Raw genomic sequence first — 230686 nt, forward strand, 5'->3', positions numbered from 1 at the left:
TAATCATCTGTTCAAATTGTTCGCGTGTTTTAAAAAAATAATCTACACCGTCCTTCTCACCCTCCCGTGGGGTTCTCGTCGTCACTGAGATCGAATATTGAAAATTGACGTCTTTTTGTGCAAACAACGCTTTGCGAACAGTGCCTTTTCCCACTCCGGACGGTCCAGACAAAACAATTAACAAACCTTTTTTCTTTAATTGCATTTCAAATTTACCCTACCCTTCATCAGACAGCTCATCTTTATTGGAAAGCCTTTGAGCAACTGTTTCCGGTTGGACGGCAGACAATATAATATGGTCAGAATCCATTATAACAACTGCTCTCGTCCTTCTTCCATATGTCGCATCAATAAGCATTCCTCGTTCTCTTGCATCTTGAATCATCCGCTTTATCGGAGCCGATTCGGGGCTTACAATGGAAATGATGCGGCTTGCTGAAACGATGTTGCCAAAGCCAATATTAATTAATTTAATTCCCATGATTTTTCCCCCTAAAAAGCCTTTATTCAATATTTTGAACTTGCTCTTTTAATTTTTCAATAACAGTTTTCAATTCCACAACGAAAGCAGAAATGGCCGAATCATTCCCTTTAGCTCCGATCGTATTGGCTTCCCGGCTCATCTCTTGTACGATAAAATCAAGCTTCCGCCCTATCGGTTCATCTTTTTCGATCGTTTTTCGAAACTGGCTCAAATGGCTTTCTAATCTTGTCAATTCTTCCGTAATATCCGATTTGTCAGCGAAAATTGCCACTTCCAACAATATTCTATTCTCATCAATATTCCCTGTTATAAACTCGGATAAACGCTTTTGCAATTTATCTCTGTAGTTGCTTGCGACAATACTGGCTCTTGATTGAATATGTTCTATGATTTGCTCTAACGCTTCCAAATGCTTCAGCAAGTCTTCTTTTAGCTTGCTTCCTTCTGCAGCCCGCATTTCCAGAAGTTGATTGGCCGCTTCATGAACAGCTTCTAACATCATACATTCAAGCTCTTCATTTTCATTCGCAACCTCTTGAATTTCAAAAATATGTTCATCATGCAAAAGGTGCATGAAACGAATGGAATCATCTATATGAAAACGGCGTTTCATTTCGTTCAAAGCGTCTATGTATTGAGCGGCAAGGGACCAGTCAACGTTTAGGGTTCTGGAAAAAAGACCCTCTCCGCTGACCGTGATGTACAATTCCACACGTCCTCGATTTATATAAGATTGTACGGCTTTCTTTATTTTTTCTTCAAGCGAAAAAAAATTTTTAGGCATCCGCACGCTGATTTCACAAAACCGGTGATTGACCGATCTCATCTCAACTGTTATTTGCATCTGCTGCACCGTTTTTACCGAGCGGCCAAATCCCGTCATGCTTAATACCATTGTATCACATCCGTTCTTTCGTCGCCTTCAAAACAAAAGAAAAAAAGAAAGGTCATAGAATAGCATCTATCACCTGAAAAAATTATAACATAACTTATCGTTTTTTTCTTGTTAAAATTGATCCTGCCAGCAAAAATGTCGGCAGAGCGGACATGACGAAAATAAACAGCCAATCTCGAGCCATGATAGGCGTTGTATGGAAAATCGGTTGAAGCGGCTCATAATAAATGACAACAAGCATTAAGATTATGGATGAAAAGACTGCCAGCAGCAAATAAATGTTGTTAAAAGGATTCCGGTCAAAAATCGTTTTTTCCGTTCTTGAATCAAACACTAAAATCAATTGCGACAAAACAAGTGTTGCAAAAGCAGCTGTTTGCGCGTAGGCAAGCTGTTCTGTATTCCGTTCATAAATGAAGTAAAAGACAAGTAGTGTGGACAGCCCGATTAAAAACCCACGAGATAAAATTTTCCAGCCAAGCCCTCTCGAAAAAATCCCTTCTTTCGGATCGCGAGGCTTTCTTTTTAACACATCTTCTTCTGCGGGATCAAGGCCAAGCGCCATAGCCGGCAGGCCATCTGTTACAAGATTCACCCACAAAATTTGAATCGGAACAAGCGGCAGTGGCAATGCTAAAATCATGGCAAATAACATAACTAGTATCTCTCCTACATTTGATGCCAATAAATAGCGAATAAATTTCCTGATATTGTCATAAATATTGCGCCCTTCTTGAATCGCTGCTTTAATGGTGGCAAAGTTATCATCAACGAGAATAAGAGAGGAAGCTTCTTTTGCCACATCGGTGCCGCTCATTCCCATCGAAATGCCTATGTCTGCCGCTTTGATTGCCGGGGCATCATTTACGCCGTCTCCAGTCATTGCAACGATATGTCCTTTGTTTTGCAATGCTTTCACAATTTTCAATTTATGCTCCGGAGAAACTCTGGCAAATACGTAAATATCATCAACTACTTCTTCCAATTCTTCAATCGTGAGCTTGGACAAAGATGATCCGTCCATTACTTTACCGTTGGGCGGCAATATTTCTAGTTCTTTTGCGATAGCTTGTGCGGTAATAACATGATCGCCTGTTATCATGACAGTTTTAATGCCTGCTTCACCGCATTCCTTCACCGCTTGTTTCACTTCTGGTCTTGGCGGGTCAATCATTCCTTGTATGCCAATGAAAATAAGAGAAGATTCCGCTTCAGCTTGGGGTAGAGATCCTGTATGAAGCGGTTTGTATGCAACTGCTATCGTTCTTAATGCTTCGTTTGCCTGATGAAAAATCGCCTTTTGAATGTCATTTTTTCGCTGTTCCGTTAAACGTTCTTTTCTATCGTGCCAAAGAACATGTGTCGAACGTTCTAATATAACATCTGGAGCTCCTTTTGCAACTGCAAAGCATTTTCCGTCTTTATCTTGAACAATGACGGACATCATTTTTCGGTCGGAGTCAAAAGGAAATTCTCGCATAATATGAAATTGCTTCAATAATTTTGATTTTGATAGCCCCGCTTTCATGCCAGCCACGATCAACGCGCCTTCCGTCGGGTCGCCATCAAGGGAATATTCTCCATTTGTTTCAATAATATCAGATGTTGAAGCAAGCATTCCAAACATTAACATTTGCTTCAACGGTTTATGAGCAGCCGGATCAATTTTTTTTCCGTTTTCAAAAAACTCCCCAGCAGGCTGATAGCCCGCACCTGTTACCTTCCATGATTTATTGCTTATCCAAATGTCTGTCACAGTCATTTGGTTTTGAGTCATTGTTCCTGTTTTATCTGAACAAATGACGGTTGCACATCCGAGTGTTTCAACAGCTGGAAGCTTTCGGACAATTGAATTTTTCTTGATCATCCGCTGGACGCCCAATGCCAATGCAACCGTAACAATCGCCGGCAAGCCTTCAGGAATCGCCGCCACTGCCAGCGAGACCCCCGCCAAAAACATTTCATAAACAGCATGTCCTTGCATGACTCCGATTCCTGCTACTAATACCGTCAAGAGAAGAGCTACAACAATTAAAACTTTGCCCAGCTCTTCTAATTTTCTCTGCATCGGTGTCAATTGCTGCTCCTGGGTTTGCAGCAAATCTGCAATTTGCCCCATTGCCGTTTTCATGCCTGTAGCCACGACAACGCCGACTCCGCTTCCTCTTGTTACAAGCGTGCCCATAAAGGCCATATTTTGCATATCGCCAACGGATCCTTGATTCCCTTTTAATGGGCGTGTATGTTTTCCAACAGGGACGGATTCGCCAGTTAGTGCCGACTCCTCGACTTCAAGGCTTGATACTTGAATGAGACGCACATCAGCTCCGATTCGATCGCCGCTTTTAAATTTAATGCAGTCCCCTACGACAATTTCTCTCGAAGGGATCTTCATCCACTTCCCGCTGCGCAATACAGTAGTCTGCGGGCTTGACAGTTCTTTTAATGCAGCAAGAGACTTCTCTGCCTTTTTCTCTTGAATAAATCCAAGAACTCCGTTCAAAATCACAATCGCAATAATGGCAACTGCATCAATATACTCTCCTAAAAGGCCGGAAATGACGGTTGCCGCAATTAAAACAAGAACCATGAAATCTTTAAACTGGCCGAAAAATAACAAAAGATTTGATTGCCGTTTTCCTTCTGCAAGCTCATTGTATCCTAATTTTTTTCTGCGGTTTTCTGCTTCTTTTTCTGATAATCCTTTTTTTATATCGACATTCAATGATTGAATTGCTTCTTCTTCTGTCAATTCATGCCATTTCATGAATTTCTGTTTCACCCCTTTTCACCTTTTGATACACGCTCTAAGAACAACATATTCAGCCTTGTCCTAAAACATGTTATAATTTAGTAAGTTTTTTCTTGGACTTCATGGAAAAAGGGTGAGCAAATATGTCTTTTGACGGCATTTTTACATATTGTGTTCAAAGAGAATTGAAACAAGAGCTTGAAGGCGGAAAAATCACAAAAATTCATCAGCCTTCTAAGCACGATCTTATCTTGCAAATTCGTCAGAAAGGTAAAAATTATCGTCTGCTTATATCCAATCATCCCAATTTTGCGCGCATTCATCTTACAGCCTCCAACTATGATAATCCGCAAGAACCGCCGATGTTCTGTATGGTTTTAAGAAAGCATTTGGAAGGAAGCATCATTGAGGAAATCAGCCAGGTCGGACTTGATCGAATCGTCATGCTGCAAATGAGATCCCGCAATGAATTAGGGGATATCACCAGGAAACAATTATTTGTCGAGATCATGGGAAAACATAGCAACATCATCTTAGTCGATCAAGAAAAGAAGATGATCATTGACAGCATCAAACATGTATCAGCTGCAGTCAATCGCCATCGCTCTGTTTTGCCCGGACACGCATATGTTTTTCCTCCAGACCAAGGCAAATTGAATCCTTTTCATGCTTCAGAAGAAACGGTTTTGAAAAAAATTGATCTGTTTTCAGGAAAATTGGAAAAACAAATTGTCGACCAATTTGCTGGCATCTCGCCTCTGTTGGCAAAAGAAATCGTCTACCGCTCTGGAATCGCCAATAAGGAATCGGTTGCCAGAACGCTTATGTCCGTTTTAAATCAAATAAAAAGCGGAAGCATTGTTCCGCAAATGACAAAAACTTTAAATAAAGAATATTTTTATATTTTGCCTTTAGAGCATGTAAAAGGAGAAAGGAAAACATTTTCTACCATAAGCGAATTGCTAGACCGATATTTTTACTCGAAAGCGGAACGCGATCGAGTGAAGCAGCAAGGACAGGATTTAGAACGCTTCATCATCAACGAGCGAAAAAAGAATGAAACGAAAATCCAAAAGCTAAAACACACGCTCAAAGAGGCTGAAAAAGCAAATACGCTACAGCTTTACGGCGAACTATTGACAGCGAACATGCATGCAGTGAAAAAAGGGGATAAAGAAGTCGAAGTTATCAACTATTATGACGAGGATGGACAAAAGATCAAAATTCCGCTTGATCCTTTGAAAACTCCTTCTGAAAACGCCCAAAGTTATTTCCAAAAATATCAAAAAGCCAAAAATTCCGTTTTAGTTGTCAAATCGCAAATCGAAAAAGCAGAACAAGAAATCGAATATTTTGACCGGCTTCTCCAGCAGCTTGAAACAGCTTCTCCTAAAGACTTAGAGGAAATTCGAGAAGAATTGATTGAAGGGGGATATTTGAAAAAAAGAGCGAACATCCAGAAGAAAAAAAATGCTAAACCTGTTTTAGAAGCTTATCTGTCCAGCGACGGAGCTGAAATATTAGTCGGCAAAAACAACAAGCAAAACGAATACTTGACGAACCGGGTTGCTGCTAGAGACGATATTTGGCTTCATACAAAGGACATACCGGGCTCCCATGTTGTCATCCGGAAAAAAGATCCGTCTGAACAGACCATTTTAGAGGCAGCGAATCTGGCAGCTTATTTCAGCAAAGCGCGCCAATCAAGCTCCGTACCTGTCGATTATACAAAAGTGCGCTATGTAAAAAAACCGAATGGCGCCAAGCCTGGGTTTGTCATATATGAAAATCAGCAAACGGTCTATGTGACGCCTGATGAAGAGCTCGTGCTGAAGTTGAAAAAACAATAGACGTTTTTTCTGCTTCTCCTTCTGCTTTTATAAGCTTCTTTTATGAAACTCTTACTCCATTAACAACGTTGATCATCTGGAATGTCGCCTTCACTAGCTCTAATCATGAAAAATTATGTACGCCTCATTTCAGTACAGAGAAAAAGGAAACCATTCATAACACGGTTTCCTTTTTCAAATATTTATCCTCTGCTCTTGCTGCAAAGCCTCTTCAACTCTGACGCGAAGCAGCTCTTTAACAGCTGAATGGTTTCCGATATGATCAGTTAACATAATCTTTTTATTTGTTACTCTTTGCAATTGCTCGATTTCCTTTTGAACTCCTTTTAACAATAGACCTGTAAACAATAAATAAGGCACAAAAATTATTTCTTCTTCCGGCATTTTTGGAACGGATTGAACAACATCTTGAAAAAGAGGAGAAGCTGCGGTTAAATAGCAGCACGTCACCGGTACTTCCAATCGCTCTTCAAGCATGCGGCCAATCGTTAAAAAATCTTGCTTCATTTCCACATCCCGGCTTCCTCGACCGATCAAAATCATTCTAGACTTTTTCGGTCTATTCAAAACGCGTTTAATTCTGTCTTCCACTGCCTCTAGCATCAATTCATCAACGCCAAAAGGCATGCCATAGGAGATCATTGCTTCCGGATAATTTGTCTGCAATGTCGAAAGAATAGCTGGTATATCTTGTTTGGCATGGCCGGCAGCTAGTAACAGCACTGGGATTACCGCAATATGAGCAGCTCCTTTTGCGAAACAGGATGCAAATCCTTCCTCAATGGTAGGCTTTGCAAGCTCAAGGAAAGAGATTTCTTGAATCTCGTATGGCAGGCTCGCCTTCACTTCATTGAAAAAATGAATCGCCTCTTCTCTAGAATCTCGCAACCGACTGCCGTGAAAGATATACAGAACCCCTTTTTTCATAACGAAACCCCTGTTGTAAAATCGATGTTGCTCATCTGCTTCTCAAACCAGTTCAACTGGTCATGAAAACGAACGACTTCGCCGATAATAATCATGCATGGATTGGAAATACAATTTTCTTCTGCCGATTTCGCCATTTCCTTCACGGTTGTCGTTACTGTGCGTTGTTCTTCCGTAGTCGCCCATTCAATAAAGGCAACAGGCGTATTTTGATCCTTCCCGCTTCGTATAATCATGTCTTGGATTTCCGCAATATTTTTCACACCCATATAGACGGCAACGGTGTCCGCTGCTTTCATTAAACGAATCGTTTCCTCTTTAATTGTCCAATCCCCTGCTCTATGTCCGGTAATAAATGCACACGAAGCGCTGATGTTGCGATGCGTAAGCGGGATGCCAGCATAGGCGGAAGCGGCGGAAGCAGCCGTAACCCCGGGGATCACTTCAAAAGGAATTCGTTTTTGCACCAATACTTCCGCTTCCTCCCCCCCTCTGCCAAACAGATAGGGGTCGCCTCCTTTTAACCGCGTTACGATTTTGCCCGCCTGGGCATACTTCACTAAAAACTTATTGATCGTCTCTTGGCGCATCGTATGGTAATTTGGCAATTTGCCGCAATAAATGAGATCCGCTTCTTTTTTTGCATAAGCAAGGAGCTCTTTGTTGACAAGCCTGTCATATAAAATCACATCCGCCTTCTGAATCGCCTTCATCGCTTTTATTGTGATTAATTCTGGATCTCCTGGGCCTGCTCCGACAATATACACTTTTCCCACGCTGATCTCCCCCACTACGTACAGAGCGTCACGTCGCTTTCATCAATCACAAACCCTGCACTTTTTCGTATTTTTTTCTTTTCGTACAACGTAACATCTTCAATATCAAGAACCTTTAAATAAAATTTTTCAAGCTCAACATCTACTTGCTCGAATGCTTTCAAATCATTTTCGGCCGCGATGATTACTGGAATTTCCTTCTCCTTCGTTTTTACAAGAAAGCGATACAAATACATGCTGACACCCCATTTAAGCTCCGAGAGGTTCCAAAATCTCATCGAGCTTCGCCTGCAAAGGTTCAATGCCGACGCGATCATAATATTCTAAAAAGGTTTCGCCGGCCAGCTTCGTTTCTTTGAAATATTGCAGAAAATCTTTCAACACTAAATGAAGCTTCTCTGCCTCAATTTTTCCTTTCAATTTTTCATTAAATCGACCGCCGTCAAGAAGCGTTCCGCCAACATGAATTTCGTAGGCATCGACCATTTTTTTATCTTTTGTTCTCATCAAAACGCCTTGCAGACCGATGTCCGCGATTTGCCGCTGACCGCATGAATTCGGGCAGCCTGTGATGTGCATCCGAACAGGTACATCCAATTCTAATTCTTGATCCAAATATTCGACAATTGTTTTCATCCGCTGTTTCGTTTCAACAAGCGCAAGGTTGCAAAATTCCGTTCCAGTGCAGGAAACGGCATAACCAATGAATGATTTCGGCTTGATGGTAATTCTGCCCTTTTGAAAAATTTCTTCTGCCAGCAAAGCTTCAACTTGATCATCCGGAACGTTCGGAATCACAATATTTTGTGTATTGCAAGTTCGGATTTGTCCATTTCCGTATTTTTTGGAAATTCTGGCGATCTCCAGCACTTCCTCGGAATAAAGTCTTCCGAGCGGAACATTAAAGCCGATGTAATTCAAGCCTTTTTGCTTTTGCGGATGAACGCCGTAAAAATATCCTGCATTCCAGCCTTTTGTTTCATCGTTTCCTCTCTCCGGAAGCGGACCTGTCAGTTCAAGCAGTTTTTCTTGGAATTTTTCTACACCCCAATCGGCAACTAAAAATTTTAGACGGGCGCGGTGTCTTTTCTCACGATAGCCGTAATCACGGAAGATGGTTGTGACCGCAATGGCAACATCCTTCACTTTATCCGGGGTTACGAAAATGTTCAATGGTTGGGCCAAATGCGGTTTTGATGATAGTCCGCCACCGACCTTTACATGAAAGCCTTTCACAAGCTTTCCGTCAATCTCTTTTGTAGCTGGTATGAAAGCTAAATCATTGATTTCGGCATGTCCGGAATTGTAGTAGCTTGCACTAATCGAAATTTTATATTTTCTTGGCAAATTGGAAAAATCTCTATTTTTATGGAAAAATTGATGAATTTCTCGCACAATCGGCTCTGTGTCCAAAAGCTCCTCCGGGTCAATGCCCGCAAGAGGATTTCCAATCACGTTGCGGGCGATGTCGCCACAGGCGCCTACCGTTGTTAGACCGACTTCATCCAAGCGTCTAAATATTTCCGGAATGTTCTCGATTTCCAGCCAATGGAATTGAATGGCTTGACGAGTTGTAATATCAAATAGATCCCGGCCAAAATCTCTGCAAATCCCTGCGAGTGCAACGACTTGTTCATAGTTTAATATTCCCGTCGGTACTTTGATCCGCATCATAAAATAACCGTCTTTTTTAGGCCGTTGAAGATACAGCCCCGCCCATTTGAGCAAATCCCAATCTTCTTCCGGAATGGAAGCAAAGCCGTTTTTCGCAAAGGTGTCGATTTCTTCCAAAATATCCAATCCGTCTTTTTCAAGCTTTTTTAATTCAAACTTATTTAAATTTTCATTGTTAGCCCATACTTTTTCATGTGCCATTGCAACTCCCCCAATGTTTAAAATTATAGGAACTTTCGATTTTTTAAATATTGAAAAATATGTTCAACACTTTCTTCTACTGACCATTCCTCAGAATGAACAATGATTTCAGGATTTTCAGGCTCTTCATATGGATCGTCGATACCTGTAAAATGTTTTATTTCACCGTTTCTCGCTTTTTTGTACAGCCCTTTCGGATCTCGTTTTTCACATTCTGATAATGAGCATTTAACATATATTTCAATGAACTCATCATGCTCGAGCAAATTTCTTACTAACTCCCGATCTTCTTTATATGGAGAAATAAAGGCTGTCAAAACAACTTGACCGCTGTCTACAAATAATTTTGCAACTTCTCCAATGCGCCGAATGTTTTCTTTTCGGTCCAATTCCGAAAATCCTAAATCTTTGTTCAACCCATGGCGAACGTTGTCTCCATCTAGTACGTAAGACGAAATATTTTCATTGAACAGCTTTTGGTTTAATGCATTGGCTAACGTTGATTTGCCGGAACCGGACAATCCGGTAAACCATAGAACAAAGCTGTGATGCCCCGACTTTTTCCTCCGCTCTTCTTTTGTGACGGAATGATGATGCCATACAATATTTTTGCTTGTCACGTTAATTCCACCTCATTTTTGCAATGCTTCTTGGCGCAGACCTTTTACAAGCACTTCCACAACTTCCGGACGGCTGAAAGTGTTTGGCAGCGGCTCACCGTTTCGAAGTTTTTCCCTTACTTTTGTGCCTGATAAAATGACACGGTCGTCATCAGAATGCGGGCATGTTTTATGGGAAGCCATGCCGTCGCATTTTTTACAATAAAAGCTGTGTTCAAAAAACAGCAGCGTAATGTCTAATTCCTCTTTTGTAAAGTTGAAAAAGATTTTCTGCGCATCATATGTTCCATAATAATTTCCAACCCCTGCATGGTCTCTTCCAACGATGAAATGCGTACACCCATAATTTTTTCGAACGATAGCATGGAATATCGCTTCCCTTGGTCCGGCATAGCGCATGGCGGCTGGAAAAATTCCTAACAGAACACGATCTTTTGGATAGTAATTTTCCAACAGAACTCGATAGCTTTCCATGCGAATATCCGCAGGAATATCATCCTTTTTTGTTTCGCCGACAAGCGGCTGCAGAAATAATCCGTCTACGGTTTCAAGAGCTGTTTTTTGAATGTATTCATGCGCCCGGTGAACAGGATTTCTCGTTTGAAACCCTACGACTGTATTCCAGCCGAAACGTTCAAAAGCAGCTCGAGATTCCGCTGGTTCAAATGTTTCGTTTGGAAACGGCTTTTCCGTTTTCTTTACTAACACGACATCCCCGCCAAGATAGACAGGTGGACGCTCATACAATTTAGCAACTCCTGGGTGCTCTTCATCTTTTGTCCGATAAACATATTCCGCTTCTTTTTGTTTATCCGGCTTATATTTATCTTCCACTTTGATCACACCGTATACTTCTCCGTTAAATGTCAGCTTAACTTCATCTCCAATGTCGAAGCGATCAGCTTGTTCTTCTTCAACAGGAAGTGTAATTGGAATGCTCCAAACTATACCATTGGCAAGACGCATGTTTTCGACAACACTATCATAATCTTTTTTAGTTAAAAAACCCGTTAATGGACTAAATGCTCCAATACCGATTAACTCTAAGTCAGAGAGCCCGATATTATCCAATTCAATTGCTTCTTGAATATGAGAATAATTGTATTCTGGATTATAGCGATTGATTAATGTTCCTCCGTGCGGTGCAATCCCCATTTGATCTCCTCCTTGCTACGCCATATATTCCTATATTCATATTTATTTACTAGGCTTTTATTGAAAAAATTTTTAGCCTTAGCCGCTAAATAAATCTAAATCGTTGCGATACGCCATCATCAAAAACGAGAAAAAAAGCTTGAACAATTGGAATCATTTCATGAAACGAGTCTTCAAAACTTTATTTTTTATGACGAGTTTTTATAAAGCATTATCTGCGGAAAAAGGCCTGCTGTAGATCAAACTGTCACTTTACTTGTAAGTGATATTCATATTTTGATTGAACAAACACCAAATATAAAATGATTGAATCAATTATCGATGAAGCCGAAGCAGACGGTTTAGCAACCTTCACCTCCACCGACCAAATTCCAGCAGTCCGAATGGAGGAAAAAGCGATATGTTTTTACCGCTCCTGTACGACAGGCAGCACCCGCTGCCGCCGCACCGCTTCCTCTAATGGTTATAGGCTTCCATTATTTTGTCACACTTGTACTCTCATGTAATCCGCATTCAAGCTTTTGATGGCCGACCCATCTTCCAGAACGCAGATCATCCATGTTAATGGCTGGCTGAGTACAAGGCTGGCAGCCAATGGAAGGATAACCTTGATCATGTAAGACGATATAAGGCAAATCATGTTTATAAACATATCGCCAAACTTCCTTCCAGGTCCAGTGGATGAGAGGGCAAATTTTCACCTTTTGGAATTTCTCATCTTTATTAATATAGTTTACATGTTTTCTTGTCGGCGATTGTTCTCTTCTTAATCCTGAAATCCATGCTTTTACTGGTTCAAGCGTCTCCCTTAATGGAACCACTTTCCGGATGTGACAGCAAAGATTCGGATCTTTCTCCCAAAGCTTATCTCCATATTGCTCTTTTTGCTCTTCTAATGTGATCTCTGGTTTTTTTAATTCTATATTTAAATCTGGATATCGATTTTTTACTTTTTCTATGCAATCATAGGTTTCTTTAAAATGCAGCCCTGTGTCCAAAAAGACAATCCGTGCGGTCGGATTGACCTTCGATATTAAATCAATGAGTACAATCCCTTCAATTCCAAAGCTGCACGAATACACAATATCATCTTTATATGTTGAATATGCCCATTCCAACACCTCTAGGGCACCTTTTGTGTCCGATGTCTCATCAAACACGAGATCAGGTTCCGCCCAGGTTTCGTACGTAAGCATTCGCCTTTCCCCCTTATTAGAAAAGGAATAGAGCGCGTTCAATAAAAGGATTGAAAACCGCCTCTAGTCGTCTAGTCAGCGGTTTATTGAGACAGCTTTTTATATAATCCTTCTTTTCTTTCATTTGTACAAATGACATTTTGTACTTAAAAAATTAGGTTAGAAGATTCACAGTGTTCCTTTCAAGAACGTGCTATATGCTATCAAATTTTATCATAATTTTCCTAAAAGTCAACCCGAGTTTTTTGATTGGAATTAAATATTATATGAAAGGTTAAACTTTTTCGAGCCAACTGTCGTTTTCAGGATTTTTTCGCCATAATGACAAGCGGTCGAGATCCTCTTTTGAAATCATTTGCACATCCAAAGCCACTTGGATTAAAGTGTCATAATCACTTAATGCGATCGCCGGAATGCCAGCATTGGCAAAGTTTTGCTTTCCTTGAGGAAGACCGTAGGTAAAAATTGCGGCGACACCTAGTACTTGACAGCCAGCATTTCTTAGTGCTTCAACAGCTTTTAAGGAGCTTGCCCCTGTTGAAATCAAGTCTTCGATTACAACAGCTTTTTGTCCTTCCCTCACTTTTCCTTCTATTTGGTTTCCCTTCCCATGCTTTTTCGGTGTGCTGCGCACATAACACATAGGCAATCCCAGCTCTTCAGCAACTAATGCCGCATGGGGAATACCGGCTGTTGCAGTTCCAGCAATTAATTCAGCATCGGAAAAATGCTCACTGATTAGTTGAGCTAGTCCTTTATAAATGATTTTGCGGAGCTTCGGATACGATAGAGTCAAACGATTGTCGCAATAAATGGGCGATTTTATTCCGCTTGCCCACGTAAACGGTTCATTTGGTCTGAGAGTAACTGCTTCAATTTCTAGCAAATGTTTGGCGATTTCCTTTTTCATTCCACCTTACCCTCCCATTCTTTTTTTACCTCATTGTAGGCTGCAATAGGATCCTCTGCTTTTGTAATTGTCCTGCCGACAACAATGGCTGATGCGCCTTGTTCCTTTGCAAATTTTGGCGTCGCAATGCGGACTTGATCCTGTGCTCTATCTTTTGCTAAACGAATTCCAGGCGTAACAGTCAGAAAAGATGGACCGCACGTTTTTCTTATTTCGCTTACTTCATGGACAGAACAAACAACACCGCTCATCCCGCTTTTTTTTGCATTTTCCGCATAATGTAAAACCGTCTCAAGCAGCGGCTTTTCAATGAGAAGTTCATTTTTTAGCATCTCGCTGGAAGTGCTTGTCAGCTGGGTGACAGCGACAACATGTGGACGCTTATTTCCGCACTGAGCTCCCGCCTCCAGCCCTTCTATCGCTGCTTCCATCATGTCTCTACCTCCCGCAGCGTGAATAGTGATCAAATCGACTCCGAGCTTGGCAAGTCCTTTCATCGTTTGTTTCACGGTATTTGGTATATCATGCAGCTTCAAATCAAGAAATATTTGATGACCGCTTCGCTGTAATTCTTCGATGATAGAAGGGCCTTCTTGATAAAAAAGTTCCATCCCCACTTTAACAAATAAAGGCTCCTCAAATATTTGCACAAACTGCAATGCTTTTTCTCTCGTATCAAAATCAAGGGCAAGAATTAGAGGACGATTTTTCATCTTTCCAGCTCCTTCCGACACATTCATTCACATGATCAAAGCCTAATTCTTTCAGCCGATTCGGCAACGCATCAATAAGTTCAACACAGACGTAAGGATTGACAAAATTCGCTGTACCAATTGCGACTGCCTTTGCTCCTGCCTGCAAAAATTCTATGCAATCATCGACATTCATAATTCCTCCCATGCCGATGACCGGGATTTCTACACTTTGGGAAACCTGATAGATCATACGAACGGCAATCGGCTTGACAGCAGGTCCAGAAAGCCCGCCTGTTCCATTAGCAATAATCGACCGGCCTGTTTTCACATCGATCCGCATGCCGAGGAGCGTGTTGATCATCGTAATTCCGTCTGCTCCCGCTTTTTCCACCGCTTTTGCCATGGCGACAATGTCAGTTACATTTGGAGAAAGCTTGACATAAACCGGTACTGAAGAAACGTTTTTCACAGCTTCTGTTAAATGTCCGGCTACTTCAGGAACTGTTCCGAACATGATCCCCCCTTGTTTAACATTCGGACAAGAAATGTTTAGTTCAAGTGCTTTTACGTTAGGCGCTTTACTGATTTCTTTTGCCACTTCCACATATTCTTCAACAGTCGAGCCGGCAATGTTCGCAATGATCGGAACATCAAATTGAGAAAGCCAAGGAAGCTCTTCCTCCATCACTTTTTTTAATCCGGGATTTTGCAACCCGATGGCATTGAGCATTCCCGACGGCGTTTCCGCCACCCTTGGTGTTGGATTTCCGAATCTAGGCTCAAGCGTTGTTGCTTTGATCATGATCGCGCCAAGCTTGGATAAATCGTACAGCTTAGCAAATTCGCGGCCAAAGCCGAAGCATCCTGATGCGGGCATGATCGGATTTTTTAACTCAAGACCAGGAAGCTTAACAGTTAACATTCCAACATCACCTCCCCGATTCGAAAAACAGGCCCGTCGGTACAGATTTTCTTATAGCCCGAATCATTTGCATCGGTTTTCGTACGGCGGACACAGGCAAAGCAAGCGCCGATTCCGCAGCCCATTCTTTCTTCCAGGGACAAAAACACTTTTTTATGCGGAAATGCTTCTTCTATCGCTTTTAACATCGGAGTTGGTCCGCATGTATAGAGCGTTTCAAATGTGAAGCGTTGTTCATTGATGATATCCATAACGGTTCCTTTTGCGCCGAATGTGCCGTCAACTGTCGCCACAAACGTTTCGCCCAGCTCCTTAAACTCTTGTTCGTAAAACACCGCCGCCTTTGTTGAAAATCCTAATACATGGACAACTTCCACTCCATTTTGAACAAGCTGCTTCGACAATTCATAAAGAGGGGGAACGCCAATGCCGCCACCGACAAGCAATGCTTTTTCCTTCGTTTCTTCAACCGGAAAACCGTTTCCGAGCGGTCCGAAAACATCGACAAGCTCACTTGCTTTTTTTCTGGACAATCTTTTCGTTCCGGCGCCTTCTGCCCGATAAATTAATGTCATCGTGTTTTTTTCGGCATTGTATTCGGCAATGCTGATCGGTCTTCTTAATAACAGATCAAAACTGTCATCCACTTTTATTTGAACAAATTGTCCCGGACGAGTAATGCGTTGAACGAGCTCTCCTTTTAATTCCATTTTATAAATGTTTTTCGCAATTGGCCTGTTGCTGATGATTTCCATCCAAGCTTTGATCATTGGATCACCTTCTTTACCTATTATGTTCGGAGAGATTTTCAACCGTAAAAGCCATCGATTCAAGCACGCGTAAAATTGCCCTTGCAGTGTCTAAAGAAGTGAGGCACGGCACACCGTTTTCAACCGATTCCCTTCTGATTCTGAAGCCGTCGCGCTCAGGCTGCTTTCCTTTCGTCAGCGTGTTGATGACAAATTGCGCTTTTCCATTGCGTATCACATCCAAAATGTTGTCGCCGCGTGATCCGATTTTGCTGACAACCTTTGCTTTTATGCCGTTCTCTTCTAGAAACTTTGCGGTTCCTTCCGTCGCCAGCAGTTGATAGCCGATATTGCGAAATCTGCCCGCAATTTCTAAAGCCTCGTTTTTGTCCTTATCAGCAATCGTAAGCAGCACTGATCCGTGCTCGTAAATATTCGTACCGGCTGCAACAAAGCCTTTATAAAGAGCCTTTTCAAAGGTGGCATCCTTTCCGATTACTTCCCCAGTTGATTTCATTTCTGGTCCAAGCGTAATGTCTACACGGCGCAACTTCGCAAATGAAAATACCGGCACCTTCACAAATACACCTTTCGGCTCTTTTGCAAGCCCTGTTTTCACACCGAGTTCCGGCAAGCTAGCACCGAGTATCACCTTTGTCGCAAGCTTAGCCATCGGAATTCCGGTAATTTTACTTAGAAACGGAACTGTTCTGCTTGATCTTGGGTTCACTTCCAATACGTATACCCGCCCGTCAGCAATTACAAATTGAATGTTTAGCAGTCCGACAATATTCAGCCCTTTTGCCAAACGAATCGTATAATCAACAAGTTCTGTTTTCAACTGATCAGATAACGTTTGCGGCGGGTAAACCGCTATCGAGTCCCCTGAGTGCACGCCTGCCCGCTCAATATGCTCCATAATGCCCGGAATGAGCACATGTTTACCGTCTGAAATCGCATCAACTTCCACTTCTATTCCGGTTAAATATTGATCAATTAAAACGGGATGTTCCGGATTAATTTTTACTGCATGTTCCATATAATGGAGCAATTCTTCTTTATGGTAGACAATTTCCATCGCCCGGCCGCCAAGCACATAGGAAGGACGGACAAGCACCGGATAGCCGATTTCTTCCGCAATTTCCACCGCTTCAGCGACGGATAGAGCCGTTTTCCCTACAGGCTGTGGTATTTCCAAAGCTTCAAGCACTTGTTCGAACTTGTCGCGGTCTTCCGCCCGATCTAAATTTTCCAGGCTTGTTCCTAATATTTTGACACCTCGTTTTGCCAGCTTGCCTGCCAAATTGATTGCCGTTTGCCCGCCGAATTGGACGACAACGCCAATCGGTTTCTCCAAGTCGATAATATGCATGACATCTTCGATCGTCAGCGGTTCAAAATACAGCTTGTCGGAAATGCTGAAATCCGTTGACACCGTTTCTGGATTGTTATTGATAATGATTGCTTCATATCCTGCTTCGCGAATCGCCCAAACAGAGTGAACTGTTGCATAATCGAACTCAATACCCTGCCCGATTCGAATCGGCCCTGAACCTAACACGACAACACTTTTTCGTTCAGTCACAATCGATTCATTTTCTTCTTCATATGTGCCGTAAAAGTAAGGCGTCTCGGATTCAAACTCGCTTGCGCACGTATCAACCATTTTGTAAACTGGAACAATTCCTTGTTTTTTCCGAAACTCATAAACTTCCGATTCATCTGTATTCCATAACGAAGCGATAAAGTGATCAGAAAATCCGAGTTGCTTTGCTTTTCTCAACACGTTTACATCAAATGGAGATTTTTTCAGTTCTCGTTCATATTCGATAATGTTGTTTATCTTATTCAAGAAAAAGCGGTCGATTTTGCTCCATTGATGAATTTGCTCAACGGAAAAACCCCTTCTCAGCGCTTCGCCGATGTAAAAGATTCGTTCATCCCCTGCTTTCTTGATTCGCTTTTCAATCATTTCATCTGAGACATCGTTTTCTTTCAATGTTAAATGGTAGACGCTTGCTTCGAGAGAACGAACAGCTTTTAACAACGATTCTTCAAACGTGCGGCCGATCGCCATGACTTCACCGGTTGCTTTCATTTGAGTGCCAAGCACACGGTTGGCTGATTCAAATTTATCAAACGGCCATCGCGGTATTTTCGTGACAACATAATCAAGCGCCGGTTCAAAGCAAGCAAATGTTTTCCCTGTCACTGGATTGATGATTTCATCTAACGTCAAACCGACGGCAATTTTCGCTGCGAGTTTCGCAATCGGATATCCTGTCGCTTTTGATGCAAGGGCAGATGAGCGGCTAACCCGCGGGTTCACTTCGATAACGTAATATTGAAAACTATCCGGATCAAGAGCAAGCTGAACATTGCAGCCGCCTTCGATGCCAAGAGCTCCGATAATTTTTAATGACACGTTTCTGAGCAACTGGTATTCTCTGTCTGAAATCGTTTGGCTGGGCGCCACAACGATCGAATCGCCTGTATGAATGCCGACGGGGTCAATATTTTCCATGTTGCAGACAACGATTTTATTGTCTTTTGAGTCCCGCATCACTTCATATTCGATTTCTTTGTAGCCGGCAATGCTTTTTTCGAGCAGACATTGATGAACAGGGCTGAGCTTTAAACCGTTTGTGACAATTTCAATCAGTTCTTCCTCATCGTGACAAATGCCGCCTCCGGTCCCGCCAAGTGTATATGCAGGCCGGACGATCACCGGATAGCCGACTTGCTCCACAAAATGAAACGCTTCTTCAAGCTCATGAATTATGGCGCTTTCCGGCACCGGTTCATTCAGCTCCTTCATAAGCTCGCGGAACAGTTCACGGTCTTCAGCTTTTTGAATGGCTGAAAGCTTAGTTCCTAAAATTTCAACGCCGCACTCTTCTAAAACACCCATTTTATGAAGCTCGACCGCCAAGTTTAGTCCAGTCTGTCCGCCGAGAGTCGGCAGGATCGCATCCGGCCTTTCCTTGCGGATGATTTTGGCAACAAAGCTCGGAGTGAGCGGCTCCATATACACTTTGTCGGCAATTTCCGTATCCGTCATAATTGTCGCTGGGTTCGAGTTGACAAGAACAACCTCATATCCTTCCTCTTTCAATGCTAAGCACGCCTGTGTTCCCGAATAGTCAAACTCCGCCGCTTGTCCGATAATAATCGGTCCTGATCCGATAACTAAAATTTTCTGAATATCTTTCCGCTTAGGCATTGAGATTCCCCCTTTGAGCAGTCTTTTCCATCAGCTCGATAAATTGATTAAACAATGGATTGGCATCCTCAGGTCCCGGCGATGCTTCCGGATGGTATTGAACAGCGAAAGCAGGATGCACGCGATGTCTCAATCCTTCAACTGTTCCGTCGTTCAGTGCAACATGTGTTACTTCAAGCTCTGTATTCCTAATGGATTCGATGCTTACAGCATAGCCGTGATTTTGGGAAGTCATATACACTTTCCCAGTTTTTAAATCCTTCACTGGATGGTTTGAGCCGCGGTGGCCGAATTTTAATTTTTCTGTTTTCGCACCGCATGCTAAAGCGAGCAGCTGATGCCCTAAACATATTCCAAAGATAGGGGTTTTCCCGATAAGATCGCGCAGCATTTCAATTGCTTCTGGAACGTTTTGCGGATCTCCAGGTCCGTTTGTAAGCAAAACGCCGTCAGGCTTCAATCGCAATATTTCCTCCGCAGATGTATCATATGGAACGACGATCGAGTCGCAATTTCGGCTGTTTAATTCTCTTAAGATTCCATGCTTCATGCCAAAATCTACAACAACCACTCTTTTTCCTCTTCCTGGACTTTGATATGGTCTTTTCGTCGATACAATTTCCACCTGATTGCGCGGCAGCTCCGTTTCTCTTAATTTCTCAGCCACTTGCTTTGGATCCGCCTCAGCTGAACAGATTGCACCTTTTAACGTTCCGTAGTTGCGGATAATTCTAGTCAGCCTTCTTGTATCGATTCCACTGATGCCAGGAATATCGTTTTCTATGAGAAAATCATTGATTGAATATAAACTTCTCCAGTTGGAGGGTGCTTCACAGGCTTCCTTCACAATCATCCCGTTCACGAACGGGCGGATCGTCTCAAAATCGTCGCGGTTGATGCCGTAATTGCCGATCAATGGATAAGTAAACGTTACGATTTGTCCGCAATATGAAGGATCTGAAAGTGTTTCTTGATAGCCTGTCATTCCGGTTGTGAACACAACCTCTCCGATGATGTCACGATCGCTTCCAAAGCCATCGCCGATGAAAACATCGCCGTTTTCAAGCACTAATTGCCGTTTCATATTACTCTCCCCTTTTCCAAACGATTTTGCCGTCCACCATTGTTAAAACAGGCCAGCCTTTTGCAAGCCAGCCGTTAAACGGCGTATTTTTTCCTTTTGATGCAAATGTTGAGGCATCTATTCTTTTTTCTTCCTGTAAATCAATGAGCGTCAAATCTGCAGAAATGCCTTCTTTTAATTCCCCCATATCCAAGTTAAAAGCTCTAGCAGGCTTTACCGTCAGCCAATCAACAAGTTGTTTCAATGTAAAAATGCCCCGTTCGACAAAATATGTGTACAAAAGAGGAAAGGCAGTTTCCAACCCGACGATCCCAAACGGCGCCTTATCGACCTCTAAAGATTTCTCCTCCATCGTATGAGGCGCATGATCCGTAGCAATAAAATCGATTGTTCCATCCAACAGCCCTTCGATTAATGCTTTCTTGTCTTCTCTGCCTCTAAGCGGCGGATTCATTTTAAAGTTCGGATTAAGCTCCGGAATATCTTCATCACATAAAAGAAGATGATGCGGGGTCACTTCGCATGTCACGCGGATGCCTGCTTTTTTGGCGTCTCTGACGGCTCTGACGGATTCTTTTGAACTAATATGGCACACGTGGTAATGGCAGCCGCTAGCTTCTGCCAGCAGAACATCTCTTGCAATTTGAACGGATTCACATACAGATGGAATGCCGGATATACCGTGATTTTTTGCAAAAACTCCATCATGGAAGGATCCGCCGTTGATAAGGGTATTGTCTTCACAATGCGCGACAATTGAATATCCTTTCTCCGCCGCTTTTTTCATTGCCTGAAACATCATGCCGGCCGACTGGACACCTACGCCATCGTCCGTAAAGGCAAAAGCACCTTCCTCTTTTAATGCATCAAAATCCGTTAATTCGCTTCCGCTTTGCCCAAGTGTGATCGCTGCATAAGGAAGAACGCGAACCTTTGCTGTTTCTTTAATTCGCTTTTGTAAATTGATCATTTTTTCTTTCGTATCAATAGGCGGCTTCGTATTAGGCATGGAGGCAACGGTTGTAAAGCCGCCCTTCGCTGCAGCCAGCGTGCCGGTGGCAATCGTCTCTTTCGCTTCTCCACCCGGTTCACGCAGATGAACGTGAAGATCGATGAATCCATGGGAAAGAAGCTTTCCGTTGCAATCGATCACGTCTCCCGCTCCATCAGCTATCTCTTCCGATATTTGTTTGACTATTCCGTTTTCCACAAGAACATCCCGTTTTGTCAATTCGCCTTCCTCTGTTAACAATTGCGCATTTTTAAATAGAATGGACATGTTTCTTCTCTCCCCCTTGTGCTTTACTTTCAATCGCCTGTTTTATAACTGCCATGCGGACAAATACACCGTTTTCCATCTGTTTAAAAATTCGCGATCGGCTGCACTCTACTAAATCTCCGTCGATTTCAACTCCTCTGTTGACCGGTGCAGGGTGCATAATAATCGCATGGTCCTTCATCATTTTTTCCCGTTCCTTTGTCAATCCGTACTGCTCCAAATATTGATCAGCTGTCCATTTTTCGCTGTGGCGTTCATGCTGGATTCTTAAGAGCATCACAACATCTGACATTTCGATTGCTTCATTGATCGATACGTATGTACCGTATGGATTGGTGTCGTCCCGAAATTTTTCAGGTCCAGAGAACAATACGGTTGCCCCGAGCCTTGTCAGCACTTCTGCATCAGATCTTGCTACACGGCTGTGGCGAATGTCACCGATGATGGAAACCGTCAATCCGTTAAAACTCCCAAACTCTTCACGAATTGTCATCAAATCGAGCAAACATTGCGTTGGATGGTGTCCGCACCCATCGCCAGCATTTAATATGGATACTTGGACACGGCCGATAAGCTCGTCAAAATACCGGTCCTCGGGATGTCGGATGACGACCGCCTCGACACCGATTGATTCTAAAGTTTTTACAGTATCGTACAACGATTCTCCTTTTTGAATGCTTGAAGAAGCTCCATCCACATTTAAAATGTCAAGTCCAAGTTTTTTTTCAGCAGCTTCAAAACTAAACCTCGTCCTCGTACTCGGCTCAAAAAACAAGTTGGCGATAAATGTTTGTTCTCCGACTTTCCATCGTTTTCCCATTTTAAAGCGTTCCGCTTCATCCAAAATGGCAATAATCTCTTCAGTTGACAGCGTGCTCATTGTCACTAAATGTTTCATCGCTTTCTTCCCCTTTCCTTTAAATAAAAGCGATTGACGTTTGAATTTTAAAAAAACACCCTGCCAAGGCATGACAGGGTGTAAGCAAATGACGAAGCATGATTTGTCCCACACACCCTTGAAAGCCTCTCTGGACTTTTTTAAAAGGTGATTGCTACGCTACTGAATCTTCTTCATTTGTGTCAAAAATATGTTCTTCTTTTTTACCTGGGAGCACAAAGTTTAAAATGACGCCAATGATTGCAGCTAATGCCATTCCGTGTAACTCAAAGCTTTCCCCGAACTTAATCATCGCTTCGCCAATTCCTATTACTAAAATGACGGAAGTGATGATTAAGTTTCTTTTTTCGTTCAGATCAACTTTATGCTCAATCATCATTCTTAATCCTGAAGATGCGATGATCCCGAAGAGCAGTATTGAAACGCCACCCATTACTGGAGTTGGAATCGAACTGATCAAGGCGGAAATTTTTCCAATAAAGCCAAACAAGATTGCAAATAGAGCTGCACCGGCAATGACATAAACGCTGTAAATCCTTGTAATCGCCAATACGCCGATATTTTCGCCATATGTCGTGTTCGGCGGTCCACCGATAAAAGATGCAATCATGGTTGCCGCTCCGTCGCCGAGAATGGAACGGGCAAGTCCAGGGTCTTTGATTAAATCTTTTCCGATTACTTGGCTTAGCAGCATTTGGTGACCGATATGCTCGGATAATGTCACCACTGCGACTGGAACCATCAGCAGAATGATTTCAGATGTAATGTGAGGTGTATAATCAACAAATGGAATGATAAAGTTCGGGAGCTGAAACCATTTGGCTTCCGCCACTTTTTGAAAGTCGACAATACCGATTATAAGCGAGTATACATATCCGCCGAAAATTCCGATTAATACAGGGATTAGGTTAAAAAATCCTTTAAAAAATGCCATTGTTATAATGGTGATCAGAAGCGTAACAAGGCCTGCTGAAAAGTGAAGCAAGCTGTAATGTCCTTTAGGATCGTTCATGGCCATACTCACAGCTGTTGATGCAAGGCCAAGTCCGATTACCATAATTACTGGACCGACGACAACAGTTGGAAGTAATTTCATAATCCATTTATATCCTGTCTGTTTGATGATAAGCGCGACAACCCCGTAAACTAGGCCTGCCAAAAAGCTGCCGATCATCGCCGCTCCTACACCGCCGGCAGCTTTAGCCGCAATTAACGGTGTGATGAAGGCAAAGGAGGAGCCGACATATGCCGGCACTTTTCCTTTTGTTATCAAAATAAATGCGAGTGTGCCGAGACCGCTGGAAATCAAAGCAACAGAAGGATCAATTTTGACTAAAAACGGTACGAGAATCGTTGCTCCAAACATGGCAAATAAATGTTGGAAGCTTAAGGCGAGCCATGTGATAAAATCAGGTTTATCATGAACATCTAGTATAATATTTCTTTTCATGTTTTTTCCTCCTTATGGAATTTGCACAAAAAAACCTCTTTGGCCGATGAGGCACAAAGAGGTTTTGCCAAAGTGCATACAAATAGCGTATACACCTTTCGGACCCCTTTGCAGCCTCACGGGACTGCTATTAAAAGGGACATCTATTCATTTTCATAAATGGATACTTTTTCTTTTTCATCTACTTCCAAAAGCTGTACAACAATTTTTTCTGATTTTGAAGTAGGTATGTTTTTCCCGACATAATCCGCTCGGATCGGCAGTTCGCGATGGCCGCGGTCAACAAGTACAGCTAGCTGGATTTGCGCTGGCCTGCCGTAGTCAACAATGGCATCCATCGCTGCCCGTACCGTTCTTCCCGTGTAAAGGACATCGTCTACTAAAATGACTTTTCGATTGTTAATATCGATCGGGATATCTGAACCTTTAACGAGCGGTTCACCGCTTTCTGTTTTTTGTGTTAAATCATCCCGGTAAAAAGTAATGTCAAGGTTGCCGACAGGTATCTCTTTTCCTTCAATGTCCTCTATTCTTTTTGCAAGACGTTTGGCTAGATAAATTCCCCTTGTCTTGATTCCGACCAAAACACAATTGTCTATACCTTTATTGTGTTCGATAATTTCGTGGGCTATTCTAGTTAGCGCCCTTCTGATCGCCTGCTCATCTAAAACAACCGCTTTTTCCGGCATGCTCATCACCTCAAATTTCGGTTAAAAAAACCTCTCATCCTGAGGATGAGAGGTTTTGTGCATAGCTCACCTATTGCCATACGATTCCTTCTCAGCCTCACGGGACTGCAGTTAAAGGATGCTGTATTGTCTAAACGTATTATGACAGAGCAGCTCGTAAATGTCAACGATCATTTCTTAACATTTGCAAAATCTTTTCGAATTCTTCCGGGAGCGATGCTTCAAACTTCAAAAACTCTTTTGTTCTTGGATGCTCAAAACCAAGTACGCCTGCATGAAGAGCCTGTCCATGAATCGGAAGTGTTTTTTTCGGTCCATATTTTGGATCGCCGGCTAGCGGAAAACCGATATATTTCATATGCACGCGGATTTGATGCGTTCTTCCGGTTTCCAGTCGACATTCAATATATGTATAATCCGAAAATCGTTCCAGCACATGAAAATGGGTGACAGCTTCTTTACTGTTTGTTTTTGTTACCGTCATTTTTTGCCGATCCTTTGGATCCCTGCCGATCGGAGCATCAATTGTGGCATGATCGTGCGGAATTACCCCGTGTACAATCGCCTTATATCTCCTTTCAACCCTCTTTTCCATTAATTGATTTGCTAATGATTCATGAGCGTAATCATTTTTGGCAACCATTAATAAACCTGAAGTATCTTTATCAATCCGGTGAACAATTCCCGGACGAAGGACTCCGTTAATTCCGGACAAATCTTTACAATGATATAAAAGACCGTTCACAAGTGTTCCTGAAGTGTGTCCCGGCGCTGGATGGACGACCATCCCACGCGGTTTATTGACAACGATGACATCTTCATCCTCATAGTATATATCAAGCTCCATCGGCTCAGGCTTGACATCCAGCTCTTCCGGTTCTGGAACAGATACAATGATGACATCACCAATTTGGCACTTGTAATTGGCCTTCACCGATTTTTCATTTACTGAAACAACCCCGTCCTTGATCCAATTTTGGACCAACGTTCTTGACCAATTCTCATCTTTATTGGCCAAAAATTTATCTATTCGTTCATTTTCCTCTTTTTCCGTCACAACAAAAGTAAATTGCTCCATTTTCTACTCCTTTTGCTTCTTTTCTTCAAAAAATAGAAAATATATGAAAAGTAAAATAACACCGATTGTTAAAGATGAATCGGCAATATTAAAAATTGGAAAATTATAACCGAAAATATATGTATGGATAAAGTCCACCACCTCTTTGCGGAAAAGGCGGTCAATAAAATTCCCAATCGCTCCGCCAAGCATTAAGCTGAGAGCAACCCCCAGCATTGCATTTTGTTTCGCATATTTTTGCATATAATAAATAATCGCTACGACAACAATAATGGTAATCACATAAAAGAACACCATCTGGTTTTGCAATATTCCCCAAGCCGCTCCTTTATTGCGGTGAGACGTTATGTATAAAAATCCGTTGATAATTTCAATGCTTTCGCCAATTTCCATATTTTTTACGATCAGCCATTTTGTCCATTGGTCGAGAGCGATGACAAATAATGCAATCAAATATTTAAGCACACTGCGTTCCTCCACTCACTGGCAAGTTTCCATCAAATTTTAGCACATTTTTTGACAAACAGTAAAGAAGGGGAACAAGCAAAAAAGTGAAGCTTGTTCACTTCACTTCTTAATGATATTCTAGTGTTTTTTTTAAATATGATTTCATATTGAGAAAATCATGAATCGTTCTGGCTGTCGGAATTTGTGCCAATTGTTCGAGCGGCAATTTTTGCAATGTTTCTTCACATATGCCATAAAGTCCATATTCCATTTTTTCCAATGCAAGCTCAACATCGTTGAGCTCATTTTTTACATCCCGGATAAAAATCGGGTCATCCAATTGACTTTTGGCGAGCCGCGCATTAAGTTCGTCCTTCATTAACGTTAATTCGTCTTTGATTTGATCGAGCGGATTCATTATTAAAACCCCCTCGTCTGTTTTGTATTTATATTGTAACCGCCGCACTGCCTCCTATCACATTCAAGTTTTTCCACACACGTAAATAGCGGCTTGGAAATAATTCACACTTTAAAAGCTAAAAAGCTGAATTCTTCTTTCAATTTTGAGCAAAGTATTCATTTTTGAAAAAGCATCCGAGAAAACTTTTCCAATTGACTATGACGGATTTCAATGAAAGATCGTTCTTTTTATGACACTTCTTTATGAGGAAGCATTGCTAAATGAAAAAACTCCCTGTTTGCACAGGGAGCTGATAAAACTATGCTAAATGGCTGTAGTGATCTTTCACAATGCTTGCACATCTTTTGCACAATGTCGGATGGTCTTGATCAGTGCCTATATCTGTTGAAACAACCCAACATCTTTCACAAGTCTCACCATCCGCTTGCTTCACAATTATTTTGATGCTATCAAATGTTTGCGCTTCTTCTGGAGCATCTTTGTAATCACCGGCAATTTCTAACTGGGAAACAATAAACAGCTGTTTTAAGTCCTCTTGTATTGAATTGAACAATTCTTTTATTTCTTCGTTCGGATAAAGGATGAGAGCAGCATTTAACGATTTGCCGATCACTTTTTCATTTCGGGCGATTTCCAGGGCCTTTAATACATCATCGCGAACTGACATAAACTGATCCCATTTCGCTTCAATCTCTTTGCTGCCTTCAATCTCTACAGCTTCCGGCATATCGACAAGCTGTACGCTCTTTTCTTCAACTGATTCAATATGTCCCCATACTTCTTCTGTTGTATGCGGCAAAATCGGTGTCATCAGCTTTACAAGAGCAAGAAGCGCTTCATATAAAACCGTTTGGATAGAGCGTCGATTATGGCTGTCAGCAGCCTCAATATACAGAATGTCTTTTGCAAAATCAAGATAAAATGAGCTTAGCTCAATCGTACAGAAATTGTGAACGTCATGATAGATGGATGCAAAATCATATTCTTCATATGCTTTTCGCACTTTGGCAATTAGTTTATTCAGTTTAATGAGAATATAGCGATCCACTTCTCTTAATTTTTCTACAGAAACACGATGCTGATTTGGATCAAAATCAAACAAATTTCCTAACAAGAAACGGTACGTGTTGCGAATTTTCCGATATACTTCAGATACTTGTTTTAAGATTGCATCAGAGACGCGAACGTCCGATTGATAATCAACTGATGCTACCCATAGACGAAGAATATCTGCTCCAAACTGTTCCGTCACTTTGGCAGGAACAACAACATTTCCTAGCGATTTGCTCATTTTCCGTCCTTCGCCGTCCAGCGCAAATCCATGGCTTAAAACGCCTTTATATGGAGCTTTTCCAGTGACAGCAACTGCTGTAGACAGCGATGAATTAAACCAGCCGCGATATTGGTCAGAGCCTTCTAAATAAAGATCAGCAGGACGCTGCAAATCTTCCCGTTCAACTAAAACTGCTTGATGAGAAGAGCCTGAATCGAACCAAACGTCCATAATGTCTGTTTCTTTTGTAAAAATGCCGTTCGGGCTTGAAGGGTGTGTAAATCCTTCTGGAAGCAGGTCTTTTGCTTCGCGTTCAAACCAAACGTTCGAGCCGTGCTCGCGGAACAGTTTTGCCACATGTTCAATCGTTTCATCTGTTATGATCGGCTCCCCATTTTCACCATAAAACACTGGAATTGGCACGCCCCATGCCCGCTGACGGGAAATACACCAATCGCTTCGATCGCGGATCATGTTATGAATGCGAATTTCTCCCCAATTAGGGATCCATTTCGTTTCTTTAATTGCTTGCAGCAATTCATCTCGAAAATCTTTAATGGACGCAAACCATTGCGCTGTTGCTCTGAAAATCGTTGGTTTCTTTGTCCGCCAGTCATGTGGATAGGAGTGAGTAATAAATGAAAGCTTTAGCAATGCCCCTACTTCTTCTAATTTTTCCGTTATTTTTTTATTTGCGTCATCATAAAACAATCCTTCGAACCCTGGAGCTTCTTCTGTCATGTACCCTCTTTCGTCGACAGGACATAATACGCCTAGGTTATATTTTTGTCCGACGACAAAATCGTCTTCCCCATGGCCTGGCGCTGTATGGACGCATCCTGTACCAGCGTCGGTCGTTACATGTTCGCCAAGGATCACTAATGAATCGCGGTCATAGAACGGGTGTTTCGCAACCACATATTCCAGCTCTTTGCCTTTAAACGATTTCACTACTTCATATTCTGTCCAGTCCAGCTCTTTTGCCACTTCTTCGAGCAGGGCAGATGCGATCACAAACTTGTCAGCTCCAACCTTCACTACAGAATATTCCAAATCAGGATGAACAGCAATTCCTAAGTTTGCAGGGATAGTCCACGGAGTAGTCGTCCAAATGACGATTTTTTCTCCATCTGTTAATACATTTTTTCCGTCCTTTATTTCAAATGCAACATAAATAGAAGGCGAGCGTTTGTCATAATATTCAATTTCCGCCTCTGCCAAGGCAGATTCGCTCGATGGAGACCAATAAACCGGCTTCAAGCCTTTATAAATATATCCCTTTTTCGCCATTTCTCCAAAGACGCGAATTTGCTGAGCTTCATATTCTGGTTTCAAGGTGACATATGGATTTTTCCAGTCGCCTCGAATTCCAAGGCGTTTAAATTGCACGCGCTGCCGCTCAATTTGCTCCCATGCATATTGCTCGCAATGTTTTCGAAACTGCGCGACATCCATCTCTTTTCGATTGATTTTTTGTTTCTTCAAAAGTGCTGTTTCAATTGGCAGACCGTGTGTATCCCATCCTGGAACATAGGGTGCGCAATATCCGCTCATGGATTTATAACGGACAATAATGTCTTTTAAAATTTTGTTTAAGGCATGCCCCATATGAATATCCCCGTTTGCGAACGGCGGACCATCATGTAATATGAAAAGAGGCCGTCCTTTCGTGCGCTCCTGCACTTTTTCATAAATATCCATCTCTTCCCATTTTTTCTGGATCTCAGGTTCTTTTTTCGGAAGGTTTCCTCTCATTGGAAAGTCTGTTTTCGGCATTCGTAACGTCTCTTTATAATCCATTCTCATTCCTCCACATAATATTTGTTCACTAAAATAAAAAAACTCCTCATCCCTAAGGGACGAGGAGGAATCTCGCGGTACCACCCTTTTAGATGCGCACAAATCATGCACATCCACTCATAAACATAACGGACTTGGCCGCCACAGCCTACTAGCATGTTTCAGCTATGGACTCAAGGGTGATGTTCATCCTTTCGCCTTTACCCGGGCTTCCACCGTCCCCGGTTCGCTGTCATAAAGGGCTTGAAAGGACTACTGTCCCTCTCATTGTTTTGTCATATTCCGTTTTATTTTCGTATTATATGAAATCACGAACAAAAAAGTCAAGTTATACTTTCGGTTCTTCCGCTTCTTCTCCTAAGATTGGCTCGACATTGTATTCCATTAAGTGATCCCAATCATCATTTTTTAGCAGATCAAGCTGTGCTTCGATGAGCATTTGAAAACGGGTGCGGAATACTTTTGACTGCTTTTTCATCTCTTCGATTTCCATTGCAATTTTATGCGATTTAGCAAGTGCTTCATTGATGATTCTGTCAGCATTTTTTTCCGCTTCTTTAATGATCAGCTTCGCTTCCTTTTGAGCGTTTCTTTTCACATCTTCCGCAGCTTCCTGCGCAACTAAAATCGATTTATTTAACGTTTCTTCTATATTTGTAAAGTGATTCAGCTTCTCGGTTAATTCCTTCACCTTTAATTCCAATTCTTTCTTTTCGCGGATGACCATTTCATAATCTTTAATCACTTGATCTAAAAACTCATTTACTTCATCTTCATCATAGCCGCGAAAGCCTTTTGTAAATTCCTTGTTATGAATATCCAGCGGGGTTAAAGGCACAAATTCCACCTCCATATGTATGTTTTTCGCAAAACACTAATCCAATTATAAACGATTTTTCGACAGAATGGGCAAAAATCTTTCCATTTGTAATATTATTTTTGTATTCCGATCTTAATGCGCCACTTATCTTTTCTTGTTTTCCCTTCAATTGCCAAAACTTTGCTTCTTCCGAATCCTCGGACAGATAACACATCATCTTCCGCAATTTCAAAATGAGCATCCTCAACAATTTTCCAATTGACTTTGACGAGACTATTTTCAATAAGCGATTTTATTTTTTGCCGAGATTGGTGATAAACATTTGCTAGAACAGCATCGAGCCGAAGCGAAGAAACGGTGATCAAAGAAATATCCATTTCTTCTTCATGAGAAAACACATCTTCGAATGGGATCTGTTTCAAACGAACGGAAATCTTTCCAATTTTATTCCAGTTCAGCTGCAGGAAATTGGCAATTTCTTGCGCAACCATGACTTGCACCGTTTCATCATGAATGATAATGTCGCCGAACTTGCTCCGTTTTAAGCCGAGCGACATAAGCGATCCAAGCACTTCGCGATGTGATAATGTCACGAATTTTTTCGGGAACATGATTTCAAATGCGAACATTGAAAAATCATCTAATGTCGGTTGAATATAGTCAGGGTAAAAAAAAGCCCGCTTTCTTTCAGCATTTTTATAGCCTCCGAAAAATTGCACGTGAACATCCGGATTTTCACCGATCAATGTCTTAATGATTTTCTGTTCCCGCGGATCTAAAAAATCGGTCAATTTTGGCCGATATTGCTCAGTCACAATTTGTTTCCATCCAAAGACTTTGTCAATGAACTCCCTTTCTTCTTTGCGAAAATGCTGATAAACACTCTCCATAAGAGACAACTCCAATTATGATATGAAAAGAGCCGATTGGCATACAAAACAATTCGAATGTCAATCGGCGAATGAATTTTATGAAATCATACTAAAAAGAGCATACAGCCCATAATCTGCAAAATGCAGGGCAATCAATGCAACAATAGGAGATACATCAATCATCCCTAATGGAGGAATGATTCTTCTAAACGGTTCTAAATAAGGCTCACATATAGCCGCTAAAAATTGTCCAATGGACGTTTCCCTTGCATTCGGAAACCAAGACATCAAAATATAAATGATAATCGCATAGGAATAAATATCGAGCAAAAAACTTAATATGTTATATATTGTCCCCATCAATCATTTCTACCACCTTTTATTTTCATCATCTGCCATGAAATCGGAAATGGAGCCGGCGACATCTACGTTATCTGGGGTACATAAAAATATGTTTGTTCCAACACGCTGGATGTCTCCGCCAATCGCATAAACAGTGCCGCTTAAAAAATCAACAATTCTTTTTGCCTGATCATGCCCGATCCGCTGCAAATTGACAATGCATGAACGGCGGTTTTTCAGATGATCAGCAATTTCTTGCGCCTCTGAATACGTTCTTGGCTCACATAATATTACTTTAGTGGATTTTTGGGCGCTTTGCAAACTTACAACATTTTGTTTTCCGAAAGCGGCATTTTTTTCAACGCTGCTGTTGTGATTGAACATAATCGGTTCATGTTGGTGTTTCTCTTCCGGAGCTTCCATATCTTCAATCTCATAATCTTCATCATCGAGGGCAAAAAAGCTTTTAAATTTATTCTTTAAGCTCATCTGATTTACCTCCAGTTTCGTTTTATGTACCTACTAGCGAGGAGCCGATGCGAAGATAAGTAGCCCCTTCTTCAACCGCGATTTTGTAGTCGTTGGACATCCCCATTGATAGCTCTGTACATGGTGCATTCGCTATATTTAGTGCTTTCACTTGTTCCTGCAGTTGCTTTAAACTTCGGAAGCATCTTCTGATTTCATCTTCATCTTCTGTAAATGGAGCCATTGTCATTAATCCGACAACTTCGATATGGCGATACTCCTTCAACTGTTGAATAAAATCAATGCATTGTTCAGGAGCCACACCATGCTTTGACTGTTCGCCAGATGTATTTACTTGCACAAAGCATTTGATCGTTCGATCTGCTCTTTTTTCAATTTCGTTTGCTAGCGATATTCTATCCAACGAATGAATATAATCCACCTTGTCTATAATATTTTTCACTTTTCGAGTTTGAAGTGTGCCGATGAAATGCCAGACAGCTTTTGACCCAATGCTGTTATATTTCGATAAAAAACCGTCATCCCTGTTTTCGCCTAAGTGTAAAATGCCTGAATTTATCGCCTCTATAGCCCGTTCTACCGTTACATATTTCGTCACTGCAATAATTTGGATATCATCTATTTTTCGATTTGATTTTTTGCATGCTTGTTCGATTTCCTGTTGGATTCGTGCTAAATTTTCTTTCACTGACAAGGCTTAGTATCCCTCCTTCAAACCGATAAATCCCATCATTCGTCCTGTTTTCCCTTGATCTCTTCGATGGGAAAAAAACAAATCTTGATCGCAGCTTGTACAATATGAGGTCAATAGGATTTGATGTTCCGGCACTCCTTTTTTCATTAACAATCTTTTGTTGATTTCTGCAAGATGAATAGAATAAAGGCCGTTCTCAAGCTGTTTATAAAATGTCGTCTCATTGTCAAAAAGAGGTTTGATCGCATCGATCACATCGTCATTGACGACATAACAGCATTCGCCGATTGAAGGACCTATGGCTGCAAATATATTTTGAGCTTGCACACCTTCGTGCAAAACCCAACTGTCGATCATTTCACCTGCTATATTTTTCGCAGTCCCTCTCCAGCCCGCATGTGCGATGCCAATCAGTGAGTCTTTTGGAGAAAAAAAGAAAATCGGAACACAATCAGCAAAAAAAAGGGAAAGTAATATATTTTTTTCCGATGTGTATAGGCCGTCCGTTTGAGTGATGCATTGACGATATGTAAAAACCCCTGATCCTTTATGTTTATTTACTACCTTGACAATTTGTTTGTCATGGACTTGATCGGCACATACCCAGTTTGGTAGATCAAAACGAATTTTGTCCCCAATGATTTTTCGATTTTTGATCACCGTTTCCTTTTCATCATTCACATGAAGACCTAAATTTAATGAAGCAAAACCATTCTTGGAAAATCCTCCTTTTCTCGTCGTAAAACCTGCTGTAATCTGAGAATGAAGCTTCACCCAAGCAGGTATGGAGAAAAAAGATTCATCTGTTAATTGAAACGGTTCATGTTTCATTGTACCATTCCTCTTCGACAATTCTCTTATTTTTATTTTAACATATCTTTAAGCCAACATTTAACCAAAATTCGTGCGATTCTTATTCTGTTTCAACATTTTTCGAAACTCTTACTAAAATAACATCTTTTCCGATTTTTACGATGTTCCTCCAAGGAATGACAATTTCTTCCCCTTTTCCAAAAAAACCTAAAACCTTCCCTTGACTAGTGATCATGATCGCTTGAATTTTACCAGTTTTTAAGTCGATGTCAACGTCTTCAATGCTTCCTAATTTTTTTCCGTCATGGACATTCACAACATCTTTTATTTGCAAATCGGAAATATGGATCATGCCGGCTTCTCCCCTCAAGTATTTTTACAATCAGTATATGAGTTTTTTTTTGAATGATGATAAAGGGCCACATTCAAAAGAATGTGGCCCAATGATTATTGAATATTTTTGGTCATTTGTTTAATGGCAGCTTTTTCAAGCCGAGAAACTTGAGCTTGGGAAATGCCGATTTCTTCTGCTACCTCCATTTGTGTTTTGCCTTGAAAAAACCTTTTTTTCAATATCAGCTTCTCCCGATCATTCAATCTTCTGATCCCCTCTTTTAGAACAATTTCTTCAATCCACTTGGAATCGCGATTTCGCTCGTCGCTTAACTGATCCATGACAAAGATCGGATCACCGCCGTCGTTATAAATCGGTTCAAATAATGAAACTGGATCTTGAATGGCGTCTAAAGCAAAAACGATTTCTTCATGCGGCACATTCAGCTCTTTAGCAATTTCTTCTGCCTTCGGCTCACGTGACGTTTCGCTCATGAGTTTTTCACGCACCTGCAAAGCTTTATAGGCAATATCACGCAATGATCTTGAAACACGTATCGGATTGTTGTCTCGCAAATATCGACGAATTTCACCGATGATCATCGGTACAGCATAAGTAGAAAATTTTACGTTTTGGCTCAGATCAAAATTATCTATAGATTTCATCAACCCAATACATCCTACTTGAAAAAGATCATCGACAAACTCGCCTCTGTTATTAAATCTTTGGATGACGCTTAAAACGAGTCGCAAATTTCCGTTGACAAGCTTTTCTCTGGCTGATAAATCACCGCTTTGCATTTGTTTAAATAATTCTCGCATTTCTTCATTTTTTAAAACAGGAAGCTTCGAAGTATCAACACCGCAAATTTCAACTTTATTTCTTGTCATTTCGTTTCCCCCTTACAGGAGTTCTTGCTGTCTTAAGTTAAGTATCTCCCTGAAGGGGAAAAATATGCACAAGCTTTTCAGAGTGAACACGCTGTTGATTTTTCGCTATACATGCGACTAGCAAGCAAAAATTACACCATTTTATTAAATTCTTTTCGAAGACGCTTAATAATTCTTTTTTCCAATCTTGATATGTAAGATTGAGAAATCCCGAGCATGTCAGCCACATCTTTTTGCGTTTTTTCTTCTCCGCCATGCAATCCAAACCTAAGCTCCATTATTTGTTTTTCTCGTTCATTTAATTGCTGCAGCGCCCGCATTAATAGCTTTCGGTCAACATTAGCCTCCAAATCCTTTGTAATAATATCGTCTTCTGTTCCGAGAACATCCGAAAGAAGCAGTTCATTTCCATCCCAATCAATGTTCAACGGTTCATCAAAAGAAACTTCAGATCTTGTTTTATTATTTCTGCGCAAATACATTAATATTTCATTTTCTATACATCTAGATGCATATGTCGCAAGCTTGATCTTTTTTTCGGGATTAAAGGTGTTGACTGCTTTAATTAGCCCGATCGTCCCAATGCTGATCAAATCTTCAATATTGATGCCGGTGTTTTCAAATTTTCGGGCAATATACACGACAAGGCGCAAATTTCGTTCAATCAAAATCGAACGGGCAGCCTTATCGCCGCTCGGAAGTTTTTTTAACAGTATTTCTTCCTCTTCCTTCGAAAGCGGAGGCGGCAGCGCTTCGCTTCCGCCAATATAATAAATTTCATCTGTTTTGATCCCTAATTTTGTTAAAAACTTGTACCATATATACGTGAGATAAAGCTTAATTTTTTTCATGTTGTTCCCCCTTCTAAACAAATTGGTTTATGAGTATGCTATGAATAAAGGCTAAGAAGCATCTTTTTGTTTACCCGTCTGGATCATTTTTGGATGAATAATGCATTGATAATCGTCTTCGCTTGAAAGCCGCGAATGATTTAGTCCAATAAGCGGGCGGGACAGCATTAATGATTCTTCTTTTGTATGAATCACCACTTCGTCTGCTATTACGGCTAATAATAACTGAAGATCCTGGCCAACAGACCGATACGGAATAATTTTCAGCCTGCCGATCCATTCTTTCTGTTCTATCGCTGTCACAGCCTCCATAGGATTTCGATTTGAAATGACTTGGTGCATACTTTCAGGAAACACGGTCATTAATTTTTCCGCTTCGGCAATCATGACTGGCTTCTTAGTGATGGGATCATACAATTGATTGCCGCTGTCAATCAATCCTTTTACTGTTACTTTTTTCTCCATCATCGTGATCGAAACATCGACAATTTGATCATAGTGGATTTTTTTTGCTTCAACCTGTTCAAGCCGCAAGCGGGAAAAATACCAAATAATCGGAAAGCCGACCACGATAAATAACCAGCTGACAGGATTTCCGAAGCCATTTCCATTTGTTAAAATCATGTTATTTTGAAATGAAAAGCCTACTTGAAAAAAATAATAAGTGCCAAGCATACCTCCCCCAACTGCAAAAGTGACAAAATAGAAAGTCAATAAATTTTCTATAAAGTAGCGAAACTTCTTAAAGCCAAAAGCATAAAGAACCATCACACATGAGAGGATTAGTTTTGATTCCGGACGGCTCGCCAGCTGTGCGAAAGGCGAAAAAAGCAATATCACAATAGCGGAGCCGATGAGCGAAGCAATCATTATTTTTTTCCATACAATGTTTCTCTTTAAGATGATTGCTGTAAGAAAAAGGAGCATGATATCAAAGCAAAAATTCATCAGCCAAATAGCATCCAAATAAATGGTCAACCGCCTCTTCCTCTCCCACCATTCAATTTTCTAGGCTTCTGACTTGCTATTAATAGGTAGTATAAACGCTATTCATTCCAAATTGTGTCAAATAGTGGCGAGTACAGCATACAATTTTTGACGGATTCCTAATGTTTTCGTCGAATGGAAAAATGGTTAAAGAAAAAAAAACGGTACAAGCCTTTTAGAGGAAGAAAGCTAAATTGCTGAAGTTGTAAACACTTTCGTTAAGAGACGATGGGGAAATTACAGGAGATCTTTTCTTAAAAAAGCTGTGTAAATGTTTATACTTTTTCAGAACGAGGAAAAAGCCTGGCTAAAAAGCCAGGTCCTTTCGCGTATATATCTGCAATTTATATTCCACAAAAAATATTAGAACTTACCATATACATGGCATTAAATTTTCAGCAAGGATCCGCATTTTTTTCAAATGGCATGTCGTATTTTTTCATAAAGTTTTGATTCATTCGTTTTGCTATTTTCGGGAACGCGTGCAAATCTGTTTATCTATTTTTACATAATTTTTTGATTCTTTCCGCCGTAATACGATTTTTGAACAAATCATGCCTAATAGGAATCTCTGAATCCTGCAAATATTTATGTTCCAGTCCAATATTTAAACTGTTTTACGCATGCAAATAATAAAAACCTTCCATTTTGCCCGCTTGATGAGCTTTAAGAAAAAAGCATGGATGACGTCTATTGTCACCCATGCTTTTTTTAGCGGCGCTTTCTGTTTCTTAAAAATGTCGGGATGTCAAGCGTATCTTCTGCCTGCTGCAATGCACGGCTCGTAATGTCGTGAGTCGGCTCTTCCTTTTTCACTTCACGCTTAGTTGCAACATTTGGCTTCTTATTAGGAGCAAATGGTCTCGCTTCTTGCTTGCTAGGATTTATTTCAGTTTCTCTAAATCCAGTTGCAATCACTGTTACAACAATTTCATCCTTCAAATCTTCATTAATAACAGATCCAAAGATCATGTTGACATCTTGGTCCGAGGCTGATGCAACAATATCGGCTGCTTCTTGAACCTCATATAGGCTTAAATTTGTTCCGCCGGTAATGTTCATCAATACTCCTTGCGCCCCGTCAATTGAAGTTTCAAGAAGCGGACTTGAGATTGCTTTTTTGGCAGCTTCAGCCGCTCTGTTCTCTCCCGTTGCTACTCCGATTCCCATCAATGCAGAACCTTTGTTCGACATAATCGTTTTCACGTCCGCAAAGTCTAGATTGATGAGTCCCGGCACAGCAATTAAATCAGAAATACCTTGCACTCCTTGACGAAGAACGTTATCCGCTTCACGGAAAGCTTCAAGCATCGGCGTATTTTTATCAACAATTTCAAGAAGTCTGTCATTCGGAATCACAATAAGAGTGTCAACGGCTTCTTTCATGGCTGCAATTCCACCAGCCGCCTGCATAGCGCGTTTTCTTCCTTCAAACGTGAACGGCCTCGTGACAACGCCGACCGTCAGTGCTCCTAAATCTTTGGCAATTTGCGCAATGACAGGTGCTGCACCAGTTCCGGTGCCTCCTCCCATTCCAGCCGTTACAAACACCATGTCTGCACCTTTTACAGCTTCTTCAATTTGTTCCTTGTTTTCTTCAGCAGCTTTTTTTCCGACCTCTGGATTTGCTCCTGCACCAAGGCCCCTTGTCAATTTTGCGCCAATTTGCATTTTTGTTTCTGCTTTTGAAAGGTTTAATGCTTGTGCATCAGTGTTGACAGCAATGAACTCTACACCTTGCACACCATGTTCAATCATCCGGTTGACGGCATTATTTCCGCCGCCTCCTACTCCAATAACTTTAATTGTTGCAAAGCCGTCAATATTCGTATCGAACTCCAACATGCAAAATCCTCCCTAATCCATCAATGCTCTATTGACGAAATTTATTCGAAAAAGTACCCAAAAAATTTCTTCACTCTGCTCATTTTTTCTTCATTTTGACGCTTCGTTTTTTGCTTTAAAGTCACTTCATTCGCTTCACTCGGAACAGTTTGCTTAATCTGTTCCACCTCCACCTTCGATCCAATCCGTCTCCCTTGAATTTTTGCATTTTTGTAGGCAAACTGGATGAGACCGACACCTGTCATGTATTGAGGATTTCTAACACCTATGTAGTCGGGGCTAGCAATCCGAACATTGTGGGCGAGTACAGTTTGAGCAAGTTCAAGCACACCAGGAATGTTTGCACTTCCGCCAGTTAACACGAAACCTCCGGGCAATTCCCTGAAGCCCAGTTTTGCAATTTCTTGAGCTACAAGCAGAAAAATTTCCTCCATTCTAGCCTCAATAATATCAGCTATTTGAAGCTGATTGAATTTTTGCATTTTATCGCTGCCTATAATCGGAACATCAAACACCTCGTCTTCAGATGCATGATCATAAAAGGCATGTCCATGTTTAATTTTAATTTTTTCAGCATTTTCTGTGGAAGTTCTAAGACCAATTGATAAATCGTTGGTAATGTGTTCTCCCCCAACCGGTAGAACGGAAGTTGTTTTTAACTCTCCGTTTTCAAAAACTGCAATGGTAGTGGATCCCCCGCCAATATCGATAAGAGCTACGCCTAAATTTTTTTCGTCTTTGGATAAAGCAACTGAACCACATGCGAGAGGCTGAAGTGCAATATCCGTAATTTCAAGGCCTGCACGTTCAACGCAGCGCAGTAAATTATGTAGAATAGTTTTTGATCCGGTGATGAGCAGCCCTTCCATTTCCAGCCTTACTCCCAACATTCCCCTTGGATCATGTATCCCGTCAAGACCGTCTACAATAAACTGCTTCGGAATGCAATCTATAATTTCCCGATCTGGGGGAATGGATAAAACTTGTGCAGCTTCAATGACACGCCTTACATCTTCATTTTGAATTTCTCGGTTTTCACTTGAAACTGCCACTACTCCTTGACAATCTTGAAGTTTTACATGAGAGCCGCTCACACCGACAACAACTTTATGGAGGGGCATGCCGATCATTCTTTCCGCTTGTTCCACAGCCTTTTTAATAGAATGAACGGTTTCATCTATATCAACAATTGATCCTTTTTTTAAGCCTTTTGATTTCACATTACCAACACCAATAACGTTTAACGATTCATCCATCATTTCGCCAATGATTACTTTTACATTGGATGTACCGATGTCAAGACTGACAAATATTTCATTGCTGTTCAATGCTTTTGGCACCTCCTTATCCAATACTACTATTCTATTACGTCCAATAGAACAATACAATGAAACGAACGTTACATATTTGTTTCAATTTGTATATGTGTAAATTCAACACTTGATCTATTTTCCCTTTTAAAAGTTGGATTTTTTTTTGTGCGTATTTCTGCCGCTGTTCCATTTTGCGATTAAAATTCTGCGAATAACCGCTATATTTTGGAAAAGCCGAACTCCAAAAGCAAACATTGCTACTAAATACAAGTCTACACCAAGATGAACGCCGAGAAAAGCTAAACTTGCAGCTAAAAGTATATTAAAAAAGAATCCGGAAACAAACACAAGCTCATCATAAGAATTTTGCAAGTATGCCCGGAATCCCCCGAACAGAGTATCAAGCGCAGCAAGTATGGCTATTGATAAATAGTTGGAATATTCATCTGGAATTTGAATGTTGCTGTACAGACCTAAGATGATACCTAAAAGAATTCCGATAACCGGGAGCCACATAACTAATTCCCTTCCTTTTCATCTTTAAGAGGTGCCATATTTTGAATGCGGATCGATTTTTCATAAGGCGGTATAATTAGCTGTTTCTGCGGTGCAGATACGGTCAATTTCAAATTATCAATCGCAAAATCGTCTTTCAATGCAGATCCATTTATTTTACTGTAAAGTTTTTCAGCGTCGTTTGATAAAATTTTGATTTCAATCGGGTAAGTGTTCAGACTGTTTCCGTCAATTTTCGTTATTCCGTTAATATCGCGGATAACGGTTGTGTTGACAACTCTGTATCCGTTTATTGAAATTTCTTTTGCTTCATAAGAGTTCACTTCATTGATCAGACGCTTTAAAAGCTCTGGCGAAATCGGCTGAATAGGTTTTCCGAGCAGGTTGCTGTCAAACAAAGGCTCAACTGTGAGAACGACACCCTCACCTTTTACTTCGGTTAAACCCGCTTTCGCCTTCAGCTCTTCTAAAGTATCTTTCAACGCTTTTTCAGGACTTTCGTTTTTTTCCATTTCCCTTTGCATTTGGTCATATTTGCGGATTTCTTCTAACAATTCCACTTGAAGCTTTTGTTCTCTTTTTAAATCTTCACGGAGCTCCCACATATCCCTCGTATCACGCTCGTCCGGTTCTTCTATGGATCGATATTGCACGCCAAGCATAAACCCAAAAATTGTTGTAATGATGGAAAATGTAAAGGCAAATTTCCATTTTGGTTTAATCAATCGTCCATCACCTTTCTTTTTTCTAGAGCTAGGTTAGCTAGGGTTTCCGCTAATCATCCAGTTCATTTGACAAATAGGGCCCCATTTTAATTTCTTTTTTCTTTTCCACCTTTACAACAATATTTTCATAGGCAAGCTGATCCAAAACGCCTCCTGCAATGTTTAGCGCCTGCGTCAATACCTCAGCATCTCCGATGGCAGAAATAACAAATGGAGCGGGAAATTGGTTTCCATCTACCGTTACGACGGGGCCGTTACAGATGATATAAGAATGATGGAATATTCTTTGTCCGTTGATCGCTACAGCGGTCGCACCTGAAATGAGCAATTCATTCACAACTTTAAAGATGTGGCTTTCATGAACAATATAATTGTTCACATTTTCCCCTTCTGGAACATAAGAAGAGTCTTCGAGCGTCACTTCAATCCCTTCGCCGACAACCCCTACCTCTCCTACAAACATCCTCAATTTTTCAACATCTTCAACTAAGTTATAATAAAGCTCTTTCTCTTTTTTCAATTGCTCTTCAATTTCTGTAACTTTTTTTTGTTTTTGAAAAAGCTCCTCCTGGAGCTTCCGGTTTGTTTCTTCTTGATTGATCAGCAGCTTTCTTGTTTCATATTCTTTTTCCCACTGTTCTGGTGATACATTCAAATCTTTTCTTTCTTTTGTCCATTGAAAAGAATATGAAATTAAGAAACCGACGACGAGCATAATAAAAAATAACATGACATGGCTGGCATTAGCTTTCCTCATCGGCTTTGTCCCCTTTATTCTTCTGTGATCCTTTCTTGCTGTAAGGCTCAAAATAAGAACCGACTTCTAAGTGGATAATCCCTTTTACTTTCGGGTTGAGTTCTTTTACAATCATTGGATATGAACGCATTTTTTCAGCAAAAGTTTTCATAGAAGCTCTCACTTCATAGCCGTTGTTCATAAATAATGTAATTATGTACGGATCCATTTTTTCCGGCGTATAGTGAACCTCAGAAATGGAATTGGAAATGGAATGCGGAAGGTTTGTCAATTGTTCAGTCATGAGATGAGCAAATTCAGCATCGTCAAAACCGAATAAGATCGGAGCATCAGGCACTTTTACGCTTTTTTGTCCATCTAAAGTTTCCCCGTTTTCCAAAACCGGGTAAAAGGATGATCCATTGGACACGTAGGCTACTCGTTTCATTTCTTCAATTTCAATCCGAATGGTGTGAGGGAAAATTTTGACTATGTTCGCACCTTTCACTTCTTTATGTTTTTTCAAGGCTTTGATCGTTTTTTCTTTATTAACACTCCAAAAATTCGTCTGTTGATCGATACCGGAAAGCGAAATGATTTCATCGCTGGGAACATTGACATTTCCGCTCACTTCTACGTTTTTCACTTTGCTTAACGGCGTTTCTAAATAAATAATTAATAAAATAAGCAAGGAGAAGGTGAGAATAAATAGTATAAATCTCCTATTTGCCTTTTGTTTGCGCTGCTGCTTGAGCTTCGGTATCCGATCCTCGATTGAAACGATTTTTTCTTTTTCCAAGTCTATGTTCACCCCATCCTAGATTCATTGAATCCAGGTTTAATATATAAGCTTGTCCAAAAGGAGCAAAAAATGTTTAAAGGTGAAAAAACGGCAATAGCATGCCGTTTTAAAAAAATCTTGTTGAAATATTATAACATAATGTACAAGCTGAAAGGGAGAAAGATTTTTCCTATTTATTCCTTCCAACAATTTCAACTTCCGTTTCCATTTTGATTTGGAATTGCTCGTAAATCGTCTTTTTTACAAAATCGATGAGGGCCAGAACATCTGAAGCTGTTGCATTGTCTTCATTGACAATAAAATTCCCGTGCATCTCCGATATTTTTGCGCCTCCGATTTTGTAGCCTTTTAAGCCGGCTTTTTCAATGAGCTGACCAGCATAATGAGGAAGGGGGTTTCGGAAAATGCTTCCTGCGCAAGGATGGTTCCAAGGTTGTGTTTCACGGCGATATTCTTTATTTTTTTGCATCGTGGATACGATGCTGTCTCTATCTCCTTTTTTTAATTGAAATACCGCTTCTAAACATATTCCCGGGCGCTTTTTTTGCAAGATGGAGCTGCGGTATGAAAATTCCATTTCTTTATTGGAAAGCCATTCTAATGTCCCATCTGCAAACAAAATATGCGCCTTTTTGAGAACATTTGAAATATCCGAGCCGTGCGCACCCGCATTCATATAGACCGCACCGCCTACAGATCCGGGAATGCCGCTGGCAAATTCTAAACCAGACAATCCTTTTCTGCTGATCAATGTTGACAGGCTGACTAATGAATAGCCTCCCCCTACTGTGATCTCCTCATCTTGAATGGTTAAATGGCTGATGCCGTTTCCTAATTTAATTACGACCCCGGCAATTCCTTCATCTAAAACAAGTAAATTGGATCCTCTCCCTATTACGCGCCAATCTGCATGATGCTTTTTGATGATTTCCATTGTTTTCATTAAGCCTTCAATGCTTTTTGGCTCGACAAACACATCTGCCGGTCCGCCGACTTTCATCGTTGTATGTTTTTTTAACGGCTCATTCTCAAGCACTTTTCCTACATCAGCTCGAATTAACTCTTCCAACAGCTGCTTCACATGTATCCCCCCATTTTCAAATCTTGTTATTAGCAGCGGCAAGTTCGTTCATGACTTGATAAAGCCTTTTGGCTGCATCACGAACTCCCAGTTCAAAAGAAGCTTCGCTCATGCTCTTCAACGTTTCCGGATTCAGTAAAATTTGATCGATCAACGTTAACAAACGATGCCCTGTTAAATTTTGTTCAAGCAATAAAACGGCAGCGTTTCTTTCACTGAGTGTGCGGGCATTTGCTTCTTGATGATTGGCTGTAACATACGGGCTTGGAATTAATATGCTTGGAAGACCAAGCGCTGTTATTTCCGCTAAAGTCGTAGCACCTGCTCTTGATACGATTAAATCAACTGCTGCCAGCACATCCGGCATTTGGTGGATAAACGGTTTGATAATAATATTTTTCAGCCGGCCGCAATCACCTATTTGTTCCATTATTTGCTTGTAATGAACCTCACCGGTGACATAAACAATTTGATACGGCTTTTTCGATAATTCGTCAAGGATGCTGAGGACAGATTCATTAATCGGTCTTGCCCCGCGGCTTCCTCCAAAGATGAGCACGGATTTTACATTCTCTGTTAAATTTAAAGATGATTTACCTTTTGCCCGATCGCCGCCAATCACTTCCTGCGCGCGAGGATTTCCTGTTAGAACAACTTTTTCTTCCGGAAAAAATTTTTTGGAGCTTTCAAAAGAAATGGCGACTTTATCAACATATTTTGCTAAAAATTTATTAGTCAAACCAGGCACGCTGTTTTGTTCGTGGATGATTGTCGGTATTCCGAGTCTGCTGGCTGCATAAACGACTGGTCCCGAAACATATCCTCCAGTCCCAACTACAACATCCGCCTGAAACTCTTTTAGCAGCTTTTTGCAGATGGCGAAGCTGTTGAAAAATCGATAAACTGTTTTAACATTATCAAACGACAGCTTTCGTTTAAAACCGCTAATTTTAATCGCTTTAAACGGGATCCCTTCCCGTGCCACAATCTCTTTTTCCAGTCCATTTTCCGTCCCTATATATAAAAAATTGGCATGAGGGTCATATTTTTTCACTTCTTTTATGAAAGCAAGCGCAGGATAAATATGACCGCCGGTTCCTCCTCCACTTACGACAATGTTCATTCAAAAAGCCCCCCTGAAATGTTAGAAACTTTTTATAAAACAGTTAAAAGAGGCTGAGCAAACAAGCCGAAAAGCCCCTTTTTTTTCCATATTTATCCGGATTGGAAAGCTTAATATTTTGCATATCGGCTAATATTTAAAAGCACCCCGATTGCCATCAGCATTAACGTCAGTGACGATCCTCCATAGCTTAAAAACGGAAGGGTGATGCCCGTTACAGGCATTAATCCTGTGACAACCCCGATATTGATCATCACTTGAATCGCAACCATTGCAACAATGCCGACAGCTAGCAAGCTGCCGAATAAATCAGGCGCGTTCAACGCGATTAAAATTCCCCGCCAAAGCAAAAGAGAGAATAATAAAAGCACAAGAGAACCGCCTATAAACCCCAATTCTTCCGCAACGATCGCAAAAATAAAATCTGTTTGTGGCTCGGGCAAATAAAAAAACTTTTGTCTGCTTTGACCCAATCCTAATCCGAAAAGGCCTCCAGGGCCAATTGCATAAAGCGATTGAATAATTTGAAACCCGCTCCCAAGCGGATCCTCCCATGGATTGAGGAACGAAGTGATCCTTTTCATACGATAAGGAGCTGATAACACAAGAGCGGTAAAACCGAGTGCACCTATCAATCCCAGTCCGATAAAATGGCTAATTTTCGCTCCTGCTGCAAAGATCATGACGACACATGCTCCCATCATCACCGTTGCTGTTCCTAAATCCGGCTGAAGCATAATGATCCCAAATGCTAAAAAGACTAATCCTAAGGACGGGAAAAGCCCTTTTTTAATGGTTGTTACAAATTTTTGATTTTCGGACAAAAATTTAGCCAGAAAGGCGATCATCGCTAGCTTCATAAACTCAGAAGGCTGTATGGAAAATGCCCCGACACCGATCCAGCTTCTGGAGCCATTTCGTACAACGCCAATTCCAGGAATCAACACGGCAATCAGCAAAACGAAGCATACGATTAAAAGCACCTTTGCCCACGTTCTCCATGTCCAATAGTCTATATTCATAAAAAAGAACATGGCAACAATGCCCAAGGCGGCGAACAGCAGCTGCCGCTTTGCAAAAAAGAATGCATCGTCAAATTTATACGTTGCCCATATGGCGCTTGCGCTATATACCATGATTAAACCGATCGAAAGCAGCAAAAATGTGATCAAAATTAAAATGAAATCTGGAGATTTGCTTTTTGTCGACACGCCGAACACCCCATCTTTTTTAAGCTTAAGGGTACGAGCCCTTATTTTAGCTTATGCACGGCGTTTATGAAAATGTCTCCTCTCTCTTCGAATGTTTTATATTGATCCCAGCTTGCACAGGCCGGAGAGAGCAAAATGACATCACCTATATCCGATATGCGAAACGCCGCAAAGACTGCTTGTTCCACATTATCGACATGTTCTATCAGTTCTATTCCAGCCTTCTTTGCAGCCTTCTTTATTTTTGGGGCAGTTTGTCCAAAGGTGATGACTGCTTTCACATGTTTGAAATACGGGATTAATTCATCAAATTCATTCCCCCGGTCAAGCCCTCCGGCCAGCAATACAACAGGGGATGAAAAAGCTTCGAGAGCCTTTGTTGTTGCCAAAATATTCGTGGCCTTCGAATCGTTATAAAATTTTCTTCCTGAAACTTCGCCAACATATTGCAGGCGATGCTTTACACCTGAAAACGATGCCAGCACCTTTTGAATCGCTTTGTTTCCAACATTTTTCGCCTTTACTGCACAAATAGCGGCCAAAATATTTTCTAAGTTATGCTTGCCGACAAGAGCGATATCTTTTATATCAATAATTTTTTCACCATCATACCAAATGGATTCATTTTGGATATAAGCACCATTTGATACTTCCTTATTGGTTGAAAAATAAATTTTCTTTCCGTTTGACAGTTCAGACAGACGCACAACATCTTGATCATCCGAATTGATAACCGCAACCGATTGGTCATCTTGGTTTGAAAAAATTTTCCCTTTCGCTTGCATATAATTTTCGCGAGTTCCATGATAGTCTAGATGGGCATTAAAAATATTTAACAAGACCGCGACTGAAGGTTTAAAATGAATGGTTCCTAAAAGCTGAAACGAGGATACCTCCATAACTACAATTTGTTCCTTTGTCGCTTCCTGTACAACTTCACAAGCCACATTTCCGATATTTCCTGCCAGCAGCGGCTGTTTTCCATCTGCCTTCAGCATTTCGTATATTAAAGTTGTCGTCGTCGTTTTTCCATTCGATCCAGTTATCGCAATAATTTCCGCTTCAGAAATTTGATACGCAAGCTCGACTTCGGTTATAACGGGAATATTTTGGCTCGCTGCTTTTTGTACGATCGGGTTTGTGTATGGAATGCCTGGATTTTTTACAACAATATCAATATTATGCTCCTCGAGCAATTGTTCCGGATGTTCTCCTAAAATAAGTTTGATCCCTAAACTTTCAAGTTCTTTTACATCATCATTTGCTTCGTATGGTTTCATGTCGTTTACGGTAACACGAGCACCTAGTTTATGCAATAATTTAGCGGCTCTCAAGCCGCTTTTCGCCAAACCTAATACGAGAACGTTTTGATCGACATACATTTGTACATTTTTCAATTATAACCACACCTCGATGATAATTCCTAGTATTGCAAAAAGCAAACCCATCGCCCAGAATGTCACGACGACTTTCCATTCCGACCATCCGTTTAATTCATAGTGATGGTGGAGCGGGCTCATTTTAAACACTCTTTTTCCAGTCATTTTAAAGGAAATTACTTGAATAATGACTGATAATGTTTCAATAACAAACACGCCGCCAATCACTATAAGCAAAATTTCTAATTTTGTCAAAATGGCTACAGCGACAATCGCTCCGCCTAAAGCCAATGAGCCAGTATCTCCCATGAACACTTTTGCAGGGTGAGCGTTGAACACTAAAAAGCCTAATACGGAACCGACCACTGCAACACTAAAGATGGCGATATCATATTGACTATTGTTCCATGCCAATACAGCAAATGCTCCGAAAGCAATTGCAGCGCAGCCGGATAACAATCCATCGAGACCGTCGGTCAAATTGACGGCATTTGAGCCACCTACAAGCATAAACAAAATAAGAACCGGGTAGAGCCAGCCAAGATCAAAAGAAAGTTCCGTCCCCGGCAATCGAATTTCTGTAGAGAACTCAAATTGATTTAAAACAAAATAAAAAATAACCGCAACAATGATTTGACCGATTAATTTTTGTTTTGAAGTCAGACCGAGATTTCTTTTTAACACCACTTTAATCATATCGTCTAAAAATCCAAGGAGTCCGTAACCGATTGTTACAAACAACAGCAAAAACGTTTCGATCCCCGGTTTCGAAAATTTATTGGTCATGACAATAGTGGTGATAATGATGGATAACATAATCATGACTCCGCCCATCGTCGGAGTTCCGGATTTTTTTTGGTGGGATTTTGGTCCTTCATCCCGAATACTTTGGCCAAATTTCAGCCTTCTTAAAAATGGAATAAAAATGGGAGAAAGTAATACACTGATTAAAAAGCCCATTAAGATGGTAAAAAGCACGACTTGTTCTAGCATTGATACTTCCTCCTCCCACCAAAACCAACATTTGCCTTTATATCCATATGATTATTGATGTTAAACCATTCCAATTTCATAACAAATCCTCTTCCTGCTTGATTATTTATTCTCTTTCAATTGAATAGCGCGAATAGCCACTTTTCGATCATCGAAGTCAAATTTTTTGTCCCCGATTTGTTGATATGTTTCATGGCCTTTTCCTGCAATGACGACGACATCTCCTTCTTCTGCATTGCTGATTGCAAATTGGATGGCTTCCTCTCGATCGACAATTGAATGAAAAGGTTCTCCGTCGACACCAGCTGTCATATCTTTTAATATTTGATGTGGATCTTCATTTCTAGGGTTGTCGGAAGTAAAAATTGGAATGTCCGCCCACTGAACAGCAATTTTCGCCATAAGCGGACGCTTCGTTCGATCGCGGTCTCCTCCGCAGCCAACGACTAAAATGACTTTCTTTTTGGCAAGCTCCTTCACCGTTTTCAATAAATTGTCCAAGCTGTCTGGTGTGTGTGCATAGTCAATAATGACGGAAAAATTTTGTCCGCAATCTACTAACTCAAATCGGCCGCGCACACCTTCCATCGATTCGACCGCTTCGATGATCTTTTCGATCTCAACTCCTGAAACTAAAGAAGCCGCAATAGCAGCAAGAACATTATAAACGCTGAATTTCCCGACTAAATTCATTTGTACAGGAAATGTACCTTCAGGAGTAACGAGGAGAAAAGAAGTCCCGCTTGCATTCATTTTCAATTCTTTCGCCATAATCTCACATTCGTTTTCAATTCCATATGTAACGATATGGGAAGAAGTCATATGTCTGTAATAGTCAGAGGCTGGATCATCACCATTCAATATAGAAAATTTTGGATGATCATGATCATATTTATTTCCGAGCTGAGCAAACAATAATCCTTTCGCATTTCGATATTCTTCCATTGTTTGGTGATAGTCTAAATGGTCTTGGGTGAGATTCGTAAATACTGCAACATCAAAATCACAGCCGTGGACTCGTCCCATATGCAGCGCATGAGAGGAAACCTCCATACTGGCGTGGGTCACGTTCTCCTCGATCATCTTTTTAAATGTTTTTTGCAGGGTTAAGCTGTCAGGCGTTGTATTTTTTACTTCGTATTGTTGATCATTTATTTTTGTATACATTGTTCCGATTAAACCGGTTTTATAGCCGGCATTGCGAAAAATATGATCAATCAGATGAGTCGTAGTCGTTTTTCCGTTCGTGCCCGTGACACCGATGAGGTGAAGCTTATGTGTTGGCTGGTCATAAAAATAATCAGCAAGCACAGCCATTGCCCGTTTTGTATCATTTACGACAATTACCGGGATATCACCCGGCAGATGATTCAGCGGTTTTTCTGATAACAGAGCGGCCGCGCCTTTTTTTACAGCTTCTAAAGCAAACTCATGACCGTCTACCGTAAAGCCTTTGATGCAAATAAATAAGCTTCCTTCCTTCACAGCACGCGAATCCATTTCCAATGAAGTAATCTCAGGATTCCCATTACCATAACGTTTATAATGATGTAGAGCAGTGAGAATTGCATCTAATTTCATAACGATAATCCTTTCTCAAAAAAACATTCTCCATTATTTTATCTTAGCTTAAAATGAGCGACAAGGGCTTTTCAAAAGCAGTTGTTTCAAAAAGCCCTTTTTTAGAAAATTATTCGTCTGCTGCCGCCTCGTCTCCTAATAAAATTCGTACAGTAGATCCTTCTTTTACCTTTACGCCTGCTTTTGGCGATTGTTGAACGACTACCTTGCCGTCGCCGTTTACATCAAGTTTTAAATTCACAAGCTGTTCAGCGAGCTCTTGTTTTGAGAGTCCTAAAACGTCCGGTACTGTGACGAACTTTTCATCCAGCCAAGTTTCCTTTTTTTCCATTTGCTTCGTTCTAGGCTTCACACCGAGCTGTCGGAGACTGTCTTTTATGATTGTTCCTACAATTGGCGCGGCAACAACACCGCCAAATTGCACCGTTCCCTTTGGATTATCAACGGCGACATAAACAACTATTTGAGGGTTGTCTGCAGGTGCAAAACCAATAAACGATACAATATGATTATTTGTCAAATATCCTCCGCCGGGAGCAGCTTTTTGCGCAGTCCCCGTTTTTCCTCCGACCCGATACCCTTCAACAAACGCTCCTCTTCCTGTACCTTTTGCAACAACACTTTCAAGAGCAGCGCGAATTTGTTTGGATGTTTCCTCGGAAATAACGCGTCTTTTCGCCTCAGGAGTCTTTCTTGATACAACATCTCCCGTATCCGGGTCAATCCATTCTTTTGCGATATTCGGTGTATATAAAACACCGCCGTTGATCGCGGCTGAAACAGCGGCCACTTGCTGGATCGGCGTTACAGAGACCCCTTGGCCGAACGCTGTGGTCGCAAGCTCGACAGGTCCAACCTGACTTTCTTGAAATAGAATGCCGCTTCCTTCACCTGCTAAATCAATCCCCGTTTTTTCACCAAAGCCAAATTTTTTAATATATTCAAACAAAGTCGATGTTCCCAGCCTTTGTCCAAGTTCAACAAATCCCGGGTTGCATGAATTTTGAACAACTTCAAGAAACGTCTGATCCCCATGTCCGCCTTTTTTCCAACATCTTAATGTCGCACCGGCAACTTTTACATAACCCGGGTCGTAAAAATGCTCTCTATAAAGATCAACCTTCTTTTCTTCAAGAGCGGCTGCTAACGTGATAATTTTAAATGTTGATCCAGGTTCATACGTGCTCCAGATCGGCAAATTTCGGTTATAAACTTTCGGATCGACATGCTGATATTTTGTCGGATCAAATGTCGGTCTTGATGCCATGCCTAAAATTTCTCCGTTGTTCGGATTCATGGCAATGGCAATTATTCCGTCCGGATTGTATTTCGATTCGGCAATGTCCAATTCCCTTTCGATGATCGATTGAATTTTTGCATCAATCGTCAACTTTAAATTCAAGCCGTCCACAGGAGGCATATATTCCTCCACTTCATTTGGCATTCTTTTTCCTTTAGCATCAGAATAAAATTTAACATATCCTTTTTGGCCTTTCAATTGCCGATCATAATATAATTCAAGTCCGCTTAGCCCTTGATTGTCTATCCCTGTAAAGCCCAAAACGTGCGCTAAAAGGCTGTTAAACGGATAATATCTTTTAGAATCTTCGGCAATGTAAACGCCTTTTAAATTTAAACTGCGTATTTCTTGCGCTTTTTCGTCAGATATTTTCCGCCCTTCAGGATGAACACGGACAATCATTTCTTTTTTCGTTACGTATTGATAAGCTTTTTCCGTCGGCATATTTAAGACAGAAGCAAGCTTTTGAGCCGTTTCAGCTGGATTTTCGACCTGACGGGGAATGATAAAAACGCTCGGAGCACTGACATTTGTCGCAAGCTTCTCCCCATTTCTGTCCACGATTTCTCCCCGCTTTGGTTCAAAAGGGATATTTCTGCTCCATAAATCCTTGGCAAGAGAAGTTAATTGCCCGCCTAACACAAATTGGACATATCCTAGTCTTACTTCGATCACGGCGAAAATCAAAAAACCTGCCAATAGAACGAAAACGAGCCGTTTTCTTACTGTTACATTTGAAACGCGCATATATATGATAACTCCCCTCATGTAGGTTCGCTATCAAAATATATGCCTCGTCCATTTAATATAGAACAAGCTTCAAGCGGAAGCAGGCGCCCGCTTGCCAAACCGTTCCCAGATACATTTTTTTTAAAAGCGGGCTCCTATTGTGGTACTACTTAGGCTTTTTTAATTTAATAGTTAATTGATCTCCTTTTCTAATTTCAGTGCCTGGTTTAATATTTTGTGCGTTAACATATCCGCTTCCTTCATATTTCAGCTCAAGCTCCATGATGGAACACAGCTTCATCACATCCCGCAACGACCATCCGGAAATGTTCGGCATTTTCACAGCTCCGTCCGTTAGAAGAAACACTTTTTCTCTTTGGATCACCCGTGAAGTCGCGCTTGGATATTGGGAGGTGACGGTGGCTCCGCCGCCTAGAACAATTGGTTGAATTTGCTGTTTTTCGAGCTGTTGAACGGCTTGTTGAACCTGCTGGCCTTTATATTCAGGCAGTGAAACTCCGACTTCTTTTTCATTTTTAACATTTTTTTCTTCCTTCGCAGCAGCAGTTGTCGGTTCAATTTTTAAATATTCAAGACTATTTTTCATCACTGATTTAAAAATCATGGAAACAGGAGCTGAACCGGTTTCTGTCGGCTTCAACTTCGGCTGCTGAACAGCAACGTAGACAATGAGCTCTGGATTTTCTTTTGGAGCCATTCCTAAAAAGGAAAATACATAATTTTCCCGACCCGTTAAATAACGTCCTCCTTCTCCTGCTATTTGAGCTGTCCCAGTCTTCCCGGCGATGTGGTACCCCGGTATTTGAAAAGGTTTCCCTGTTCCATGTTCAGATGTCACAACAGTTTCTAAAATATCAAGCGTTTTCGCAGCAGTTTCTTTTGTGATTGGTTCGCCTTCTACCGATGGTTCCGTCTTCTTTAGCACTCGATTTGTGTCAGGGTCTACAATTTTATCGATGACATAAGGCTTCATCATCTTCCCATCGTTGGCAATAGCTGTTGCAGCTTGTACGAGCTGGATTGGTGTGAAAGCTGACGCTTGTCCAAATGCAGTCGAAATTTTATCCCTCTCCCATTTGTAATTTAATTTGCTGTTCTCTTCGTTCGGCAAATCAATACCCGTTTTTTCTAAAAACCCAAAACGATTTAAATATTGATAAAACCGCTCAAGCCCAATCTTTTTATGCGCTAATATGGCAAAACCGACATTGGATGACCGCTGAACAGCTTCATCAAACGTAATGGTGCCCCATCCGACATTGTTATGATCGTATATAGGACTTGCGCCTTTTACTTTATACATCCCGGACTTATATTTTTCGTTGCCGTTATAAACCCCTTCATTAACCGCAGCAGCTAATGTAAAAATTTTCATTGTCGAACCAGGCTCAAAACGGTAAGAAACAGCGTCATTGTAAAAATTTTGAATATCACGCTCGTTTGGATCAAAGCTTGGCCGCTGAGACATCGCTAAAATTTTCCCCGTTTTTGGGTCTGCGACAATTCCGATCATTTTCGTCGGCTGATATTGTTTTTCAGCTTCATTTAACGCATCTTCCAAAAACGTTTGAATTTTTTGGTCAATTGTTAAATAAACGTCGGCTCCGTTATTCGGCGTAACAATTTTGTCTTTGCTGCCCGGCAGCTTGTAGCCGCTTCGGTCGCTTTCATATATCACATATCCGTCTGTTTCCTGCAAATATTTATCTAAGCTTTTTTCTATCCCCAGCTGCCCGGTTGTTTTTCCCGTCTTTTCATCTCGCTTGGCGTAGCCAATCACATATGATGCAAATTTTCCGTTTGGATAAAAACGTTTTGTATCGCGAATAAAACCGATGCCGGGCAATTTAAGCTTTTCAATTTGCTGTTTTTTCGCAAAGCTGATGTTTCTTCCTTTTTCTCCGAATTCGACCTGAAACTTGTCTTTTTTCAAAATAGTTTCGATTTCTTTCTGTTTCATTCCAAGAATGGGAGCTAATTTTTCTGCCGTTTCTTCAGGATCGACAACATGATTCGGATGGTCGGGATCCGTTGTCATTTTTTCATCCAATACAGCTACTAATGTATAGGTAACAGTATCTTCAGCGAGCACGTTTCCTTTTTGATCCAATATTTGGCCGCGGCGGGCTTCAAGCATGCGCTTTTTTTCATATTTTTCTTTTGCCTTAACAGCTAGCACTTGACCATCGACAGTTCCTGTCGCTTGAATGTAGAAAAACCTCCCAAATAAGATAAAAAAGAGCAGAACAAATATTACGGATAATATTGCTGCTCCCCGATTCATATTTTTGCTTTTCTTCATCCCAATCAGTCCTGTATGCCTTTTACTTTGCTTGGATCTAATGTGAAGCCTAAGTCTTTAGCAATTTTATAAATTCTTTCAGGTCTTTTCAATTCATCGACCTGAAGGTTTAAATCACTGTTGATTTTTTCCTGATTTTCAATTTCAGCTTCGATTTTCTGCATTTCTATATTTGCTTGATACAATTTCACACTATTTGAGATAATCCAAATGGAGCATACCAGCATCAAAAATAAAAAAACAACAAATAACAGTTTCTCGCCTAATGTAATGGAGGATCTTTTTCGTTTAACAACGAGGGTTTGTTTTGCATGCTTCTTTTCTTCTTGTCGCCTTTCTTGAATTTTGACAGCTAAATTGCTCATAGAAAACCTCCTATTTTTTAATCTTTTCTGCTATACGAAGTTTAGCGGATCTCGCCCTTCGATTTTCTTCAATTTCATTTTCCGACGGCACGATCGGTTTTTTTGTTATAATTTTGATTTCTGGCAGCATTTCGTTGGGAATTATCGGTATGTTGCGCGGAATTTCTGCTTGGCTGGCAGCTTTTCTAAACGCCAGTTTGCAAATTCGATCTTCTAAAGAATGGAACGTAATAACACATATCCGCCCTTCTGGAGCTAACAGTTCAATTGCCTGACTAACCGCGCTTTCAAAAGCGGAAAGCTCGTCATTGACGGCAATTCTAATTGCTTGAAAGATGCGTTTGGCAGGATGCCCACCTTTTCTTCTAGCGGCGGAAGGAATGGCCTCTTTTATAATTTCCGTCAGCTCGCCAGTTGTTTGAATGGCCTTTTTTTTGCGGGCAAGTTCAATTTTTCGAGCAATTTGCTTTGAAAATTTTTCTTCTCCGTATTGAAAAAAAATTTTTACAAGCTTTTCATAAGGCCAGGTGTTGACAATGGTAAAAGCGGAAAGCTCTTGGTTTTGATCCATTCTCATATCAAGTGGAGCGTCATATTGATAGCTGAAGCCTCGTTCCGGTGTGTCCAGCTGAGGCGAAGATACTCCCAAATCAAACAAAATCCCGTCTACTTGATGAACACCCCTAGAGAAAAGCTCTTCTTTTAAATGTTTAAAATTGCTTTTGATGATGGTTACTTTATCTTGGAAGGGCGCGAGTTTTTCCTTCGCAAAAGCAATTGCAGCTTCATCTTGGTCAAAGGCGTATAAATGTCCAGTTGTCAGCCTTTTAGCAATTTGTTCGCTATGGCCTGCCCCTCCTAATGTGCAATCAACATAAATTCCGTCCTCTTTTATTCGTAAACCTTCAATCGCTTCATCCAGCAAAACTGTCTTATGTACAAACAATATCCAGCACCTCGTTTCCAACGGAAGAAGTTTTGATCATGGATAGGATGAACATCAAATATCAAAATCAATCATGTTTTCTGCAATTTCTTCAAATGATTCTTCTTGTTCAGCCACGTATTGCTCCCAATTTTGTTTGCTCCAAATTTCTATCCGACTGGAAACGCCGATGACGACGCATTCTTTTTCCAATTTCGCGTAGGCAAGAAGTGGAGCCGCAATGTTAATCCGTCCTTGCTTGTCCATTTCACATTCAATAGCGCCGGAAAAGAAAAATCGTGTAAAAGCTCGGGCATCTTTTTTTGTTAATGGGAGAGCTTTCAGTTTCTCTTCAATCACTTTCCATTCGCTGAGGGGATATCCAAACAAGCATTGATCAAGACCTCTCGTGAGAACAAACTTCTCGCCAAGGCCTTCCCTGAATTTTGCGGGTACGATCAATCTTCCTTTTGAATCGATCGTATGTTGGTATTCTCCCATAAACATCACGTTGGCCCCACTTTCATTTCTTTTCCACCACTTCCCCCCACTTTTCACCACAAATTTATTGTACTATTAATGGACATAAAAAAAAACCCTGTATGACACAGGATTTTTCAAAAAATAGTTTTATAATTTGACAATTTTATGTTTTCCATTGAAAGTATATGTCAACTGCTGCAAATCTTTTACAAAATTCGGCCCATATTTGTTTAAATAGTAATAAATATTCCATACTCTTTCTTGCCATTGATTATTCGGTTTCAGTGAATACTCAATACGCCTGAACTTTTGCAGCTCTGCTTCATATTTTGCATGTATCTTTTTTTGAACGATCCTTTCCACAAAATCTATCTGCTGTTCGATAAATTGTGCGTTTTTTCGCAATACGGGCGCTAAGCTTTGGTCGAAATCCTCTATTTTTTCTCGCAATGACCGATGAATGTCCTCAATCTCTTCTTTTGCTTTCGACACATATGCGCTGACATCAAAAGGCTCCTTTTGTTTAAACCACCTATGTTTTAACGGTTCAACCCCCTGCTTAAGAACCTCTTCTAACGGCAGGTCTAATTCTAGCAAGTCCGACTCTATGTTTCTTTCTAAAATCGTCAAATGAATTCTCGGAATAACTGGCGGCACATTCATCGAGAATAAATGAAATACCCCTTTTAATTCTGCCCAATATGCAATTTCTCCTGGTCCGGCGATAAAAGCCAAAGTCGGAAGCAAATATTCCTGCATGACCGGTCTTGTCACTACATTATTGCTGAACTTCCATGGATTCATTCTGACTTCTTCTAAAAGATCAGACAACGAAGACGTCCAATTGATTTCAGGGATCGAAAATAGATTCTTCTCTTTTTCTATGAGCAAATAGCGCTCATCTTCTATTTGATAAAACAGATTGGCGCAGTTTTCTCTCATTGTAATTGCTTGATATGGATATCCTTCTTCTTTTAAAATTTGCTGCTGCTTGACGACTTGATGATAAATGCTGTCAGTTGCCATGAGCATTTGTTCGAAATAAGATTTTTCCAATTCCCGCAATTCTTTTGATCCAGAGTTGATAAGTACAATTCCTTCATCTCCGAACATGGAGATGAGTAATCGTTCAAAAAATTCAACATAAGTGGCAGATTGGTCAAGCTCATGATACAAAGAAGCAAGCAAATGTTTCGTATATTTCGTTTCGCCAAATGCCGCAAAAACTTCTTCCAGCCAAATGCGACAAGCGTTTTTATCAATTGATAACTCCGATATCATTGTTTTTTTACGTTGTGTTTGCATGATCGTTTTCTTTTTCAAACGTCCTCTGTCTGTCACATAGAGATGATTAATTTCGTCAAAGTCATGATCCTCCCCCGCGATCCAAAAAACGGGAACAACAGGTATGTTCAGCTTTTTCTCTTGCTCTTTCGCCAATGCCAATATGGAAATGATTTTATGTATTGTATATAAAGGTCCTGTTAAGAGTCCAGCTTGCTGACCGCCCACAACGACGACACTATTCGGATTTTTTAATTTTAAAATATTCTCCATTATCTGTTCTGTTGCGTTCAGCCGCTTATGATATTGGATTAAAACATCCGCCAGCTCATCCCTCTTATAAGTCCTTGATAAAATATCGTCATATCTTTTTTGAAATACATCTTCTTGAAATGGATCATAATCAAAATATTTTTCAACCTCTAATCGCCGATTTATATAATTGTTCACAAAAGGATTGGATTGAGGAAGGAAGAGTTCAAACGCCTCCATATCTATTAACTTCCTTTCTTCGTTCATTATCATTACCCCGACAAGAGTATAGCATGTAATATTTTCAAACAAAAAAAATTTGCTTTTATTTATTCACATTTGATTCATTATGTACATAAACACCCCGATGATCGCCATGCTCTCAGACAGCAGAAAAAATATTAAAAAAGAGCTTCTCCACATCATTTTCAATGCTTTCATCCATTTGATCTCGTCAGTGAATACGAATTGAAGTCCAGCTGTCGCCAAAAAAAGCAACAAATATAAACAAAGCAGCCATAAAAACGATTGATGATGCCAAATAACAGAAAGCTTGATCCAAAATGAAACGGCAAAAAATACAGCAGCCACATCCACGCTCAAAAGGAAAGATTTTTTCTTACTCTTTAATAAAACACGAAAAAGAACCAAAAACAGCAGCCACGCGGCCAATGGAAACGTCACAAAAAAGGCGATGATTCCTATAACAATTCCCATCAACGTTCCTCCCGGTTTTCCAACCCTTTAATCGCATTGTACAAAAATTCCATTGTACAAGTATGAGCACCCTTTTCTTTCCCTTTTTGAATGAGATCCCCTAATATTGAATCAATTTCTGTTTTTTTATGATGTTCAATATCCGACAGCATTGATGAACGATTGTTTTTTGTCTTTATTGCAATACTTTCAATATATTCCCATAAATCATCCTTATCATTTATTTCAAGAACATCACATACTTCGTGAAATAGCTTTTTGGCAAGCTTTGCAACATAAGGATTGCTGACGATGTGGCCATTCGGCATTCGAAATAAGGCAGTTAATGGATTAATAACTGCATTTGCGGCCAATTTTTTCAATACAACCGGCTCCCAATCCTCTTCATATTGTATCAAAAATAAAGGATCAGACGTATTTAACTGATCAATAAATTCCCGCGCCCCACCGCCGTCATACGGGCTGATGCGAATTTTCCCAATACCAGTATGGTGAACGGTATTGGGGGATTTTTTTAAGGCGCCGTGCTCTACAACACCTATATACAATTCATGTTGGGCAAGCTCTTTCATTCTGCCGATATGAGTTATGCCGTTTTGAACAAATACAATCTTTTTCGGCGGCAATTGCTTTAGATTTCCAAATAATGACGGCAGACTATATTGCTTGACAGCAATAATTAATATTTCTTCTTTATATAATACATCTGCACGTGATTTTACATATGCAGTCCAAGGGTTCGGGCCTATGACATGTATCCCTTCTGTCCTTACCGAAATTGCCTGCTCTTCCGTCTTTGTATAAAGGGTAATGTCATGTTTTCGGCTAAGGTATGCCGATATTAACAAGCCTACAGCTCCTCCGCCAATTACACCGATCTTCAAGTTCTCCACCTCTCTCATATGTATCATAACAAACAAAAACTAAAAATTCTTCTTTTTCCTGAATATAATTAAAAATTTGATTATATTTGCTTTTTTATTATTTTTTCAATGTTATTTTCTCTTTATGTTTAGTATAATGTGAGTGAAAAGGCGTCTATCATTATAGCGGCAATTGGGGGAGATTCGCCATGGTAAAAGTGGAAAAATTATTAGTCAATTATAAAACTTTAGAGGAATTTAAAAAATTTAAAGAATACGGTTTACAAGAATTATCCATGCTGGAGGATTTAGAAGCAAATATTATCGAAAATAACAGCGATTCGCCCTTTTACGGGATTTACTACGGAGACAAATTAATTGCCCGGATGAGTTTATATCGGGTGGATAAAAAATATGATCAATATTTTGAGCCAAAACAGGACTATCTTGAGTTATGGAAATTGGAAGTGCTTCCTGAATACCAAAGAAAAGGGTATGGAAAAGCGCTAGTTGATTTTGCCAAATCGTTCGGCTTGCCTATAAAAACAAATCCGCGTATGAAATCGGCTGGCTTTTGGGAAAAGATGGGCTTTGTCCCTGTAAAGTATGATATGAAACGAGATCGTGGAGAAAATCCTCTCGTTTGGTATCCTAACGGTGTCACTGTCAAAGAAAAGGGAGCTCATTAAAAAAAGACGCTGCCAGCGTCTTTTTCAAAGTCAGAAGTCGATAGTTGATGAAACCGACACGCTTTGTCGGTTTCATCTATTTTTAGAATCTCCCTTTTTTCATTCCTGACCGAACTGAAACGGTCTTTTTTTATGTTTCATTTTTTCTTCCTCCGCCTCTTCTTTCAATCCTGCTCGTTCCCTCACTTTTTCCATCATTTTAATAAAAGCGTAAAATTCATTTTCAATCTTCTTCAATTGTTCATGTAATTGTTCATTTTCGTTTTTAAATTCTTCTACTTTTTGTTCTAGAAAAGAGATTTTTTCACGCAAGCTTTTATTTTCTTCTTCCAACCGATTGTTCACCGGTTGGTGCTGTGTAGACTTTAAAAAAGCAATCACATCATCGATAGTGATTTCCGATCTTCCACCTGCTTCCTCATAATGAAGCAGCTTTTTTTCGGAATTTTTCTTTTCTTTTTGCTGTCTAAATTTTTTACGTTCCTGTTTCGCAAGTTCAATGTCTGTTTCATATTTTTTTCGCAAATATGAATTCCAGCGAAAACCGCATGCAGCAGCCGTTCTTGAAAGTTTCTCCGCAACGATCTCAAAAGCCTTTAGTTGTGTTCCGCCTTCGCGAATATGCTGCAAAACAATTTCTTTCAAGAGCAGATCTTCATCCTCTGTCCATGCATCTTGCCGTGTCACCGCCATTTGTTCATCCCTCCGTTTTGATTTGACTTTTTCTTAAAAATGATTTTTTAAAAATAGAATGAGATGTAACAAATCAATTGTTGCTTCCATTCTCTTTTCTAAATTTTGTGATGCGAGCTTTTTGCCTCATCTCAACTATTTCATGCAATTTTTAATAATATATATGCCTGTAATAGAAACGATAGAAGCACAGTTTTAGTTGAAAGGAAAAAGAATGTGCTTCTTTCATTGACATTTCTTCTGCTTCCTAAAAAGTTTTTTTTGAAAATCGAGGGAGAATTGAGAGATGCATTAGTAAATTTGGAAGAAGCGGTTGTTCTAATTCGGCATTCGACATTTTCTTCACATCTTTTCCCATTCCGCCAGCAGGCTGGCTGTCAAAAAAGAGGATATTTTTTAGAGTCTAGCTTGGAGGAGATTTATGCTAAAAGGACAAATCTTCTACTCATATTCGTGAAGTCGTTCGCTTAACATTAGAGGAAGGATCGTTTTCTCGGCAGCTTCATGGAGCCTTAGGAATAAAGAGGATGCACAGATTGCAGAATGGATTAAGAAATTTTCAAAGATTCAAGGAAGCCTTTGTGCCAGGAGAAAAAATATGTATGTATTGAAAAGCTTTTTCTCGCGCTTTAATACAGAAAGTCCAAAACGATCAAGCCGTTCAAGCAGATCTTAAGCCGCATTTGCTTTCACAAAATGTAACGGCCTTTCCCCGACTGAATATCGAGAAAAGGCCGCAGCTAAATTGTCTACTTGACACGGGTATGGTCACTTTTCATTATTTGTTTACTACTTCTCTGCCTTTGTATGTTCCGCAAGATTTGCATACGCGGTGCGCCAGCTTCATTTCTCCGCAGTTTGGACATTCTACCATACCTGGAACTTGTAATTTAAAATGTGTACGGCGCAATCTTTTTTTCGTTTTGGATGTTCTTCTAAAAGGTACTGCCATTTTTCCCACCTCCTTACAGAGCAAAGCTTTAAGAATCATTTTCTTTCTTATCCAATAACTTAGCTAAGCTAGCTAATCTTGGGTCAATTTTGTTTTGTTGTTCTTCCTTTTTTATTAACTTCCAAAACTTTCCTTCTTGAGGTGCTGCTTCCTGCTTGTTTTCCTCTTCATCACTAAACACTTGAAGCGGAATTTCTAAAAGGACAAGCTCATGAATGATTGGCATTAAATCAATGACTTCTCCTTGAACAACATGTGTTTGCTCACTCGTTTCATACTCGTCGGAGCTAAACAAAAACGTTTCCGATGTGCGGATTTCAAATGGATATTTAACATCAACAAGTGTTCTTGCGCAAGGAAGCGTCATTTCGCCAGTAATTGTTAAATGAAAGATGACTTTCATAGAGCTTATATCTGCATGTCCTTGAACATGAACAGGAGTTATCTCCCGCAAATCAGGATGATTTTGGACAAGATCATATAGATCGACATCTTCATTGATTTGTAAGCCTTTTTTCTGCAGTTTATACAATTGATGAACAGACCATTTCAACATATATCACCTCAAGACAACAAAGGTTATTATAGCTTTCAAATAAGTATTTGTCAATATTTTTCCTTTACACTATAATATAGGCATTATTGCACAAATATATTGATGAATTGAAAAAGAAGGTGATGGAGTTGAAGGCGGTCGGAATTGTTGTAGAATATAACCCATTTCATAACGGTCATTTACACCATCTAGCCGAATCAAAGAAGAAAGCAAATGCTGATATTGTCATTGCAGTGATGAGCGGTCATTTCTTGCAAAGGGGAGAGCCGGCACTCGTCTCAAAATGGGCGAGAACAGAAATGGCTCTAGCAGGCGGCGCAGATTTAGTTTTTGAACTTCCGTTTGCCTTTTCAACGCAAAGCGCAGAAATTTTCGCCAGCGGCGCCGTGTCGATTTTAGATGCGCTTGGCTGTGATTCACTATGTTTCGGAAGCGAGGTCGGAAAAATTGACGCTTTTCTTGAAACATATGAACTGCTGGAGAAAAGAAGCGATGATTTCGTTCATCTTTTGAAAACAGCGCTTTCGAAAGGCAACAGTTATCCAAAGGCCGTTTCCATTGCTTTTCAAAAAATTGCTTCCGGGGAAAAAACGCTATTAGATTTAAGCAAACCGAACAATATATTAGGATTTCAATATGTCAAAGCCATTGTTCAACAAAAAAGCTCGATGAAGCCTCTTACAATCGAGAGAATTGGCGCCGGCTACCATGATGAATCATACCATCACCCGAGCATTGCCAGCGCAACAAGCATCCGAAAAAACATTGTTCATGAACAAAACTTGTCTTCCATGAAACATTATGTTCCGGAAAGTTCGTTTCGCATTTTACTGAATTATAAACAAACTTATTCAGCCTTTCACGATTGGGAGCTTTACTTTCCATTTTTAAAATATTCTATATTGTCCAAAACTTTAACAGAATTAAAAGAAATATATGAAATGGACGAAGGCTTGGAACACCGCGTTGTTCACCATATTAAAAGGGCTGCATCATTCCACCAGTTTCTATCTCTCTTGAAAACGAAAAGATACACATGGACAAGATTGCAAAGATTATGCACCTATCTTTTGACCAATACGAAAAAAGAAGAAATGGCGAGCATATTAAAAACGAAAAAAGCCCCGTATATTCGTTTGCTCGGAATGTCAGGGCGGGGGCAAAGCTATTTGCAAGCTGTTAAAAAACAGTTGGAGCTGCCGCTTATTTCTAAAGTTTCGTCCTATTCTTCAGATGTATTGGAAATGGATCTCAGAGCGACAAATGTTTATGCGCTCATCCTCAACGAACCTGCCGCAACCGAGTTTATGAAGCTCGAGTATACAATGCCTCCTATACGTTACGGGCTTCCTTAACCGGAAGTCCTCATTGTTTCTAAATAATGGACGGCATCATCAAATGTATCCACCGGTATGATTTTCATATCAGAATGAATGGAGTCTCGTGTCTTCAGCGCTTCTTCATAATCGGAGCCTCTCTTGCCGTTTTCGTTAGGGGCAAAAAATATATCAATCCCAGCACGGTCTGCTGCTATCACTTTTTGTGAAATGCCGCCGATCGGACCTATCTCCCCTTTTTCATTAATCGTTCCTGTTCCAGCAATTTCTAATCCTTTTGTTAAATCCGTTTCCGTCAGCTGATCGTAAATTTCAAGAGCCATCATCAGACCTGCTGAAGGACCGCCGATATCTTTTGTATTGATAGTAATACCTGGTGAAGTCGTCAATTTTTTATCCGTCACGACGCCAACACCGAGACCCGTTTTATTAGGATAACCAGGAATTTGGACAAGTTCTACTGATGTATCAATTATTTTTCCATCTCTGTTTATTTTTAGTGATATATGATCGCCTTTTTTCTTCCCTTTTAAATAATCAGTGAATTGCTCTGAAGTTTTTATTTTCATTCCATCGGCTTCGACGATTCGGTCGCCAACTTTTAATTTTTCCCTTGCCGGTACTTCTTTCATAACCTCCAATACTGTAACGCCATTATTTGTAATAGTAATTTTTTTGCCGGCTTCTTTATAGGCGATGGTAATCGCAGCTTTTTGTGAAGCTTCCATTATATGTATTTGACGTTTTATATATTCCTCATCAGATTCATCTTCTTGGCGGACATGTTGAATCGGCATAATCTCATAATCATTCTGCATTTTCGCCCATAAATACGTAAATAATGTTGCTCTCCCGAAACGGACTGTTGTTAACGAAAAGCTGCCCTCTTCCTTATATCCGTTTTCAACATGAATCATATTGGATAAATCATTGACCAATCCCGGTTTTGTAATATAATAAGGGAGCTTGATGAAGGAACCGGAGAGTGCGACAATGATGCTGATGATAAGAGAAATAATAATGCGTTTACTTTTCATGATTGGTCTCCTTCCATTGGTTGATCTTATTCTTGATCTCATCAATATGTTTCGTTGCTTCCTCTTCACCGAGTTTAATAATTTCATCAATTTTCGTAAACGCTCCGCTGTGAAAATGTTCAACACGCGGGCAGATCACTACATCTGATGTTATTCGATGCTGCGCTAACTCATTTTGCATAATGTCTAAACTCCGCATAATGACATCAAAAATGGACTGAATGCGAGCTTCTTTTTTGACATGTGATACATCGACCGCTATTACGATATCAGCCCCCATTTCTTTCACCGCTGAAACGGGAACCCGTTCAATCACTCCTCCGTCAACTAATAACGAGCCGTTATAAGAAAAAGGAACAAAAATTCCCGGAATCGAAATGCTTGCCCGAACGGCATCCGCAACAGGACCTTTTCGAAAAACAACTTTTTTCCCTTCATTTAAATCGGTTGCAACGACCGCTAAAGGAATCGGCAAATCTTCTATATTTTGATTTCGGGTAAAAATTCGAATTAACTGTTTAATGCGGTCTCCTTGAATAAACCCCATTTTTGGAACGGTTACATCGATAAAATATTTTCGTTTAAATGCTGCCGCCAATTTATACATTTGTTCAACAGTTAAACCTGAGGCATAAAAGCTTCCTACAAGGGCCCCCATGCTCGAACCGGAAATCATATCAATCGGTATTTCATGCTGCTTCAACACTTTCAAAACACCCAGATGAGCAAAGCCTCTAGCTCCCCCGGAACCTAACGCCACACCAATTGTTGGATGTTTCGGCATAAACGGAGCCCCCTTTCATGAATTTGTTATTCATCATATGGTCTAAAATGCCACCCTATTCACGTATATTGAATTATAGGTTGTACGAAAACCTCTTATTCATTCTATCATGTCAGCTTATACGTGTGCAGTTTTCAATAGGGGGCATAACAATTGAAAGAGGCAAAAATTAAAACTGCTTTATACGCAACCGTTATTTTCTTTATCACCTGCGCGATTATTTTTTTTCCTGACGCCTCACTTGAGGCATCAAAACGGGGATTACATATGTGGTGGAACATTGTTTTTCCTTCCTTGCTGCCTTTTTTTATTGTCTCGGAAATTCTTATATCAATCGGTGTGGTCCGTTTTATCGGTGTGTTTTTAGAACCGCTTATGCGGCCCGTTTTTAAAGTTCCAGGAGCAGGGGGATTCGTTTGGGCAATGGGGATGGCTTCCGGATTCCCCGCCGGGGCAAAATTAACTGCAAGATTAAGACAAGAAAACCAGATCTCAAGACATGAAGCGGAAAGGCTTGTGTCTTTTTCCAACTCTTCAAATCCGCTATTTATTTTCGGAGCTGTGTCAATAGGTTTTTTTCAAGATAAAAATCTCGGATTGCTGCTGGCCGTTTCGCATTATTTAGGAAATGTTTTCGTCGGGCTAACGATGAGATTTTGGGGAAAAGATGAAAAAAAGCCGCAAAAAGAAACAGTACATTCGAAGCCATCATTTAAAAAAGCGTTTCAGCTTATGCACGAAATGAGAATGCAAAATGAAAAACCTCTTGGAAAAATGCTCGGGGATGCCGTTCTCAATTCTGTCCAAACGCTGCTCGTCATCGGGGGCTTTATCATTTTGTTTTCGGTATTAAATCAAATTTTAAGCATCGTTCATGTGGCGGACATAGCAGCAACTTTCATATCGTCTTTGTTTATTCTTGTTCATATACCGACTGAGCTTTCCGTTCCGTTTTTTTCCGGACTGTTTGAAATAACATTAGGCAGCCAGCTTACAAGCCAGGCACAAGCCGCCATGCTGGATAAGGTGATCATCACAAGCTTTATATTGGCATTCAGCGGCTTCTCCGTTCAAGCACAAGTGGCAAGCATTTTAGCAGAAACAGACATCCGCTTTAAGCCTTTTTTCTTCGCCCGCATTATGCAAGGGATTTTTTCAAGCCTTTCTGCTTTGATCTTATTCAAGCCTTTATATATCGATCTATTGTCAAAGAATGAAGGTTATGCACCGGCATTTATATTTGAAAAAACGCCAAGCTTTCTCACGGAGTATTGGCTGCTCCTTTCCAAAGTCGGCCCCGTTATCACGATTTGCACGCTCATTGTGTATATTTTGATTTACTACTTTCGTTTAAGAAATAAAAGTGGCACATAAGAAAAGGTTCGGAAACCAAAATTTTCCGAACCTCAAAAAATTATTTTTTATACATATGCTCATATTTTTTCTTTAATGCTTCTTCCACTTCATACGGTACAAGCTCAGAAACTTTTCCGCCGTATTTAGCGACTTCTTTAACAATACTTGAACTTAAAAACGAATACTGATTGTTTGTCATCATAAAAAAAGTTTCTATATTTTCATCCAGCACTCTGTTCACTGAAGTGATTTGCATTTCATATTCAAAATCAGAAACAGCCCGAAGGCCTCTCAATATAGCGTTCGCATTTTTGCTTCTCGCATAATCAACGAGCAGCCCTTGAAAGGATTCAATGTATACGTTCGGTAAGTTGCCCGTTACCTTTCTCAGCAGCTCACATCTTTCTTCTACAGTAAATAGCGGCTTTTTTGAAGAATTGTTTAAAACGCAAACATACACTTTTTCAAATACATTTGCCCCCCGCTTTATGATGTCTAAATGTCCATATGTAACGGGATCAAAGCTTCCCGGACAGACTGCAATGCTTGCCAAAATAAATACCCCCATCCGACTTCAAACATTTTGATACAAAGATACACTTGTTATACCATATCTCTCAGACTTCGTTTTTGCAAGTGATAAAACTTGGTCTGGCAATGTTACTTCATAGCTATGCTCGCACACAACGACACCATCCGTTGACAATAAAGACTGCTCATGAATTACCTTTAGAATAGATTCTAATTTTTGTTTTTTATAAGGCGGATCCAGAAATATGATCCGAAACTTCAGCCCGCGTTTGCTGACAGCTTTTAACGCTTGATCAGCGCTGGTGCGATATACTTCAGAACAGTCGTTTAACTTTAAATTTTCTAAATTCTCTCGAATCGTTTGAATCGCTTTCATATCTTTATCAATAAAAATAGAGCATTCTATCCCTCTTGATAAAGCTTCTATTCCAAGACTGCCGCTGCCGGCAAACAAATCTAAAGCAAGTCCCCCTTCAAAATATGGTCCGATCATGTTAAATATTGCTTCTTTTACTTTATCTGTCGTCGGTCTTGTCGTCTTTCCAGGAACCGATTTTAATGCTCGTCCTTTTAATGCACCGGAAACCACTCTCATACCATTCACCACAACTTGACAAAATTCTCTTTTGGCTCGGAATAATATTAACATAGAAAATGTAAGATCATCAATTAAATTTGACAGCTGTTTTTTTGCAGAAGCGAGTATAATTTTTTGCCAATTGACCATAATGAAAGTGACAACATCAGTTGTGATGGTGTTGTTGCCAACCGCGGAGAAGACTTACGTTTCCCCATAAGTTCTTCCTCCGGTTTCTCCTCTCCCTTTCCCTTCTGCTTTGAAGATTTTGCTTCAAAGCTAGGAAGGATCCTGCAGATCCAATCTGCAGGCTTTTTTTTTATTCTTTCAATTCTTCCATTTTCATGATACATTTATTTACGGACAAAAGCGCAATACATTTAGCTTATGAATTTAGCAACCAAATACCCATTGGAGGAAGGATAAAAATGATCCAGCGATTTATTGAACTAGGAGAAGGATATTCAGATATATACGAATTATTGGAAATCGCAAAAAGAAATCAAGACCGGATTTCGCACTTTCTAGTCCTTTATACAGTAAAAAATGGAAAAGAAGTTTGTTCGCTCGTCATTGTGTTAAAACCGACGGAGATAGGTGATTTCCAACCTCTTTATATTTGCCGGGAAGGCATCCCAAATCCGCAGAAAAAAACGAACAAACGATTTGAACTTTTTCAACAGGCTGCCGAAACATATGGTCATGAGCTGATCGAGCTTGTTGTAAAGCCCTCAGACCAATTTTCTGATGTTGAATTGTATTACCAGCATTTAATCGGCATATTGCGGATGAACCGATACATACCTTCTTTACAATAGTAGGACAGCCTAAATTCTCGGCTGTCCTATTTATAATCCAATTTTATAATCATATTCTTTCGCTTTATCCACTTTTGATTCAAATTCAATTTTTAAAAGCGGCCTGTAAGAAGGTTCGACCCTTTTTACGAAAGAAAATGATGCAATGGTGTCCATTATTTCGTCTATTTGTTCTCTATCACAATAAAGAACTACATATTTCATTTTTTTTGAAACATAATGAATGTTTCCAAATTTCCGCAAACTTTTTACATATTTTAAAGAATGCAGCCAAACAATAATTCCCTGTCTTTTTTCAAACATCCCGATTCTCCTTTTCCTTTGCTTCTAAACCCGTTTAAGCTGAACAGCCGCATGCTCCGCCTGATGCGCATCCACAGCTAGGCATCATTTCAAAATAAGGGTTTCCAGTCGGAACTTTAATGGCTGTTGAAACAGCTCGTCCGATATACATGCTGATTTCATCGAGAAGTTTTTGAATTTCTTTTTCCGCTTTTTTAAATGCAGCGACTTTATCATTTAAATCAAGTTCTCTTTTAATTTCCCTCATTTCGCTTTTAATTCGATTATAATCAGGATGATATTTGCCAAATCTCATGACATCCTCGTATTGCTCTTTTATTTTGACAAATTTTTGAATGATTGTTTGAGCTTCTTGATCATTTTGCAAATTATATAATGAACGCCGATATTCGATCGCAAGTTCTGATTCTGTTATCATTTTTGCTAAAGCTTCCGCTTCATCTAAAAGCAGAACGCTTTCCATTGACGTAACCATTAAGATCACACCTCCAATATTGATTGTAGCACGAACATCATCTTATTTACAACGCCTGCGTTTCTCATATATTTACAATCCATTCTTTTTTCAATTGATAGCTGGTTGAATCATTATATACTAATTCCAGGTTGATTGTGTGCCGCCCTTTAGACAATCCTTTTATAATAAATGCAGCAGAATAAATATCACTTTTTTTCTTTCCATCAATATATAATACGATATGACCTTCTCCTTCTTTTTTCGTGTTCCGTTCACCGTTAAATGTAAAATCAGGCACATAGCATTCTACATAAACGTTGTTTCCTTCTACATGATGACGAACTTGAAATTTTCTTATTTGGCTGTTCATCGTTTCAATGGCATTTCTGTCGGATTCATGAATTTCTGTCGGAACGATGCTGTCTTTTTTATTTCCTTCCGGTACCGGTTTTTCTGGGGAACAAGCCGCCATAACCGTGAGAAGCGTCAGCATTGCGAGCCATTTCATTTGCATAATCATTGATGCCTCCTTTTTCATATATTTTCAACACTTTATGTAAAAACATGTGCTTAAAAATAAAAAAGACGCTGACGCGTCATTCACAAATTCGGAAGCTGCTGAGTGCGGAATACAAACAAAAGCCCGTTTTTTTCATTCCATTAGGAAAAATGATTGCTTTCGTACAAACACATTTGAACCGTTAATTTTCGCGAAATGCTTGTAGCATCGCCAGCATCATCGACATCATTTGAATAGAATTCGAAAATTTTTCTATTTTATGCGGCAGAGTTAGATAATAGTCATTTGCCATGCTAATTTCCATTTTCTCAAGAAATTCAGGATGTCTAGTCAAGGTGCGGTACCAATATGGCTTTTCGCGAATGTATTGCTTTAAAAGGGGATTTTGTTGAATATATAAATACAAGTCCTTTCTCATTGTTATTAATCCTTTCTAAACGATAAGGGATGCGAATGATTTGGATCTGATTTGCGGCTGCTCTCGATCTCTTTTAAAAGATTTTGAATGGTTGAAATCGCATCATTCATTTTATATAAATGTTCGTTTACCGTCTCCACATCTAAATGCTGAAAAGTTTGTAAAATATTTTTCAGAAAGTCACCTTGTTGATGTTTACGGCTTTTCATACTGTTTGATCGGTATTTATTCCACAAAGGATCTTCCTCACCTAAAAGCTGCCAATCTTCATAAATCTCCTTCCATGTTTTCTTTTCTTTGCGGACTTCTTCTATTAATTTTGGATGTTTTTTAATAAATTGTTTAAACAATTCGAGTTTTGATAACGATTTTGTTTTCATGCGATCACCTCATAAACGTTTTTCTTATATTTAATATATCGATAACGGAAAAATTGGTGATAAAATGAAAAAGCGAGCCTCTTCATTTGGCCCGCTTTGCAATAAAATTTTGCGTATAAAATTTTTCATACACTCCTACCCCTATATGTGTGAACCGTTCATCAAGAAGCGTTTTTCGGTGTCCTTCACTATTCAGCCAGCCTTCGACCACGTCAATTCCATCCATATATCCATGCGCAATATTTTCACCAGCCATTTCAAAATGAACCCCAGCCGATGTCAAACGATCGGAAAGAGAGCCTCTCTCAGGCGACACATGAGAAAAATATCCTTTTTCACTCATTTCCTTGCTGTGGGAATAAGCGACTTTCGCTGTGCTTTCTTCCTGCTTAAGAGGACTTAAACCATTTATTGTTCGAATTACATTTGTTATGTCAACAATTTGTTGTTCTTCCCCGTATTCAATTTTCCGCTGCTCTTCCTCTGTTATAGGCTCTGCCTCTAAAAGCTCGCCTCTATATACAACTTCATATGGACGCTGTTTTACTAATGTTTGAACATCAAAAGCTCTAATGCTCGATAACGTTCCAGTGAATTTATCCATATACAACTGAACATAAAGATCATCATTCAAACGGACTGTCGGCCTGACATTCAGATCATCCTCCGACAGCTCGAACCGGTATGAGTTTAAACCAATATCTGCTGTGACAAATGAATTGGGAGCGACAATATGAAATACTTGGGTAGACGGCTGGCCAATTTGAAACGGATCTACATTTACTTCTTTTCCAATAGCAAAAACTGTAACGACCTTTCCGTTTAAAACACCGAATTGCTTGTATTGCTGCAAATCATCTCGGTATATCCACCATTCATAATCATATCTTGATGGATCAATCCGATCAGGTTTGCCAAAAGTTTTTAGTACTTCTTTGGAAGATCTTCCGACAAATGAGATAACTCCTTCCCCCACTTTTATTTCTTTGTCCGTTTTCTCTTGAAAATTTTGCTGTTCCGGAGGCAGTACTGGTTCCTTTTGAAAGGTGACATATACGATATATGTTAATGTAATAATTACAAATATCAATATAATTCTTGTAACTCTTTTCAGTTCAATTCCCCTCTTCTTTCTTTGTTTCTTATATATTCTGTTTTAAGTCATTTTAATCAAAAATGGGGAAATTTTGCAAACATTTCATGAAAAATTCACTTCTTTCATTTAAATGGTGTAGTTTTTGTCTTCTCATCATGTAAAACAACGTTCTGTTATAATGCCAACAACCTTTCCATCCTCAACAACCGGCAAATGATGAATATGATGAGCTGCAAGCATCTCAGCTGCGTCTTCTGCTGATGCATCAGGAGTGATCGTAACAACATCGTCGTTCATTACATCCGTAATTTTCGTAGAACCAGGACGTTTTTCTGCAATTCCTTTTGTCACAAGATCACGATCGGTTAAGATTCCTGCTAATTGATCATTTTCAACGATTAAAACGGCATCAGCATTTGACTCTTTCATTTTCACAGCCGCTTCAAACACATTATCTAACGGTGTGCAAAAAATACAATTTGTTGACATAATTTCCTTTACCTTTTTCAATGAGGACACCTCTTATGCTTTTTGATCTATTATGGGAAATTTCGATTTTCTTTATTCGCTCTCCATTTGAATACCGAATTTTATTTGAACATTGTGTAAATGCTATATATAACATTGCATGTTTTAATTATTCATACTATTATTAAACAGTAGAGAGAAATCAATTTTTTGTTCGAAGCGCTTAGGAGGGAAATACATATGAAATTTGAACAAATCGGCCTGGAAGGGCTGACGGTGGAATTGTCTCACCTTAAGGATGCGTTGTCAGAATTAGGTTTTATCCTTGCCGGCCAATGGGATTATGACCGTGTGACGTTTGACAAGAAATTTGAGCATAAGGGCGATGTTTTTTATTTAAGAGTACAAGGATATTGTATTGAAGGCGATGTGGGAGGCCGCTACGCACTTATTAAATTGCTAACTCCAATATTAGGGAAACATTATTATCCTCATGGTGTCGAATATGGAGAGGATGAACATTTTCCAGCTGTCATCGTTGAGTCGAGCGAAAAACTGTTAAAGCGGGCAAAAGAAGCGATTGAAAGCTTAACTGTTTGAAAAACTGCAGGCAAATAACCTGCAGTTTTTTTTTTATTTATTTGGTTCAGGAGACAAATTTTGCACATCGATGTCGTCTTTTTCTCTTTCTTTTTTCGCCCATTCAAAAAATACATGAGCTAAAAATGTTCCGTACACAAGCTCTTGGATCACTTTCATAATAATGCCGCCAAGCTGCTGATCCTCAAGCAGCGGCATTCCGCTAAACATTTGCGGGCCTGACAAAGACAACCCAGCCAACGTATCAGAAGGAACACATAAGCTTAAAGTCTTTACCCACGCCTCCGGATTCGAATATGTTTCAAACAGCGGCGCACCTGCAAAAATGATTAAACCGCAGGCTGGTGTGATTAAAACGCTGTTTCCTAAAATGTAGGCAATTTTTTTCAGACCCCCAATTGGATGCCAATTTGGACTTTTTCCAATCAATGGCCAATACATAAAAAAGGCAAAAACGAAAATAAAAGTAGTAGCCGCCTCATGATAAATATAATTTGATTTTAATGTATCGAAAATAAACGGCACGTGATACAAGGAAAAAAATAAATTAAACAAAATCATAGCCAATATCGGTTTAGTGAAAAATTTTACAACAGGTTTTATGACCGGCTTTTCCATAACAGCCTTCCATAACCATTCAGGAACGCCGATAATCAAAAGCGGTGCTACAATTAGAAACAAAATCGCCATTGAAGCCATATGACCTGTAAATGTAATGTGCCCGAGCAAATCAAGCGGGCTGCCTTTGCTGACATAAAGGAGAACGATTGCCAATATAAACACTAATTTTTGCTTTAAGCTGACCGGTTCAGAATTTTTAAAATAGTGACGAAGCGAATCGGTTAATAATAAGTAAAGCACAATTAAAATAACACAAAATATAAAAAACAGCGGACTCCACATAGCGCGAAAGCCAAATATATCTAAACTCAACTGAATCAATCCTTTCAATCATCGATCTAGTCGATTCCATTTCATTATACATGCTTTCCTTTTCTTTTTCCAATGAACGTTCTATGAATTTGCATTTCTTACAGCAAGCAGATTTATATTGCCTTAAAAAAAGAAGCAACCAGTTAAAACTGATTGCTTCCATAAAGAGTATTTTACCACCAGACAATTGTCATAAAGGCAAGAACCGTCAAAAATGTGACAAAAATACCTGACCATATGAAAAATTGTGGTCCTTCATGTCCTTTATGATTCATATGCATGAAATAATACAGCTGGAAAATGACTTGAATGCATGCAAGCAGTACAATAAATGGAACTTTCAACCATTCGTCGATTCCATCATATCCTACTGTAATAAAAGCTACAATCGTTAAAAAGATCATTAACGCAAAAGAAACGACTTGGTGCTTCATTTCTTCCGCATTTTTTTTGCGGCGAAACGCTAAATCAACTTTTGGGTTACGAGAATTTTCACTCACCATCGTTATCCCACCATTCCCATTAAGTATACAACTGTGAATATAAATACCCAAACAACGTCGATAAAGTGCCAATAAAGGCTTGCGACGTAATATTTAGGAGCGTTGTATAAGTTTAATCCGCGTTTTGCATTTCGAATCATCAGCGTTGTGATCCAGAGAAGCCCGAAGGCAACGTGTGCACCGTGTGTTCCTACTAGCGTGTAAAAGGCTGAACCAAGCGCACTGCTTGTCAACTTAAATTCAAATTCATGCATGTAATGATTAAATTCATAAATTTCCAAAATTAAGAACGCAAGACCTAATAAAACGGTGACTCCAAACCAGAACTGCATTTTGCCAAATTGAAAGTTTTTCATATGATAAATTGCATAGACGCTTGTCAAACTGCTTGTTAATAAAAGCATTGTCGCTACAAATACTAATTTGATGTCAAAGAGCTCCTGCGTTGAGGCCCCGCCAGCGGTGGAATCTCTCAACGCTAGAAACGTAGCAAACAACGTGGCAAACAATACTGTTTCGCCGCCTAAGAAAACCCAAAAACCAATAAACTTATTTTTCCCTTCGAGGGTGGCCTTTTCTGGCTGCTCAGGAAACGTTTCAGCCGTTAATTTTTCTTCTAAATGCATTATGCCTGAACCCCCCCATTATCATCTTTTAAAAGGTCTTCTTTATGAATATGGTATCCATGGTCATCAATAATCGAGCGTAAAAACATCGTACCGAACGTAATGATAAAGCCGATAATAGCAACCGGCACACCCCACGAATAGTCATTGTGGTACATGAGGCCGAAAGCGGCAATGAATAAGCCTATTGAAATAATAAAAGGCAAGATTGAAGAGTTCGGCATATGAATATCGCTTAGCGGTTCAGCAGGTGTTAAGCCTTTTTTGCCCTCCATTTTTTCAATCCATAAAGGATCTAATCCGCGAACAAGCGGAGTTTGTTTAAAGTTGTATTCAGGTGGAGGTGATGCAACTGCCCACTCTAGTGAACGTCCATCTTCCCAAGGATCTGCACCTACTTTTTCTCCCTTCACAGAAGTAACCACAACATTGATCAAGAGAACGACTACTGCTATCCCCATCAGAACCGCACCTATTGTACTGATCAAGTTTCCAGTATCAAAGCCTTGGCCTGATAAGAATGTGAACACGCGGCGCGGCATACCCATTAAACCAAGGAAATGCTGGATAAAGAACGTTAAATGGAAACCGATGAAAAATAATACAAATGTTATTTTACCAAGCGTCTCATTTAACATTTTTCCAAACATTTTTGGCCACCAATAATGGGCAGCAGCCAAAATAGCAAATACAACACCACCAACAATTACGTAGTGGAAGTGTGCAACAACAAAGTAAGTATCGTGGTATTGATAATCGGCTGGAGCAGCAGCGAGCATGACTCCAGTTACACCACCCATAACAAATGATGGAATAAAACCGACTGCATAAAGCATCGGTGTTGTAAAGCGGATGCTTCCGCCCCACATTGTAAAGAGCCAGTTAAACACTTTAATTCCTGTCGGCACACCAATTGTCATAGTTGCAACTGCAAAAATCGCATTGGCAATCGGACCAAGACCTGTTGTAAACATGTGGTGCGCCCACACCATGAATCCTAAAAATCCGATCAACACTGTTGCAAACACCATTGATGTGTACCCAAACAATCTTTTCCGAGCAAAAGTTGGAATAATTTCTGAAAAAATTCCGAATGCCGGCAAAACTAAAATGTAAACTTCAGGATGTCCAAAAATCCAGAAAATATGTTCATAAATGATCGTATTCCCGCCTAAAGCCGGATTGAAAAAGTTCCCGCCAAATAAACGGTCAAACATTAAAAGCGCAATTCCAACAGTCAGCGGTGGGAACGCAAACAAAATAAGTCCTGATGCTACAAAAGTAGTCCATGTAAACAATGGCATCCGCATGTATGTCATTCCGGGTGCACGCATATTAATAATCGTAACAAGAAAATTGATCCCGGAAATTAATGTTCCTAATCCGGAAATTTGCAAGCCAAGTATATAAAAGTCTACTCCATGTCCAGGAGAATTCAAGGCCACTGAAGCGTATGCCGTCCAGCCAGCATCAGGTGCCCCGCCTAAAAACCAGCTTAAATTTAAGAAAACACCGCCAAAGAAAAACAACCAAAAGCCTAAAGAATTCAAAAACGGAAACGCAACGTCACGAGCCCCAATTTGGAGTGGAACAACTGCGTTCATATATGCAAACAATAACGGCGTAGCTGCTAAAAATATCATCGTTGTACCGTGCATTGTCATCAATTCGTTAAACGTACCTGCACTGACAAAGTCATTTTCTGGAATGGCCAATTGAATACGCATCAAAAGCGCTTCAATTCCACCAATTACAAAAAAGAGTCCTCCAGCGATTAAATAAAGGATGGCAATCTTTTTATGGTCAACAGTTGTCAAATAGTCCCAAACCGTTGGCCAGAACCCTTTTTTCCGAGCTAACGTACTCACGATGTAACCTCCCTTTTATAATTAGTGAGCATTACTTTTCAACTGATAGGCTTTGTAAATAATCTGTTAATGCTTGAAGTTCTTCTTCAGTCAACTTACCGTATGTGCCTGTCATTGTGTTGCCAGGTTTATATTTTTCAGGATCTTTCAACCAGTTTTTAATATTTTCTTCATTGTGTTCCAAGATGCCGGCTACTCGTTCACGATCAGCAAAGTTAGCTAAGTTAGGTGCCGTTCGTGCTTGTTCAGGTCGGTTATCAGCTGGTGATACTGCATGGCAGCCGATACAGCCTTTATCTTTGAACACTTGTTCTCCCTGTTTTGCAGACGCTGTTTGAGCAACAGTTTCAGCTTTGAAATTTTTCATTTTATTAATCCAAGAATTAAATTCATCTCGGGAAACCGCCTTCACTTTAAAGTCCATCAATGCGTGAGATGGTCCGCATAATTCAGCACATTTCCCGTAAAAAATGTTTTCAGCTTCCTTCGCACGTTTTGAATCAATTTTTAACCAGAACTGGTTCTCATTATCTGTGTTTGTATCGATTTTACCACCAACTGGAGGAATCCAGAATGAGTGCTTCACATCTGATGCTTTTAAGTTAAAATAAACTTTTTCATCTGTCGGCAAGACTAAATCTTGGCTTGTAATGACTCCATAGCCAGGATATTCAAATTCCCACCAATACAAACTTGCTCTTACATTGACAACAAGAGGATCTTTTCCTCCATTTTTATCATCTGCCAACGCTTTTTTCATTGGGTCGGTATCCGCCAAATTAAAGGTGGAAGCAACTACCGGAACTGCCAATACAATCAGCAATAATATAGGAATAACAGTCCAAATGATTTCAAGCTTATGGCTTCCTTCCACTTGTACCGGAATTTTATCGCTTCCTTTCCGGCGGAATTTCATTAAGACATAAATAAAAATAATCGTTACGACTGCAACAACAATCACCATGATTGCCGTACTCAACATCATGAGCGAAAATTGTTCATCGGCAACTTCTCCAGCTGGAATCAGCGTGGAAATAAACGGTTCGCCGCAGCCTGACAATACGAGCGTCATGACTGAAAGTAGTAACAAAAGACGCCATTTCAGCTTTTTCATCGCTAAATCAAACCCCTCTTTCTTTGTTAAATCCTGTTCATAAAGAAAAAATGAAGAATTCCTTCTATGAATAAATTCTTATCTAGAAAGAATTACTACCGAACGTTAAATTATTGAAAAGGCAACCATAGCCACAAACAAAATGGTTAAATAGTTAATTGAATAGATAAACATCCACTTAGACCATTTTAAATCATTTTTCATTTTCAGTCCAATTAATGACAAAATCAACCAAATAATGTTCAATACAGTAGCCAAAACGATGAAGCCAATGCCTAGGCTAAACAAATAAAAAGGAAGGGGCAGCAAGCAGGCAACCCAAACAATGATTTGTCTTTTCGTCACCTCAAAGCCATGAACAACTGGAAGCATCGGAATTCCAGCTTTACGGTATTCTTCCGAACGCTTCATCGCAAGTGCCAAGAAATGAGGCGGCTGCCAAATAAACATGATTAGAAATAAAATCCATGCAATGATATTTAAATCATCAACTGCAGCCCATCCAATCAGCGGCGGAACAGCTCCAGCGATGCTGCCGACTACCGTATTGATCGTATATTGGCGTTTTGTCCACATCGTGTATAGCACTATGTAGGAAAACACGCCTAACAAACCAATGACGGCTGCGGAAACAGAAACCATTAGAAGCAAAATCGTTCCAATGGAAATGAAGCCGGTCCCCAGCAGCAATACTTGAAACGAGCTTATACGGCCCGTTACGGTTGGGCGTAATCTTGTTCTTTCCATTACATGGTCAATATCTCTGTCATAAAAATTGTTGATTGCGCAAGATCCAGCAATAATAGCTGCTGTTCCAAGCAATGTAAACACAACAATATCTATATTTTCAAGAAAACCTTTACCGCTGAAATATAATGCCAACCATATTCCGGTAAAAGTGGTGATTAAATTGGAGTTGACGATTCCGATTTTAATTAATGATAAAAAATCTTTCCAAGCGGAAGTTGCCACTTCTATTTCTTGCCGATCGTTTAAAACAACTTCGCCCCTTGTATTACCCAATTGAATGACCTCCTCTGGGACGGCCTCCTATCTGAGACCATTTAGCGTTTGCCTCTATCATATAAAAAAAACACGAGACAAAAAAGCATTCATATAGTATTAAACCATAATTCGTCAATTTTTTGTGTACATTTCGCGAATAAAGTTTGTCGAAATTGTGAAGCGGTTAAAAATAAAATATTTTCCGATTATAATAATAGTTGGTCGAACGTTTCGGCAAAATGCCTTCCCCATAATATTTCTAGCAAACTCCTTTTGAATATTCAAGCTTTTTCTGATTCTACAAGAAACTATTTGTTTCGAAGTTTGATGTTTCTATACCCATTATGGAGTTTCTTTCGGCTTTTTAAACTTATTAAAGATGTTAGAAGGTGAATGAGACATGCACTATTTATTAAAATGGCTTGGCGTCGTGACAACAATCGTCATGCTATTCGTTTTAATTGGCGGAGCACTCGTAACAAAAACAGGATCATCTCAAGGATGCGGCCGGTCTTGGCCGCTTTGCCACGGAAAAGTTCTTCCAGACCCTTTGACATTAGAAACAATCATTGAACTTTCACACCGACTTGTGAGCGGAATTGCAGGAATCCTTGTTTTATGTCTTGTTATTTGGGCTTGGAAAGCGATCGGGCATAAAAAAGAAACAAAGCTGCTTTGTTTTCTGGCCATCTTTTTTATTGTTTTGCAGGCGCTAATCGGTGCTGCAGCTGTCGTATGGGGGCAATCCGATGCCGTTCTTGCACTTCATTTTGGAATTTCCCTCATTTCATTTGCAGCTGTTTTGCTGCTTACTCTGCTGATTTTTGAAGTTGATAAAAAATTTGACGCAGATAATGCTGTCATTGGGAAAAAAATGCGATTTCATATTTATGGCATTATTACTTACAGTTATATTGTCATTTACACAGGTGCATATGTTCGGCATAAAGGCGCAAGTCTAGCTTGTCCAAGCATTCCTTTTTGCAGCGAAAATCGCTTGTTCCCGCAAACCGTCCATGAATGGGTGCAAATGGGCCACCGCTTTGCAGCAGGCTTGCTGTTTATTTGGATTGCGGTTGCCACTATTCATGCGATAAAACATTATAAAGATCAAAAAGTGATGTATTGGGGTTGGATTATAGCTTTCATTCTCATTCTTCTCCAAGCATTATCCGGCATATCCGTGATCTTGTCTGATTTAAATCTTTATCTTGCCTTGGCACATGCTTTATTTATTTCCTGCTTGTTCGGGCTGTTGTGCTATTTTGTTCTTCTTGCAGGCCGGGCAAAAGCTTCGAATGATTAAAAGGCTCTGTCTAAAGCCTTTAGAATTGATGATGGCGGAAATCGGCGAAAGAGCTGATATCCGCCATCTTTTATTTTTTTTTAAGAATGTGGGATGTCATTTTAAAAATCGAAACAATTTTTCCCTGATTGACGATGGAAAGTTTTCCAAACGAATCTTTTAATCAAGACTGTAAATGTCTTTATATTTCTTTTCTAAATACTGAATAAAATATGCCGGATTCAACGATTCGCCAGTCGCATCCTTTAATATTTCCAGCGGTTTTTTCATTTTGCCATATAGATGAACATGTTTTGTCAGCCAGCTTTGAATTTGCTGAAATTCTCCGTTTTCAATAAGTTCTTCAACATTCGAAAGATCCTGCTCCATTTTTTGCATCAATTGCGTTGCATACATATATCCTAAAGCATATGAAGGGAAATAGCCAAAGCTTCCTCCCGCCCAATGAACATCTTGAAGCACCCCGTTTCCATCATGATCTGGAGCAATACCTAAATATTCGCTATATTTATCATTCCAAACTTTTGGAAGATCAGACACATCCAAATTTCCTTCAAACAGCAATTTTTCTATTTCATAGCGTACAATGATATGAAGACAATATGTCAATTCATCTGCTTCAATACGGATCAGCGATGGTTTAACTTCATTGATCGCTCTGTAAAAATCATTTAAAGAAACCCCAGTAAATTGGTTTGGAGCATACGTTTTAAGTTGGTTGTAATATCGCTTCCAGAAATGATAGTTTCGCCCAATTAAATTTTCATAAAATAATGATTGAGATTCATGAATCCCCATTGAAGCGCCGTCAGCAAGAGGAGTTCCTTCCAGTTCTTCATTTATGTTTTGCTCATAAATCGCATGTCCGGCTTCATGAATGGTTCCGAAAACGGCCGTTCGAAAATCTGTTTCATCATACTTTGTTGTAATTCGAACATCTCCCCGGTTCATTCGAATTTCAAAAGGATGGACGGTTTCATCAAGGCGGCCGGCATCAAAATTGTAGCCTATTTCCTTTAAAATATATTCGGAAAACTTTCGCTGTTTTTCTTTCGGAAACGGTTTGTGCAAAAACGAAACGTCGATTTTTTTTGATGATTCTACAATTTGTTGTACTAATGGGACGATATGTTTTTTTAGCTCTGCAAAAACCTTGTCAAGCGTCTCCACAGTTATTCCTGGTTCATACAAATGAAGGAGCGTATTATATTTATGTCCCTTATAGCCCCAATAGGAAATAAACTTTTTATTGAATTCTATTAATTTTTCTAAATAAGGAGCAAACTGATTGAAATCTGCATTTGCTTTCGCTTCTTCCCAAACTGATTCGCTTTTTGATTGGAGAATGACATATTCTTTATATTCCTCTTTCGGAATCTTAATGTTTTTTTCATACTCCTCTCTGCATTCCTGAAGAGCTTTCTTTGTCACCGAAGAGAGATTGTCATAAACATGTTTTTCTGTTAATTCATCAAGAAACTCTTTCATAGTATCTGAAACGGACATCTGGAACCACTCTTCAGAAAGAATGCCGATTGTTTCAGCTCGCCGCTCCAATCCATTTTTCGGCGCACCCGTCCGTAAATCCCAATACATTAAATTTAATGCTTCTTCATAGCTTTCCATTTTCTTTAAGTAATCGAAAAATTTTTGTTCTTTTTCTTTTAAGCCCATTTTGATCATCCCCTTCTTCCAATTGAAAATATATTTCAGCTCGGTTTGACAGGCAACGCTTTTACGACCTCCGAAACAATATTTTCTCCCTCATCTTTGCTGATAAAAATCGTTATAGTACCATGGTCATCTTTCGTGCGAAGGAGGCGTCCAACCCCTTGCTTCAGCCGCAGTATCATATACGGAAGATCCACTTCATAAAAAGGATCTGTTGCGGATTTTCGTTTCGCATCAAATACAGGATCATCCGGCGGGAATGGAAGCGACCAAATGATCACATGTTCAAGCGACGGTCCTGGAACGTCAAGCCCCTCCCATAAATGCACAGCGCACAAAACGGTTTCCGGATCTCTTTCAAAACATGCCACTAATTCGCTGATTTCATAATCTCCTTCAAATAAACATGAATGCCAAAAGCTTGGTAAATGTTTTTTTAAGAAAAGCAGCTCCTCTTTCGTTCTGCATAAAATTAACGTGCGCCCTTTGTTTGATTTTATGACAGATTCCGTCCAGTTCAATTTTTCCTCGCTCGTACCTTTTTTTACAAACACTTTCATATTTTTTTCATAGTCAAAAGGAGAGGAAACGGAGAATGATAGATAATCTTTTATACCAAGGCTATTCGCTAAATAAGCAAACGATCCGTTTTGATCCGATAAAGTGGCTGATGAAAAGATATAAGGTATTTTATGAGAAAACACTTTTTCTTTTAAAATATCTTCTATCCTTTGCGGCATGATCACAAAAGAAGATGACGCGCCGTTTTGTTCAAGCCAGGTAATTGTGTTGTCAAATTGTAAAAACAAGCGAAAAGAAAATTCCATTTGATCAAGGTATTCTTCCACAATCTTTAAGCTATATTCATCAATGGTATATAGTTCACTTTCAAAAACTAAAGCTTCAGACAGCTGATTCAATCGTTCATACAAATTTCCGGCCGCTTCTAACAAATCGTCTGTTCTCGTGATTGTCAACCGATTGGAGCCTTCCTTTTGATGTGCACTTTTAAACAGCATATGAAAAAAATGATCGTTCGCTAAAAGCGCTTCTTCGACCATTTCTGCAAGTTGTTCACGAATGTTGTTCTTTAAAATTTTTTCTAAATATGCTGCTAGCGTTTCTTTTTTCACTTGATACGTAAGTGCCTTTTGAGCCGCAAATTCTAATAAATGGCCTTCATCAAACACGACGCAACTGTGCTCTGGGAGAAGCGGGAGCTGTCCTTCACGTTTCCGGGATTCTTTCGTCCAAATATGCTCCATATAAAAATCATGGGAGCAAACGATTAAATCCTTCGCCTTCCGATAATAATCGCGGGAAAGAATTAAGCCGCACCGATGTCTTTTGCTGCATGACAAACAGTTTTTAAAAGGATCCCAGCTGATTTTTTCCCATTTTTCATCGGAAAAAAACGGGTATTGCTTCCGGTCTCCATAATGATAGTAAGATTGCAATCCGCTCTGATCATGCACGAATTCAGGGAGAGATTCATAAAGATCAAAAAAGTCCTCATCATCGTCCATTCCAAGCAAATCCTCAAGCTTGTCCAAACATAAATATTGGTTCATCGATTTTGCCAATCGCACATCCACTTTTAGACCTAGAGCTTCTTCAAGCTTTTTTATATCCCCTTGTTTTTTGACAAGCTGTTCAATTAGAGCTTCGTCCGCACAGGCAATGACGGCAGGTCTTCCGGTATATCGCGCATATGCAATCGCATAAAGCAAATAAACAATCGTTTTTCCTGTCCCTACTCCCGCTTCCGCAAACATAACTTTCTTTTCTTTAAAAGCTCTGTCAAGCTGGAAAGCCATAAAAATTTGTTCGTCGCGCAATTCAAAGCCTTTTTCAGGCAAAATATCATACAGAACATCACCGATCCATTTGTTTAACGCTTCATAAAAACTTTCATTTTTTGTCAGCGGGAAAGGTAAACCTTGAAACATCATGACTCCAACCTCCGTGATTATTCATAGAGTAAAATTATTTCACTTATTACGCTTAACGTCAATATCTTTTCTGGCAGCGCGCGATTCAATTAGAATCATGTCAACCTCGCTTATGCAGGAAGCGAGCGGTAAGGTTTGAAGCATAAGCGATTGACTCGGTTGAAACGAAATCATTTAAAAACAGAAAAAACTTCCCATTTTCAGGGAAGCCGTTTCTCTCGAACGGAAAGAGATCCGTGAAAAATAGCCTTTTTCAATTGCCCTTCCGCTTCAAAGATTTGACTGAGCGCTTTTTCTGTTGAACCTCTTTCTACCAACGCAGTATACGTATTCTTTAATGCGCGAGAAATAATCGCATATTCTTCCTTTGTCATAAATCAACCAACCCCGTATAAATTTTATCCATTTTAATTTATGCAGAGCTGGTATTATTTATGCTTTTTTGGGCGGTTTAGGTCCCCAATACTGATAATAGTGCGTTTCGATAAACCCGTTAAAAAGTTTCCGTTTTTTTGTCGCCTTTTTTCCGTAAAACTGTTCAAAGCTTTTATTGCTTGTCAAAATGTAAATCGACCAAGTATCTAACAGCGAGAATGTTTTCCCCATTTCCTTATATAATTGCTCCACTTCTTCTCGTTCTCCGAGTCGCTCACCATACGGTGGATTCCCGACTATTACCCCAAATTCCTTCACTGTACGTAAATCTTTAACTTGCATTTGTTTAAAAGTAATGACATCCGAAAGCCCGGCCTCCATGGCATTTTCTTTTGAAATCTCAATCATTTTATGATCAATGTCCGTCCCGATGCAGTCGAGGCGAATATCATATTTAGCTAAATCCTCTGCTTCTTCTCTTGCCCTTCTCCATACATCCTTGCCGATCCAGTCCCATTGCTCTGAAATAAAATCTCTATTGAAGCCGGGCGCGATATTTTGCCCAATTAACGCCGCTTCAATCGGAATCGTACCTGAACCACAAAATGGATCAAAGAAAGGTCTGTCAGGAGTCCAATTCGTTAGCAAAATAAGTGCAGCAGCGAGCGTTTCTTTTAAAGGGGCATTTCCTTTTCGAGCGCGATATCCTCGTTTATGGAGGCCGTCTCCGCTCGTATCAATGGTCAGTGTAGCAATGTCTTTATGTAAAGAGATCTCAATCTTGTAAACCGCCCCTGTCTCTTCTAACCAATCGGTCGTTTTTCGGTACTGCTGCTTCAATTTTTCAACTATTGCTTTTTTTACAATTTTCTGGCAGTCAGAAACACTTGCCAGTTTTGATTTCACCGATTTTCCGATGACAGGAAATTGAGCGTTTTCAGGCAAAAAATCCGCCCAATCAATGGCTTTCGTTTTTTCAAACAGTTCTTCAAATGTCGTCGCCGAAAATTCAGCCACTTTTAATTTCACTCGATCAGCCGTTCTAAGCCATAAATTCGCTCGGCAAATCGCCAGTTCATCGCCTTCAAACGTTACTTTTCCGTTTTCCACTTTGCATGTATATCCTAGATTGCGCACTTCTGATGCAACAATCGCTTCAATTCCCATTGCAGCTGTTGCAATCAATGTAAACCGTTTGCTCATTTTTTCACCTGTCTTTTTCAGAAAATAAAAGCTCTCCAAATGGAGAGCACGAAAAATTGCGGTTTATTCCATAACGTTCTGTAAGCCATGTTTTGTCCCCATGCAGCTTGTACATGGGTGGTAATCATCTATCTACAGAAGGGTTTTAGCCCTTCTGTCCTTCTCCTCGTTCATTTCCTCAGAGAAGGTGCCCCTACCATCATTTGGGTTTCTCGCTCGTGGGGTTTACCGCGTTCCACTCTTGCGATTTCTCGCAAGACTACGTCACTGTGGCACTTTCAGGGTAATAGTGCCATACTAATCAATAGCTTAGGCACGTTCCCCGCCGTCAGCCGAAAAGGCTGCCCTAGCTTATGGTTTCGCTAGGCACGAACACTACGGGCATCTCAGCACCGTGCGAGCATGGACTTTCCTCTACAACGGATGATCCGTTGCAGCGATTACCCGAACGTTATGCTAAACCGCATTATGTAGTATAGTGAAAATGAATAAAAAATTCAAGTGGCATCCATGAACATTACTCATATAATTTGCTTCCAAATACATGTTTTTCTAAATTCGATAAACGCTTCAAAATGTCAAAGTTCGTTGTATTCGCCTGCATCGTCGGTTGTTTTTTCGATGCTTCTTCGAGCTGCTTTTTCAGCCGCATATTTTCCTGCCGCAACTGTTCAATCTCCTGGTAAAACGTTTCGTAATCTTTAATGATAATATCTAAAAATTTATCAACTTCTTCTTGTTTATAACCGCGCATCGAAGTTTTAAACTCTTTTTCCAAAATTTCTTTCGCCGTTAATCTAATTTTATCTGAAATCAACTCGGTTCACCTCAATCGTCAGAAGTCCTCCTAGGCTATATTTTTTCAAACTTCCTGATTAATGTCAATTTATTCTTTATGGTAATAACATGTCTCCATCCTATTATAGGAAAAAATGAAGCCTTCAGAGGTTTAAAAATAATGATTATAAACGGAAGGAGCTGGTTACTCAGCCCCTTCTCAAAGATTATCTCGGAAACGGACCAGGTCCCATGCACTGAAAATGTTGATGTGACACATTATTTACCGCAGATTGAGTATGCGGGAAATAATGCAAATGTTGATACATTTGATGATTAACATTTGTTGTATGAATTGGATGGATATGAGGAACGATTGTTGTTGAATGTGTATGATTGACGCAGCATTTCGTCGGATGAACAATCGGCTGAAGAACGTTCGGTCTGCATTTCATATTATATAACTCCTTCCTATTTATTATTTTTACAATACTAGCCTATGAATATAAAAGTGTACATGTACTAATTCAAATACCTATTTTCAAAAAAAAGCAGGCGCGATATTTATCATGTATAGGCATTTCCTTCATAACCGATTGATTAAGGCACTATATTAAAATTTTGAAAGAGAAAGACCTTCTTGTTCGATGGAAGGTCTTGCTAGTCAATCTTTTTCTTTTTCTTTTTTTATATTTGACAGAAAAAGCATCTAATAGGCGATACCGTTTTTTCTCGTATATAATACCAAAATATGTTGCCGCCGGCATCTATTCCTTTTAACAAATCCTTATATTAGACGGTTGTGATCGAGTAATTGTTTCATCTTTCCAAATCTTCCAACTTATTTTTTTTCTTTTCCAGCCTCCATTTTCTTTTCAGCAGCTCTTCTTTTTGTGTTGAATGTTTGGATACTCCCATTCTTTCCAGCTGTTTCAAAATTTGAATCGCTTCGTTTGTGTCCATATATGCAGCATCAATATTTTTTTCATAATGCTCATAAAATTTGGCCAGTTCGACTAAAGCTTTTATTTTCAAAAAGCCTTGTCCATGTTTTTTAATTTCGCTCCATAGTTTCACTGCCTCATCCAAACGTCCGTTTCGTTTTGCCAGCATTGCCATTTCAAATTTCGCCTTGAGGTGAAGGCTGTTTGACTGCTCGTTTATTTTCGCATATGAAAAATAAGCAAGCTTTTCATTTCCTTGAGCTTGAAACCATCTTGCCATTTCAAACAGTTCTTTATCATCATGGTTGTCATCGGGAAACAAAAGCTTTTTTGACAAATGAATATAAAGTGAAATTAAGGAGAGAATATCCATCTCATTATGCTGAAAAATTCCGATCACACTATCAGGATTTGGGTCTTTCAAAAAATGATGGTAAAGGATCGGCGCTAAATAGCCGGGAGTATCTTCCTTTCGGTTCACTTGCAAAATATCTTTTTCAACATTTGATAATTTTACCGACTCCAATCTATTTTTCCAGAGACGTCTAGCTGCATGATATAAATCAAAATGGCCGTACTCAGGCAATTGCGGCACCATATTGCGAATGAGAGTATGTCTCGTTTTCACTTGAGGCCAATCAAATGCTTTTCCATTGTATGTGACTAATGTTTTTATATTTACTTCACTTAAAAACCGTTGATATAAAGCAACCTCATGGCCAGGAGCAGGCAAAAAAAGCTGTTTGATCACCACTTTATCGAATAATATTCGCGCAAATCCAAGTAAAAAGATCATATTGCCTGCTCCGCCCTTTAAACCAGTCGTTTCCGTATCGAAAAAGAAAAGTTCATAAGGTTTATGCCCTTTTGCTGACAGCGGATGCTCCATTTCATTGTCATTCCAGTAATCTACAACATCAATTACTTCGCTCAATTCATACAATCCATGGCGATAATTGAGCGGATATTCTACTTCACGGATGAGAATATATTGGCCATCAAAGAAAAACGGCTTGACTCCAACGCTTTCCCAGCGTTTTAAATATGGAATCTCTATATCCTGTTCCTTTTTCAATACGTCTTCATGAACAATATGATTTTTTAATCTGTTTAATTTTTGTTTTATGGACATAAAATCTGTCCTTTCTTTATATATTGAAGCAGCAGAAGCGCCGCTTCCTTTCTTCCGCTCGATTCTCCATCAAGACCGATGCAGGAAGGGCAGCCATCATCGCATTTACAGTTTGTTACCATTTCTTCCGTTCTTTCAAGCAAGCATTCAAACTCATCAAATACTTTCTTCGCCAGCCCAACTCCGCCTGGATATCGGTCATACAAATAGATGGTTGGTTTTCCGTTGTGAATGGATTTCACTTGAAATACAACGTCAAGATCGTTTGGATCGCACATTGCTGCAAGAGCACTCACATATTTTAAAGCATGGCTGATACCGACTAAAGCTTTTTCCATTTGTTCTTCCGATAAAACAGAAAAAACGTCATTTTTAAAGCTAATCCAAGCACCTGTTGTATGAAGCTCTTCCTCCGGCAGATGAATAGGACCAGAACCAATGTTCTCATGTGTGCCAAATTTGATTTTTTTAAATATCGTCGGTTGGGCAAGCACCATGACATCTCCAAATCCAATCTCCATGCTCTTGCTTTCCTTTTCCTGATCCACCTCAAGCACCTTCAATTGAACAGCTAGGTTCGCATCCGTAAAATAGTCAACATTGACTTCAGAAACATATGCTTTTTTTTCTTCCCAATCGAGCTTTTCAACCTGAAATTGCCTTCCTTCATGCAAATAGATCGCTTCTTCATGAAGCATCGTCATGGCGCTGAATCGGTCCATTTCCCCGATGACATTTGCGCCATTTGTAGTGTCAATAATTACGACATTTTCTTGAGAAGCAGAACGCAAGCTGATCCCATGTGCAGGAAACGAATCGCTCATCCAATACCATCTGCCTCCGTTTTCGTAAAGAACGCCTTCCTCTTTCAGAAAATCAAGTATATCGTCAACCTCCACCCCATCTAACGTTTCACCTGACTGAAATGGAAGCTCAAACGCCGCACATTTTATATGATCTACGAGAATGATTAAGTTATCTGGATGAATGATCGCACTTTCCGGATTTTTTTCAAACAAATATTCTGGATGCTTTAAAATATATTGATCTAATGGACTCGATCCTCCGACGAGAATAATTGCTGCTTCCTCTTCCCTTCTGCCCGCCCGGCCTGATTGCTGCCACGCGCTGGCAATCGATCCGGGGTATCCTGTCATAATGCAAACCTGCAGCTGACCGATATCAACCCCTAGCTCCAAAGCATTGGTGCTGACGACACCTTTAATTTTTCCCTCTCTAAGGCCTTTTTCAATTTCCCTTCGCTGCTTCGGCAAATAACCTCCGCGATATCCGCGTATCGTTTTCGATCCCAATTCCTTTTTCGTCATCTCTTGCAGATACGTTAAAATAATTTCAACCCTTGTCCGGCTTCTAGCAAACACAATCGTTTGAATGTCGTTTTTTAAAAATTCTTTCGCAATCTCTTTTACATCAATCATGGCGCTTCTGCGGATATTGAGAGGCTTGTTAACAACAGGCGGATTGTAAAAGATGAAATGTTTTTTGCTTCTTGGGGCTCCGTTTCGATCAATAAGAACCGCTTTCTCTCCAATCAATGTTTCAGCAAATTCCAACGGATTTGCAATCGTTGCCGACGTACATATAAATTGAACGTCGCTTCCGTAAAATCGGCAAATTCTCTTCAGCCTTCTGATTACATTCGCAACATGGCTTCCAAATACTCCGCGATATGTATGCAATTCATCGATGACGACATATTTTAAGTTTTCAAAAAGCGACACCCATTTCGTATGATGCGGTAAAATGCCTGAATGTAGCATATCAGGATTTGTCATAACAATATGACCAGCTTTTCGAATCTTTTGACGGATCGTTGGAGAAGTATCTCCATCGTATGTATAGCAATTTATCTCCGTTTTTATTCCTTCAATCCATTCATTCAGTTCGCTTTTTTGATCCTGAGCTAGCGCCTTTGTCGGAAAAAGATATAATGCTCTCGTGTTATTGTTTTTTAATATTGCGTTTAAAACAGGCAAATTGTAGCACAACGTTTTTCCTGACGCTGTCGGGGTTACAGCGACAATGTTGTGATGATTTAACGCTAATTCAAACGCTTCTTTTTGATGACTGTATAATTGTTCAATTCCTTTTTTCTTCAACATTTCCTTCAATCGGTTATCCATATCTTCTGGAAAAGGAACTGTGATTGCTTCTTTTTCAGGTATTGTGTGCCAATATACAATCTGATCCCGAAAACGCTCGTCATGTCTAAAATCATGGATGACTTTTTCAAAAGGTTTCCGCCCAAGCATGACCCATTCCTCCTCGAATTCACTACATCTATTCTAACGAATAAACGTTCGTAAATAAAGCATGTTTTCATTGGAAGCTTTCGTATAAACTTTTCGAAACTCTTTTGCATATAAATGTGAAAAAAAGAAAGGGAGTGAGAGAGCAAGATGAAAAAAGACAAAAAGGAACATGATGAATTTTTGCCCGTGTTTTCCCAACTAGATCCGCTTCCAGGCAGGTTTTCACAATTTTTCGATCCTGCCTACATTCAATCGCTATTAAAACCGTTTCATGATTTGTTTGATGCCGCAATGTCCCTTCCCTTTTTTCATTTTGACACTCATGAAACCGATCAAGAATGGGTGTTAGAGGGAAAGCTTCCAGGAGTGAAAAAAGAGCAAATACGCATCGAATCGTATGATCATGTATTAACGATTTCCATTCAGCAAGATCAACATATTGAACAAACAAATGATGAAAAACAGATGACGCAAATGTTCAAGTCTCATGGCAAATTTGCGAAATCCTTTTATTTGCCAGCCTACTTAGATGTACAACGTATTAAAGCATCGTTTCAAAATGAAAAGCTGAAAATTGTGATCCCTTCCAAAAAAACAAAAATAAATATTGACTAATTTGCTTCTAATCAAAGAGGTTGTCCAAAAAGTCAGGGTAACTGACTTTTGGAGTCCCTCATTTTTCCACTTTTAAAAAAGCAAAAAAAATCGTCCTTTCTAAATAAAATGTAGTTGGGACCCAACATCACAGAAAGGACGATTTTTTATGAACCAATCAAATGATTACTACGGAAACAGCACTTTCACTAGATGTAAAAGAAGAAAATACTCCTGACAAAAGAAATTAACATTCCCTCCTACTTTCAAACTATATGACAACCGTCAAGTTCAAGTAATTTTCGATATTGAATTGCTCATACCAGAACATCACGTGGCACGTGTCATAGACAAAATGGTGAAGACGATGCAAGATGAGGTATTGTTTTCTCATTAGCTCACACTTCCTGAAATAGCCGGCATCCGCCAGCTACTTTCAGATAAAAATCGAAAAATATAAAAGCAAGTGGAGAGAAACGCGTTGTTTCTCTCTACTTGCTTCCTTTTAGGGACTTATCGGGCAGTCCCATTTTTCCTATTGCATCCTGTAATTGTCTGTTTTGTGATCGGTACTCATCATTCCCCGGGCAATCATGTCATCAGCTGTTGTTCCCGATTGGAAATATTCTTTTTCCAAAAATAGGTTTTTGATATAAAAAGGATTTTTTCGTACATCCAACAAAGCATAAACAGCCTTGACTTGCGGCGAACGGCATCCCTAGCGCCTTACATCGTTTCAAAGCTCATTATTCAGCATCAAGCTTTAAAAATTTGCGTGACTCCTTTTAAAAGGGAGCTCATTTGATTCATCGTTTGAACAACTTGTCCTGCTGTATCGATCATTTTGTTAAAATCCATCTGTCCGTCCGCTTTTTTAAATGAAGAAAGTAATGAAGGATTTGACCCTTTTGGCATCATCATAGGCAGCGTGCTTGGATAAGGCTGAGGATACGGATTCATAAATGGCTGATAATATGGAGATTGGAAATAAGGAACAACATGTTGATTCATCATGAAATATTGATCGTAAGAAACAGGTCTTAACCAATCATAAACATGATCATGATACATTTTGATCCCTCCAATAAAAACTTAACTAATCATAAAATATGTTTTTGCCTTTTAAAGGGTGAGATGTCAAATAGTGTCGGAAGTTTTTATTTTTTTTAAAATTGATAATTACAAAAGAGATGGTAACATATTAATATAAGTGTTAGGGGGGGATGTTTTATGACGGTTCAAACATTGAGGGAAAGATTTAAAATGGAGAAGCAATACGAAGCAGAATGTGCAAATGAATTGCTGGACTTTGCTCGCAGATTGTATCTTTATGAAAACATCAGCATCAAAGACTTTCGAAATATTGTCAAAACGCTAGAACAGCAAGGAGCCGTTACACCTGAATACATCCTTTAAATCAAGCAGAGGCGGGAGAATTTTCTCCGGCCTCTTTTTGCCGCTTACGAATAGTCCCGTTTACGGCAGTTCAATAGCATAGATTGACAAAAAAGAACGGATATTTTTTAGATAGAATCTTTTAACCCCAAGATTTCTTCAAACGAAGTAAGGTTTTGCGTAAATCGAAAGCCCAATAGATTGTGTCTATATATTTCACACATAATAAAGCGGAGAAACTGCTCGCTTCTCCGCTTCCCCTTTTTCATTCATTTTTTTTCCATTTCACGGATCATGCTTCTTAATGTGTATTCAGCAGATTCTTTTATATTTTTAAATCTCACCTTGCTTGTATCTTGAAAAAAAGATTGGATCACAATGTTTTCAATATGCTCTTTTGCCGTATCAATTTGTTGCGAATGCAGGTATCTAGGATGGTACTTATTGATCCATTTTTTCGCAACAATTTCCCATTCATCCAATATTGGCAAAATCTTGTCAACACTCGGTTTAATTTCGGCAAAAAAATCGTATTCCAGTCCTTCCTTCTTGGTTCTCTCGAAGCGTTGAGCACTTTTTTGGATCACTTGAAGCAATTGCTCCGTGATTTTCCGGACTTGTTCTTCATCCAAGGTTCTCACCTCAGATTCATCATAGCAAATTTTTTTTGTTTTACCAAATTTTATACTACCTTTTTTCTCAAGCTCCGCACGAATTTCCTTTCTGCACACATTTTCTCAAATTTATTCATCTTTTCTTCTCCATTTTCTATAAAGTTTGAAACGGCTTGTTTTGTCCGATGAATTTCTTTATCTATATTTTGCGTCAATTGCTGCTCTAAAAGATCAATTTGTTTTTCAATTTCTTGCAATTTTTTTAATGCCTCTTGCTTTTCTATAAACGAACTCATCAGCATCCCTCTTTTCTTATTTTTGCTAAAAAATTCTTCTTCCTAAATATGAGTCCTGCCTGTTTGACAAAACTAGTTGTGATTCGGCAAAAAAAGTGTAAATTCCCTGCATTCAAAAATCCGCTTCATTGTGCGCATGTATTTTTTCAGGTTAGAAAAAATAAACATGGGAGGTGTTATGATGAAAAACGATAAAAAAACCATTCAAAATGATAGTCAAAAAGAAAAAAAGCGAGGAGTTGGAGACAAAAAGCTTGAAGGTCCAAACAGACCCTCTACTTAAAAATGGTCAGGCTCATTGCCTGACCATTATTGTAAGTATTGCTTCATCATGCATAATAAATGTAGCTGGGACTGTTTTTTCTCATACCAGTTAGTTAATTCAATTCGTTTCGGAATCTCTGGATCTTTATAATACTTTCCGAGCCGCTGCCCATGAAACCATTCTCTTTCTTTTTCGTCTATTTCGTGTGAGATTATCGGAAAAGCCGTCCTTAAATATGGGGATTTTCTTTTTGTTGTTTTTTTCATATATTTTTCATAATCATACCGTGATCCTGTATGTATTACACGATTTGAAAATTTTAGAAACTGTCCATGGTAAAGAGGATGAAATAAAAGCCATGCCAGCCTTTTTCCCAATTCAATCCGTTTTTTGACATGGCTGAATTGATGGGTGGAAAATCCGTACAATTTTCCTGTTAACGTCGGAAACAGTATAACGCGAAAATGAAATAGATCTTGAAAAATAAACGGCAAGCTGTGAAAGACAAATTTTTTAAATAATGGATGATCAATAACCGGTTTTTGAATAACATGCTGCTCATTAATAATAAGGGAGGTTAAAAGCCTTTTCTCATCTTTTGTGCGGAAAAAGCGTTCCCACTCCTCAATCATAAAGGCGGATACATGAAAAGCTTCGAGCAAATAAAACATCGGTTTGTTGTAACGCTTGGAATATTCATATAGTAAAAGCTGTGGATAAGCATCAGCAAAAATGAGCCAGTTTGCGGTTTCAACTGATAAAAAGAGCCATTGCCGTTTTTCATAAGGCAAAGCCTGTTTGAGGGGAATACCTTCTAAATCTGTCATAAACCAGCCGGCGTTTCTGGAGACCATGCTTGCCAGCAACGCCCATTTTACTTCCGGATGTTTTTTATAAAACTTTGCATATCGTTCCGTCCGTGAAATATTATCAACATTTCCGTCATCTGTTTTTAATTTTGTTTGTAATATTATATCATGTAGTGACATAGTATTCCCTCTTTCAACTTAAATCATGTATAATGAAGTCATTTCATCGAAAAAAGGTTAACATTTTTTGTTAAGATATAAATAGCCGGAAAAAGGAGGAGATCGCTTGGCTATTCGTTATCCTAACGGAAAGTTGTGGAAAGCTAAACAAAATGTAGCGAATCCAGTCCCAGTTGAAATACAATATTCAAATAGAGGGATGACCCTCGAGGACGACTTAAATGAGACAAATCTTTATTACAGGGAAAATGGAATAGCTGTCATCCATAAAAAACCGACTCCGATCCAAATCGTTTCGGTTGATTATCCGAAACGGAGCGCAGCAGTCATTAAAGAAGCTTATTTTAAACAGGCTTCAACAACCGACTACAACGGAGTTTATAAAGGCAAATATATTGACTTTGAAGCAAAAGAGACAAAAAACAGCTCTTTTCCACTAAAAAATATTCATGATCATCAAATTGAGCATATGAAGGCTGTGCTCGAACAAAACGGAATATGTTTTCTAATTATACGATTCACTAAACTAAATCAAATATACTTCTTAGAGGCTGAAAAATTGATGCATTTTTGGGAAAGACAGAAAAACGGGGGAAGAAAATCGATTTCGCATCAAGAAATTGTAGAATGCGGTCACCATATCCCTCTTGGCTATTGCCCAAGAGTTGATTATATTAGTATAATAGACAAGTTATATTTTTAGCTACTGCCCTTTTCATTCTAAATGAAAGGTTGGATTTATAATGAGTCAACAATATAAATCGAGGGAAGAAAGACGAAAAGCTTTAGCAAGTAAGAAAAAAAAGCCGAAGAAAAAAGGAATCGCAAGAAAAATTGTGTTTTTCATTCTTTTGTTAGGGCTTGTAGGCATCATTGGAGGAACATCGACATTTGCTTATTTTGCAGCAACGGCACCTCCTCTAAATGATGATCTTTTAAAAGGAAATATGTCATCAAAAGTATATGACAAGGACGGAAATGAAATAGGTGAGGTCGGTTCGGAAAAACGGACATATGTGAAGATCGATGAAATTCCGCAAGTTGTAAAAGATGCGTTTATTGCTACGGAAGATGTTCGATTTTATAAACATAACGGAATCGATCCAATTCGTATTGGAGGCGCTGCAATTGCCAACTTTAAAGAAGGATTCGGTTCTGAAGGTGCAAGTACAATTACGCAGCAGCTTGTCAAGCTTTCCTTTTTATCTCTTGACAAAACATTAAAAAGAAAAGCTCAAGAAGCATGGCTTGCCTTGCAAGTGGAGCAAAAATATTCAAAAGATGAAATACTTGAAATGTATTTAAACAGAATTTATTATCCCGGCAACTATTACGGCGTCGCAAGAGCTACTGAAGCTTTCTTTGGGAAGGATCTTAAAGACATCACGCTGTCTGAAGCGGCAATGCTGGCTGGGATGATTAAAAATCCTGATCTATACAACCCTAGAAAAAATCCCGATCTGGCGGAAAAACGCCGCAATGTTGTCTTAAATTTAATGGTTAAAAACGGATTTATCAGTGAAGAGGAAGCGGCAAAAGCTAAACAAACATCCATCACAGAATCATTAGTAGAACCAAAAAAGCAGCAAAACAAATATCATGCCTTTATTGAACATGCGATTGAAGAAGTAAGAAAAAAGCTTGGCGTTGATCCGAGCTCAGCAGGATTAAAAATCTATACAACAATCGATACAGATGCTCAAGAATATGTTGAACAATTATTGAACGGCGACGAAATCAGTTATCCGAGCAAATATTTTCAGGCTGGAATTGCTCTAATCGACACGACAACAGGTGAAATACGCGCCATCGGCGGCGGGAGAAACCAACCGATTGGCGGATTTAACTATGCTGTCGATTTAAAACGGCAGCCTGGTTCAACCATTAAGCCTATTTTAGATTACGGCCCTGCCATTGAGCATTTAAAATGGTCAACGTATCACCAAATCGTTGATGAGCCGTACACGTATTCAAACGGAAATCCAATAAACAACTATGACCGCAGCTATAAAGGGCAGATGTCAATCAGAGAAGCATTGGCTGATTCAAGAAACATCCCAGCATTAAAGGCGTTTCAAGAGGTTGGTGAATCGAGGGCAAAAGCATTTGCCGAGAAATTGGGAATTAAAATCGATAAAATTACAGAAGCATACGCAATCGGCGGATTTGAACACGGCATATCCCCTCTTCAATTGGCGGGGGCTTACAGCGCCTTTGGCAACAACGGTATATACAATGAACCATATTCCGTAACAAAGGTTGTTTTTGTTGATGGAACAAAAGCTGATTTAACACCAGATCCGGTCGAAGCAATGAGCGATTACACAGCATTTATGATCACCGATATGTTAAAAACCGTTGTAGAACGAGGAACCGGTACAAGAGCTCGTGTGCCTGGCTTGAATATTGCCGGCAAAACGGGTTCAACGAACTTTACAGAGCAAGAAAAAGCAAAATATCATCCGGAGCGCGGTGCAGCAAAAGACAATTGGTTTGTCGGCTATACACCAAAATACACAGCTGCTGTTTGGACTGGATATGAGAAAAATGAAGAGAAAATGTATATAACAAAAAGGGAACAACAAATTGCCAGAGACATCTTTAGAAAGCTAATGCGGCATGTATCTGACGGGGATTCATCCGATTTCAAACAGCCGAAAAGCGTGGTGAAAAAGGCAATCGAAAAAGGATCTAATCCGGCGAAGCTTGCAAGCAAATATACGCCAAAAAATATGATTACGTACGAATATTTTGTAAGAGGCGAAGAGCCGACAAAAGTTTCAACGAAATATGAAAAGCTGGACAAACCGTCAGGCCTATCCATCAATTATGATCAAAAAACGAATGCAGTGAAGCTTAGCTGGAATCACAGTGAATCGGACGTTTCATTTGAAGTGAGCGCCTCGATCGATAACGCTGCTTCCAAAGTATTAACGACTACAAAAGACAAATCGTATGTCTTGTCAAATGTGAAACCTGGTTCTGTATATAAATTCAGCGTTACAGCTGTAAGGGACAGCATGCGAAGCGATCCTGCAAGCGCAATGATCGAAATACCTTCTGTGGAGGAAGAGGAGCAAGAAGAATTACCAGATGAATTAACGCCGCCTGAACAGGAACAAAATGAAGGACAAGATGAAGAGGATCAATTGGAGAACGAAAATGACAATGAACAAAATAACGGGCAAAATGAAGAGGAAAATCAAAACGAGAATCCTGAACAGCCGCAGACGCCAAATGACAGTACACAAAACGGCAATCAAGGCGGCGGACCTACTCCTCCTCAAGATCCAGGCAATAACTTCAATCGTTCACAAACGGGTGGAAACGGAAGTTCACAAACCGAAACGCCTGCTGTTCAGCAATGAAAATAAGGGACTGTCCAATAAGTTCCTAAATGGAGCCAGTGGAGAAAAACAGCTCGTTTTTCTCCATTGGCTTTTGTTATAAAAAAATGAGAGGGCTCGAAAAATTCAGTTACCCTGAATTTTTCGAAGCCCCCTTTTGTTTTGCTTTTTTGATCGCCTGATGTTTATAAAACAATTTTTCCGTTTCTGTAAATAGTTCATTTAATTGAATATATGCATGATATTGAGTAGGCTTTTTTAAAATAAACGTTAGACGATCTTCAATATTGACGGGAGCTATATCCAGCTTCTTTATTTCGTCTAATTGCAGTGAATGAACCGGCTTTTCATTGAGCCAATAAAGAAGTTGGATATAGAGGCAGATCCCTGTCATCATTTTTTGTCGATCCATTTTAAACGGTTTTGTTATCGTGCGTTGAATCTCGGTTTGAATTTCCTTCCACTGCTTAAAAAGCTTGGGCAAAAATTGCTCGCTCGCCTCCCACGGTCTCGTATCATCCATTCCAGCCAAATATTGAAGATCATAATAAAAAAAATCAGTTGGATGCAAATATACAGATTCCTCGTCAAAAAACGCAGTATTTTGAAATTGCTCAGGGAGATGAAACATCTTCCTATCGTGCATTTTTTATGCCTTTCCTTTCATTCTTTTTTCCCCTTCTCTGCACAAATAAAGAAGAGGACATTCATGACACTTTGGTGATTGGGCTTTGCAATGATACCTTCCAAAAAAAATAAGCCGATGGTGGGTGATTCCCCATTCGTCCTCAGGAACTTTTTCCATCAATGTTTTTTCCACTTCCAATACAGAATCCTTCCAACGGCAAATTCCGAGCCGCTTCGACACCCGTTCAACGTGTGTATCGACGGCGATGGCAGGTTTTCCAAACGCAACAGATAAAACAACGTTTGCCGTTTTCCTTCCTACTCCAGGAAGGCTCATTAATTCCTCTCTAGTTTCCGGCACTTTTCGGTCAAATTCTTCAATTAACATTTTGCATAATTTTTGAATATTTTTCGCTTTGTTACGATAAAGACCGATGGAGCGAATATCTTGTTCTAATTCCTCCAACGGGACAGACAAATAATCATCAGGTGTTTTATATTTTTGAAACAAATTTTTTGTTACTTTATTGACTAACGCATCCGTGCATTGAGCAGACAAAACGACAGCAATGACCAGTTCAAAAGGATTGCTGTGTACAAGCTCGCAATGAGCATCAGGAAACATTTTCCTGATAACCTCTAAGCATTCTTTTACTTTCTTTTTTGATAGCATGTACCATCACCTTTCAATCAGCTTGAACGAGGAAAAGAATTTTAGTTTTCCAGCCAGTTGTAGAAAGGCACCTTCCTTTTATATTCTTGCTCCCCTTGAGTAGACTGCTTTTGTTTTTGATTGAATTCATGAAATTTTTGTGAATGCTTTTTAGCTTGTTCAATTGTTTTGATTCCATTCTTCTTCCATTCAAATAAAATCCGATCAATATATCGAAAATTTAATTTTCCGGAGATCACCGCTTCCCTTAATGCAGAAATGATAATATCGGGATCATGATGATCTTGGTCGATCCAAAAAGCTAACGTTTCGCACTCAATCGGGGAAAGAGGTCGTCCAAATTCTTGTTCAAAGATGGTGTATAATTGATTTTCCTTTTCTACTTTTTCTTGATCTTGGTCCATGACGACTACATCATACAACTTTTCCCATAGCTGTTTTAAAGAATATTTCTCATAAATCATCCCGTTTTGCTCAAATTCCTCTATCGTTAAAAAACCTCTCTGAACTAAACTCCGAAGCAATTTGACACATTCCGCCGTTGTGATTGTCATATGGTCGGAAAGTTCTGTAGGAGTTGGAAAAGCATTTCCTTTTTGAATGTGGGAATGTACGTGCAAAAGGAGAACAAATTCTTTTTCTGACAAACCTAAATCGGCATAATTCCGCAGCAGTATATTGGGAACGGTCAGTGATCCATCTTCCACTAATTCGGTGAACTGTTTTTTCTTCATATTTCGACACCTCAAAATAAGTATACCATGATTGCGGCCATTCATGGCTTCAGAATGCATGGCTGAAAAACGAAACCTCCTGAAGATAGGAGGCTTCATGCAGTTTACGGATATAAACGATTTAATAAACGCGGAAATGGAATCGTTTCACGAACATGTTCGACACCGCATATCCAAGCAACAGTTCGTTCAAGTCCAAGGCCGAAGCCGGAATGAGGTACGGATCCGTATTGCCGCAGCTCAAGATACCATTTATAAGCTGCTTCGTCCAGATGATGCTCTTCAAGTCGTTTTTTTAATAAATGATAATCATGGATGCGTTCAGATCCGCCGATGATTTCTCCATACCCTTCAGGAGCGATTAAATCCGCGCACAGAACAACCTCTGGTCGATTTGGATCAGGCTGCATATAAAAAGGTTTTAAGCTTGTCGGATAATGTGTAATGAAAACTGGTTTATCAAAGCTTTCCGCGATCGCTGTTTCATGCGGCGAACCAAAATCGTCCCCCCATGCGATGTCGTTGAATCCTTTCTTATGCAGCAGCGCGATAGCGTCGTCGTATGTTATTTTCGGGAACGGAGGAACAACCTGCTCCAGCTTGGAAATGTCACGTTCTAATGTTTTCAATTCAAGTGAACAATTTTTTAATACCGATTGCACAATATGGGAAACGTACTGCTCCTGCAGCTGCAAATTGTCTTCAAATTGATAAAACGCCATTTCCGGTTCAATCATCCAAAATTCAATTAAATGACGGCGCGTTTTCGATTTTTCAGCCCGGAATGTCGGCCCGAATGAAAATACTTTGCCTAAGGCCATAGCAGCTGCTTCCATATACAGCTGACCACTCTGCGAAAGGTAAGCATCTTCATCAAAATATTTCGTATGAAACAATTCCGTCGTTCCTTCAGGCGCACTTCCGGTCAAAATAGGGGGATCCACTTTGACAAACCCTTGATCATTAAAAAATTCATAAGTGGAACGGATGAGTTCGTTGCGCACTTTCATAATGGCGTGCTGGCGCTTTGATCGAAGCCAAAGGTGGCGATTGTCCATTAAAAATTCAGTACCGTGTTCTTTTGGCGTAATCGGATAATCGCTTGCTTCATGAATAATTTCTATATTTTCAACGCCAAGCTCATATCCAAAAGGTGAACGTTCATCCACTCTCACAACTCCTGTGACATACAAAGAGCTTTCTTGTGTGAGTTGTTTTGCTTTTTTAAATATTTCTTCATCCACCTTCGATTTTTCAACAACCCCTTGAATAAAGCCTGTTCCATCCCGAAGCTGCAAAAAAGCAATTTTTCCGCTTGATCGCTTATTCGCCAACCAGCAGCCGATTGTTACTTGTTCTCCGACATGGTTTTTAACATTTGAAATCGTTGTTTTCACAGCTTTACCCTCCATATGAAACCGCCTTTTTATTCGATGCTTTCTATTATACATATGTTATTCCTTTTTTTTCAATAAAGGAAACCAGCGAAAAAGCCGGCAGAACCACCGGCTATTGACAATCTTTACTGTTTATGATTGTTGACAAAGCGATCAATACGTTCAATCGCTTTATTTAAAAGTTCTAGCGATGTCGCATACGATAATCTTACATTATCTGGAGCACCGAAGCCGCTTCCTGGTACTAGCGCTACCTTTTCCTCTTCCAAGAGCGCCTCGACAAATTCGTCAACATTACGAAAACCTGTTATCTCTGCTGCTTCTTTTGCATTTGGAAATAAATAAAATGCTCCTTGTGGTTTAATGCACGAGAAACCAGGTATTTGCACAAGTTTTTCGTAAATGATATTTAAACGGTCTTCAAAAGCTCTTCTCATTATTTCGACCGGTTCTTGAGGTCCCTCATACGCCGCGATCGCAGCATATTGAGCAATTGAAGTCGGATTTGAAGTGCTGTGGCTCGCTAGGTTCGTCATAGCTTGAATAATGCGCTCATTGCCCGCCGCATAACCAATTCTCCATCCTGTCATTGAATGGGATTTCGATACACCATTAATAATAATTGTTTTTTCTTTTACTTCAGGAGAAATTTGAGCGATGGACACATGTTCATTTTCTCCGTATACTAATTTTTCATAAATTTCATCGGAAACGATAATAAGATCATGGCTAAGGCAAACCTCCGCCAATTCTTTCAACTCATCCCGCGTATAGATCATGCCGGTCGGGTTGCTCGGAGAATTGATAATAACCGCTTTTGTTTTGTTTGTGATCGCTTGCTGCAGCTGATCAGGCGTAATTTTAAATTGATTTTCTTCCCTTCCCTCTACAAATACTGGAGCTCCGCCTGCAAGCTTCACTTGTTCCGGATAGCTTACCCAGTATGGAGAAGGAATGATCACTTCATCACCATCGTCAAGAATAGCTTGAAACAATGTATATAAAGCGTGTTTAGCGCCTGTTGAAACAATAATTTCAGACGGTTTATATTCTAAATGCTGGTCTTTTTTAAATTTTTCTATAATTGCCTCTTTCAATGATATAAGTCCTCCAGAAGGCGTATACTTCGTATGCCCTTCTTTCATCGCTTTTTCTGCAGCGTCTAAAATATGATCAGGAGTGTTAAAATCCGGCTCGCCTGCCCCAAGGCCAATCACATCATGCCCGGCTGCTTTCAATTCTTTTGCTTTTGCAGTGATCGCCAGTGTAGATGAAGGTGTTAAAGTTGATACGCGTTTAGATAAATTCACTTTTACAATGCTCCCTTCTTATTGCTTAATGCTGTACATTTTATAAACTCTGTCATCCGTAAAGCTAACAATAAAATATGTATAACGGTTTTGTTGGTCAATATATTGGACCTCCCAAACCGGTATATCCCATTTTTTCGAATCTGTATCATCATACCCAAGCATGATTTTCTTTATTTTCTTCGGCTTGCTGTTGTCAATGTTTTGAATCAATTGAAGTACGTCGTCTTTGCTCAAGCCTTCCTTCGCTTTTTTAATTAAAATTTTATCCGTGTTCCCCTTTTTCATCCAGCCGATAATTTTTTCGCCTTTTTTATTTTTCCCTTGAATGATATAGTAAACATTTCGATTATAAAATGTGTTGACTTCATCGATCGATGCAAAGCCATGCTCCTTCGCAGCTTGTATAGCTGTTTCGTGTCCTTTTGTTTTATCTTCTTTTGCACTATTATAAAGAAAAGCAAACGTCACCACTAAAAAGATAAGAGCGCATATAAAAGAAATAAAAATTTTTCCTTTCATTATGATCACCGATTATGTTCTATAAATAGTAAAAACCGCTTTATTTGGATCTTTGCTGTCAAGGGCTAATCCGAATAATAAATGTTCTCTTTTTAATGTCCGATTTAGCAAATCAACTATTTTATACAAATCGTCGGAATGCTCAACCGTAACGGAAGATATAATTTCGATTTTGCTTTCCATGTCAGCTTCCTCCTTTACAAAAACAAAATTTGTAATTCATACTTACAAAGCATCCAGGAAACAATACAGATACAACAGCAATATGTTGTTATCTGTACCCATTATAACAGCTTTACGGCTCACACTAAATAAAATTTCTCCTAGTCCACACCTAATTTTTTGAGGAGCCATCGCTGCTCCTCTTTTTTCTATATGTACAGAAAAGTTATGGCCAATTACGTCCGCAACAGAAAATAGGTCAAGCCCTATCGAAAGCTTAAGAGCCTGACCCTTGTTTATCACATAATCGTGTTCGCCGGTTCCTCTTTAATTAACTCGATGATTTCATTGTTTTCATTCATGATGGCTATCGTTGGACGGTGGTTTTTTAATTGATCTTCATGCACAAGCTTATAGGAAATGATAATGACCACATCACCGACCTGAACAAGCCGGGCAGCCGCACCGTTTAAACAAATGACACCGCTTCCTCTTTTTCCAGGAATCACATACGTTTCAAAGCGTTCGCCATTATTATTATTCACGATTTGCACTTTTTCATTCGGGACAATCCCAACGGCATCTAAAATATCCTGGTCGATCGTAACGGAACCGACATAGTTCAAATTTGCTTCCGTCACCCTTGCACGATGAATTTTTCCGTTCATCATCATACGAAACATGTATGAACCCCCCCCCCTTTAGGTCAAATCGATAATAATATTATCGATCAGCCTAGCATGCTTAAATTTTACAGCAATCGCAACGATAATTTTTCCCGTAAGTGCGTTTGGTTTTTTCAAGTCAGGATAAGTCAAAATATCTATATAATCAATTTCTCCGCTCGTCTTTTCCGTTATATACGCTCTCATTTTTTCGATGATGGCTTCTTGATCATGCACTTTGTTCTCAACCATTTCTTTTGCCATTAATAACGATTGATATAAATGAACGGCTTCTTTTCGTTCCTGTTCGTCTAACCGTACGTTTCGAGAGCTTTTGGCCAATCCGTCCTCTTCACGAACCGTTTCCACCGGAACAATTTCAATTGGGAAATTAAGATCTTTTATAAGTGCTGTAACAACGGCAACTTGCTGGGCATCCTTCAATCCGAAATAGGCTCTGTCTGGAGTTATGATGTGAAACAGCTTTGTTAAAACCGTTGCCACTCCGTCAAAATGTCCCGGTCTTGATTTTCCACACAAAACGTCAACGCGCTTCGTCACTTTTACTGTGACGGCAGGTTCTTCCGGATACATTTCTTCTTTTGTCGGCGCGAAAAAAAGGTCAACCCCTTTTTGTCTTGCCAGCTCTTCGTCGCGTTTGATATCGCGAGGGTATGTTTGATAGTCTTCATTCGGTCCAAATTGAAGCGGATTCACAAAAACGCTCATCACCGTTACGTCGTTTTCCTGTTTGGCCCGTTCAACCAATGATAAATGACCTTCATGCAAATATCCCATCGTTGGCACGAACCCTATCGTTTTTCCTTCTTTTTTCTTGAGATCGATTTCTTTTTTTATTTCCTCTATCGTAGTGACGATTTTCATTTTCCTTTTCCTCCATATAAGCTTGCAAGTTCCTCTTCATTCATGCGGAACGAATGATCCAACGATGGAAAGTCCCGATTTTTCACTTCATCTTTATAAGCTTCAATCGCTTTTACAATGCTTTCATTTACATTTGCATATTGTTTAACAAACTTCGGCACTCTTTCCACTCCAAATCCAATCAAATCATGAAACACTAACACTTGTCCATCTGTATATTTTCCTGCGCCGATGCCGATGGTTGGAATGGACAGCTCTTTTGTTATTTTTTCCGCCAGTTGAAACGGGATGCATTCCAATACAATGGCAATCGCGCCAGCCTGTTCGCATTTTTTCGCATCTAGCAGCAGCTTTTCTGCACTTTTCGCTTCTTTTCCTTGTACTTTATATCCGCCTAATACACCTACTGACTGAGGAGTCAGTCCGAGGTGGGCAACAACAGGAATGCCGGCATTTGTTAACAGAGATATGACGTCAAAAACAGGCCCTTCCACCTTTAAGGCATCTGCCCCGCTTTGCTGCACCATTTTCTTTGCATTTTGCAGCGTGTCTTCTGTCGAAATATGGTACGACATAAAAGGCATATCCGTCACAACAAATGTATTTTTTGCTCCGCGTTTTACAGCCTTCGTATGATGAATCATATCTTCCACCGTTACAGGTACGGTTGAATCATACCCTAAAACGACCATTCCAAGCGAATCGCCGACAAGGATCATATCAACATTTGCCTGTTCAGCAAGCTTAGCGGACGGATAATCGTATGCCGTCATCATCACGATTGGCTCTTGCTTTTGTTTCATTTGAATAAAATCCAGCTTTGTTTTCATAAAAACTCCCCCTCTTTTGTAATTGCAGAGGGTAAGAACGAACCGATCAAAAAAACCTTCTTTCACTGAGAAAGAAGGATTTTTACCATTTCCTTATTATCGGCTTCTTCATCCCTCTGTCCCAGTCCTTTTGGATCAAGGCAGAATCAATCTTTTAATAATGACAACATGAAACTTTTTTGGTGCAGTTCCAAACAGGATACTGCCCTTTCGTTAAGTATAACAAAATTTCATTGTAAAATATATTTATTTGATATCAATATCTGCTGAATACACTTTTTCTATTTTTCCTTCAGAAGTTTCAATGAGAAGCGCCCCTTCTTCATTAATGCCAAGAGCCTTGCCGACAACTGTTCCGGATAATGTCCGGGCATGGATCGTTTTGTTTAAACTAATGGAATAGCTTTCCCATAAAAGTTTAATCGGTTTAAATCCATGCTCTAAATATGTAGTATACCATTTTTCAAAACGTTCGAGAAACTTTTGAATGATAAGGGCGCGATGAATTTTCTCTCCCTTTTCAATCGCTATGGAGGTGGCGGTATTGCGAATCGCTTCAGGAAATTCATCAATTTGCTGATTTACATTAATACCGATGCCGATGATCACCGAATGCACTTGATCAGCTTCCGCCTCAAGCTCTGTTAAAATTCCGACTGCTTTTTTTCCATTAATCAAAATGTCATTGGGCCATTTAATGGTCGGAGAAAGCCCTGTTGCCTCTTCAATCCCTTCTACGAGAGCAACGGCTGTCAATAAAGTAAGCTGAGGAGTTTTCTGTAAAGGTATGTTCGGCCGCAAAATGATGCTCATCCAAATCCCTGTACCTTTTGGCGAATACCATACTCTAGCCATTCTCCCTCTTCCGCCTGTCTGTTCATCCGCAACTACGAGCGTTCCCTCCTCAGCACCTTTCTGCGACAATTCATGGGCAATTTTTTGAGTAGAATCAACCGTATCGTAATATACAATGTTTTGTCCTATAAAATCCGTTTGCAGACCTAATTGTATTTCGTTGGCTGTAATTTTTTCCGGCGTCTTGACTATTCTGTACCCCTTTCTTCGCACCGCCTCGAGGACAAATCCTTCCTTCCTCAATTCCTCAATATGCTTCCATACTGCCGTTCTTGAACAACCGAGCAATTCGCTGATTTTTTGGCCTGAAACATATCCTCCATCAGCTTCAGAAAAAGCTGCTAACAGCTTTCGCCTAATTTCTGATTGCAATTTTTTAACCACTCCTTTATTTTGCCGCTATTATTTTCAATCAATCCATTGACAACCTGTTGTTCAACCAGCGTTAAATATTCCTCCACCCATTTGCCCGGCTTTTTCGGCACGATGTTTAAAATGTCATTCCCCGTTACGGCCAATTCTTTTCTAGAATGGATTGGAAGCTGTTCGTACGACTTTTGCAGTTTCTGAATGGCTTCTTCGTTTTTTTCTTTTTGCAGCACCTGCCTTATTCTTTCCAGCTGAAGAGCATCCTCAAGCCCTGTCTTATATAAAAGAAAGGCTGTCCAGTCTTTCTCGAAGAGACAATTGAGCAACTCAAGATGTCTGCATACTTTTTTGATCACCCTTCTAGGAAGCTTCCAATTCCGCATAAATGATTCACCATCATCCGTTTCTAAAACGAATAACAAAACAGTCCAGTATTCTTCCCGCTCACACAAATTATGCATTGGATAGCTGAGCAGCTTGTTCAACTGTTCTTTCTTTTGTTTTAATCCAGGCATATGTTGATAAACATTCGTAAGAGTTAATAGTTGTATCGCATCATTTGCGGAAGCTCCAGCCAGAAGCTTTTCAAATTCAGCAGTTATTCGCTCGATCGATATGTTCTGAAGAAGCTTATGCCAAACGGTTATGGCTTGCAAAGTTTTTTCTTCAAGCCGAAAGGACAATTGGCTGACAAATCTTAAAGCGCGCAGCATTCTTAACGCATCTTCGGAAAAGCGTTCATACGGATCTCCCACTGTACGAATCATGCGGTTTTCTAAATCTTCCATGCCATTGACATAATCTAAAATGCGCCCGTTTTTGTCCATCGCCAAAGCATTAATTGTAAAATCGCGCCGCTTTAAATCTTCTTGCAGCGAACTGACGAAACGGACATATTTAGGTCTTCGATACTCTTCGTATTCCCCTTCCGTCCGAAAAGTCGTCACTTCATACGGCTTTCCATTATGAAGAACGATGACTGTACCATGCTGCACCCCAACATCAATTGTTTTCGGAAAAATTTTTTGAATCTCATCAGGCTTTGCTGATGTGGCAATGTCGATATCCCCGATCTTCCGATTCAGCAATAAATCACGAACAGAACCGCCGACAAAATACGCTTCATGGCCATGCTCATTTAATTGTTCTATAATCGGTATTGCCTCCACAAATTCTGCTTTCATGTTGGAACTCCTTCAGATAGTAATTCAAAATAAATTTGCTCATATGTTGACACAATTTTTTCAGAATGAAATTTTTCTCTGACAAGCAGCATCCCATTTTCTGACATTTTTTGATGAAGTGTTTGATCTTCTAATAAGCGAATCGATTTTTCGGCGGCATCCTCAATATCGCCAAGCTCAACAATATAGCCTGTTTTATGATCTTCAATTACTTCCGGTATGCCGCCGATCCTCGTTCCAATACAGGGAACTCCGCAAGCCATCGCTTCCAATAAAACTAATCCAAAGCTTTCTTTTTCTGACAGCAGCAATTTTAAATCACTGATGGAATACAATTGATCTAAGTTTTCTTGCTTCCCCAAAAACAGCACATGATCTTCCAATTGCAGCTGTTTCACTAATTTCATGACAATCGACACTTCCGGTCCGTCGCCGACCAGCAACAGCTTCGATGGGACTTCCTGTCGGATGAGGGCAAATGCTTTGACGACATCAGGAACTCGCTTCACTTGCCGAAAATTTGATACGTGTATAAGCACTTTTTCATCATCTTGAATCCCGTACTCTCTTTTTAATGAAGGCAAATGTTTTTTATGATAAATTCGTTCATCAATAAAATTGTAAACCGTTTCAATTTCTTTTTTAGGCTCCAATAAATCATATGTTTGTTCAACGAGCGCCTTTGATACGGCTGTAACGCGGTCCGAAGCTTCAATCCCAAATTTGATCGCTATGGAGAGCGTCGGATCATATCCTAGCACAGTAATATCAGTACCATGAAGAGTTGTGACGATTTTTATTTTTCCCCCAACCATTTGTTTAGCCAAAAAAGCGCAAATCGCATGAGGCACAGCATAATGAACGTGCAAAATATCTAAATTTTCCCTCTCAATGACTTCGGCAATTTTGCTGGATAAAGCGAGATCATATGGAGGATATTTAAAAACAGAGTATTGATTTACTTCCACTTCATGAAAATAAATGTTGTGATAAACCTTATTCAGCCTGAATGGCATGCTGGAGGAAATAAAGTGAATTTCATGCCCTCTTTCTGCAAGCAATTTTCCAAGCTCTGTCGCCACCACGCCTGATCCTCCAACAGACGGGTAGCAAGTAATGCCAATTTTCAATTTTTTCATTCATTATCACCAGGAAAGGATATTTTCAAAACTATAATTTCTGCTCAATTTTTCTCGTGGATGATGTTTCTCCATGTAAAATCTCCCCGTTCAAGCCCCTTTACTAATATTTCCGCAGTGCCCATATTGGTTGCCAGGGGGATTGCATACACATCGCATAGACGGATAAGGGCAGAAACGTCCGGTTCATGAGGCTGGGCAGTCAGCGGGTCGCGAAAAAAGAAGACGGCATCCATCTCGTTTTTCGCGACTAATGCACCAATTTCTTGGTCGCCTCCAAGCGGACCGGATTGGAAGCGGTGAATTTTCAGTCCAGTTGCTTCCTGTATTCTTAAGCCTGTTGTGCCTGTTGCAAATAAATCATGCTTTTCTAATATATGTTTATAAGCAATGGTAAATTGAACCATATCGTCCTTTTTCTTATCGTGAGCAATGAGTGCAATCTTCATATATTTCCCCCTCATTCAATAATGTTTTCCAACCCGTAAACGAGCGTATCGATCTTCATCACGGTTTCAACGGAAAGCTTTACTCCTGACATAAAAGACGCACGATTATAGGAATCATGGCGAATTTTCAGCGTTTGACCGTCACCGCCAAACAAAACCTCTTGATGAGCCACTAACCCTGGAAGACGAACGCTGTGGATATGAATGCCATTCCATTCGCCGCCTCTTGCTCCTTTGATCGTTTCCTTTTCCTCCGGATGTCCTTGCTTTTTATTTCCGCGAACTTCATAAATCATTTCAGCCGTTTTGATTCCAGTTCCAGAAGGTGCATCAAGCTTTTTATCATGATGCATTTCGATGATCTCAACATCAGGGAAGTATCTGGCCGCCATTTTTGCAAATTTCATCATCAGTACAGCTCCAATCGCAAAATTTGGCGCGATAATTGCCCCGATTCCTTTTTCTTCCGCTAATTTTCTCAATTCCTGCAAGTCTTCTTCCTGAAAGCCGGTAGTTCCTACTACAGGGCGGACACCGTGCTCCAGCGCAAGCTTTGTATGTATTTTTCCAACCTCTGGTGTTGTCAAATCAATCAACACGTCTGGCGATGTTTCTGCAAAGCATTGTTCAGGGTTTGTATAGGTGCGGACTTGATCTTGAAACCATTCGCCATCATTTATTTTGTCTATTACAGCTGAAAGTGTAAAATGCTCTGTTTCATTTACCAGTTTTACTGCCTCTTGCCCCATGCGTCCTCTTGGACCGGCAATGACGATCTTAATTTGTTCCATTATTCCATCACCTTTCTATTTTTTTGTCCATCTGTTTCGATCTCTAGTTTGAAATTTATGCATGACGCGATCGTGCGCCTTCTCAAGATCAATGTTTAAAGAATTGGCCAAGCAAATGATGACAAACAATAAATCGCCAATTTCCTCTTCAATTTCTTTCTCTTTCTCCGTTTCTTTTTTTGGCTTTTCCCCATAGTAATGATTAATTTCTCTTGCAAGCTCACCAAGCTCTTCTGTTAATCGCGCAAGCATCGCCAGCGGGCTGAAATAGCCTTCCTTAAATTGGGATATGTAATCATCTACTTCTTTTTGCAGGTCTTTAATTGTTTTACGTTCCATTAGGCAACCACCTCATTTGTCTTCTCTTTCATGTTAGCTAATTCCTTACCATTTGACAATGAAAAGAAATGTCGATTGAATTGTAACATACAATCTGATCCATTATAATTAAAAACATCGAAAAAAATAGGAGGTGGGAGTTTGTTGCCTTTTAAATTGAAAAACCTCTTTTTTATATTGCTCGGATCCGCTATTTTCTCGTTTGGACTCGTTCATTTTAATATGCAAAACAATTTAGCTGAAGGCGGTTTTACTGGTATTACGCTCCTTTTATTTTTTTTGTTTCAAATCAACCCCTCTATTTCCAATCTTGTATTGAATGTACCCATTTTTTTTATTGGATGGAAGCTTTTAGGGAAGACGACTTTTTTGTATACATTAATTGGAACGATTTCGGTTTCGTTCTTTTTATGGATTTTTCAGCTGCATCCATTTCATATTCCTCTACATGAAGATTTAACATTGGCGGCTCTGTTTGCAGGAGTTTTCATCGGCGTTGGACTAGGGATTATTTTTCGCTATGGCGGAACAACAGGTGGAGTTGATATCATTGCTCGTCTTGTTTATAAATTTTTCGGCATCAGCATGGGAAAAACAATGTTTTTATTTGACGCGTGCGTGATCACTTTATCGTCCATTTTTTATTTATCCTATCGCGAAGCCATGTACACATTAGTGGCTGTTTTTATCGGAACAAGAGTCATTGATTTTATTCAGGAAGGTGCCTATAGAGCAAAAGCAGCGACCATCATATCGGAGAAACATGAGGAAATTGCCGAAAAAATCATGAAGGATATGGATCGCGGAGTGACCATTTTAAAAGGACAAGGTTCGTTTACAAAACAGAATCGGAATATTTTATATTGCGTCGTTGCCAAAAATGAATTTGTCAAGCTGAAACAAGTTATTACAGCTGTCGACCCTCATGCGTTTGTTGTCGTCAGCGACGTTCATGATGTACTCGGTGAGGGCTTTACCCTTGATGAAAATAAAAATCCGATTGAGCACTAACGCGTTTCTTGTCGTCAACGATGTTTGCTCAAGAAGGATTTACCCTTCATGAAAACAAAAACCTGTTTAAGCACTGACAGGGGCTGTCCAGAAAGTCAAATCCCTTTTGAAAACAAAAAATCATAAACATCGATATATCAACGTTTCTAAAAAACATAAAAGGGGGCTGTCAATAAGCCAAAAAACGACTTATTAGACAGCCCCGCACTCTAGTTCTCTTTTCTTTTATCTGTTTTTTCTCCTTTGTATTTTTTCCATCCTGTATAAGCTAGTGCAATAAAAATGACGCTGCCCGTTGAAAACATCACCCATAACAGCGATGGATCTGCTTCGTCGTTTTTGACGCGATCAAAAATGTTTTTTAAGTCTTTTTCGATTTCCATCATATGCTTCTGTCTTGTCTTTTTCGAAATTTCAAAAAACATTTTGTCGTTTACTGCTGAAATATGTGTTTCAATCTTATCAATGTTTTTGCTGTCAACATCAACGGTAAGGCTTGGATAAATAACGGAGTACAGTGACAAAAAACGATTCCACTCATGCTGAAAAGCCGCCCAATCCTCTTTTTCCATTTCCGTTTTTAATTCTGCAAATGTCGTCATGATCGGTTCTTCCATTGTGCTCCAGAGCGGCTGGTGTTCAGACAGAATTGCATCAACAACAAGCCGGAATTGAGTGACTTTGTCGATCCGATCTTCATAGCTCATTCCATCGTTCTCAACGGCATCCAACGCTTTTTCGTAAGAAGCAGAAATGACCCGAAGCTCATTTATTGATAAGCGGTTTTCAACATTATTTTCTTTAAATTCGTTTTCAAGAAATAATAACAGCTGCTTCGCTTCATCAAACTTTTTTTGCTTTGAAAGCTGCCACGCATAATTCGTCATGACATCCAATGTTTCCCAATTGTTTTTTTCTTTTGCATTGATCGGTATTTGAAGCAGGAAAAAAAGCAAGAGAACAATCAACGTACTGATCCATTTTTTCATTCTTGTCCCCCCTATAACTACTAGTAATAGTTATTCAAGAGTGGACAAGAGTAGACCATGTTTCTTACAATTCTTTCAATTCAAATTTGTATGTTTGATTTTTTATAACAAAAAAATAGGCGATCGCAATGGAAATAATACTCAGCCAAAACGTAAAGTAACCGATTAGCGCAGAATATTGATTTAAAACGCTATATTGAGGCATCATATCAAAAACGTAATCAATAATTTCATTGTGAAGCGTCCATATGGAGGCCAGCATCAAGTGCTTCATTTCAAACCGATAATACGGTGCATACAACAGCCCTTCTATTGCCATTCCTAAATGGGACAAAATGAGCATCATTCCGTAAATGGATAAAACACCCGTTTCCAAATATACAAACAGGTTCATGGCAACCGCCCAAATTCCATATTTAAATAGCGTAATCATCGCTAGTGCTTCAAACAATTTAAAATGCTTTCCAACAAGAAACCCAATCAAAACGAAAACAAAGAACAAACTAGCGGTTGGACTGTCAGGAACAAACGCAATAAACTGTGGCGGTGTTTCGGAAAGCTGCTGTTTATACCAAATATAACCATAAATTGTTCCTGCTGTATTGATTAAAAGCATCAAATATAAAAATGATCGCTGCCTTAATACAAAAAATAACCAACCCATCCAAGTTCACTCCTTGGTTTTATTGAATTCGGGGTCATGTATCATGAGACACCCTGTACTATGTATGCCAAGAAAACACTCTTTTTTCATTGCAGAAATGTTCCTTATATTTTGAAGAACTAAATGTAGGAAGGCATTTTAAAAATAAGTTTATCGCCTTCCACAGCAACAATATTCATCCTGATTATCAAGAGTAACATTCTCTGTAAATAAGGAAAGCGCTCCTCATCTTTGGTAGAATTTTGTTTGATAAGAACATGACCTACCAAAAAAGGAGCACCTTTAAGGTGAAGTCTACCACACCTATCCACAAAATCAAGACCGAATGTACATCGCAAAATGCAACCAACTTCGGCAGATTCAAATATTACTGGAGCACCTCGAAAAATCAAGCCTGAGAAAGCGCTACAGGACTTGCCAGCATCAACGAAACGTCTCGCTGCGGAAGATGCCGCCTGTCGTTACTGGAAATGGTACGTCGATAATGAAGAAGGCATGACGGTCACCTAACCAAGCGATCTTCTGGAAGAACCCTCATCTTGTTGAGATCATAATGCCAAACACAGGTGGTGGATGACGGCCAGATGCTCTAAATCTAATCTTTAATACGGATTTCGATACAAACCAATCGCCACCAACCTCGAGTAGGAAGCGCTCAATTTGTGGCGTTTTTACAACAAACGATGTTCCATGGGAAATTACATCAAAGAAGCTAAGTGCATGTTTGCCATGGACTGGATTGCGACTTTCGATTTTGAAGCCAATGAACTTGATTCTCATCAAACTGTTTTCCAACAACCGCTATGAGCGGTTTAAACAAGATTACTGTGAACCCGTTCATCGAGCATACAGCACTGCTCGGTTTCACTTAGAATTCTTCCGTTGTACAGCGATGTACGGTACAGCTGTCGAGGAATTCTCAGGTTGATAAAAGATTTTGCTAATCAACAGACCTGGAGGAGAAGCGAAACAAAGATCGTCCGGCTAGAATGAGTTTACCACAATTTCGCATAGGAATACCGAAGCTCTTAACAGTCGGGAGGGAAGACTAAAGAGTCATGTGATATGATTCAGCGATGCTAACAAATGTACTGTTTGCATACTCTGATATTTCGTCATCTATCATTGTCTACGATGCTGAAAAACACTGAATGATTATTACTATCTAATCCCAATGTTATATTAAGATCATTTCCTTTGATAAACTGATCATAACACAAGTGAAAAGAAAGGGCGATTCATCACACAGCCTATAAAGGTGAGCGACTTCTCGTCAATTTACGTTAAAAAAGGGGCTTATTGTTGGTACGCAATCTTTAGGATCTTTCTTCATTTTCATGTTTATACCCGTCTGCCCAAAATTCGGCATTTTTTACACCCTGTTTTGTAGAATCATAAGTCGGATCAACACCTTGTTTTTTCTGATTTTCATAGTCTTTTAACGCCCTGATGGCCGGTTTATATAATAATACGAGACCGATTAAGTTCACCCATACCATCAATCCTAGTCCGACATCTCCCAAAGTCCATGCGATATCAGATGTCCGAACCGTTCCGTAAAAGACGGCAGCCAAAAAAATTAACTTTAAGACAAGAATCGGTATATTCTTACTTTTTTTCTTAAACAAATATATAATATTTACCTCGGCAATATAATAGTATGCCATTATTGTTGTAAATGCAAAGAAGAATAATGCCACTGCTACAAAGGGGGATCCAAATCCAGGTAGTTGGGAATCGACTGCAATTTGAGTATAAGCAGTACCCACTTCAACAGTTTCTCCAATATTGTTTACAAGCAATGATTTTTGATCAGGCTCATACACATTGTAGGAATTTGTAAACAAAATCATAAAAGCTGTTGCTGAACAGACAAGCAATGTATCAATGTAAATAGAAAATGACTGTACGAGCCCCTGTTTGGCCGGGTGGGAAACTTCGGCAGCACTAGCAGCATGCGGCCCCGTTCCTTGACCAGCTTCATTTGAATAAATCCCACGCTTTACACCCCAAGAAATCGCACTTCCTAAAATCCCTCCGAATAATTGATTAGCTCCAAACGCACTAGAGAAAATTAGTTTAAATACACCAGGAACTGCTTCAATATTCATGATAATAATGATAAGTGAAATAAGTATATATCCGATTGCCATAAAAGGCACTACTAATTGAGCGACGTTGGCGATTCTTTTTACTCCGCCAAGAATAATCACTCCCAATAGTACAACTAAGATGATTCCTGTTACGGTCGGATCAACGGAGAATGCTTTTTTAAATCCAGAAGAAATGGCATTTGATTGAACACCCGGCATTAAAACACTCATTGCTACAATCGCAGCCACAGCAAAAACCATTCCGGCCCAACGTCGATTTAACCCTTTTTCAATATAATAAGCCGGTCCTCCGCAGTATATCCCATCCACTTTTTCTTTATAAATTTGGCCAAGTGTCGATTCCACATATGCCGTAGCAGCACCAAAAAAAGCAATTAGCCACATCCAAAATACTGAACCGGGACCACCGTATGCGATCGCAGTAGCAACACCAGCAATATTCCCGGTTCCGACCCGTCCCGATAATGCGATCGACAATGCTTGAAAAGAAGAAATTCCTGACTTGGAACTTTTTCCTTTAAACATTTGCTGAACCATATCTTTGATCAATCGTATTTGAGCAAATTTTGTCATAAATGAAAAAAACACTCCGATTCCAATACAAAATACGATCATCGGCGTACTCCAAAGCCACCCACTCAATGTTTCAATAAAACCATCCAAAAAAAATTCCCCCTTATTTTAATGTTATGAGTAATTATAGCTCAGCATTTATATTTATAATAGATTCTTCATTAATTTTTGTGAAATAACACAAAAAAGAAAATATTTTTGAATTATTTGAAATGAATGTTAGTGCTATGCAACCAATTATCAGGAGGTTGAACATATTTTCTGTGCGACTAGAATTTCCAGAATTTTAAGTCGTTACTTAACATATGTTTGAAACACATTATAATGTTTAAATAGAGAAAAGGTTTTAGCAAGAACGCTGTCCTTTTACGGCTTTTTTCACCACAAATGTTCAGAACAGGTGGACGAGAAAAATCTGTGAATTACCCTTATGAAATAAACCGTTGTTTTGAATTGTTTATGTGAAACGATATCGTTGTGTCGATGATCGTGAAATATATAATTGGAGCAGCTCAAAATTCAATTATCAAATACCCCAATCATGGAATACTTTCAGACACTCCATACCTACACATGAGCAGAGGGCACAAATCATAAAATCAAAACAGTAAACGCCTTAGCATACTGGCTATAGAAACCAATACCGATTTAGAACACGTGGCTTGTTTAGAGTGTACAGGAGAAACGTATAATAAGCAGGTGTCCTAGCCCTCCTTCTTTATCATTTTGTCAAAAAATAGTAAATGGATAGAAAGCCGTCAACAAAGGCGATTGACCTCCTCTATTTTTTCATTTACCAGTCTACAAAAAGAAAATACAATCGCATCAATCTTGCTGACTTAATTGTTAGAGTTGTTTCACAGTCAATGGAGATAAGACAATAAAAAAGCTTGTAGAGAAAAAATCTTCCTTTCTCTACAAGCTATACAGACAAACGCGATGTCAGCTCTTTTTATTTCGATGTAACACTAGAAACAAACTCTGCTAATACTTTCAACTCTTCATCCGTACCTTTAAAGATTCCAGGAGGCATGCTTCCTACGCCTTCTTTAGCAATTTTCGCAACTTCTTCCGGAGACAATCCGTTATCAACTAAAGAAGGTCCAGCCGCTCCGCCTTGCAGGTTATCACCGTGGCAGGAGACGCAGCCTTGTTCCTGAAATATTTTGTATCCTTCCGAATTTGTATCAATTTTAGCTTCCGCTTTAATTTTCCCTTGTTCCTCTTTTAATTCCCAGTCCGTATGCTCAACCGACTCCCATGTTAAATAAACGATGGAAGCTACAGCTAGCAGCATCATTCCTACAGCAACCGGACGCTTATGCGGACGGCGTTCTGGCCCGCGATCCAAAAATGGAGCAAGAAGTAGCGCAGAAAATGCCAGTCCAGGTATTACGATTGCACCGATAACGGTATAAGGACCTGATGCATAAGAATATTTTAAAAGCTGGTATAAAAATAAGAAGTACCAGTCAGGAAGCGGTATGTAACCAGTATCCGTAGGATCTGCAACCCGCTCAAGCGGTGACGGATGGGCAACGGTTAAACATAAAAAGCCAATTAAAAAGACCGCGCCAACTAACCATTCTTTTAAAAGAAAGTTGGGCCAAAAAGCTTCAGTTTTCCCTGGGTATTCGGAGTAATCTTTCGGTATGTTCGGCTTTCTTTCAGCCGACACACGAGAATCTCCAACGAACTTCATACCTTTTCCGCGATGCATTGTTTCCCCTCCTTTGTTAAGCGGTTCGCCACGAACAACTTACTAAAAAAGAATAAGCCGGATTTTATAGCGGACCTGAAATCCCTTGTTTGCGAATCATTAAGAAGTGCGCTGCCATTAATCCGAATAATGCAGCAGGCAAGAAAAATACATGAATCGCAAAGAAGCGAGTCAATGTTTGCGCACCGACAATTTCGGAATGCCCTGCAAGCAAAATTTTGACGTACTCACCAATAAGCGGTGTCGATTCAGCAATCTGCAAGGTAACTTTTGTCGCAAATAACGCTTTCATGTCCCAAGGCAATAAATAGCCTGTCAAACCTAAACCTAGCATAACGAAGAAAATGAGTACACCGACAATCCAGTTAAGCTCGCGTGGCTTTTTGTATGCTCCTTGGAAAAATACACGTAAAGTATGTAAAAACATCATGACGATGACTAAGCTTGCTCCCCAATGGTGCATACCGCGAACAATTTGCCCGAACGCCACTTCATTTTGCAAATAATAGACAGACTCCCATGCATTTTTAATATCCGGCACGTAATACATCGTTAAAAACATGCCAGACAGCACTTGAATCACTGTAACAAAAAACGTCAAACCCCCAAAGCAGTATACAAATGCTGAGAAGTGATGGGCTGGGTTAACATGTTCGGGAACTTCATGGTCTGCGATATCGCGCCATAAAGGGGTGATATCTAACCGTTCATCAACCCAATCATACAATTTGTTGAGCACTTATTACGCCCCCCCTCTTGGTTTAGCTTTTCCTAAATATAAAAATCCATCTTGAATTTTGTACTCATATTCATCCAGCGGAGCAGAAGGCGGTGTTCCAGGGACATTGTCGCCGTTTTTCTCATACAATCCTCCGTGGCAAGGACAGAAGAACATGTTAGGGTTTGATTTATCCCCGTTCCAGTTTACTGTGCAGCCAAGGTGTTTACAAATTGGAGAAAGTGCAACAATTTCTCCTTTTTCATTTTTATAAACCCACGCGGATTTTGGCTCTTCAGCTTCATGCCACGCGTCCTTCTGTTTAATGGTAAAGTCGACACGTGTCGGTTCTTCTTTAATGTCTGATTCCTTTACATTTGTATTAACAAATTCTCCAGCTGCTTTCGGCTGCAATACAGGATCTACAGCGAAACGAACCATCGGCATGAGCATGCCCGCAGCCATAAAGCCGCCTACACCCGTTAGCGTATAGTTTAAAAATTGACGTCTTGAAACACGGTGTTTATTCTCGCTCATCTTTTTCCCCCCTCTATCTCAAGCTAGTCCATAATGGACATATACAGAAACATATAAAACTAGGACATACTCATGATATATCAATCTTTGTAGAAGGTCAATATAATCATATCGTTAGAAACAAGGGATTGAAAGGGTTTTTAGGTTCGATTCCAATATTGTAATAAAATGTTCATAATTTGTTCGATTTGGTCCTGAACAACCTTTCGCTTTACATCCTGATCCATATGTTCTATTGGGATTGACGGAATCCATATAAATTCATCACCTTCTTTGCGCCATCTTTCTTCACATGTTAAAAAAATGACATGCTGAAAATGCTGTTTAATCGTATCTTTCCACTTTTTTAACAGTTTATCCAAATCAATGTCGTCATTTTTTAAAGAAACAAACGGAGGCAACAGCATGATCCGCCCCTTTAACTGCCGTTCAAGCTCCTGTGAAACAATTGTAATAAAATCTGCTTTTGACGCATTTCTTTTCAGTTCCTCATCAAAAGATACCGATAGGATAGGAACAACTGCAGTATCAACGTACTCCCTTGATTGAAGAAAAGAATCGATATCAACCATTTGCCATTTCACTGATTTCAGCCCCTATTTTTTATTTTTCCTTACTCATTATAAAACTGATAAGCAAAATAAAAAAGCAATGCTGTACACATTGCCTAACATCCTAAATTGTTCAATTGTTTTACAAGCTTTCGAAACGCCTCTTCATCGTGAGCATCCAACGCTTCATCAATTAAGCGGAGGAGTTTTTCTTTTTGAAATTTTTTAATTGACTCCTCCAAAATTTTTTCCGCAAGCAGCCGGTCTTTCTCATTTCTTTGCATATCTTTAGGCAAATATGGATTTTCAACTAAAACGGCAGCATATTCCGGGGAACGGTATTGAGCGCGAAAGTTTAACTGGATATACAAGTCTTCATCTTTATTCAAGCGAATATCGTGAAAAGACTTTTCTGCATCTGTTGTCATCACATTTTCTTTATAAAATCTAAACGGAACATCATCCACACAGTGGGTGGACATGATCATTCCCCTCGGACAAAATTTGGCATGCTCTACAAAATGGACGTTTTCCATTAATGAATCATGGCTCATTAAATAATTTAATATCCATACGCATTCCCGTCTTTTCAACTGATAATGATTTAAAAACCAGCGAATAAATTCTTTCTTCTCGTTAACAGAAACAGGGGCTTTCATCTTTAACCCTCCTCTGCTTTCCATCTAATTCAAAAATTCAACATAGTTGCGTTGAATTCCTTCCAATTCCGCCTAAAAATTGTCCTCCAATTCGAGCAGCATATTTTCATATTCAATGTTGCCTGGATCAAGCTCCAGCGCTTTTTCAAAAAGCTTCCTAGCCTTTGCCCGCTCCCCTTCTTCAAGCAGAAAATAAGCGTAATTCTCCAAAAATTCCGGGTCTGTTTTAAAATTATTATATGCACTTTCATAATGCTTTAATGCCTTTTCGTACTGTTCGGTGCGATGATAAGCGATCGCTAAATTGAAGTCAAAATGAGGATCATATTCTTCATGTCTTTCCACGATTTCCGTCAACATCTCAATCGTTTCCATATATTTGCCTTGGTTTAACAAAACTCCTGAAAGTGTTATGATTGCTTCTATATAACCCGGATCCAGCTCCAGCGCTTTTTTTAACAATTTTACTGCATTATCTACATCTTTGAGCTTTAAGGCAATTTTTCCGCCGAATAAATAAAGCTCTTTATTAAATGGATCCTCCTGTAAACCTTCTTGAACAATTTGAAAACTTTTTTCCACCATCCCTTCCTGTTCATAGCTTTTGGCCAAATATAAATATAGTGAGTGGTAGGTAGTGTCCAATTCCTTTATTCGTTCAAATTGTGCAATCGCTGTTTTTGTCTGGCCTGCATTTAAAGCTGTCATCCCATAAGCGAAATATGTGTCCAAATCCTCTTCTTCCACCGCTTTCTCAAAATAAGCAAGGGCTTCTTCAAATTCACCGCAAGCAGATAAAGACTCGCCTATTCGTTTATGAATATTTACATTCATTATATTTTCAAATTCCTCTAGGACTACTCTATAAAAGTCGATTGCTTGACGATATTTTCCGAGATGAAAATAATGCTCGGCTAATGCGAAATCAATTACTTTCTCTTCAGGCAACCTTCTCTTTGCTTCCTTCAGTTTTTGTTCGCTGACTTCATATAAGCCTTGCAATTGATACAAATCAGCCATAAGAAGAAGGGCTTGCGGATATGATTCATCCTCTTGATCAATTTCATTCAGCAGATCAATCGCTTTTTCTTCATCGTCAAGCTCAATGTATATTTCCGCCAAAAAAAGAGTGATGGCAGATTCATCAGGGTATAACTGCGACAGCTCCTCAGCTATTTTTAGCGCTTCATCTGTCCTGCCCCATTGAAAATATTTTTCCGCAAGCTCAAACTTTTCTTCATCATTTAACTCTTTTTCAATGGATGAAAGTTTTTTCAATCCTTTTTCCACTTGGCCGCTTTCAACTAATTGAACGGCTTCGCTCATTTTTTTATTCAACCTAAAACTCCCCTTCTAAATTCAGTACTTGTTTATTGGCTGCGAATACATATTGAAGCGTCCTGGTGCATTCAGCTGCACTTCTTTTCCGAACCCTGGTTTATAAAATATTTGTTCTCCTGCTTTCAAAACGCTTCCGTTGTGAACGATCACTTCTGGGTTATGATTATAATAATCTAGATAATTATTTTCTTCAACTAAATCGATCATCCGAAATAAATTATAATCAACATTGCTTCCGCTTAAAATTTCGCCGCGAATCGGATAAAGACCAATTTTCATTAATGCTTCTTTCGTAAGTGGGACACCGTTTTCAGGACATTCTTCCAATGATGGCAATTTATATTTTTTTACAATTTGCCGCCATTTGCTTTTCAACTGATGGAAGATGGATTGATCTTCTGAAGAAAAATGGGGAAAAATTGGAGTTTGCTTTGGAAATAAAGTCTCACGAATCCATTCCCATGGAACATCATCAAGCTCAGCAATCTGCTTAATTTCCACGATAATCACAGTAATTTTTTCTCTTTTTAGCATTCTGATGATTGAAGGGGTCAGCCGTTCGATTGGGATTTTTGCAGCGATCGCATAATCGATCGGCGAATTCATCATCACTTTGCGAATATGTTTTTTCTTTTCATCCCATTGTCTTTCAAACGGCAAATCAACAGCAGCAATTAAAAAAGTGCAGCCTTTTTGGATCAAATTCTTCACATATAATTTGAATGAATGGCTTTGGTCTAAATATTGAATGTTTTGATCAAGCATGACAAAGCCCGGTGTCATGAAATAGGACGATCCATCCATTTTCATAAATCGAAACTGATCTAATTGCTTTTCTTTAAAACGAAACTGATTTCCGTCAACGAGTATTGAGCGCGTCACAATTTGATTGTCTTCCATTAAACGAATTTGATCAATAATATATGCCATTTTCCCACCTCAATAGCTTTTTTAGACAAGCTATGAAAAGGTTGATAAAAATATGACAAAAACCATCTGACAAACTCAGATGGTTTTGGAAAGCAAATTCAAATGGTCAAAAAAAGCAGGATAGGATACACTGACTGCCTCGTGCTGCATTAATTCCACAGGTTCTTCGCAAATAGTGCTGGCAATCGCGAGCATCATGCCGATGCGGTGATCTCCATGGCTGGAAACATTCGTTCCTCCTTTCAGCTTTGTTTTTCCGCGAATGATCATTCCATCGTTTGTAGCTTCAATATCCGCGCCAAGCTTTTTCAGCTCGCCGACAACTGTATCAATTCTATTTGTTTCTTTTACCTTTAATTCTTCGGCGTCTTTAATAACTGTCGTTCCTTCAGCCTGTGTCGCAAGAAGGGCAATGATCGGAATTTCATCAATCAGTCTTGGAATCAGCTCTCCTGAAATTTCGGTTCCTTTTAACTCAGATGTCCTGATCGATATATCAGCCATCGGTTCGGCAGAATCTAATGTAGGTATAATCTCGATCTCTGCACCCATATTTTCTAAAACATCTAAAATCCCTGTTCTTGTTGGGTTAATGCCGACATTTTTCAGCTTGATTGAACTGTCCGGAACAATGGCTCCCGCAACAAGGAAAAAAGCAGCGGAAGAAATGTCACCAGGCACATAAATATTGGCGCCTTTTAATGTTTGTCCTCCCTCTACCGAAACAGTCAAATTTTGTTTTTTCACATGGACGCCAAAGGCTGACAAAAGACGTTCCGTATGATCTCTTGATTGATACGGCTCCTCAACTGTTGTGGTTCCATCTGCTTGAAGACCTGCAAGCAAAATCGATGACTTCACTTGAGCACTCGCTACTGGGGATTTGTAATAAATGCTCTTTAAATTCCCGCCGCGCAAAGACAGCGGGGTAAAAGATCCGTTATTCCGTCCATCAATATGAGCTCCCATTTGTCTTAAAGGAGCTGTTACACGATCCATCGGTCTTTTCGCAATTGACTCATCCCCAATTATGCATGCATGAAAAGGACGTCCCGCTAAAATACCCAGCATTAATCTTGTCGTGGTGCCTGAGTTCCCAACATTTAAAATGTTAACAGGTTCTTTCAGTCCGGAAAATCCTTTCCCTTCAATTGTTACATTCGTTCCTTCCTGTTTGATCGACACCCCCATCTCTTTGAAGCATGAAATGGTGCTTAAGCAATCCTCTCCAGTTAAAAAGTTTTGAATAGTTGTTTTTCCTTCCGCAATTGCCCCAAACATAACCGCCCTATGGGAGATCGATTTATCGCCGGGAACTTCTATAGTTCCGTTCAGCGAATGTTTTTTTGTCAAGACAAGCCCTTGATTCATATCTGTATCACCCCAACTACAGTATATATGTTTCATAATTCGTGTAGCGATCAATGCATTGTTTCGCCTTCATCCGGTCTTCATCCGACTGAAAGCTGATGCGCAAAACACCAAAAATTTCTTCACGCGTTTCTAAAATTCGAATATTTGTTATGCTAATTTCCTCTTTTGCTAAATAACCGGTAATTTCAGAAATAACCCCCGGATAATCCGGAACATCGACATAAAGGTCATAAAAGGACGGAATGGCTCCTTTTTCCCTTTCAGGCAATCCGTCTCGATATGTCTTCGCTTTTTCAAAATATGTATAAAGCTGTTCTTTATCGAGCTTCTCAATGAATTGTTTAATTTGCTTCATTTCTTGAATCCATTCATCAAATAACTCGATTAATACATCATGGTTGTGAACAATAATATCGCGCCACATAACCGGGTTGCTTGACGCAATTCGGGTAATGTCGCGAAATCCTCCGGCCGCAAGCCGCTTAATAATTGGAAACATTTCTTCTTTCTTTTCTGCCTGATGGACGAGGCTTGCCGCGATTAAATGCGGAAAATGGCTAATGACCCCGGTAATGGAATCATGTTCTTCAGGTGTCATGACAATAAATTGCGCTTTTGTTCCCTTTAAAAGCTTTTTTAATTGTTCTATTTTTTCCGGACGTTCGTTGCTGCCAGGCGTTAAAATATAAAACGCATTTTCAAATAAATGAGTTTTCGCTGCCGCAACGCCTGATTTATGTGAGCCCGCCATTGGGTGACCGCCAATAAATGTTACTGTTTTCGGTAAAGAAAAGCTCGCATGATCGACAATTTTTTTCTTTGTGCTGCCGACATCAGTGATAATGACTCCTTCTTTCAAGCTTAGCTCTCCCAAAAACGTTAAAACGTTCAATGTTTGTTCAACGGGAGTTGAAATAATAATAACGTCCGCTGATTCAGCGCCTTCCTTAATAGATTCTGCTGATTGATCAACGATTCCCAATTTTTTTGCCATTTGCACTTGATCATTTTTTATATCATATCCGACCAATTGAACCGATGGATGTTCTTTCTTAATTGCACGTGAAATCGATCCGCCGATTAAGCCAAGACCAATGATAAAAACTTTTTCCACAAAAAACCACCTGTTTCTGCTTTTTGGTAAAAAAAGAGGTGAGCGTTCACCTCTTTTAGGAAAGTAGTTCCTTTAAAGTTTGAATCAGTGCTTCATTTTCCTCTTCTGTTCCGACAGTAATTCTCAGCGATGTCGGAAATCCGAGAGCTTTTCCTGACCGGACGATGAATCCTTTTTCAAGCAGCTGTTGAAAAAGCTCATCCGCATCCCTTTGAAAATCTATTAAAATAAAGTTCGTTTGCGAAGGGAAGTACTCAAGACCAAATTGTTCACAAAAATCATAGTATTGTTTGAGCCCTTCCCGGTTCAATTTTTTGCAGGTTTCGATAAAAGTTTGATCGTTTAGCGCTGCAATAGCAGCCTTTTGTCCAAGACGATTTGTATTAAAAGGTTCCCTTGCCGGCTCAATTAAGCGGATGAGTTCTTCATTTCCAATTCCATATCCTACTCGGAGTGCAGCTAGGCCGTATGCTTTTGAGAACGTCCGTAAAATTAATAGATTTGGAAATTGATCCAATAAGGCGACTGAATTCGGATAATCTTCCGCCGTCACATATTCGTAATACGCTTCATCAGATACGACAAGGACATACTTCGGCACTTTTTTTAAAAAATTAATAAGCTCTTCTTCACTTATGTAAACTCCTGTAGGGTTATTCGGATTGCATAACCATACAATTTTTGTTTTGGAATCAATAGAGTCTGCCATTTTATCCAAATTGTGCCGACCATCTACAAGTTCAATTTCGCGAATTTCGGCATTTTCGATCACCGCATTATGCCGATATTGGGAAAATGACGGTGACGCCATTACGGTATTGAAGCCTTCGCTCAAAAGTGAACGTGACAGAATTTGTATAATATTATCTGATCCGTTTCCGAAAATGAGCTGATTTTCTTTTACGCCTACATGCTTTGCCACCTGTTTTCGCAGCTCTGCACTATAGCCGTCAGGATAGATCGCAAGAGATTCAAGCTCTTCTTGTATCGCTTGTTTCACTTTATCAGAACAACCGTACGGGTTTTCGTTTGATGCAAGTTTGATCACCTTTGTTAGACCAAACTGTTCTTTTACTTGTTCAATTGGTTTTCCAGGTTCGTATGGCTTCAGCGACTTTAACTGTTCTTTTACCTCCAACCTTAACACCTCTTTCATCCCCTAATGGAGCAAACCGTTAATAAACCTTTCAAATTCCTGTAACCCGCTCTGTTTTGTATTCGCATTTGTGAGAAGCGGAATAAGCTTTTCAATTTGTTTAACAATCGCACTGCCCACAACGACGCCGTCACTTATTTTGAAAAATTTTTTTACATGCTCATTCGACGAAATGCCGAACCCGACAGCCACCGGAACTTCCGCATACTTCTTTACATGAGAGATAAAATCAGAAACGCGCTCATCAAATGATTGGCGTTCACCAGTCACCCCGAGAGATGAAACACAATATAAAAATCCTGCGGCGTTTTCAGCAATTTTTTTTATTCGATTGTAGGAAGTGGGAGCAACCATAGAGATAAAATAAATCCCATGCTCGTCACATTTTTTTCGCATCCATCCGCTTTCTTCGAACGGGAGATCAGGAATGAGAAGTCCTTCTAATCGATTTTTCTCCATTAAAGTAAAAAAGTATTTTTCTCCTAATTGTAGCACAGGATTGAAATAAGTAAAGAGAATGATCGGAATTTTTAAACCTCTTTCTTTCATTTTATATGCTAATTCCATCGCCTTTTCAATATTCATTCCATTTCTTCTTGCCCGGATGGATGCCTGTTGAATAACGGGGCCGTCAGCAAGCGGGTCCGAATAGGGAACGCCAAGCTCAATGGCTGACGCCCCGCATTTTTCTAAAGTAAGGGCGAGATCAATGGTCAACTCTTCATTCGGATCTCCAGCTGTAATAAAAGGAATAAAAAGCTTGTCAAACTGTTGAAACATGCTTTTGTTAGAAACCATTTTCAACTCCCCCTTTCGTTTTCATCAAAGTGTGAACATCTTTATCGCCCCGTCCGGACAAACAAATTAAAATTGACTGTTCATTTGATAAAGTTTTTGCTACTTCAATTCCTTTTGCAACGGCATGAGCAGATTCAATTGCGGCTAATATTCCTTCTGTTTTCGCCAATGTTTCGAGTGCTGCAATCGCCTCTTCATCTGTCACAGATTCATAAACGACACGCCCTATTTTTGCTAAATAAGCATGCTCCGGACCGACACCCGGATAATCGAGGCCGGCAGAAATCGAATAAGGCTCAATAATTTCACCGTATTGATTTTGCAATAAGTACGTCATCGAACCGTGAATAACGCCTTTCGTCCCCTTTGTAATTGTTGCCGCATGTTCACCCGTTTCCACTCCTTTTCCTCCTGCCTCCACTCCAATAAGCTTTACATCTTCTTCTAAAAACGGTGTAAACATCCCGATCGCATTGCTTCCTCCGCCCACACAAGCTATGACAACATCCGGCAGCTTGCCAAACTCGTTGAAAAACTGCTCTTTCGCTTCATCTCCAATGATCCGCTGGAATTCTCTTACCATCATCGGATATGGATGCGGACCGACAGCTGAGCCCATTAAATAAAAATGGTCTTCACAATGCTGAACCCAATATCGGATCGCCTCATTCACAGCGTCTTTTAATGTTTTATTTCCGCTTGTAACAGGCACTACTTCAGCACCTAGCAGCTGCATCCGAAAAACGTTGAGGCGCTGTCTATCGATGTCTTCTTCTCCCATAAATACTTTACAGTCCATGCCAAATTTCGCAGCGACAGTTGCTGATGCTACACCGTGCTGTCCGGCACCTGTTTCAGCAATAAGCTTCTTTTTTCCCATTCTTTTCGAAAGAAGCGCTTGACCAATAGCATTATTGATCTTATGGGCACCAGTATGGTTGAGATCCTCCCGCTTTAAAAAAATGTTTGCTCCCCCGACATGTTTTGTTAATTGGTCTGCAAATGTTAAAGCGGTCGGTCTGCCGGAATATTTTTGCAGCATTTGATGATATTGCTGTTGAAAAGAAGAATCACTTAATGCATCCTTTAATGCTTCTTCTAATTCATACAACGGCTTCATTAACGTTTCTGGTACATATTTTCCTCCAAATTCTCCAAATCTGCCATATTCATCAGGATATTTCATCAGCCTTTCACCTTCTCTATTAATTTTGCTATTTTTTCGACATCTTTTTTTTCATTTGTTTCAACACCGCTTGCAACATCAATGTTTTCAGCGCCTTTTTCAAGCAGCTCTGTTATGTTTTCAGGTGTAATGCCGCCCGCAATAAAACAAAGCTTCCGGTGATTTTTCGCCCATATTATATAATCAGACACATTTGACCAGTCAAAAGCAACGCCTGTTCCGCCCCACATTCCTTTCACACGGCTGTCAATCACATATCCATCCACCCAACGCGAAAATTTTTCCATTTCCTCTATCACATGTTCATGATGAGGAAGAGCTTTCCAAACAGAAAGACCGAACTTTTCCTTTACCTGTTTTACAAATTCTTCATCTTCATCGCCATGCAGCTGTATGCAGTCTAATTCGACCGCTGCTAGCACATCCTCTAAAAATTGAATCGTCGGATGAACAAATACGCCTACTAGTTTTGGACGCATTTCTTTTGGAAAAGCTTCCATCCACCTGCCGACATCATTTGCCTTCACCTGCCGTCTGCTTTCAGAGGAAAAGATAAAGCCGATATAATCGGCTCCTTGATTGATGGAAACGGCTGTATCTTCAAATGTGCGGTTGCCGCAAATTTTGACGAGTCTCACTTTACACTCTCCTTAAACAGCTCATAAATTCCTTGTTCCGGATCTTTTTTCCGCATGAGCGCCTCCCCGACAAGCACGCCTTTTGCTCCATATTCATACACCGTTTGCAAATCTGCCATCGTGCTTATGCCGCTTTCACTGATCAATAAAATATCTTTCGGCACATATTTTTGAATCGTTTCCAGATGATGAATATCCGTATGAAAGGTTGTTAAATCCCTGTTGTTCACCCCTAATATATTCGGCACAAATATGTCTAGTATTCTTTCAAGAGTCTCGACAGAATGGACCTCCACCAGCACATCCAGCTCTAAGCTGACCGCTTCATCCCAAAGCTCCTTTAATTTTTTGGGCGGAAGAGCCTCCCCGATTAACAAAATGGCATCCGCTCCGATCCATTTCGATTCATACACTTGCTTTTTATCGATAATAAAATCTTTGCGCAAAACAGGAAGTTTCACCTTTTCTTTAATTTCAGACAAAAATGCGGTTGATCCTTGAAAAAACTTTTGATCGGTTAAAACAGATAAGCAGTCTGCCTTCCCTCTCTCATATTTTTTTGCAATATCGACAGGATCGAAATCTTCACGAATGACACCTTTGGACGGCGATGCCTTCTTCACTTCCGCAATGAGCCCAAGAAAACGGTTCGGGTTTTGAAGAGCATCGAAAAATGATCTTTTTTCGAATGTTTTTTGGTCTAATTGCGTCAAATCAAGCTCTTTCACTTCTTGTTCTTTAACTCTTATGATCGTATCAAGCATAGCTCTCTTCCTTTCGGATGGCCAATCTCTTTAATTGCTGATAGGCGGTCCCGTCTTTTATGGCTGTTAAAGCCATCTGTACCCCTTCAGAAATGTTTTTTGCTTTTCCTGCTACGTAAAGAGCTGCAGCCGAATTTAATGCTACAATGTTCTTCACGCTTTCATTTCCTTTATTTTTCAGTACTTCCTCTATCATTTTAGCACTTTCTTTAGCATCTGAGACTTGTATTTCTTCAAGCTTCCCTCGATTCATTCCAAATTGCTCCGGAGAAATCGTATATTTTGTTATGTTCCCATCTTTTAGTTCTACGACATCCGTTTCATCACTGATCGAAATTTCATCCAATCCGTCCCTTCCTGATACTAACAGCACATGCTCTGAACGAAAATGTTTTAATGTTTCAGCCATTTTCTCCGCATGCTCCAATGATGAAACGCCAAGCACTTGTCGTTTTGTATTGGCCGGATTAGCCAGCGGCCCGAGCAAATTAAAAATCGTTCGGAATCCCACTTCTTTTCTTGCTTTGGCAACATGCTTCATCGATGAATGATAGAGAGGAGCAAACAAGAAGCTCATATTCGTTTCTTCCAGGCTTCTTCTTGCTTCTTCAGGCGTTGTTTGGATTGGGATGTTTAAACATTCGAGCACATCAGCGCTGCCGCTTCTTGAAGAAACAGCGCGGTTTCCGTGTTTTGCGACTTTCACTCCCAACGATGAAGCAACAATGGCAGATGCGGTTGAAATGTTAAAAGTTGATGCTCCATCTCCGCCCGTTCCGCAAGTATCAACTGCATTTTCAAATCCTTCAAGCTGAGTCATATTTTCCTTCATCGCTTTCACAAATCCCGTCATCTCTTCGACCGTTTCGCCGCGAAATCGTAAAATAGTGATGAGACTGGCAATTTGACTGTCCGGAACCTTTCCTTCCATGATTTTTTTCATAATATCTTCTGCTTCAGATGCTGAAAGAGTCTCACCATTAATGCACTTCTCCAATATATGCTTCATGCCCTCTTCCTCCCTTTTTCTAAAAACAATTGTTCTGCTAATTCGATCGTTTGAATGAGCGCACTCGCTTTGTTTCTTGTTTCTTCCCATTCTTTTTCAGGAACAGAATCGGCAACGATCCCAGCCCCCGCCTGGACATATGCCTTCTGATTGCTCAGCATGATCGTCCGAATTGTGATGCATGAATCAATGCTTCCATCGAAGCTGATGTATGCAACAGCCCCCGCATAGCTCCCCCTGGCAGTCGGCTCCAGCTCATGAATAATTTCCATCGCGCGTATTTTGGGGGCGCCTGAAACGGTTCCGGCAGGAAAAGCCGAAATTAACGCATCAATCGGATGAATGCTTTTTCTCAATTTTCCTCTCACTTTTGAAATGAGATGGATAACATGTGAAAAATAAGCTGCATCCAGAAGTACAGGTGTTTTGACCGTCCCGTATTCAGCAACTCGGCCGATATCATTTCTTGCTAAATCAACAAGCATATAATGCTCCGCTAGTTCTTTTTCATCCTGCAGCAATTGGCGAACGAGTTTTCTATCTTCTTCCTTTGTTTTGCCCCGCTTTCTCGTGCCGGCAATAGGATGAATTTCAACATAATCGTCGCGAACATGAATCAATCTTTCCGGTGAACTGCCGATAAGCTCTTGGTTTGACAGTTTTATATAAAATAAATAAGGGGAAGGATTGATAATTCTTAAAATTCGATATAATTGCAGACCGGTTACCGATACTTGTTTTTCAAAGCGCTGCGAAAGAACTCCTTGAAATATATCGCCAGAACGTATATATTCCTTCATTTTTTCAACATGATGCAAAAATTGTTCTTTTGTATAATTCGATTCAAATCCGGCGAAAGAAACCGGTTCTTTGTTTGACGGGATGAAAATATTTCCTTCCGGCTTGACGTTTTTTAATTCATTGCGATATTGAAAAATGCGTTCCTTTCCCGCTTCAAATATTTGCTTCAGCTCTTGTTCGCTTTCGTTTCCTTCTAGCTCTCTATAATGAATAAATGTCAGCAGTTTTTCCTTGTGGCTATATGCAATGACCGTTTGGCAAATGACCAGTTCACATACAGAATGGGTTCTGTCAGCATGACGATGAGCTGGAATCTTTTCAAATAGGCTGACCGCATCATAATCGATTTTTCCGACAGCTCCGCCTGAAAACGGCACATCGATCGCCACTTTTTTTACATTGAAGCTTACCGTCATTCTATGAAACAATGCTGATAACGAAACATCTTTGTCCATGACCATCTGTTTTCGATTTTGCAGCTGGAACGTTCCATTTTCTTCCTTGATAAAATACATCGGCTCAAGACCGATAAACGAGTAGTTGGACCAGTTCGACTCGCTGTCATTGCTTTCTAAAATATAACAAGCATCGGTTTGCAGCGTTTGAAATATTTGAATAGGTGTCAGCATATCGACATGATATTGCTCGATAATGGGAACCGTCTTATATTTGCGGCAATCCTGCAAAAAATCTTGAAAGGTTGTTGCCATTGAAGTACTCACTCCTCCAAAGTATTTGGAGAATGAGTCATAGAGGATCGTTTTTGAGGGATGAAATTGATAATAAAAATGCCCAAAAACATTACGTTTTTGGGCAGTCGATCAATCTATCTTCCTAAACCACTCATCTATTACTTCCTCGACTCATTCTCAACTACCCTTAACTAAACTCAGCTCATTTCAGGTCATATAAAAACTTTCTTATTCGCCATATTATCGGATACAGCATTATTTGTCAACAAGATCCGGTCGTAAAATTTTCGCCTTCTCTAAATAAACATGGCAAATATCGTTTTGGGCGGCTTCTGTATTAATATGCATCATCACCCTTACGCATTTCTCAAGGGCGCCTTCAACAGCTATTTCCTGCATGCATGTCACAGGAACATATTTCCAGCCTTCAATATTTCTTAATGCTTTTGCAGGGAAGCAGGCATTTAAATCATTTGTCGCCGAAATAAACACGGAAGCTACTTGTTCAGGGGCAATGTTGTTTAATCGAATCATCTCCCTTAAGAGCCTCTCCGTGCTTTCAACAATCTGTTCTTCATTATTTTCCGAAACGGTGATGGCCCCTCTAACACCTCTTATCAAACGCATCCCTCCGTTCTCCACTCATTAAGAAATGAATATAATGTATGCGTGTCAAACGTCTTAAGTACCGGATTGCCGATATCCTCGAGAAGCACAAAACGAATCTGGCTATGTACCGTTTTTTTGTCTTTTTTCATTCGTTCGAGAAGCGATTCGGTTTGAATAGTTTCATCGATTTTGACAGGAAAGCCGATTTCGTTAAACCAATTTTTGATTGATTTATATTGAAAATCTTTGCGGAATATCTTTTCACTCAGCCATAGAGCAAACAGCATGCCGCATGCAACGGCATCTCCGTGGGAAATCTTCCCGTAACCTAACTCCGCTTCGAGCGCATGGCCGAGAGTATGACCGAAGTTTAAAAACGCCCTTTTTCCCGTTTCTCTTTCATCTTCAGCGACAAATTCTGCTTTCACTTCAATTCCCTTTCGTATAAACCATTGCAGCTGTTCGCTTGTTACATGATTCAACGAATGGATCGTTTTCATTAAATTTTCAACAAATGAACGATCATTGATGAAGCCGTGCTTCACCACTTCTGCAAATCCTGAGCGGATTTCTAGAAGAGGTAGTGTTTTTAAAAACTGTGTATCATAAATAATGGCATGAGGCTGATGAAAAGCCCCGATCATATTTTTTCCGAGCGGATGGTTAATGGCCACCTTTCCCCCGACAGCACTGTCATGAGCCAAAAGGGTCGTCGGCACTTGAATGAACGGAATTCCTCTCATAAATGTTGCAGCTACAAAGCCTGCTAAATCACCCACTACACCGCCGCCAAAAGCAATGATCACGGATTCTCTGTCCAGATTGTTTTCTAAAGCAAAGGTCAAGCATTTATAGTACGTTTCAAATGATTTAGACTGTTCGCCGCTCGGAACAACACATGTCAATACGTCCAAATCAAATGCTTTTAATACCGACTCTAATTTTCCGCCATACAGATCCTTGACTGTTTGATCAGTAATGATCAAAATTTTCGAAGGATTATTGCAAACAGACAGAAGCCATTCTCCGACATTATCGATAATTCCGTCTCCTAAAAAAACTGGATACGAGCGACTTTTCGTTTGAATCATCATCTGTTCCATTAAAATTCCCTCGCATATTGTTTCATACGTTCGATATTTTCCCGAATAAGGTCAATGCGATCAAGACCAAACTGTTCAACGATCGCTTTGGCTACTTCCCATGCAACAACTGCCTCCGCCACAACACTTGCAGCCGGGACTGCGCAGCTGTCCGATCGTTCAATGCTCGCCAAAAAAGGCTCTTTCGTATCAATGTCAACGCTTTGCAAAGGTTTGTACAGTGTTGGAATTGGCTTCATGACTCCTCTGACGACGATGGGCATGCCGGTCGTCATGCCGCCCTCAAAGCCTCCCAGATTGTTTGTTTTGCGATAGTATCCTTTCTCTTCGCTCCAAAGGATTTCATCATGAACTTCGCTGCCAAAACTCCGTCCCGCTTCAAATCCCAAGCCGAATTCAACCCCTTTAAACGCGTTGATGCTTACGATCGCTTGCGCTATTTTGGCATCCAGCTTTTTGTCCCAATGAACATAGCTGCCGACACCAGGCGGCATTCCTTCAACAATCACCTCAACGATGCCGCCGATGGAATCACCCTTTTCTTTTGCTTCGTCGATCGCCTTCATCATTTGCTGAGCCGCATTTTCATCTAAACAACGCACAGGTGAGTTCTCTGTCTTTTCCTTCAACTCAGCAAGCGTCGAATAGTCCAATTTTTGCGCACGGACACCGCCAATTTCAATGACATGTCCTGCCACTTGAATACCGAGTTCAGACAAAATTTTCTTCGCAACAGCTCCTGCTGCCACCCTGACAGTTGTTTCCCGGGCAGAAGAGCGTTCAAGCACGTTGCGCATATCACGATGTCCGTATTTGATCGCCCCGACTAAGTCGGCATGGCCTGGGCGAGGTCTCGTAATTTTTCGTTTCATTTCCGCTTTCTCCGATTCGGAAATCGGCTCTGCCCCCATAATTTTCGTCCAATGGGCAAAGTCTTTATTTTCTACAACTAGCGCTATTGGTGATCCTAGCGTTTCGCCATGGCGCACTCCGCCTAGTATTTGCACCTGGTCTTTTTCGATTTGCATTCTTCGACCGCGGCCATAGCCTTTCTGTCTTCTTGCAAGCTCAATATTGATGTCTTCTTTCGTTAGAGGAAGCCCTGCCGGAACTCCTTCTATAATCGTCGTTAATTGCGGGCCGTGAGATTCCCCTGCTGTCAAATATCTCATACTAGCAAACTCCTTCCCATAACACTTTAACGCTTTTATGCTTTTATGCTTTTACGTAACTATACCATAAGATTTTTTGTTTGAATAGAAAGATCTTTGCTATTGCTACAATCGTGTATAAAAAAACGTTTCGATCGTTTTTAATCCATATTTTTCCGGAGTGAAAATTTGCTCTGTGCTGCCAACAAATAAAATCCCGTTTCGTCTAAGCGAGTTGCTGAATTTTTCATAAAGCTCTTTTTTCGCAGACTCAGTAAAATAAATGAGGACGTTTCGGCATACGATCAAATCAAAATCTGTTTCAAAGCGGTCTGACAGCAAATTATGCTTTCTAAAAGTAACCGAGCGTTTAATGTCTTCTTTTACATGATAGAAAGAGCCTTCTTGCTGAAAATAATTAGTTTTATATTCAAGAGGTACTTCTTTTAGCGATCTTTCCGGATAAATTCCAATTTGTGCTGTTTTAATCGCTTGTTCATCTATATCTGTGGCTAATATATATGAGTCTTTCAATAGCGAATTTTGTGCTAAAATCATCGCAATTGTGTAAGGTTCTTCTCCCGTTGAGCAGGCAGCGCTCCAAACCTTTATATGTTTTTTACCATTCAGCAAACGCGGAAGCAATTTTTTTTCAAGGATGTTCCAGCGCTGATAGTTGCGAAAAAATTCAGAAACATTAATAGTCATCCGATCTAAAAACAGATTGTATAAACATTTATCCTTTTCCATCGCTAAAAAAAACTCGTGAAAGGATTGAAAGCCTTTTTTTTCATACAATGATTTTAATCTTCTTTTCATTTGAGTCTCTTTATATAACGACAGGTCAATCCCGCTTTTTCTTTTTATCTTTTCGATAAATGCAACATAGTCCTTATCTGTCACTTTCCGATCTTCCCCCGAATGTAATGTAGAAAACCCTAATCAAACCATTGTTTGATTAGGGTCAGATGTTAATAGATCCATGCATCAATTTCACGGTCATATTCTACAAGCTCTTCAGCTTTAAAAAACAATTGAATTTCCCGCTCAGCGCTTTCAGGTGAATCAGAACCGTGAATTACATTCTTCCCTACTGTTAAACCAAAATCGCCGCGAATTGTTCCAGAAAGGGCATCCTTTGGATTGGTTTTTCCCATCATTTGACGGGCAATTTCGATTGCATTTTCGCCTTCCCAAACCATTGCAAAAACCGGTCCTGAAGTGATGAATTGAACGAGTTCATTGAAAAAAGGCTTTTCTTTATGTTCTCCATAATGCTGCTGGGCCAATTCTTCAGAGATTTTCATTAATTTTGCACCGATAAGCTTCAGCCCTTTTTGCTCAAATCTTGAAACGATTTGTCCAATCAGCTGCCGTTGTACACCATCAGGCTTTACCATTAAAAACGTCTTTTCCATCAACACATCCACCTCGAAAATTTCTTTATGTATAAGTACAAAATCCACAAGAAAATAGTATCATTATTAAAGCGGTTACGCAAACTAAAATTTCCTTTTTCCAATATATTTGGCAATATTGTATAGCGAAGTTCGCGCTTTCCCGTGCTTGAGGCCTTCCAATTGATGAAAGCTCTTCTGCAAATAGCGGTCACTAATATTCATCGACTGTTCGATTGCTCTTGATTTTTTAATTTCATAAATAATCGGCTTGATTTCTTCAGCAGTTGTTTGATTATTGATTTTGACAATTTTTTTTCTTAATTCTTCATTTTGCATGGCAAACAAAACAGGAAGGGTAATGTTTCCTTGAAGTAAATCGCTCCCAACTGGTTTTCCAAGCTCTTCTTCCGTAGAGGTAAAATCTAAAAGATCGTCAATAATTTGATACGAAATTCCAACATAATAACCGTACAAATAAAGCTTTTTACAAACGGATTCTGGAGCGCCGGAGGCAAGAGCGCCCAATTGGCAGCTGACAGCAATTAATAAAGCTGTTTTTCTTTTAATTCGTTTGACATACGTCCGATAAGACTGATCAAAATTGTATTTATCGTTGATTTGTTCGATTTCTCCTAAACAGAGTTCAACAAGAGCTTTCGAAAGAACTCGGTGAATAAGCGGCTCGTCCAGCTCTGTTATGATTTCAAGAGCCCGTGCGAATAAGTAATCTCCAACATACATGGCAATGCGATTGTCCCATTTTGCATTAACTGTTGGTTTTCCTCTTCGCAGCTCAGCATTGTCGATGACGTCATCGTGTACCAATGAGGCGCTGTGAATCAGCTCTAAAGCGACGGCAACCGGTTTCATACGGTCAATGTTATAATCTCCGAACATTCCTGACAACAATACAAAAACAGGGCGAATCCGTTTTCCCCCTGCTTGAAGAAGATGAATCCCGGCTTCACGTATTAACGGATCTTTTGTTTGTACGGAAGACAGCAATTCATTTTCAATCACTTCAAGGTCTTTTGTTAAAAAGGAATAGAATGATTTTAACTTCATTTATTTCACCTTTGTTTCCAATTTCGGTTTATAACCTAAGTGCATTGCTGCAACACCGCCTGTAAATGGCTTCACTTCTACATTTATAAAACCAGTTTGCTCGAACATTTTTTTCAGCTCTTTCATGCCAGGAAATTGACGCGCGGACTCCTGCAGCCAAGAATATTCTTCATAGCTTTTAGCAAATATCTTGCCGAATAAAGGCATGATAAAGCGAAAATAAAAATAGTAAAGCTGTTTGAAGCCAATCAAGGTCGGCTGTGATGTCTCCAAACAAACTACCATTCCTCCGGGTTTCAATACGCGGTACATTTCCGATAGAACCTGCATATAATCAGGAACATTTCTGAGGCCAAACCCGATGGTCACATAATCAAACTCGTTTTCAGGAAACGGCAAATCCATCGCATTGCCGTGAATAAATGAAATATTGGAAAATTGTCTTTCCTTTGCCTTTTCCTCACCGATGCTTAACATATTTTGGCTAAAATCAAGTCCTATGACCTTTCCGTTTTGCCCGACTGCTTCCCCGAGCGCAAGCGTCCAGTCCCCCGTTCCGCAGCAAACATCGAGTGCGTAGGAACCTTTTTTCACATTCATTCTCCGCATCGTTTCTTTTCGCCATGCAATATGACGATTAAAGCTGATCACAGAATTCATCCGGTCATAATTTTTATAAATTTTTTCAAATACGCGGTGCACACGTTCTTCTTTCGATTGCTGCATTTTTTAACCTTCCTCCACTATCATATGCGAAAACCGTAATACATGAATTCGGTTCATAATAAATTGTTTTACGGCAGGCGAATATTTCAGACTTTTTTCCAACAGTTTATTAATTTCCCAGAAATAATGATTGCAGCATTCTATGAAAGTTCCAACTAAATCAATCGGGCTTTTAGATTTCTTTTGAAATTGTGTTAAAACGGACTGGCTATTTTTATCGTATTTATGTTTTTCTTCACATAAACGTTTATATGTTAAATATGTTTTGGAAATTTCCGGCCACGTCTCAATTTGAAAATGCTCTCCGATCCGTTGAAATAACGCGGTTTCCACAATGACGATGCTTTCGACTATTGCTTCAATCGACTGGCAGCTTCGGTCGTAAAGACGAATTTTATGCTCATTAATTTCTTTAATCGCGGTTGCAAGCGCACGAACCATTTTCAAGTCTTGAATTTCAGAAAGAATAAAATAATATAGTCCGCTGAAATAATCACCTGCAATAACATTTAATTGTCTTTCAACAAAAAGCTTCCTATTTTCACATTCCGTTGTCGTTACTAAATCATGGGTATCAAGGGCTGATTGAACAAGCATGGCGGTCACAACATATTTTTCCTTCTTTTCATCTGCTATTTCCGCTTCTTCAAAAAGCGCGTAAAACAGTAGCAGCTTGTCTTCATCAATTACAGGCTTTTGAATATATTGTTTAAACACAGGATGTGAAAAATATTGGTCTAGCGAACGTTTTATTTGCTCCAGCTTTTGATAGATTTCCATCATTATCACCCTTGTCCCCCATATATCTAAACTAACATTAACAAATTTTATTATATCATAACCACATTTTTTCATTCAGGCTTTGTCGAAAAAGTAAAAGCAGAAATCCTGCTTATTTTCTCTCGCCGCTCTCAATCTCTCCATAGCTTGTTTGAATAAGCGCCTTGCCGCGAATTTTAATGGCAGAAGTGTGTTCCGTAAATTGAGCTATCATTACTTCTCCTTTGTCAAGCTTTTCGGAATGGTGGAACCTAGTATCGGAACCTCTTGTCAAACCAATCACATTGACGCCATCTTCAATTGCTTTAATAACCACATAATCATTTTGATTCGGATTCATCTATCAACACCTACCGTTTATTTTTTTATTAATGACAGCACTTCGCTTCTTGCCGCAGCATCATTTAAAAAACATCCTCTGACCGCTGACGTTACAGTGATTGATCCAGGCTTTTTCACTCCGCGCATTGTCATGCACATATGCTCCGCTTCAACAACGACCATCACACCGTGAGGATCCAATGATTCGACTATGCTGTCGGCAATCGTTGACGTAATCCGTTCTTGCAGCTGTGGTTTTTTTACAACCGCTTCAACAGCGCGGGCTAGTTTGCTTAGTCCAGTCACTTTGCCGCCTTTTGGTATGTATGCAATATGTACTTTACCGAAAAAAGGAACTAGATGGTGTTCGCACATTGAAAAAAATTGAATATCCTTTACTAAAACAAGCTCTTCATGATCCTCTTCAAATACGGTTTGAAAATATTCTTTAGGATCCTGATCTATACCTGAAAAAATTTCCTCATACATATTGGCAACCCGCTTAGGTGTATCAGCCAATCCTTCCCTATTAGGATCCTCCCCTATAGCTTCTATAATTAAACGTACTGCCTGTTCTATTTGCTCTTTATTAATTTTTGGCATACTCGGCTCCTCCTATTGTCATTCATTCATACCGATTCTAGCACAATTAATGAAAAAAAAGCAAAATGAAGCTTCCTTTCCCGCAAATAGAACAGAAAACTTTTCTGAACAATCTCGCCTAAATAGGAAAAGCCCCAAAAAGGGGCTTATTCTGTGAAGAAATGCAGCGAGCATATGTAGTCGCTACTCATTTCTTAATTGTGTGCGTTCATTTCATTACTTGCCAGCAACTGCATCTTTAAGAGCTTTGCCTGGTTTAAACGCAGGCACTTTGCTTGCCGGAATTTCAATTTCTTCACCAGTTTGAGGATTGCGACCTTTGCGCGCTGAACGCTCACGCACTTCAAAGTTTCCAAAACCGATGAGTTGAACTTTGTCACCTTTTTTCAAAGATTCTAAAATTGTATCGAAAACAGCATCTACAGCTTTCGTTGCATCCTTTTTGGATAATTCGCTAGCTTCTGCTACAGCGTTGATTAATTCTGTTTTGTTCATTTAATGTTTCACCTCCTCCCAAAAAAGTTTCATGAAAATCCAGCTATTATACATTTCTTCACAGCTTTTAAGAATTCTATACATGCAACAACAAGAAGTTGGTGACTAGCTTATCATAAATGAAACAATATTTCATTTCAACAGTTTTTCATTTTCAAATTGGTTGCAAAGGATGATTCATCCTTATGAGAGAAGAATTTCTGTAAAAAGATTATCATAACAATAATGGCAGAATCAAGCACAATTCTATTAATTTCAGTCATTTTTCAATCGATTTGGCAAAAAGTTCGCCAAAACAATAGGGGGAGACTGCATGAGCAGTCAACCCTTCCATCATTTAAAAACGCATCTCCCACATATTTCCGTTTTCAAAGCGCCGAATTTTTTTTCTTTTCGTATGTTTAAAATCCCTGCTGCCGCTTGTTTTTTATGCTTGCTGTCGTGGCTTCTTCTCCGGCTGCCGCTTGTTTTATCCGATCTTCTTCTTCCTTCAGGTTCTTGGAAATAAAAATGTTTCAACCCTTTTTCTCCCCCGCTATGAAATGCTTCTTTCATCACTTTTTCGGAAATCACTATTCTGCCCTCCCCTTTTATTTTGTATAGCATCTGTGTCTTTACATTAATTCGTTTGGACTTTTAAATCGTTAAAAAAATGTGCGTTTACCAACAGTGGCATGTTTTATCCACATTCATACTATTTAAATGAAAAACAGTGAAAAGAGGGATCAAATGGAAAAAGACTTGGAGAAAATTTCCTTATACATTCATCCGAAAGATTTTCTTTTTTTATGAAAAAATAAATGGGATGAAGACGGAGTTCCCGTCATGGTTTATTTAGGGAAGAAGAAGATCGATGGGGATATAATGTATCGTGGCTCTCATACTAGGAAAGCGAAAAAAATCTTTTTTTATAAAATATTACCGTCCTTCAAAATACAATAACGAAAAGGAATTTCATTTAAATGCGGAATATTTTGATCCTTCACTGATTCGCAATAAGCTTTCTTATTATTTTTTCGACCGCATAGGAGTATACGTCCCCGAAACAAAATTCACCCTTTTATCGATCAATAGAATCCATCAAGACATTTATTTACGCCTTGAATCCGTCAATGAAGATTTTTTAGCAAAAAGAAAACTGCCTAAAGGCCCAATTTTTTATGCAATAGATGGTGATGCTAATTTTTCGTTTTACAGCGATTTAGACCAAAAGGTAAAAAAAAGCTTATCACAAGGATATGAGCTAAAATACGGGGAAAATGACGATTTTAGTAAGTTCGAACAATTTATTTATTTTGTTAATACAAGCACTTCGTCCCAATTTTCTGAAGAAATTGAACAATCTTTAGACGTGGAGCAATATTAAAATGGCTGACAGGTGTTATTTGCACACAAAATTACGATGGTTTTGTTCACAATTACGCACTTTACTTTCATGGAGAAACAAGCCGTTTTCATATTATTAAGGTGAATAGAGGCGGTCCTGAAAGCAAAAGCGGTTTGCTGCTTGATGTAAAAACTGATTATTTGTCCCTCTATTTATTCGAATCAAACAATGTTGTTTACTACCAATTGAAACACATTAAAAGCATTACAGAAAATTCTAAGACAAATTTCAAACCTTTACAATTGGAAGATGTTGAACAAAACGCTTCGAAAAGCGACAGCTTCCGCCACCTAATAAAATTATTTCAGTACGAATACCTTCAAATTCGGTTTTTTCGCTAAGTTGTTTAACCTTTTTAAAAAAATGATGTGTCTTTTCAAAGGCCGGAAAACGCAGGGCAGAACTTCTTGTCAAAAAAAACTTAGACGGCACAACCAACACAATAAATTAGTTGTGCCTTTTCCATTTCTCTTCAATAGTGTTTAAATATTCATTTGGTTCTTTTTTGAATCTTCTTTGTTTTATATGCTCGCCAATACGTTGTTCCCATTTATTCGCTTCAGTTTTATATGCTGAATAATTAACATTTTTTATCATTTGTAGCCCTTCCTGTTCATTAGAGACATTTTCTACAAATACAATGTTTTCACCGTGTCGGATAATATATCGATTCCAAGTCCGACTACCTGTGATTCTTCGGTGTTTTTGCTTTATTCTTCTAAAAAAGAGTTCTAAATCATTATTCGTTCTCGGTATAAGTGGATAATCATAAAAGGTGAAAAGTCCTTTCCAAAATCCTTTACTATACTTTAATAGGTTCTCTACAAACGGTTGATCTTCTTTCCGATTGAGCTCTTTTTCCATTTGGTTTTAAATATTGCTTCAATCTGTTTTCGACCCAAAAACTTGTTTTATTCTCAGAAGGTTCCATAATGGTGGCAATCCTTTTAAATCGTGTATCCCAACGTTTTACGAGTTGATAATCTTCCTTATAGTTATCCACATTTCTGACTATTCTGAACAACTTTTCAAGTAGAGGAGTCCCCTTTTTTATCCAGGCATTTTTCAATCGAATCTTTAATCGCATTCGTTCGTTCAAAAACACAAGTGCCTGGTAATTCGAATGGTGGCTTACCATCTTCTAGAAGAACGGATCGAATAGCCGCAATATAGTCACTTGCTACCTCTTCTTCTATGTTTTTAGATGGAGAATTTTCAATTTTTCTTTCAACTTCCCTTATTCCCCTTAGCTTCTTTTTGATATTCGTTTTTAGTTTTCTATCTTTTTCAACTAATGGTTTGGCTATGTCTTTAAAGTAATGAAACTGACAATATTGATACGGAATATCTGGAGCTATTTGTTCAATTGCTAAACGAATGGATTGTTGCCCATCACTGATAAAACCTTGGATTGGATAACCCCAGTCTAAAATGGGTTGAATAATACCTATCAGTTCTTGAGAAGCACTGCTTTTTAAATTATGTGCAGCTAAAATAGTACCACTAAGAACTTCACGGATGACATACAATGTTTCGTTACCTTTTTCGGGTTGGACACCATCAATAGATAAGACAAGTCCTCCATGTTCTTTCACAATATTTTCTAATGTCTCTTTCATATTTTCTTTAACGCTTGCCCGCAGTAATAACGCATATCTTTCATAAAGTTTCTGTACTTGCCTCTCAGAAATTTTCACTTCTTTTTCCGATAATATAGTAGCTATCTCAGATCGAGTCTTATGTTCTTTAAACCGTAAATATCCGATATATGCGATGACATCCATTCCATAAGTAATGTGCTTCATACTTAATTGTTCGGCTTCAGCTGAACGATATACGGTGTCATTAGAACAGGAGTTATTCTCACATCGGTATCCTAGATTTATGATTTTAAATTCACCTTTTAGGGTAGAAATTGTTTTTCTCCAAACAGGGTGACAGTATACTAATTTATTACCACATTCTGGACAATTAGTTATCTCGGGTCTAAAGTATTTTGATTCGATTGGATTTAATCTATTTTTGGTACGCATAAATAATCACCAACTTAAATAAAATTCAGGTCTATTATAACCTAAATTTAATGTTGGTGTTATTTATTCCGTCTAAGAAAAAAAACAGGGCTCACTCGTTTGCCCCTTGTGAAAAAAACAACGGCCAAAAAACCGTTGTTTTTGACCTTTTGATCTTTTATAATATGATTGCTATGAGCCCGCCTGACCCCTCGTTGATGATTCTTTCCAATGTTTCTTTTAATTTGTAGCGGGCATTTTCAGGCATCAACGACAATTTTGCCTGTATTCCTTCTCTGACGATCGAGCTTAAGCTTCTTCCGAATATATCGGAATTCCATATGGACAAAGGATTTTCTTCAAAATCTTGCATTAAATAACGCACAAGCTCTTCACTTTGTTTTTCTGTGCCAATGATCGGTGCAAATTCAGATTCAACATCTACTTTAATCATATGAATGGAAGGTGCGACTGCTTTGAGCCGGACGCCGAATCTCGATCCTTGGCGGATAATTTCCGGTTCATCCAGACTCATATCTGATAAAGCCGGTGCTGCTATGCCGTAACCTGTCTGTTTTACCATTTTTAAAGCATCGGCTACTTGATCGTATTCCGCCTTAGCGTGTGCAAAATTTTGCATGAGCTCAAGCAGATGATCCTTCCCGCGTATTTCAACACCGACAACTTCTTTTAAAATTTGATCGTACAGCTCATCCGGCGCAAACAAATCGATCTCCGCAATCCCTTGGCCCATTTGAATACCAGCTAGTCCAGCCCGCTCAATAAAATCATACTCACTGAACTGCTGGACAACTTGATTGACATCACGCAGACGTTTGATATCTTTTACTGTTTCTTTCACCGTTTCTTGATAGCTCGTGCGAAGCCAATGATCTTCTCTCAGCACCATCACCCAGCTGGGCAAATTCACATTGACTTCCAAGACAGGAAATTCGAAAAGCGCTTCTCTCAATACATTCGTTACATCAATTTCCCTCATGCTTTCCACGCTCATAGCAAGAACTGGAATATCATATTTTTCATTTAATTCTTTTCTTAAAGCCTCCGTATCCGGATGATGAGGATGCACAGAATTAATAATCATAATAAATGGTTTTCCGACTTCTTTTAACTCTTCAATTACTCGTTCTTCCGCTTCTACGTAATCTTTTCTAGGAATTTCGCCAATTGAACCGTCTGTTGTGACGACTACACCAATTGTTGAGTGGTCTTGAATAACCTTGCGGGTGCCAATTTCCGCTGCTTCATGAAACGGGATCGGCTCCTCATACCATGGAGTGTTGATCATTCTCGGCCCATTTTCATCTTCGTATCCCTTTGCACCAGGCACTGTATATCCTACGCAATCTACTAATCTTATATTGACATCAAGGCCTTCATCAACATGGACGGTGACCGCTTGATTCGGGACAAACTTTGGCTCCGTTGTCATAATGGTTTTGCCTGCTGCGCTCTGAGGGAGCTCATCTTGAGCACGTGCTTTATCCGCTTCATTTTCAATATTGGGAAGAACAACTAATTCCATAAACTTTTTTATGAATGTTGATTTACCAGTTCTAACTGCACCAACGACCCCTAGATAAATATCGCCGCCAGTTCGCTCTGCAATGTCTTTGAAAATATCTACCTTTTCCAAGTGATTCCCTCCCGACTTTCAAGTCTTATAACATCCATACATTTACAATTCTTTAGTCATTACATATTTATGATGTTGTCCTATCTAGTTATGACTGTAAAAAAAGAATTTCTTCCAAAAAGAAAAGAACCTTTCTCTTAAATTGTATTCTTAAGAAAAAGGTTCATGACTTATTTTATTAAAAATACCGGTTCATTTTTTTCATTCACAGTATATGGAAGGGAAAATGCAGGGACGAACGGAGAGTTTTCTACTAGCAAATGACGGATATCTTCCCCCTCTTTGAATGATCTTTTTGATTCCTTAATGGCACGGTATAAATCTAAGCTGTAATCAACGTAAACTTCTCGATTGTTGTCGATCACAAGCGGAAGATTTTCCCCTGAGTACGGACTCTTCACATGAGGAGGCTCTTTTAATCCTAGCTTTTTATACTTCAGTGTAAATACATTTTTCGCTATTTGCTTTTCATAAGGAGGATATTCATGAGCATTGATCCTCATCTTTAGTTCACGGATCGCCTCTGCTATTCGTAAATCGATCAGCTTTACGGTTGGATTTTTTTCCACATCGACTAAAACATATAAGTAAATACCTCCATTTTCAAACGCGGTGCCAGGGGGCTCAGGCAAATATTCAGGAATCAACAGATTGAAATCAATAGGGTATTTTTCATAAATAGGCGTTGATTTGTCTCTCGTTTTAATCGGCAAAAGCCCTTCCGTATCAGCTTTATATTGTTCTACTGCTTTTTGCACGGATTGTATTTGCGCTTCATAAGGTATTTCATTTTTATGTAATCGTTCTTCTGGGTATAAACATCCAGATAAAAGCAAAACAAACATGATAGAGATGAAAGATTTCATTATGCTTTTCTTGTTCATCCTCGTCTTCCTCACTTTGCCTACTCGCTTGTCGGTCCGGAAAAGACTACGAAAAAAATGATAATTCCTGCTAAAATCATAAAAAAATAAGCAATCACTGCTGTGATAGATTTCAAAAATCCTTTTAGTTTAAAACGGCTCAAGTATATGGAAAAGACCGCGATAAACATAAAGGCCATCGCTGTGAGAGCAATCCACATTTTCATTAGACCTTCTGACATTGTGATCCACTCCTTTTATTCCTACCAATCATTTTAACATATGCTCTTTTTCACGCAATTGTTTTCCATATAAGAATCGAATTCAAAAAAAAACTGAAGCAGCTGGGAAATGTGCTACAGTTCTTCATTTCGATTTTCTAAAATGTTCACAAGATCTTCCATTTCATGCGTTTTAACTCTCGCCATAAGCTCTTCGACTGCTTCTTTCGGATCTTTTTCGTGAAACAGCACTTCATAAAGGACATTGGCAATCGGCATTTTTACTGAATATTTTTCAGAAAGCTGTTTAGCTGCTTTTGTTGTTCTTACTCCTTCGACAACCATTCCCATGCTTTCTAAAACTTCATCTAGTTTTTTACCCTTTCCTAGCAAATGGCCGGCACGCCAATTGCGGGAATGCACACTTGTGCAAGTGACAATTAAGTCGCCGATTCCGGCAAGACCAGAAAATGTTAATGGATTGGCACCCATTTTACAGCCTAATCTCGAAATTTCCGCCAATCCTCTAGTTATTAAAGCAGCCTTCGCATTGTCCCCGTATCCAAGACCGTCGCTGATTCCGGCAGCTAAAGCAATAATGTTTTTCAGCGCTCCTCCAATTTCAACCCCGATTATATCCGGATTCGTATACACACGAAAATAACGGTTAATAAATAAATCTTGAACAAATTTTGCTGCTTGAATATTTTTGCTCGCAGAAGTCACTGTTGTCGGCTGTCTCAAAGACACTTCTTCCGCATGGCTTGGACCTGATAATACAACTACGTCCTTCAAAAGGTGAGGAGGCATTTCTTCTTCAATAATTTCGGAAATTCTTTTTAATGAACCCGGCTCAATCCCTTTTGAAACATGGACAATTAAAATCGTCCGATCAATGGCTTCTCTTAATTGACTCAGCACTTCTCTTATCGCTTTTGTCGGGACTGCCAAGACAATCGTTTCCACATTTTCAACCGCATCCTTTAAGGAATAAAATCCGGTTAAATTGTCCGGCAATGGGACATTTGGCAAATATTTCTCATTTTTTTTTGTACGATTGATCGCTTCTATATGTTCTTTCCGATGTCCCCAAAGATACACTTCATGACCATTGTCGCAAAGAACTATTGCAAGCGCTGTTCCCCAGCTTCCAGCTCCCAATATTGCCACCTTCGCCAAATTGCTCACTTCCTTTTATTTATCTTCTTTTTCTCGCAATGATTTTAATAGGGGTTCCTTCAAACCCGAATGCATCGCGAATGCGATTTTCCAAAAAACGTTCGTATGAAAAATGAAGAAGCTCCGGATCATTTACAAATATGACAAATGTAGGCGGTTTAACAGAAACTTGTGTTGCATAATAGATTTTTAATCTCGTACCATGGTCCGTTGGAGTCGGATTCATAGCAACGGCATCCATGATCACATCATTCAATACGTTTGTTTGGACACGCATCGCATGATTCTCGCTGGCAAGAATAATTTGAGGCATTAATGTGTGCAATCTTTTCTTCGTTTTTGCAGACAAAAAGACGATTGGCGCATAGTCTAAAAATAAAAATTGATCGCGAATATCTTTTTCAAACTCTCTCATCGTTCTTTCATCTTTTTCCACTGCATCCCATTTGTTTACTACAATGACAACGGCTTTCCCGGCTTCATGGGCGTAGCCAGCAATTCGCTTGTCTTGTTCAATAATTCCTTCCTCTGCATTTAAAACAACTAACACTACGTCAGAGCGTTCAATCGCTTTAAGCGCCCGCAAAACACTGTATTTTTCTGTTGTCTCATAAATTTTTCCTTTTTTTCTCATGCCAGCTGTATCAATGATGACAAACTCCTGCTTGTTATACGTAAACTTAGTGTCAATAGCGTCTCGTGTTGTTCCAGCAATTTCGCTGACGATCACTCTTTCTTCTCCTAAAATAGCATTTACTAAGGAAGATTTGCCGACATTTGGTCGGCCAATCAAAGAAAATTTAATGATGCCTTCATCATCATTTTCTGATTGGGGTTTTGGAAAATGTTTGCATACTGCATCCAAAAGATCTCCCAGTCCGAGCCCATGCGCTCCTGATATCGGGTACGGTTCTCCAAAGCCAAGAGAATAAAATTCATATATATTTTCCCTCATATCCGGGTTGTCCATTTTATTAACGGCAAGGACAACGGGTTTGTTTGAGCGGTACAATATTTTTGCAACTTCTTCATCAGCGGGAGTTACGCCTTCTCGACCGTTTGTAATGAAAATAATTACATCTGCTTCTTCAATCGCAATTTCCGCCTGATGACGAATTTGTGCTAGAAACGGTTCATCCCCAATTTCAATTCCACCTGTATCGATCAAGTTAAATTGGAAATTCAGCCATTCACAAGGTGCATAAATACGGTCACGGGTAACACCAGGTATATCTTCTACAATTGAAATACGTTCACCGACAATTCGATTAAAAATCGTCGATTTGCCGACATTTGGTCGACCGACAATAGCCACAACAGGTTTCGGCATACTAAAACTTCCTTCCTAATTTAAAACTCATCGCATTTTTTCACTATGTATAATGTTAAAGGGGCTACGCCTTCAAGAAATCGCAGCATGTTTTCGCCTAACTCCTTTTTCGGCATGCCCCGGAAGTTTTTTACCAAGCTTTTTTCCAACTACCCTATTATATAGCAGTTTATGAAATTGAACAACTGCCTTAAAAATGTTTCACAATGATATATATTTCCTCGCTTATGGCATGAGCAATTCCATCTAGAATCGCTTCTAAATTTTTTGCAATCGAATCCATTTCTTTTTGGTTATCACAAATAAAAACAGGTGCACCGCCTTTTATTTTTTTCTCATTTGTCGTAACGACCGCTAAAACCGCTTTCTCTAAAACCATCGTTTTTTCTCACCTTTCCTATTTGCCTTCGACTCCGTCGGCATGCGAATGGCATTTTCAAGCGTTGGCACGTTGCTGATCACTCGAATGGCGATATCCAAATCATGTTTTTGAGGAAGCACAAACACGCCGACTCTTCCATCCTCAAGATCTCGTTTTGCCAATGGGACTAAAGATGGTTCACCCGCATCGCGGTTTACGCCCAGCGCAGTTGAGACATCATGGAGAATCGCCTGACGTTGTCCGATGTTGGCAATCGTTGTTCTCGCATCAAATGATTTTGGTGTCAAAATAAACCCCATGCCATATTTTAAAACTAGTTCACGTTTTTCCGGGATGCCGATATTCATAATATAAATGTCATCGACATACAAGCCTGCACCGTCAAAATGCGGCTTTACATATTGAATGTCAACAATATCTTTCAATGTGCCTCCAGACATTAACACTTTAGAAATGATAAAGCAAACGACCGTCATCACAAGAGCCATCCAAAAGCCAAAGATTAAATAAGCAAGCGTAACAAATAAAGATGTGAAAATCACTAAATAATTTCTGCTTTCAAAGGCGATTGCAATTCCTTCAATATATGTACTTCCCCGAGGAACAAGCTCATATTGATCGAGCTCTGACAGTGTATTTCTTTCCATGTTGCGGACTTCGCGAAACTGCGATGCAGCCAACGTTAAAAAAGTAATGGCAGTAAACTCCTTTTCCATTATGGCCGGAACAGCAATCGTGCCGAGTCCCGCCGCTATAAATCCAAGTGCGATATGAATAATTTTTCCGTGCAAATATGTTGGATATTGGCGATAATCGGTTTTTAGCATAAAAAGACGGGCTAACACACCTACGAAGACACCATAAAAAATAGGAAGCGTGTATTCATTCATGACCCTTGCCTCTCCCTTGCATGTTTTTTGAATATATGTTCTAAAGAAGCAGCGAATGTTTTGAATGACGCCCATATGAGCAATGAAAAGATTCCGATTGACAGCATATCAAGAAAAGGAAAGTCGCCTATTACAATCGGCCGATAATAAGAATAAACTGCAGACGAAAAAAGAGCTTCTCCGTAACAAGACCCCAATATAAAAAATGCCATTCCTTCAAAAAAATCTTTGCTCAGCATATTGGATAAAATGACTCCTAATATAGATAAATACATCTGAACGTCAAGTAAAAACCAGACAGGATCAAATAAATAAAACAGCTTGACTCCTGCATAGGCAACCGTAATGATCAAAACGGAAAATAATGAATAAAATAAACGCTTAGTTCTATACAAGATGAAAAAACTAAGCAAAGCAAATAAGATATACGAAAAACCAACATGTATTTGTGTAAAGTGTATAAACGTTGCACTTCCTAAAATATTTAACAATATAAAAAAGGAGAGCCAAAAACGAGCATCCGTTTTTGGAAGCCAAAATGTTACAATTACCCAAATCATCCACATGAACCAATAATAATATATTCCTTCCATCTCCAACCTCCTACTATTTCCATTATGTGAAAAATTTATGGATGCTAACCGTACAAATTTTGAAACCAAAGCTAAAAGCGTATAAAAAGCAGTTAAAGGGCTGTGGGAGAATTGATTGCTGATGGATTGCTGTGAGAGGAAAATGTAAACATTTCACTGCCCGTCAAGAAATGAATTTTCGCTATTTTTTTAGAACTCATAAGCCGATCTGTTTAATGGCAGAATGTCCGTATAATTTCTTTTCATAAAAAAAGGCTTCTAAATCATTATTTGTTTTTTTAGGAGGGAGTTTTTCTGCAAAAAAATTGTGGGCTAATGAATACAGGCTGGATGTATCACTTGTTTATCTGCACAAGTTTTGATTTTTAATGGAGATACGAACGCAAAACGGACGTATCGCTTGCTTATTAAAAGCAGTGAAGAATTTTGTTCGCACATATAATCACGATATAGAGCAGCTTAGCAAAAATCGAACCGATACTGCAGAACTCAAAAGACAGCTTATTGAAGTGATATGGAAGCTATATACTAGGCAAGGCTTCGAACAATAACAGCTTATTACAGGGAGGATGGATCGTATCATTCTCAAGGATTTATGAAAAGAACAGCAGTGGAGAAGATGATAAAACAGCTCGTTATATGCTGGGCGGTGCTTATTGAGTCTTTTTGGAGAACGCTCAAATGCGAAACGTAGATTTCGTTTGAGGACTGGCAATCGATACAAATTACCCTCATAAAACGACTAAACGGCCTCAGCCCTATGGAATATAGAGATAAAGCCGCTTAGATCATTTTTTATTCCGCTGTCACCTTGACAAGGGGCAGCTCGTGATAATCGCCTTTGTCTTTATTTTAATTTATTTAATTGCTCTCCGATCATTTCACTTAGTTGAAATCCTGTCGATTCCTCTTTCGGACGATATTTGCGAAAATCTTCTTCACTACCGGGCCCATCATCTTCCAATTCCTTTATGCTTAAGGAAATCCGTTTCTCTTCTTCGTTTACATCAAGCACTTTTACTTTTACCTTTTGTCCTTCTTCTAATACTTCTTGAGGAGTGCCTATATGTTTTTTAGAAATTTGCGATATATGGACAAGACCTTCTACTCCAGGTAAAACTTCAACAAAAGCTCCGAATGAGACGAGGCGTTGTACAGTTCCTTCGACAACATCACCGGATTTGATTTTTTCAGAAATGTTTTCCCATGGACCAGGCAATGTTTCTTTAATCGATAGTGAAACCCGTCCATTATCCCGATCGACAGACAAAACTTTCACTTTTACCTTTTCGCCTTCTTGAAGCACATCTGACGGTTTATCTACATGAGCATGAGAGATCTGAGAAATATGTACAAGACCGTCAATCCCGCCGATGTCAACAAAGGCTCCGAAATCGGCTAAACGTTGGACTGTTCCTTCCAATACATCACCAGGCTGAATCGACTGAAGCACTTGCTGTTTTTTCTCTTCCTGCTCCTTTTCCACTACAGCACGATGAGACAAAATCACTCGATTTTTTTCACGGTTTAGCTCCACAACCATCAATGTCAATGTTTTTCCTTTATAATCTGAAAAATCCTCAACATAGTGAGGTTCAACCAATGAAGCAGGAATAAATCCGCGGACGCCCAGGTCTACCACTAAACCGCCTTTTACGACATCCTTCACTTCTGCCTCAAATACTTCTTTATTTTCAAATTTTCTCTCTAATTCCACCCAAGCTTTATCCGCAGCCACTTTGCTTTTCGATAAAATGACTGCTTCTTCCTCAACTTTAATGACCGCTAGTTCAAGCTTGTCATTTTCCTCTACAACATCTGAAGCTTTTTCAATATGCAAACTAGACAGTTCACTAATCGGAATGATGCCCATTTGTTTGCAATTTTTAATATCAACAATCACCTGCTTATCTTCCACTTTTGTTACAATTCCCTCTACAACGTCTCCCACTTCAGGCACAAAAACTTCACCTTGATTGATGTCCTCTACCATACCATTTACCTCCTTGGTCAAGCCATAGCAACTCAACAAAATATGTACCATTCTATTTAGTATGTCACAAGCTACTCTAAATAGAATGAAAAATACCTCTTTTCTATAAGTTCTAACAAAAAATTCCGTTTGTCAAGTTAAATCCATTGATTACCTATATTTTTCGAGCAAATTTCTAATTTCTGTCATGATTTTATCGGTCGCTTCTTCAGCTGAAATTTTTTTGTTTCGATAAGATGTAAAATCAATGGCTGGGCCGAAAATGACTTTCGTTTTCCGAAACGGTTTGTAAGAACTGACGACGGCGCATGGCAAGACGACACAATCTGATCTTAAGGCAAAAAAACCTGCACCAGCTAAACCTTTTCCGAGTTCACCTGTTTTGCTTCTCGTTCCTTCCGGAAAAATGGCTAAAACTTCTCTTTCTTTTAATATTTTCAAGCCTGTTCTTAACGCCTCTCGATCGGAAAAGCCCCTTTTGACCGGAAACGCCCCCAATGCCCGGACGATCAGGCTGAAAACCGGAATTTTAAACAGCTCCTCTTTTGCCATAAAACGGAGCTGCCTTGGTGAAACGATACCAATCGTCGGAGGGTCCAAATTATTAATATGATTGGAACAAAGCAGCACGGCACCATCCATTGGAAAATGTTCCTTTCCGATCACTTCGACCCGAAAGAGCGGTTTAATAAAGCAGTAAACAATTGCCTTTGCAAATTGATAAAATTTACCCATTTCTTACAGCCTTTCTGTTACCAATTCTTTAATTAATTCCGCCACCTCTTCAATCGTCAATGAAGTTGTATCGATTTCGACGGCATCCGGCGCTTTTTTTAATGGGGCAGTTGCCCTCGTGGAATCAAGCTTATCTCTTTCTTCAATTTCTTTCTTTAATTGTGTTAAATCGGATGTAAAACCTTTTCTTAAATTCTCCTCATACCTTCTTTTTGCTCTTTCCTCTACAGAAGCCTTTAAAAATATTTTCAACTCCGCATTCGGCAGCACATGAGTGCCGATATCCCTGCCATCCATGACAACGCCGCCGTTTCCTGCAAGCTGTTTTTGCCTTTTCACCATTTCCTCCCGCACATTAGGATGTTTGGAAACAGTGGAAACATGCTTTGTTACTTCATTGGAACGGATAATCGCCGTTACGTCTTCACCGTTTACTAGCACTTGCTGACCTTCATTTACCGGCTTCAGTTCAATCGTCATTTCATTCAAAAGCTTGGTGAGCGCTTTTTCATCCTCCAAAGAAATGCCATTCTGTAAAGCTTTCAAAGTGAGAGCTCTGTACATCGCACCCGTATCAATGTATGTATAGCCTAAATCTTTTGCGATTTTTTTGGCAACTGTGCTTTTCCCGGCAGCTGCCGGACCGTCGATTGCAATGGAAATTTTTTTACTCATAATACCTCCTAGCTAGTTTCAAAAAATATGTATCTATTTTTTTGGAATACAGAAAGAAAAGCAGGGGTTTCCTGCTCTTTTAGCGGCTGATAGTTTCCACCCATTCGGAGATGGACATGTTTCCAACACCTTCATATTGCACGGCTTTTGATAAATATGGCTTCAATTCAGAATGGCGCAAAAAAAGCTGAGCGGCAATTAACATAATGAATTGTATAATGATCAATTTGATCAATATTTGTTCAAAGCGCTTCACAAAAAACATCCTTTTGCCATTTTTTATAAATAGTATGGACAGCCGTGCCGGTATTATTCATTCAAAATTCCTTTCTTTTTCATTTGCAGCTGCTGTTCAAAGCAAAAGCGAATCAATTTTTGCTGTGTCTTTTCATCAATATTGATAAAAGCTATGGAAGCGAGCTTATGATGTTCCGCTTCCACAACTCTGAGCGCCTTCCCTGTTACCTTATAATATTCAATCGTTCCGTCCATAAACGTGAGCACCATATAAATATGTATATTTTCATTTAGCGGTACGTCCACACCGTTTGGAATAATGATTGAAATGCCGCCAGCACTTATGTCGTTTGTAACTGTTGTAAATGGGGCGAATTCCTGATTAATGGCGTGTATGGCTACATCAACAGCTGTCTCGATTCTGACAAATTGCCGCCTTTGGATCTCCTCCATATACTCAGGTGCCTGAAGCATGATCATCGGGAGGTTATCTTTTTTCTTGCCAAGAACTTTAGTACGAAATTTATACGGTTTTTTTTCGCTGTTCACAAATGTTGCAACGAGCTCGGTGCCGTCTGGTAAGAAAACAGTTTTTCCTGTCTTGCTATTTATAGGAAAATCAATATAAAGAATGTTTTCTTCTTGGTCCACAAGTTTGCATTTTAGTATTTGATCTTGGCCAGAAAGTTCCAATGTGATCATCGTACCAATTTTTATCAACGTTACCACTCTTTCAATGTAATAAGCGCTCTACATTTATTAAAGCATGAAATGAAAAAAAGGGAAAGCCTAAAAATCGACTCCCCTTTTTGTGATTAAATTTCTCTGAATAACGGTTCAGCACTTTGCAATTTTTCCACTTTTTCTTCCGTTCCGTCCATTGCGTTGATGAAAATGCGGTACGTGTCTTGGTCAATCGTTCCTAAAAATTCATAGCACAGCACTTCTTCGCCGGCATCATTTGTCACAACAGCTAATCGATCCTCCTGAATTTCAACGTTAGAATGGACTGATTTTTTCGCTTCTTCTTTTGTAATAGCCGGTTTCGGCAAATTTCTTTTTTTGTGCGCTGCTAAATAATCACGTCCAGAATAACCTATAATTTCTCCGTTGTCCAACGCTACCTTTAAACGAACTGCATCTGGATATAGACGTACACCTTTGTAATTAGAAACAAATGTGAAAACACCAATGTTGTCATATTGTGCACTCTCATAAAGCTCTAAATCCTTAAATTTTAGCTTTTTCAAAAATTCCGTTGCTCGGTTGGATGCTTCATTTAAGCTGATTTTTTGTTGTTTAATATCTCTGTTGTGCAATAAATAAATTAAATGACCGCCTTTTTTCGTGATATCCATATAAACATCATGTTTATTTCCTTTATCATGCATAGTAATGCTGTAAAACTGAATGTTTGATCCTTTACCATTTGTTGTTACATCTACTCGTTCTACATTTTTAGGGGCAAATCGTTTTGCGATTTGTTTTGCTTCTTGCTCTGATATTTCCTTTCCAGTTAATTGTTCAAATCCTTTTTTAGGCTTTTGCAGCGCTGTTGCTGTTGGACCGAAATTAGTTTCGGAATAGCCTTCAACATTTTTTTCTACCGTTTTAAATCCATCAATAATCGTATTGTCCATTTGTTTTTGCCCTGATGCTAGTGCGAGTTCAACATCCATCCAGCGCAGATTGTTTTTTAAGATTAAATGCTGGACGTTTCTCAATTCGTCTTGTATGTCTTTTGCATTTTTATACAATTTTTTTAACGTTTCATATTCTTGATCCGTTAACGGGTCTTTGTTTAAATCTCTCACTGCAGTTTGATAACTAAATTTGCCAATATTTGACAAAAATTCCTCTGTTTTATTGAACGGCAAAAGAGTTAACGGAAGCTGGCCGACATCATTGTGCGCTTCCGATGTAATTCTCCAAACTTCCGCCAGCGCCGGTGACAATGATTTTCTCGAATTCATGGCGAGTGTCTCGCCAATTTTGTCATGAAGCTGATCCACTTGATAGGTTAGATCGTGAAAAGCCCGCTGGTAATTGTTTTCTGCATGAATTAATACGGCGTTTTTTTCCTGATGCTCTTTATATCCCCAGTAGCCTGTTCCGATTAAGGCCACTGTAAGCAGCCCGATTAATAATCCTCGAAGCATATTGAATCACCTCACTATTCACAGAATATGTGTTTTCCGATTTTCTTGATTTGCGGCCGCGTCCATATCCATGGGCTTGTTGCTGTATCAGGATTGAAATAATAGAGAGCTTCTTCTGTCGGATCCCACCCGTTAATAGCGTCCATCACCGCTTTTCTCGCTGTTTCATTTGGTGTCAAATATATTTGTCCATCGCTGACAGCTGTAAAAGCACCCGGTTCAAAAATAACACCAGCAACCGTATTTGGAAATGTCGGGCTGTTCAGTCGGTTTAAAATTACTGCCGCAATTGCTACTTGACCAATATAAGGCTCACCGCGGGCTTCTCCGTAAACGGCATTGGCTAAAAGATTTAAGTCATTTTGTGAAAAGCCTCCAGGCATATTCACCGCCATCGGCTGTACCGATTTCCCTGTTTGTTGTTTATTTTGGGCTGCTTGCTGTTTAGGAGCAGCCTGCTGTTGCCCTTGTCCAGCCTGACCAGCTTGTTGTTTTTTTGGCGGTACATTTTTTGCGAGATTTTTTTCGGTTTGCTTCCGCCATTTTGCGCGCAGCTCCTCAGAAGGCGCTGTTTGGATTTTTAGCGGCACTCCGCCATAATGGGTAAAGTCTCTGCCTTTTCGAATTTGTTCGTGGACAAAAGACTTATAATATTTTGTCGTATTGAAAAGCTTTTGTTTTGTTTCAGGACCAACTAAACCATCTACTTCTTTAAGTCCAAAATTATTTTGAAATTTTCTAACTGCCCAATAAGTATTCCATCCATATACCCCATCAATTTTCCCATGATAATATCCGTTATATTGAAGTCTTGCCTGCAGTTCAATGACATCATCACCTGTCGCACCTCTCTGAATCACTTGTTCGCTAAAAGCATGAACATGCAGCTGATTGTTAGAAAGAATAAGAAAAACGATTAAAACAAAAGCGTTTGCGAGCAGATATTTCATGTTTTTTCCCATCATCATGCCTCCTCACTTTATATCGTTACATGTATTTTCTGTAGTAGATGTCATTTTATACAACAAAAAAACCGGCTCATGCCGGTTCAAAAATTTTTTTATCCTGATATTGTTTCGATATTTTGCTTGTATACCATGCGCGCTTTTTTTGCTTTATGAAGCCCAAACCACCATAAAAACACCATAAACGGAGTGACCCAAAACTTCCAGTCTTCATTGGAAAGCAAGATATAATTGTACGTTCCGTGCAAAAGAAACGGAATAACTAGAGAATAAAGGAGCCATCTTTTTTTAAGCCTATCATTCGAAAATTTGCTTTTTCCTAAATAATACCCCATGATGACACCGAACAATGCATGGCTTGGGACTGGAAAAATTGCGCGCCCGAATGCAAACTCCACACCGTTCGCAATTAAATATAAAATATTTTCCAATGTCGCAAAGCCGAGAGAGATGGACACACCATAAACGATTCCATCGTAATGTTCATCAAAATGAAAATGGGAGTAAATTGTAAAATAAAAAATAAACCATTTAAAAAACTCTTCCAATAAACTCGAAGCAAAGAAAGCTTGTAAAAAAGAAGAGGGAAATACATTTTCTGTTTCCAGAACGTATTCAATAAACATAATTGGAAAAACAAGCAGCGCACCGAAAATAAACGTCCTAACCACCATGTAAAGGGGTTCCATTTCATATTGATCCTTCAAATAAAAATATGAAAGTATTGCCAGCCCTGGTGCAATGCCTGCTGTAATAATCGCAATCATAATGACAGCCTCTTTTCTTCTAGTATCTCCTTATTTATGTATAGATTTATCAGAATGTTCCTTTTAAAATAAAACAAAATAAAAGAATGAGAAATGATGATTCATGTTAGAGCAGCAGTAAGTTGTTAAAAACATCCTTTTGATAAAATGGTAACATGTATATGACAAAATGAAAATCAAAAATAAGCATGAAAAAATGAAACTTTAATGAAAGGGATAAAAAGATGAAGAAAGTATTGATTTTACATACAGGCGGTACAATTTCAATGCTGGAAGATGAACAAAGCGGTGCAGTGAGACCAGAAGGGTCCAATCCACTAACAAATTTTTCATTGAATGTAAACAATGTACAAACAATCGTAAAAGAGCTTTTTAACTTGCCTTCCCCGCATATAACTCCAAAGGAAATGCTGGAAATTAAAAAAGAAATCGAACATCATGTCAAAAATGGAAGCATCGACGGTGTCGTCGTCACTCATGGAACGGATACTTTAGAAGAAACAGCTTATTTTTTAGATTTGACTCTTGACCTTCCCATCCCGGTTGTTGTAACAGGTGCGATGAGGTCAAATAATGAACTCGGATCAGACGGATTATATAATTTATTGATGTCCATAAAAGTTGCTGCTTCCGACGAAGCGAAAAACCTTGGTGTGTTAGTTGTCATGAATGACGAGATTCATACAGCAAAAAACGTCACAAAAACGCATACAAGCAATATCGCTACATTCCAAAGTCCGCAATACGGACCGATCGGTATTGTGAACAAAAAAATTCTGGCATTTCATCACTATCCGTTAAGAAAAGAAACATATAGTATAACGAAAATCTCTAAACATGTGCTCCTTTTAAAGGCGTATGCAGGCATGGATGAAAAAATAATGGAAGCAGTTGAAGGACTGAATCCGGATGGAATCGTCATTGAAGCTTTAGGGCAAGGAAATTTGCCGCCGGCTTTAGTCCCCGGCATGAAACGGCTTATTGAGAAGAAAGTGCCGATCGTCATTGTCTCACGATGTTTTAACGGCATTGTGCAGGATGTCTATGATTATCAGGGCGGAGGAAAACATTTAAAACAGCTTGGCGTTATATTTTCGAACGGATTAAACGGGCAAAAAGCTAGAATAAAGCTTTTAGTGGCTTTAGAAAAAACGAGCGATTTAACTGAAATAGAAGAAATGTTTTCGAAATAATAAACTGTTGTGATGATCAACACAAATTTTACTAAAAAATGTTACAAGTAAAGGGGGTGTCTAATAAGCCGTTTTTACAGCTTATTGACGCCCCCATTAATGTGTTAGAAACGTTGATATATCGGTGTTTATGATTTTTTGTTTTCAATGGCGATTTGATTTCTGGACGGCCCCACAACTTATGAAAGCAACAAAATCAAGTAGAGAAAAACGGATTGTTTTTCTCTACTTGATTATTTTCGGGACATCCCCTATTTTTATACTCTTTTGATAATTTCTTCTGCGATCAATTCCCCGTGAAATCTGCCGTTTTCGATAAAAATCTCATTCGCATCATTTCCAGCTGCGATGACACCGGCTATAAAAATCCCGTTTACATTCGTTTCCATTGTATCGGGATTGTAGTAAGGTCTGCCTGTCTGCTCATCAATAAGTACACCCATTTTTTTCAAAAAGTTATGATCTGGATGGTAGCCAGTCATGGCAAAGACAAAATCACAAGGAATAGTTTTTTCTTCTGTTCCGTTCACAATATAACTAATAGAGTCATTTTTAATTTCTTTTACATCTGCCCGAAATTCCATTTTTATATAGCCTTTTTTGATAAGAGAATCAAATTCCGGCAATATCCAAGGCTTAATGCTTGAAGAATACCCGCTTCCTCGGTACAATACAGTTACTCTAGCCCCGGCTTTATAAAGCTCAAGCGCGGCATCAACACTTGAGTTTTTCCCGCCGATCACAACGACATCTTTATCAAAATATGGATGAGCTTCTTTAAAATAATGGAAAACGTGGGGCAGATTTTCGCCTGGAACATTCATGTAATTTGGATTATCATAATAACCTGTAGCAATCACAACAAATGACGCACGATATTTTCCTTTTTCCGTCGTTACCATGAACGTTCCGTCCTGCTGCTTTTCTACCTTCTCTACTTTTTCATATGTATGAATGCGCAAATTTTTTCGCTTCACAACTTCCCGGTAGTAAGCAAGCGCTTGATTGCGGACAGGCTTTCGGTTTTCTGTGATAAATGGGACTCCGCCAATTTCAAGCCTGTCTGCTGTGCTGAAAAAGGTTTGATGTGTTGGAAAGCGATAAATGGAATCAACAATATTTCCTTTTTCAATAACTAAAGGATTTATTCCTTTTTCCTTCAATTCGATCGCAGCCGATAGTCCACATGGACCTCCGCCGACAATGATCACTTTTTCTTCTTGCATCATGATCACTCCTATAGCATTAAGCGGCTGGTGACAAAAGAAAAATTTCCCCTACATTATCATAGGGGAAACTGCAAAACGATGCAAATATTATACCCATCCGCGATATCTGCATGCTTCTGCCATTTTTCTTACGCCTACCATATATGCAGCAAGCCGCATATCTACTCTTCTGTTTTGCGCCGTTTCATATACAGTGTTAAATGCTTTCACCATCATTTTTTCCAATTTTTCTTCCACTTCTTCTTCAGACCAATAGTAGCCCTGATTATTTTGAACCCATTCGAAATAAGAAACCGTTACTCCTCCCGCGCTTGCCAATACGTCAGGCACGAGTAAAATTCCCCGGTCCGTTAAGATTTGAGTGGCTTCAACAGTTGTCGGACCGTTGGCTGCTTCTACGACAATTTGAGCCCGAATATTATGGGCATTTTCTTCTGTAATTTGGTTTTCAATCGCCGCAGGAACTAAAATTTCGCAATCAAGTTCTAACAATTCTTTATTAGTGATCGTATCATTAAACAATTTCGTAACAGTTCCGAAGCTGTCGCGCCGATCTAATAAATAATCGATGTCAAGTCCGTCTGGATCGTACAGACCGCCGTATGCATCGGAAATACCTACAACTTTTGCTCCGGCATCATGCATAAATTTTGCTAAATAACCGCCTGCATTTCCAAATCCTTGGACAACGACCCTAGCCCCTTGTAAAGAAATTCCACGCTTTTTCGCTGCTTCGCGAATGCAAATGGTCACGCCTTTTGCCGTTGCCGATTCACGGCCATGTGAACCGCCGAGAACGAGAGGCTTGCCGGTAATAAATCCTGGCGAATTAAATTCATCAATCCGGCTGTATTCATCCATCATCCAAGCCATGATTTGCGAGTTCGTAAATACATCAGGTGCAGGTATATCTTTTGTAGGGCCAACAATTTGACTAATTGCCCGAACGTATCCTCTGCTTAATCTTTCTAATTCCCTGAACGACATATCTCTTGGATCACAAACAATTCCACCTTTTCCACCACCGTAAGGCAAATCAATAATTCCGCATTTTAGACTCATCCAAATTGAAAGCGCTTTTACCTCGTTTTCAGTTACATTTGGATGGAAGCGAACGCCTCCTTTTGTAGGTCCTACAGAATCATTATGCTGCGCCCGGTAGCCAGTAAATATTTTAACAGAACCGTCATCCATGCGAACAGGTATTTTCACTGTCAGCATGCGAATCGGCTCTTTTAATAATTCATACACCTCTTCTGGATAACCTAGTTTTCCTAACGCTTTATGTATTACCTTTTGCGTAGCTTTTAGCACATCATGCTTGTCATTGCCTTCGGCTACCATAATAAGTAAACCTCCTATATGTTCTTTAATAATGAAAAGGAAAAGTCCACCTTTCATGACTTAGTATACACCTTCTATAAATTAATTCAATCATTAATTCATAGAAAATAAAGGGATACTGAATTTCTTGTTAAAAAAAGAAAGCGGCAAACCGCTTTGTTTTTTATCAAATAAAATACTAAATCTACGCAAAAAAAGCTGATAAAACATCGCTGAAAGGCGATGTTTTGTCAGCCTCAGGAAAAATAGTCATTCAAAAGACGAACAGCGTGATCCTTTATCAATAATTTTCCATATTCATGCAGTCTATGAGTTGTCATATGTGTCGGCGTTCCATATTCCGCTAAAATTGCAACAAGATGCTCCGTTTCAATCTTAGAGATGTCATCAAACAGCAGGTAGTATCGTCCCTGATATGAATATAGCGCGCCTTCTGTTATTTCGAAACGTTGAAGAACTTTTGCAAGATCGAGGACATCTTCGAAATTCAAAAACTCATACAATATATCTTGATGTTCATCCACTTTTACTTGCATTTCAATATAATCATCTAAAAATTCATCTTCAAGTTCTTCATCATTATTTTTGGAAACAATAATCACCATTCCCTGTGCTTTTAGTGAATAAACCTCGACCGCAATCGAACCGTTTGCATGAAAATCGAGTTCTTCACTTGCCTCATTGATCATTTCCCGGAAAAGCTGATGAACTTTTAAAGAGTTGTTCCATAGATCTTCTTTTGTTAAGCCGCGATCCGACAAATCATCTAGAGTCAGGAAAATTTTAATTTTATTATGATTAAGACGCTCGAGCCGCATCTTCTTCCCTCCTGCCGTCAATACATCATACGATATTGTATGTTGATTCTAAAAGATGGTTCTTTAGTTAGTAAACAGTTTACAATTACGAGGGGGTGAAGACAAGCATTTTTACTCACAAATCACATTTTTATTTCGTTTTATAATAGAGATTAATATCGAATTCTTTTTTCATAACAGAAAAAACCTTGTCGCGATTCATCCACTCTTCTTCGCTTTTCCAAAAATCAGTGCTTTTATCAATAATTTCCCATCTAAGCTCATGATATTCTTTTTCCGCTTTTTCTTCTTTCTTTTTAAAATAAACGGCTGTTGAATAGCTGAATGCAATCAGCAAAACGGCGAATAAGTGTGATGATTGAAAAAAATAGAATAAAACAAACAAAAGATCTGTTTCCAATCGTTGATATACGTTGAAATAAATAAACACTATAAAAATAATCACTTCCACAAATGTAATTATTTGCCAAACCAAACATTTCTGTTTATATGTTTCGAATTCTCTTTTACGCTCAATGAGCCCTTGCAGCATATGCTTGGTAGGTTGATCTGTATAGGGCAGATCTTTAATTTGCCTTTCCATTCGTTTAAAATCCCCCAAAGTTTTTTGTACAAGTTATGCATGATCTTTTTCAAATATGAAAAATTTTTATTTATTGGGGATTATCTAAAGGGATTTTTAAAACTTGTCCGACATAAATGTTGGAATCTTGAAGATGATTCCATTCTCGAATAAGCTCTTCGCCATTTCGGCTTTTATAATACTTCATCGAGATTTTATATAGCGTTTCGTTCGGCTGGACAACATGAGTAATGATGCGTCTGTTTTCTTCCATGTTTCCATCGCTTTCATTTCCAGAAATTTCTTTTCGGGTTTCGTCTCTTGTGCTGTTGGAAGAGGATTGTTCTTCAGTCGTTGGAGAAGCTTCCTGTTCATTCTGATTTCCTTCTTTGTCTGAGTTAGAGGAATTATTTTCTTCCACTCTCTCTTCTTGAACAGACTTCCCGCTATTATTTTTAATAATTACAGAGTCAAAATCTGAAAGATTTTCCCCGCTACGGTTTGATTGATTTCGTTCCAAATAAGAAGTTAAAAATAAAACAACGACTGGCACTAATATAAAAAGAAAGACGAGAATACGCAAAAGCGGATAGTTCATTTTCTTTTTTTTCTTCCGCCTTTTTTTATGCACTTCACTCCGAGACGGATATGTCCCCGTTCTCTCTTTTATTTCATCAATCATTTTTTCCCTTAAACGCTCAGCTTGGTCATGTTCATACGGACTTGTCATCTTCTTCATCGTCCCTCCCATCGCCTTTACTATTTTTCAAATATTGAAAGCGAATTTGCACTGCCGATACAAAGTCGATAAGAAAATGAGCGAAAATTGTTGTTAAAATATTCTCAGTCAGTTCAAATATCACTCCGAGAAAAAAACTGACGAACAAAACCGTTGCAAATAACAGCCATTTTGAAAGATAACGAAAATGCATGAAGGCAAAGATCAAACTGGCGATAAACAGTCCGAAATGGGTTTGCAGAACCCCGCGAAACAATATTTCTTCCGCAAAAGCAACGATAAGGGTCATCCAAAAAATTTCCGGCAAGCTTCTGTTTTGAAACAGTTTTTCATTGATTCCTCCATCATCGTACCAGCTTTTTGGCGCCCATTTCATAATTACCAAATCAATGAGCAGAACGATAACTGTTGCAAGCAAGCCAACAGCTATCGTTTCCCAACTCAATTCCCATAATTGAAAAAAATCCTCCGCACGGTCAAAAAAAATGAACCCTAAAATAATCGATATAAGAAGAAATAGCGACTGAGTGACCATGAGATGAAATAAAAGCTCTCGATCGGTCATGTTCTTTATCAATTCTTCTTGTCTTTTAATCACGCCTTCACCCACTTTGACGAAACAGCCTTTTTAATTCTTGCTTCCAATCCCACTTTATCATTGGCTGGGATGAATGAATTTTTTTTCGGATAAAAAAACGATCGTTTATTCCGCAATTGTCGCAGCAAATCGAAACCTTTGTTGAAGGTTTTTCCTGAAAATAGCTTAAAATCATGTTCCGCCTGCATGCTTTTGCTCGTAAAAATGCTTCCATGTCGGCTAATTTTTTAAATTTCATTTTCATTCGATCTTCAATCTTGCTCCATACATAATTTACGATCTGATCAGTCGTCCAATGATACATGTTTTCATCCAACATTTGGAAATTATATTGTAAAAATCTCCTCTGTACATCAGACAAGCCGAAGCTGCTCCACTCTTCATCTGTTAAATCAAAGCATCCCTTTAACCGAATCGTTTTAACAATCAACTCAATCTCTTTTTTTTCAGGAAATTCAGAACGTATTATCGACCGGGGAAACTCCTCGTCACCCTTTGCTACAAGTGCAATTGCAATGCTTTGGTTTCCATCTCTTCCGGCCCGGCCTATTTCTTGTACGTATGATTCCATGTCAGCAGGATAATGGAAATGGATGACAAATCGAACGTCTTTTTTGTTTATTCCCATTCCAAAAGCATTTGTCGCCGTTATAACCGAAAGTTCGTCATTTAAAAATTGCTGTTGAATCAACATTCTATCTTCATATTCCATTCCGCCATGATAATAAGCCGCATTTGTCATTCCCTTTTGTTCAATCCATCTGGCAAGCTCTTCCGCCCACTTTCTTGTGGAGCAATAAATGATACCCGGCCCTTCTAACATTTTCAGCCATTCGGCTAATCGCTCCAATTTTTCCTCTTGGCTGCTTACGGCTTCAACATTAATGGCAACGTTTTGCCTGTCAATAGAATGAATATGAAATGTTGCATCGGTTAAATGCAAGCATTTCGCGATATCGTTCAGCACTTCTTTAGTGGCTGTGGCGGTCATCGCCAAACAAGGAGGAGAACCGATCATCTCCCTTACCTTTCCGAGCTTTAAATAGTCAGGCCGAAAATCATGTCCCCACTGTGAAATGCAATGCGCTTCATCGACGACAAATAAAGATATTTGGATTTGCGCCAATGCATCCAATAGCCTTTTTGATTTAAACATTTCAGGCGATAAAAATATAAATTTGTAACGGTGCAATTGCCGAAAAGCTTTTTCTTTTTCATATCGGGTTAAAAAGCTGTTTAATGCAATGACTCTTTTTTCTCCAAACATTTTCATCTGCTGTTCCTGGTCTTGCATGAGCGACAATAGCGGGGACACTATTAATACAGCACCTTGTAAACAATAGCCAGAAAGCTGATAGCACAATGATTTTCCACCGCCTGTCGGCAGCATGGCAACTACGTCATGTCCGCTAATAACATCTTCAATTATTTCCTTTTGGCCTGTTTTAAAGCTTGAATAACCGAATTTTTCCTTCAGCAAAGTAAAAAGATCTTTCGTCATTGCCATCTCCTTATTGCAGCCATTGCCAGCCGAATTTGAAAATAGCTGTATTGATCTTGAAGATATTCTTTAACTGTTTTCAGCTTGTTTGTTTGCAGCTTTTCAATCGCTTGCCCGATTTTGAGCACATCTTCTTTGCTTACATAAGGTTCGAAGGCAAAATCGTGCATGTTTAAAGCAATCTCAACAATATGGTCCTCAATCGTATTTCTTTTAAGCTTTCGGACTGCTGCAATTTCATCAATGTCCAACCCCTCCGCCAACAAGCAGTACGTTTTTTCCGCCGATGCGGTTAGCGGGTGTTTTTTTATCAAATCTCGTAAAAGACCGAATAATATCGGATATTGATCAGAACGTTTTTGCAATTCGTTCACCATTTGAATGACGGCAGCTTGAAACATAAGCTTCAAATAAAAAGGATCTTCATTCGCAGCTGCTGCAAGCTGTTCAAAGGTGATTCCATTTTTTTTAAAGCCGGACAAACGATTGACAACTAAGATAGCTCCCTTTTCATCTAAACATTCAAGCAAACGGTTCATTTCCAAAAACGTTCGATTTCCGATATTTTTCTTTGTCTCTTTCATCTGTAATATGTATGTTTTGACAAAATGCAACAGCTGACCATTATTTGTTATAGGTAAAAATTTCGAATGGTTATAAACTAGATGGGAAACCGTTTGAACAAATAAAGATAAACGCTGCCAAAAAATTTTTCCTATATCATTGTAGGTGGCCCCATCCAGCTTATCAGGAAACGGTTTTTCTGACAAAAATTCTTGCAGCACCCGTTCGCCGTTCATTGTGACCATATAAAACTCGCCTTTTACTTGTTTGACATATGACAGCTGAACCAATCTGTTTAACAAGTGATTATATTCTTCAAGCTCGAGCTCACGGCAAATCCCAAATAAGTTCGATAAATGAAAAATAATGCTATCTTGAATCGTTTGAGAAGATTTTTTTCCTTTTAATAAATGAAAAACAGCTGCTTTCGATCGCTCGCATTTGAGCTGTTGAAAACAATAAAGGATAATTCCTTCCAAATAAGAGAGAGGCATTTGATCACCTTAAAAATTGAAACCTTCTGTTCAATCCTTATTTTATCAAAATTTATCCAATAATTGTCGAAAAATATATAATGAATGATTGATTTAAGTAAGTTTATCGAAATACTATGACTTTTCATCTTTTTTTATTGAAATGTTTAATATTCCATCTTACAATAATTATGTGGTATTCTGATTATTATATAAAACATTCTGAAGTGGAAGATAAATGTTTCTTTCTCTTTTATGACTTCTACTCATTTCATTTATACAGGAGGTTAGACAATGCCAAAATATACAATCGTTGACAAAGAAACATGCATTGCATGCGGTGCATGTGGGGCAGCAGCGCCAGATATTTATGATTATGACGACGAAGGAATCGCATACGTTATTCTAGATGATAACCAAGGGACGGTTGAAGTTCCAGAAGTTTTAGAAGATGATTTAATGGATGCTTTTGAAGGTTGCCCAACAGATTCCATTAAAATTGCTGATGAACCCTTTGACGGCGATCCTTTAAAATTTGAATAGCTGTTTCATCAGCTTTAAAAGAACAACCCCCACGGAAAAACGAATTTCTGTGGGGGTTTTGTGTATCATAATTCGGAGCACCGTTATGATGCGAAACATCATAGCGGCTGATCTCCGCTTTTTTGCATATAAATTTATGCATTTTGCACGTTAAATTTATGTTGAAGCCATTCTTTTATTCTGCCGTAAATCATTAAAAAGACAATGGCAATAATTGTTCCTTTAATGAGGTTAAAAGGCAAAATCCCGGCAATAATGACTTGCTTCACTTCTGCAATCGACATTTGCGGCATATTTAAAAACAGCGTATATGCCGGCAAAATGAAATAATAGTTCAATAAGCTCATGGCTACTGACATCGAAATGGTCCCGGCAGCTAAACCGAAAAGAACCCCTTTCATCGAACGAACTTTTTGAAACACGAATGCAAACGGCAAAAGGAAAAACAATCCGGCCAAGAAATTTGCCAACTGATCAATCGGAACTCCTGTCGCGCTTCCTTGAATGATGTAATGAAGCGTATTTTTAATCGCTTCTACAGCCAATCCTGCAATCGGCCCTAATAAAATCGTCGCCAGCATAGCAGGAATTTCGCTGAAATCAATTTTTAAAAATGCCGGAAGTCCCGGAAGCGGAAAGTTAAGAGCCATAAGCAAGTAGGAAATCCCGCTCAACATTCCTACAAAAACAAGTTTAAATGCCTTTGTTTTTAACACAGTCCTTCTCTCCTTTTCTTTCTGTGATCCATCTTGAAAAGAAGGAAGGGTCCATCTCCTGCTTCAATAAAAAAACCCTCTACATTGACGCAGAGGGAGAATTGTAAGCAGGTTAAAATAAACGTTTCAATGATCATATTTTTTGAAACGCCTGAACCCTCATCTTCTCCCATCCAGACTATACTGTCGGCTCTGGATTCTCACCAGATCCACCGTAAAGGAAAAACACCTTTACGGGTCACGGGCTAAAAAAGCTTAAAAGCTTTTATCACCGCCGGTCGGGAATTTCACCCTGCCCCGAAGATGAATCCATATTTTTTATCTTCATTATATACAATAATAAAAAAAAAAGAAACTTATTTTATTTCATTGTCTTTTTTCTACAATTGCCAATATTTTTTACATCCTCTATAATAAAAAGGCATACATAATAAAGGAGGATTTTGTCGATGGCAAACAATAAAGTTGTCGAAGCTTTTATTGAAATTCCGACAGGAAGCCAAAACAAATATGAATATGACAAGGAAAAAGGCGTTTTTAAACTAGACCGGGTTCTTTATTCGCCTATGTTTTACCCTGCAGAGTACGGTTATTTAGAAAATACTTTAGCACTTGACGGCGATCCTCTTGACATTCTCGTAATCGTCACCAATCCGACTTTCCCTGGATGCGTCATAGAATCGCGTGTCATTGGCTATTTAAACATGATCGACAGCGGTGAAGAAGATGCAAAATTAATCGGCGTTCCTGTAGATGATCCTCGTTTTGACCATGTTCAATCGATTGAAGATCTGCCGGAGCACAAATTAAAAGAAATTGCCCATTTCTTTGAACGTTACAAAGATTTGGAAGGAAAACGAACAGAGATCGGCAGCTGGGAAGGACCTGAAGCAGCGGCAAAACTAATTGACGAATGTATTGCACGATACAATGAATCTAACAATTAAACAAAAAAGAGAGCTGTTTCTTCAGAAGCAACTCTCTTTTTCCCTTTTTACACACAGTAAACGTTTTCAAACTGTAAAGTTTTGAACCTTGACAACATAGATCAGTTAAGATAAAATAATCAGAAATTTTGTTTTCATTTTTAATTCGTTCACTAGGGGGATCTTAGAAAATGTTTCATGTTCTTGTTTCTGACTCAATATCAAGCGATGGATTAGCACCATTATTGAACGATGAAAACATCAATGTCGTTCAGAAAAAAGTAAGTGAAGTTGACGACCTGGAAAAATATGATGCTCTGCTCGTCCGCAGTGCAACGAAAGTAACAGAAGAACTGCTTCAAAAAATGACAAATTTAAAAATTGTTGCAAGAGCAGGCGTCGGAGTCGATAATATCGATGTTGAAGCAGCGACAAAATACGGAGTTGTCGTAATTAATGCACCTGACGGAAATACGATTTCAACTGCCGAGCATACATTTGCCATGATGGCATCGCTTGTTCGTCATATTCCACAAGCAAATGTTTCCGTTAAATCAGGTGAATGGAACCGCTCCGCCTTTCTCGGTACTGAGCTATACGGCAAAAGCTTAGGAATCATCGGTTTAGGACGAATCGGCAGCGAAATTGCCAAAAGAGCAAAAGCTTTTGGAATGAACGTATTAGTGTTTGATCCATTTTTAACAAAAGACCGGGCGCAAAAATTGGGAGTAAACAGCTGCAAGCTCGATGAAGTTTTAGCGCAAGCTGATATCATTACTGTTCATACACCATTGACAAAAGAAACAAGAGGTTTATTAGGAAAAGAAAATATCGGAAAAACGAAAAAAGGAGTTTATTTATTAAACTGCGCCCGGGGCGGCATCATCGATGAAGAAGCATTAATTCATTATTTAGAAATTGGACATGTGAAAGGCGTTGCACTTGATGTATTTGAAGTCGAGCCTCCAGTAAATCGGAAGCTGCTTGATTTTGAACAGGTCATTGCTACACCGCATCTTGGAGCATCAACGAAAGAGGCCCAATTAAACGTTGCCTCTCAAGTTGCTGAAGAAGTATTAGAATTTTTAAATGGAAAACCTGTTACAAATTCTATTAATCTACCAACATTAACAAAAGATATATTTGACAAAATACAGCCGTTTTATAAATTGGCCAAAAAATTGGGTCAGCTTGCTTCTCAATACATGAAAGAACCTGTTCAACATATCGGAATCGTTTACGAAGGAACGGTTGCTGAACTCGAAACATCTTTTATTACGAAAGCATTTCTTGCTGGATTTTTAGGAGAACGGGTTGATTCAACTGTTAACGAAGTGAATGCTGGCCTCATCGCCAAAGAACGCGGCATCAGCTTCAGCGAAAAAATTGCTTCAAACGGTTCTGGATATGCAAATTGCATCGCTGTTCAAGTAGATGGAGATCATCGGACTTTTTCCGTAAAAGCAACGTATATTCCAAACTACGGTGAACGAATTGTTGATTTAAACGGTTTCGATATCGATTTTTACCCGGCAGGGGAAGTATTATATGTAGAACACATCGATAAACCAGGTGTTATTGGACGCGTCGGAAAAGTACTGGGCGACCATGGCGTAAACATCGCAACAATGCAGGTTGGACGTAAAAACATCGGCGGCGAAGCAATCATGGTTTTAACTTGTGATAAACTGATTGATGATCAGCTTATTGAAGCGTTAGTCCAGTTCGATGACATCGTTTCTGCCAAAACTATTCATTTATAATATTTAAAGGTGCTGGGAGGGCTTATCTCTCCTGGCTCCTCTGTTTTTAATCCTCCCAAAAACAAAAGACCGATGAAAAGCCCCATGATTAGGGCAATACCCAGCCTCCGCATTAAATCCAGCATCCGTTCATCCTCCTTTCCTCCTTTCGTACATTCTCAATATTTATGATGGTGTCTTTATGTTTAGACCTATTTCCGTTCCTTTTGCTATGCATCAACTTTCAGGTCAATAAAATTAGGCGAAAAAGGCACTTCCACCGGTTTTGAAATATCAATATTTCCGATTTTTTTCGCATCAAAGCCTTCGAACTTCACTTTCTTAAAGCCGAATTCTTTCGCTGTCATTAAAATCGCTTCCAGCATAACTTCAGTATGCTCTGTGTTTTTCATTTTTGAAGCATTGTCAAAAGTGACCGTAAGCAGCTCATCATCCTTTTTCAATTGCTTAATTTTAACGGAATTATTAATGGAAGGTTCAAGCCCGTCTTCCTTACCTTTTTGCATGGCATTCATTGCATCTTCAATTGTTTCATATTCATTTTTTGATGGAACGAGCAAAGGATTGCTGCTATTTTTAGGAAAAAACAAGAAATAGGCTTTTTTCAGCAGCTTCTTTATTTGAAATTCGGAAACAAAATGCTCAGAAGGAACATGCTGCTTTTCATTTGTAAATAAGCGCACCTTTTTATAATTTTGCCACCGAAATGTTTCTTTTAATACTTCTTTAAAATTTTGTTCATTATGGAAACGGTCTTTTATATTCAATTTTTCAAAATTTATGATCACCTCGTCACTTCGGCTTTTGCTTTCATAAATGTCTGCATCTTGAAAGGCAAAAGCTGAAAGATTGAAACGTTTCACATCGATCTTGTTTAAGACGTCATTTATTTGCTTGACGGCAGGCTCGAATTGATTTCCTTTAAAGCTTAGAGGAACGACATGCTGTTTGCTTTCATCTAAAAGCCCTACTGTGATAATTTGTTCAGTTGAAGAATTTGGAACTATGGAACGATACTTCGGCGAAGCCTCATTCGTTTGACTTTCGGTTAAATGACTGTTTCCTGCGTTTTCGGCCTTTTTGTTGTATGAATATTGGGTTTGTTCATTTTTGCTGTTGCTTAGCGGAAAAACTACAAAAGTGACGGCTGCTGTCAAAGCAACAATCGAAGCTGATGGAACAATGAATTTCAATATTGTTCTTTTTCTTTTTTTCTCGGTAATATTGTTCCAAATCTCGAATGAACTGCGGGAATCTTCTACTTTTGGAAACTCGCTTATCCATTTTTTGATTTGTTCATCGCTCCACCGAGAGTTTTTCACTTGAAACTACCTCCTGTTCTGTCATAGCTCCCTGATCTTTCGTGGCACCTTGTTCTTTCATAGCTTTATCTATATAATTTTTTAACACTTTTAAAGCTCGATGCTGGGTTGTTTTGACTTTGCTTTCCGTCCACCCCAACACCTCGGCTGTTTCTGCAACAGATAATTCTTTTATAAACCGTAAAATTAAAACGGTTCTTTGATTCACATTACAGTCATTCATTGCTTTGTATAGCATCTGTATTTCTTCTCGTTGTAAAGCTATTTCTTCCGGGAGGGGCTCTTGATCCGCAATTTGTGCTTGATCTAAATCAAATTTTTCCATTATTCGCTGACGGAGAGTTTTTTGCTTTCGAAAAAAATCAATCGCTACATGCCGAGCAATGGAAAATAACCATGTTTTTTCACTGCTTCGTCCTTCAAAGCTCGAGTATGATTTTAAAACTTTTATATACACTTCATGCACCAAATCTTCCGCTTGTTCCCGATCCTTCACCAAATAATATAAAAACTGAAAAATATCTTGATGATACTTTTCGTATAATCTTTGAAACGATTCATCCATGCACATACCCTCCGTTTAAAATATTTGTCGAAAGAGACGCATGACATGTTACAAACAAAAAAGAAAGGGTCTTATAAAAGAGACCCTCGGTGTCAATTTTTTTTGCTATTATTTGTCCGGAACACCTTCCCGCTTCGTTCGTATTCGACATCCTTCACGTTTAGGCGGTAATTTACAACCCGAGCAGCAGCAAATAAATAATCAGACAGACGGTTCATGTAAATGAGGACCGGATGATGAATTTTAACCTCTTTCATTAAAGAAACGATTAAACGCTCTGCTCTTCTGGCAACTGTTCTCGCAATATGTAAAACGCTGGCCGCCTCCGTTCCACCGGGCAAAATAAATTTTTCTAATGCAGGTGCTTCTTCCACATAATGATCGATTCGTTCCTCTAAAAAACGGATCATATCCTCCGTCGTTTTAAACGGATGTTTTTGCTTTTCGTACACAACCGCTATGTCAGATCCGCAATCAAACAAATGATGCTGAATTTTTTCAAGCTCTTCGTAAATTTCTTGAAACGCTTTATCTGTTAAAAACGTCCTTGCATAGCCTATGTAAGTGTTCAATTCATCAATCGTTCCGTAAGCTTCCACCCTTGGATCATCTTTATCGACGCGCGCACCAATAACGTTCGTCTGTCCTTGATCCCCTGTACGCGTATATAAATTCATTGCCAAACCTCCCTTCTGTTACGTGTGAAACAATAAAGATCGGCAAATTTTTACGATGTTTGCGGCAATAGTACGGTAAATGTCGTTCCAACATTTAATTTGCTGTGAACTTGTATTACCCCTTTATGGGCATCAACAATATTTTTCGCAATGGCAAGCCCCAGACCCGTACCTGCTCTTCCACGCGTTCTCGCTTTGTCAGCTTTATAAAAGCGTTCAAACACAAACGGCAGATCTTCTTCACTGATTCCGCTTCCTGAGTCCTGAACATCTATTTTTAAACCATTGCTTTCTGAAATAATTACTTTTACAAATCCTTGTGCACTCGTATGGCGGATGGCATTGTCAATTAAATTGGTCAGTACTTGCTCAATGCGGTCCGGATCAAACGAAAAGGAATCCGTTTGAACATTCAGCAAATATTCGAGGTGAATCTGTTTTTCTTTTGCAATGCCTTGAAATTTGCGAATAATTTTTTCAATAAAAGGCTTCAATTTGACATCTTGTATATTTAAGGAAATATGTCCTGCCTCCATTCTGGCCAAATCCAATAAATCATTCACCAATCGGCCCATTCGCAATGATTCGTCATAAATAACCTGAACAATCTCCTTCCGCTCCTTTTCGCTTCCTGCAATGTCATCGCGAAGAGCTTCGCTGTATCCTTGCAGCATGGCAATAGGCGTCCGCAGCTCATGGGACACATTGGCAATAAAATCAATTCTTAATTTGTCGAGACGTCTTTCCTCCGTTATATCGCGCAAAACAACGACCGCTCCTCGAACACGATTTTGATTATAAAGAGAGCTCATGATCACTCCCCATGTTCTGCCTTGCAAAGTAATCTCAGTAACCTGCTCGCGGTGAGTCGTCGTCACTCGTTTAAACAGTTCTTCAATAGCCGGCGGAAGCTCATGTTCCTTTTTCGGATCCATTCCGTTTTCATAATACCATGCCTGCAAAAAACGTTCAGCAGGAGGATTTGTGACTAAAATCGTTCCATCGATATTTAACGTAATGACACCGTCGGCCATGCTGCTTAAAATGTTTGAAAGCTGTTCTTTTTCTTGCCGCAAAGCGTTAATATGGAATTTCACCTGCCGGCCCATTTGGTTAAAGGCAACAGCTAATTCACCAATTTCATCGCTTGTCAGCTTCGGAACTTTCGTATCAAATTTTCCATTCGCCACTTCAATCGCGACTTCTCTCATTTTTCGGAGCGGATAAGTAATGCGGGTTGATAAAAAAAAGGCAAAAACGGTCGTTAATATAATAGCTATAAATGCTGCCATAAAAATATATTTAGTTGTTTGTTTTGTTGTTTCATTAATGGCCGACAAAGATTGTACGACAAATATCGCTCCAGATTGATAAGGCACTCCGACGATCATCATTTCATTGTTGAATTTATTGTGATCATTCGTTTGCGGAAAGCTTTTTACAAGGCTGATTTTTTCTTGATCTTCCAATACTTTTGACAGCTCTTTTTCACTGATGATTTCATTTAATGAATATTGAGCGACACCCGCCCCGTCATTTTGTTTTTGCCAATATGTTTTTCCACCATCAACGATATACACACTTGTTAGTTTATCAGAAAGTTCAGTTGCGATGGAGCCGGCTAATGGTGTATTTTGATGATTTTCCATAATAATGGCTGCTTTATTGGCAAGCTGGGTCAATTTTTGCTCGGCATCTTTTATATGATAATTTTCCATAAACTCGAGCAGCAAAATGGTTAAAATCGACAGAACCACTATCACAAGAAATAAAATGGTCATCCAAAGCTTGCCAACAACGCTTCTCCAAAATTTCATTCTTCAACGACCTCGAATTTATAGCCGACACCCCAAACAGTCACGATCATTTTGGCGGCTTCAGGCGAAACTTTGTTTAATTTTTCCCTAAGTCTTTTCACATGAGTGTCAACTGTTCGTAAATCTCCAAAAAATTCGTAATGCCATACTTCCTTCAGCAGCTTTTCCCGGTCGTATACTTTATCAGGAGTTTTTGCCAAAAAATAAAGCAGCTCGTACTCTTTCGGGGTTAAGTTGACTTCCTTGCCGTCGGCCGTCACGCGATGAGCATCATGATCGATTGTTAAGTGCGGGAAAACGATCACATTTTTCGCCGATGAATCGGTTTTTAAATAGCTTGTTTGTGACGCCCTTCTTAAAATCGCTTTCACACGCAAAACAACCTCTCTCGGGCTGAACGGTTTTACAATATAATCGTCCGCACCGACCTCAAACCCTTGAACACGGTTTACCTCCTCTCCTTTTGCTGTCAGCATAATGACAGGAGTGGCTTTCTTTTCTCTCAGCTGCTTGCACACTTCGATTCCGTCAATTCCGGGCATCATAATATCCAGAATAATCAAATCATAATCGGCACAAAGAGCCTTTTCAAGCGCTTCATCACCATTTTCCGCCTCATCTATTTGATAATTTTCCCTTTCTAAGTACATTTTCAAAAGCCTGCGAATTCTTTCTTCATCATCTACCACTAAAATCGTTACATCCTGGTTCTCTGACATATTTTATTCCTCCCTTGATCAGGTTAAAAAAGAGCTGACTCAAATGATAATGATCCAAATTCCAGCATGTATCATGAGTCAGCCAATCCGTTTATGCATATGAATGTAAACCAGCTATCACAAGGTTTACAAAAATTAAATTAAACATGATGATCGCAAATCCGATAACCGCAAGCCATGCTGATTTTTCTCCATGCCATCCTCTCGAAAGCCGTAAGTGAAGATATGCCGCGTAAAACAGCCAAGTGATCAATGCCCAAACCTCTTTCGGATCCCAGCCCCAAAATCGGGTCCAAGCGATCTGCGCCCAAATCATGGCAAATATTAAAGCACCTAGTGTAAATACTGGGAATCCAATCGCTACTGAACGGTAGCCAATTTCATCCACCACATCCAAATTTAAATTTTTCACTAAAGGCTGCAACGCTGCAGAAATACGCTTTCTCAATATTAGGCGGATCACTCCGTATAAAATCAGTCCTACAAATGTGGACCATAAAACAGTGTTCACCTTTCTGGCCGATAAAATCGCCGGCAATTCCACAAATCCTGCAAGCCGATCTTTTGTCAACAATTCTCCTTCGTGCGGCGCTACGAGAGCAGGCAAATGAAATTCCATTTCCGCCTCTTGTCCATTTTTATCGATCCATTTAAACACTGATTCATAATCCATTGCTCGGAACACGGTTGTGACAATGACAAATGCAAGTGTTGTGACTAATACAAACATGACAAATTCAAGCCAAAACGTCTTTTTTGTTGCTTTTGATTGGTCCACAACCTTTGTTAAATACAGGACTCCGGCTACAAAGCTGATCGCCAAAATAGCTTGTCCGGCAGCAGCTGTTGTTACATGGATTTTCAGCCAATCGCTTTGAAGAGCTGGTATTAAAGGGCTGATTTCTGTCGGAAACATGCTGGCATATGCAATCAATAAAAGTGCAACTGGCAATGTAAATAAGCCAAGTGCAGACAGCTTATAAATAAAATAAATAATGATAAATGCTCCTACTAGCATCATACCAAAGAATGTCGTGAATTCAAATAAGTTCGAAACCGGGGCATGTCCAGCAGCGATCCATCTCGTAACGAAGTATCCCAGTTGAGACAAAAAACCGAGGATCGCCGCCGCAATGCCTAATCGCGCCCATCTATTCGGTTTTTCATCCTTTCCTCTTTTGTCACGGATGGCACCGCCAAAAAAGAATGTTCCTATTAAATACAAAATAAACGCAATGTATAATAAAGTGCTGCTAAGTTCAGCCACAAACTTCCCCTCCTTCATGAGGTTCTATTCTTTTAATTGTTTTTGGTCAACAGGCTTTTGAATTTCAGTATCGCGCAAAATGATGTCCAATTCATTTTTTAATCCAAACCAGTTTTTGTTTGTATGCCCCGCCAGCATGATTTTGTCGTTATCCGCTTTCAGCCATATGCGGCGATGCTGCCAGTACAATCCTTGAATTAAGCCTATCATAAAAATGGCTCCGCCGACACCGAGCACCCATAAAGTTAAATCTTTTCTTACAACTAGACCCGTTAAGTTTTTCGTTTCAATTCCTGAAAATTTCATTTTGTATTTGTTATTCTCGTTAGGTTCAATCGTTTGCTGGATGGCAACGAAACTCGTTTCTCCCTTCGGTCTGTCAGGTGCAATCATTTTAAAAACAAATGCCGGGTTGTTTGGCACTCTCGACCGCGTGGCTGGATTGCCTTCGTCATCAAAATAAAAATCTGGAAGATAGCTGGCAATTTCAACAGCATAGCCGTTTCCTAAATCATATTTCTTTTCTGGGTTTAAGAGGTCAATGACAACTTTCCCGAAGCTTTTCCCCGATTTTTTATCGATAAGATCAAACGTCATTTTATTTAATTCATTCAGCTTGTAATTCACTTGATAGACAGCATAAGAATCAAATTTCAACGGTTCGTTGACGCGAATGCTGAAGTCTTTTACCTCTTTTAATTTTGGTTCTTCACCCGGCAGGCTGTCTCCCTGCTTTTTATAAAGCGTCACATTTGATTGGAAGTTTTTAGCTACGCTTCCATCGCCGACACGGTCAATCGCTTCCTGAAACACATCTTTTTCTTTTTCCTTTTGATAAGTTTCCAAAATGAATTGATGATGTTTCAAATAATACTCGCCATTTGTCCCGGGTATTTCTTTCGTTTCCCCTTCTCTTAACCAGAGAACCTCATCCACATACATCCCCGGGAAAAAGCGGAGCATGGCTCCAATTAAAAAAATAATCAATCCGATATGATTGACATACGGACCCCATCTGGAAAATCGATTTTTCTCTGCCAAAATGTTTCCATTTTCTTCTCGAATGCGATAACGGCGCGCTGTTAAATTTTTTTTAACTTGTTCTACATTTTTTTCAATATTGTCCACATATGATTCGCTAAAAAGGCGCTGTCTTTTCAAAAAAGACTCGTGCCGAGACACACCTTGATTTTTCAAGGCACGATAAAGTGGAATAACCCGGTCAAGCGAGCAAATCACAAGCGATATTCCAATCGATGCGATCAAGGTCATATACCACCAAGAACCGTATAGGCGGTGGAAGCCTAATTGATAATAAAGCTGGCCTAAAATTCCATATTCATCTTTATAAAATTGCTCTGGCGTTACGTTGGAAGGTATGTACAATTCTTGCGGAAAAATCGTTCCGATTGCTGATGCGATCAGCGTTATCACAATCAGCCAGACTCCAACTTTAACAGAAGAGAAAAAATTCCATACTTTATCGACGATCGTTTTATTATATGTTTGAGAACGTCTGGCACTTCCGTCATAACGCATATCATGAAGTTTTTCCGAATTGCCTTCGCCCTCTGCTGCCAAGGCCCGTCCGCAATTTTCACACAGCACAGTACCGAACGGATTTACATGACCGCATTCACATTTCACATGATTCATGTTGAAAACTCCCTAACTATGGTTTTATCATTTCCATGTAATCTCGAACTTCCCGTTCCGTCATTGGTGCAGTAATGATTTTGACAACCTTCCCGTTCTTATCGATGAGAAACGTAGTAGGCAGCGGATCTACATCATATGCATGAAGCACCTGCTGATTTTTGTCAATGACAATCGGGAAATTGAGTCCGTATTTTTCCGCAAATTTTTCCACTACTAATTTTGATTCGCCAACGTTGACAGCTAAAACTTCCACGCCTAAATTTTTATAGTGCTGATATTGTCTTTCAATGTAAGGCATTTCACGTTCACAAGGTTTGCACCACGTTCCCCAGAAATTGAGAAATACCCCTTTTCCTCTATAATCGGAAAATTGATGCTTTTTTCCTTCTAAATCAGTAAGAACAAAATCAGGCGCAGCTGATCCGACTTTCACTTTTTCTTTGCTCATAAAAAAATTTGAATAGAGTGTATATCCAAGAGCACCTAATAAAATAACAAGAATAATCGAGCGAGTAATGAGTCGCCTTTTTTTCATCGTGTGTACTCCCTTTGTTTTTCATTCGCTTGTTATTATATCATTGAATTTCCGTTCATTCAGAAAAATAATTTTGACGTTTATGTGACATAAAAACGTGTAAGCCCCTAAAGCAGTACATTGTTTGCAACGTTTTGTCGGTATAAATGCGAAAGCTTAACCGATTTTAGGCTAAACTCTCGCATGCTTGCCGTGCTGGGCCAGCGCCCGCAATCTCTTCACCTCGTGGGGAGTAATTTCGCGGAACGCACCCGGATTGAGCCCTTTTAAATCTAAAAATGCGTACCGTTCTCTTTTCAGCTTCAGCACAGGATAGCCGATTTTATCAAACATTCTTCTAATTTGCCGGTTTCTTCCTTCATGAATGGTAATTTCGATTATACACGTTTTTTTTCTTTTATCTAAAGAAAGCATTTTGACTTTTGCTGGTTTTGTCATTCCATCTTCCAGCATGATCCCTTGCTCCAGTTGTTTTAATTCTTTCCTTTCTGGAATTCCTTTAACTTTCGCTACATACACTTTATCAATTTCATATCGTGGATGCATTAACAAATTAGCAAAATCGCCATCGTTTGTCAGGATTAGAAGGCCTGAAGTATCATAATCAAGTCTGCCGACCGGAAAGATGCGCTGCTCAAAATCTCGAAAGTAATCGGTGACGACTTTTCTCCCTTTTTCATCTTTCACGCTCGAAATAACTCCCCTAGGCTTATAAAACAAAATATAAATCGGTTCTTCCCTTTCTACCGGAATCCCGTTTACCTCCACCTTGTCCTCGTCAGATACTTTTGTTCCGAGCTCTGTTACAACTTGTCCATTTACAGTAACTTTTCCGTCCAAAATTAATTGCTCCGCTTTTCTTCTTGAAGCAATTCCCGAACGCGCTATCACCTTTTGCAAACGTTCCATTGATCTCACCTCTCTAAAAATATTACCTTCTTTCGGTCTGGTTACACAAGATGAACGCATTTATTTTTTTGCAAATAAAAAAGCTAAGCTCATTAAAGCTTAACCGAAAAGGAGCGTAACAATTATTATGGAAGAAAGGATGGCTGCAAAATCCGCCAGCAGCCCAACCTTTATCGCATCGCCCATTCGCTTGATCCCAACAGCACCGAAATATACTGTAATGATATACAAAGTCGTGTCTGTGCTCCCTTGCATGGTGGCTGCCAGTCGGCCGATCAACGAATCCGCTCCATGCATTGAAATTAAATCGCTCATAATTCCTAACGAAGCTGTTCCAGAGATGGGCCGAATTAACGCCAGCGGAACAATTTCCGCCGGGACGTGGATAGCTTGAAACATCGGTTTTAACAGGTCCATAAAAAAATCGAGAGCCCCTGAAGCGCGAAAAACAGACACTGCCACGAGCATGCCGACAAGATACGGAATAATGGAAAAAGAAATTTCGATTCCTTCTTTTCCACCTTCAACAAACGCTTCATAAGTTGGAATGCGTTTAAAAGTCCCGTACAACAAAATAAAACCGATGATCAATGGGATCAGCCATATCGAAACAGCACTAATGAACACCATCGTTATTCTCCTTTTCTTTTTCGTAAATAGTAAAAATAGCGGTCAATCATAATAGCGGCTATGGTAGCAAAGAAAGTCGACAGAAGCGTTGGCACGACAATATCAGTCGGATTATGCGAACCGTATGTCATTCGTATAGAAATTACAGTTGTTGGAACAAGAGTCAATCCAGTTGTATTTAATGCTAGAAAGGTGATCATGCTTCTGGACGCCTGGTCTTTATTTTTGTTCAATTTTTTCAACTGCTCCATCGCCTTAATTCCCAACGGTGTAGCTGCGTTTCCTAGCCCAAACATATTGGCGAGCAAGTTTGACAGCATGTAGCCCATCGCAGGATGCTCAGGGGGAACATCAGGAAAAATTCTCCTCATCAGCGGTTTGAACAGATTCCCTAGCTTTTCTAACAGACCGCTTTTCTCAGCAATATTCATTAAGCCTAACCAAAATACAAGCACGCTGATGAAGCCAAAGGCAATGGTGACACCCTCTTTTGCACCTGAAAAGACGGCTTTATTCACTTCCTCCATTGTTCCGTTGAACATTGCAAATACGACGCCGATCAAAGTTAAGGCAACCCAAATAATATGAATCATGCGGAAACACCCAGCATATCAAAAAATAGATCGATCATCTTTCCAAACCAGCCATGCGGAGGCTCTACATCACCGTTTTCAAAATAGATCGGCACTTCTTCAATCGTTTCGCCATCGAGCAACACTCTCAATGTTCCTACTTTTTCTGGAACCTTTTCAGGATGGTTCTTCCACGAAGCCTTCGGTTTTGCTAGGAATAAACGGATGTTTATTTTGTTTTTTTCTTCCTCCATCAGCGGATAAACAATGTCGCGATTAATGAAGATGCGGTCTTTGTAAAACTTGTTGTCAATGGCAAGGTATCCTTCTTTTTTGATCGTCACTTGATCATATTCGCTGAACGCGCTGTTAAACATGGACATATGGTCGTTCCAATCATCGGGAGCATTTAGCGTAACAGCAATTAAATGTAAATCATCTTTTTCCGCAGTGGAGACTAATGTTCTATTTGCCCTCTTTGTGTACCCGGTTTTACCGCCTGTACAATATTCATATAAATTTAAAAGTTTGTTTTTATTTTTCCACTGAAATCCGTCTTTTTTATAAACTTTTGTTCCAAATATTTTGCGGAACGTTTCATTCTCCATGGCGTATTTCGTTAAAAGAGCCATATCATATGCGGTAGAATAGTGGTTTTCGTGATCATCCAAACCGTGCGGGTTGGCAAATTCAGTATTTGTCATGCCGATTTCCTTCGCCTTTTCGTTCATCATAAATACGAAACCATCTAAACTGCCTCCGACAAATTCAGCAATCGCCACCGCAGCGTCATTTCCGGACCTTAGCATAAGACCATAAACCAAATCTTCCAGCTTCACCTTTTGCTTTTGCTTAAGATATATGGAAGACCCTTCAGTTCGGACAGCGCGGTCACTGACAGTCACATTTTGATCCATTTTTCCTGATTCAATTGCTAAAATCGCCGTCATGATTTTCGTAATGCTTGCAATGCGCATTTTTTTATGTGGGTTTTTTTCAAAAAGGATCCGGCCGCTCTCCTGATCCATTAATATGGCGCTTTCTGCACTAACTTCAATCGTATGAGTTGCATGAGCTGTCGGGATAAAAAAATGGCCTATCAATATAAAAAGAATGAATACATTAATACGTGATGTCCATTTGTTCATTAATGCTTTCACGTCCCTTTATTCGATTCGTTTTGTACAAGTTTATGCAAAGAAGACAACCGTATGAACGGAATTTGAAAGAATGTGAAATAAAAATAAGTCTCAGACTGCCGCCTGAGACGACTTACAAGTTATTTAATTTTTCAAAGAATAAATCTGCCTCTTCTTGAATAAAATGCTCTTCATTCTCGATCTCTGTCAATGAAGGCAATTCTTCGATCGTTTTTAATCCGAAATATTCAAGAAACTCTTTTGTCGTTCCGTATAAAATAGCTCTTCCCACTCCCTCTTCTCTGCCGACTTCTTGAATAAGCCCTTTCGCTAAAAGGGTCCGGATCGGCCTTTCTGACTTTACCCCTCTAATTTCTTCTATTTCAATCCGGGTAATCGGCTGTTTATAAGCGATAATGGCCAATGTTTCAAGCGCAGCCTGAGAGAGTGATTGGTTCATAGGAGTTTCCATCAGCCGCTTTAAATATGGTGCATGCTCCTTTTTGGTTGTGAGCTGGTAAACCCCTGCTACTTCTACAAGGTCGATCCCCCGTTCTTTTTTTTGGTATTCCTCTTTTAAATCTTCAATAATGCTTAAAACCGTTGCTTCGTCAATTTCAAGAACGGAAGTTAATTGCTTGATGGAAAGGCCTTCGTCTCCAGCCGCAAATAAGAGCCCTTCCAAAATGGATTTCCATTCAATAATCCCTAAACTCATGCAGCTTTTCACTCCCGTAAATATAAATTTCTGAAAAATTATGTTCTTGTTCTACATGAACGTATTCATTTTTCATCAGCTGAAGCAAAGCTAAAAAAGTCACGACCATATAATCCTTCCTGTCAGCTGGAAAGAAATCGTGAAACTCCTTTTTCTTTTTCGATGCCTTCAGCTCCATGATCATTTCCTTCATTCGTTTTTCGATCGGGATTTCTTCTTTTGCTACGGTTCGTTCGATTGGCTTTTCAATTTTTTTTCGTTTTAGCATTTTTTGAAAGGCAGCGATCATATCATAAACCGTTACGTTTCCTTTTTGCAAAATCGGCTCTTTTTCCTCCAAATATTCGCTCAAGTCGCTTGGAGGCTTCGTATAGACAAGCGCCCGTTCACTTTCCAGTTCTTTCAGCTTTACTGCCGCTTCTTTATATTTCTTGTATTCAATTAAACGGGTAACAAGCTCATCTCTCGGATCGGACTGCTCTTCTTCGATGATTTCCTCGTCTGACCACTCTTCCTCCTGTCTTGGAAGGAGCATTTTGCTTTTAATCGACAATAATGTGGCTGCCATCACTAAATATTCACTGGCAACATCCAGCTCAAGCTCCTGCATCGTGTGAATATATTCCATATACTGTTCTGTTATTTCGCTGACAGGGATATCATATATATCAATTTCTAAACGATGAATTAAATGCAAAAGCAAATCTAACGGACCTTCAAAAGCTTCTAACTTTACTAGATACATTACCTGATCATCACCCTCGATAAATGGCTAATTTTTAGTATAGACCAATAGAAAAATACATCCAATACTCTTTTTCAACAAAGCTCATTTTTGTTTATTTTTAAATCAGGCATGAATACTTTCTTTTTTGCAGCCATTTTCATAAACTATAACATATATAGTAGAAAAAAGGAGTTTTCTCAATATGTACCCACCTGAATATATTGAGTTTTTATATCATTTTCATTGTGACCGGGATTATTTTGAATGTCATGAAATTTTAGAAGAATTGTGGAAAAAAGATCCTAAAGAAGAGAGAAAACAAATCTGGGTCGGGCTCATACAAATTGCCGTTAGCTTTTATCATTACAGGAGAAAAAATTTCAATGGTGCTGAGCGGATGATGAAAAATGCTATTCGCATTTTAAAAAATGAAACGGCGTCTCTTAACAAACTCGGTTTGGATGATGAACAGCTCTTACATATTTTACAAAACACTTTTGGTCGAATTCAAAAAAGAGAACCATATAAAAGCATTCAGCTGCCGATTTTTGATCAAAACCTTTACGAAATTTGCTTAACAACAGCAAAGGAACGAGGAAAAACGTTCGGTGAGCCTAGCGATATTTCAAACGTTTTTTTAATACATAAACATAAAACAAGGGATCGAACGGACATCATTGAGGAGAGATTGAAAAATTGGCATAAAAAAAGAAAAAGAAGAGAGTGATCAGCTCTCTTCTTTTTCCAATTGTTCATGGTCGCATTTTTCAAAAAAGGATTGAATTTGTTCGCTAGGAATAACATGTTTATCTTTATATAGCTCTTTTACGGCATTGATCATTTTTTTGCCGATTCCTTCATGACGATGGGACGGGTTTACGCAAATATGCTGAATTTCCACTATTCCTTTATCTTTCAATTCAACGCCGATCACTCCGATAACATCTTCTTCCTTCCATAAGAAAAGCTGCCAATTTTCGTCATTTTCATACGTTTTCATCGTTTGCTGGAGCTGCTTTAAATCCTTTTCACTCGGCATAAAGGAAAGAAGCCCCATCGCAATTTTTTCAAAAGCTTTCTTATATCGAACTAACATGCTGGATCCCTCGTTAATATATAACATTCTTTCAAGAAAGATTTTATGGGCAACTGGTGTTGAATCCCATTTATCATATTGCTCTTAACATTATATACATTTTCTTATGAATTTTAAACTGTTTTCTTTAAAGTTGGGCGAGGGATTTGATTAAATTTGCCATTTCAATTGCCGATAGTGCTGCGTCCCAGCCTTTATTGCCCGCTTTCGTTCCTGCTCGTTCAATCGCTTGCTCGATATTTTCCGTCGTGACGACGCCAAATATTACCGGCACTCCTGTTTGCAGAGAAGCGTTCGCAATCCCTTTTGCCGCTTCATTGCATACGTAATCGTAATGCGTAGTGGATCCACGGATAACTGTTCCTAAGGCAATGACCGCATCGTATTTTTTGGACTCAGCCAGTTTTTTGGATACAAGCGGGATTTCAAAAGCCCCCGGAACCCATGCAACATCAATGTCGCTTTCCGAAACGCCGTGGCGGATGAGAGCATCGATTGCTCCGCTTAACAGCTTGCTTGTAATAAATTCATTAAATCTTGATACGACAATTCCGATTTTCAAATCTTTTCCGACTAAATGTCCTTCAATTTTGTTTATGCTCATTAGTATAACCTCCCGCTAAATATGAAGTAGATGTCCTAGTTTCGATTTTTTTGTTTTCAAATATTTTTCATTATCCTTGTTTGCCGGTATTTCAATTGGAACCCGCTCCAATATTTCAAGTCCGTATTCTTGCATTTCTTTCATTTTTCTCGGATTGTTTGTCATTAAACGAATAGACTTGGCTCCAATATCCTTCAGCATCTGTGCTGCAACAGCATATTCTCTTTGATCCGGCTGAAAGCCGAGCTCCTCATTTGCTTCGACCGTATCATAACCTTTTTCTTGAAGCTTATATGCTTTCAATTTATTTATTAGCCCGATCCCCCTGCCTTCTTGGCGCAAATAGAGCAAAATTCCGCTTCCTTCTTTTTCAATTTCACTCAATGCAGAATGAAGCTGCGGGCCGCAGTCGCATCTGTGAGAATGAAAGACGTCTCCTGTCAGGCATTCTGAATGGATTCTAACTAAAACGGGATGCTCCGGCTTAATTTCACCCTTCACCAGCGCAATATGCTCTTTTCCATCATACAAGCTGGTATAACCGATGGCTTTAAAACGGCCAAAACCTGTCGGAAGCTCGATTTCCACTTCTTTTTTGATTAATTCCTCCCGTTTTCTGCGGTATTGAATTAAATCTTGAATCGTGATCATTTTTAAATTGTATTGTTCCGCTATTTCTTTTAATTGAGGAACCCGAGCCATTGTTCCGTCTTCATTAATAATTTCACAAATGACGCCAGCTGGAAAGCATCCTGCCAGCTTTGCCAAATCAACGGCTGCTTCCGTGTGGCCGGCTCTTTTTAATACTCCTTCGTTCTTTGCAATTAACGGGAAAACATGTCCGGGTCTTTTAAAATCCTCCGCCCTTGCATCCGGCTGAATGAGCGACTGAATCGTTTTAGCTCGCTCATATGCGCTGATTCCCGTCGTTGTTGTTTGATGATCGATGCTGACAGTAAACGCGGTTTGGTGCAAATCTGTATTTTCCGCTACCATAGGGTGAAGCTGCAAACGGTGCGCTAACGATTCCGTGATCGGCACACAGACGAGACCTTTTCCTTTTGAAATCATAAAATTGATCATTTCAGGGGTGGAAAACTCAGCTAGACCGACAAAATCTCCTTCGTTTTCCCGATTCTCATCATCCACGACAATGATCACTTTCCCCTGTTTTAAATCTGCGATGGCATCCTCAATGGAATGAAACATTATTCTATCACCTCTATTCACTGTAAAAACCGTGCTTTTGCAAAAAATCAACGGTAATTCCGGTTGGCGCCTCTTTGCGGACAAACTTTTCTAAATATTTCCCGATCAAATCACATTCAATATTGACCTTATCGCCTATCTCCTTTTCCCCAATAATTGTTTCTGAATATGTGTGAGGAATAATCGAAATCGTAAAGGTTTGTTCTGTTAAGCCAAAAATGGTTAAACTCGTTCCGTCAACTGCAACTGAACCTTTTAATATCATGTAATAAAGCAAATCTTTAGGAGCTTTAATTTGATAATAAACAGCATTTTCCTTTCTTTCTTTTTTGACGATCGTGCCAACGCCATCAACATGTCCTGAAACGATGTGGCCGCCAAATCGGTCGCCAACAGCCATTGCCCTTTCCAAATTCACCTTTGATCCGGTTTTTAATGTACCTAATGTCGTTGCCGCCATCGTCTCAGGCATGACATCCACAGAAAAATAATTCGATTCAAAGTCGGTGACCGTTAAACAGACTCCGTTGACGGCAATGCTGTCGCCTATTTTTACATCTTGCAAAATGTTTTTTGCATAAATTTCTAAAATTACTGCTTGATTCGTTCCTTTTACTGATTTGATTTCCCCTATTTCTTCAATGATTCCAGTAAACAATCTTGTCCACCTCTTTTCGGAACGGAGACAATTTTCACATCTTCTCCTATTTTCGTAACGGACTGAATTTCAAATGAATGTGCCATCCTCATCTTTAATGCTTCATCGCCCATGACGGCTGATATTCCTTCAGGGTCTCCCAATATTTTGGGTGCAAAATACACGATTAATTCATTCACTGCTTCCGCTTTTAAAAATGAAGCATGGACTCTTGCTCCTCCTTCAACGAACAGGGAGGTGATGCCTCGCTCGCCTAATATTTTTAAAATATTTGGGATATTCCATTGATCATGTAAAGTCAACACTTCTATTCCTAATTTTTTCAGTTCCGCTTTTTTATTGAGATCCCCATCTTGGCAAATGACCCAAGTTTCTGCTTCCTTGTCAGTTATCACATTGGCATCCAGCGGAATTCGCAGATGGGTATCTAAAATAATCCGTATCGGTGTTCGTTTGCGATCCGGCAGCCGACAAGTCAGACTTGGATTGTCTTTTATAATTGTATTAACACCCACTAAAATGCCGTCGTGTATTTCTCTGTAACGGTGCACATCCTGTCTTGCTTCCTCTCCGGTAATCCACTTGCTGTCACCTATTTTTGTAGCAATTTTCCCATCGAATGTTGCGGCATATTTTAATGTGACAAACGGAGTGTTTGTTTGAATGTAATGAAAGAAAACTTTGTTAAGTTCATGTCCATTTTTTTGCAATATCCCGGCTTCCACATCGATTCCAGCATCTTGCAAAGCTTTCACACCGCGTCCACTTACGAGAGGATTCGGATCCAAAGCAGCTACAACGACCCGTTTAATCCCTCTTTTGATAATAAGCTCAGAGCAGGGAGGAGTTTTGCCAAAATGGCTGCAAGGTTCAAGCGTGACGTACAGCGTTGCACCTTTTGCCTTTTCCCCAGCCATATTTAAAGCATGAACTTCCGCATGGGGTTCCCCAGCCTTTAAATGCGCTCCAAACCCGATCAGTTCCCCATCCTTCACAACGACCGCTCCCACTAACGGGTTAGGGCTCGTTTGGCCGATTGCTTGTTTCGCTAGCTGAAAGGCAAATTCCATCCATTTTTCGTCATTCATGAAGGACACACCTCCCTTTTGTTGATTTCAAAACAAAAGCCCCGGGTTTGTTCCCCCAGGGCTTGATGATCACTTTAACGAAAAGAAGGTATACTCAAATAAGAGTATAAAATCTGTTCTTTTTGAACAGTTTATACTCCTCACCTTCAAAAGTGATCCTTCTCCCATCCAGACTATACTGTCGGCTCTGGATTTTCACCAGATCCACCGCAAAGGCGTTCCGCCAATGCGGGTCACGGGCTAAAAAAGCTTAAAAGCTTTTATCACCGCCGGTCGGGAATTTCACCCTGCCCCGAAGGATGCATCATTCATTTTATGTTATTTTCAATGGGAAAAACGGCTGCTTCCTCTTGCTTCCCACCTTCCATTTTGAAGCATTCACGAGTTTTTGAAAAAGAAACAAAGCTGAAGAAAACAGCCAATTATTTTACTATTATCTCCCTTCAAACGGTCTTCTGTCAAGAAAGCAATCTTTGAACAATATGAAAAAGTGCCTTTTTATCGATTATTTCTCTCCTACACTTGACCGCATCTACAAAAATTATATTATCAACTAAAGCTGAGCGGTATTCAGCTAGTCAGCAATGAACATCCAATAGACGAGTCCCCAAATAATGCTCAATACAACAAGAACAATAAATAATATCCAGTTTTTCATTCTCATTTTGTACATCCCTTTCTATTTGAAAGAGGAATTTAATTTTCATACACTTCTACTTTTTTCATTACATCTCCGTTTTTCATGCTCAACACAGTTTCCATGCCTGAAGTTACTTGGCCAAAAACAGTATGAACTCCATCCAAGTGAGGCTGAGGTTCATGAACGATAAAAAATTGACAAGAGCCTGTATCCCTGCCTGCGTGAGCCATAGAAATGGCGCCGGTTACATGTTTATGTGGATTGCCATCTGTTTCGCATTTGATCGTATATCCTGCATTACCAGTGCCGTTGCCATTCGGACATCCGCCTTGGCTTACAAACCCTGGAATAACACGATGAAAAGTCAAACCGTCATAAAAGCCTGAATTCGCAAGTTTTTCAAAGTTCTTCACTGTATTTGGAGCTTCATTCGGAAAAAGCTCAAATTCAATTTTTTCTCCGTTTTCCATTAAAATGTAGCCTTTTTTGCTCATAAAACAGCTCCCTTTCATGAAAAAATTTTCTCTTTATTTTATCATAGAGTAAAACATAAAATACAGATGAAACGTTTTAGTATATATATACGTCTTAAATGGTTGAAAGTTTTTGCACTCTATAATCATATATTCGAAGTCATGTTCGCTTAGGAGGTTAAGTGATGAAAAAAATCGTTTTATCCATATTACTTGCTATTGGGTTGGCAACACCAACTACTAGTTTTGCTGATTCTGTTGTTGGAGATGTTATTGTCACGTTAGGCAGCGATTTAACGGAGCAGCAAAAGCAGGATCTCTTAAAGGAAATGGGCGTACCAGATAACGTGCAAACGGTCACCGTGACAAACGAAGAGGAGCACAAATATTTGGGGGATTATATTCCGAAAGCGCAAATCGGTTCAAAAGCGATTTCTTCTTCCAAAATACAAATTGAGAAAAAGGGATCTGGTTTAGAAGTCCAAACAAACAACATAAACTGGGTCACGGATGAAATGTACTTAAATGCGCTCATGACAGCTGGTGTCAAAGATGCAAATGTTTATGTCACCGCGCCTTTTGAAGTTTCCGGAACAGCCGCTTTAACAGGGTTGATAAAAGCTTATGAAGTTTCGACTGATAAAGCGATCCCTGAAGACGTGAAACAGGTCGCCAACCAAGAGCTGGTGGAAACAGCAAAGCTTGGAGATAAGATTGGTGACGAAAATGCTTCGGCATTAATTGCAAAAGTAAAAGAACAGATGTCCGAAAACGGCGTTCCGAAAAATGACCAAGAGCTAAGAGAAATGATTGAACAAGCAGCAAAAGATTTGCAAATAAATCTTTCCGAAGATGATATAAACAATTTAATCCTCTTATTTAACAATATGATTAACGTCAATATCAATTGGGATGAAGTCGGAAACCAGCTTGACAAAGCAAAAGACAAAATTTCTAAATTTCTCGAATCCGAAGAAGGACAAAGCTTTTTGCAAAAATTGAAAGAATTCTTTTCTTCGATCATTGATGCCATCGCATCGTTTTTCCAATAATGAAAAAGGCGTCTTCAACTAATGTTGAGACGCCGTTTTTCGTTTACGGTTGACCGACTTCCGCTTTTAAAGGCAAATCGAGACTGACTAAATCCTCGTATGTTTCCCTTTTGACGACAAGTCTCGCTTCGCCGTTTTCAACAAATACAACAGCAGGCCGAGCGATCCGGTTATAATTATTTGCCATAGAATATCCGTAAGCTCCCGTGCAAAAAACAGCTAATATATCGCCTGCTTTTACGGTAGGAAGGGATAAATCCCAAATGAGCATGTCCCCGCTTTCGCAGCATTTTCCTGCAATCGATACAGTCTCAGAACATTCGTCATTCATCCGGTTGGCAAGAGCCCCCTCGTATTTTGCCTGGTACAAAGCAGGCCGGATGTTGTCGCTCATGCCTCCGTCCACCGCAACATATTTGCGTATGTTAGGGACGACCTTTTGAGATCCTATCGAGTACAAGGTTGTTCCTGCATCCCCGACGAGAGAGCGTCCTGGCTCAATCCATATTTCAGGGAGAGGAATTTGAAGCTTCTCAGAGTGTCCTTTCACAACTTCCACCATTTTTTCAACATATACATTCATTGGCAGAGGATCATCCTCTTTCGTATATCGAATTCCGAATCCTCCCCCTAAGTTTACAACTTTCGGAACAAACTGAAACTTCTCTTTCCAAATAGAAATTTTCCCAAAAATCTTTCCTGCTGCTAAAACAAATCCTTCAGTGCCAAAAATTTGCGAACCGATATGGCAATGGATTCCTAATAGCTGTAAATGCGATTGATTTTTTACAAGCTCAATCGCTTTTTCGATTTGACCATTATGAAGGTCGAATCCAAATTTCGAATCTTCCTGCCCGGTTGTAATGTAATCATGTGTATGTGCCTCGACGCCTGGTGTAACGCGAAGCAACACCGCAACTTTTTTATTCATTTGCTGGCAAAGAGAAGATAAAACATCAATTTCATAAAAATTATCAATCACAATGCAACCGATATTTGCCTCCAGAGCCATTGCAAGCTCGTCGATGCTTTTATTGTTTCCATGAAAATGAATTTTTTCCGGAGGAAATCCTGCTTTTAATGCCGTATACAGTTCACCGCCTGAAACGACATCAAGAGAAAGCCCTTCCTCATTTGCAAGCTGCACCATTGCAATGGAAGAAAAGGCTTTGCTTGCATAAGCAACTTGATATGGAACTCCTAATGATTCAAATGTATTTTTAAAAGAACGGGCTCGTTCGCGAATGAGTGCGACATCGTATACATATAACGGTGTCCCATACTGTTTGGCAAGTTCAACTGTATCGACACCGCCGATTTCTAAATGCCCTAACTGGTTGATTTTACTTGTTCCCTGTAAATACAAAGACTAGCCCCCGCTTTCGTGAACGTAAAAGTTAAAAATACATTACCATAAAACATTTTCTCTTTCAAATTTTTTTAAGGCTGCTTTTTTACGTTCTGCGGATGAACAATGCTTGGCCTTACTTTTATATGAGGCACCGACGACCTGACGATGATCTGCCAAAAGGCTTGAGGATTAAAAGGGATAAACGGCCATAAATAAGGCGTATTTAACGATCGAATGCTGGCAAGGAAAAGGATGAACAGTGTGCAGCCGATCACTAATCCGGGCACTTTAAAGATCACTACTAATAGCAGCAATACAAAACGAACGATTTTATTGGCTACGCTCAATTCATAGCTCGGGGTTGCAAAAGTACCGACCGCCGCAATGGAAACGTACAAAATAACTTCCGGCGAAAACAAACCGACATCGATGGCAATTTGTCCTATGAGAACTGCTGCAATTAAACCCATCGCCACTGAAAGAGCTGTCGGTGTATGAATGGCTGCCATTCTTAAAAGCTCAATCCCTATGTCAGCAAGAAAAATTTGAACAACAATCGGAATATTTTTTTCTTTGTTTGGTCCGATGTAAGATATAGCCTCCGGCAGTAAAGACGGCTGCACTACATACAGCATCCAAAGAGGAAGCAAATAAATAGAAGCTAGCATGCCAAAAAAGCGCACCCATCTGACAAACGTTCCGGCCGCTGGCGCCTGACGGTATTCTTCGGCGTGCTGAACATGGTGAAAAAAAGTAGTTGGCGTAATAATGACACTCGGGGACGTGTCAACAAGAATAATGACATGTCCTTCCAGCAAATGAACTGCAGCGACATCCGCTCTTTCCGTATAGCGGACAAGCGGAAACGGATTAAAGCCTTGCTTTACTAAAAATTCTTCAATTGTTTTATCTGCCATTGGAAGCCCGTCAATCTTTATCGTTTTTAACTCCTTTTTGATCACTTCAATTAATCCTGGATCCGCCACATCTTCCAAATACGCGATCGCAATGTCGGTTTTTGATCGCTCGCCGATTTTCATGATTTCATATCTCAGACGTTCGTCCCTTATTCTTCTCCGAATCAGTCCCGTGTTGACAACGATATTTTCCACAAAACCGTCACGTGCGCCGCGGATCACTTTTTCCGTATCCGGCTCTTCCGGCTGTCTTCCAGGATAGTTGCGGACATCGACAACAAAAGCAAAATCGCTGTCTTCGACAAAAAAAACGACTAAGCCTGACAACACTTGATCGACTGCTTCATCAAGCGTTTGAACCAATGTTACTTGCTGATGAACGAGACGGTTTTTGACAATTTCCTTTAAACGATTGGCTTCCGTTTCATGATCATTGATTTTCAAAAGCTCCTTGATCAGTTCGATGACATAAAGTGAATCGCAAAGTCCTGTCACATAATATAAATGCACTTGTTTTCCGAGAAGCGTAAATTTGCGCACGCCTAAATCAAAGCTTGTTCCTAAGCCAATATGATCTCGAAAAAATTTTTCGGTATCTTGCAGCTTGGGAGAGATTTGACTTTTTTCTTGATCGGTTAATTTCGTCATGCTATCGAATCCTTTCTCTTCATCATTCATGTTCAGCTCACCTTTTCCCGCCTTTCTATCTCTGTCTTTCAAAAACTACTCCGTGAGCTATGGCCGGGATCGATTCGTTCAGCTTGATCATCGTTTTACTTAACAGAGCCCCGGTTGCCACCATCAATACTCGTTTTAAATTTCCTTTTTTCATTTCTTGGAATATGTGACCGTAAGTTACAACTGCTGAACAAGCACATCCGCTCCCGCCGGCAAATGCTCTTTGTGCTGGATGAAAAATTAACAGCCCGCAATCTGAATGGTTGCCTCGGATGTCGTACCCATCCTCAAGCAATAATTCCTTCAGCTTCGGACTGCCGACTCCCGAAAGATCGCCGGTAAGAATTAAATCGTAGTCAGAAGGAGTCCGATTTAAATCACGAAAGTGCTGCTTAATTGTATCTGCAGCTGCCGGCGCCATTGCGGACCCCATATCATAAGGGTTTTTCCTGCCAACATCGATCACCTTGCCGATCGTTGCAGCCGTTATGGCAATCTCACTTTCGTCTTTGCTGATTAATACAGCACCTGCCCCTGTTACGGTTGTCGTCGCTGTTTCTGGTTTTTGTCCGCCGAAATTCGTTGGATGCCGAAACTGCTTTTCAGCTGCGCCATAATGGCTGCTTGTGGCAGCGATAATTTTGTTCGCGAACCCCCCATCGATCAGCGCGCATGCCGTAGCGACTGTTTCCATTGAAGTCGAACAGGCCCCGTACATACATAACAGCGGAATATTGAGCATTCTAGCTGTATAGTTCGATGTAGCATTTTGGTTCAATAAATCCCCCGCCAAAAACAAATCAATATCCTCTTCCTTTAATTCAGCTTTTTTTAAACAGCGGCTGATCGCCTGCTCCATTAAATTCCGCTCGGCCAATTCCCAAGACGGCGCACCGCAGTACATATCATCAAAATGAGCATCAAATGTTTCCTTAAGCGGTCCTTTCGCTTCCTTCGGCCCAACGACAGTTGCCGTTTTATTGACAAACAATTTATGCTGAAACACCCATGTTTGCTTTCCCGTTAACCGCATCATGCTATGTTTCCTCCGATCATATGACAAATTGCCTTTACAGACCAGCAAAATAAAGCCAATGAAACAAAGAGCCGCAAATTTTTCCTAAAACGATCGCCATCATCAACATAACGATTTTGTCATCAATGCCGATCCTTTTCGCTAATATCGGAAATACATTCAGCACTTCTGTTAATGCTGCTGCAAGCATTCCGACAAATATTCCGTAAAGGAGACCGATCGGGATAAACCAATAATGCGAAGCATGCAAATAGACGGGAGAGAGGCTGAACCAACCGCCGGACACGGCGCCAAGAATAACAGCCCATTCATACAAACGAATCCATTTTATTGTCTTCGTCAGCTGCATGAGTCTTGGAATGATTCCGAGAACAGATAAAAACGCAACAAATCCACACCCGACAGCCAAGCCCCCTGCAAACCCCGTAAACAAAAGCATGAACCATTTAATCATCATCATTTTTCACGCTTTCTTTGTTTTCGTTTATGGCGATGTATTGGTCGAGATCCATTTGATAATTAAAAATCTCGACTTCCAACGGACTCGGCTCTTCATTAAATTTCTTTTTAAAAACGTGATTAAAAAACAGAACCATTCCCAGCCCCAAACCGATGGAGTAGGGGATTTGCAAAATTAACGGCTTATCGATCTTATTGCCAGTGAAAAACTGATACAAATTGCGATGCATCCGCTGCATGCTGACATCTTCATGAAAGTTCATAATCGTTAAAGCCGATCCGACAAATAATAACAGCCATACAAGAAAAAAAAGGACGGGAGCAAATTTTTTTCGATGATTTTGAATTTCAACAATTGTTTGCGTCGGCCCAACAGGTTGGACATCAAGGGAAGGATCAATGGATTGGATTTTTTCTATGACGTTGATGACATCAATGACAACATATGTTTTATCTTTTGATTGAATTTGATGAATGATTTGATCCCCCATTTTGCTGATTAACGCTTCGTCTGCAATTATTTTCGCGATTTTGTTAAGCGTGATCCTTTCGTTCGGTTTTGCCTGAATACGATGCTTTAGACGCACATAAACCGTTTTATTCACGCCCTGTCACATCCTACTTTTTTCTAATAGTATGAAACGTTCGCCACTCCCTCATGCAAAATGATCAAGACCATTTATTTCCACAAAAAAAGACCAAAGAGCTATCCGCTCATTCGGTCTTTCATTTGCTTTAATATTTTCTTTTCCAGTCTGGACACCTGAACTTGTGAGATTCCTAACCGTTTTGCGACTTCCGACTGTGTTTGATCTTTATAATACCGCAAATAAACGATCAGCCGCTCCCGCTCGCCTAAATCGTTCATAGCATCTTTTAATGCTATTTGATCAAACCATTTTTGCTCATTTTGATCTGCAATTTGATCCAGCAATGTAATCGGATCGCCATCATTTTCATAAACCGTTTCATGGATGGAGGAAGGTGCACGTACAGCTTCTTGTGCAAGAACGATATCTTCAGGTGAAATATCTAAGTAGTCAGCGATCTCCCCTACTGTTGGCACCTTGCCAAGTGTTTTGGACAGTTCCTCTCTAGCCCGTCTAATTTTATTTCCGAGCTCTTTTAATGAACGGCTCACTTTTACTGTTCCGTCATCCCGGATGAATCGTTGAATTTCTCCTATAATCATCGGAACAGCATAAGTGGAAAATTTAACATCATACGACAAATCAAACTTATCGACCGATTTCACTAAGCCAATGCAGCCGATTTGAAATAGATCATCCGCCTCATAGCCTCGGTTTAAAAATCGCTGCACAACTGACCAAACGAGCCGCATGTTTTTTTGGATAAGCAAATCGCGGGCTGCCTGATCGCCTTGCTGGCTTCTTTTAATCAAATCCCTGACTTCCTGATCCTTCAATTGTCCATTCGAATGTTCGTTCTTGACCTCCACATCCATAAGCTAATCTCCTTAATTACATAAAGCTTTGCTTTTTGTAAGATGTTTTGTTAATCGAATGATTGTGCCTTTATTTTTTTCCGATTCTATTTTCACTTCATCCATAAAATTTTCCATGATGGTAAATCCCATTCCTGAACGCTCCAGCTCAGGCTTTGTTGTAAAAAGCGGCTGTCTAGCTTCTTCAATGTTGTCAATTCCTACCCCTTCATCTCGAATCGTCAAATGAACGATATGGTCCTCTAGCGTGCAGGAAATATACACAATACCGTCAGGATTATTTTCATAACCGTGAATGATCGCATTTGTCACAGCTTCGGAAACTACTGTTTTGATTTCGGTTAGTTCATCGATCGTCGGATCCAGCTGTGCGATAAAGGAAGCTACAGCTACTCTTGCAAATGATTCATTTTGACTTACAGCGGAAAATTGAAGCTTCATTTCGTTTTTCATGACGCCACCCCCAACGTTTGCAAAGCCGCTTTCTCTGTCTCGGCCAGATGAATAATTTTAAATAAACCTGACATGTCAAAAAGACGCTTTACACTCGGGGAGATGGCGCAAACAATCATTTCACCGCCGAGATGTTTTATTTGCTTATAACGCCCGAGAATCACTCCAAGTCCAGAGCTATCCATAAAAGTTAATTGTTCTAAATTTAATAAAATATGTTGAATAGAGTTATTTTCGATGGCATCATTGACTTTTTGCCGAAGTTCCTCTGCTGTATGGTGGTCGAGCTCCCCTGACAGACGTATCAATAACACGTTTTCTTTTACTTCAAGGTCAACCGCTAGACTCAAGATCATATTCCTCCTTCAACTATGATATTGAATCTTTCGAGTTGACCTTTCATATTTCCTGCCTGAAGACAAAACTAGTGGAATTTCGCCAAAAATATCATTTTTCGGCCTTCGTCCATTCGCCTAGAACCCTTTTGAACAGCTTCCACCAGCTCGCAACGCGAACATCTTGTTTAGCCACAAGCTTGCTTTCAGCAAAAACCTTTCCATTCTTTTTCAGCACGAGGGTTCCAAGCTCATCTCCTTTTTTCACTGGCGCTACCAGGTGGTTTTTAAACATAATTTCTTGTTTAATATCATCAATGCTTTCGCCCTTTTTGGTTATAATGGAAACAGGCTCCGAAGTAATCAGCTGTACATCTTTATCGCTTCCTTTGCTCAGTTTTGCTTTTGTCACCACTTCGTTTCGTTTAAACAGAGGATGGGTTTCATACTGGGAAAAGGCATAGTCTAACAGCTTCGTGATTTGAGCATTTCGATCTTTTGGCGTTTTAGCTCCAAATACAACAGCAATCACCCGCATATTCCCTTTTTTGGCTGTTGCCGTTAAACAGTATTTCGCTTCGTTTGTATAACCTGTTTTTACACCGTCAACTCCGTCGTAAAATTTCACAAGCCGATTTGTATTGACCAACCAAAATTTTTTGTCTGTTCCTTCTCGTAAATAATCCTCATATGTTCCCGTAAATTTCGTAATTTCTTCATATTTTAATAGCTCTTTGGCAATAACCGCCATGTCCTTTGCCGACGAATAATGTCCTTTTGCAGGTAATCCGGTCGAATTTTTAAAATGCGTATTTTTCAGTCCGAGCTCTTTCGCTTTTTGATTCATCATGGATACAAACTGTTCTTCTGATCCTGCAATTCTCTCCGCCATCGCGACAGACGCATCATTGCCGGAAGCAATCGCAATTCCTTTTAATAAATCTTCCACTGTCATTTCTTCCCCAGGCTCCAAAAAGATTTGCGATCCCCCCATGGATGCTGCATATTCGCTCGCTCTTACTTTTTCATCCATTTGAATCTTTCCTTTATCAAGAGCTTCCATAATAAGAAGAAGCGTCATGATTTTCGTCATACTGGCGGGCGGCAGCGGTGTATCTGAATTTTCTTCATATAGTACTTGACCTGTATCCCGCTCAATCAATATAGCCGATTTCACTCCATCTACTAGTTTGACATTTTTTTCTTCTGCCCACGCAGCCGTTGAAACCCCAAAAAAAAGAACAAATGTTGCCATGACAGACAGTAGTAATTGTTTCATCTCCACATCCTCCATTCCTCATATGTAACTGCAATCTAATCTAATGAAATGTAAAAGACTCTAAAAATGAAATGAGAATGAATTTTTACTGGTAAAATTATCTGTATAAAACCCATTTTTTCCAATTATTAAAAAGTTATACAAAAAAAGAATCGGGATTACCCGATTCTTTTTTTCTTTCCTAATTTGTTATTGTTTCATAAATAAGGACAGGCTTTTTTGTTTTGTTTTTCGAAATTTTAATGCTGTAGTATAAAGTTTGTTTCACCTTTTCAATATCTTGTTGATTGCTGTAAATTGTAACGAATGTTTCTCCCTTTTTTACGTAATCGCCTATTTTTTTATGGAGGATGAGGCCGACTGCCAAATCAATTGCAGCATCTTTCGTCGCTCTTCCGGCACCAAGCCACATGGCGGCAGTCCCGACTGCATCAGCTGCAATTTCGTTTACATAGCCTTCTTCTTTCGCCTTTAATTCGAATGTATACGAAGAATGCGGCAATTTTGATGGATCGTCCACAATTGAGGCATCTCCCCCTTGGGCAGAGACAAATGTTTTAAAAGTCTCTAAAGCTTTTCCGGAAGCAATGGATTGCTCGAGCAGTTTACGCGCTTTTTCTAAACTGTCTGCTTTTTCCGCCATATACACCATATAGCTGCCAAGCGTTAAACATAGTTCAGTTAAATCTTCAGGACCTTCACCTTTTAATGTATCAATCGCTTCTTGGACTTCAAGAGCGTTTCCGATGGCAAACCCTAACGGCTGACTCATATCGGAGATCACGGCAATCGTTTTTTTGCCGACGTTTTCCCCTATTTTCACCATCGCTTTTGCCAGTTTTTTTGATTCTTCTATATTTTTCATAAAAGCGCCCGATCCGGTTTTAACATCTAAAACAATGGCATCCGCTCCGGCAGCGATTTTTTTACTCATGATGGAGCTGGCAATAAGAGGAATACTGTTAACCGTCGCTGTCACATCTCTTAATGCGTACAGTTTTTTATCAGCGGGAGTTAAATTCCCCGTTTGTCCAACGACTGCAATTTTATTTTGATTGACTAAATGGACAAACTGTCGATTGTCTATTTCAACATGAAACCCCGGGATCGATTCTAGTTTATCAATCGTTCCGCCGGTATGGCCAAGACCTCTTCCGCTCATCTTGGCAACAGGAACACCAGCAGAAGCCACAAGCGGCGCAAGCACCAACGTAGTTTTATCGCCAACTCCTCCGGTCGAATGCTTATCCACTTTTATCCCTTTAATTTCACTAAGATCGATCTTTTCTCCAGAATCAACCATCGCCATTGTGAGCTCCGCCATTTCCTCTTCCGTCATCCCTCTAAAAAAAACGGCCATGGCGAAAGCGCTCATTTGATAGTCCGGAATCTCCCCGGCCGTATATCCTTCAATGATATAACGGATTTCTTTTTTTGTGAGCGCTTTCCCATCCCGCTTCTTCTCTATTAAATCGACCATTCGCATGCAAATCACCTTTTTCTACATTTTGGCTACGATGGATTTTACTAGCGCTATAAAATCAGCCCGAACCATTTCCGCCGTTTTCATGACTTCTTCATGCGTCAAAGGCTGTTTTAAAATACCAGCCGCCATGTTCGTAATACATGAAATGCCAAGCACTTTCATTTTGACTTGATTCGCCACAATTACTTCTGGAACTGTTGACATGCCAACTGCGTCTCCCCCGATCGCTCTTAACATCCGTATTTCAGCCGGCGTTTCATAGGACGGTCCAGTATTGGCAACATAAACCCCCTCTTTTATTTCGATGCCAAGCTCTTTCGCTGCTTCTTTTGCCAGCTGGATTAGTTTGCTATCGTACGCTTCCGACATATCGGGAAAACGGTCGCCAAGCTCAGGGCTATGTTCGCCAATTAAAGGGTTTTGTCCCATGTTGTTAATATGATCGGTAATCAGCATTAAATCACCTGGCTGATATGACTGATTGATCCCTCCGGCTGCATTTGTCACAATTAAGGAATGAATACCCAGCGCCTTCATGACTCGCACAGGAAATGTCACTTGCTTTACACTATACCCTTCGTAAAAATGGAATCTGCCTTGCATGATCGCTACTGTTTTGCCATTTAGCTCCCCAATTACGAATTGGCCTTTATGCCCTTCAACAGTGGAAACCGGAAAATAAGGAATGTCGCTGTATGGAATGGTTACAGCATCCTCCACTTCTTCAGCGAGAACTCCTAAACCTGATCCTAGAACGAGACCGATCTCTGGAGTTTGTTTGCATTTATCTTTTAAAAATTGAGAGGCCTTTTCAACTTCTTCCACAATTGACATTGATCAATCCCCCTGCTTCAATTCTGTTAAAAAGCTTGTTCCGTAATTTGGCATTTGCACGCTGAAATTTTCTGCAATGGTTGCTCCTACATCTGCAAATGTTTCTCTGATTGGCAGTTCTTTTCCTTTTGTATAGGTTGAATTATAAACTAACAACGGAACATATTCTCTAGTATGATCTGTACCGTGATGAAGAGGGTCGTTTCCATGGTCTGCTGTGATGATGAGCAGGTCTTCTTCCTTCATTTTTTCGAACACTTCAGGAAGACGAGCATCGAATTCCTCAAGCGCTTGTCCATACCCTTCAGGATCTCTTCTATGGCCGAATTTTGCATCAAAATCGACAAGGTTCAAAAAGGAAAGACCTGTAAAATCCCGGTCGAATGTTTGGATCAATTTGTCCAATCCATCCATATTCGACTTTGTCCGGATTGCATCTGTAATGCCTTCGCCGTCATAAATATCGGAAATTTTCCCAAGGGCAATTACATCAAATCCTCCGTCCTTCAACTCGTTCATAACTGTTCGGCCGAAAGGCTTTAAAGCATAGTCATGCCGGTTGGCAGTCCGTTCAAAATTCCCCGGCTCCCCGACAAACGGACGAGCTATAACGCGCCCAACCATGTACTTTTCATCTAAAGTCAGTTCGCGGGCAATTTGACAAATTTGATATAATTCGTTCAGAGGAATGACTTTTTCATGTGCAGCAATCTGTAAAACAGAGTCTGCCGACGTATAGACAATGATGGCTCCTGTTTTCATATGTTCTTTTCCAAGCTCTTCTATAATTGCCGTACCGCTTGCCGGCTTATTGCCAAGCACTTTTCGCCCGGTTCTTTTTTCAAGCTCCTCTATCAGTTCTTCTGGGAAGCCGTCTGGAAATACTTGAAAAGGAGAATCGATTTTTAACCCCATCAGCTCCCAATGACCAGTCATCGTATCTTTTCCTGCTGAAGCTTCTTTCATTTTTGTATAGAAGGCGAGCGGCTTGTCTGTCTTTGGAACACCTTTTATTTCACGTATATTTCCCAATCCAAGCTTCGCTAAATTCGGCAAATGCAAACCGCCGAGATGTTCAGCGATATGGCCAAGCGTGTCAGCACCTTTATCGTTATAAAGCTCTGCATCCGGTGCTTCGCCGATTCCAACTGAATCCATTACAATTAAAAAGACGCGTTTATATGTATGCTGCATGTTAAATTCCTCCTGCCATTTGAAAGCGGTGATGATTATATTTTTTCCTAATGCTTGCCGAAACAGACGAGCAACTTGATTTTTAGCATGACGATGGCATTAAGCACGGGGGTGGTACATTTTATATACATCTTTTAAACGTGTTTTTGTCACATGAGTATAAATTTGCGTGGTTGAAATATCAGCATGACCTAGCATTTCTTGCACCGCTCTTAGATCAGCGCCGTTTTCAAGCAGATGGGTGGCAAAGGAATGTCGCAATGTATGAGGAGTCAATTCTTTTTGTATTCCTGCTTTAACCGCAATCGATTTTAAATTTTTCCAAAATCCTTGGCGGGAAATTCTTTTTCCATGATGGTTTAAAAATAAGGCATCCGTTTTATGCTTCTGTCTTACAAGCTTTGGCCGGCCCTTTTCCAAATATTCCTCCAGCGCTTTTGTTGCTTTTTCTCCAATCGGAACGAGCCGTTCTTTTTTCCCTTTTCCGTAGCATCGGATAAATCCCATAATCAAATGGACGTCTGAAAGATTCAAATGAACCATTTCACTCACCCGAATACCTGTCGCATATAAAAGTTCAAGCATTGCTTTATCTCTATATCCAATCGGTGAGGTCAGCTCAGGCGTTTCAAGAAGCCGCTCCACTTCCTCAAGAGACAGCACTTTCGGAAGCTTCCGTTCAATCTGCGGTGTTTCAATATGGACGGACGGGTCTTCATCCGCAGCTTTTTCCCTTAACAAAAATTGATGGAAAGCGCGGATTGAGGCGATATGCCGGGCGATTGTCTTGCTGGATTTCCCTTGATCTTTCAAAAAATGCAAATATTGCAAAATATGATAGCGTTGAATATTTTGCACTTCTTGAATATTCAGTTTTTCGTTCAAAAATTGCTTGTACGATTTCAAGTCTCGCTCATATGAAACGATCGTATTGTTCGCAAGTCCTCTCTCAACGGTCAAATAATGAATAAAATCTTGGATATGATCGTTCAATCTTCTCTACTCCCCGTTTAAATAAAAGAATATTAAGCGATTCAGCCAATTATCGTTCTGTTCTTCCACAACGCTTGTCACCTTTACGGCAGATCCTTCAGGCTCGTCATAGCGATGGTAATCTTGATATTCCAAGTTAACCCATATAATAGCATAGTAGAACAAAATCGTAAATCCTGTAAACAAGATAAAAATTTTAAGCATATTCTTTACGGTTTTCGTCCATTTTTCCATGTTCGTCCTCCACAAGGCCATATTTTCTTATATTTAAAGATATGACCGTCTGGACAATCTTTATACGTATATAATATAAAAAAACCTTTCCCCTCGCGGAAAAGGCTTTATTCTTTCTTGTTATCTTCTTTTTCCTGACAGCGGTGGCATATGCCGTGAAAAGTTAGACGATGATCTTTAATTTTAAACTTCCAATCTCGTTCGACAATTTTTTCAACATCTTCTAATAAATCTTCCTGAATCTCATCAACGGAACCGCATTCCATACATACGAGATGATGGTGAAAATGAGCGGCTCCTTCCCTGCGCAAATCATATCTGGAAACCCCGTCTCCAAAGTTTATTTTATCAACAATTTTCAGCTCAGTTAACAATTCCAGCGTTCTGTACACTGTTGCGAGCCCGATCTCAGGCGATTTTTCCTTAACGAGGAGGTAAACATCTTCGGCACTTAAATGATCCTCTTCATGTTCAAGCAAAACACGAACGGTTGCTTCCCTTTGCGGGGTTAATTTATAGCTTGAAGAATGCAACTGCTTTTTTATACGCTCTATGCGGTTTTCCATGACACTTTCCCTCCCTCGCCGCATTCCTCATATATTATAACAAAATAAAAGAAAGTGTCCAACTGAAATAATTTTAAATTAAAAAATAAAATTTATATTAAATAATAATTATTATTTATAAATAAAATCGATCGTCCCTCTCATCAGGATCGGGGAAACATATGCTTCTAACATTGCAGCGAGCAATATAACGGCGATCAAGCAAGAAAATGTGACTGCATAGCCTGCAAACATTCTAAACGGCTGATCGTGGAACCTTTTTACAAAAAGCTGTCTAATGAGCTTGAAGGAAAAAGAAATTGCCGATGCGCTCATAATAAGAAACACAGGTATCAGCAGCAAATTTTGCGGCAAAACGGAAACGAATGACAGCAAAAATCCGCCCCATTTCATTTGATTTACTAAAAATCCGACTGTAAATCCAACGACCATTCCTTTTAAAAATAACATGATAAAAATAATCGGCAGACCAATGATCGAAATGCCTAGAAGCCACATAAGCCCTACATATTTTGTATTGTGGAAAAAACTTTGCTTGAACATTTCAAACGAGCTGGCAAGTTTTCCGTCCGATACTTGTCCAAAAAACAGGTTTAAATAATAATACAGATCTTCTTTTTGCGTAATGCTCATGCTGTTTACGATGATTGCGCCAAAAATTACTCCCATTATGAACAATATAAGCACAAATAAATAGACGGTTGATTGATCTTTCAATTGTTTTAGTAAAAAACGCTGAATATTCTGCATATCCTATCCTCTCCTGTCTTTCTTTACTAGATTGTATGAGAGAACGGATGGTACATATTCGTATTTTTACTAGAAAAAAAGAAAAGGCGCGAAAATTTACGCACCTTCCACTTTTCCGTATTTTCCTCCTCCCCCTGATTGCACATAAAGGGTGCCTTCTCTTGCCGAGATGATGGAAGCGGCGATTTTTTCCGGAACCACTTCGACAAGATCGGCGTACGGAACTTTGTGTAAAATATTCATTTCCGTTCCAAAATAATGCTTTAATTTTTTTAATGTTTTAGGGCCAATGCCAGGCAGAAAAGCTAGCGGGACTTGATGAATATAAGGGGGCCTTTTCTCCACATGATTTGTTTTATCCCCCAGTTCTTCAACCCGCTGTTTTACACCTTTTGTAATTTTTACTCCTCCGCATATTTGACAGCATCCCTCATCTGTCAAGCCTACTGTTTTTTGGCACGCTTCACAAAACGTTTCGTAATACTTTCCAAGTTTCGGGTTTAATCCGTAATTCGCCTCAATTTTTCTGTCGTTTTCTTTTTTGATCGCCATCACCAATTCCTGAAACGTCGGCGCTTTTAACAACAACTTCTGATATTCCCGCCCGATTTTTGGCAATGAATGGGCGTCTGAGTTCGTTAAAAATGGATAGGAAGCTAGTTCACGAATACGGCTTGCCATGTTAGTATCGCTGCTCAAACCAAGCTCGACCGCATCGATGAGTGTTTGATCAAAAACTTCTGTCAAGCTTCGCTGAACCCCTTTTCCGTACAAGCTTTTAAAAGGAGTAAAAATATGCGCCGGAATGAACAATCCGTCCAAGCTCTTCACTTTATGCTGAAGTCTTTTCCCTTCAACATATACCCGTTGAGAGCTTAAATGAATATTTTTTAAATGGGAGCTGAGCCAATGGGAAAATTCCTTCATCTTTTCTAAAGTCGGCATAAAGCATAGAACATGGATCGGCCCATTGCAATGTTCATCAAATATTTCAAGCTCCGTACCTAAAATAAGTGTCGAATTTTGATAGCGGACTCCCCCTTCCATTAATTCCTCATACTTTCCCCTTCTGATGCCATCTTCAATTTCCTTGATTACTTCGGGGACATGGCAATCAATGATGCCAATTATATCCATACCTTTGCTCTCAGCTGCTTCTATAAAAATATTTTCAAGCGTCAGCGACTTGGCCCCCGTAATCTTTACCGGTTTTCCTGTATTTGTTCTGCCAATATGAATGTGCAAATCTGCGAAAAAAGCGTTCATATCTCCTCACTCAATTGTTTTAATGTTAAATATTGAACTGCATAAGCAGTTTTTGCATCGTAAATTTCTTTTTCTTCTATCAATTTTCTCGCTTCCTCAAGGGTTACTTCCAGCACCTCGACAAACTCGTCTTCATCCAAACTCGCTTTATTTTCCAGCTTTATCAATCCTTCAGCTAAATAAAGATGAACGAGTTCATCAGCAAAGCCCGGTGAAGTATAAAACGAAATGACATGTTTTAATGATTCACATCCATAGCCCGTTTCTTCTTCCAACTCTCTTCTTGCTGTGATTTCAGGTGACTCCCCTTTTTCAAGCTTTCCGGCAGGAATTTCCACAAGCTGGCGTTCTAAAGCTTTGCGATATTGTCTCACCATGACAATTTTCCCTTCGTTTGTAATAGGAATCACGGCAACTGCACCCGGATGCTTCACGACTTCACGTTTCGCATTTTCTCCGTTTGGGAGACGGACATCTTCCACATATACATCAATAATCTTCCCTGAAAAAATTTTTTCCTTCGCAATCGTTTCCTCGTTTAAACGGTTCATATATTCAACTCCTGTTCTATTATCCAATCATTCTTCATACATTCTACCATAATTAAAAAGGAGGCGGAGCGATTGCTCATGTATCGGAATTATAACCGGGTCGTGATGATCGGAAAGCCGAAGGAAATTGCTTACAGCTTAAAGGAAGCCGCAAAACGATATAAAACAGTCTATGAATGGCTTCATCATGAATATGAAACATTTGCTTTTTCAAAAAGTTTATACTACTTTCAAATTAGAAGAGAAAAAGAGAGGTGATCTTTTTGAAAAAGCGCAGATTAGGAACATCCGAGCTGTATGTGAGCGAAATCGGTCTTGGATGCATGTCGCTTGGCCGCGACGAAAAGCATGCGCGTTCGCTGATTGACCAAGCTCTTGAATTGGGGATTAATTTTTTTGATACAGCAGATCTTTATGATCAAGGCCTGAATGAAGAATTTGTCGGAAGGGCTCTTAAATCGCGTCGAAACGATATCATTTTAGCAACAAAAGTAGGAAATCGGTTTGAAGTTGGCAAAGACGGATGGTGGTGGGATCCATCCAAGAAATACATAAAGGAAGAAGTGAAAGAAAGCCTCAGACGGCTGGGTACAGATTATATCGACTTATATCAGCTTCACGGAGGAACAATCGACGACCCGATCGATGAAACGATTGAAGCGTTCGAAGAGTTAAAGCAGGAAGGCGTCATCCGCTACTACGGCATTTCTTCGATTCGGCCGAACGTTATTAAAGAATGGTTGAAACGCTCCAATATCGTTTCAATCATGATGCAATACAGCCTTCTTGACCGGCGCCCAGAAGAATGGTTTTCTTTGATTCAGGAGCATAACGTTTCTGTTATTGCCAGAGGGCCGTTGGCTCAAGGCCTCTTGACAGAGCGCCCGCTCGAAAAAGCCTCTGAGCGCGTCAAGAACAATGGGTATTTAGACTACACGTTCGATGAATTAAAAGAAGCTTTGCACAGCATCGATTCAGCATGCCCGGATCGCACTCGGACGGAAACAGCCATAAAATATGTTCTTCATCAGCGTGTTGTAGCCTCCTGCATTGCCGGAGCGAGCAAGCAAGAGCAGCTGCTTGAAAATGTCCAAGCAGCGAAAGCAAAAGATCTGCTGGAAGAAGAATACGAAGCGCTTATAAACGCAACAAAACAGTCTCTTTATACAATCCATCGCGATTAAAACAGGCGGGGACGATCCCCGCTTATTTATTTTCGGATTCACATGACTGTTGAAAATTCAATTTAGCTATCCAGTTGATGTTCCTACCGAAACGGATGGGATTCGCACGATCGTGTTGCAATCTCAATGGCTAAACGATTGTTCATAGCACATAAACCGGATTTACAACTATATGTATCGGTTCATTGAACAGCGCCGTCCATTCCTATCTTGAAAAATTTTTGGACTAATATATTTTGAAATCCGTTTAAGCTTGAATATTTTCTAATGAGGGGATCTAAGCAAATTTTGCAGTGCTTTTCCATATAAATGAAGGGGCACACGGTCTTCGCTAATATAATAAAATATCGCTAAACCGTTTTCTAACGAAAGAATAGTCCATGCTATTTCATCCGCAGATAGAGCAGAATCGTTATTCTCTTTCGACTTCAATTTTTCAATCGCCTTGGAAATTTGTTGTACCGCTTCCGTTATCATGTCAGACCATTTTCGGCGTATCGATTCTTCACGCATCGCATAAAGAAAAAATTCCATGTTAAGCATGCTCCACGTTCGATTTTTCTGCCTAACTGACAGGAAATATTCATCCATCGTTTCGATAAAATGTGAAAGCGAATGCTGTCCGTCTATGACTTGAAGAATGTTGTCCACATGCAATTGCATTTGTTGCTCCAAAATAGCTAAAAAGAGCTCTTCTTTGGAACGAAAATGGGCATATACCGCCCCTTTGCTAAATCCGGCATGTTCTGCAATTTTATCAACAGAAGCGCCGTGAAAGCCGAATCGAGCAAAGATTTCAACAGCTGACTCTAAAAGTAATTGCCGCGTTTCTTTTTTTCGCTCCTCTTGGGTTAATCTTCGTCTGACCAATTTGCTATCCTCCCTCTCTCTTGACAATCATACCATATAGCATTAACATACCAAATAGTATATAAATTCTAATCAGTATACAAATTATAATTTCACATTATGCTGGACGCAACTATCAACAATGTCCTCCTAGATTTATAGATCATGAGTGAAAAAGGAAGAGGGGAAGAATGCGAAAAGAAGAAAGCCTTACAACACAGAAACCAACTTTGCCCCAAATTTTGGCTGAAACTTGTAAAATTGGAATTATTCAATCAAATCTCGTTCCGATGTTGGCTGGATTGACATTGGCATTGTATACGTATCAGATCAGCCTGTTTGAGAAATTGCCGGAAATGTTATTTGCTTTGATTGGATCGATTTTCGTAATGGGTGCAGCTGGAGCTTTTAACAACTTATATGACCGAGATATAGATTCTATCATGGAAAGGACGAAAAACAGACCGACTGTGACAGGAGCAATAAAGCCTAAAACAGTATTATGGCTTGGAATCTGTATGTCTATTTTAGGAATTGCAGCCCTTGCATTAACAACTCCTCTAGCAGCATTCCTAGGGTTTCTAGGTTTGTTTTTTTATGTTGTCCCATATACGATGTGGAGCAAGAGAAGAACAATTTATAATACGGAAATTGGCAGTATTTCTGGAGCAATGCCCCCTCTCATCGGATGGGCTGCTGTTCATCCGGACGTGACACATCCAGCCATTCTTGGTCTGTTTGTGATTTCAATTATTTGGCAAATGCCTCATTTTTATGCTATAGCTATTCGCAAGCACGATGAGTATAAGGCTGCGAAGGTCCCTATGCTCCCAGTTGTCAAAGGTGTTAAAAGAGCATATATACAAACGAATATTTATTTAATTATTTTAATTGCAGCAAGCTTTCTTTTTGGGCCTTTAAGCCTCGGTCTTATGCTAGTAGCCCTTCTTTTAAGCGTTCTGTGGCTTATGTTAAGCATTTTCGGCTATAAAAAGATGGATTCAGAGAAATGGGCAAAATCAATGTTTCTTTATTCTCTGTTTCATATGACAATCTTATTTTCAACTGTCATTATCTATTCTCTTGTGGGAATTCTTTTTCATTTATAAAAGAAAGTGTTTCTAAACAAATTCATGGCGGCATAATAAATGTTGGGAATTAAGGGGCTGTCCGATGAGTTCCTAAAATGAAGGATCGGGGAAAAATACTACTGTGAAGGACAAAAATAATCAAATAAAATTTGTAAATGTCCTTCATAGAGGCAATGAAGTCCAACAAGAAGCAGTTGTATATGCTGAATGTCCGTCATACAACTTTTGAAGAACCTAATGAAGAAAAAAAGCATAAGAAAAGTCCTTCATAAGACTTCTGGAGGATATAAACAAGACAGGAAAAATGGTCTATCCGATAAGTCCCTAAAATGAAGGGGCTCCAAAAAGTCAGTGAATCCTGACTTTTTGGACAGCCTCCTTTCCAGCTTTTTATTTAAAATCTTCCCATTTCAAGTCGCTTTCTGCGAGCAATTCAGCAAAGCTTTTCTGTTTTTCCCGCTTTTGTTCCTCTTTTCTTTTACGCTCCAATTCCAGTTTTTTTAATTTCTCCTTTTCTTCTTCAATTTGCTTCTTCATATCTATAAGCTTTTTCGCTTTTTCTTCGCCGATCTGATCTTTGAGATTCCATGCATCTTTCATGTTTTTTCCCTTCCTTTGACCAATGCATGCTCTTTTTTATCCTAATACATCGTGAATATTCTGCATGTTTTTTTCCATCCATGCAATTGCTTCATCGATCGTGGCAAACTCTTCCGCTTCAAACGTCATTTCATCTTGAATCAGCCACACATCCTTTTTTTCATATCCCATTCCTCCTACAGACCAATGCAGAAGGGTGTACGGATGATTGTCATGGAGAAAGGACACCCATGTTTTATTTAAAGCAATGTTCTTTAAAGAAGCTAGACGTTCCTTCAATTTTGTTCCCTCATTTCACAATGCAGCTCATTCTTGGATTGTAAATTTGCATTGGACTTTTGAGCATGAATATTTGTTTTTGCCCGTGATAATCGATTTGCAATTCATCATCTAAAAAAACAAGCTTTGATCGCTCCACGTACACCGGGACAAAATTTGTATCAATTTTCATATCATCCTCATCAAGATCTTTCACAAGCCAAAGAACAGTAACACCGCTCATGACACAGCCGCAGCCATCTGTATCATATTTCAGCTTTATATAGCGGTTTTCGTTCATTTCCAATATCTCTTTAAGTTTTGCTTTCGCTGCGTTTGTAAACGAAATGTTCATAGGCTAAAATCATCCTTTTTTAATTTTGCCTCCATTCTATCATATTTTAGCTCTCTCCGCTTATTGAAGCAGAATGAACATAACCGATTAACGTTTTTTAAACATTTATAGAGAAATATTGACAAACTATTAGCCGGGTTAGTTGAATAAAGCTGTTGTTTTTATTTGTGAGAAATCAGCGTTATTTTCACAAGCAAATTATGACACGTCTATTTTCTTCCAATCAATATCATTGCATTCCCTAATACTTTTTTGTTCAATAAAAGCTTTGGCAGTTTCATTACTTTAGCGAGTTTGTAGCTTTTCAATTCAGATACACCATGTTTCTTTAAGGAATTTAAGAGCTCTTTTTCATCCCCAAATATTTTTTCATCCATAAACAAATCTAAAAAGACAAATCCACCACCAGGTTTTAACACTCTTAATGCCTCTTTCATTACTTCTGTTTTATTTCTTTCATCTTTAACTTCATGAAATGTTAGACAACTTACAATTATATCGAATTCATCATTTTTAAAAGGCAGTTTTGTGGCACTTGCTTTCAGAAAATTTATTCGATCAGAAACCCCTTCAATTTCAGCGTTTCGTTGGCATTGATCTTTCGAATATTCCCAATCGTCGCCCCAATAATCAATTCCAGTTAATAGAGACTCAGGAAAAGCCTTTGCAAGTTTTATAATCAGTGAACCGCTGCCTGTTCCTATATCCAGTATTTTTCCTTGCCCATCCCAATTCACCTTGGCAACAATTAAGTCATGTATTTTTGACTGATAATTTCCCCCAAATGCTGCGAATTGGTAATAAGAATAAGAAAGGATAAATGTAATATAAATTAATGGTAACGCTATAATACCTGACAAAACTCGCAGATATAAATTAATAGGTAAGAATGTCAACAAAATGAATAAAAGTGAAAAAAGCAAAAAAATTAGTAGTTTATTCATTCGAATCCAAGTTTGATACCTAGCATTTGTTTTCAAGTTATCAGCCATCCTTAAATCATAAACTGATTACCGTAGCAATTCGGTCATTGAATTGCTACGGCTCGTGTAGTTGACTAGCGAAAAGATACAGCATAAATTAAACTAATATTCATTTAATTTGGTGCTGTATCCTTTCCTTCAGTTTAAGTAAATTGTTTCACAATATCATTGTTTTATCAATCTTTATTATAATTTGCTTTAAATGGTCGAACCTTTTTTTAACTCTACATTCGGATGGAAAATTTCAAAACTAATTTGCATTTTAAGCCATTTTGACTATTCAGGTTGTAAAATATATAGTGGAAATAGGTGTCGTGTTCTGAGCGGTTCTGTGAGGAGTTTTAACGACGAATGGGTTTGAGGAACTTCTCTGAACGATTTTTATTTTAGGAGGAAATAACATGGAAGTTTTTGCAAAATATTTAGCAGGTATTGATAACCCCGACCACCGCGACCGAACAGAGGAAATTTTGGCGTGGGTTGCTAATAAATTTCCAAATTTGAAACCGCAAATCAAGTGGAACAAACCCACATTTACCGATCACGGCACATACATCATTATGTTTGCCGCAGCAAAGAATCATTTGAGCATTTTACCCGAAGAAAAAACAATGGTGCATTTTGCTGATGAAATCGTTCAAGCTGGCTACAGCGCTTCTTCACGCTTGTTCCGAATTCAATGGTCTGAACCAGTTAATTACGAATTGCTTGAGAAAATAATTGAATTTAATATCAAGGATAAGGCTGAGAATTCGAATTTTTGGCGGAAATAGCATAATATCGAAGGAGGAAGACATGGAAGTTTTTGCAAAATATTTAGCAGGTATCGATAACCCCGACCACCGCGACCGAACAGAGGAAATTTTGGCGTGGGTTGCTAATAAATTCCCAAATTTGAAACCGCAAATCAAGTGGAATACGCCAATGTTTACCGATCACGGCACATTTATCATCGGCTTTTCCACAGCGAAGCATCATTTGAGCGTTTCACCTGAAGAAAAGACAATGATGCATTTTGCCGATGAAATCGCCCAAGCTGGCTACAGCGCTACCAAAGGCTTGTTTCGAATTCCGTGGAATGAGCCGGTAAATTACGAATTGCTTGAGAAAATGATTGAATTTAATATTCAGGATAAAGCAGACTGTTCAACTTTTTGGCGGAAATAGAATAGGATAGCCCTTAGAAAGCCTGTGAGGGCTTCTGAGAGGCTTTAAGAAGTTGATAGCTACAAAAACGCTTTTTCATGCCCCAACACTCTTGTTGTGGACGCCCTGACACAGCTAATGTCAAAGCTTTTTTAATAAGTGTAAATTATTACAGGAGCTAAGAAAATAATTCTCTTACTTATTCCAGAAAATGACCCTATAGTGGCAGAGTGAAACTTAATTGTTTTTAGTTAACCGTGAATGTCACTTATTCACTAACGGGTGCTTTTTTAGTGAAAGAAAAATTAATTGATTTTAAGATTGAGATCATGTTTTAGTTATTCCATTATAGGGCGCCGATGGTAGAGTAGCAAAAAGCCCAATTTCTCAAATTTTTAGAAATTGGGCTGTTAATTATCGTCATTTTCTAAGCGTTGTAAATCTGCATTTTCCTGACCTTACGCTACCCCTATTAAATTTGTATTTCTAATGCTGTTTTCTTAGTATTGCTCAATTTCAATAATATCTCCTAATTTTAAAACATGTTTTTTAGTCAAGTAATCAACAATTCGTAATTCTCTTTTTAGCTGATCGATATAATGAATATTGCCGACAAGCTTCTTTATTTCACCTTTTTGATAATAGGTGAATTGTAGAGTAATGTTCTCTTCCATAGCCTCACAGATAACTTCATTAAATTCTTCATATTTTTGTTCATCTAAAACCGGTTTTTCGACTTTATCTAAACTTTCATTGTATTTCCTTAGTAATTTCACATGCTCGGGCAGCATCATAGCTGTCCATTTTATGCTTCCACGATCCTGAATCATTGTTTATCCCATCCTTTGCTTTCTTTTCTTCATATTCGTTACGCATAATGCCCGCCGATCAGCTTGTTGCGGTGAAGACTCGTTCCTGCCTTCGTATACGAAACAGCGCGCAGCAGTGCATTGGAGCCGTGCTTGTTCCGAATCGCATCCATTACATATCCTAAACGATGCTCTTTTATGCGGTTCGGCCTAAACAAATCAAGCTGCATGCCGCTGTCTTTTTCCACGTTGGAAAGAGAGATGGAAATTTTTCTGACTGTCTTCCCCTCATAAAAACGATCAAACAGCAAAAGGCAGGCTCGATAAAGATCCATCGTAATATTTGTTGAGACATCCATCGTTTTTGAACGGTAAAATCCTCCTCCGCCTTCCTTTTGGCTGTAGCCGATTCCAAGGCTGATTGTTCTCCCCGCCATCCGGTGTTCCCTCGCTCTTTTTGCCACTTCCTCGCACATTTCTAAGATGACGCATTTCACCTCTTCGGGGTCCGGATAGTCGCGAAGCAATATTTGATTTTTTCCAAAACTGATTTGCCCCAGCATAATCGGAGAGCCTATGTCGGAAAGATCTATTCCCCATGCGTGGTAATAAAGCTGATTCCCCATGACGCCGAACTTCTTTTCAAGGAGCTCTAACGGATAATTTGCGAGCTGACCGACTGTAAAAATTCCCATTCGATTTAACGTTTTTTCAAGTCTTGCCCCAATCCCCCACATCTTACGCAACGGCTTGATGCTCCACAGCTTCGTTTTGACATCATCATACGTCCATTCCGCTATACCTTTCTTTTTCGCCTCCAAATCTAGACAAAGCTTCGCCATCAATATGTTTGGACCGATCCCGACCGCACATGGGAGAGAAAATTCATTTCGTAAATCTTCCACAATTTTTTCGGCCAGACTATGCGCATCCCCCCAAAGTCTTTCTGTTCCATCCGCAGTAATAAAACATTCATCTACGCTGTAAACATGGATGTTTTCTTTCGGAACATAGCGGTTCAGCAGCCGAGTAATTTCAGCAGAAATCCGTAAATACGTCGCCATTTTCGGAGTGATGAGGCGGATGCGGGGGTCGTTTGGAATTTGAAATAAGCGGGATCCGGTTTGAATTCCGAAATCTTCCTTCAGTTTTGGTGAAGCGGCCAATACAATGCTTCCTGTCCGCTCTTTGTCCCCAACGATAGCAATGTGGGCTGTTAAAGGATCAAGCCCAAGTATGACCGCCGCACAGCTCGCATAAAAGCTTTTCATATCGATGCATAATATATGCCGGTTTGGAAACGATTCATAATTCATTCCATCATCCCCTCATGAGAATGTATGTTCGGTTTTATTTTATTTTCATTGTATGGGAATATACGTTCGGTTTCAATGGGAATTTGCGCCATTTTTCGCGGTACAAAAGGAGCATAACAACGAAGTACGGCATCGAAAAACAGATATTAAGCTTGGAAAGCTTATTCAAAATACAGCCGCGTTTTTTAGAAGATTTAAGTTGGAGACAAATCGGTGAAAGAGCTGAATTTTTTATCAAAATAAAAAGACGCTTGACGCGCCTTTTCAGAAGTGAGAGCGGAGATTTTAGCGAAAAGTCCGCCTTCAGCTTTCTGTTCATTTCCTGCATAATGCTCCCGGTCATTTTTGCCGAAACAAATTTCCGGCAACTTTTTCAAATAGGGAGGGCATGAGACGATAAACAAGCCCGCCAAGCTCCATCCAAACAGGCATATTAATTTCCCGTTTATTTGTCAGCATCACGCTCACGATTTTTTGTGCAACAGCTTCCGGATTAAGCATCCAGCGTTGGACGTTTTTCACATAATCCCCTGACGTATCGGCAAGATTGAAAAAATCCGTTTCAATTGGACCCGGATTGACAGATGTTACAAAAATCCCGCGGTCCGCCACTTCCATCCGCAAGCTGTTCGTAAAGCCTAAAACAGCATGTTTTGTAGCAGAATAGATGCTTGATTTCGGAGTAGCTATTTTGCCAGCCTGAGAGGCGACATTAATAATATGCCCTTCCCGTTGGGCCAGCATCTTCGGAAGAACCAGCTTTGTCGCAGCAATTAATCCGAACACATTTACTTTAAACATTTGCTGCATCTCTTCGAATGTTGCTTCCTCTGCATTTCGAAAAATACCAAAACCAGCATTATTGACTAAAACATCCACTCGGTCAAAATTCTCTGTGATGTCCGTAAATACTTCGGAAACTGCGTCAAGGTCACTGACATCCAGTTCGTAATATGTACAAGAAATAGAGTGAGAGGCTTGAAGCTCATCCGAAAGTTTCTTGAGACGATCCTTCCTCCTAGCCAGCAAAACTAAATGTCCACCGCTTTCTGCAACGATCCTTGCGATTTTTTCCCCGATCCCGCTCGATGCCCCCGTAATAACTACCAATCGATCTTTAAGCCGCGAATTCATTTATTTGTCACCTCTTCGTTGCGCGGAAAAAAGTAAAACGCCATTTTCTATTCTTTTGTTAATTTTTCCATATTGTTCTAAATAATCAAGCTGAGCAACAGTTTCTGATATAGCAAATAAAAGCTCTTGTTGATAAGCAGACGGAAAAAGAAGCTTGCAAAGAGCAAACACCGTCATTTCCTGTTTTTCTAAATGCTTTAATACGGTGAGCGCGCGTTCATGCTGTTTGTCTAAACGGTTCCGAATCAACAGGTGAGGATCGAAAAATTCATCTTTATGACCCGGAAAGACAACAGAAATCGGAATATGCAAAAGCTTTTTCAAAGATTCATTATATTGCAGCTGAGGTTTTGGACGCTCTTTTCCTTCATACGGCATTTCAAGAACAGGATTGGAGGAAATGGTTTTCAGCAAATGATCGCCGCCGATCATTCGGCAGTCTTCCTCATTGTACAAAACGATATGGCTTTGGGCATGTCCAGGAGTCTCAATGACTGTAAACCCAGGCATCCCGTCTATTTCATCTCCTTCTTGAATGGAGGAGGTCAGCGGATGATTGCGTGGATATAAGGAAAGATCAAGATGATCTAAGTGTGACGCAAACGACTCCGGGACGGCAAACTGCTTCAATAATTCTAAAAAAAATTCCTTTTGCCGATCAAAAAAACGCACATCATGAGAAAGCCAAGGAGCAAGCAAACGATGGCCCAAAACACGAAGATCGCCATCAAAAAAATCGAGCAAACCGATATGGTCAGGATGATGGTGGGTAAGAATGACCTGCTCAATATCCTCAGGCACAAGCCCTATTTCCTTCAGCTTATGTTCAAAAACTCTCCACGCTTCCTCCGTTTTCATCCCTGCATCCACTAATGTCAATGCGTCCCCTTTTACAACATACACGTTCACATCTTTAATCGGATAAGGTATAGGGATCGTTATTTTATAAATTGCATCTTTGCTGAACATTTTTGCAAACCGCCTTTAATTTTTTAATATAACTTATTTTACACATGATAAATCAATTTGTCATTTTATTCGAATAATTCATAAGTATACTTGACAAGCCGTTGGAACTGATAAAAAATTAATTCTACAACGCTTTTAGAATTTAAGGCAGGGAAACATTTCATCATACAAGCCCATCCAAAGCATGCGCTTCTGTTGCTTAACAGATGAATAGTAAAACGTTTTCTCGCTACCTTTCCCACTGAATCTCTTCTCTTTTAAACTAAGTTTATAGGGAAGAAGTTCAAAAGAAACATATAAAACGATCAGGAAGGAGTCTCTTTTTATGTACAAGTTTGGATTTATCGGAGCCGGATCTATGGCGGAAGCTATTATATCCGGATTGATCAACGGGAACAAGTGCCGGAGAGAAGAGATCGTTGTGACAAACCGTTCCAATGAAAAGCGGCTCGAGGAGCTGCAAAAAACATACGGCGTCACGATTACAAAAGATAAAAAGCATTTGTTTGACAACACAAAAACGATTTTTTTCGCGATGAAGCCGAAGGACGTTGACGAGGCAGTAAAAACAGTCCGCGAATACGCAACAGAAAACCATCTTGTTATTTCCATGCTCGCAGGCGTTTCAACGAAAGCAATTGAAACATTATTCAACAAACGTATTCCCGTCATTCGAGCAATGCCGAATACGTCCGCTACCATCAGACAATCAGCAACCGCCTTGGCACAAGGACAATATGCAACGGATGGTGACCTGTCAGCAGCTGTTGAACTGTTTCAATTGATCGGAACAGTTGAAATTGTTGAAGAAGACAAGCTCGATGCCGTCACAGGACTGGCAGGAAGCGGACCAGCCTATATTTATTACATAGTAGAAGCAATGGAAAAAGCAGCAGAAGAAATCGGTTTAGAAAAGTCCATGGCACGCTCCCTCATTGTTCAAACACTTTATGGGGCAGCATTAATGTTAAAAACGTCTGACAAAGAGCCGTCTACTCTAAGAAAAGAAATAATGAGCCCAGGCGGCACAACTGAAGCCGGCTTAAGCGTCCTAAACAATCATCACGTAGATGAAGCTATTATAAGCTGTGTGAAACGGGCAGTCGAACGGTCAAAAGAATTAAACAGCGCTTTGGAGGAAAAACTGGTGAACGAACAATAATCTGAAATCGGACTCGGGTTCAGCGAGCAATACTGAACCCCTTTTTTATATTTACCAAGCAGATCATATGACAAAAATAATCATAATTGCTAAAATTTTAAAGGAAATATTTAGGGAGGCGAATAAAAGATGAAAGACCGATTATTATTTTCTCCATTTACGATTAAAGATGTCACATTGAAAAATCGAATTGTCATGTCGCCGATGTGCATGTACTCAGCCGCAAATAAAAAAGGATTTCTTGAAGATTTTCATTTCACACATTACATTTCAAGAGCGGTTGGACAGGTGGGCCTCATCATTCTTGAAGCAACAGCTGTTACGCCGGAAGGCAGAATTTCTGAATTGGACCTCGGTATATGGGAAGATGACCATATTATAAAATTGGCTGAACTTGTGCAGCAAATCAAATCATACGGAGCGAAAACAGGCATCCAGCTTGCTCATGCAGGAAGAAAGTCAAATGTGAGCGGAGACATATTCGCCCCATCTTCAATTCCTTTTGATCAAAACAGCCGTACACCGAAAGAACTGACAAAAGAACAAATAAAAGAAACGGTTGAAAAATTTCAATTAGGAGCAAAACGAGCTAAGGACGCAGGCTTTGATATCATCGAAATCCATGCAGCCCACGGTTACCTCATTAACGAATTTTTATCTCCGCTATCAAACAAGCGCAATGATGAGTACGGAGGAAGCTTAGAGAACCGCTACCGGTTTTTAAAAGAGGTTATCCAAGCCGTAAGGAAAGTGTGGGAAGGCCCGTTGTTTGTTCGTGTTTCCGCCAGTGACTATGTTGAAGGCGGATCGACGATAAATGATTACGTACAAATTGCTAAATGGCTGAAAGAGGATGGTGTCGATTTGATTGATGTCAGCTCAGGAGGGCTTGTCCCGGCAAATATAGATGTTTATCCCGGGTACCAAGTGCCATTTAGCGAAAAAATCAGACAGGAAGCAAACATCAAAACAGGGGCAGTCGGCTTAATTACTTCACCTTTGCAGGCGGAAGAGATTTTAAAAAACAACCGGGCGGATCTTATTTTTGTCGCCCGCGAATTATTGAGAAATCCATATTGGCCTTACCATGCAGCTAATGAACTAAACGCAAAAATTGAATCGCCGACACAATATGAACGCGGATGGCGCGTATAAAAGAAGAAGCTGTCTCAAAAAAGCCTTTTGAGGCAGCTTTTGTTTGCATATTGCATTTTCCAAAGCATACAGTGAGTGTTGAATCAACATATAATTCTTTCATTGCCGCAACCGAAAAAATTTTGAAAGTTCAGAGATTCTGCAAGAATCATGTCGACGATTTTTTTGCCCGATTATAGGACTAAATATGCCTGTAGACGATTCTTTTATTCTATGTAAAAAAGGCGGCGAAAGCTTCATTTTTGGCATCCCCATACCATTTTCTACTTTTTAGGAATTGGGACACATAAAAAATCATGGGCAAGGCTTGCTTCTGGAAATACAGCCCTTGCTTCAGCAAGAAGCATTTGACAATCCTCTTCGCCTTGATATCGCGAGCTAATATGCGTCAGCCATAACGTTTTTGCGTTTGCCTCTAAAGCAATTTGCGCTGCTTGAACTGTTGTCGAATGAAAATAATTGTAGGCCAAAAGCTCTTCATCCTTTGCAAATGTCGCCTCATGCACTAAAACATCCGCATCCTTTGATAATTCGACGCTTTGCTTGCAATATCTTGTATCACCCAAAATCGAAACAATCCGTCCTTTTTTGACAGGACCTAAAAAATCTTTTCCATTCAAAACTCTTCCATCAGCAAGTTGGACTGTTTCGCCATTTTTTAATTTTTTGTATATAGGTCCAGGTTTTACTCCAATTTCTTTTAATCGATCCGCTAAAAGTGTTCCGGGCAGATCCTTCTCTATAATCCGATAACCGAATGAAGGGATGCCGTGCTCCAATTTCTTTACCTTAACGATGAATTGATCATCCTCAAAAACGGTTTCATCGTCAAATATTTCTTTTGTAATAAGCGGATATTTAAGATGAGTAAAGCTTAACTTCAAAGTTTGTTCCACAAATTCTTTAATGCCGGGAGGACCGTAAATTACGAGCGGGCTCTCGGCGCCATGAAAGGATCTTGTTCCTAACAAACCGGGAAGTCCGTATATATGATCACCATGCAAATGCGTAATAAAAATTTTTTCAATTTTTGCCGGTTTGATGTTCGTATATAAAATCCGGTGCTGTGTCGCCTCGCCGCAATCAAACAGCCAAATAGAACCGCGTTCTTCAAGCAATTCAAGCGCAATGGAAGACACATTTCGATGTTTGGCCGGCAGACCAGCACCTGTTCCTAAAAAATAAAGATTCAACGTTCGCTCCTCCAAATGTCTTTTTATCTGTTATTATAATACATTCATTCAATATTTAGCAGAAAAATCAGCAAATATTATTTGCGTTACAGTACGTTTACCTTTAAAATTAAATATTTGAACGGGTACATATTTTTAGCAAAATTTATAGCAAAACGATAAAGTGAGGTACGTTCAGTGAATACAATCCAGTTACCAAAAGCAATCATCATTATATTCGGAGCAACAGGAGATTTAGCAAAAAGGAAATTATTCCCATCCATTTACCGTTTATATCAAAGCGGTAAGATCAGCGAAGAATTCGCGGTCGTTGGCGTGGCAAGAAGACCATGGACGAACGAAACGTTCAGGGAAAATGTTAAAGATTCCGTTGAAAATGCAGTTTCCGTCAACAGCGATCTAACATCCTTTACTTCGCATTTTTATTATCATCCGTTTGATGTATCGAACCAGTCTTCGTATCACAGCTTAAAAAGCTTACTTTCCGACTTGGATGAAAAATATCAAACGGAAGGGAACCGAGTCTTTTACTTGGCGATGGCGCCTGAATTTTTCGGAATCATCGCTAACAATTTAAAAGAGCACGGTTTAAAAGATACAAACGGATGGACAAGACTTGTCATTGAAAAGCCGTTCGGCCATGACCTAGCTTCCGCCCAAAAATTAAACGATGAAATCCGTGCCGCATTCGATGAAGAGCAAATTTACCGAATCGACCACTATTTAGGAAAAGAAATGGTGCAAAATATTGAAGTCATTCGATTTGCCAATGCGCTTTTTGAACATTTATGGAATAACCGTTTTATTTCCAATATTCAAATTACTTCAAGCGAATCACTCGGCGTGGAAGACCGGGGCAACTATTATGAAACATCCGGTGCGCTCAGAGATATGGTGCAAAACCATATGCTGCAGATGGTGGCTTTGCTTGCGATGGAACCGCCAATTAAATTAACGACTGACGAAATTCGTTCCGAAAAAATTAAAGTGCTTCGTGCTTTACGGCCAATTCAGGAAAATGAAGTCGACAGCTATTTTGTAAGAGGCCAATATACAAAGGGAATAATTAATGGAAAAGAGGTTATCGGCTACCGAGAAGAAGCAAATGTAGATCCCGATTCCAATACAGAAACGTTTGTGGCCGGAAAGATTTTGATTGACAATTACCGTTGGGCAGGCGTTCCTTTTTACATTCGCACAGGAAAGCGGATGAAAGAAAAATCAACAAAAATTGTTGTCGAATTTAAAGATATTCCAATGAACCTATACTTTAAAAAGGAAAGCGACCGCGTTCCAAACTTGCTTGTCATCCATATCCAGCCTGATGAAGGGATTACGCTTCATCTCAATGCCAAAAAAGCGGGAGTAAGCTCAGAGGCTACACCAATTAAGCTTTCTTACAACAATAACGGCATCGACGGCATGAACACTCCGGAGGCATATGAAAGATTGCTATATGATTGCATGCAAGGCGATGCCACGAATTTTACCCACTGGGATGAAGTCGCCTTATCATGGGCATATGTTGATCCGATTTCAAATGCATGGTCCCGTAAAAAAGCGGCCTTCCCTAACTATGAGGCAGGCTCGATGGGTCCTAAAGAAGCGGATGAACTTCTTGCCAAAGACGGCTTCCATTGGTGGCCGATCTAATGACATTTTTCAATTTAAAAGTGTTGCCTTATTAAAACACCCCTTGTACAAATAGGGGTGTTTTATCATATTGATGCTTTAATAATTAATAACGAATATCAAACTTTTGAAAGCCTTCCACTTCATCATGTTCCGTTAATTGTATATTTTCAACTTTTGAAAAAGGACTACCTTTTTGAATAGAGGCAAGAAAGTTCTGTAAATTTTGCTCCTCTCCTTCTGCAACGATTTCAACCGTTCCGTCCATCTTGTTTCGAACCCAACCGGAAATTTGGTGCTCGACCGCTTTTGATTGCGTAAAATATCGAAACCCCACTCCTTGCACACGTCCTGAAACAATGATATGGTATTGCTTCATTTTTTCACTCCTTTCATAAATATTCTTCATTTCTATCTTAATTTATTTTTTACCGAATTTAGATATAAACGAAACGGTTTGTGAAAGAATTAATCAAAAAAGTGATAGTTAAAAAATATATCCAATAGAGGCTGTCTAAAAAGTCAAATCCTCATTGAAAAATATCAATCTATCAACATTTCTAAAACATTAAAAGAGCGTCTATAAGCCGAAAAACGACTTATTAAACATCCCCATCCAAATTATAGAAAGTAAAGTTCATAGGGGGAATTTACACAATAATTTGGACTTGACCAAAGAATTTTGCAAGTTAAAAAGATAGAAAATCAATATAAGATGGAAAAAATCCAATCACAACTAACGCCAACCGAATGAAAAATATTAGAGTTCATAGATAATACGTGAAATTGCAGATGAAATGTTCATTTCCATCCGAACGGTCAAAAACCATGTCAACAACATTTTAAAAAATGGAAGAAAAAAGCAGCAAAAAAAAAAAAAAAAAAAAAAAAAAAAAAAAAAAAAAAAAAAAAAAAAAAAAAAAAAATTAGGCTTATTTAAGAGGTAAGTTTAGTTATCGAACTTCTTAATTGCTTCTGGAGTTACCTATAGGCTTTTTTATTTATGTGATTTTATATTTAATAAATCACATTCCGTCCTTAGTGATTTTCCTTCGTTGAAATACGATGCCTAAATGACCACAAGAATAGGAAATGAAATGAGGATTATTCCAAGCTTTCCATAGTTTGATATAGTCTTCATAATTATATGGAAATTTTACAGCATACTGGTACATTTTTACCAATACAAATAGGGCTGAAACTATGAATGATATCCAAAGTTCAGCCCTTTTGTCGCAGATTTTTAACTACTTATTTTTTTTACGGCTTGCAATATCTATCCAGACTGCTAGTACAAGAATACTTCCTTTCACAATGTACTGCCAATAGGTGTCCAGCCCCATAAGGGACATTCCATTATCGAGCGATGTCATGACCATGGCCCCTATAATCGCACCAATAATCGTTCCAGATCCGCCCATTAAAGAGGTTCCGCCAATGACACATGCAGCGATAGCATCTAATTCATACATCTGACCAGCCGAAATGGTAGCAGAAGAAAGACGAGCTGTTAACACAATTGCTGCAACGGCTGATAACAATCCGCTAAATACAAACAGCAGCATCGTGCGACTTTTAATATTAATTCCTGATAAACGCGCAGCTTCTGAATTTCCGCCAATTGCATAAATATGACGGCCAAATGTTGTGTTATTCGCAATAAATGAAAAAATGACTGCCAAACCGATAACAAATATAATGGGAAACGGAATTCCTTTATAGCTGTTCATCGTGATGACGAATAAAACAATGAGTGAGCTAAGAAAAAGTATTTTCATGATTTCCAATGAAAGAGGCATTACTTCAAATCCATAATTTAAGCGAGTTTTTCGTTTTCTTATTGTTAAAATAACCAAAATGACTACTGCTAGTATGGCCAACACAATCCCAAACATATTTGTAAAATAGGCACTTCCAAGGGCAATAAAATTCGCATCAAAAATAGGAATGGTTGTTGATTTCGTTATTCCCATTAAGATACCGCGAAATGCCATCATACCGCCTAAAGTGACAATAAATGCAGGAATTGCCTGATAGGCAACTAGCCAACCCTGAAGTAGGCCAACAATTGCACCAGCAACTAACGTGATAACAATGACAACAATCGTTGGCATTCCCATCCAGTTACTAAATATGGCAGCAATACCTCCTGTAAGACCTACAATGGATCCGACAGATAAGTCAATGTGTCCGGCAACAATAACGAGGACCATTCCAATCGCTAAAATAGAAGTAACAGACATTTGAGTGAATAAATTTGAAAGGTTACGCGCTGTTAAGAATGTATCGTTCAAAATTCCAAAGAACAGCCAAATCGCAACTATGGCACCAATCATCGTGTAAGCCCGTACGTCAATTTTTCCGATTATATCTTTCAACGACTTTTTTTTGACATTTGTCTTTTGTTGAGCCGTCACTTTTAATTCCATTTATTTCCCTCCTCCCGTTGCTGCTGACATAATTTTTTCTTGTGTGGCTTCTTCTTTCGTCAGTTCTTTCACAAATCTGCCTTCGTTCATGACCAGAATTCGATCGCTCATACCAAGTATTTCAGGCAGCTCTGATGAGATCATAATGATTGCGACTCCTTCATTAACCAGCTGATTCATTAATTGATAAATCTCATATTTTGCCCCTACATCAATTCCCCGTGTAGGTTCATCTAAAATTAAAATTTTCGGCTTAGACATCAACCATTTGGCAATAACGACTTTTTGCTGATTCCCTCCCGATAATGCTCCAACTTTCGTTTCGAGAGATGCCGTTTTAGTTTTTAACTTCTGGACAAACTGTTGGCTTGATTTCATTTCTTCATTATGGTTCATAACGCCCCATTTGCTAATTTTTTTCAAACTGGCAAGAGTGGTATTTGTTTTCACATCCATACTTAAAACAAGACCAAAGCGTTTTCGATCTTCTGTCACTAATGCTATCCCTTCATTAATAGCATCTTGAACATTGCGAATGTGAACCTTTTTACCTTCTATCCATACCTCGCCTTCCCGTTTTCCCTCATATGCTCCAAAAAGACTTGTGGCAAGCTCTGATCTACCAGACCCCATTAATCCAGCTATTCCAAGGATTTCTCCTTTTCTAAGTGAAAAGGAAATATTATCATTTACCTTCATTTTTGGCATGTCTGGATGCCAGACAGAATAGTTTTTCACTTCAAGAATCGTTTCTTTTGGAGTTCGTTCAGCTTGCGGATATCGTTCCGTTAATTCTCTGCCGACCATTAAAGAAATAATTTCATCTTCACTTGTTTCATCTTTGGATAGAGTTGCAATGGATTTTCCATCACGTAAGACGGTTATGGAATCAGCTAAACGAAAAACTTCAGGCATTTTGTGAGAAATGTAAATACATGTTACCCCTTTTTTTCTCAATTCCTCTAAAATTCCCATTAATATTTCGACTTCACTCTCTGTTAAGGCAGCTGTCGGTTCATCTAAAATCAATATCTTCGTATTTTTAGACAAAGCTTTGGCAATTTCCACAAGTTGTTGCTGCCCGATGCCAAGTGAATAGATTTTCGTTTGAGGAGCCACATTTAAACCTACTGCATTTAACCATTCGGATGACTCATAAAACAATTGATCCCATTGGATGACGCCATATTTTTTCGGTTCTGCTCCTAGAAAAATGTTCTCTCCAACTGTCAAATCTTTAACGAGTGCAAGTTCTTGGTGAATAATTGCAATCCCTGCCTTTTCTGCATCTTTAATATTGCGGAAATGTACAGGGGTTCCGTTTATACGAATCTCTCCTGAATATGTTCCAGTTGGATATAATCCACTTAATACTTTCATTAACGTCGATTTACCCGCTCCATTTTCACCACAGAGCGCATGAATTTCACCTTTTTTCACTTTAAATGTTACACGGTCTAATGCTTTCACTCCGGGAAACTCTTTTGTTATTTGATCCATCTCTAACGAATACAACCATCTTCCCTCCCATTCGCAGCATGATAGAATGAGAAAGGTCTGACTCTTTTGTAAGAGTCAGCCTTTATAACATTTAATTCTGTTTTGGCCATTGATCTTTTGGAACATTTTGATAGACATCTTCTAATTTGTGAAATCCATCTTTAATGACAGTATCTAGAACATTTTCTTTCGTTACAGCAATAGGATCGAGAAGGACAGATGGAACATCGATTTTACCGTTCGGTATTTTTTGATCTGTTTCGATTTTTTCTCCTTTTGCAACAGCTACAGCTATTTCAGCCGCTTTCGTGGCAATAGCATGAATTGGTTTATAAACCGTCATTGTTTGCGTTCCTTCCACGATGCGTTGCAGCGCAGCCAGCTCTGCATCTTGACCAGACACAGGGATTTTCCCTGCCAGTCCTTGAGCCGCTAATGCTTGAATGGCGCCGCCAGCTGTGCCATCATTTGCTGCTATAACTGCTTGAATATTATTTTTATTTGCTGTTAAAGCGTTTTCCATATTTTTCAATGCTTCTTCAGGCTTCCAGTCCTTTGAGAACTGATCATAAACAATCTTAATATCCCCTTTTTCTTCAAGCGGTTTTAACACATTCATAGCTCCTTCACGGAATAGGTGAGCATTATTATCTGTATCGGCACCACCGATGTATACATAGTTTCCAGTCGGTGCTTGCTTAACAATCTCTTTCGCCTGCATTTCCCCAACTCGAACATTGTCAAAAGATACATAGTAGTCTACATCTGCATTTTTAATCAGGCGGTCATATGAAATAACCTTAATTCCTTCTTTATGCGCTTTGTCAACAATAGCTGCTGTAGCTTCTGCATTATGTGGTACAACAACTAACACATCTACCCCTTCGGAAATTAATTGTTCTGCTTGATTCAATTGAGCGGCATCATCGCCATTAGCCGCAAGCGTTTTTACTTCTGCTCCTAATTCTTTTACCTTTGCTTCAAACAGGTCTTTATCGCGCTGCCAGCGCTCCTCCTTTAACGTATCCATTGAGAAACCAACCACAATTTTGTCGCCATCTTCTTTTGCTTGACTGTTTTTGTCCTCGCCTCCCGATGAAACAACGCCGCATCCTGTTAAAGCAGAAGCTAAAACAAGTGATGCAGCTGCCATCGATAAAGTTTTCCACCATTTCTTCATTTGAAACCCCCCTCGTAATGTTTACGCTTTCATTTTTAAGCCTATCACGCATATGAAAACGATTTCTTTCTTATTTCCTTCACTTTTTCGACTTATAAAGGGACATTTTTCACCTGTAAAAATTTTACTGACTACCAAAATAGGATTCTTTTAATATTTGTCAAAAAAGTGCTAAAAAAAGATCACCCCTCCTGCACGTATAGGAGAAGTGATCGAATTTATCATTTATTTTTCTGCAGTTGGTTTCGATACTCTTTTGGCGTCATTTTTGTAACTTTTTTAAAAACTCGGCTAAAATAGTTAGGATCGTTATAACCAACATAATAAGAGATTTCTTTTACGTTAAGGTGGTATTGTTTCATCAGTTCTTTCGCTTTTTCAATACGCATGTGTGTTAAAAAATCAGAGAACGTTTGGCCCGTTTCCTGTTTAAATCGTTTACTAAAATAGTGTGGATGAAAATTCATCAATTGAGCGACTTCCTCTAGTGTAATATCTTCGTGAAAATGATCAGAAATAAATTGAAGTGCTATATCTAGTCCCTTCGTATTCTCTGAATTTAGTAAAGCTCGATTCTTTTCTTTCTTGTCTGAATCGTGTGCAGCCTCTACTTCTGAAATATGTTTTACCCGTCCAAAATACGGTTGAGATGTTACAGCCAGAAGAGCTTCTTGATATGACTTTTTAAAGCCTTGAATATCCTTTTGCAAAGTACCAATTCCTATTTTAATTTTTTTGTTTGTTCGTTTTTCGATTTCCTTCAACCATTTCATGGAAAGAGTAATCCATTGATTTCTCGTCATGTCCTGATCGGAAGGAAACGAAAATATCGTCATACGATGATCGATTAAAGGACTGCATATACACTCTTGTTTATTTTTCATATACCTTTTGACAATTTGGTATAAATCTTGTTTCTCTTCCATCTTTATATCGGAAAATTCAATGACAAAGGCTACACTAGTTCGGTGAGGGATTTTTAACAGAGAAAGCAATTCATCCACGTCTGTTTCTGATACTGCATCCATCATAATCATTAGGGCACATTCGGATTCACTAATTGAAAAAAGGTGTCCCAGCTTTTCTTTCATTTTCAGTTCCTTCTCACGATTTAGCAATTCTTCTTCTAATTCTGATATACATTTTTTCAACACAGAGACAATTTTCTCTTTTTTAGCCGGTTTTAAAATATAATCATTCACACCGAGTTCAATGGCTTCTTTTGCATAGGAAAAATAATCAAATGCAGTTAATATAATGATTTTAATCTTAGGATTTTGTTTTTTTATTTCTTCAATCGCCTCCAGTCCTTGAATACCAGGCATTTTTAAATCCATAAATATAATTTCCGGCTGATGCTTTTCCATCTGTTGTATCGCCAATCGGCCATTTTCAGCATGAAAAATTTGAAATTGATTGGGCAAACATTTTTGAATCATCAATTCTAACCCTTCACGCTCTAGAGGTTCATCATCTGCAATGAGAAGTTTATACATGCATCTTTTCCCCCCTTACTCTTGGTAATGACAACAAAATCGTGGTGCCGCGACCTTGCTTGCTTTTAATATCCACGATATCATGTACTTGGTAAAATAATCGCAAACGTCGAAACACATTTTCCATTCCTAATCCTGTTGAATGTCCTGTTGATTTTTTAATTGAAAAAGATGGTGACTCGAGTATTGTTTTCACAATCCTTTCATCCATCCCTACACCATTATCCGAAATTTTCACCAACACTCTTCCTTCTTTTTCTTTGACGCTTAACTCAATAACAGCTCCTGATTCCATTGATTCGATCCCGTGGACAAAAGCATTTTCAAGCAAAGGCTGAATCGTAAGTGCAGGTATTGATTGGTCTAAACAATGATTATCAATCTCCATTTGAAATGAAATACGGTCACGAAATCGTGCTTTTTGTATGGCAAAATACTCTTTTGCATTTTCAATTTCTTCACGCAGCATGACAGGTTCGTTTAATTTCCGCAAATTATATCGTAATAAATTGGAAGTAGAAATGGTTAGTTCACTCGTTTTTTCAGCTCCTTCAATATATGCAAGCTTTGAGATCACATTTAATGTGTTAAATAAAAAGTGCGGGTTAATTTGACTTTGAAGTGCTTTTAACTCTAATTCTCTCATTAATTTTTCTTTTTCTAGTATTTCCATATTTTTAGAGATTAATTTTCGTAAATTTTCAATCATCTGATTAAACACTTTTCCTAGTACCCCAACCTCATCATTTGGCTGGTATATCGGCACGTTCGTATTTAAGTCTCCCGCAGCGACTTGTTTAGCTGTTTGAACAAGCTGCTGAATGGGAATGACGATACTTCGAGACAGCCAGATAGCAAATACGATACTTAATGCTGTGGTTACAATAAACAAACTTCCTCCCCATTTATTCATATTTTCGTTAATTGCCAACATACTATTATACA

At 39.5% G+C, this 230686-nt stretch carries 243 protein-coding genes, 1 other RNA gene, 1 pseudogene, 2 riboswitches and 1 other annotated feature (2 of these 248 cut by a window edge); of the genes and pseudogenes, 27 read left to right on the top strand and 218 right to left on the bottom strand.

Going from position 1 to position 230686, the window contains the following annotated elements; all coding sequences use genetic code 11:
• The 4 genes from gmk to NSQ84_RS10640 all read right to left on the bottom strand — a co-directional run.
• Positions 1 to 205: the start of a guanylate kinase gene (gene gmk, locus NSQ84_RS10625; RefSeq protein ID WP_063388455.1), read on the bottom strand. The gene continues 419 nt to the left of window position 1, outside the view; only the first 205 of its 624 coding nucleotides appear in the window; the start codon lies at positions 203 to 205; the stop codon falls past the left edge of the window.
• A gap of 12 nt (positions 206 to 217) precedes the next feature.
• Positions 218 to 481: a DUF370 domain-containing protein gene (locus NSQ84_RS10630; RefSeq protein ID WP_063388456.1), complete on the bottom strand. Its 264-nt coding sequence runs from the start codon at positions 479 to 481 to the stop codon at positions 218 to 220.
• Between the two features lie 22 nt (positions 482 to 503).
• Positions 504 to 1379, bottom strand: coding sequence for a YicC/YloC family endoribonuclease (locus tag NSQ84_RS10635; RefSeq protein ID WP_063388457.1), 876 nt, complete (start codon positions 1377 to 1379; stop codon positions 504 to 506).
• 94 nt (positions 1380 to 1473) lie between these two features.
• On the bottom strand, positions 1474 to 4146 hold the full coding sequence (locus NSQ84_RS10640) for a calcium-translocating P-type ATPase, SERCA-type (RefSeq protein ID WP_066246589.1): 2673 nt from the start codon (positions 4144 to 4146) through the stop codon (positions 1474 to 1476).
• Between the two features lie 128 nt (positions 4147 to 4274).
• Between NSQ84_RS10640 and NSQ84_RS10645 the strand changes: the two genes are divergently transcribed.
• Positions 4275 to 5981 (top strand): NFACT RNA binding domain-containing protein, encoded by a 1707-nt coding sequence (locus NSQ84_RS10645; RefSeq protein ID WP_066246563.1) that lies wholly within the window; start codon positions 4275 to 4277, stop codon positions 5979 to 5981.
• Between the two features lie 174 nt (positions 5982 to 6155).
• Here the strand turns inward: NSQ84_RS10645 and NSQ84_RS10650 are convergent, their stop codons facing one another.
• From NSQ84_RS10650 to NSQ84_RS10900, 51 genes are all read right to left on the bottom strand, one after another.
• Positions 6156 to 6908, bottom strand: coding sequence for a sirohydrochlorin chelatase (locus NSQ84_RS10650; RefSeq protein WP_066246565.1), 753 nt, complete (start codon positions 6906 to 6908; stop codon positions 6156 to 6158).
• A complete protein-coding gene (cobA, locus tag NSQ84_RS10655) occupies positions 6905 to 7684 on the bottom strand; it encodes a uroporphyrinogen-III C-methyltransferase (RefSeq protein ID WP_066246567.1) in 780 nt (259 codons plus the stop codon). Before cobA ends, NSQ84_RS10650 begins: the two co-directional genes overlap by 4 nt.
• A 14-nt stretch (positions 7685 to 7698) precedes the next feature.
• Positions 7699 to 7920, bottom strand: coding sequence for a DUF3906 family protein (locus tag NSQ84_RS10660; protein WP_063388461.1), 222 nt, complete (start codon positions 7918 to 7920; stop codon positions 7699 to 7701).
• Between the two features lie 13 nt (positions 7921 to 7933).
• Positions 7934 to 9559, bottom strand: coding sequence for a ferredoxin--nitrite reductase (locus tag NSQ84_RS10665; protein WP_063388462.1), 1626 nt, complete (start codon positions 9557 to 9559; stop codon positions 7934 to 7936).
• A 23-nt stretch (positions 9560 to 9582) separates the two neighbouring features.
• Positions 9583 to 10179, bottom strand: a complete 597-nt coding sequence (gene cysC, locus NSQ84_RS10670) for an adenylyl-sulfate kinase (protein WP_066246569.1) — start codon at positions 10177 to 10179, stop codon at positions 9583 to 9585.
• Positions 10180 to 10191: 12 nt separating this feature from the next.
• A complete protein-coding gene (gene sat, locus NSQ84_RS10675; RefSeq protein WP_066246571.1) occupies positions 10192 to 11334 on the bottom strand; it encodes a sulfate adenylyltransferase in 1143 nt (380 codons plus the stop codon).
• A 476-nt stretch (positions 11335 to 11810) separates the two neighbouring features.
• Complete coding sequence (locus NSQ84_RS10680) at positions 11811 to 12530, bottom strand: phosphoadenylyl-sulfate reductase (RefSeq protein WP_063388465.1); 720 nt, start codon at positions 12528 to 12530, stop codon at positions 11811 to 11813.
• Positions 12531 to 12804: 274 nt separating this feature from the next.
• Complete coding sequence (gene pyrE / locus NSQ84_RS10685) at positions 12805 to 13440, bottom strand: orotate phosphoribosyltransferase (protein WP_066246572.1); 636 nt, start codon at positions 13438 to 13440, stop codon at positions 12805 to 12807.
• Positions 13437 to 14153, bottom strand: coding sequence for an orotidine-5'-phosphate decarboxylase (gene pyrF, locus NSQ84_RS10690; protein ID WP_066246573.1), 717 nt, complete (start codon positions 14151 to 14153; stop codon positions 13437 to 13439). The genes pyrE and pyrF overlap by 4 nt, the downstream gene beginning before the upstream one ends.
• A complete protein-coding gene (locus tag NSQ84_RS10695; RefSeq protein WP_063388468.1) occupies positions 14122 to 15057 on the bottom strand; it encodes a dihydroorotate dehydrogenase in 936 nt (311 codons plus the stop codon). The genes pyrF and NSQ84_RS10695 overlap by 32 nt, the downstream gene beginning before the upstream one ends.
• Positions 15051 to 15827, bottom strand: coding sequence for a dihydroorotate dehydrogenase electron transfer subunit (locus tag NSQ84_RS10700; protein WP_063388469.1), 777 nt, complete (start codon positions 15825 to 15827; stop codon positions 15051 to 15053). Before NSQ84_RS10700 ends, NSQ84_RS10695 begins: the two co-directional genes overlap by 7 nt.
• Positions 15828 to 15840: 13 nt before the next feature.
• Positions 15841 to 19029, bottom strand: a complete 3189-nt coding sequence (carB, locus tag NSQ84_RS10705) for a carbamoyl-phosphate synthase large subunit (RefSeq protein ID WP_066246575.1) — start codon at positions 19027 to 19029, stop codon at positions 15841 to 15843.
• Positions 19022 to 20113, bottom strand: coding sequence for a carbamoyl phosphate synthase small subunit (locus tag NSQ84_RS10710; RefSeq protein WP_063388471.1), 1092 nt, complete (start codon positions 20111 to 20113; stop codon positions 19022 to 19024). The genes carB and NSQ84_RS10710 overlap by 8 nt, the downstream gene beginning before the upstream one ends.
• 1 nt (position 20114) lies before the next feature.
• Positions 20115 to 21392: a dihydroorotase gene (locus NSQ84_RS10715; protein WP_063388472.1), complete on the bottom strand. Its 1278-nt coding sequence runs from the start codon at positions 21390 to 21392 to the stop codon at positions 20115 to 20117.
• Positions 21376 to 22290, bottom strand: coding sequence for an aspartate carbamoyltransferase catalytic subunit (locus NSQ84_RS10720; protein WP_066246591.1), 915 nt, complete (start codon positions 22288 to 22290; stop codon positions 21376 to 21378). The genes NSQ84_RS10715 and NSQ84_RS10720 overlap by 17 nt, the downstream gene beginning before the upstream one ends.
• Positions 22291 to 22444: 154 nt before the next feature.
• Entirely contained in the window at positions 22445 to 23740 is a 1296-nt protein-coding gene (locus NSQ84_RS10725; protein WP_063388473.1) for a solute carrier family 23 protein, read from the bottom strand.
• Positions 23741 to 23883: 143 nt separating this feature from the next.
• Positions 23884 to 24429: a bifunctional pyr operon transcriptional regulator/uracil phosphoribosyltransferase PyrR gene (gene pyrR / locus NSQ84_RS10730; RefSeq protein ID WP_063388474.1), complete on the bottom strand. Its 546-nt coding sequence runs from the start codon at positions 24427 to 24429 to the stop codon at positions 23884 to 23886.
• Between the two features lie 163 nt (positions 24430 to 24592).
• Positions 24593 to 25507: an RluA family pseudouridine synthase gene (locus tag NSQ84_RS10735; RefSeq protein ID WP_066246577.1), complete on the bottom strand. Its 915-nt coding sequence runs from the start codon at positions 25505 to 25507 to the stop codon at positions 24593 to 24595.
• A 3-nt stretch (positions 25508 to 25510) separates the two neighbouring features.
• Positions 25511 to 25987 carry a signal peptidase II gene (lspA, locus tag NSQ84_RS10740; protein ID WP_063388476.1) on the bottom strand — a complete coding sequence of 159 codons (477 nt, stop codon included), beginning with the start codon at positions 25985 to 25987 and terminating at the stop codon, positions 25511 to 25513.
• Positions 25988 to 26081: 94 nt separating this feature from the next.
• Entirely contained in the window at positions 26082 to 26372 is a 291-nt protein-coding gene (locus NSQ84_RS10745; RefSeq protein ID WP_063388477.1) for a hypothetical protein, read from the bottom strand.
• A 301-nt stretch (positions 26373 to 26673) separates the two neighbouring features.
• A complete protein-coding gene (gene ileS, locus NSQ84_RS10750) occupies positions 26674 to 29448 on the bottom strand; it encodes an isoleucine--tRNA ligase (protein WP_066246579.1) in 2775 nt (924 codons plus the stop codon).
• Positions 29449 to 29500: 52 nt separating this feature from the next.
• Positions 29501 to 29725 (bottom strand) — a binding site (T-box leader).
• Between the two features lie 51 nt (positions 29726 to 29776).
• Positions 29777 to 30286, bottom strand: coding sequence for a DivIVA domain-containing protein (locus NSQ84_RS10755; RefSeq protein WP_063388479.1), 510 nt, complete (start codon positions 30284 to 30286; stop codon positions 29777 to 29779).
• Positions 30287 to 30381: 95 nt separating this feature from the next.
• Complete coding sequence (locus NSQ84_RS10760) at positions 30382 to 31158, bottom strand: RNA-binding protein (RefSeq protein ID WP_063388480.1); 777 nt, start codon at positions 31156 to 31158, stop codon at positions 30382 to 30384.
• 78 nt (positions 31159 to 31236) lie between these two features.
• The gene (locus tag NSQ84_RS10765) at positions 31237 to 31500 is read right to left on the bottom strand and encodes a YggT family protein (RefSeq protein ID WP_063388481.1); all 264 of its coding nucleotides are present in this window, start codon (positions 31498 to 31500) and stop codon (positions 31237 to 31239) included.
• A 9-nt stretch (positions 31501 to 31509) separates the two neighbouring features.
• Positions 31510 to 31971 carry a cell division protein SepF gene (locus NSQ84_RS10770; RefSeq protein ID WP_063388482.1) on the bottom strand — a complete coding sequence of 154 codons (462 nt, stop codon included), beginning with the start codon at positions 31969 to 31971 and terminating at the stop codon, positions 31510 to 31512.
• 22 nt (positions 31972 to 31993) lie between these two features.
• The gene (locus NSQ84_RS10775; protein ID WP_066246582.1) at positions 31994 to 32665 is read right to left on the bottom strand and encodes a YggS family pyridoxal phosphate-dependent enzyme; all 672 of its coding nucleotides are present in this window, start codon (positions 32663 to 32665) and stop codon (positions 31994 to 31996) included.
• Positions 32666 to 32668: 3 nt separating this feature from the next.
• Positions 32669 to 33496 (bottom strand): peptidoglycan editing factor PgeF, encoded by an 828-nt coding sequence (gene pgeF, locus NSQ84_RS10780; RefSeq protein WP_066246584.1) that lies wholly within the window; start codon positions 33494 to 33496, stop codon positions 32669 to 32671.
• Between the two features lie 82 nt (positions 33497 to 33578).
• Positions 33579 to 33830, bottom strand: coding sequence for a YlmC/YmxH family sporulation protein (locus NSQ84_RS10785; protein WP_063388485.1), 252 nt, complete (start codon positions 33828 to 33830; stop codon positions 33579 to 33581).
• Between the two features lie 95 nt (positions 33831 to 33925).
• A complete protein-coding gene (gene sigG / locus NSQ84_RS10790) occupies positions 33926 to 34702 on the bottom strand; it encodes an RNA polymerase sporulation sigma factor SigG (RefSeq protein ID WP_063388486.1) in 777 nt (258 codons plus the stop codon).
• 131 nt (positions 34703 to 34833) lie between these two features.
• On the bottom strand, positions 34834 to 35553 hold the full coding sequence (gene sigE, locus NSQ84_RS10795) for an RNA polymerase sporulation sigma factor SigE (protein ID WP_063388487.1): 720 nt from the start codon (positions 35551 to 35553) through the stop codon (positions 34834 to 34836).
• Positions 35554 to 35604: 51 nt separating this feature from the next.
• Positions 35605 to 36531, bottom strand: a complete 927-nt coding sequence (gene spoIIGA, locus NSQ84_RS10800) for a sigma-E processing peptidase SpoIIGA (RefSeq protein ID WP_063388488.1) — start codon at positions 36529 to 36531, stop codon at positions 35605 to 35607.
• Positions 36532 to 37251: 720 nt separating this feature from the next.
• Positions 37252 to 38385 (bottom strand): cell division protein FtsZ, encoded by a 1134-nt coding sequence (gene ftsZ, locus NSQ84_RS10805; RefSeq protein ID WP_063388489.1) that lies wholly within the window; start codon positions 38383 to 38385, stop codon positions 37252 to 37254.
• A 41-nt stretch (positions 38386 to 38426) separates the two neighbouring features.
• On the bottom strand, positions 38427 to 39713 hold the full coding sequence (gene ftsA / locus NSQ84_RS10810) for a cell division protein FtsA (RefSeq protein ID WP_063388490.1): 1287 nt from the start codon (positions 39711 to 39713) through the stop codon (positions 38427 to 38429).
• A 129-nt stretch (positions 39714 to 39842) separates the two neighbouring features.
• Positions 39843 to 40214 (bottom strand): small basic family protein, encoded by a 372-nt coding sequence (locus NSQ84_RS10815; RefSeq protein WP_063388491.1) that lies wholly within the window; start codon positions 40212 to 40214, stop codon positions 39843 to 39845.
• Between the two features lie 2 nt (positions 40215 to 40216).
• On the bottom strand, positions 40217 to 40939 hold the full coding sequence (locus NSQ84_RS10820) for a DUF881 domain-containing protein (protein ID WP_232515562.1): 723 nt from the start codon (positions 40937 to 40939) through the stop codon (positions 40217 to 40219).
• A gap of 49 nt (positions 40940 to 40988) precedes the next feature.
• Complete coding sequence (locus NSQ84_RS10825) at positions 40989 to 41696, bottom strand: DUF881 domain-containing protein (RefSeq protein WP_063388492.1); 708 nt, start codon at positions 41694 to 41696, stop codon at positions 40989 to 40991.
• Positions 41683 to 42474, bottom strand: coding sequence for a cell division protein FtsQ/DivIB (locus NSQ84_RS10830; RefSeq protein WP_063388493.1), 792 nt, complete (start codon positions 42472 to 42474; stop codon positions 41683 to 41685). Before NSQ84_RS10830 ends, NSQ84_RS10825 begins: the two co-directional genes overlap by 14 nt.
• Positions 42475 to 42646: 172 nt before the next feature.
• The gene (murB, locus tag NSQ84_RS10835) at positions 42647 to 43558 is read right to left on the bottom strand and encodes a UDP-N-acetylmuramate dehydrogenase (RefSeq protein WP_066251810.1); all 912 of its coding nucleotides are present in this window, start codon (positions 43556 to 43558) and stop codon (positions 42647 to 42649) included.
• Between the two features lie 16 nt (positions 43559 to 43574).
• Entirely contained in the window at positions 43575 to 44681 is a 1107-nt protein-coding gene (murG, locus tag NSQ84_RS10840; RefSeq protein ID WP_066251813.1) for an undecaprenyldiphospho-muramoylpentapeptide beta-N-acetylglucosaminyltransferase, read from the bottom strand.
• Positions 44682 to 44791: 110 nt separating this feature from the next.
• Positions 44792 to 45892: a stage V sporulation protein E gene (spoVE, locus tag NSQ84_RS10845; protein WP_063388496.1), complete on the bottom strand. Its 1101-nt coding sequence runs from the start codon at positions 45890 to 45892 to the stop codon at positions 44792 to 44794.
• A gap of 41 nt (positions 45893 to 45933) precedes the next feature.
• Entirely contained in the window at positions 45934 to 47274 is a 1341-nt protein-coding gene (gene murD, locus NSQ84_RS10850) for a UDP-N-acetylmuramoyl-L-alanine--D-glutamate ligase (protein ID WP_066251982.1), read from the bottom strand.
• A gap of 15 nt (positions 47275 to 47289) precedes the next feature.
• Positions 47290 to 48264 carry a phospho-N-acetylmuramoyl-pentapeptide-transferase gene (mraY, locus tag NSQ84_RS10855; RefSeq protein ID WP_066251816.1) on the bottom strand — a complete coding sequence of 325 codons (975 nt, stop codon included), beginning with the start codon at positions 48262 to 48264 and terminating at the stop codon, positions 47290 to 47292.
• A gap of 102 nt (positions 48265 to 48366) precedes the next feature.
• Positions 48367 to 49845 carry a UDP-N-acetylmuramoyl-L-alanyl-D-glutamate--2,6-diaminopimelate ligase gene (locus tag NSQ84_RS10860; RefSeq protein ID WP_066251819.1) on the bottom strand — a complete coding sequence of 493 codons (1479 nt, stop codon included), beginning with the start codon at positions 49843 to 49845 and terminating at the stop codon, positions 48367 to 48369.
• Positions 49846 to 49954: 109 nt separating this feature from the next.
• On the bottom strand, positions 49955 to 51892 hold the full coding sequence (locus NSQ84_RS10865) for a stage V sporulation protein D (RefSeq protein WP_066251821.1): 1938 nt from the start codon (positions 51890 to 51892) through the stop codon (positions 49955 to 49957).
• A 148-nt stretch (positions 51893 to 52040) separates the two neighbouring features.
• On the bottom strand, positions 52041 to 54197 hold the full coding sequence (locus tag NSQ84_RS10870) for a penicillin-binding protein (RefSeq protein WP_066251824.1): 2157 nt from the start codon (positions 54195 to 54197) through the stop codon (positions 52041 to 52043).
• Between the two features lie 5 nt (positions 54198 to 54202).
• Entirely contained in the window at positions 54203 to 54562 is a 360-nt protein-coding gene (ftsL, locus tag NSQ84_RS10875) for a cell division protein FtsL (protein WP_063388501.1), read from the bottom strand.
• Positions 54563 to 54572: 10 nt separating this feature from the next.
• Positions 54573 to 55508 (bottom strand): 16S rRNA (cytosine(1402)-N(4))-methyltransferase RsmH, encoded by a 936-nt coding sequence (gene rsmH / locus NSQ84_RS10880; protein ID WP_066251827.1) that lies wholly within the window; start codon positions 55506 to 55508, stop codon positions 54573 to 54575.
• A gap of 54 nt (positions 55509 to 55562) precedes the next feature.
• On the bottom strand, positions 55563 to 55994 hold the full coding sequence (mraZ, locus tag NSQ84_RS10885; RefSeq protein ID WP_063388503.1) for a division/cell wall cluster transcriptional repressor MraZ: 432 nt from the start codon (positions 55992 to 55994) through the stop codon (positions 55563 to 55565).
• A gap of 123 nt (positions 55995 to 56117) precedes the next feature.
• Positions 56118 to 57773, bottom strand: coding sequence for a bacillithiol biosynthesis cysteine-adding enzyme BshC (gene bshC, locus NSQ84_RS10890; protein ID WP_157727999.1), 1656 nt, complete (start codon positions 57771 to 57773; stop codon positions 56118 to 56120).
• 66 nt (positions 57774 to 57839) lie between these two features.
• Positions 57840 to 58223: a DUF3397 family protein gene (locus tag NSQ84_RS10895; protein ID WP_063388505.1), complete on the bottom strand. Its 384-nt coding sequence runs from the start codon at positions 58221 to 58223 to the stop codon at positions 57840 to 57842.
• On the bottom strand, positions 58223 to 59107 hold the full coding sequence (locus NSQ84_RS10900; RefSeq protein ID WP_063388506.1) for a 2-dehydropantoate 2-reductase: 885 nt from the start codon (positions 59105 to 59107) through the stop codon (positions 58223 to 58225). Before NSQ84_RS10900 ends, NSQ84_RS10895 begins: the two co-directional genes overlap by 1 nt.
• A 188-nt stretch (positions 59108 to 59295) precedes the next feature.
• Here NSQ84_RS10900 and NSQ84_RS10905 point away from each other — a divergent pair, with 188 nt between their 5' ends.
• On the top strand, positions 59296 to 59775 hold the full coding sequence (locus tag NSQ84_RS10905) for an N-acetyltransferase (protein ID WP_063388507.1): 480 nt from the start codon (positions 59296 to 59298) through the stop codon (positions 59773 to 59775).
• A gap of 99 nt (positions 59776 to 59874) precedes the next feature.
• On the opposite strand, the gene NSQ84_RS10910 is transcribed toward NSQ84_RS10905, so the two are convergent.
• The 3 genes from NSQ84_RS10910 to NSQ84_RS10920 form a co-directional block, all read right to left on the bottom strand.
• Positions 59875 to 60468: an RsfA family transcriptional regulator gene (locus NSQ84_RS10910; protein WP_066251829.1), complete on the bottom strand. Its 594-nt coding sequence runs from the start codon at positions 60466 to 60468 to the stop codon at positions 59875 to 59877.
• A gap of 778 nt (positions 60469 to 61246) precedes the next feature.
• Positions 61247 to 61420 carry a 50S ribosomal protein L32 gene (rpmF, locus tag NSQ84_RS10915; protein WP_063388509.1) on the bottom strand — a complete coding sequence of 58 codons (174 nt, stop codon included), beginning with the start codon at positions 61418 to 61420 and terminating at the stop codon, positions 61247 to 61249.
• A 28-nt stretch (positions 61421 to 61448) separates the two neighbouring features.
• The gene (locus NSQ84_RS10920; protein ID WP_066251834.1) at positions 61449 to 61973 is read right to left on the bottom strand and encodes a YceD family protein; all 525 of its coding nucleotides are present in this window, start codon (positions 61971 to 61973) and stop codon (positions 61449 to 61451) included.
• 131 nt (positions 61974 to 62104) lie between these two features.
• On the opposite strand from NSQ84_RS10920, the gene NSQ84_RS10925 reads away from it, so the two are divergent.
• Positions 62105 to 63331: a nucleotidyltransferase gene (locus NSQ84_RS10925; protein WP_066251837.1), complete on the top strand. Its 1227-nt coding sequence runs from the start codon at positions 62105 to 62107 to the stop codon at positions 63329 to 63331.
• Here NSQ84_RS10925 and NSQ84_RS10930 read toward each other — a convergent pair.
• Together NSQ84_RS10930 and NSQ84_RS10935 are read right to left on the bottom strand one after the other, a co-directional pair.
• Positions 63328 to 64350, bottom strand: coding sequence for a SepM family pheromone-processing serine protease (locus tag NSQ84_RS10930; protein WP_066251839.1), 1023 nt, complete (start codon positions 64348 to 64350; stop codon positions 63328 to 63330). The two genes, NSQ84_RS10925 and NSQ84_RS10930, sit on opposite strands and share 4 nt — an antisense overlap.
• Entirely contained in the window at positions 64340 to 65134 is a 795-nt protein-coding gene (locus NSQ84_RS10935) for a patatin-like phospholipase family protein (protein ID WP_063388513.1), read from the bottom strand. The genes NSQ84_RS10930 and NSQ84_RS10935 overlap by 11 nt, the downstream gene beginning before the upstream one ends.
• Positions 65135 to 65287: 153 nt before the next feature.
• Here NSQ84_RS10935 and ylbJ point away from each other — a divergent pair, with 153 nt between their 5' ends.
• Positions 65288 to 66508, top strand: coding sequence for a sporulation integral membrane protein YlbJ (ylbJ, locus tag NSQ84_RS10940; RefSeq protein WP_133309190.1), 1221 nt, complete (start codon positions 65288 to 65290; stop codon positions 66506 to 66508).
• Positions 66509 to 66548: 40 nt separating this feature from the next.
• Here ylbJ and coaD read toward each other — a convergent pair whose 3' ends face one another.
• Positions 66549 to 67043, bottom strand: coding sequence for a pantetheine-phosphate adenylyltransferase (coaD, locus tag NSQ84_RS10945; protein ID WP_063388514.1), 495 nt, complete (start codon positions 67041 to 67043; stop codon positions 66549 to 66551).
• 21 nt (positions 67044 to 67064) lie between these two features.
• A complete protein-coding gene (gene rsmD, locus NSQ84_RS10950) occupies positions 67065 to 67616 on the bottom strand; it encodes a 16S rRNA (guanine(966)-N(2))-methyltransferase RsmD (protein WP_066251986.1) in 552 nt (183 codons plus the stop codon).
• A gap of 410 nt (positions 67617 to 68026) precedes the next feature.
• Between rsmD and NSQ84_RS10955 the strand changes: the two genes are divergently transcribed.
• On the top strand, positions 68027 to 68416 hold the full coding sequence (locus tag NSQ84_RS10955; protein ID WP_063388516.1) for a hypothetical protein: 390 nt from the start codon (positions 68027 to 68029) through the stop codon (positions 68414 to 68416).
• A 30-nt stretch (positions 68417 to 68446) separates the two neighbouring features.
• On the opposite strand, the gene NSQ84_RS10960 is transcribed toward NSQ84_RS10955, so the two are convergent.
• From NSQ84_RS10960 to NSQ84_RS10990, 7 genes are all read right to left on the bottom strand, one after another.
• Entirely contained in the window at positions 68447 to 68719 is a 273-nt protein-coding gene (locus NSQ84_RS10960; protein ID WP_063388517.1) for a YlbG family protein, read from the bottom strand.
• A gap of 34 nt (positions 68720 to 68753) precedes the next feature.
• Entirely contained in the window at positions 68754 to 69194 is a 441-nt protein-coding gene (locus NSQ84_RS10965) for a YlbF family regulator (protein ID WP_063388518.1), read from the bottom strand.
• A gap of 64 nt (positions 69195 to 69258) precedes the next feature.
• Positions 69259 to 69696, bottom strand: coding sequence for a hypothetical protein (locus tag NSQ84_RS10970; protein WP_063388519.1), 438 nt, complete (start codon positions 69694 to 69696; stop codon positions 69259 to 69261).
• Positions 69697 to 69877: 181 nt separating this feature from the next.
• The gene (locus tag NSQ84_RS10975; protein WP_063388520.1) at positions 69878 to 70114 is read right to left on the bottom strand and encodes a YlbE-like family protein; all 237 of its coding nucleotides are present in this window, start codon (positions 70112 to 70114) and stop codon (positions 69878 to 69880) included.
• Positions 70115 to 70119: 5 nt separating this feature from the next.
• Entirely contained in the window at positions 70120 to 70494 is a 375-nt protein-coding gene (gene ylbD, locus NSQ84_RS10980; protein ID WP_063388521.1) for a spore coat protein YlbD, read from the bottom strand.
• An 82-nt stretch (positions 70495 to 70576) separates the two neighbouring features.
• Positions 70577 to 71608, bottom strand: coding sequence for a CAP domain-containing protein (locus NSQ84_RS10985; RefSeq protein ID WP_066251847.1), 1032 nt, complete (start codon positions 71606 to 71608; stop codon positions 70577 to 70579).
• Positions 71609 to 71743: 135 nt separating this feature from the next.
• Positions 71744 to 72100, bottom strand: a complete 357-nt coding sequence (locus tag NSQ84_RS10990; protein ID WP_133309191.1) for a CBS domain-containing protein — start codon at positions 72098 to 72100, stop codon at positions 71744 to 71746.
• 198 nt (positions 72101 to 72298) lie between these two features.
• On the opposite strand from NSQ84_RS10990, the gene NSQ84_RS10995 reads away from it, so the two are divergent.
• On the top strand, positions 72299 to 72658 hold the full coding sequence (locus tag NSQ84_RS10995) for a YugN family protein (protein ID WP_063388524.1): 360 nt from the start codon (positions 72299 to 72301) through the stop codon (positions 72656 to 72658).
• 33 nt (positions 72659 to 72691) lie between these two features.
• On the opposite strand, the gene ctaG is transcribed toward NSQ84_RS10995, so the two are convergent.
• From ctaG to cyoE (NSQ84_RS11025), 6 genes are all read right to left on the bottom strand, one after another.
• The gene (gene ctaG / locus NSQ84_RS11000) at positions 72692 to 73597 is read right to left on the bottom strand and encodes a cytochrome c oxidase assembly factor CtaG (protein WP_186439338.1); all 906 of its coding nucleotides are present in this window, start codon (positions 73595 to 73597) and stop codon (positions 72692 to 72694) included.
• Between the two features lie 167 nt (positions 73598 to 73764).
• On the bottom strand, positions 73765 to 74094 hold the full coding sequence (gene ctaF, locus NSQ84_RS11005; RefSeq protein WP_063388526.1) for a cytochrome c oxidase subunit IVB: 330 nt from the start codon (positions 74092 to 74094) through the stop codon (positions 73765 to 73767).
• A 2-nt stretch (positions 74095 to 74096) separates the two neighbouring features.
• A complete protein-coding gene (gene ctaE / locus NSQ84_RS11010; protein WP_066251850.1) occupies positions 74097 to 74720 on the bottom strand; it encodes a cytochrome c oxidase subunit III in 624 nt (207 codons plus the stop codon).
• Positions 74720 to 76588, bottom strand: a complete 1869-nt coding sequence (ctaD, locus tag NSQ84_RS11015; RefSeq protein ID WP_063388528.1) for a cytochrome c oxidase subunit I — start codon at positions 76586 to 76588, stop codon at positions 74720 to 74722. The genes ctaE and ctaD overlap by 1 nt, the downstream gene beginning before the upstream one ends.
• Positions 76589 to 76619: 31 nt before the next feature.
• Positions 76620 to 77702 carry a cytochrome c oxidase subunit II gene (gene coxB / locus NSQ84_RS11020; RefSeq protein WP_063388529.1) on the bottom strand — a complete coding sequence of 361 codons (1083 nt, stop codon included), beginning with the start codon at positions 77700 to 77702 and terminating at the stop codon, positions 76620 to 76622.
• Between the two features lie 105 nt (positions 77703 to 77807).
• Positions 77808 to 78680, bottom strand: coding sequence for a heme o synthase (gene cyoE / locus NSQ84_RS11025; protein ID WP_232515768.1), 873 nt, complete (start codon positions 78678 to 78680; stop codon positions 77808 to 77810).
• A 427-nt stretch (positions 78681 to 79107) separates the two neighbouring features.
• Between cyoE (NSQ84_RS11025) and NSQ84_RS11030 the strand changes: the two genes are divergently transcribed.
• Complete coding sequence (locus tag NSQ84_RS11030; protein WP_063388531.1) at positions 79108 to 80013, top strand: heme A synthase; 906 nt, start codon at positions 79108 to 79110, stop codon at positions 80011 to 80013.
• A 159-nt stretch (positions 80014 to 80172) separates the two neighbouring features.
• Here the strand turns inward: NSQ84_RS11030 and NSQ84_RS11035 are convergent, their stop codons facing one another.
• From NSQ84_RS11035 to NSQ84_RS11075, 9 genes are all read right to left on the bottom strand, one after another.
• A complete protein-coding gene (locus tag NSQ84_RS11035; protein ID WP_066251852.1) occupies positions 80173 to 81696 on the bottom strand; it encodes a carboxypeptidase M32 in 1524 nt (507 codons plus the stop codon).
• 26 nt (positions 81697 to 81722) lie between these two features.
• Entirely contained in the window at positions 81723 to 83633 is a 1911-nt protein-coding gene (locus NSQ84_RS11040; RefSeq protein WP_133309196.1) for an ATP-dependent DNA helicase, read from the bottom strand.
• 203 nt (positions 83634 to 83836) lie between these two features.
• Positions 83837 to 84010 (bottom strand): hypothetical protein, encoded by a 174-nt coding sequence (locus NSQ84_RS11045; protein WP_157728005.1) that lies wholly within the window; start codon positions 84008 to 84010, stop codon positions 83837 to 83839.
• 58 nt (positions 84011 to 84068) lie between these two features.
• The gene (locus NSQ84_RS11050) at positions 84069 to 85214 is read right to left on the bottom strand and encodes a class I SAM-dependent RNA methyltransferase (RefSeq protein ID WP_066251860.1); all 1146 of its coding nucleotides are present in this window, start codon (positions 85212 to 85214) and stop codon (positions 84069 to 84071) included.
• A 76-nt stretch (positions 85215 to 85290) separates the two neighbouring features.
• An RNA gene (rnpB, locus tag NSQ84_RS11055) (RNase P RNA component class B) lies at positions 85291 to 85666 on the bottom strand.
• Positions 85667 to 85731: 65 nt separating this feature from the next.
• On the bottom strand, positions 85732 to 86031 hold the full coding sequence (gpsB, locus tag NSQ84_RS11060; protein ID WP_063388535.1) for a cell division regulator GpsB: 300 nt from the start codon (positions 86029 to 86031) through the stop codon (positions 85732 to 85734).
• A 187-nt stretch (positions 86032 to 86218) separates the two neighbouring features.
• Positions 86219 to 86446 carry a CotD family spore coat protein gene (locus tag NSQ84_RS11065; RefSeq protein WP_063388536.1) on the bottom strand — a complete coding sequence of 76 codons (228 nt, stop codon included), beginning with the start codon at positions 86444 to 86446 and terminating at the stop codon, positions 86219 to 86221.
• Positions 86447 to 86810: 364 nt separating this feature from the next.
• The gene (locus tag NSQ84_RS11070; RefSeq protein ID WP_066251863.1) at positions 86811 to 88067 is read right to left on the bottom strand and encodes a ribonuclease H-like domain-containing protein; all 1257 of its coding nucleotides are present in this window, start codon (positions 88065 to 88067) and stop codon (positions 86811 to 86813) included.
• Positions 88058 to 90340, bottom strand: a complete 2283-nt coding sequence (locus NSQ84_RS11075; RefSeq protein WP_066251865.1) for a DEAD/DEAH box helicase — start codon at positions 90338 to 90340, stop codon at positions 88058 to 88060. The genes NSQ84_RS11070 and NSQ84_RS11075 overlap by 10 nt, the downstream gene beginning before the upstream one ends.
• A gap of 147 nt (positions 90341 to 90487) precedes the next feature.
• On the opposite strand from NSQ84_RS11075, the gene NSQ84_RS11080 reads away from it, so the two are divergent.
• Positions 90488 to 90955, top strand: coding sequence for an Hsp20 family protein (locus NSQ84_RS11080; protein ID WP_066251868.1), 468 nt, complete (start codon positions 90488 to 90490; stop codon positions 90953 to 90955).
• Positions 90956 to 91690: 735 nt separating this feature from the next.
• On the opposite strand, the gene NSQ84_RS11085 is transcribed toward NSQ84_RS11080, so the two are convergent.
• Positions 91691 to 92005: a YppG family protein gene (locus NSQ84_RS11085; protein ID WP_063388540.1), complete on the bottom strand. Its 315-nt coding sequence runs from the start codon at positions 92003 to 92005 to the stop codon at positions 91691 to 91693.
• Between the two features lie 159 nt (positions 92006 to 92164).
• Here NSQ84_RS11085 and yppF point away from each other — a divergent pair, with 159 nt between their 5' ends.
• On the top strand, positions 92165 to 92350 hold the full coding sequence (yppF, locus tag NSQ84_RS11090; protein ID WP_063388541.1) for a YppF family protein: 186 nt from the start codon (positions 92165 to 92167) through the stop codon (positions 92348 to 92350).
• 248 nt (positions 92351 to 92598) lie between these two features.
• On the opposite strand, the gene NSQ84_RS11095 is transcribed toward yppF, so the two are convergent.
• The 3 genes from NSQ84_RS11095 to NSQ84_RS11105 form a co-directional block, all read right to left on the bottom strand.
• Entirely contained in the window at positions 92599 to 92961 is a 363-nt protein-coding gene (locus tag NSQ84_RS11095; protein WP_066251871.1) for a YppE family protein, read from the bottom strand.
• A 50-nt stretch (positions 92962 to 93011) separates the two neighbouring features.
• On the bottom strand, positions 93012 to 93239 hold the full coding sequence (locus NSQ84_RS11100) for a hypothetical protein (protein ID WP_066251875.1): 228 nt from the start codon (positions 93237 to 93239) through the stop codon (positions 93012 to 93014).
• 309 nt (positions 93240 to 93548) lie between these two features.
• A complete protein-coding gene (locus NSQ84_RS11105) occupies positions 93549 to 94493 on the bottom strand; it encodes a DUF2515 family protein (protein ID WP_066251879.1) in 945 nt (314 codons plus the stop codon).
• Positions 94494 to 94599: 106 nt separating this feature from the next.
• On the opposite strand from NSQ84_RS11105, the gene recU reads away from it, so the two are divergent.
• Entirely contained in the window at positions 94600 to 95196 is a 597-nt protein-coding gene (gene recU / locus NSQ84_RS11110; protein ID WP_063388545.1) for a Holliday junction resolvase RecU, read from the top strand.
• A 40-nt stretch (positions 95197 to 95236) separates the two neighbouring features.
• Entirely contained in the window at positions 95237 to 97861 is a 2625-nt protein-coding gene (locus NSQ84_RS11115) for a PBP1A family penicillin-binding protein (protein ID WP_063388546.1), read from the top strand.
• Positions 97862 to 97970: 109 nt separating this feature from the next.
• On the opposite strand, the gene NSQ84_RS11120 is transcribed toward NSQ84_RS11115, so the two are convergent.
• The 16 genes from NSQ84_RS11120 to NSQ84_RS11195 form a co-directional block, all read right to left on the bottom strand.
• Positions 97971 to 98486: a YpoC family protein gene (locus NSQ84_RS11120; protein WP_133309192.1), complete on the bottom strand. Its 516-nt coding sequence runs from the start codon at positions 98484 to 98486 to the stop codon at positions 97971 to 97973.
• Between the two features lie 3 nt (positions 98487 to 98489).
• Positions 98490 to 99140, bottom strand: a complete 651-nt coding sequence (gene nth / locus NSQ84_RS11125) for an endonuclease III (RefSeq protein WP_327873770.1) — start codon at positions 99138 to 99140, stop codon at positions 98490 to 98492.
• Between the two features lie 41 nt (positions 99141 to 99181).
• Positions 99182 to 99874 carry a DnaD domain-containing protein gene (locus NSQ84_RS11130; RefSeq protein WP_063388653.1) on the bottom strand — a complete coding sequence of 231 codons (693 nt, stop codon included), beginning with the start codon at positions 99872 to 99874 and terminating at the stop codon, positions 99182 to 99184.
• A gap of 104 nt (positions 99875 to 99978) precedes the next feature.
• Complete coding sequence (asnS, locus tag NSQ84_RS11135; protein WP_327873771.1) at positions 99979 to 101271, bottom strand: asparagine--tRNA ligase; 1293 nt, start codon at positions 101269 to 101271, stop codon at positions 99979 to 99981.
• Between the two features lie 125 nt (positions 101272 to 101396).
• A complete protein-coding gene (locus tag NSQ84_RS11140) occupies positions 101397 to 102581 on the bottom strand; it encodes a pyridoxal phosphate-dependent aminotransferase (protein ID WP_063388549.1) in 1185 nt (394 codons plus the stop codon).
• Between the two features lie 18 nt (positions 102582 to 102599).
• Entirely contained in the window at positions 102600 to 103103 is a 504-nt protein-coding gene (locus NSQ84_RS11145) for a DUF5590 domain-containing protein (RefSeq protein WP_063388550.1), read from the bottom strand.
• A gap of 12 nt (positions 103104 to 103115) precedes the next feature.
• Positions 103116 to 103286 (bottom strand): YpmA family protein, encoded by a 171-nt coding sequence (locus NSQ84_RS11150; protein ID WP_065095534.1) that lies wholly within the window; start codon positions 103284 to 103286, stop codon positions 103116 to 103118.
• Positions 103287 to 103564: 278 nt separating this feature from the next.
• On the bottom strand, positions 103565 to 103948 hold the full coding sequence (gene panD / locus NSQ84_RS11155) for an aspartate 1-decarboxylase (RefSeq protein ID WP_063388552.1): 384 nt from the start codon (positions 103946 to 103948) through the stop codon (positions 103565 to 103567).
• Positions 103949 to 103966: 18 nt separating this feature from the next.
• On the bottom strand, positions 103967 to 104815 hold the full coding sequence (gene panC, locus NSQ84_RS11160; protein ID WP_063388553.1) for a pantoate--beta-alanine ligase: 849 nt from the start codon (positions 104813 to 104815) through the stop codon (positions 103967 to 103969).
• The gene (gene panB, locus NSQ84_RS11165) at positions 104812 to 105645 is read right to left on the bottom strand and encodes a 3-methyl-2-oxobutanoate hydroxymethyltransferase (RefSeq protein WP_063388554.1); all 834 of its coding nucleotides are present in this window, start codon (positions 105643 to 105645) and stop codon (positions 104812 to 104814) included. The genes panC and panB overlap by 4 nt, the downstream gene beginning before the upstream one ends.
• A gap of 246 nt (positions 105646 to 105891) precedes the next feature.
• Positions 105892 to 106872 (bottom strand): biotin--[acetyl-CoA-carboxylase] ligase, encoded by a 981-nt coding sequence (locus NSQ84_RS11170; protein ID WP_063388555.1) that lies wholly within the window; start codon positions 106870 to 106872, stop codon positions 105892 to 105894.
• A complete protein-coding gene (locus tag NSQ84_RS11175) occupies positions 106842 to 108053 on the bottom strand; it encodes a CCA tRNA nucleotidyltransferase (RefSeq protein ID WP_117016805.1) in 1212 nt (403 codons plus the stop codon). The genes NSQ84_RS11170 and NSQ84_RS11175 overlap by 31 nt, the downstream gene beginning before the upstream one ends.
• Complete coding sequence (gene bshA / locus NSQ84_RS11180) at positions 108050 to 109192, bottom strand: N-acetyl-alpha-D-glucosaminyl L-malate synthase BshA (protein WP_117016806.1); 1143 nt, start codon at positions 109190 to 109192, stop codon at positions 108050 to 108052. Before bshA ends, NSQ84_RS11175 begins: the two co-directional genes overlap by 4 nt.
• A gap of 44 nt (positions 109193 to 109236) precedes the next feature.
• Positions 109237 to 109641 (bottom strand): methylglyoxal synthase, encoded by a 405-nt coding sequence (gene mgsA, locus NSQ84_RS11185; RefSeq protein WP_063388558.1) that lies wholly within the window; start codon positions 109639 to 109641, stop codon positions 109237 to 109239.
• A gap of 11 nt (positions 109642 to 109652) precedes the next feature.
• Complete coding sequence (gene dapB, locus NSQ84_RS11190) at positions 109653 to 110432, bottom strand: 4-hydroxy-tetrahydrodipicolinate reductase (protein ID WP_094246121.1); 780 nt, start codon at positions 110430 to 110432, stop codon at positions 109653 to 109655.
• Positions 110433 to 110447: 15 nt separating this feature from the next.
• Positions 110448 to 110771, bottom strand: a complete 324-nt coding sequence (locus NSQ84_RS11195) for a nucleotide pyrophosphohydrolase (RefSeq protein ID WP_063388560.1) — start codon at positions 110769 to 110771, stop codon at positions 110448 to 110450.
• A gap of 141 nt (positions 110772 to 110912) precedes the next feature.
• Here NSQ84_RS11195 and NSQ84_RS11200 point away from each other — a divergent pair, with 141 nt between their 5' ends.
• Complete coding sequence (locus tag NSQ84_RS11200; RefSeq protein ID WP_094246122.1) at positions 110913 to 111782, top strand: YitT family protein; 870 nt, start codon at positions 110913 to 110915, stop codon at positions 111780 to 111782.
• Between the two features lie 209 nt (positions 111783 to 111991).
• Here the strand turns inward: NSQ84_RS11200 and ypjB are convergent, their stop codons facing one another.
• The 32 genes and pseudogenes from ypjB to NSQ84_RS11360 all read right to left on the bottom strand — a co-directional run bounded on the left by ypjB (position 111992) and on the right by NSQ84_RS11360 (position 140936).
• Complete coding sequence (ypjB, locus tag NSQ84_RS11205) at positions 111992 to 112771, bottom strand: sporulation protein YpjB (RefSeq protein WP_063388562.1); 780 nt, start codon at positions 112769 to 112771, stop codon at positions 111992 to 111994.
• A gap of 64 nt (positions 112772 to 112835) precedes the next feature.
• The gene (locus tag NSQ84_RS11210; RefSeq protein ID WP_066251898.1) at positions 112836 to 113435 is read right to left on the bottom strand and encodes a DUF1405 domain-containing protein; all 600 of its coding nucleotides are present in this window, start codon (positions 113433 to 113435) and stop codon (positions 112836 to 112838) included.
• Positions 113436 to 114486: 1051 nt separating this feature from the next.
• Positions 114487 to 114610: pseudogene (locus tag NSQ84_RS11215) on the bottom strand (IS200/IS605 family transposase); the annotation flags it as partial.
• Between the two features lie 141 nt (positions 114611 to 114751).
• A complete protein-coding gene (locus NSQ84_RS11220; RefSeq protein WP_063388566.1) occupies positions 114752 to 116212 on the bottom strand; it encodes an alanine/glycine:cation symporter family protein in 1461 nt (486 codons plus the stop codon).
• An 862-nt stretch (positions 116213 to 117074) separates the two neighbouring features.
• Positions 117075 to 117842 (bottom strand): menaquinol-cytochrome c reductase cytochrome b/c subunit, encoded by a 768-nt coding sequence (locus NSQ84_RS11225; RefSeq protein ID WP_063388567.1) that lies wholly within the window; start codon positions 117840 to 117842, stop codon positions 117075 to 117077.
• A gap of 64 nt (positions 117843 to 117906) precedes the next feature.
• The gene (locus NSQ84_RS11230; protein WP_063388568.1) at positions 117907 to 118581 is read right to left on the bottom strand and encodes a cytochrome b6; all 675 of its coding nucleotides are present in this window, start codon (positions 118579 to 118581) and stop codon (positions 117907 to 117909) included.
• A 3-nt stretch (positions 118582 to 118584) separates the two neighbouring features.
• Positions 118585 to 119097: a ubiquinol-cytochrome c reductase iron-sulfur subunit gene (locus NSQ84_RS11235; RefSeq protein ID WP_063388569.1), complete on the bottom strand. Its 513-nt coding sequence runs from the start codon at positions 119095 to 119097 to the stop codon at positions 118585 to 118587.
• Between the two features lie 140 nt (positions 119098 to 119237).
• Positions 119238 to 119681, bottom strand: a complete 444-nt coding sequence (locus NSQ84_RS11240) for a YpiF family protein (protein WP_327873669.1) — start codon at positions 119679 to 119681, stop codon at positions 119238 to 119240.
• An 83-nt stretch (positions 119682 to 119764) separates the two neighbouring features.
• Positions 119765 to 120307: a ReoY family proteolytic degradation factor gene (locus NSQ84_RS11245; RefSeq protein ID WP_063388571.1), complete on the bottom strand. Its 543-nt coding sequence runs from the start codon at positions 120305 to 120307 to the stop codon at positions 119765 to 119767.
• Positions 120308 to 120379: 72 nt separating this feature from the next.
• Positions 120380 to 121645 carry a tetratricopeptide repeat protein gene (locus NSQ84_RS11250; RefSeq protein ID WP_327873670.1) on the bottom strand — a complete coding sequence of 422 codons (1266 nt, stop codon included), beginning with the start codon at positions 121643 to 121645 and terminating at the stop codon, positions 120380 to 120382.
• A gap of 21 nt (positions 121646 to 121666) precedes the next feature.
• Complete coding sequence (locus NSQ84_RS11255; protein WP_063388573.1) at positions 121667 to 122578, bottom strand: hypothetical protein; 912 nt, start codon at positions 122576 to 122578, stop codon at positions 121667 to 121669.
• Between the two features lie 75 nt (positions 122579 to 122653).
• A complete protein-coding gene (aroA, locus tag NSQ84_RS11260; RefSeq protein ID WP_144598141.1) occupies positions 122654 to 123949 on the bottom strand; it encodes a 3-phosphoshikimate 1-carboxyvinyltransferase in 1296 nt (431 codons plus the stop codon).
• A 16-nt stretch (positions 123950 to 123965) separates the two neighbouring features.
• Complete coding sequence (locus tag NSQ84_RS11265; protein ID WP_327873671.1) at positions 123966 to 125066, bottom strand: prephenate dehydrogenase; 1101 nt, start codon at positions 125064 to 125066, stop codon at positions 123966 to 123968.
• 55 nt (positions 125067 to 125121) lie between these two features.
• Entirely contained in the window at positions 125122 to 126204 is a 1083-nt protein-coding gene (hisC, locus tag NSQ84_RS11270; protein WP_327873677.1) for a histidinol-phosphate transaminase, read from the bottom strand.
• A gap of 21 nt (positions 126205 to 126225) precedes the next feature.
• Positions 126226 to 127002 (bottom strand): tryptophan synthase subunit alpha, encoded by a 777-nt coding sequence (gene trpA / locus NSQ84_RS11275; RefSeq protein ID WP_117016823.1) that lies wholly within the window; start codon positions 127000 to 127002, stop codon positions 126226 to 126228.
• Between the two features lie 7 nt (positions 127003 to 127009).
• The gene (gene trpB, locus NSQ84_RS11280; RefSeq protein WP_117016814.1) at positions 127010 to 128209 is read right to left on the bottom strand and encodes a tryptophan synthase subunit beta; all 1200 of its coding nucleotides are present in this window, start codon (positions 128207 to 128209) and stop codon (positions 127010 to 127012) included.
• A complete protein-coding gene (locus NSQ84_RS11285) occupies positions 128206 to 128844 on the bottom strand; it encodes a phosphoribosylanthranilate isomerase (protein WP_117016815.1) in 639 nt (212 codons plus the stop codon). The genes trpB and NSQ84_RS11285 overlap by 4 nt, the downstream gene beginning before the upstream one ends.
• On the bottom strand, positions 128841 to 129608 hold the full coding sequence (trpC, locus tag NSQ84_RS11290; RefSeq protein WP_327873672.1) for an indole-3-glycerol phosphate synthase TrpC: 768 nt from the start codon (positions 129606 to 129608) through the stop codon (positions 128841 to 128843). The genes NSQ84_RS11285 and trpC overlap by 4 nt, the downstream gene beginning before the upstream one ends.
• On the bottom strand, positions 129601 to 130617 hold the full coding sequence (trpD, locus tag NSQ84_RS11295; protein ID WP_063388580.1) for an anthranilate phosphoribosyltransferase: 1017 nt from the start codon (positions 130615 to 130617) through the stop codon (positions 129601 to 129603). The genes trpC and trpD overlap by 8 nt, the downstream gene beginning before the upstream one ends.
• Positions 130614 to 132128, bottom strand: a complete 1515-nt coding sequence (trpE, locus tag NSQ84_RS11300; protein WP_327873673.1) for an anthranilate synthase component I — start codon at positions 132126 to 132128, stop codon at positions 130614 to 130616. The genes trpD and trpE overlap by 4 nt, the downstream gene beginning before the upstream one ends.
• A gap of 237 nt (positions 132129 to 132365) precedes the next feature.
• A complete protein-coding gene (aroH, locus tag NSQ84_RS11305; protein ID WP_063388656.1) occupies positions 132366 to 132731 on the bottom strand; it encodes a chorismate mutase in 366 nt (121 codons plus the stop codon).
• Positions 132728 to 133822: a 3-dehydroquinate synthase gene (aroB, locus tag NSQ84_RS11310; RefSeq protein ID WP_327873674.1), complete on the bottom strand. Its 1095-nt coding sequence runs from the start codon at positions 133820 to 133822 to the stop codon at positions 132728 to 132730. Before aroB ends, aroH begins: the two co-directional genes overlap by 4 nt.
• Positions 133822 to 134994: a chorismate synthase gene (gene aroC, locus NSQ84_RS11315; protein WP_063388583.1), complete on the bottom strand. Its 1173-nt coding sequence runs from the start codon at positions 134992 to 134994 to the stop codon at positions 133822 to 133824. Before aroC ends, aroB begins: the two co-directional genes overlap by 1 nt.
• A gap of 105 nt (positions 134995 to 135099) precedes the next feature.
• Entirely contained in the window at positions 135100 to 135876 is a 777-nt protein-coding gene (locus tag NSQ84_RS11320) for a protein-glutamate O-methyltransferase CheR (protein ID WP_063388584.1), read from the bottom strand.
• 68 nt (positions 135877 to 135944) lie between these two features.
• The gene (gene ndk, locus NSQ84_RS11325) at positions 135945 to 136391 is read right to left on the bottom strand and encodes a nucleoside-diphosphate kinase (RefSeq protein ID WP_063388585.1); all 447 of its coding nucleotides are present in this window, start codon (positions 136389 to 136391) and stop codon (positions 135945 to 135947) included.
• A gap of 84 nt (positions 136392 to 136475) precedes the next feature.
• Positions 136476 to 137438 carry a heptaprenyl diphosphate synthase component II gene (gene hepT / locus NSQ84_RS11330; RefSeq protein ID WP_063388586.1) on the bottom strand — a complete coding sequence of 321 codons (963 nt, stop codon included), beginning with the start codon at positions 137436 to 137438 and terminating at the stop codon, positions 136476 to 136478.
• Positions 137439 to 138164, bottom strand: coding sequence for a demethylmenaquinone methyltransferase (locus tag NSQ84_RS11335; protein ID WP_063388587.1), 726 nt, complete (start codon positions 138162 to 138164; stop codon positions 137439 to 137441).
• A 3-nt stretch (positions 138165 to 138167) separates the two neighbouring features.
• A complete protein-coding gene (locus tag NSQ84_RS11340; protein ID WP_339211910.1) occupies positions 138168 to 138944 on the bottom strand; it encodes a heptaprenyl diphosphate synthase component 1 in 777 nt (258 codons plus the stop codon).
• A gap of 112 nt (positions 138945 to 139056) precedes the next feature.
• Positions 139057 to 139284 carry a trp RNA-binding attenuation protein MtrB gene (mtrB, locus tag NSQ84_RS11345; RefSeq protein WP_063388589.1) on the bottom strand — a complete coding sequence of 76 codons (228 nt, stop codon included), beginning with the start codon at positions 139282 to 139284 and terminating at the stop codon, positions 139057 to 139059.
• Between the two features lie 17 nt (positions 139285 to 139301).
• Positions 139302 to 139868: a GTP cyclohydrolase I FolE gene (gene folE, locus NSQ84_RS11350; protein ID WP_063388590.1), complete on the bottom strand. Its 567-nt coding sequence runs from the start codon at positions 139866 to 139868 to the stop codon at positions 139302 to 139304.
• A 216-nt stretch (positions 139869 to 140084) separates the two neighbouring features.
• Positions 140085 to 140363, bottom strand: coding sequence for a non-specific DNA-binding protein Hbs (gene hbs / locus NSQ84_RS11355; RefSeq protein WP_063388591.1), 279 nt, complete (start codon positions 140361 to 140363; stop codon positions 140085 to 140087).
• Between the two features lie 333 nt (positions 140364 to 140696).
• Entirely contained in the window at positions 140697 to 140936 is a 240-nt protein-coding gene (locus NSQ84_RS11360) for a hypothetical protein (protein WP_327873675.1), read from the bottom strand.
• 298 nt (positions 140937 to 141234) lie between these two features.
• Between NSQ84_RS11360 and NSQ84_RS11365 the strand changes: the two genes are divergently transcribed.
• Positions 141235 to 141729 (top strand): CotH kinase family protein, encoded by a 495-nt coding sequence (locus NSQ84_RS11365; protein WP_327873676.1) that lies wholly within the window; start codon positions 141235 to 141237, stop codon positions 141727 to 141729.
• Positions 141730 to 142197: 468 nt separating this feature from the next.
• Here NSQ84_RS11365 and NSQ84_RS11370 read toward each other — a convergent pair whose 3' ends face one another.
• The 18 genes from NSQ84_RS11370 to prsW all read right to left on the bottom strand — a co-directional run bounded on the left by NSQ84_RS11370 (position 142198) and on the right by prsW (position 158408).
• Positions 142198 to 142614, bottom strand: coding sequence for a hypothetical protein (locus NSQ84_RS11370; RefSeq protein WP_339211913.1), 417 nt, complete (start codon positions 142612 to 142614; stop codon positions 142198 to 142200).
• Positions 142615 to 142778: 164 nt separating this feature from the next.
• Complete coding sequence (locus tag NSQ84_RS11375; RefSeq protein WP_152642860.1) at positions 142779 to 143783, bottom strand: transposase; 1005 nt, start codon at positions 143781 to 143783, stop codon at positions 142779 to 142781.
• 157 nt (positions 143784 to 143940) lie between these two features.
• A complete protein-coding gene (gene spoIVA / locus NSQ84_RS11380; RefSeq protein WP_063388595.1) occupies positions 143941 to 145419 on the bottom strand; it encodes a stage IV sporulation protein A in 1479 nt (492 codons plus the stop codon).
• 170 nt (positions 145420 to 145589) lie between these two features.
• Entirely contained in the window at positions 145590 to 146303 is a 714-nt protein-coding gene (locus NSQ84_RS11385; protein ID WP_311066279.1) for a hypothetical protein, read from the bottom strand.
• Between the two features lie 20 nt (positions 146304 to 146323).
• A complete protein-coding gene (locus NSQ84_RS11390) occupies positions 146324 to 146524 on the bottom strand; it encodes a DUF2768 domain-containing protein (RefSeq protein WP_063388596.1) in 201 nt (66 codons plus the stop codon).
• A gap of 114 nt (positions 146525 to 146638) precedes the next feature.
• Complete coding sequence (locus NSQ84_RS11395) at positions 146639 to 147682, bottom strand: NAD(P)H-dependent glycerol-3-phosphate dehydrogenase (RefSeq protein ID WP_311066280.1); 1044 nt, start codon at positions 147680 to 147682, stop codon at positions 146639 to 146641.
• Between the two features lie 19 nt (positions 147683 to 147701).
• The gene (der, locus tag NSQ84_RS11400) at positions 147702 to 149012 is read right to left on the bottom strand and encodes a ribosome biogenesis GTPase Der (RefSeq protein ID WP_063388598.1); all 1311 of its coding nucleotides are present in this window, start codon (positions 149010 to 149012) and stop codon (positions 147702 to 147704) included.
• Positions 149013 to 149202: 190 nt separating this feature from the next.
• Positions 149203 to 149391: a hypothetical protein gene (locus tag NSQ84_RS11405; protein WP_066251964.1), complete on the bottom strand. Its 189-nt coding sequence runs from the start codon at positions 149389 to 149391 to the stop codon at positions 149203 to 149205.
• Positions 149382 to 150284: a YIEGIA family protein gene (locus NSQ84_RS11410; RefSeq protein WP_063388600.1), complete on the bottom strand. Its 903-nt coding sequence runs from the start codon at positions 150282 to 150284 to the stop codon at positions 149382 to 149384. Before NSQ84_RS11410 ends, NSQ84_RS11405 begins: the two co-directional genes overlap by 10 nt.
• Complete coding sequence (locus NSQ84_RS11415; protein ID WP_063388601.1) at positions 150281 to 150877, bottom strand: hypothetical protein; 597 nt, start codon at positions 150875 to 150877, stop codon at positions 150281 to 150283. Before NSQ84_RS11415 ends, NSQ84_RS11410 begins: the two co-directional genes overlap by 4 nt.
• An 847-nt stretch (positions 150878 to 151724) precedes the next feature.
• Positions 151725 to 152870 carry a 30S ribosomal protein S1 gene (rpsA, locus tag NSQ84_RS11420; RefSeq protein WP_066251967.1) on the bottom strand — a complete coding sequence of 382 codons (1146 nt, stop codon included), beginning with the start codon at positions 152868 to 152870 and terminating at the stop codon, positions 151725 to 151727.
• A gap of 150 nt (positions 152871 to 153020) precedes the next feature.
• A complete protein-coding gene (locus NSQ84_RS11425) occupies positions 153021 to 153605 on the bottom strand; it encodes a lysophospholipid acyltransferase family protein (protein WP_066251969.1) in 585 nt (194 codons plus the stop codon).
• Positions 153606 to 153608: 3 nt separating this feature from the next.
• Positions 153609 to 154280 carry a (d)CMP kinase gene (cmk, locus tag NSQ84_RS11430; protein ID WP_327874015.1) on the bottom strand — a complete coding sequence of 224 codons (672 nt, stop codon included), beginning with the start codon at positions 154278 to 154280 and terminating at the stop codon, positions 153609 to 153611.
• A gap of 79 nt (positions 154281 to 154359) precedes the next feature.
• Positions 154360 to 154545, bottom strand: coding sequence for a DUF5359 family protein (locus NSQ84_RS11435; RefSeq protein ID WP_232515564.1), 186 nt, complete (start codon positions 154543 to 154545; stop codon positions 154360 to 154362).
• 44 nt (positions 154546 to 154589) lie between these two features.
• Positions 154590 to 155237: a flagellar brake domain-containing protein gene (locus tag NSQ84_RS11440; protein WP_130156168.1), complete on the bottom strand. Its 648-nt coding sequence runs from the start codon at positions 155235 to 155237 to the stop codon at positions 154590 to 154592.
• 95 nt (positions 155238 to 155332) lie between these two features.
• Positions 155333 to 156676 carry a germination protein YpeB gene (gene ypeB, locus NSQ84_RS11445; RefSeq protein WP_066251975.1) on the bottom strand — a complete coding sequence of 448 codons (1344 nt, stop codon included), beginning with the start codon at positions 156674 to 156676 and terminating at the stop codon, positions 155333 to 155335.
• Between the two features lie 14 nt (positions 156677 to 156690).
• A complete protein-coding gene (sleB, locus tag NSQ84_RS11450; protein WP_327874013.1) occupies positions 156691 to 157644 on the bottom strand; it encodes a spore cortex-lytic enzyme in 954 nt (317 codons plus the stop codon).
• Between the two features lie 92 nt (positions 157645 to 157736).
• Positions 157737 to 158408, bottom strand: a complete 672-nt coding sequence (prsW, locus tag NSQ84_RS11455) for a glutamic-type intramembrane protease PrsW (RefSeq protein WP_094246146.1) — start codon at positions 158406 to 158408, stop codon at positions 157737 to 157739.
• Positions 158409 to 158632: 224 nt separating this feature from the next.
• Here prsW and NSQ84_RS11460 point away from each other — a divergent pair, with 224 nt between their 5' ends.
• The gene (locus tag NSQ84_RS11460; protein WP_327874165.1) at positions 158633 to 159601 is read left to right on the top strand and encodes an asparaginase; all 969 of its coding nucleotides are present in this window, start codon (positions 158633 to 158635) and stop codon (positions 159599 to 159601) included.
• 257 nt (positions 159602 to 159858) lie between these two features.
• Here the strand turns inward: NSQ84_RS11460 and NSQ84_RS11465 are convergent, their stop codons facing one another.
• From NSQ84_RS11465 to NSQ84_RS11500, 8 genes are all read right to left on the bottom strand, one after another.
• A complete protein-coding gene (locus tag NSQ84_RS11465) occupies positions 159859 to 160827 on the bottom strand; it encodes a YpdA family putative bacillithiol disulfide reductase (protein WP_066247690.1) in 969 nt (322 codons plus the stop codon).
• Positions 160828 to 160917: 90 nt separating this feature from the next.
• Positions 160918 to 162174, bottom strand: a complete 1257-nt coding sequence (locus tag NSQ84_RS11470; protein WP_063388611.1) for a Glu/Leu/Phe/Val dehydrogenase — start codon at positions 162172 to 162174, stop codon at positions 160918 to 160920.
• A gap of 236 nt (positions 162175 to 162410) precedes the next feature.
• Entirely contained in the window at positions 162411 to 162992 is a 582-nt protein-coding gene (locus NSQ84_RS11475) for a genetic competence negative regulator (protein WP_063388612.1), read from the bottom strand.
• Between the two features lie 130 nt (positions 162993 to 163122).
• The gene (locus NSQ84_RS11480; protein ID WP_063388613.1) at positions 163123 to 163575 is read right to left on the bottom strand and encodes a DUF2663 family protein; all 453 of its coding nucleotides are present in this window, start codon (positions 163573 to 163575) and stop codon (positions 163123 to 163125) included.
• 70 nt (positions 163576 to 163645) lie between these two features.
• Complete coding sequence (locus NSQ84_RS11485) at positions 163646 to 164293, bottom strand: LysM peptidoglycan-binding domain-containing protein (RefSeq protein WP_158640203.1); 648 nt, start codon at positions 164291 to 164293, stop codon at positions 163646 to 163648.
• On the bottom strand, positions 164268 to 164891 hold the full coding sequence (locus NSQ84_RS11490) for a CPBP family intramembrane glutamic endopeptidase (protein ID WP_063388615.1): 624 nt from the start codon (positions 164889 to 164891) through the stop codon (positions 164268 to 164270). Before NSQ84_RS11490 ends, NSQ84_RS11485 begins: the two co-directional genes overlap by 26 nt.
• A gap of 4 nt (positions 164892 to 164895) precedes the next feature.
• Entirely contained in the window at positions 164896 to 166392 is a 1497-nt protein-coding gene (locus NSQ84_RS11495) for an ATP-dependent DNA helicase RecQ (protein ID WP_144598198.1), read from the bottom strand.
• A complete protein-coding gene (locus NSQ84_RS11500) occupies positions 166389 to 167450 on the bottom strand; it encodes a helix-turn-helix domain-containing protein (RefSeq protein ID WP_144598197.1) in 1062 nt (353 codons plus the stop codon). Before NSQ84_RS11500 ends, NSQ84_RS11495 begins: the two co-directional genes overlap by 4 nt.
• Positions 167451 to 167723: 273 nt before the next feature.
• On the opposite strand from NSQ84_RS11500, the gene NSQ84_RS11505 reads away from it, so the two are divergent.
• Positions 167724 to 167972, top strand: coding sequence for a ferredoxin (locus tag NSQ84_RS11505; protein WP_063388618.1), 249 nt, complete (start codon positions 167724 to 167726; stop codon positions 167970 to 167972).
• Positions 167973 to 168106: 134 nt separating this feature from the next.
• Here the strand turns inward: NSQ84_RS11505 and NSQ84_RS11510 are convergent, their stop codons facing one another.
• Positions 168107 to 168649: an ECF transporter S component gene (locus NSQ84_RS11510; protein ID WP_063388659.1), complete on the bottom strand. Its 543-nt coding sequence runs from the start codon at positions 168647 to 168649 to the stop codon at positions 168107 to 168109.
• A gap of 196 nt (positions 168650 to 168845) precedes the next feature.
• Positions 168846 to 168997, bottom strand: a riboswitch (FMN riboswitch).
• Positions 168998 to 169137: 140 nt separating this feature from the next.
• Here NSQ84_RS11510 and NSQ84_RS11515 point away from each other — a divergent pair.
• Positions 169138 to 169635, top strand: a complete 498-nt coding sequence (locus NSQ84_RS11515) for an inorganic diphosphatase (RefSeq protein ID WP_063388619.1) — start codon at positions 169138 to 169140, stop codon at positions 169633 to 169635.
• Between the two features lie 170 nt (positions 169636 to 169805).
• Positions 169806 to 171377: a phosphoglycerate dehydrogenase gene (serA, locus tag NSQ84_RS11520; protein ID WP_339211917.1), complete on the top strand. Its 1572-nt coding sequence runs from the start codon at positions 169806 to 169808 to the stop codon at positions 171375 to 171377.
• On the opposite strand, the gene NSQ84_RS11525 is transcribed toward serA, so the two are convergent.
• The 15 genes from NSQ84_RS11525 to NSQ84_RS11595 form a co-directional block, all read right to left on the bottom strand.
• Positions 171368 to 171502 carry a hypothetical protein gene (locus tag NSQ84_RS11525; protein ID WP_261308724.1) on the bottom strand — a complete coding sequence of 45 codons (135 nt, stop codon included), beginning with the start codon at positions 171500 to 171502 and terminating at the stop codon, positions 171368 to 171370. The two genes, serA and NSQ84_RS11525, sit on opposite strands and share 10 nt — an antisense overlap.
• Positions 171503 to 171586: 84 nt before the next feature.
• Positions 171587 to 172699 (bottom strand): GerMN domain-containing protein, encoded by a 1113-nt coding sequence (locus NSQ84_RS11530; protein ID WP_339211919.1) that lies wholly within the window; start codon positions 172697 to 172699, stop codon positions 171587 to 171589.
• Entirely contained in the window at positions 172674 to 173264 is a 591-nt protein-coding gene (gene sigX, locus NSQ84_RS11535; protein ID WP_130157469.1) for an RNA polymerase sigma factor SigX, read from the bottom strand. The genes NSQ84_RS11530 and sigX overlap by 26 nt, the downstream gene beginning before the upstream one ends.
• Before the next feature lie 92 nt (positions 173265 to 173356).
• Positions 173357 to 173941: a cob(I)yrinic acid a,c-diamide adenosyltransferase gene (locus tag NSQ84_RS11540; RefSeq protein ID WP_327873319.1), complete on the bottom strand. Its 585-nt coding sequence runs from the start codon at positions 173939 to 173941 to the stop codon at positions 173357 to 173359.
• 50 nt (positions 173942 to 173991) lie between these two features.
• On the bottom strand, positions 173992 to 175758 hold the full coding sequence (locus NSQ84_RS11545; RefSeq protein ID WP_094246154.1) for an ATP-binding protein: 1767 nt from the start codon (positions 175756 to 175758) through the stop codon (positions 173992 to 173994).
• The gene (locus NSQ84_RS11550; protein ID WP_066247683.1) at positions 175755 to 176477 is read right to left on the bottom strand and encodes a response regulator transcription factor; all 723 of its coding nucleotides are present in this window, start codon (positions 176475 to 176477) and stop codon (positions 175755 to 175757) included. Before NSQ84_RS11550 ends, NSQ84_RS11545 begins: the two co-directional genes overlap by 4 nt.
• Positions 176478 to 176568: 91 nt before the next feature.
• On the bottom strand, positions 176569 to 177744 hold the full coding sequence (gene ccsB, locus NSQ84_RS11555; protein WP_066247681.1) for a c-type cytochrome biogenesis protein CcsB: 1176 nt from the start codon (positions 177742 to 177744) through the stop codon (positions 176569 to 176571).
• 24 nt (positions 177745 to 177768) lie between these two features.
• Positions 177769 to 179400 (bottom strand): cytochrome c biogenesis protein ResB, encoded by a 1632-nt coding sequence (locus NSQ84_RS11560; RefSeq protein ID WP_130157473.1) that lies wholly within the window; start codon positions 179398 to 179400, stop codon positions 177769 to 177771.
• 16 nt (positions 179401 to 179416) lie between these two features.
• On the bottom strand, positions 179417 to 179938 hold the full coding sequence (locus NSQ84_RS11565; RefSeq protein WP_063388628.1) for a thiol-disulfide oxidoreductase ResA: 522 nt from the start codon (positions 179936 to 179938) through the stop codon (positions 179417 to 179419).
• A gap of 171 nt (positions 179939 to 180109) precedes the next feature.
• The gene (locus NSQ84_RS11570; RefSeq protein ID WP_063388629.1) at positions 180110 to 180847 is read right to left on the bottom strand and encodes a pseudouridine synthase; all 738 of its coding nucleotides are present in this window, start codon (positions 180845 to 180847) and stop codon (positions 180110 to 180112) included.
• 99 nt (positions 180848 to 180946) lie between these two features.
• Entirely contained in the window at positions 180947 to 181477 is a 531-nt protein-coding gene (locus tag NSQ84_RS11575; protein ID WP_063388630.1) for a spore maturation protein, read from the bottom strand.
• 2 nt (positions 181478 to 181479) lie between these two features.
• Positions 181480 to 182070, bottom strand: a complete 591-nt coding sequence (locus tag NSQ84_RS11580; RefSeq protein WP_063388631.1) for a nucleoside recognition domain-containing protein — start codon at positions 182068 to 182070, stop codon at positions 181480 to 181482.
• Positions 182067 to 183197 (bottom strand): D-alanyl-D-alanine carboxypeptidase family protein, encoded by a 1131-nt coding sequence (locus NSQ84_RS11585; RefSeq protein ID WP_066247679.1) that lies wholly within the window; start codon positions 183195 to 183197, stop codon positions 182067 to 182069. The genes NSQ84_RS11580 and NSQ84_RS11585 overlap by 4 nt, the downstream gene beginning before the upstream one ends.
• Before the next feature lie 124 nt (positions 183198 to 183321).
• Positions 183322 to 183906, bottom strand: a complete 585-nt coding sequence (gene scpB, locus NSQ84_RS11590) for an SMC-Scp complex subunit ScpB (protein ID WP_063388633.1) — start codon at positions 183904 to 183906, stop codon at positions 183322 to 183324.
• A complete protein-coding gene (locus tag NSQ84_RS11595; RefSeq protein ID WP_063388634.1) occupies positions 183887 to 184651 on the bottom strand; it encodes a segregation/condensation protein A in 765 nt (254 codons plus the stop codon). Before NSQ84_RS11595 ends, scpB begins: the two co-directional genes overlap by 20 nt.
• 184 nt (positions 184652 to 184835) lie before the next feature.
• Here NSQ84_RS11595 and NSQ84_RS11600 point away from each other — a divergent pair, with 184 nt between their 5' ends.
• Positions 184836 to 185360 (top strand): DUF309 domain-containing protein, encoded by a 525-nt coding sequence (locus tag NSQ84_RS11600; protein WP_063388635.1) that lies wholly within the window; start codon positions 184836 to 184838, stop codon positions 185358 to 185360.
• Here NSQ84_RS11600 and NSQ84_RS11605 read toward each other — a convergent pair whose 3' ends face one another.
• The 6 genes from NSQ84_RS11605 to NSQ84_RS11630 all read right to left on the bottom strand — a co-directional run bounded on the left by NSQ84_RS11605 (position 185361) and on the right by NSQ84_RS11630 (position 190422).
• Positions 185361 to 185729 carry a GNAT family N-acetyltransferase gene (locus NSQ84_RS11605; protein WP_063388636.1) on the bottom strand — a complete coding sequence of 123 codons (369 nt, stop codon included), beginning with the start codon at positions 185727 to 185729 and terminating at the stop codon, positions 185361 to 185363.
• Positions 185730 to 185856: 127 nt separating this feature from the next.
• The gene (ribE, locus tag NSQ84_RS11610) at positions 185857 to 186327 is read right to left on the bottom strand and encodes a 6,7-dimethyl-8-ribityllumazine synthase (protein ID WP_063388660.1); all 471 of its coding nucleotides are present in this window, start codon (positions 186325 to 186327) and stop codon (positions 185857 to 185859) included.
• A 21-nt stretch (positions 186328 to 186348) separates the two neighbouring features.
• The gene (locus NSQ84_RS11615; RefSeq protein WP_063388637.1) at positions 186349 to 187542 is read right to left on the bottom strand and encodes a bifunctional 3,4-dihydroxy-2-butanone-4-phosphate synthase/GTP cyclohydrolase II; all 1194 of its coding nucleotides are present in this window, start codon (positions 187540 to 187542) and stop codon (positions 186349 to 186351) included.
• 13 nt (positions 187543 to 187555) lie between these two features.
• Positions 187556 to 188200, bottom strand: a complete 645-nt coding sequence (gene ribE, locus NSQ84_RS11620) for a riboflavin synthase (protein ID WP_063388638.1) — start codon at positions 188198 to 188200, stop codon at positions 187556 to 187558.
• Positions 188173 to 189288 carry a bifunctional diaminohydroxyphosphoribosylaminopyrimidine deaminase/5-amino-6-(5-phosphoribosylamino)uracil reductase RibD gene (ribD, locus tag NSQ84_RS11625; protein WP_327873320.1) on the bottom strand — a complete coding sequence of 372 codons (1116 nt, stop codon included), beginning with the start codon at positions 189286 to 189288 and terminating at the stop codon, positions 188173 to 188175. The genes ribE (NSQ84_RS11620) and ribD overlap by 28 nt, the downstream gene beginning before the upstream one ends.
• A gap of 152 nt (positions 189289 to 189440) precedes the next feature.
• Positions 189441 to 189592, bottom strand: a riboswitch (FMN riboswitch).
• 392 nt (positions 189593 to 189984) lie between these two features.
• Positions 189985 to 190422: a peptidylprolyl isomerase gene (locus NSQ84_RS11630; RefSeq protein ID WP_063388640.1), complete on the bottom strand. Its 438-nt coding sequence runs from the start codon at positions 190420 to 190422 to the stop codon at positions 189985 to 189987.
• 164 nt (positions 190423 to 190586) lie between these two features.
• Between NSQ84_RS11630 and NSQ84_RS11635 the strand changes: the two genes are divergently transcribed.
• Positions 190587 to 191453 carry a DUF1002 domain-containing protein gene (locus tag NSQ84_RS11635; RefSeq protein ID WP_066247675.1) on the top strand — a complete coding sequence of 289 codons (867 nt, stop codon included), beginning with the start codon at positions 190587 to 190589 and terminating at the stop codon, positions 191451 to 191453.
• 43 nt (positions 191454 to 191496) lie between these two features.
• Here NSQ84_RS11635 and lysA read toward each other — a convergent pair whose 3' ends face one another.
• From lysA to NSQ84_RS11725, 18 genes are all read right to left on the bottom strand, one after another.
• Entirely contained in the window at positions 191497 to 192819 is a 1323-nt protein-coding gene (gene lysA / locus NSQ84_RS11640; protein ID WP_066247674.1) for a diaminopimelate decarboxylase, read from the bottom strand.
• Positions 192820 to 192893: 74 nt separating this feature from the next.
• Entirely contained in the window at positions 192894 to 194369 is a 1476-nt protein-coding gene (locus NSQ84_RS11645; protein ID WP_066247706.1) for a spore germination protein, read from the bottom strand.
• 55 nt (positions 194370 to 194424) lie between these two features.
• On the bottom strand, positions 194425 to 195432 hold the full coding sequence (gene spoVAD / locus NSQ84_RS11650) for a stage V sporulation protein AD (protein WP_066247704.1): 1008 nt from the start codon (positions 195430 to 195432) through the stop codon (positions 194425 to 194427).
• A 37-nt stretch (positions 195433 to 195469) separates the two neighbouring features.
• Positions 195470 to 195895, bottom strand: coding sequence for a stage V sporulation protein AB (locus NSQ84_RS11655; RefSeq protein WP_094246162.1), 426 nt, complete (start codon positions 195893 to 195895; stop codon positions 195470 to 195472).
• Positions 195882 to 196499, bottom strand: coding sequence for a stage V sporulation protein AA (locus NSQ84_RS11660; RefSeq protein WP_063388643.1), 618 nt, complete (start codon positions 196497 to 196499; stop codon positions 195882 to 195884). The genes NSQ84_RS11655 and NSQ84_RS11660 overlap by 14 nt, the downstream gene beginning before the upstream one ends.
• A 101-nt stretch (positions 196500 to 196600) precedes the next feature.
• Positions 196601 to 197359, bottom strand: a complete 759-nt coding sequence (gene sigF / locus NSQ84_RS11665) for an RNA polymerase sporulation sigma factor SigF (RefSeq protein ID WP_063388329.1) — start codon at positions 197357 to 197359, stop codon at positions 196601 to 196603.
• Positions 197360 to 197371: 12 nt separating this feature from the next.
• Positions 197372 to 197812, bottom strand: coding sequence for an anti-sigma F factor (gene spoIIAB / locus NSQ84_RS11670; RefSeq protein WP_063388330.1), 441 nt, complete (start codon positions 197810 to 197812; stop codon positions 197372 to 197374).
• Positions 197809 to 198162 carry an anti-sigma F factor antagonist gene (gene spoIIAA, locus NSQ84_RS11675; protein WP_063388331.1) on the bottom strand — a complete coding sequence of 118 codons (354 nt, stop codon included), beginning with the start codon at positions 198160 to 198162 and terminating at the stop codon, positions 197809 to 197811. Before spoIIAA ends, spoIIAB begins: the two co-directional genes overlap by 4 nt.
• Before the next feature lie 97 nt (positions 198163 to 198259).
• The gene (locus tag NSQ84_RS11680) at positions 198260 to 199426 is read right to left on the bottom strand and encodes a D-alanyl-D-alanine carboxypeptidase family protein (RefSeq protein WP_063388332.1); all 1167 of its coding nucleotides are present in this window, start codon (positions 199424 to 199426) and stop codon (positions 198260 to 198262) included.
• Between the two features lie 181 nt (positions 199427 to 199607).
• Positions 199608 to 200912 carry a pyrimidine-nucleoside phosphorylase gene (locus NSQ84_RS11685; RefSeq protein WP_311066294.1) on the bottom strand — a complete coding sequence of 435 codons (1305 nt, stop codon included), beginning with the start codon at positions 200910 to 200912 and terminating at the stop codon, positions 199608 to 199610.
• Between the two features lie 15 nt (positions 200913 to 200927).
• A complete protein-coding gene (locus tag NSQ84_RS11690; RefSeq protein ID WP_327873321.1) occupies positions 200928 to 201746 on the bottom strand; it encodes a purine-nucleoside phosphorylase in 819 nt (272 codons plus the stop codon).
• Positions 201747 to 201749: 3 nt separating this feature from the next.
• On the bottom strand, positions 201750 to 202940 hold the full coding sequence (gene deoB, locus NSQ84_RS11695; RefSeq protein ID WP_327873322.1) for a phosphopentomutase: 1191 nt from the start codon (positions 202938 to 202940) through the stop codon (positions 201750 to 201752).
• A gap of 99 nt (positions 202941 to 203039) precedes the next feature.
• Positions 203040 to 203933, bottom strand: a complete 894-nt coding sequence (gene xerD, locus NSQ84_RS11700; protein WP_063388336.1) for a site-specific tyrosine recombinase XerD — start codon at positions 203931 to 203933, stop codon at positions 203040 to 203042.
• A gap of 6 nt (positions 203934 to 203939) precedes the next feature.
• The gene (locus tag NSQ84_RS11705) at positions 203940 to 204167 is read right to left on the bottom strand and encodes a YqzK family protein (protein ID WP_063388337.1); all 228 of its coding nucleotides are present in this window, start codon (positions 204165 to 204167) and stop codon (positions 203940 to 203942) included.
• Between the two features lie 107 nt (positions 204168 to 204274).
• On the bottom strand, positions 204275 to 204733 hold the full coding sequence (locus tag NSQ84_RS11710) for a Fur family transcriptional regulator (RefSeq protein WP_311066296.1): 459 nt from the start codon (positions 204731 to 204733) through the stop codon (positions 204275 to 204277).
• Positions 204734 to 204844: 111 nt separating this feature from the next.
• Positions 204845 to 205483, bottom strand: coding sequence for a stage II sporulation protein M (gene spoIIM / locus NSQ84_RS11715; protein ID WP_327873323.1), 639 nt, complete (start codon positions 205481 to 205483; stop codon positions 204845 to 204847).
• A gap of 96 nt (positions 205484 to 205579) precedes the next feature.
• Positions 205580 to 206749 (bottom strand): TIGR00375 family protein, encoded by a 1170-nt coding sequence (locus NSQ84_RS11720; RefSeq protein WP_311066297.1) that lies wholly within the window; start codon positions 206747 to 206749, stop codon positions 205580 to 205582.
• Positions 206746 to 207300, bottom strand: a complete 555-nt coding sequence (locus NSQ84_RS11725; RefSeq protein WP_063388341.1) for an NUDIX hydrolase — start codon at positions 207298 to 207300, stop codon at positions 206746 to 206748. Before NSQ84_RS11725 ends, NSQ84_RS11720 begins: the two co-directional genes overlap by 4 nt.
• A 78-nt stretch (positions 207301 to 207378) precedes the next feature.
• Between NSQ84_RS11725 and mciZ the strand changes: the two genes are divergently transcribed.
• Both mciZ and NSQ84_RS11735 read left to right on the top strand, forming a co-directional pair.
• Positions 207379 to 207558, top strand: a complete 180-nt coding sequence (gene mciZ, locus NSQ84_RS11730; RefSeq protein ID WP_145976098.1) for a Z-ring formation inhibitor MciZ — start codon at positions 207379 to 207381, stop codon at positions 207556 to 207558.
• A 5-nt stretch (positions 207559 to 207563) separates the two neighbouring features.
• Complete coding sequence (locus NSQ84_RS11735) at positions 207564 to 208484, top strand: aldo/keto reductase (protein WP_311066299.1); 921 nt, start codon at positions 207564 to 207566, stop codon at positions 208482 to 208484.
• Between the two features lie 264 nt (positions 208485 to 208748).
• On the opposite strand, the gene NSQ84_RS11740 is transcribed toward NSQ84_RS11735, so the two are convergent.
• Entirely contained in the window at positions 208749 to 209354 is a 606-nt protein-coding gene (locus NSQ84_RS11740) for a TetR/AcrR family transcriptional regulator (RefSeq protein WP_327873324.1), read from the bottom strand.
• A 170-nt stretch (positions 209355 to 209524) separates the two neighbouring features.
• Here NSQ84_RS11740 and cyoE (NSQ84_RS11745) point away from each other — a divergent pair, with 170 nt between their 5' ends.
• The gene (cyoE, locus tag NSQ84_RS11745; protein WP_063388344.1) at positions 209525 to 210442 is read left to right on the top strand and encodes a heme o synthase; all 918 of its coding nucleotides are present in this window, start codon (positions 209525 to 209527) and stop codon (positions 210440 to 210442) included.
• 372 nt (positions 210443 to 210814) lie between these two features.
• On the opposite strand, the gene NSQ84_RS11750 is transcribed toward cyoE (NSQ84_RS11745), so the two are convergent.
• From NSQ84_RS11750 to NSQ84_RS11765, 4 genes are all read right to left on the bottom strand, one after another.
• The gene (locus NSQ84_RS11750) at positions 210815 to 211024 is read right to left on the bottom strand and encodes a DUF3886 domain-containing protein (RefSeq protein WP_130157802.1); all 210 of its coding nucleotides are present in this window, start codon (positions 211022 to 211024) and stop codon (positions 210815 to 210817) included.
• Positions 211025 to 211060: 36 nt separating this feature from the next.
• Positions 211061 to 211303: a DUF2552 family protein gene (locus NSQ84_RS11755; protein WP_063388346.1), complete on the bottom strand. Its 243-nt coding sequence runs from the start codon at positions 211301 to 211303 to the stop codon at positions 211061 to 211063.
• 10 nt (positions 211304 to 211313) lie between these two features.
• On the bottom strand, positions 211314 to 211637 hold the full coding sequence (locus tag NSQ84_RS11760; RefSeq protein ID WP_066247658.1) for an iron-sulfur cluster biosynthesis family protein: 324 nt from the start codon (positions 211635 to 211637) through the stop codon (positions 211314 to 211316).
• A gap of 209 nt (positions 211638 to 211846) precedes the next feature.
• Entirely contained in the window at positions 211847 to 212629 is a 783-nt protein-coding gene (locus NSQ84_RS11765; protein WP_327855879.1) for a class I SAM-dependent methyltransferase, read from the bottom strand.
• Positions 212630 to 213021: 392 nt separating this feature from the next.
• On the opposite strand from NSQ84_RS11765, the gene NSQ84_RS11770 reads away from it, so the two are divergent.
• On the top strand, positions 213022 to 213393 hold the full coding sequence (locus NSQ84_RS11770; protein ID WP_130157798.1) for an iron chaperone: 372 nt from the start codon (positions 213022 to 213024) through the stop codon (positions 213391 to 213393).
• Positions 213394 to 213415: 22 nt separating this feature from the next.
• Positions 213416 to 213787, top strand: coding sequence for an iron chaperone (locus NSQ84_RS11775; protein WP_130157796.1), 372 nt, complete (start codon positions 213416 to 213418; stop codon positions 213785 to 213787).
• Positions 213788 to 214266: 479 nt separating this feature from the next.
• Here NSQ84_RS11775 and NSQ84_RS11780 read toward each other — a convergent pair whose 3' ends face one another.
• The 4 genes from NSQ84_RS11780 to NSQ84_RS11795 all read right to left on the bottom strand — a co-directional run bounded on the left by NSQ84_RS11780 (position 214267) and on the right by NSQ84_RS11795 (position 217994).
• Positions 214267 to 214596 (bottom strand): YolD-like family protein, encoded by a 330-nt coding sequence (locus NSQ84_RS11780; protein WP_066247653.1) that lies wholly within the window; start codon positions 214594 to 214596, stop codon positions 214267 to 214269.
• A 38-nt stretch (positions 214597 to 214634) separates the two neighbouring features.
• On the bottom strand, positions 214635 to 215891 hold the full coding sequence (locus tag NSQ84_RS11785; protein ID WP_063388352.1) for a UV damage repair protein UvrX: 1257 nt from the start codon (positions 215889 to 215891) through the stop codon (positions 214635 to 214637).
• Between the two features lie 339 nt (positions 215892 to 216230).
• Positions 216231 to 217025 (bottom strand): SDR family oxidoreductase, encoded by a 795-nt coding sequence (locus NSQ84_RS11790; protein WP_094246172.1) that lies wholly within the window; start codon positions 217023 to 217025, stop codon positions 216231 to 216233.
• Positions 217026 to 217994 (bottom strand): MBL fold metallo-hydrolase, encoded by a 969-nt coding sequence (locus NSQ84_RS11795; RefSeq protein WP_130157794.1) that lies wholly within the window; start codon positions 217992 to 217994, stop codon positions 217026 to 217028.
• A gap of 325 nt (positions 217995 to 218319) precedes the next feature.
• On the opposite strand from NSQ84_RS11795, the gene proC reads away from it, so the two are divergent.
• Together proC and namA are read left to right on the top strand one after the other, a co-directional pair.
• A complete protein-coding gene (gene proC, locus NSQ84_RS11800; protein WP_130157792.1) occupies positions 218320 to 219156 on the top strand; it encodes a pyrroline-5-carboxylate reductase in 837 nt (278 codons plus the stop codon).
• 129 nt (positions 219157 to 219285) lie between these two features.
• The gene (gene namA / locus NSQ84_RS11805) at positions 219286 to 220311 is read left to right on the top strand and encodes an NADPH dehydrogenase NamA (protein ID WP_130157790.1); all 1026 of its coding nucleotides are present in this window, start codon (positions 219286 to 219288) and stop codon (positions 220309 to 220311) included.
• 263 nt (positions 220312 to 220574) lie between these two features.
• Here namA and rnz read toward each other — a convergent pair whose 3' ends face one another.
• Positions 220575 to 221504 (bottom strand): ribonuclease Z, encoded by a 930-nt coding sequence (gene rnz / locus NSQ84_RS11810; protein WP_130157788.1) that lies wholly within the window; start codon positions 221502 to 221504, stop codon positions 220575 to 220577.
• Positions 221505 to 221681: 177 nt separating this feature from the next.
• Between rnz and zwf the strand changes: the two genes are divergently transcribed.
• A complete protein-coding gene (gene zwf, locus NSQ84_RS11815) occupies positions 221682 to 223157 on the top strand; it encodes a glucose-6-phosphate dehydrogenase (protein WP_066247642.1) in 1476 nt (491 codons plus the stop codon).
• Positions 223158 to 223242: 85 nt separating this feature from the next.
• Here the strand turns inward: zwf and NSQ84_RS11820 are convergent, their stop codons facing one another.
• The 6 genes from NSQ84_RS11820 to NSQ84_RS11845 all read right to left on the bottom strand — a co-directional run.
• The gene (locus tag NSQ84_RS11820) at positions 223243 to 223515 is read right to left on the bottom strand and encodes an acylphosphatase (RefSeq protein ID WP_094246179.1); all 273 of its coding nucleotides are present in this window, start codon (positions 223513 to 223515) and stop codon (positions 223243 to 223245) included.
• Positions 223516 to 224383: 868 nt separating this feature from the next.
• Entirely contained in the window at positions 224384 to 225565 is a 1182-nt protein-coding gene (locus NSQ84_RS11825; RefSeq protein ID WP_339211924.1) for a sugar ABC transporter permease, read from the bottom strand.
• Positions 225566 to 227065: a xylose ABC transporter ATP-binding protein gene (locus tag NSQ84_RS11830; protein ID WP_130157813.1), complete on the bottom strand. Its 1500-nt coding sequence runs from the start codon at positions 227063 to 227065 to the stop codon at positions 225566 to 225568.
• A 91-nt stretch (positions 227066 to 227156) separates the two neighbouring features.
• Entirely contained in the window at positions 227157 to 228245 is a 1089-nt protein-coding gene (gene xylF / locus NSQ84_RS11835; RefSeq protein ID WP_339211925.1) for a D-xylose ABC transporter substrate-binding protein, read from the bottom strand.
• A gap of 221 nt (positions 228246 to 228466) precedes the next feature.
• Positions 228467 to 229741, bottom strand: a complete 1275-nt coding sequence (locus NSQ84_RS11840) for a response regulator (protein ID WP_066247636.1) — start codon at positions 229739 to 229741, stop codon at positions 228467 to 228469.
• Positions 229734 to 230686, bottom strand: the 3' portion of a protein-coding gene (locus NSQ84_RS11845; RefSeq protein WP_339211927.1) for a sensor histidine kinase. Its footprint extends 463 nt past the window's final position; only the last 953 of its 1416 coding nucleotides appear in the window; the start codon falls outside the window, past its right edge; its stop codon occupies positions 229734 to 229736. Before NSQ84_RS11845 ends, NSQ84_RS11840 begins: the two co-directional genes overlap by 8 nt.

The sequence above is a fragment of the Aeribacillus sp. FSL K6-3256 genome, assembly GCF_037965805.1.
GTDB classification, from domain to species: Bacteria; Bacillota; Bacilli; order Bacillales; family Aeribacillaceae; genus Aeribacillus; species Aeribacillus composti.

What these genes read in the sequence shown, in the direction of transcription:
- NSQ84_RS10630 (WP_063388456.1), bottom strand. Translation starts at nt 481, where the DNA reads ATGGGAATTAAATTAATTAATATTGGCTTTGGCAACATCGTTTCAGCA.
- NSQ84_RS10635 (WP_063388457.1), bottom strand. Translation starts at nt 1,379, where the DNA reads ATGGTATTAAGCATGACGGGATTTGGCCGCTCGGTAAAAACGGTGCAG.
- NSQ84_RS10640 (WP_066246589.1), bottom strand. Translation starts at nt 4,146, where the DNA reads ATGAAATGGCATGAATTGACAGAAGAAGAAGCAATTCAATCATTGAAT.
- NSQ84_RS10645 (WP_066246563.1), top strand. Translation starts at nt 4,275, where the DNA reads ATGTCTTTTGACGGCATTTTTACATATTGTGTTCAAAGAGAATTGAAA.
- NSQ84_RS10650 (WP_066246565.1), bottom strand. Translation starts at nt 6,908, where the DNA reads ATGAAAAAAGGGGTTCTGTATATCTTTCACGGCAGTCGGTTGCGAGAT.
- NSQ84_RS10660 (WP_063388461.1), bottom strand. Translation starts at nt 7,920, where the DNA reads ATGTATTTGTATCGCTTTCTTGTAAAAACGAAGGAGAAGGAAATTCCA.
- NSQ84_RS10665 (WP_063388462.1), bottom strand. Translation starts at nt 9,559, where the DNA reads ATGGCACATGAAAAAGTATGGGCTAACAATGAAAATTTAAATAAGTTT.
- sat (WP_066246571.1), bottom strand. Translation starts at nt 11,334, where the DNA reads ATGGGGATTGCACCGCACGGAGGAACATTAATCAATCGCTATAATCCA.
- NSQ84_RS10680 (WP_063388465.1), bottom strand. Translation starts at nt 12,530, where the DNA reads ATGCTTACGTACGAAACCTGGGCGGAACCTGATCTCGTGTTTGATGAG.
- pyrE (WP_066246572.1), bottom strand. Translation starts at nt 13,440, where the DNA reads ATGAAAAAGGAAATCGCCAAACATTTGCTAGAAATTGAAGCAGTTACT.
- pyrF (WP_066246573.1), bottom strand. Translation starts at nt 14,153, where the DNA reads ATGAAAAATCGTCCTCTAATTCTTGCCCTTGATTTTGATACGAGAGAA.
- NSQ84_RS10695 (WP_063388468.1), bottom strand. Translation starts at nt 15,057, where the DNA reads ATGTTAACTGTTAAGCTTCCTGGTCTTGAGTTAAAAAATCCGATCATG.
- NSQ84_RS10700 (WP_063388469.1), bottom strand. Translation starts at nt 15,827, where the DNA reads ATGATCAAAGCTTGGATGGAAATCATCAGCAACAGGCCAATTGCGAAA.
- carB (WP_066246575.1), bottom strand. Translation starts at nt 19,029, where the DNA reads ATGCCTAAGCGGAAAGATATTCAGAAAATTTTAGTTATCGGATCAGGA.
- NSQ84_RS10710 (WP_063388471.1), bottom strand. Translation starts at nt 20,113, where the DNA reads ATGAAACGGCAATTAGTGCTTGAAAACGGCGATGTTTTCATCGGCGAT.
- NSQ84_RS10715 (WP_063388472.1), bottom strand. Translation starts at nt 21,392, where the DNA reads ATGTCCATTCTATTTAAAAATGCGCAATTGTTAACAGAGGAAGGCGAA.
- NSQ84_RS10720 (WP_066246591.1), bottom strand. Translation starts at nt 22,290, where the DNA reads ATGAAACATTTAGTGACAATGAGCACGCTGTCAACTGAAGAGATTATT.
- NSQ84_RS10725 (WP_063388473.1), bottom strand. Translation starts at nt 23,740, where the DNA reads ATGAAAAGAAATATTATACTAGATGTTCATGATAAACCTGATTTTATC.
- pyrR (WP_063388474.1), bottom strand. Translation starts at nt 24,429, where the DNA reads ATGCCGGAAAAAGCGGTTGTTTTAGATGAGCAGGCGATCAGAAGGGCG.
- NSQ84_RS10735 (WP_066246577.1), bottom strand. Translation starts at nt 25,507, where the DNA reads ATGGAGCAATTTACTTTTGTTGTGACGGAAAAAGAGGAAAATGAACGA.
- NSQ84_RS10745 (WP_063388477.1), bottom strand. Translation starts at nt 26,372, where the DNA reads ATGAATCCGCTCGATCAAATCAAAGACGAATTAACGTTAATGAAGGAC.
- ileS (WP_066246579.1), bottom strand. Translation starts at nt 29,448, where the DNA reads ATGGATTATAAAGAGACGTTACGAATGCCGAAAACAGACTTTCCAATG.
- NSQ84_RS10760 (WP_063388480.1), bottom strand. Translation starts at nt 31,158, where the DNA reads ATGGAGAGTGTTTATCAGCATTTTCGCAAAGAAGAAAGGGAGTTCATT.
- NSQ84_RS10765 (WP_063388481.1), bottom strand. Translation starts at nt 31,500, where the DNA reads ATGGGGACAATATATAACATATTAAGTTTTTTGCTCGATATTTATTCC.
- NSQ84_RS10770 (WP_063388482.1), bottom strand. Translation starts at nt 31,971, where the DNA reads ATGAGCTTAAAGAATAAATTTAAAAGCTTTTTTGCCCTCGATGATGAA.
- pgeF (WP_066246584.1), bottom strand. Translation starts at nt 33,496, where the DNA reads ATGAAACATGAACCGTTTCAATTAACAGATGAATCTTTTTTCTCCATA.
- NSQ84_RS10785 (WP_063388485.1), bottom strand. Translation starts at nt 33,830, where the DNA reads ATGATCCATATTTCCGATTTGCAAATAAAAGATGTTGTGAATGTCCAT.
- sigG (WP_063388486.1), bottom strand. Translation starts at nt 34,702, where the DNA reads ATGACAAGAAATAAAGTTGAAATTTGCGGTGTTGATACTTCGAAGCTT.
- sigE (WP_063388487.1), bottom strand. Translation starts at nt 35,553, where the DNA reads ATGAAAAAAATTAAGCTTTATCTCACGTATATATGGTACAAGTTTTTA.
- ftsZ (WP_063388489.1), bottom strand. Translation starts at nt 38,385, where the DNA reads ATGTTGGAGTTCGATACGAATATTGACGGCTTTGCAACAATTAAAGTT.
- NSQ84_RS10815 (WP_063388491.1), bottom strand. Translation starts at nt 40,214, where the DNA reads ATGTGGCTCCCGGTTATCGGAATTCTTTTAGGTATCATCTTAGGTCTG.
- NSQ84_RS10825 (WP_063388492.1), bottom strand. Translation starts at nt 41,696, where the DNA reads ATGAGGAAAGCTAATGCCAGCCATGTCATGTTATTTTTTATTATGCTC.
- murG (WP_066251813.1), bottom strand. Translation starts at nt 44,681, where the DNA reads ATGAACATTGTCGTAAGTGGAGGAGGAACCGGCGGTCATATTTATCCT.
- murD (WP_066251982.1), bottom strand. Translation starts at nt 47,274, where the DNA reads ATGTATGTCGATCAAAACGTTCTCGTATTAGGTTTGGCGAAAAGCGGC.
- mraY (WP_066251816.1), bottom strand. Translation starts at nt 48,264, where the DNA reads ATGCTAGAACAAGTCGTGCTTTTTACCATCTTAATGGGCTTTTTAATC.
- NSQ84_RS10860 (WP_066251819.1), bottom strand. Translation starts at nt 49,845, where the DNA reads ATGAAATTAGATGCAATTCTCACTGCTCTACATCATTATAAACGTTAT.
- NSQ84_RS10865 (WP_066251821.1), bottom strand. Translation starts at nt 51,892, where the DNA reads ATGCGCGTTTCAAATGTAACAGTAAGAAAACGGCTCGTTTTCGTTCTA.
- NSQ84_RS10870 (WP_066251824.1), bottom strand. Translation starts at nt 54,197, where the DNA reads ATGAAGAAAAGCAAAAATATGAATCGGGGAGCAGCAATATTATCCGTA.
- ftsL (WP_063388501.1), bottom strand. Translation starts at nt 54,562, where the DNA reads ATGAGCAATTTAGCTGTCAAAATTCAAGAAAGGCGACAAGAAGAAAAG.
- mraZ (WP_063388503.1), bottom strand. Translation starts at nt 55,994, where the DNA reads ATGTTTATGGGAGAATACCAACATACGATCGATTCAAAAGGAAGATTG.
- bshC (WP_157727999.1), bottom strand. Translation starts at nt 57,773, where the DNA reads ATGAACGAAGAAAGGAAGTTAATAGATATGGAGGCGTTTGAACTCTTC.
- NSQ84_RS10895 (WP_063388505.1), bottom strand. Translation starts at nt 58,223, where the DNA reads ATGGGAATTGTTATAGGAATCATCGCCTTTTTTGTGACGTTTCCATTG.
- NSQ84_RS10905 (WP_063388507.1), top strand. Translation starts at nt 59,296, where the DNA reads ATGGTAAAAGTGGAAAAATTATTAGTCAATTATAAAACTTTAGAGGAA.
- NSQ84_RS10910 (WP_066251829.1), bottom strand. Translation starts at nt 60,468, where the DNA reads ATGGCGGTGACACGGCAAGATGCATGGACAGAGGATGAAGATCTGCTC.
- rpmF (WP_063388509.1), bottom strand. Translation starts at nt 61,420, where the DNA reads ATGGCAGTACCTTTTAGAAGAACATCCAAAACGAAAAAAAGATTGCGC.
- NSQ84_RS10930 (WP_066251839.1), bottom strand. Translation starts at nt 64,350, where the DNA reads ATGAAAAGTAAACGCATTATTATTTCTCTTATCATCAGCATCATTGTC.
- NSQ84_RS10935 (WP_063388513.1), bottom strand. Translation starts at nt 65,134, where the DNA reads ATGCCGAAACATCCAACAATTGGTGTGGCGTTAGGTTCCGGGGGAGCT.
- rsmD (WP_066251986.1), bottom strand. Translation starts at nt 67,616, where the DNA reads ATGAGAGTGGTTTCCGGTGCATTAAAAGGACGAGCATTAAAATCGGTT.
- NSQ84_RS10955 (WP_063388516.1), top strand. Translation starts at nt 68,027, where the DNA reads ATGATCCAGCGATTTATTGAACTAGGAGAAGGATATTCAGATATATAC.
- NSQ84_RS10960 (WP_063388517.1), bottom strand. Translation starts at nt 68,719, where the DNA reads ATGTTTGAAAAAAGACAGGGAATTATTGTTTGGCTGCATTCTTTAAAA.
- NSQ84_RS10965 (WP_063388518.1), bottom strand. Translation starts at nt 69,194, where the DNA reads ATGGTTACGTCAATGGAAAGCGTTCTGCTTTTAGATGAAGCGGAAGCT.
- NSQ84_RS10970 (WP_063388519.1), bottom strand. Translation starts at nt 69,696, where the DNA reads ATGATTATGCAAATGAAATGGCTCGCAATGCTGACGCTTCTCACGGTT.
- NSQ84_RS10975 (WP_063388520.1), bottom strand. Translation starts at nt 70,114, where the DNA reads ATGAGAAAGGACTTGTATTTATATATTCAACAAAATCCCCTTTTAAAG.
- ylbD (WP_063388521.1), bottom strand. Translation starts at nt 70,494, where the DNA reads ATGAAAACAAAATCGTTATCAAAACTCGAATTGTTTAAACAATTTATT.
- NSQ84_RS10995 (WP_063388524.1), top strand. Translation starts at nt 72,299, where the DNA reads ATGAAATTTGAACAAATCGGCCTGGAAGGGCTGACGGTGGAATTGTCT.
- ctaF (WP_063388526.1), bottom strand. Translation starts at nt 74,094, where the DNA reads ATGGTGAGTGAAAATTCTCGTAACCCAAAAGTTGATTTAGCGTTTCGC.
- ctaE (WP_066251850.1), bottom strand. Translation starts at nt 74,720, where the DNA reads ATGCATTTAGAAGAAAAATTAACGGCTGAAACGTTTCCTGAGCAGCCA.
- coxB (WP_063388529.1), bottom strand. Translation starts at nt 77,702, where the DNA reads ATGAAAAAGCTGAAATGGCGTCTTTTGTTACTACTTTCAGTCATGACG.
- NSQ84_RS11030 (WP_063388531.1), top strand. Translation starts at nt 79,108, where the DNA reads ATGCACTATTTATTAAAATGGCTTGGCGTCGTGACAACAATCGTCATG.
- NSQ84_RS11035 (WP_066251852.1), bottom strand. Translation starts at nt 81,696, where the DNA reads ATGATCAAAATGGGCTTAAAAGAAAAAGAACAAAAATTTTTCGATTAC.
- NSQ84_RS11040 (WP_133309196.1), bottom strand. Translation starts at nt 83,633, where the DNA reads ATGTTTCAAGGTTTACCTTTCCCGCTGACAAAAAATGAAAGTTTTTAT.
- NSQ84_RS11045 (WP_157728005.1), bottom strand. Translation starts at nt 84,010, where the DNA reads ATGACAAAGGAAGAATATGCGATTATTTCTCGCGCATTAAAGAATACG.
- NSQ84_RS11050 (WP_066251860.1), bottom strand. Translation starts at nt 85,214, where the DNA reads ATGAGCAAACGGTTTACATTGATTGCAACAGCTGCAATGGGAATTGAA.
- NSQ84_RS11065 (WP_063388536.1), bottom strand. Translation starts at nt 86,446, where the DNA reads ATGAAATGCAGACCGAACGTTCTTCAGCCGATTGTTCATCCGACGAAA.
- NSQ84_RS11070 (WP_066251863.1), bottom strand. Translation starts at nt 88,067, where the DNA reads ATGTCCATAAAACAAAAATTAAACAGATTAAAAAATCATATTGTTCAT.
- NSQ84_RS11075 (WP_066251865.1), bottom strand. Translation starts at nt 90,340, where the DNA reads ATGCTTGGGCGGAAACCTTTTGAAAAAGTCATCCATGATTTTAGACAT.
- NSQ84_RS11080 (WP_066251868.1), top strand. Translation starts at nt 90,488, where the DNA reads ATGAAAAAAGACAAAAAGGAACATGATGAATTTTTGCCCGTGTTTTCC.
- NSQ84_RS11085 (WP_063388540.1), bottom strand. Translation starts at nt 92,005, where the DNA reads ATGTATCATGATCATGTTTATGATTGGTTAAGACCTGTTTCTTACGAT.
- yppF (WP_063388541.1), top strand. Translation starts at nt 92,165, where the DNA reads ATGACGGTTCAAACATTGAGGGAAAGATTTAAAATGGAGAAGCAATAC.
- NSQ84_RS11100 (WP_066251875.1), bottom strand. Translation starts at nt 93,239, where the DNA reads ATGAGTTCGTTTATAGAAAAGCAAGAGGCATTAAAAAAATTGCAAGAA.
- NSQ84_RS11105 (WP_066251879.1), bottom strand. Translation starts at nt 94,493, where the DNA reads ATGTCACTACATGATATAATATTACAAACAAAATTAAAAACAGATGAC.
- NSQ84_RS11115 (WP_063388546.1), top strand. Translation starts at nt 95,237, where the DNA reads ATGAGTCAACAATATAAATCGAGGGAAGAAAGACGAAAAGCTTTAGCA.
- NSQ84_RS11120 (WP_133309192.1), bottom strand. Translation starts at nt 98,486, where the DNA reads ATGCACGATAGGAAGATGTTTCATCTCCCTGAGCAATTTCAAAATACT.
- nth (WP_327873770.1), bottom strand. Translation starts at nt 99,140, where the DNA reads ATGCTATCAAAAAAGAAAGTAAAAGAATGCTTAGAGGTTATCAGGAAA.
- NSQ84_RS11130 (WP_063388653.1), bottom strand. Translation starts at nt 99,874, where the DNA reads ATGAAGAAAAAACAGTTCACCGAATTAGTGGAAGATGGATCACTGACC.
- NSQ84_RS11145 (WP_063388550.1), bottom strand. Translation starts at nt 103,103, where the DNA reads ATGAAAGGAAAAATTTTTATTTCTTTTATATGCGCTCTTATCTTTTTA.
- NSQ84_RS11150 (WP_065095534.1), bottom strand. Translation starts at nt 103,286, where the DNA reads ATGGAAAGCAAAATCGAAATTATATCTTCCGTTACGGTTGAGCATTCC.
- panD (WP_063388552.1), bottom strand. Translation starts at nt 103,948, where the DNA reads ATGTTTCGTATGATGATGAACGGAAAAATTCATCGTGCAAGGGTGACG.
- panC (WP_063388553.1), bottom strand. Translation starts at nt 104,815, where the DNA reads ATGAAAATCGTCACTACGATAGAGGAAATAAAAAAAGAAATCGATCTC.
- panB (WP_063388554.1), bottom strand. Translation starts at nt 105,645, where the DNA reads ATGAAAACAAAGCTGGATTTTATTCAAATGAAACAAAAGCAAGAGCCA.
- NSQ84_RS11175 (WP_117016805.1), bottom strand. Translation starts at nt 108,053, where the DNA reads ATGAAAGCAGAATTTGTGGAGGCAATACCGATTATAGAACAATTAAAT.
- bshA (WP_117016806.1), bottom strand. Translation starts at nt 109,192, where the DNA reads ATGAAAAAATTGAAAATTGGCATTACTTGCTACCCGTCTGTTGGAGGA.
- mgsA (WP_063388558.1), bottom strand. Translation starts at nt 109,641, where the DNA reads ATGAAGATTGCACTCATTGCTCACGATAAGAAAAAGGACGATATGGTT.
- dapB (WP_094246121.1), bottom strand. Translation starts at nt 110,432, where the DNA reads ATGGAACAAATTAAGATCGTCATTGCCGGTCCAAGAGGACGCATGGGG.
- NSQ84_RS11195 (WP_063388560.1), bottom strand. Translation starts at nt 110,771, where the DNA reads ATGGAACGTAAAACAATTAAAGACCTGCAAAAAGAAGTAGATGATTAC.
- ypjB (WP_063388562.1), bottom strand. Translation starts at nt 112,771, where the DNA reads ATGAAAAAATGGATCAGTACGTTGATTGTTCTCTTGCTTTTTTTCCTG.
- NSQ84_RS11210 (WP_066251898.1), bottom strand. Translation starts at nt 113,435, where the DNA reads ATGGGTTGGTTATTTTTTGTATTAAGGCAGCGATCATTTTTATATTTG.
- NSQ84_RS11225 (WP_063388567.1), bottom strand. Translation starts at nt 117,842, where the DNA reads ATGCATCGCGGAAAAGGTATGAAGTTCGTTGGAGATTCTCGTGTGTCG.
- NSQ84_RS11235 (WP_063388569.1), bottom strand. Translation starts at nt 119,097, where the DNA reads ATGAGCGAGAATAAACACCGTGTTTCAAGACGTCAATTTTTAAACTAT.
- NSQ84_RS11245 (WP_063388571.1), bottom strand. Translation starts at nt 120,307, where the DNA reads ATGAAAGCCCCTGTTTCTGTTAACGAGAAGAAAGAATTTATTCGCTGG.
- NSQ84_RS11255 (WP_063388573.1), bottom strand. Translation starts at nt 122,578, where the DNA reads ATGGCATATATTATTGATCAAATTCGTTTAATGGAAGACAATCAAATT.
- aroA (WP_144598141.1), bottom strand. Translation starts at nt 123,949, where the DNA reads ATGAATCAAGGGCTTGTCTTGACAAAAAAACATTCGCTGAACGGAACT.
- trpA (WP_117016823.1), bottom strand. Translation starts at nt 127,002, where the DNA reads ATGTTTCAACAGTTTGACAAGCTTTTTATTCCTTTTATTACAGCTGGA.
- trpC (WP_327873672.1), bottom strand. Translation starts at nt 129,608, where the DNA reads ATGCTTGATACGATCATAAGAGTTAAAGAACAAGAAGTGAAAGAGCTT.
- trpD (WP_063388580.1), bottom strand. Translation starts at nt 130,617, where the DNA reads ATGAAGCATATATTGGAGAAGTGCATTAATGGTGAGACTCTTTCAGCA.
- trpE (WP_327873673.1), bottom strand. Translation starts at nt 132,128, where the DNA reads ATGGCAACAACCTTTCAAGATTTTTTGCAGGATTGCCGCAAATATAAG.
- aroB (WP_327873674.1), bottom strand. Translation starts at nt 133,822, where the DNA reads ATGGAACAGATGATGATTCAAACGAAAAGTCGCTCGTATCCAGTTTTT.
- aroC (WP_063388583.1), bottom strand. Translation starts at nt 134,994, where the DNA reads ATGAGATATTTGACAGCAGGGGAATCTCACGGCCCGCAATTAACGACG.
- ndk (WP_063388585.1), bottom strand. Translation starts at nt 136,391, where the DNA reads ATGGAAAAGACGTTTTTAATGGTAAAGCCTGATGGTGTACAACGGCAG.
- hepT (WP_063388586.1), bottom strand. Translation starts at nt 137,438, where the DNA reads ATGAAGTTAAAATCATTCTATTCCTTTTTAACAAAAGACCTTGAAGTG.
- NSQ84_RS11335 (WP_063388587.1), bottom strand. Translation starts at nt 138,164, where the DNA reads ATGCAGCAATCGAAAGAAGAACGTGTGCACCGCGTATTTGAAAAAATT.
- NSQ84_RS11340 (WP_339211910.1), bottom strand. Translation starts at nt 138,944, where the DNA reads ATGGAAATCTATCAAAAGCTGGAGCAAATAAAACGTTCGCTAGACCAA.
- mtrB (WP_063388589.1), bottom strand. Translation starts at nt 139,284, where the DNA reads ATGAATCCGAATCAAAATGATTATGTGGTTATTAAAGCAATTGAAGAT.
- folE (WP_063388590.1), bottom strand. Translation starts at nt 139,868, where the DNA reads ATGCCAAAAATTAATAAAGAGCAAATAGAACAGGCAGTACGTTTAATT.
- hbs (WP_063388591.1), bottom strand. Translation starts at nt 140,363, where the DNA reads ATGAACAAAACAGAATTAATCAACGCTGTAGCAGAAGCTAGCGAATTA.
- NSQ84_RS11370 (WP_339211913.1), bottom strand. Translation starts at nt 142,614, where the DNA reads ATGGAAAAAGAGCTCAATCGGAAAGAAGATCAACCGTTTGTAGAGAAC.
- NSQ84_RS11375 (WP_152642860.1), bottom strand. Translation starts at nt 143,783, where the DNA reads ATGCGTACCAAAAATAGATTAAATCCAATCGAATCAAAATACTTTAGA.
- NSQ84_RS11385 (WP_311066279.1), bottom strand. Translation starts at nt 146,303, where the DNA reads ATGAACAAGAAAAGCATAATGAAATCTTTCATCTCTATCATGTTTGTT.
- NSQ84_RS11390 (WP_063388596.1), bottom strand. Translation starts at nt 146,524, where the DNA reads ATGTCAGAAGGTCTAATGAAAATGTGGATTGCTCTCACAGCGATGGCC.
- der (WP_063388598.1), bottom strand. Translation starts at nt 149,012, where the DNA reads ATGCCGAAACCTGTTGTGGCTATTGTCGGTCGACCAAATGTCGGCAAA.
- NSQ84_RS11405 (WP_066251964.1), bottom strand. Translation starts at nt 149,391, where the DNA reads ATGGTTTTAGAGAAAGCGGTTTTAGCGGTCGTTACGACAAATGAGAAA.
- NSQ84_RS11410 (WP_063388600.1), bottom strand. Translation starts at nt 150,284, where the DNA reads ATGAATGAATACACGCTTCCTATTTTTTATGGTGTCTTCGTAGGTGTG.
- NSQ84_RS11415 (WP_063388601.1), bottom strand. Translation starts at nt 150,877, where the DNA reads ATGGAAGGAATATATTATTATTGGTTCATGTGGATGATTTGGGTAATT.
- rpsA (WP_066251967.1), bottom strand. Translation starts at nt 152,870, where the DNA reads ATGGTAGAGGACATCAATCAAGGTGAAGTTTTTGTGCCTGAAGTGGGA.
- NSQ84_RS11425 (WP_066251969.1), bottom strand. Translation starts at nt 153,605, where the DNA reads ATGGGTAAATTTTATCAATTTGCAAAGGCAATTGTTTACTGCTTTATT.
- cmk (WP_327874015.1), bottom strand. Translation starts at nt 154,280, where the DNA reads ATGAGTAAAAAAATTTCCATTGCAATCGACGGTCCGGCAGCTGCCGGG.
- NSQ84_RS11435 (WP_232515564.1), bottom strand. Translation starts at nt 154,545, where the DNA reads ATGTTTTTTGTGAAGCGCTTTGAACAAATATTGATCAAATTGATCATT.
- ypeB (WP_066251975.1), bottom strand. Translation starts at nt 156,676, where the DNA reads ATGCTTCGAGGATTATTAATCGGGCTGCTTACAGTGGCCTTAATCGGA.
- sleB (WP_327874013.1), bottom strand. Translation starts at nt 157,644, where the DNA reads ATGATGATGGGAAAAAACATGAAATATCTGCTCGCAAACGCTTTTGTT.
- prsW (WP_094246146.1), bottom strand. Translation starts at nt 158,408, where the DNA reads ATGATTGCGATTATTACAGCAGGCATTGCACCAGGGCTGGCAATACTT.
- NSQ84_RS11460 (WP_327874165.1), top strand. Translation starts at nt 158,633, where the DNA reads ATGAAGAAAGTATTGATTTTACATACAGGCGGTACAATTTCAATGCTG.
- NSQ84_RS11465 (WP_066247690.1), bottom strand. Translation starts at nt 160,827, where the DNA reads ATGCAAGAAGAAAAAGTGATCATTGTCGGCGGAGGTCCATGTGGACTA.
- NSQ84_RS11470 (WP_063388611.1), bottom strand. Translation starts at nt 162,174, where the DNA reads ATGGTAGCCGAAGGCAATGACAAGCATGATGTGCTAAAAGCTACGCAA.
- NSQ84_RS11475 (WP_063388612.1), bottom strand. Translation starts at nt 162,992, where the DNA reads ATGCGGCTCGAGCGTCTTAATCATAATAAAATTAAAATTTTCCTGACT.
- NSQ84_RS11480 (WP_063388613.1), bottom strand. Translation starts at nt 163,575, where the DNA reads ATGGAAAGGCAAATTAAAGATCTGCCCTATACAGATCAACCTACCAAG.
- NSQ84_RS11485 (WP_158640203.1), bottom strand. Translation starts at nt 164,293, where the DNA reads ATGAAGAAGATGACAAGTCCGTATGAACATGACCAAGCTGAGCGTTTA.
- NSQ84_RS11495 (WP_144598198.1), bottom strand. Translation starts at nt 166,392, where the DNA reads ATGACGAAAGATCTTTTTACTTTGCTGAAGGAAAAATTCGGTTATTCA.
- NSQ84_RS11500 (WP_144598197.1), bottom strand. Translation starts at nt 167,450, where the DNA reads ATGCCTCTCTCTTATTTGGAAGGAATTATCCTTTATTGTTTTCAACAG.
- NSQ84_RS11505 (WP_063388618.1), top strand. Translation starts at nt 167,724, where the DNA reads ATGCCAAAATATACAATCGTTGACAAAGAAACATGCATTGCATGCGGT.
- NSQ84_RS11510 (WP_063388659.1), bottom strand. Translation starts at nt 168,649, where the DNA reads ATGTTGAGCGGGATTTCCTACTTGCTTATGGCTCTTAACTTTCCGCTT.
- NSQ84_RS11515 (WP_063388619.1), top strand. Translation starts at nt 169,138, where the DNA reads ATGGCAAACAATAAAGTTGTCGAAGCTTTTATTGAAATTCCGACAGGA.
- serA (WP_339211917.1), top strand. Translation starts at nt 169,806, where the DNA reads ATGTTTCATGTTCTTGTTTCTGACTCAATATCAAGCGATGGATTAGCA.
- NSQ84_RS11525 (WP_261308724.1), bottom strand. Translation starts at nt 171,502, where the DNA reads ATGCTGGATTTAATGCGGAGGCTGGGTATTGCCCTAATCATGGGGCTT.
- sigX (WP_130157469.1), bottom strand. Translation starts at nt 173,264, where the DNA reads ATGGATGAATCGTTTCAAAGATTATACGAAAAGTATCATCAAGATATT.
- NSQ84_RS11540 (WP_327873319.1), bottom strand. Translation starts at nt 173,941, where the DNA reads ATGAATTTATATACGCGTACAGGGGATCAAGGACAGACGAACGTTATT.
- NSQ84_RS11545 (WP_094246154.1), bottom strand. Translation starts at nt 175,758, where the DNA reads ATGAAATTTTGGAGAAGCGTTGTTGGCAAGCTTTGGATGACCATTTTA.
- NSQ84_RS11550 (WP_066247683.1), bottom strand. Translation starts at nt 176,477, where the DNA reads ATGTCAGAGAACCAGGATGTAACGATTTTAGTGGTAGATGATGAAGAA.
- NSQ84_RS11560 (WP_130157473.1), bottom strand. Translation starts at nt 179,400, where the DNA reads ATGAATCATGTGAAATGTGAATGCGGTCATGTAAATCCGTTCGGTACT.
- NSQ84_RS11565 (WP_063388628.1), bottom strand. Translation starts at nt 179,938, where the DNA reads ATGAAAAAAAGGCGACTCATTACTCGCTCGATTATTCTTGTTATTTTA.
- NSQ84_RS11570 (WP_063388629.1), bottom strand. Translation starts at nt 180,847, where the DNA reads ATGGAACGTTTGCAAAAGGTGATAGCGCGTTCGGGAATTGCTTCAAGA.
- NSQ84_RS11575 (WP_063388630.1), bottom strand. Translation starts at nt 181,477, where the DNA reads ATGGTGTTCATTAGTGCTGTTTCGATATGGCTGATCCCATTGATCATC.
- NSQ84_RS11580 (WP_063388631.1), bottom strand. Translation starts at nt 182,070, where the DNA reads ATGATTCATATTATTTGGGTTGCCTTAACTTTGATCGGCGTCGTATTT.
- NSQ84_RS11585 (WP_066247679.1), bottom strand. Translation starts at nt 183,197, where the DNA reads ATGAACAAATGGACATCACGTATTAATGTATTCATTCTTTTTATATTG.
- scpB (WP_063388633.1), bottom strand. Translation starts at nt 183,906, where the DNA reads ATGAGTTTAGGGATTATTGAATGGAAATCCATTTTGGAAGGGCTCTTA.
- NSQ84_RS11595 (WP_063388634.1), bottom strand. Translation starts at nt 184,651, where the DNA reads ATGTATCTAGTAAAGTTAGAAGCTTTTGAAGGTCCGTTAGATTTGCTT.
- NSQ84_RS11600 (WP_063388635.1), top strand. Translation starts at nt 184,836, where the DNA reads ATGTACCCACCTGAATATATTGAGTTTTTATATCATTTTCATTGTGAC.
- NSQ84_RS11605 (WP_063388636.1), bottom strand. Translation starts at nt 185,729, where the DNA reads ATGTTAGTTCGATATAAGAAAGCTTTTGAAAAAATTGCGATGGGGCTT.
- NSQ84_RS11615 (WP_063388637.1), bottom strand. Translation starts at nt 187,542, where the DNA reads ATGTTTCATTCCATTGAGGATGCCATCGCAGATTTAAAACAGGGGAAA.
- ribD (WP_327873320.1), bottom strand. Translation starts at nt 189,288, where the DNA reads ATGAATGACGAAAAATGGATGGAATTTGCCTTTCAGCTAGCGAAACAA.
- NSQ84_RS11630 (WP_063388640.1), bottom strand. Translation starts at nt 190,422, where the DNA reads ATGAGCAAAAAAGGCTACATTTTAATGGAAAACGGAGAAAAAATTGAA.
- NSQ84_RS11635 (WP_066247675.1), top strand. Translation starts at nt 190,587, where the DNA reads ATGAAAAAAATCGTTTTATCCATATTACTTGCTATTGGGTTGGCAACA.
- NSQ84_RS11645 (WP_066247706.1), bottom strand. Translation starts at nt 194,369, where the DNA reads ATGACGAAATTAACCGATCAAGAAAAAAGTCAAATCTCTCCCAAGCTG.
- spoVAD (WP_066247704.1), bottom strand. Translation starts at nt 195,432, where the DNA reads ATGCGGTTAACGGGAAAGCAAACATGGGTGTTTCAGCATAAATTGTTT.
- NSQ84_RS11655 (WP_094246162.1), bottom strand. Translation starts at nt 195,895, where the DNA reads ATGATGATGATTAAATGGTTCATGCTTTTGTTTACGGGGTTTGCAGGG.
- sigF (WP_063388329.1), bottom strand. Translation starts at nt 197,359, where the DNA reads ATGGATGTGGAGGTCAAGAACGAACATTCGAATGGACAATTGAAGGAT.
- spoIIAB (WP_063388330.1), bottom strand. Translation starts at nt 197,812, where the DNA reads ATGAAAAACGAAATGAAGCTTCAATTTTCCGCTGTAAGTCAAAATGAA.
- NSQ84_RS11680 (WP_063388332.1), bottom strand. Translation starts at nt 199,426, where the DNA reads ATGAAACAATTACTACTGTCTGTCATGGCAACATTTGTTCTTTTTTTT.
- NSQ84_RS11685 (WP_311066294.1), bottom strand. Translation starts at nt 200,912, where the DNA reads ATGCGAATGGTCGATTTAATAGAGAAGAAGCGGGATGGGAAAGCGCTC.
- NSQ84_RS11690 (WP_327873321.1), bottom strand. Translation starts at nt 201,746, where the DNA reads ATGTCAATTGTGGAAGAAGTTGAAAAGGCCTCTCAATTTTTAAAAGAT.
- deoB (WP_327873322.1), bottom strand. Translation starts at nt 202,940, where the DNA reads ATGCAGCATACATATAAACGCGTCTTTTTAATTGTAATGGATTCAGTT.
- NSQ84_RS11705 (WP_063388337.1), bottom strand. Translation starts at nt 204,167, where the DNA reads ATGGAAAAATGGACGAAAACCGTAAAGAATATGCTTAAAATTTTTATC.
- NSQ84_RS11710 (WP_311066296.1), bottom strand. Translation starts at nt 204,733, where the DNA reads ATGGAAAACCGCATAGAGCGTATAAAAAAGCAGTTGCATTCTTCAAGC.
- spoIIM (WP_327873323.1), bottom strand. Translation starts at nt 205,483, where the DNA reads ATGCAGAATATTCAGCGTTTTTTACTAAAACAATTGAAAGATCAATCA.
- NSQ84_RS11720 (WP_311066297.1), bottom strand. Translation starts at nt 206,749, where the DNA reads ATGAACGCTTTTTTCGCAGATTTGCACATTCATATTGGCAGAACAAAT.
- NSQ84_RS11725 (WP_063388341.1), bottom strand. Translation starts at nt 207,300, where the DNA reads ATGAACCGTTTAAACGAGGAAACGATTGCGAAGGAAAAAATTTTTTCA.
- mciZ (WP_145976098.1), top strand. Translation starts at nt 207,379, where the DNA reads ATGTATCGGAATTATAACCGGGTCGTGATGATCGGAAAGCCGAAGGAA.
- cyoE (WP_063388344.1), top strand. Translation starts at nt 209,525, where the DNA reads ATGCGAAAAGAAGAAAGCCTTACAACACAGAAACCAACTTTGCCCCAA.
- NSQ84_RS11750 (WP_130157802.1), bottom strand. Translation starts at nt 211,024, where the DNA reads ATGAAAGATGCATGGAATCTCAAAGATCAGATCGGCGAAGAAAAAGCG.
- NSQ84_RS11760 (WP_066247658.1), bottom strand. Translation starts at nt 211,637, where the DNA reads ATGAACATTTCGTTTACAAACGCAGCGAAAGCAAAACTTAAAGAGATA.
- NSQ84_RS11765 (WP_327855879.1), bottom strand. Translation starts at nt 212,629, where the DNA reads ATGGCTGATAACTTGAAAACAAATGCTAGGTATCAAACTTGGATTCGA.
- NSQ84_RS11770 (WP_130157798.1), top strand. Translation starts at nt 213,022, where the DNA reads ATGGAAGTTTTTGCAAAATATTTAGCAGGTATTGATAACCCCGACCAC.
- NSQ84_RS11775 (WP_130157796.1), top strand. Translation starts at nt 213,416, where the DNA reads ATGGAAGTTTTTGCAAAATATTTAGCAGGTATCGATAACCCCGACCAC.
- NSQ84_RS11780 (WP_066247653.1), bottom strand. Translation starts at nt 214,596, where the DNA reads ATGATTCAGGATCGTGGAAGCATAAAATGGACAGCTATGATGCTGCCC.
- NSQ84_RS11785 (WP_063388352.1), bottom strand. Translation starts at nt 215,891, where the DNA reads ATGAATTATGAATCGTTTCCAAACCGGCATATATTATGCATCGATATG.
- NSQ84_RS11790 (WP_094246172.1), bottom strand. Translation starts at nt 217,025, where the DNA reads ATGAATTCGCGGCTTAAAGATCGATTGGTAGTTATTACGGGGGCATCG.
- NSQ84_RS11795 (WP_130157794.1), bottom strand. Translation starts at nt 217,994, where the DNA reads ATGTTCAGCAAAGATGCAATTTATAAAATAACGATCCCTATACCTTAT.
- proC (WP_130157792.1), top strand. Translation starts at nt 218,320, where the DNA reads ATGTACAAGTTTGGATTTATCGGAGCCGGATCTATGGCGGAAGCTATT.
- namA (WP_130157790.1), top strand. Translation starts at nt 219,286, where the DNA reads ATGAAAGACCGATTATTATTTTCTCCATTTACGATTAAAGATGTCACA.
- NSQ84_RS11820 (WP_094246179.1), bottom strand. Translation starts at nt 223,515, where the DNA reads ATGAAGCAATACCATATCATTGTTTCAGGACGTGTGCAAGGAGTGGGG.
- NSQ84_RS11825 (WP_339211924.1), bottom strand. Translation starts at nt 225,565, where the DNA reads ATGGAATTAAAAGTGACGGCTCAACAAAAGACAAATGTCAAAAAAAAG.
- NSQ84_RS11830 (WP_130157813.1), bottom strand. Translation starts at nt 227,065, where the DNA reads ATGGATCAAATAACAAAAGAGTTTCCCGGAGTGAAAGCATTAGACCGT.
- xylF (WP_339211925.1), bottom strand. Translation starts at nt 228,245, where the DNA reads ATGAAGAAATGGTGGAAAACTTTATCGATGGCAGCTGCATCACTTGTT.
- NSQ84_RS11840 (WP_066247636.1), bottom strand. Translation starts at nt 229,741, where the DNA reads ATGTATAAACTTCTCATTGCAGATGATGAACCTCTAGAGCGTGAAGGG.